The 230,686-nt window shown below is 56.3% G+C and carries 181 protein-coding genes, 3 tRNA genes, 2 pseudogenes and 1 CRISPR repeat array (2 of these 187 only partly in view); of the genes and pseudogenes, 137 read left to right on the forward strand and 49 right to left on the reverse strand.

Annotation, left to right across the window (positions count from 1 at the left end):
- From JNO48_12480 to JNO48_12530, 11 genes are all read left to right on the forward strand, one after another.
- On the forward strand, positions 1 to 840 hold the 3' portion of the coding sequence (locus tag JNO48_12480) for a radical SAM protein (protein QTE67989.1). The gene continues 306 nt to the left of window position 1, outside the view; only the last 840 of its 1,146 coding nucleotides appear in the window; the start codon falls outside the window, past its left edge; its stop codon occupies positions 838 to 840.
- 85 nt (positions 841 to 925) lie between these two features.
- A complete protein-coding gene (locus JNO48_12485; GenBank protein QTE67990.1) occupies positions 926 to 1,120 on the forward strand; it encodes a hypothetical protein in 195 nt (64 codons plus the stop codon).
- A 236-nt stretch (positions 1,121 to 1,356) separates the two neighbouring features.
- On the forward strand, positions 1,357 to 2,085 hold the full coding sequence (locus tag JNO48_12490; GenBank protein ID QTE67991.1) for a L,D-transpeptidase family protein: 729 nt from the start codon (positions 1,357 to 1,359) through the stop codon (positions 2,083 to 2,085).
- Positions 2,086 to 2,269: 184 nt separating this feature from the next.
- Complete coding sequence (locus tag JNO48_12495; protein QTE67992.1) at positions 2,270 to 2,479, forward strand: hypothetical protein; 210 nt, start codon at positions 2,270 to 2,272, stop codon at positions 2,477 to 2,479.
- A 160-nt stretch (positions 2,480 to 2,639) separates the two neighbouring features.
- Positions 2,640 to 4,352 (forward strand): GNAT family N-acetyltransferase, encoded by a 1,713-nt coding sequence (locus JNO48_12500; GenBank protein QTE67993.1) that lies wholly within the window; start codon positions 2,640 to 2,642, stop codon positions 4,350 to 4,352.
- Positions 4,353 to 4,474: 122 nt separating this feature from the next.
- Entirely contained in the window at positions 4,475 to 5,395 is a 921-nt protein-coding gene (locus tag JNO48_12505; protein QTE67994.1) for a carbohydrate kinase family protein, read from the forward strand.
- Positions 5,392 to 5,724: a DUF3795 domain-containing protein gene (locus JNO48_12510; GenBank protein QTE67995.1), complete on the forward strand. Its 333-nt coding sequence runs from the start codon at positions 5,392 to 5,394 to the stop codon at positions 5,722 to 5,724. Before JNO48_12505 ends, JNO48_12510 begins: the two co-directional genes overlap by 4 nt.
- 116 nt (positions 5,725 to 5,840) lie before the next feature.
- On the forward strand, positions 5,841 to 6,368 hold the full coding sequence (locus JNO48_12515) for an RNA polymerase sigma factor (protein QTE67996.1): 528 nt from the start codon (positions 5,841 to 5,843) through the stop codon (positions 6,366 to 6,368).
- Positions 6,361 to 7,278, forward strand: a complete 918-nt coding sequence (locus JNO48_12520; protein QTE67997.1) for a zf-HC2 domain-containing protein — start codon at positions 6,361 to 6,363, stop codon at positions 7,276 to 7,278. The genes JNO48_12515 and JNO48_12520 overlap by 8 nt, the downstream gene beginning before the upstream one ends.
- Before the next feature lie 155 nt (positions 7,279 to 7,433).
- Positions 7,434 to 9,188: an ATP-binding protein gene (locus JNO48_12525; protein ID QTE67998.1), complete on the forward strand. Its 1,755-nt coding sequence runs from the start codon at positions 7,434 to 7,436 to the stop codon at positions 9,186 to 9,188.
- Positions 9,189 to 9,481: 293 nt separating this feature from the next.
- Complete coding sequence (locus tag JNO48_12530) at positions 9,482 to 11,080, forward strand: hypothetical protein (GenBank protein ID QTE67999.1); 1,599 nt, start codon at positions 9,482 to 9,484, stop codon at positions 11,078 to 11,080.
- A gap of 51 nt (positions 11,081 to 11,131) precedes the next feature.
- Here the strand turns inward: JNO48_12530 and JNO48_12535 are convergent, their stop codons facing one another.
- The 5 genes from JNO48_12535 to JNO48_12555 all read right to left on the reverse strand — a co-directional run bounded on the left by JNO48_12535 (position 11,132) and on the right by JNO48_12555 (position 14,806).
- Positions 11,132 to 11,674, reverse strand: coding sequence for a hypothetical protein (locus tag JNO48_12535; GenBank protein QTE68000.1), 543 nt, complete (start codon positions 11,672 to 11,674; stop codon positions 11,132 to 11,134).
- A gap of 211 nt (positions 11,675 to 11,885) precedes the next feature.
- A complete protein-coding gene (locus JNO48_12540; protein ID QTE68001.1) occupies positions 11,886 to 12,830 on the reverse strand; it encodes a class B sortase in 945 nt (314 codons plus the stop codon).
- A gap of 104 nt (positions 12,831 to 12,934) precedes the next feature.
- Entirely contained in the window at positions 12,935 to 13,501 is a 567-nt protein-coding gene (locus JNO48_12545; protein ID QTE68002.1) for a chromate transporter, read from the reverse strand.
- Entirely contained in the window at positions 13,498 to 14,076 is a 579-nt protein-coding gene (locus JNO48_12550; GenBank protein ID QTE68003.1) for a chromate transporter, read from the reverse strand. Before JNO48_12550 ends, JNO48_12545 begins: the two co-directional genes overlap by 4 nt.
- A gap of 19 nt (positions 14,077 to 14,095) precedes the next feature.
- Positions 14,096 to 14,806: a hypothetical protein gene (locus JNO48_12555; protein ID QTE68004.1), complete on the reverse strand. Its 711-nt coding sequence runs from the start codon at positions 14,804 to 14,806 to the stop codon at positions 14,096 to 14,098.
- 158 nt (positions 14,807 to 14,964) lie between these two features.
- On the opposite strand from JNO48_12555, the gene JNO48_12560 reads away from it, so the two are divergent.
- The 7 genes from JNO48_12560 to JNO48_12590 all read left to right on the forward strand — a co-directional run bounded on the left by JNO48_12560 (position 14,965) and on the right by JNO48_12590 (position 24,175).
- Positions 14,965 to 15,375 carry a hypothetical protein gene (locus JNO48_12560; protein ID QTE68005.1) on the forward strand — a complete coding sequence of 137 codons (411 nt, stop codon included), beginning with the start codon at positions 14,965 to 14,967 and terminating at the stop codon, positions 15,373 to 15,375.
- Between the two features lie 23 nt (positions 15,376 to 15,398).
- Positions 15,399 to 16,361: a LysR family transcriptional regulator gene (locus JNO48_12565; GenBank protein ID QTE68006.1), complete on the forward strand. Its 963-nt coding sequence runs from the start codon at positions 15,399 to 15,401 to the stop codon at positions 16,359 to 16,361.
- A gap of 243 nt (positions 16,362 to 16,604) precedes the next feature.
- Positions 16,605 to 18,071: a magnesium transporter gene (mgtE, locus tag JNO48_12570; GenBank protein ID QTE68007.1), complete on the forward strand. Its 1,467-nt coding sequence runs from the start codon at positions 16,605 to 16,607 to the stop codon at positions 18,069 to 18,071.
- A 39-nt stretch (positions 18,072 to 18,110) separates the two neighbouring features.
- Positions 18,111 to 19,526, forward strand: coding sequence for a flippase (locus JNO48_12575; GenBank protein ID QTE68008.1), 1,416 nt, complete (start codon positions 18,111 to 18,113; stop codon positions 19,524 to 19,526).
- A gap of 78 nt (positions 19,527 to 19,604) precedes the next feature.
- On the forward strand, positions 19,605 to 20,261 hold the full coding sequence (locus tag JNO48_12580; protein ID QTE68009.1) for a response regulator transcription factor: 657 nt from the start codon (positions 19,605 to 19,607) through the stop codon (positions 20,259 to 20,261).
- Entirely contained in the window at positions 20,258 to 21,628 is a 1,371-nt protein-coding gene (locus JNO48_12585) for a HAMP domain-containing histidine kinase (protein QTE68010.1), read from the forward strand. Before JNO48_12580 ends, JNO48_12585 begins: the two co-directional genes overlap by 4 nt.
- 15 nt (positions 21,629 to 21,643) lie before the next feature.
- Positions 21,644 to 24,175: a hypothetical protein gene (locus JNO48_12590; GenBank protein QTE68011.1), complete on the forward strand. Its 2,532-nt coding sequence runs from the start codon at positions 21,644 to 21,646 to the stop codon at positions 24,173 to 24,175.
- A gap of 62 nt (positions 24,176 to 24,237) precedes the next feature.
- On the opposite strand, the gene JNO48_12595 is transcribed toward JNO48_12590, so the two are convergent.
- Both JNO48_12595 and yfbR read right to left on the reverse strand, forming a co-directional pair.
- The gene (locus tag JNO48_12595) at positions 24,238 to 25,533 is read right to left on the reverse strand and encodes an LCP family protein (protein ID QTE68012.1); all 1,296 of its coding nucleotides are present in this window, start codon (positions 25,531 to 25,533) and stop codon (positions 24,238 to 24,240) included.
- 44 nt (positions 25,534 to 25,577) lie between these two features.
- A complete protein-coding gene (yfbR, locus tag JNO48_12600; protein ID QTE68013.1) occupies positions 25,578 to 26,162 on the reverse strand; it encodes a 5'-deoxynucleotidase in 585 nt (194 codons plus the stop codon).
- A 135-nt stretch (positions 26,163 to 26,297) separates the two neighbouring features.
- Here yfbR and JNO48_12605 point away from each other — a divergent pair, with 135 nt between their 5' ends.
- From JNO48_12605 to JNO48_12620, 4 genes are all read left to right on the forward strand, one after another.
- Positions 26,298 to 26,969: a (d)CMP kinase gene (locus tag JNO48_12605; protein QTE68014.1), complete on the forward strand. Its 672-nt coding sequence runs from the start codon at positions 26,298 to 26,300 to the stop codon at positions 26,967 to 26,969.
- A complete protein-coding gene (locus JNO48_12610; protein ID QTE68015.1) occupies positions 26,962 to 27,606 on the forward strand; it encodes a 1-acyl-sn-glycerol-3-phosphate acyltransferase in 645 nt (214 codons plus the stop codon). The genes JNO48_12605 and JNO48_12610 overlap by 8 nt, the downstream gene beginning before the upstream one ends.
- Positions 27,607 to 27,696: 90 nt before the next feature.
- Positions 27,697 to 29,748 carry a bifunctional 4-hydroxy-3-methylbut-2-enyl diphosphate reductase/30S ribosomal protein S1 gene (locus tag JNO48_12615; protein QTE68016.1) on the forward strand — a complete coding sequence of 684 codons (2,052 nt, stop codon included), beginning with the start codon at positions 27,697 to 27,699 and terminating at the stop codon, positions 29,746 to 29,748.
- Between the two features lie 74 nt (positions 29,749 to 29,822).
- The gene (locus JNO48_12620) at positions 29,823 to 31,160 is read left to right on the forward strand and encodes a polysaccharide deacetylase family protein (protein QTE68017.1); all 1,338 of its coding nucleotides are present in this window, start codon (positions 29,823 to 29,825) and stop codon (positions 31,158 to 31,160) included.
- A gap of 85 nt (positions 31,161 to 31,245) precedes the next feature.
- Here JNO48_12620 and JNO48_12625 read toward each other — a convergent pair whose 3' ends face one another.
- Genes JNO48_12625 through JNO48_12635 form a run of 3 tightly spaced genes read right to left on the reverse strand, consistent with a single transcriptional unit; the run spans position 31,246 to position 34,565 of the window.
- Positions 31,246 to 31,743 carry a helix-turn-helix transcriptional regulator gene (locus JNO48_12625; GenBank protein ID QTE68018.1) on the reverse strand — a complete coding sequence of 166 codons (498 nt, stop codon included), beginning with the start codon at positions 31,741 to 31,743 and terminating at the stop codon, positions 31,246 to 31,248.
- A gap of 21 nt (positions 31,744 to 31,764) precedes the next feature.
- Complete coding sequence (locus JNO48_12630; GenBank protein QTE68019.1) at positions 31,765 to 33,294, reverse strand: hypothetical protein; 1,530 nt, start codon at positions 33,292 to 33,294, stop codon at positions 31,765 to 31,767.
- A 14-nt stretch (positions 33,295 to 33,308) separates the two neighbouring features.
- Positions 33,309 to 34,565 (reverse strand): glycoside hydrolase family 27 protein, encoded by a 1,257-nt coding sequence (locus JNO48_12635; GenBank protein QTE68020.1) that lies wholly within the window; start codon positions 34,563 to 34,565, stop codon positions 33,309 to 33,311.
- A 129-nt stretch (positions 34,566 to 34,694) separates the two neighbouring features.
- Between JNO48_12635 and JNO48_12640 the strand changes: the two genes are divergently transcribed.
- Both JNO48_12640 and JNO48_12645 read left to right on the forward strand, forming a co-directional pair.
- Complete coding sequence (locus JNO48_12640) at positions 34,695 to 36,122, forward strand: family 43 glycosylhydrolase (protein QTE68021.1); 1,428 nt, start codon at positions 34,695 to 34,697, stop codon at positions 36,120 to 36,122.
- Positions 36,123 to 36,520: 398 nt separating this feature from the next.
- Positions 36,521 to 36,609, forward strand: a tRNA-Ser gene (locus JNO48_12645).
- A gap of 415 nt (positions 36,610 to 37,024) precedes the next feature.
- Here JNO48_12645 and JNO48_12650 read toward each other — a convergent pair.
- Entirely contained in the window at positions 37,025 to 37,300 is a 276-nt protein-coding gene (locus JNO48_12650) for a helix-turn-helix transcriptional regulator (GenBank protein ID QTE68022.1), read from the reverse strand.
- Between the two features lie 437 nt (positions 37,301 to 37,737).
- Between JNO48_12650 and JNO48_12655 the strand changes: the two genes are divergently transcribed.
- Positions 37,738 to 38,499 carry a DUF4111 domain-containing protein gene (locus tag JNO48_12655; protein ID QTE68023.1) on the forward strand — a complete coding sequence of 254 codons (762 nt, stop codon included), beginning with the start codon at positions 37,738 to 37,740 and terminating at the stop codon, positions 38,497 to 38,499.
- Between the two features lie 143 nt (positions 38,500 to 38,642).
- Here JNO48_12655 and JNO48_12660 read toward each other — a convergent pair whose 3' ends face one another.
- From JNO48_12660 to JNO48_12675, 4 genes are read right to left on the reverse strand one after another with little or no spacing between them, the layout of a single operon-like run.
- A complete protein-coding gene (locus JNO48_12660) occupies positions 38,643 to 39,371 on the reverse strand; it encodes a methyltransferase domain-containing protein (protein ID QTE68024.1) in 729 nt (242 codons plus the stop codon).
- Positions 39,372 to 39,408: 37 nt separating this feature from the next.
- On the reverse strand, positions 39,409 to 39,657 hold the full coding sequence (locus JNO48_12665) for a TIGR04076 family protein (protein QTE68025.1): 249 nt from the start codon (positions 39,655 to 39,657) through the stop codon (positions 39,409 to 39,411).
- A 3-nt stretch (positions 39,658 to 39,660) separates the two neighbouring features.
- A complete protein-coding gene (locus JNO48_12670; protein ID QTE68026.1) occupies positions 39,661 to 40,152 on the reverse strand; it encodes a GNAT family N-acetyltransferase in 492 nt (163 codons plus the stop codon).
- 51 nt (positions 40,153 to 40,203) lie between these two features.
- Positions 40,204 to 40,782: a GNAT family N-acetyltransferase gene (locus JNO48_12675; protein ID QTE68027.1), complete on the reverse strand. Its 579-nt coding sequence runs from the start codon at positions 40,780 to 40,782 to the stop codon at positions 40,204 to 40,206.
- Between the two features lie 229 nt (positions 40,783 to 41,011).
- Between JNO48_12675 and JNO48_12680 the strand changes: the two genes are divergently transcribed.
- On the forward strand, positions 41,012 to 41,740 hold the full coding sequence (locus JNO48_12680; GenBank protein QTE68028.1) for a DUF134 domain-containing protein: 729 nt from the start codon (positions 41,012 to 41,014) through the stop codon (positions 41,738 to 41,740).
- Positions 41,741 to 41,851: 111 nt separating this feature from the next.
- Here JNO48_12680 and JNO48_12685 read toward each other — a convergent pair whose 3' ends face one another.
- The 4 genes from JNO48_12685 to JNO48_12700 all read right to left on the reverse strand — a co-directional run bounded on the left by JNO48_12685 (position 41,852) and on the right by JNO48_12700 (position 46,082).
- Complete coding sequence (locus tag JNO48_12685) at positions 41,852 to 42,670, reverse strand: YhfC family intramembrane metalloprotease (GenBank protein ID QTE68029.1); 819 nt, start codon at positions 42,668 to 42,670, stop codon at positions 41,852 to 41,854.
- Positions 42,667 to 43,392 (reverse strand): MerR family transcriptional regulator, encoded by a 726-nt coding sequence (locus tag JNO48_12690; protein ID QTE68030.1) that lies wholly within the window; start codon positions 43,390 to 43,392, stop codon positions 42,667 to 42,669. The genes JNO48_12685 and JNO48_12690 overlap by 4 nt, the downstream gene beginning before the upstream one ends.
- Before the next feature lie 218 nt (positions 43,393 to 43,610).
- Entirely contained in the window at positions 43,611 to 45,323 is a 1,713-nt protein-coding gene (locus JNO48_12695; GenBank protein ID QTE68031.1) for an RNA polymerase sigma factor, read from the reverse strand.
- 213 nt (positions 45,324 to 45,536) lie between these two features.
- The gene (locus JNO48_12700; GenBank protein ID QTE68032.1) at positions 45,537 to 46,082 is read right to left on the reverse strand and encodes a helix-turn-helix transcriptional regulator; all 546 of its coding nucleotides are present in this window, start codon (positions 46,080 to 46,082) and stop codon (positions 45,537 to 45,539) included.
- A gap of 241 nt (positions 46,083 to 46,323) precedes the next feature.
- On the opposite strand from JNO48_12700, the gene JNO48_12705 reads away from it, so the two are divergent.
- The 7 genes from JNO48_12705 to JNO48_12735 all read left to right on the forward strand — a co-directional run bounded on the left by JNO48_12705 (position 46,324) and on the right by JNO48_12735 (position 55,061).
- Positions 46,324 to 47,190: a phosphotransferase gene (locus JNO48_12705; protein ID QTE68033.1), complete on the forward strand. Its 867-nt coding sequence runs from the start codon at positions 46,324 to 46,326 to the stop codon at positions 47,188 to 47,190.
- 503 nt (positions 47,191 to 47,693) lie between these two features.
- Complete coding sequence (locus JNO48_12710; protein ID QTE68034.1) at positions 47,694 to 48,785, forward strand: helix-turn-helix transcriptional regulator; 1,092 nt, start codon at positions 47,694 to 47,696, stop codon at positions 48,783 to 48,785.
- Positions 48,786 to 48,839: 54 nt separating this feature from the next.
- Positions 48,840 to 50,177, forward strand: coding sequence for a TldD/PmbA family protein (locus tag JNO48_12715; GenBank protein ID QTE68035.1), 1,338 nt, complete (start codon positions 48,840 to 48,842; stop codon positions 50,175 to 50,177).
- A 10-nt stretch (positions 50,178 to 50,187) separates the two neighbouring features.
- Positions 50,188 to 51,405: a hypothetical protein gene (locus tag JNO48_12720; protein ID QTE68036.1), complete on the forward strand. Its 1,218-nt coding sequence runs from the start codon at positions 50,188 to 50,190 to the stop codon at positions 51,403 to 51,405.
- Positions 51,406 to 51,529: 124 nt separating this feature from the next.
- A complete protein-coding gene (locus JNO48_12725) occupies positions 51,530 to 52,495 on the forward strand; it encodes a hypothetical protein (GenBank protein ID QTE68037.1) in 966 nt (321 codons plus the stop codon).
- 23 nt (positions 52,496 to 52,518) lie between these two features.
- The gene (locus JNO48_12730; protein QTE68038.1) at positions 52,519 to 53,658 is read left to right on the forward strand and encodes an aldo/keto reductase; all 1,140 of its coding nucleotides are present in this window, start codon (positions 52,519 to 52,521) and stop codon (positions 53,656 to 53,658) included.
- A 188-nt stretch (positions 53,659 to 53,846) separates the two neighbouring features.
- Positions 53,847 to 55,061: a glycoside hydrolase family 18 protein gene (locus tag JNO48_12735; protein ID QTE68039.1), complete on the forward strand. Its 1,215-nt coding sequence runs from the start codon at positions 53,847 to 53,849 to the stop codon at positions 55,059 to 55,061.
- 65 nt (positions 55,062 to 55,126) lie between these two features.
- Here JNO48_12735 and JNO48_12740 read toward each other — a convergent pair whose 3' ends face one another.
- Complete coding sequence (locus JNO48_12740; GenBank protein ID QTE68040.1) at positions 55,127 to 56,173, reverse strand: helix-turn-helix domain-containing protein; 1,047 nt, start codon at positions 56,171 to 56,173, stop codon at positions 55,127 to 55,129.
- A gap of 244 nt (positions 56,174 to 56,417) precedes the next feature.
- Here JNO48_12740 and JNO48_12745 point away from each other — a divergent pair, with 244 nt between their 5' ends.
- The 9 genes from JNO48_12745 (at position 56,418) to JNO48_12785 (ending at position 68,423) form a co-directional block, all read left to right on the forward strand.
- Positions 56,418 to 57,905: a sugar ABC transporter ATP-binding protein gene (locus JNO48_12745; GenBank protein QTE68041.1), complete on the forward strand. Its 1,488-nt coding sequence runs from the start codon at positions 56,418 to 56,420 to the stop codon at positions 57,903 to 57,905.
- Between the two features lie 12 nt (positions 57,906 to 57,917).
- Positions 57,918 to 58,877 (forward strand): inner-membrane translocator, encoded by a 960-nt coding sequence (locus JNO48_12750; GenBank protein ID QTE68042.1) that lies wholly within the window; start codon positions 57,918 to 57,920, stop codon positions 58,875 to 58,877.
- 50 nt (positions 58,878 to 58,927) lie between these two features.
- Positions 58,928 to 60,115, forward strand: coding sequence for a LacI family DNA-binding transcriptional regulator (locus tag JNO48_12755; GenBank protein QTE68043.1), 1,188 nt, complete (start codon positions 58,928 to 58,930; stop codon positions 60,113 to 60,115).
- 112 nt (positions 60,116 to 60,227) lie between these two features.
- Positions 60,228 to 61,211: a sugar ABC transporter permease gene (locus JNO48_12760; GenBank protein QTE68044.1), complete on the forward strand. Its 984-nt coding sequence runs from the start codon at positions 60,228 to 60,230 to the stop codon at positions 61,209 to 61,211.
- Positions 61,208 to 62,884 carry a glycoside hydrolase family 3 protein gene (locus JNO48_12765; GenBank protein ID QTE68045.1) on the forward strand — a complete coding sequence of 559 codons (1,677 nt, stop codon included), beginning with the start codon at positions 61,208 to 61,210 and terminating at the stop codon, positions 62,882 to 62,884. The genes JNO48_12760 and JNO48_12765 overlap by 4 nt, the downstream gene beginning before the upstream one ends.
- A gap of 9 nt (positions 62,885 to 62,893) precedes the next feature.
- On the forward strand, positions 62,894 to 64,366 hold the full coding sequence (locus JNO48_12770) for a cellobiose phosphorylase (protein QTE68046.1): 1,473 nt from the start codon (positions 62,894 to 62,896) through the stop codon (positions 64,364 to 64,366).
- On the forward strand, positions 64,363 to 65,001 hold the full coding sequence (pgmB, locus tag JNO48_12775; GenBank protein QTE68047.1) for a beta-phosphoglucomutase: 639 nt from the start codon (positions 64,363 to 64,365) through the stop codon (positions 64,999 to 65,001). The genes JNO48_12770 and pgmB overlap by 4 nt, the downstream gene beginning before the upstream one ends.
- 473 nt (positions 65,002 to 65,474) lie before the next feature.
- A complete protein-coding gene (locus JNO48_12780) occupies positions 65,475 to 65,972 on the forward strand; it encodes an SH3 domain-containing protein (protein QTE68048.1) in 498 nt (165 codons plus the stop codon).
- A gap of 126 nt (positions 65,973 to 66,098) precedes the next feature.
- On the forward strand, positions 66,099 to 68,423 hold the full coding sequence (locus JNO48_12785; GenBank protein ID QTE68049.1) for a bifunctional metallophosphatase/5'-nucleotidase: 2,325 nt from the start codon (positions 66,099 to 66,101) through the stop codon (positions 68,421 to 68,423).
- Positions 68,424 to 68,571: 148 nt separating this feature from the next.
- Here JNO48_12785 and JNO48_12790 read toward each other — a convergent pair whose 3' ends face one another.
- From JNO48_12790 to JNO48_12810, 5 genes are all read right to left on the reverse strand, one after another.
- The gene (locus JNO48_12790; GenBank protein QTE68050.1) at positions 68,572 to 69,912 is read right to left on the reverse strand and encodes an FMN-binding protein; all 1,341 of its coding nucleotides are present in this window, start codon (positions 69,910 to 69,912) and stop codon (positions 68,572 to 68,574) included.
- Between the two features lie 84 nt (positions 69,913 to 69,996).
- Positions 69,997 to 70,656: a Crp/Fnr family transcriptional regulator gene (locus tag JNO48_12795; protein QTE68051.1), complete on the reverse strand. Its 660-nt coding sequence runs from the start codon at positions 70,654 to 70,656 to the stop codon at positions 69,997 to 69,999.
- Positions 70,657 to 70,870: 214 nt separating this feature from the next.
- Positions 70,871 to 71,272 carry a GNAT family N-acetyltransferase gene (locus JNO48_12800; protein QTE68052.1) on the reverse strand — a complete coding sequence of 134 codons (402 nt, stop codon included), beginning with the start codon at positions 71,270 to 71,272 and terminating at the stop codon, positions 70,871 to 70,873.
- Between the two features lie 22 nt (positions 71,273 to 71,294).
- The gene (locus JNO48_12805; GenBank protein QTE68053.1) at positions 71,295 to 71,717 is read right to left on the reverse strand and encodes an ASCH domain-containing protein; all 423 of its coding nucleotides are present in this window, start codon (positions 71,715 to 71,717) and stop codon (positions 71,295 to 71,297) included.
- A 129-nt stretch (positions 71,718 to 71,846) separates the two neighbouring features.
- Positions 71,847 to 72,383, reverse strand: coding sequence for an NUDIX domain-containing protein (locus JNO48_12810; GenBank protein ID QTE68054.1), 537 nt, complete (start codon positions 72,381 to 72,383; stop codon positions 71,847 to 71,849).
- A gap of 182 nt (positions 72,384 to 72,565) precedes the next feature.
- On the opposite strand from JNO48_12810, the gene JNO48_12815 reads away from it, so the two are divergent.
- The 5 genes from JNO48_12815 to JNO48_12835 all read left to right on the forward strand — a co-directional run bounded on the left by JNO48_12815 (position 72,566) and on the right by JNO48_12835 (position 77,854).
- A complete protein-coding gene (locus tag JNO48_12815) occupies positions 72,566 to 73,570 on the forward strand; it encodes a hypothetical protein (GenBank protein QTE68055.1) in 1,005 nt (334 codons plus the stop codon).
- 163 nt (positions 73,571 to 73,733) lie between these two features.
- A complete protein-coding gene (locus JNO48_12820; GenBank protein QTE68056.1) occupies positions 73,734 to 75,041 on the forward strand; it encodes a hypothetical protein in 1,308 nt (435 codons plus the stop codon).
- A gap of 25 nt (positions 75,042 to 75,066) precedes the next feature.
- A complete protein-coding gene (locus tag JNO48_12825) occupies positions 75,067 to 76,290 on the forward strand; it encodes a hypothetical protein (protein QTE68057.1) in 1,224 nt (407 codons plus the stop codon).
- Positions 76,291 to 76,574: 284 nt separating this feature from the next.
- Entirely contained in the window at positions 76,575 to 77,255 is a 681-nt protein-coding gene (locus JNO48_12830; GenBank protein ID QTE68058.1) for a M48 family metallopeptidase, read from the forward strand.
- The gene (locus JNO48_12835) at positions 77,252 to 77,854 is read left to right on the forward strand and encodes a hypothetical protein (protein QTE68059.1); all 603 of its coding nucleotides are present in this window, start codon (positions 77,252 to 77,254) and stop codon (positions 77,852 to 77,854) included. The genes JNO48_12830 and JNO48_12835 overlap by 4 nt, the downstream gene beginning before the upstream one ends.
- Positions 77,855 to 77,902: 48 nt before the next feature.
- Here the strand turns inward: JNO48_12835 and JNO48_12840 are convergent, their stop codons facing one another.
- The 3 genes from JNO48_12840 to JNO48_12850 are packed head-to-tail and all read right to left on the reverse strand — an operon-like array spanning position 77,903 to position 78,748.
- Positions 77,903 to 78,331 carry a hypothetical protein gene (locus tag JNO48_12840; GenBank protein QTE68060.1) on the reverse strand — a complete coding sequence of 143 codons (429 nt, stop codon included), beginning with the start codon at positions 78,329 to 78,331 and terminating at the stop codon, positions 77,903 to 77,905.
- A gap of 16 nt (positions 78,332 to 78,347) precedes the next feature.
- Positions 78,348 to 78,509, reverse strand: a complete 162-nt coding sequence (locus tag JNO48_12845) for a hypothetical protein (protein ID QTE68061.1) — start codon at positions 78,507 to 78,509, stop codon at positions 78,348 to 78,350.
- 5 nt (positions 78,510 to 78,514) lie between these two features.
- Positions 78,515 to 78,748, reverse strand: coding sequence for a hypothetical protein (locus JNO48_12850; GenBank protein ID QTE68062.1), 234 nt, complete (start codon positions 78,746 to 78,748; stop codon positions 78,515 to 78,517).
- 237 nt (positions 78,749 to 78,985) lie between these two features.
- Here JNO48_12850 and JNO48_12855 point away from each other — a divergent pair, with 237 nt between their 5' ends.
- Positions 78,986 to 79,828 (forward strand): transposase, encoded by an 843-nt coding sequence (locus JNO48_12855; protein QTE68063.1) that lies wholly within the window; start codon positions 78,986 to 78,988, stop codon positions 79,826 to 79,828.
- 147 nt (positions 79,829 to 79,975) lie between these two features.
- Here JNO48_12855 and JNO48_12860 read toward each other — a convergent pair whose 3' ends face one another.
- Both JNO48_12860 and JNO48_12865 read right to left on the reverse strand, forming a co-directional pair.
- A complete protein-coding gene (locus JNO48_12860) occupies positions 79,976 to 81,634 on the reverse strand; it encodes a hypothetical protein (GenBank protein ID QTE68064.1) in 1,659 nt (552 codons plus the stop codon).
- A gap of 77 nt (positions 81,635 to 81,711) precedes the next feature.
- Complete coding sequence (locus JNO48_12865; GenBank protein QTE68065.1) at positions 81,712 to 81,924, reverse strand: hypothetical protein; 213 nt, start codon at positions 81,922 to 81,924, stop codon at positions 81,712 to 81,714.
- Positions 81,925 to 82,191: 267 nt separating this feature from the next.
- On the opposite strand from JNO48_12865, the gene JNO48_12870 reads away from it, so the two are divergent.
- Both JNO48_12870 and JNO48_12875 read left to right on the forward strand, forming a co-directional pair.
- Entirely contained in the window at positions 82,192 to 82,953 is a 762-nt protein-coding gene (locus JNO48_12870; GenBank protein QTE68066.1) for an AAA family ATPase, read from the forward strand.
- Positions 82,954 to 82,983: 30 nt separating this feature from the next.
- Positions 82,984 to 83,478, forward strand: a complete 495-nt coding sequence (locus JNO48_12875) for a hypothetical protein (protein QTE68067.1) — start codon at positions 82,984 to 82,986, stop codon at positions 83,476 to 83,478.
- A 58-nt stretch (positions 83,479 to 83,536) separates the two neighbouring features.
- Here JNO48_12875 and JNO48_12880 read toward each other — a convergent pair whose 3' ends face one another.
- Together JNO48_12880 and JNO48_12885 are read right to left on the reverse strand one after the other, a co-directional pair.
- Entirely contained in the window at positions 83,537 to 84,016 is a 480-nt protein-coding gene (locus JNO48_12880) for a gamma-glutamylcyclotransferase (GenBank protein ID QTE68068.1), read from the reverse strand.
- Between the two features lie 51 nt (positions 84,017 to 84,067).
- Complete coding sequence (locus JNO48_12885) at positions 84,068 to 84,214, reverse strand: hypothetical protein (GenBank protein ID QTE68069.1); 147 nt, start codon at positions 84,212 to 84,214, stop codon at positions 84,068 to 84,070.
- A gap of 296 nt (positions 84,215 to 84,510) precedes the next feature.
- On the opposite strand from JNO48_12885, the gene JNO48_12890 reads away from it, so the two are divergent.
- The 3 genes from JNO48_12890 (at position 84,511) to JNO48_12900 (ending at position 87,790) form a co-directional block, all read left to right on the forward strand.
- Positions 84,511 to 86,397 carry a flavocytochrome c gene (locus tag JNO48_12890; protein ID QTE68070.1) on the forward strand — a complete coding sequence of 629 codons (1,887 nt, stop codon included), beginning with the start codon at positions 84,511 to 84,513 and terminating at the stop codon, positions 86,395 to 86,397.
- A 336-nt stretch (positions 86,398 to 86,733) separates the two neighbouring features.
- Positions 86,734 to 87,477 carry a hypothetical protein gene (locus JNO48_12895; GenBank protein QTE68071.1) on the forward strand — a complete coding sequence of 248 codons (744 nt, stop codon included), beginning with the start codon at positions 86,734 to 86,736 and terminating at the stop codon, positions 87,475 to 87,477.
- 34 nt (positions 87,478 to 87,511) lie between these two features.
- Entirely contained in the window at positions 87,512 to 87,790 is a 279-nt protein-coding gene (locus JNO48_12900; protein QTE68072.1) for a hypothetical protein, read from the forward strand.
- 3 nt (positions 87,791 to 87,793) lie between these two features.
- Here JNO48_12900 and JNO48_12905 read toward each other — a convergent pair whose 3' ends face one another.
- From JNO48_12905 to JNO48_12915, 3 genes are all read right to left on the reverse strand, one after another.
- Positions 87,794 to 87,994 carry a hypothetical protein gene (locus JNO48_12905; protein ID QTE68073.1) on the reverse strand — a complete coding sequence of 67 codons (201 nt, stop codon included), beginning with the start codon at positions 87,992 to 87,994 and terminating at the stop codon, positions 87,794 to 87,796.
- Positions 87,995 to 88,127: 133 nt separating this feature from the next.
- On the reverse strand, positions 88,128 to 88,478 hold the full coding sequence (locus JNO48_12910) for a hypothetical protein (protein QTE68074.2): 351 nt from the start codon (positions 88,476 to 88,478) through the stop codon (positions 88,128 to 88,130).
- 35 nt (positions 88,479 to 88,513) lie between these two features.
- Entirely contained in the window at positions 88,514 to 89,374 is an 861-nt protein-coding gene (locus tag JNO48_12915; protein QTE68075.1) for a hypothetical protein, read from the reverse strand.
- A 268-nt stretch (positions 89,375 to 89,642) separates the two neighbouring features.
- Here JNO48_12915 and JNO48_12920 point away from each other — a divergent pair, with 268 nt between their 5' ends.
- From JNO48_12920 to gtfA, 17 genes are all read left to right on the forward strand, one after another.
- Entirely contained in the window at positions 89,643 to 90,806 is a 1,164-nt protein-coding gene (locus JNO48_12920) for a hypothetical protein (protein ID QTE68076.1), read from the forward strand.
- Between the two features lie 122 nt (positions 90,807 to 90,928).
- On the forward strand, positions 90,929 to 93,067 hold the full coding sequence (cas3, locus tag JNO48_12925) for a CRISPR-associated helicase Cas3' (protein ID QTE68077.1): 2,139 nt from the start codon (positions 90,929 to 90,931) through the stop codon (positions 93,065 to 93,067).
- A 21-nt stretch (positions 93,068 to 93,088) separates the two neighbouring features.
- On the forward strand, positions 93,089 to 93,742 hold the full coding sequence (cas5c, locus tag JNO48_12930; protein QTE68078.1) for a type I-C CRISPR-associated protein Cas5: 654 nt from the start codon (positions 93,089 to 93,091) through the stop codon (positions 93,740 to 93,742).
- Positions 93,739 to 95,487: a type I-C CRISPR-associated protein Cas8c/Csd1 gene (gene cas8c, locus JNO48_12935; protein QTE68079.1), complete on the forward strand. Its 1,749-nt coding sequence runs from the start codon at positions 93,739 to 93,741 to the stop codon at positions 95,485 to 95,487. Before cas5c ends, cas8c begins: the two co-directional genes overlap by 4 nt.
- A gap of 1 nt (position 95,488) precedes the next feature.
- Positions 95,489 to 96,379, forward strand: a complete 891-nt coding sequence (gene cas7c / locus JNO48_12940) for a type I-C CRISPR-associated protein Cas7/Csd2 (protein ID QTE68080.1) — start codon at positions 95,489 to 95,491, stop codon at positions 96,377 to 96,379.
- A gap of 29 nt (positions 96,380 to 96,408) precedes the next feature.
- Positions 96,409 to 98,034: a CRISPR direct-repeat array (repeat unit 18 nt; unit sequence GGAGGCGCGGATTGAAAT).
- Between the two features lie 123 nt (positions 98,035 to 98,157).
- On the forward strand, positions 98,158 to 98,481 hold the full coding sequence (locus JNO48_12945) for a nucleotide pyrophosphohydrolase (protein ID QTE68081.1): 324 nt from the start codon (positions 98,158 to 98,160) through the stop codon (positions 98,479 to 98,481).
- The gene (locus tag JNO48_12950) at positions 98,468 to 100,252 is read left to right on the forward strand and encodes a DUF2075 domain-containing protein (protein QTE68082.1); all 1,785 of its coding nucleotides are present in this window, start codon (positions 98,468 to 98,470) and stop codon (positions 100,250 to 100,252) included. Before JNO48_12945 ends, JNO48_12950 begins: the two co-directional genes overlap by 14 nt.
- Before the next feature lie 24 nt (positions 100,253 to 100,276).
- Complete coding sequence (locus JNO48_12955; GenBank protein QTE68083.1) at positions 100,277 to 100,798, forward strand: hypothetical protein; 522 nt, start codon at positions 100,277 to 100,279, stop codon at positions 100,796 to 100,798.
- 76 nt (positions 100,799 to 100,874) lie between these two features.
- Positions 100,875 to 101,189, forward strand: a complete 315-nt coding sequence (locus tag JNO48_12960; protein QTE69767.1) for a hypothetical protein — start codon at positions 100,875 to 100,877, stop codon at positions 101,187 to 101,189.
- Between the two features lie 384 nt (positions 101,190 to 101,573).
- On the forward strand, positions 101,574 to 102,611 hold the full coding sequence (locus tag JNO48_12965) for a M20/M25/M40 family metallo-hydrolase (GenBank protein ID QTE68084.1): 1,038 nt from the start codon (positions 101,574 to 101,576) through the stop codon (positions 102,609 to 102,611).
- 235 nt (positions 102,612 to 102,846) lie between these two features.
- Positions 102,847 to 103,893: a M42 family metallopeptidase gene (locus tag JNO48_12970; GenBank protein QTE68085.1), complete on the forward strand. Its 1,047-nt coding sequence runs from the start codon at positions 102,847 to 102,849 to the stop codon at positions 103,891 to 103,893.
- Between the two features lie 406 nt (positions 103,894 to 104,299).
- Entirely contained in the window at positions 104,300 to 105,034 is a 735-nt protein-coding gene (locus JNO48_12975) for a hypothetical protein (GenBank protein ID QTE68086.1), read from the forward strand.
- Positions 105,035 to 105,576: 542 nt separating this feature from the next.
- The gene (locus tag JNO48_12980) at positions 105,577 to 106,494 is read left to right on the forward strand and encodes an AEC family transporter (GenBank protein QTE68087.1); all 918 of its coding nucleotides are present in this window, start codon (positions 105,577 to 105,579) and stop codon (positions 106,492 to 106,494) included.
- 171 nt (positions 106,495 to 106,665) lie between these two features.
- Entirely contained in the window at positions 106,666 to 107,946 is a 1,281-nt protein-coding gene (locus JNO48_12985; protein QTE68088.1) for an extracellular solute-binding protein, read from the forward strand.
- A 123-nt stretch (positions 107,947 to 108,069) separates the two neighbouring features.
- Positions 108,070 to 108,942 (forward strand): sugar ABC transporter permease, encoded by an 873-nt coding sequence (locus JNO48_12990; protein ID QTE69768.1) that lies wholly within the window; start codon positions 108,070 to 108,072, stop codon positions 108,940 to 108,942.
- Complete coding sequence (locus JNO48_12995; GenBank protein QTE68089.1) at positions 108,942 to 109,805, forward strand: carbohydrate ABC transporter permease; 864 nt, start codon at positions 108,942 to 108,944, stop codon at positions 109,803 to 109,805. The genes JNO48_12990 and JNO48_12995 overlap by 1 nt, the downstream gene beginning before the upstream one ends.
- Before the next feature lie 94 nt (positions 109,806 to 109,899).
- The gene (gene gtfA, locus JNO48_13000) at positions 109,900 to 111,336 is read left to right on the forward strand and encodes a sucrose phosphorylase (GenBank protein QTE68090.1); all 1,437 of its coding nucleotides are present in this window, start codon (positions 109,900 to 109,902) and stop codon (positions 111,334 to 111,336) included.
- A gap of 30 nt (positions 111,337 to 111,366) precedes the next feature.
- On the opposite strand, the gene JNO48_13005 is transcribed toward gtfA, so the two are convergent.
- Together JNO48_13005 and JNO48_13010 are read right to left on the reverse strand one after the other, a co-directional pair.
- Positions 111,367 to 112,179: a hypothetical protein gene (locus JNO48_13005; GenBank protein ID QTE68091.1), complete on the reverse strand. Its 813-nt coding sequence runs from the start codon at positions 112,177 to 112,179 to the stop codon at positions 111,367 to 111,369.
- 59 nt (positions 112,180 to 112,238) lie between these two features.
- A complete protein-coding gene (locus JNO48_13010; GenBank protein ID QTE68092.1) occupies positions 112,239 to 112,958 on the reverse strand; it encodes a phosphatase in 720 nt (239 codons plus the stop codon).
- A 138-nt stretch (positions 112,959 to 113,096) separates the two neighbouring features.
- Here JNO48_13010 and JNO48_13015 point away from each other — a divergent pair.
- From JNO48_13015 to JNO48_13025, 3 genes and pseudogenes are all read left to right on the forward strand, one after another.
- A pseudogene (locus JNO48_13015) lies at positions 113,097 to 113,210 on the forward strand (peptidase M42).
- A 461-nt stretch (positions 113,211 to 113,671) separates the two neighbouring features.
- Positions 113,672 to 115,090, forward strand: coding sequence for an SH3 domain-containing protein (locus tag JNO48_13020; protein QTE68093.1), 1,419 nt, complete (start codon positions 113,672 to 113,674; stop codon positions 115,088 to 115,090).
- Positions 115,091 to 115,241: 151 nt separating this feature from the next.
- The gene (locus tag JNO48_13025; protein QTE68094.1) at positions 115,242 to 115,994 is read left to right on the forward strand and encodes a transposase; all 753 of its coding nucleotides are present in this window, start codon (positions 115,242 to 115,244) and stop codon (positions 115,992 to 115,994) included.
- 71 nt (positions 115,995 to 116,065) lie between these two features.
- On the opposite strand, the gene JNO48_13030 is transcribed toward JNO48_13025, so the two are convergent.
- From JNO48_13030 to JNO48_13040, 3 genes are read right to left on the reverse strand one after another with little or no spacing between them, the layout of a single operon-like run.
- Entirely contained in the window at positions 116,066 to 116,851 is a 786-nt protein-coding gene (locus tag JNO48_13030) for an ABC transporter permease subunit (GenBank protein QTE68095.1), read from the reverse strand.
- Positions 116,848 to 117,729 carry an ABC transporter ATP-binding protein gene (locus tag JNO48_13035; protein QTE68096.1) on the reverse strand — a complete coding sequence of 294 codons (882 nt, stop codon included), beginning with the start codon at positions 117,727 to 117,729 and terminating at the stop codon, positions 116,848 to 116,850. The genes JNO48_13030 and JNO48_13035 overlap by 4 nt, the downstream gene beginning before the upstream one ends.
- Positions 117,730 to 117,734: 5 nt before the next feature.
- Complete coding sequence (locus tag JNO48_13040; protein ID QTE68097.1) at positions 117,735 to 118,346, reverse strand: TetR/AcrR family transcriptional regulator; 612 nt, start codon at positions 118,344 to 118,346, stop codon at positions 117,735 to 117,737.
- A gap of 495 nt (positions 118,347 to 118,841) precedes the next feature.
- Between JNO48_13040 and JNO48_13045 the strand changes: the two genes are divergently transcribed.
- Together JNO48_13045 and JNO48_13050 are read left to right on the forward strand one after the other, a co-directional pair.
- The gene (locus tag JNO48_13045; protein ID QTE68098.1) at positions 118,842 to 119,471 is read left to right on the forward strand and encodes a class I SAM-dependent methyltransferase; all 630 of its coding nucleotides are present in this window, start codon (positions 118,842 to 118,844) and stop codon (positions 119,469 to 119,471) included.
- Positions 119,472 to 119,793: 322 nt separating this feature from the next.
- Positions 119,794 to 122,079, forward strand: coding sequence for a hypothetical protein (locus tag JNO48_13050; protein QTE68099.1), 2,286 nt, complete (start codon positions 119,794 to 119,796; stop codon positions 122,077 to 122,079).
- A 157-nt stretch (positions 122,080 to 122,236) separates the two neighbouring features.
- On the opposite strand, the gene JNO48_13055 is transcribed toward JNO48_13050, so the two are convergent.
- The 4 genes from JNO48_13055 to JNO48_13070 all read right to left on the reverse strand — a co-directional run bounded on the left by JNO48_13055 (position 122,237) and on the right by JNO48_13070 (position 126,435).
- Positions 122,237 to 122,554, reverse strand: coding sequence for an MGMT family protein (locus JNO48_13055; GenBank protein ID QTE68100.1), 318 nt, complete (start codon positions 122,552 to 122,554; stop codon positions 122,237 to 122,239).
- A gap of 29 nt (positions 122,555 to 122,583) precedes the next feature.
- Positions 122,584 to 123,870 (reverse strand): TldD/PmbA family protein, encoded by a 1,287-nt coding sequence (locus JNO48_13060; GenBank protein ID QTE68101.1) that lies wholly within the window; start codon positions 123,868 to 123,870, stop codon positions 122,584 to 122,586.
- Positions 123,870 to 125,303 (reverse strand): TldD/PmbA family protein, encoded by a 1,434-nt coding sequence (locus tag JNO48_13065; GenBank protein QTE68102.1) that lies wholly within the window; start codon positions 125,301 to 125,303, stop codon positions 123,870 to 123,872. Before JNO48_13065 ends, JNO48_13060 begins: the two co-directional genes overlap by 1 nt.
- 97 nt (positions 125,304 to 125,400) lie before the next feature.
- A complete protein-coding gene (locus tag JNO48_13070) occupies positions 125,401 to 126,435 on the reverse strand; it encodes an aminotransferase class I/II-fold pyridoxal phosphate-dependent enzyme (protein QTE68103.1) in 1,035 nt (344 codons plus the stop codon).
- 213 nt (positions 126,436 to 126,648) lie between these two features.
- Here JNO48_13070 and JNO48_13075 point away from each other — a divergent pair, with 213 nt between their 5' ends.
- Positions 126,649 to 129,123: a glycoside hydrolase family 3 C-terminal domain-containing protein gene (locus JNO48_13075; GenBank protein QTE68104.1), complete on the forward strand. Its 2,475-nt coding sequence runs from the start codon at positions 126,649 to 126,651 to the stop codon at positions 129,121 to 129,123.
- A 56-nt stretch (positions 129,124 to 129,179) separates the two neighbouring features.
- On the opposite strand, the gene JNO48_13080 is transcribed toward JNO48_13075, so the two are convergent.
- Positions 129,180 to 129,650, reverse strand: coding sequence for an 8-oxo-dGTP diphosphatase (locus JNO48_13080; protein QTE68105.1), 471 nt, complete (start codon positions 129,648 to 129,650; stop codon positions 129,180 to 129,182).
- 239 nt (positions 129,651 to 129,889) lie between these two features.
- Here JNO48_13080 and murB point away from each other — a divergent pair, with 239 nt between their 5' ends.
- From murB to JNO48_13125, 9 genes are all read left to right on the forward strand, one after another.
- Complete coding sequence (murB, locus tag JNO48_13085; protein QTE68106.1) at positions 129,890 to 130,768, forward strand: UDP-N-acetylmuramate dehydrogenase; 879 nt, start codon at positions 129,890 to 129,892, stop codon at positions 130,766 to 130,768.
- Between the two features lie 6 nt (positions 130,769 to 130,774).
- Positions 130,775 to 131,686: an RNase adapter RapZ gene (gene rapZ, locus JNO48_13090; GenBank protein QTE68107.1), complete on the forward strand. Its 912-nt coding sequence runs from the start codon at positions 130,775 to 130,777 to the stop codon at positions 131,684 to 131,686.
- Positions 131,683 to 132,651 carry a DNA-binding protein WhiA gene (whiA, locus tag JNO48_13095; protein QTE68108.1) on the forward strand — a complete coding sequence of 323 codons (969 nt, stop codon included), beginning with the start codon at positions 131,683 to 131,685 and terminating at the stop codon, positions 132,649 to 132,651. The genes rapZ and whiA overlap by 4 nt, the downstream gene beginning before the upstream one ends.
- 28 nt (positions 132,652 to 132,679) lie before the next feature.
- Positions 132,680 to 134,671: a hypothetical protein gene (locus tag JNO48_13100; GenBank protein QTE68109.1), complete on the forward strand. Its 1,992-nt coding sequence runs from the start codon at positions 132,680 to 132,682 to the stop codon at positions 134,669 to 134,671.
- A 146-nt stretch (positions 134,672 to 134,817) separates the two neighbouring features.
- A complete protein-coding gene (locus JNO48_13105; protein QTE68110.1) occupies positions 134,818 to 136,338 on the forward strand; it encodes a hypothetical protein in 1,521 nt (506 codons plus the stop codon).
- A 121-nt stretch (positions 136,339 to 136,459) separates the two neighbouring features.
- Positions 136,460 to 136,535, forward strand: a tRNA-Met gene (locus JNO48_13110).
- 3 nt (positions 136,536 to 136,538) lie between these two features.
- Positions 136,539 to 136,612, forward strand: a tRNA-Met gene (locus tag JNO48_13115).
- 1,169 nt (positions 136,613 to 137,781) lie between these two features.
- Positions 137,782 to 138,303: a sigma-70 family RNA polymerase sigma factor gene (locus JNO48_13120; GenBank protein ID QTE68111.1), complete on the forward strand. Its 522-nt coding sequence runs from the start codon at positions 137,782 to 137,784 to the stop codon at positions 138,301 to 138,303.
- Positions 138,296 to 139,984, forward strand: coding sequence for a CotH kinase family protein (locus JNO48_13125; protein QTE68112.1), 1,689 nt, complete (start codon positions 138,296 to 138,298; stop codon positions 139,982 to 139,984). The genes JNO48_13120 and JNO48_13125 overlap by 8 nt, the downstream gene beginning before the upstream one ends.
- A 65-nt stretch (positions 139,985 to 140,049) precedes the next feature.
- Here JNO48_13125 and JNO48_13130 read toward each other — a convergent pair whose 3' ends face one another.
- Positions 140,050 to 140,259 (reverse strand): BrnA antitoxin family protein, encoded by a 210-nt coding sequence (locus JNO48_13130; protein ID QTE68113.1) that lies wholly within the window; start codon positions 140,257 to 140,259, stop codon positions 140,050 to 140,052.
- A 15-nt stretch (positions 140,260 to 140,274) separates the two neighbouring features.
- A complete protein-coding gene (locus JNO48_13135; GenBank protein ID QTE68114.1) occupies positions 140,275 to 140,550 on the reverse strand; it encodes a BrnT family toxin in 276 nt (91 codons plus the stop codon).
- A gap of 256 nt (positions 140,551 to 140,806) precedes the next feature.
- Here JNO48_13135 and JNO48_13140 point away from each other — a divergent pair, with 256 nt between their 5' ends.
- From JNO48_13140 to JNO48_13230, 19 genes are all read left to right on the forward strand, one after another.
- Entirely contained in the window at positions 140,807 to 141,592 is a 786-nt protein-coding gene (locus tag JNO48_13140; GenBank protein ID QTE68115.1) for a threonine/serine exporter family protein, read from the forward strand.
- Positions 141,589 to 142,056, forward strand: coding sequence for a threonine/serine exporter family protein (locus tag JNO48_13145; GenBank protein ID QTE68116.1), 468 nt, complete (start codon positions 141,589 to 141,591; stop codon positions 142,054 to 142,056). Before JNO48_13140 ends, JNO48_13145 begins: the two co-directional genes overlap by 4 nt.
- 140 nt (positions 142,057 to 142,196) lie before the next feature.
- Positions 142,197 to 142,643 carry a cytidine/deoxycytidylate deaminase family protein gene (locus JNO48_13150; GenBank protein ID QTE68117.1) on the forward strand — a complete coding sequence of 149 codons (447 nt, stop codon included), beginning with the start codon at positions 142,197 to 142,199 and terminating at the stop codon, positions 142,641 to 142,643.
- A gap of 18 nt (positions 142,644 to 142,661) precedes the next feature.
- Entirely contained in the window at positions 142,662 to 143,435 is a 774-nt protein-coding gene (locus JNO48_13155) for an ABC transporter substrate-binding protein (protein ID QTE68118.1), read from the forward strand.
- 19 nt (positions 143,436 to 143,454) lie between these two features.
- On the forward strand, positions 143,455 to 143,826 hold the full coding sequence (locus JNO48_13160; protein QTE69769.1) for a hypothetical protein: 372 nt from the start codon (positions 143,455 to 143,457) through the stop codon (positions 143,824 to 143,826).
- A gap of 5 nt (positions 143,827 to 143,831) precedes the next feature.
- The gene (locus JNO48_13165; protein ID QTE68119.1) at positions 143,832 to 144,260 is read left to right on the forward strand and encodes an anti-sigma regulatory factor; all 429 of its coding nucleotides are present in this window, start codon (positions 143,832 to 143,834) and stop codon (positions 144,258 to 144,260) included.
- A 75-nt stretch (positions 144,261 to 144,335) separates the two neighbouring features.
- Positions 144,336 to 145,631 (forward strand): 4Fe-4S dicluster domain-containing protein, encoded by a 1,296-nt coding sequence (locus JNO48_13170; protein ID QTE68120.1) that lies wholly within the window; start codon positions 144,336 to 144,338, stop codon positions 145,629 to 145,631.
- Positions 145,632 to 145,959: 328 nt separating this feature from the next.
- Entirely contained in the window at positions 145,960 to 146,301 is a 342-nt protein-coding gene (locus JNO48_13175; GenBank protein ID QTE68121.1) for an AraC family transcriptional regulator, read from the forward strand.
- 34 nt (positions 146,302 to 146,335) lie between these two features.
- Positions 146,336 to 147,028 carry a PHP domain-containing protein gene (locus JNO48_13180; GenBank protein QTE68122.1) on the forward strand — a complete coding sequence of 231 codons (693 nt, stop codon included), beginning with the start codon at positions 146,336 to 146,338 and terminating at the stop codon, positions 147,026 to 147,028.
- Between the two features lie 193 nt (positions 147,029 to 147,221).
- Complete coding sequence (gene nuoE, locus JNO48_13185; protein QTE68123.1) at positions 147,222 to 147,692, forward strand: NADH-quinone oxidoreductase subunit NuoE; 471 nt, start codon at positions 147,222 to 147,224, stop codon at positions 147,690 to 147,692.
- A complete protein-coding gene (locus tag JNO48_13190; GenBank protein QTE68124.1) occupies positions 147,685 to 148,242 on the forward strand; it encodes a sensor histidine kinase in 558 nt (185 codons plus the stop codon). Before nuoE ends, JNO48_13190 begins: the two co-directional genes overlap by 8 nt.
- Positions 148,239 to 148,607, forward strand: a complete 369-nt coding sequence (locus JNO48_13195) for a (2Fe-2S) ferredoxin domain-containing protein (GenBank protein ID QTE68125.1) — start codon at positions 148,239 to 148,241, stop codon at positions 148,605 to 148,607. The genes JNO48_13190 and JNO48_13195 overlap by 4 nt, the downstream gene beginning before the upstream one ends.
- Before the next feature lie 27 nt (positions 148,608 to 148,634).
- Positions 148,635 to 150,431 (forward strand): NADH-quinone oxidoreductase subunit NuoF, encoded by a 1,797-nt coding sequence (gene nuoF / locus JNO48_13200; protein QTE68126.1) that lies wholly within the window; start codon positions 148,635 to 148,637, stop codon positions 150,429 to 150,431.
- 23 nt (positions 150,432 to 150,454) lie between these two features.
- Positions 150,455 to 152,203 (forward strand): [FeFe] hydrogenase, group A, encoded by a 1,749-nt coding sequence (locus JNO48_13205; protein QTE68127.1) that lies wholly within the window; start codon positions 150,455 to 150,457, stop codon positions 152,201 to 152,203.
- 628 nt (positions 152,204 to 152,831) lie between these two features.
- Entirely contained in the window at positions 152,832 to 153,629 is a 798-nt protein-coding gene (locus JNO48_13210) for an FRG domain-containing protein (protein QTE68128.1), read from the forward strand.
- A gap of 21 nt (positions 153,630 to 153,650) precedes the next feature.
- On the forward strand, positions 153,651 to 155,153 hold the full coding sequence (locus JNO48_13215; protein ID QTE68129.1) for an LTA synthase family protein: 1,503 nt from the start codon (positions 153,651 to 153,653) through the stop codon (positions 155,151 to 155,153).
- A 12-nt stretch (positions 155,154 to 155,165) separates the two neighbouring features.
- Positions 155,166 to 157,148, forward strand: coding sequence for a CotH kinase family protein (locus tag JNO48_13220; protein QTE68130.1), 1,983 nt, complete (start codon positions 155,166 to 155,168; stop codon positions 157,146 to 157,148).
- Positions 157,149 to 157,164: 16 nt separating this feature from the next.
- Complete coding sequence (locus JNO48_13225; protein ID QTE69770.1) at positions 157,165 to 157,821, forward strand: HAD hydrolase-like protein; 657 nt, start codon at positions 157,165 to 157,167, stop codon at positions 157,819 to 157,821.
- Between the two features lie 13 nt (positions 157,822 to 157,834).
- A complete protein-coding gene (locus tag JNO48_13230; GenBank protein QTE68131.1) occupies positions 157,835 to 158,911 on the forward strand; it encodes a GDSL family lipase in 1,077 nt (358 codons plus the stop codon).
- Here the strand turns inward: JNO48_13230 and miaA are convergent.
- On the reverse strand, positions 158,880 to 159,773 hold the full coding sequence (gene miaA / locus JNO48_13235) for a tRNA (adenosine(37)-N6)-dimethylallyltransferase MiaA (GenBank protein QTE68132.1): 894 nt from the start codon (positions 159,771 to 159,773) through the stop codon (positions 158,880 to 158,882). The two genes, JNO48_13230 and miaA, sit on opposite strands and share 32 nt — an antisense overlap.
- Before the next feature lie 226 nt (positions 159,774 to 159,999).
- Here miaA and JNO48_13240 point away from each other — a divergent pair, with 226 nt between their 5' ends.
- The 32 genes and pseudogenes from JNO48_13240 (at position 160,000) to JNO48_13395 (ending at position 225,538) form a co-directional block, all read left to right on the forward strand.
- A complete protein-coding gene (locus JNO48_13240) occupies positions 160,000 to 160,275 on the forward strand; it encodes an HU family DNA-binding protein (GenBank protein QTE68133.1) in 276 nt (91 codons plus the stop codon).
- A 216-nt stretch (positions 160,276 to 160,491) separates the two neighbouring features.
- Entirely contained in the window at positions 160,492 to 161,322 is an 831-nt protein-coding gene (locus JNO48_13245) for a transglutaminase domain-containing protein (protein ID QTE68134.1), read from the forward strand.
- A gap of 39 nt (positions 161,323 to 161,361) precedes the next feature.
- Positions 161,362 to 162,429: a type II secretion system F family protein gene (locus tag JNO48_13250; protein ID QTE68135.1), complete on the forward strand. Its 1,068-nt coding sequence runs from the start codon at positions 161,362 to 161,364 to the stop codon at positions 162,427 to 162,429.
- Between the two features lie 68 nt (positions 162,430 to 162,497).
- A complete protein-coding gene (locus tag JNO48_13255; GenBank protein ID QTE68136.1) occupies positions 162,498 to 162,809 on the forward strand; it encodes a hypothetical protein in 312 nt (103 codons plus the stop codon).
- Complete coding sequence (locus JNO48_13260) at positions 162,806 to 163,324, forward strand: DUF4860 domain-containing protein (GenBank protein QTE68137.1); 519 nt, start codon at positions 162,806 to 162,808, stop codon at positions 163,322 to 163,324. Before JNO48_13255 ends, JNO48_13260 begins: the two co-directional genes overlap by 4 nt.
- Positions 163,321 to 163,731 (forward strand): hypothetical protein, encoded by a 411-nt coding sequence (locus tag JNO48_13265; GenBank protein ID QTE68138.1) that lies wholly within the window; start codon positions 163,321 to 163,323, stop codon positions 163,729 to 163,731. Before JNO48_13260 ends, JNO48_13265 begins: the two co-directional genes overlap by 4 nt.
- Positions 163,728 to 164,174 carry a hypothetical protein gene (locus JNO48_13270; protein QTE68139.1) on the forward strand — a complete coding sequence of 149 codons (447 nt, stop codon included), beginning with the start codon at positions 163,728 to 163,730 and terminating at the stop codon, positions 164,172 to 164,174. The genes JNO48_13265 and JNO48_13270 overlap by 4 nt, the downstream gene beginning before the upstream one ends.
- Positions 164,168 to 165,235, forward strand: coding sequence for a PilT/PilU family type 4a pilus ATPase (locus JNO48_13275; GenBank protein QTE68140.1), 1,068 nt, complete (start codon positions 164,168 to 164,170; stop codon positions 165,233 to 165,235). Before JNO48_13270 ends, JNO48_13275 begins: the two co-directional genes overlap by 7 nt.
- Positions 165,236 to 165,649: 414 nt before the next feature.
- Entirely contained in the window at positions 165,650 to 167,269 is a 1,620-nt protein-coding gene (locus JNO48_13280; GenBank protein QTE68141.1) for a hypothetical protein, read from the forward strand.
- A gap of 54 nt (positions 167,270 to 167,323) precedes the next feature.
- Positions 167,324 to 182,263 carry a Cna B-type domain-containing protein gene (locus JNO48_13285; GenBank protein QTE68142.1) on the forward strand — a complete coding sequence of 4,980 codons (14,940 nt, stop codon included), beginning with the start codon at positions 167,324 to 167,326 and terminating at the stop codon, positions 182,261 to 182,263.
- Between the two features lie 65 nt (positions 182,264 to 182,328).
- Positions 182,329 to 189,249 carry a Cna B-type domain-containing protein gene (locus JNO48_13290; protein ID QTE68143.1) on the forward strand — a complete coding sequence of 2,307 codons (6,921 nt, stop codon included), beginning with the start codon at positions 182,329 to 182,331 and terminating at the stop codon, positions 189,247 to 189,249.
- A 581-nt stretch (positions 189,250 to 189,830) separates the two neighbouring features.
- Complete coding sequence (locus JNO48_13295) at positions 189,831 to 191,639, forward strand: hypothetical protein (protein ID QTE68144.1); 1,809 nt, start codon at positions 189,831 to 189,833, stop codon at positions 191,637 to 191,639.
- A gap of 47 nt (positions 191,640 to 191,686) precedes the next feature.
- Positions 191,687 to 199,015: a hypothetical protein gene (locus JNO48_13300; GenBank protein ID QTE68145.1), complete on the forward strand. Its 7,329-nt coding sequence runs from the start codon at positions 191,687 to 191,689 to the stop codon at positions 199,013 to 199,015.
- The gene (locus JNO48_13305) at positions 198,984 to 200,312 is read left to right on the forward strand and encodes a hypothetical protein (GenBank protein QTE68146.1); all 1,329 of its coding nucleotides are present in this window, start codon (positions 198,984 to 198,986) and stop codon (positions 200,310 to 200,312) included. Before JNO48_13300 ends, JNO48_13305 begins: the two co-directional genes overlap by 32 nt.
- A complete protein-coding gene (locus JNO48_13310; GenBank protein QTE68147.1) occupies positions 200,281 to 201,285 on the forward strand; it encodes a hypothetical protein in 1,005 nt (334 codons plus the stop codon). The genes JNO48_13305 and JNO48_13310 overlap by 32 nt, the downstream gene beginning before the upstream one ends.
- Positions 201,254 to 202,582 (forward strand): hypothetical protein, encoded by a 1,329-nt coding sequence (locus JNO48_13315; protein QTE68148.1) that lies wholly within the window; start codon positions 201,254 to 201,256, stop codon positions 202,580 to 202,582. The genes JNO48_13310 and JNO48_13315 overlap by 32 nt, the downstream gene beginning before the upstream one ends.
- Positions 202,551 to 205,823, forward strand: coding sequence for a hypothetical protein (locus tag JNO48_13320; protein QTE68149.1), 3,273 nt, complete (start codon positions 202,551 to 202,553; stop codon positions 205,821 to 205,823). Before JNO48_13315 ends, JNO48_13320 begins: the two co-directional genes overlap by 32 nt.
- Positions 205,792 to 210,360: a Cna B-type domain-containing protein gene (locus tag JNO48_13325; protein QTE68150.1), complete on the forward strand. Its 4,569-nt coding sequence runs from the start codon at positions 205,792 to 205,794 to the stop codon at positions 210,358 to 210,360. The genes JNO48_13320 and JNO48_13325 overlap by 32 nt, the downstream gene beginning before the upstream one ends.
- Positions 210,361 to 210,990: 630 nt before the next feature.
- Positions 210,991 to 213,981: a hypothetical protein gene (locus tag JNO48_13330; GenBank protein ID QTE68151.1), complete on the forward strand. Its 2,991-nt coding sequence runs from the start codon at positions 210,991 to 210,993 to the stop codon at positions 213,979 to 213,981.
- 90 nt (positions 213,982 to 214,071) lie between these two features.
- Positions 214,072 to 214,986: a class C sortase gene (locus JNO48_13335; GenBank protein ID QTE68152.1), complete on the forward strand. Its 915-nt coding sequence runs from the start codon at positions 214,072 to 214,074 to the stop codon at positions 214,984 to 214,986.
- A 98-nt stretch (positions 214,987 to 215,084) separates the two neighbouring features.
- A complete protein-coding gene (gene lepB, locus JNO48_13340; GenBank protein QTE68153.1) occupies positions 215,085 to 215,693 on the forward strand; it encodes a signal peptidase I in 609 nt (202 codons plus the stop codon).
- Positions 215,690 to 216,649, forward strand: a complete 960-nt coding sequence (locus tag JNO48_13345) for a sortase (GenBank protein ID QTE68154.1) — start codon at positions 215,690 to 215,692, stop codon at positions 216,647 to 216,649. Before lepB (JNO48_13340) ends, JNO48_13345 begins: the two co-directional genes overlap by 4 nt.
- Positions 216,636 to 217,442 carry a MucBP domain-containing protein gene (locus JNO48_13350; protein ID QTE68155.1) on the forward strand — a complete coding sequence of 269 codons (807 nt, stop codon included), beginning with the start codon at positions 216,636 to 216,638 and terminating at the stop codon, positions 217,440 to 217,442. The genes JNO48_13345 and JNO48_13350 overlap by 14 nt, the downstream gene beginning before the upstream one ends.
- Positions 217,443 to 217,483: 41 nt before the next feature.
- The gene (locus tag JNO48_13355; protein ID QTE68156.1) at positions 217,484 to 219,541 is read left to right on the forward strand and encodes a hypothetical protein; all 2,058 of its coding nucleotides are present in this window, start codon (positions 217,484 to 217,486) and stop codon (positions 219,539 to 219,541) included.
- Between the two features lie 37 nt (positions 219,542 to 219,578).
- Positions 219,579 to 219,968, forward strand: a complete 390-nt coding sequence (locus JNO48_13360; protein QTE68157.1) for a hypothetical protein — start codon at positions 219,579 to 219,581, stop codon at positions 219,966 to 219,968.
- 68 nt (positions 219,969 to 220,036) lie between these two features.
- A complete protein-coding gene (lepB, locus tag JNO48_13365) occupies positions 220,037 to 220,630 on the forward strand; it encodes a signal peptidase I (GenBank protein ID QTE68158.1) in 594 nt (197 codons plus the stop codon).
- A gap of 246 nt (positions 220,631 to 220,876) precedes the next feature.
- The gene (locus tag JNO48_13370) at positions 220,877 to 222,253 is read left to right on the forward strand and encodes an isopeptide-forming domain-containing fimbrial protein (protein ID QTE68159.1); all 1,377 of its coding nucleotides are present in this window, start codon (positions 220,877 to 220,879) and stop codon (positions 222,251 to 222,253) included.
- A gap of 191 nt (positions 222,254 to 222,444) precedes the next feature.
- The gene (gene tnpA / locus JNO48_13375; protein QTE68160.1) at positions 222,445 to 222,912 is read left to right on the forward strand and encodes an IS200/IS605 family transposase; all 468 of its coding nucleotides are present in this window, start codon (positions 222,445 to 222,447) and stop codon (positions 222,910 to 222,912) included.
- Between the two features lie 201 nt (positions 222,913 to 223,113).
- Positions 223,114 to 223,233, forward strand: coding sequence for an LPXTG cell wall anchor domain-containing protein (locus tag JNO48_13380; GenBank protein QTE68161.1), 120 nt, complete (start codon positions 223,114 to 223,116; stop codon positions 223,231 to 223,233).
- Between the two features lie 246 nt (positions 223,234 to 223,479).
- Positions 223,480 to 224,073, forward strand: coding sequence for a hypothetical protein (locus JNO48_13385; GenBank protein QTE68162.1), 594 nt, complete (start codon positions 223,480 to 223,482; stop codon positions 224,071 to 224,073).
- A gap of 80 nt (positions 224,074 to 224,153) precedes the next feature.
- Complete coding sequence (locus JNO48_13390; GenBank protein ID QTE68163.1) at positions 224,154 to 224,726, forward strand: helix-turn-helix domain-containing protein; 573 nt, start codon at positions 224,154 to 224,156, stop codon at positions 224,724 to 224,726.
- Positions 224,630 to 225,538, forward strand: a pseudogene (locus JNO48_13395) (IS3 family transposase). The gene JNO48_13390 and the pseudogene JNO48_13395 overlap by 97 nt, the downstream one beginning before the upstream one ends.
- A gap of 81 nt (positions 225,539 to 225,619) precedes the next feature.
- Here the strand turns inward: JNO48_13395 and JNO48_13400 are convergent.
- The gene (locus JNO48_13400; GenBank protein QTE68164.1) at positions 225,620 to 226,252 is read right to left on the reverse strand and encodes a hypothetical protein; all 633 of its coding nucleotides are present in this window, start codon (positions 226,250 to 226,252) and stop codon (positions 225,620 to 225,622) included.
- A gap of 708 nt (positions 226,253 to 226,960) precedes the next feature.
- On the opposite strand from JNO48_13400, the gene JNO48_13405 reads away from it, so the two are divergent.
- On the forward strand, positions 226,961 to 230,686 hold the beginning of the coding sequence (locus JNO48_13405; GenBank protein QTE68165.1) for a Cna B-type domain-containing protein. 4,404 nt of this gene lie beyond the right edge of the window; the window shows 3,726 of its 8,130 coding nt (coding positions 1–3,726); it begins with the start codon at positions 226,961 to 226,963; its stop codon lies off the right edge, out of view.

The raw sequence follows: 230,686 nt of genomic DNA on the forward strand, positions 1-230,686 counted from the left end.
CTGGCATATTCCGGATTTGACGAGCTCTATCTTTATCTGCATGGTCTTGGATGCGAGGTTAATATCCTTAGCAACGGTGTGTTGCTCGACGAGAAGCGGATTCAGTTCTTCCGGGATCACAGGCCGGCTGATATCCAGATTACGCTGTATGGCTGGAACGATGATGTGTATGAGCGGGTAACTGGGAAGCGCACTTTCGAAACAGTTGTGCGGAATATCCAGATGGCGCAGAAAGCAAAATTATCTATTACGCTCTCTGTAACACCAAGTATCTACTTAGGGGAAGATGCACTGGAAACAGTTCGGGTTGCAAAGTCTCTATGTAGGGATGTAATTATTAATCCGATGATTTTTACTCCCCGAGAGGAAACTGGACGCTCAGGACAGATGGATGATCCCAGCTTGGATCTATATGTGCGGCTTTATCGGCTCGTAAATGAGATAAATGGGCAGGAATCTCGAGAAATATCTCCGGAACTGCTTCCAGCTCCTGGCGGGCCGTGCCACACCTGTACGGACTGCGGAATTAGGTGCGGTGGTGGCCGATCATCATTCACAGTGGATTGGAAGGGAATTTTAAGAGGTTGCAGTCGTTTGGACGGAGAACAGGGGTATCTGTTGGAGGAGAGCTTCAGTACAGTCTGGGCACGGATCAATGAGTGGTCGAACAGAATACCAAGGGTTCCTGAGTGCAAAGGCTGTCCTTATGAAGAAGTCTGTAACAACTGCGCGGCGAATGTGGCAATATTTGCTGAGCTTGGAAAGCAACCAATCGAGTTATGCAAACGGACGATGTATCTGGTTCAGAATGGTGTAATGCAGATTCCTGAATGCGACTGATCCATCTCGGAATAGTTGGAATAACAAAGACACTCACCGGCATTTTCCGGTTTGTGAATAGAAATCGAAAGAAAGGAGCAAAAAAATGAAGAAGGCATATGAAAGCCCGGTAGTTGAAAAGGTTGATTTTGATTATGAAGACAATGTGGTTGCTTCTGGTTCAATAGTTGAGACCAAAGATGGAGTAAAAAATTGTTGGTGCTGCAATGTAAACCCTAATCCCAAGCCCACTGTTTACACTTGGTGGCCTTTTATTTTCTTCTGCTGCCGCCGGTATTAATTTCTGAAACAAAACGAGATAATGGTTGTATAACCTGAATGGCCCCCCCTAGAAGAGAACCTCAAAGGGTTCGAATTCGGGGGGCTTTTTTGCAATTTTTCAGACGAACCAGCAGCCAGCTTTAGTATTGGTACCAGAACCATGGTATAATGACCGCAGAAGGACAACTGAAAACAGGGACAGGACCTGCGGCAGAACAAGCCCTGTGATTGCAGAAGAAAAGGAGATGCGGAAGAATGAAGAAACGGGTATGGATTTCACTGATCCTGGCGGTGGCGATGGCCCTGGCCTGTACTGCAGCGCTGGCTGAGGACGGCCTGTATGCCGGCAACCAGCCGGAAACGGATTCCCCGGAATGGGTGGTGAACCTGCCGCCGGCGCAGGACGCGGAGCAGCTGCTGATTGTGGCCGGGATGGGCATGGACAAAACCGCCGCGACGATCTCCATGCACCGGAAGGACGCAGACGGAAACTGGAAGCAGATCCTGTCAACGCCCGGGTTTGTCGGAAAGAACGGCCTGTGCGCGGACGCAGATCACAAGGAAGGCTGCGCGCAGACGCCTGTCGGGATTTACCGCTTCAACAAAGCCTTCGGAATCGCTCCGGATCCCGGCTGCGCAATCCCGTATATCCAGGTGGATGAGAATACCTACTGGAGCGGGGACCCGGACCGGCAGTACAACCAGATGGTGGATATCCGCGACGTGCCGGAGCTGGTGATGGATGACAGCGAGCACATTGTGGACTATGACTATCAGTACCAGTACTGCCTGAACATCAGCTTCAACGAAGACGGAACGCCCGGACGGGGATCCGCGATCTTCCTCCACTGCTTCGGCCCCTGGAAGCCCTGGACCGGCGGATGCGTATCCGTTCCGGAAAACATCATGAAGAAGATCATGCAGAACGTCCGAGAGGACTGTGTGGTTGTGATTGATACCTTTGAGAGCCTGGGCGTGGAATAAGAACAGACGAATCATACCGGCATCCGGACAGGAAACCCGCTGCGGGTTTCCCGTTTTTCTGCCCGGAAAGAAAAATAACGGGCTGTATATTTCCGCAGCGGTCCTGTATTCCGCCCTCTTCCGGTGGTATCCTGTAATCACGGTGAGAGGATCACCGGAAACGATGAAAAGGAGGGCACGAAAAATGTTTGCCATGATCGTTGGAATTATCGCTGTTGTGTATGTGGGAGCTGCGCTGCTGAGCGTGCTCGGCCTGATTTTCGGCACGCTGTTCTCCGTCACGATTTCCGTGGCCGGCTGGGTATTCTCCGGCAAGGGAATTCTCCTCGGCATCATTATCGGATTCCTCGCGGTGAAGGCGCTCCGCGGACGGAACACCATCAACGAGGGATAACGGACAAACTGAAGCCGCAGTAACAGACGCGGCCCAACCCCCGGCGGCGGAGCAATCCGCCGCCGGTTTTCTTCTGCCCTGAAAATTCCGGTTGAACTGCTTCTATGTTCTATGATATAGTATCGGAAAATTATCCGGCGGGGACAGGAGGCGGCGGCAGATGGCCTGTATTATCCGGAGGCGGGAGAGGAAGGACTGCGGGGAGATTGCCCGGGTGGTCACGGAATCCTGGCAGGACGCGTACCGGGGAATCATCGCGGACGACGTGCTGGACCGCCTGTCCGCCAGCGAGGAGGAACGGGCCCGGAAGGCGCTGGAGTGCTTTGACGACAACGACAACCACCAGTTTGTGCTGGAGGCAGACGGAGAAACTGCCGGGTTTGTCAGTGTCGGGATGACAGATGATCCGGAATTCCCGGGGCAGGGCGAGGTGTTTGCCCTGTACCTGCGGAAGGAAGTCCAGGGAAACGGATACGGCCGGAAGCTGATGGAGGCCGGGATGGAGGAACTGCAGCGGATGGGCTGCGGCCGGATCTTTGTCGGCTGCCTGGACGGGAACCCGTCCAACGGGTTTTACATCCACCTGGGCGGCCGGAAGGTAAAGACCCGCCTGTACCACGGGGAACTGCCGGAGAATGTGTACGAGATGGAAGGAAAGAAGGGAACGGGAATGACCGAGCTGAGGAAGTTGTCCGCGGAGGACGGACGCGATGTCTATGAGATGCTGCAGGCGATGCCGAAGGATGAGAACGGACTCATCAACAACGTGTATGGCATGACCTTTGACGAATACAAAGGATGGCTTACCAAAAAGGTGGCGGAATCCGAACAGGAGGGCCTCGTGGACGGATGGAAGGTTCCCTCCACCACATACTGGCTGTATGTGGACGGAACCCCGGTGGGCTTCGGCAATGTGCGGAGCTTCCTGACCGAAGCGCTGAAAAAGCAGGGCGGGAATATCGGCTACGGCATCGCGCCGGCATACCGGCGCAAGGGATACGGCAAGGAGCTCCTTCGGCTGCTGCTGCGGAAAGCGAACGAGACGGGAATCGGCAAAGCCCTGCTGACCATCCACGCGGACAACATTCCGTCCCGGAAGGTGGCGCTGGCCAACGGCGGCGTGATCACCGAGCAGACGGAAGAACGGATCTGGGTGTGGATCGATACGAAGGAACAGCTGGACAACCAGGCGCTGGTGGATTTCTGGAGCGGGGCGCTGGACCTGTCCGAGGAGGACCGGGAAGAGCTTGGCAAATGCAGCGCGGAGGACTGGAAGGAACTGGCTGTTTCGGAAAAGCTGTTTGCCGCGGCGGCATCCCTGGGAAACCGGAAGAAGGTGCTGGACTATGGCTGCGGCAACGGCTGGGCCAGCATTATCGCCGCGAAGAGCGGCTGCCCGGACGTGACCGCGGCGGATATGGCGCCCGGCGCGGTCCGGACGGCGGCGGCCTATGCGGAAGCCTTCGGCACAGGCGGGCAGGTGCATGCGCAGTGCATCGGCGCGGACTGGCTGCAGGGAGTTCCGGACGGCGCATATGACGGGGTATTCTGCTCCAACGTGCTGGACGTGGTGCCGCCGGAAACCGCGGAAGGTATCCTGAAGGAACTGGCGCGGACCGCGGCGGGGGACGCTTCGGTCATCATCGGGCTGAACTTCCGGCTGGATCCGGAGAAGGCAAAGGCCCGGGGGCAGGAGCTGGTGAACGGAAACATGCTGTATGTGGACGGCGTGCTGCGGCTGGTGACCCGGACGGATGAAGAGTGGGAGAGCATCTTCGCCCCGTACTTCACGGTGGAAAAGCTGGAGCACTTCGCGTGGCCCGGTGAGCCGGCGGAAACCCGGCGGCTGTTCTTCCTGCGGAAAAAAGCCTGATCATATGACGGGACCTGTCCCCGGAAACGGGGACAGGCCTTTTTGTTTTTTGGCTGGTGTTCCATATAACGGGGTGATATAATACGGGAAAAGACACAACCATATCCGGAAAGGAACGATCCATGATGAGACAGCCGGAGGCCTACCTGTTCGGCCAGGTACTGGGCACCCATTCCTTTTTGCTGAAGGACGGATTCCTGCAGCCGGATGAATACGCGGAGATCGGGGAACAGTATTTCCTGCCCGGCGGGGAAACCGGGACAGCCGCCACCGTGCTGGATTCGCTGGGCGTTTCCGTGCGGATGGACGGCACGTGGATCGGCACCGAGGTCGCGCCGATGCTGGTTTCCTTTTACCGGGACAAGCAGGTGGACCTTTCGCCCCTGCGCCTGATGGAGGACGATCCCGGGGTGATGGACTATGTGGTGATCGCCGGGCTGGTGCGTTCGCCCATGGGCCGCTTCCAGAAGCTGTTTTCCACCGGGAAGCGGTGGTGGAGCATTCCGCGGGAGGAGGATATCATTGGCTGCAGAGCGGCGGCCATCGATCCCTTCTTCCGGGAGGAAAGCCTGCTGGCCGCAGAGATCTGCCGGCGGCACGGGATTCCGTATGTGACGATCGATTCCCCGCACGATTCGGAACTGCACCGGCACGCGGCTGTGAACGTGGTGTCGAAGGAATGCACGGGCGAGCATTACAAAGGCATGGCGCCTGAGAGCATCATGGAAAAGCTGACGGCGGAGGCGGAAGGGCTGACGATCCTGACACAGGGCGGCGGCGAAATGCTGTACGGCCGGAAGGGCGGACCGCTGAAACGGATGAAGCCCTTTGACGTGGAGGTAAAGAGCACGCTGGGCGCAGGGGATACCTTCAAGGCAGGATGTGTATACGGCCTGCTGCATGGAATGAACGACGATGAGCTGGTGCGCTTTGCCAGCGCATGCTCGGCCATCGCGATTTCCCGGTTCCCGCTGCCGAAGCATCCGCCGCGGATTACGGAAGTACAGGAACTGATCGACCGGCAGGGGAGGACGAAAGCATGAAGCAGATGATCGGATACTGCGGACTGGACTGTGAAAAGTGCGACGCAAAACTGGCTACGGTCCACAATGACCAGGCGCTGCGGGAGAAAACCGCGAAACTGTGGTCGGAGCTGAACGGCGTGGAGATCACGCCGGAGATGATCTGCTGCGACGGCTGCCGCGTGGACGGGCGAAAGACGCCCTTCTGCGAAACGTTCTGCCAGGTGCGGCAGTGCGCCCTGGGAAAGGGCGTGGAAACCTGCGGGGACTGTGCGGAAATGGATAACTGCGAAAAGGTGGGCATGATCCACCGGAACAGCCCGGAGGCGCGGGCCAACCTGAAAGCCTGATCAGACAACAGAATCGGAGACGCGGCTGTGAGCTTTTCACAGCCGCTTTTTTATGGGCATAGAAAAAATTCGCATTCTTCCGGAAATTTCTGTATAATTTTCTGTAACGTTTGGATATGCCCGTGCGTCTTAATGGTGAGGAGGTGAGAAAGATGAACTTTGAGGAGATATACAACCGGTATTTCCGCAAGGTTTATGCTTTTGCCTACTCGCTTTCCCAGGACGCCCACCTGGCGGAGGAGATCACCCAGGATACTTTCTTCCGGGCGCTGCAGCACCCGGACCAGTTCGAGGGCCGGTCCTCCGTGGATTCCTACCTGTGCTCCATCGCGCACAACCGGTACATCTCCATCCTGCGGTCGCGGAAGAAGAACGCACCGGAGGAAGAACTGGAAACCGTTCCGTCCGGCGAGGACATCGAGGCGGACTACGAGCGGAAGGATGTGACGAAGCGGCTGCACGTGCGGCTGCACAGCCTGGAGGAACCTTACAAGGAAGTATTCACCCTGCGGGTGTTCGGGGAACTGCCCTTTGCGGAAATCGGTTCTTTGTTCGGCAAAGGGGAAGGCTGGGCCCGGGTAACCTATTTCCGGGCCAAGCAGAAGCTACAGGAAAAGACGAAGGAGGAATTCACCCATGAGTGAAAAGATATCCTGCGGAATCGCCCGGGACCTGATGCCCCTGGTGATCGATGACGCCTGCGGCGAGGAGAGCCGCCTGGCGGTGGAAGGCCATATTGCCGGATGCGAGGAATGCGCGAAGGTTTATGAGGCCATGAAGACGGAAATCCCGAGGCCCGCGGCGGATGAAAAGGAAAACGCCCACTTTGCGCAGTCCATGAAGAAAACCCGCCGGAAGAGCCGGTGGATCAAGATTGCCTGCGGTATTCTGGCGGCGATCCTGCTGCTGGTGACCGGCTGGAATGTGACCCATCCCGGATCGCTGTTTGCGGAAAAAACAACGGTGCCGGTTTCCTGGATTCATGACGCGCAACTGGTCCGGACGTCGGACGGATATATCCTGCTGCAGTTCACGCCGGATGAGAAATACCGGATGTACATGGGCGCCTTTCCATCACGCACTGAGCTTGTGGACGGGATACAGCTGAACGTTTCATTCCAATACTCCGACATGGCCAGGAAGCTGAACGTCCGTCCGCCGGTTACGGAAGAGAATGAGGTATGGAACCAGTTTGACGCGGAGATTCGCCACAACGGGAACATGATTATTCCGATCCGGTTCTTCTATGAGGACTGGCGGTACGAGAACGGCGAGGTCCGCCAGGCTGACTGGCGGGAAGCGACGGAAACAGAACTGGCCAGCATGAACCTGCCGGAAAGACGGGACGGGAAATCATACTATGTTTATGACTATCTGCCGGCAGAAGAAACCGGCGACCGGCTGGAGCTGGTGATCAGCGGCGGGGAGGAAATCCTCCCGGTATATGCCTCCGGTGATGTGATCCCGCTGATCGATCCGGAACTGGAGAAGGCGGTTCGCAGGATCCTCAACTATCCGGACATCGGCGAAGTGAGCAACGGCATGGGTCCGTAACCCGCCTCGGCATCCAATGAAAACAACCCCGCGCAGACTGCGCGGGGTTGTTTTTGTGCTCATCGGATGCTCCGGAAGGCCGGATCTGTGGTATAATCATTTTTAATGAAAGCGGACGGGAAGTCCGCAGGGGTCTGAAAAAAGGAGAACGTCCTATGATTCGCAAGCTGGTGCGGCAGATGCTGGCAGCGCAGGTTTTTTCCGCGCTGACGGTTTCCCTCTGCCTGCTGATTGACAATGTGATGATCAGCCGTTTCCTGGGGGAAACCGGCATGGCGGCCTACAGCCTGGCAAACCCGGTGCTGCTGGCCATCGGTGCGGTCGGAAGCCTGCTGGCCGCGGGCGTCCAGGTGGCGTGCAGCAAATCCCTGGGGCGCGGATCCCAGGAGGAAACGAACGCGGGGTTCTCCTCGGCGGTGGCCCTGGGCGGGGTTATTTCGATCCTGTTTGCGGTCGCGGTCGTTGTATTTCGCGCTCCGCTGGCCTCGGCGATGGGCGCCGGGCAGCAGGGGGAACTGTTTGAGCAGACCCGGGATTACCTGGCCGGCTTCTGCATCGGCGCGCCGGGCTCCATGGGGGCGCTGGTGCTGGTGCCGTTTATGCAGATGGCGGGGCAGAGCACCCTGCTGATCCTGGCGGTGCTGGGCATGACGGTGACGGACGTGGCGCTGGACCTGCTGAACGTGCTGGTGTTCCACGGCGGGATGTTCGGGATGGGCCTGGCGTCCTCCATCAGTTATTACGTCGCGATGGCCGTTGCGGCGGTGTATTTCCTTTCCCGGCGGAGCGTGTTCCGGTTCAGCCGGAAGCTGGTGACGGGAAGGAAGATGTCGGAGCTTTTCCGCGGCGGCGTGCCCGCCGGGTTCAATATGGCGTCCTCGGTGATCCTTGTGTACGCGATGAACCGGATCCTGCAGGGAACCGGCGGGGAGACGGCCGTGGCGGCATATGCCGTGATCACGGGCATCGGGAACGCGGCCAACTGCATTACCACGGGAATCGGCGGCGTGTCGCTGACGCTGAGCGGGATCCTGTTCAACGAGGAGGACCGGAACGGCCTGAAGGAGCTGACCGGCCGCCTGTGCCGGTACGGCGTGGTGCTGGGCCTGGGAATGGGCGTCCTGCTGGTGGTGTTCGCCCCGGCGTTCATCTCCCTGTTTATCCCGGAAGCCGGTATCATGAAGGAAATGGCGATTATTGGCCTGCGGCTGTTCGCAGCCGGCCTGGTGCCGTGCTGCATCAACAACGCGCTGAAATATATGTACCAGGGTACCGGGAAGATCGCCCTGACGGAGATCATCTCCGTGGCGGAGGGCGCGGTTTTCCCGGCGCTGGCGGCGCTGATCCTGAGCCGCCTGTTCGGCACCACCGGGGCCTGGCTGTTCTTTGCGGTGGGTGAAGTGATTACCCTGCTGGGCATCGGCCTGCTGATCCGCCGGAAGACCGGGAAGCAGCCCTGGAAGGATGGGGCGTTCCTGCTGGAGGAGAAGAATGCTGGAGCGCCGGGACACCTGCTGGAAACGGAAATCCGCACCCTGGAGCAGACCCAGGCGTTTGTACAGGCGGCGGAGCAGTTCTGCCGGATGCTGGGAGAGGACGCCGCCACGGCCAACCATATTGCGCTGTGTATTGAAGAGATTGCCGTGAACGTCGTGCAGCACGGGTTTACGGCGGATGAAAAGCCGCACCACCTGGCGGTGCGCCTGCTGGGCAAGGAGGACGCGTGGATCCTGCGCTTCCGGGACGACTGCACCGCCTTTGACCCGGTGCACTATGTGCCGGCCGGGGACGGGGAAGCCATCGGGCTCCGCCTGGTGCTGGCGATTGCCGAAAAGGCGTTCTATACCTATTCGCTGAACATGAACAACCTGACGCTCCGGCTGCGGAAGGGAAGCGCCGGGGAAGGATAAATCTGCCAAAAAAGGAAACGGAATGCCGGTACGCAGCGGCATTCCGCCCCTTTGGAGGTAACAAGGTGGTATATCATCCGGGTGGCTTACTCCCGGTTGATATCCGGGCAAGAGTTAGCAGTAACTAACCATATGCATCATACCAGAAGATGATCCATCCGTCAACCGGGGCGGATTGTTTTCTCTCTGTTTTTCGGCAAAATGGAGTTGTCCGTACCGGAAAGCAGGATTTGCATCCTGTCCGGTTTATGATATACTTAACAAAAATGACAATCCAACAGGAGGAATATCCAATGGCCATGATGGAACGTCCGCTGGTGCGGGAAACCGCTGGCGGCAGGTGCTGGGAGCATGAATTTGAACAGTTTTTCCTGAAGGTGTTTGTACCGGACAACGAAATCGACGGACAGGTGAACAACTACGGGTTCCGGGCGCCGTGCCTGCTGGTGTTCGAGGAAGAGAAGCAGGAGATGGACCAGGCGGTTTTCTTCGCGAAGGAAAGCGGCCTGGCGGAGATCGCCGCGAACGTGGACTCCAGCGTGCTGTTTGTATACCCGAAGGCGGAGGGCGGCTGGGCCGGTGCGGATGAAAGCCTGTACGCGGCCGTGATCGCCGAGATCAAGATGATCCAGGTGTACAAAGACGGCATCGTGGAGAACTACGACTTCTTCGCCCGGGTATTCAAGGGCTATTTCGTCCGCGGCGCGATCTTCCGCGCGGACATCTACAGCTTCGGAAAGTCCGCGGACTACGCGGCAAAGCACCTGCTGAAGACGCTGCAGGGAGAGTACCTGTGGGGCCCCGGAGAGATCACCCCGGCCATGGTTTCCATGCAGGGGCTGAGCGTAACCCCGGACGTGCAGCGGAAGGATATTGCGGTGCTCAGCGTGGGCAACAGCGCGGAAATCAATAAGGCGTTTGACGGCTGTGAGAACCTGCTGGTGAAAGAGAAGGCAGACTATATCGCGGATTTCAAGGGGTTTGTGAAGAAGTTCAAGATGTGGTGCGGCAAGATTGAGCTGGAGCCGGATTTCGCGGAGCTCGGCATGACCGAGGACGCGGGCTGCGTCGAAGTGAAGACCTCCCCGGACAACTGGCAGATCAAGGACCAGGCAGCTCATAAGGTTGGCTATTTCGCCTATTACAACAACGGCCTGTTCGACAACGGCCCGGTGCCGCTGGTGCTCGGCTTCCACGGCGGCGGCGACTCCTCCATGTACCTGACGTATGTGGCGGGCTGGTGGGAAATCTGCCACCGGTACGGCTTCCTGTACGTCGCGGTGGAAAACCACCAGTTTGTGACAGCCACCGAGGCGGTGGAGATTGTGGAAGCGCTGAAGAAGCGCTACCCGATTGATGAAAAGCGCATCTACGCCACCGGCTTCTCCATGGGCAGCGGCAAGACCTGGGACTGCTTCCAGGAATACCCGGATGTATTCGCCGGCCTGATGCCCTGCAGCGCGCTCTTCCCGGTGTACAAGACCTTCTACGGCGCGCCGGTGACGGACAGGCTGAACAAGACCGTTCCCGTGCCGGTGTTCTACTCCGGCGGCGAGGAATCCCACCTGCCTGAGCTGGCCTGCCAGGCGGATTCCGCGCTGGAGCGGATCCAGTACCTGGCCGAGGTGAACAAACTGGCGAAGAAGGATGAGTTTGACAAGCTCGCCTTTGACAAGAAGGATGAATGGGCCAGCCCGATCTGGGGTGTGGAGGGCGACCGCGTGGAGAGGATCCCGGATCCGTCCCGCGGCAGCGTGCTGACGGTCCACTACTACAACAGCACGGACGGCGTGTGCCGCACGGCGCTGGCCAGTGTCAGCGGCCAGATTCATGAGTGCCGGCACCACAGCATTGAGAACGCCTGGAAGTTCATCTCGCAGTTCAGCCGGTAAAAAACAGAATATGAAACAGGGCCGCCGGGGAAATCCGGCGGCCCTTCCTGGTTATCCGTTGGAATCATCCGGTGAGGCAGCCTCCAGGAGGGAGTTCGACTGGATGAATGCCAGGATCGCCTGATAGACGTCCTGTGAAATGACACCTTTTTCCAGCAGCAGATCCAGTGTTACGGTGAGGCTGCCCGCAGATACGGAGGCTTTGCCTTTCTTCGCCGTACGGGCAGTGTTCCCGCTGCTTTTTTTCACCTGCTTACCGGAAGAGGCGGAAGGAGCGCTCTCTGAACTATCGGGCGCGTTGCTTTCGGCCGGCTGTTCAGGCGCGGCAGGAAGTTCGGGTTCGGCCGGCAGTTCAGGAGCTGCAGGCGGTTCTGCCTGCGGGGCTGCGGTATCGGAAGGAGTTCTGTTCCGGCCATGCTGTCCGGAAGGCATCTGCCGGCCGGGTGCTGCGTTCCTGCCGTTCCGGCCGCCCTTCATTACGCTGGCGGAAGTGACCGCATCCGTACCGCCGGCGGGTTCTTCCGCCATGGCCGGGATGACTGCTGCACTGAGCAGCAGGCTCAGCGCCAGGGCCAGGGAAATCCATTTCTTCATTGCTTTTATACCTCCTTAGTGATCATCTGTCAGGATACATAGAATGTTTTTTGCCATCGGCGCCTTTTGATGACAGGATGATCATAGCGGAGAAGCCTAAAACAAAGCTAAAAAAGAAAGCCGGGGAAATATTCCCGGCGGAAGGTGAAGAGTTGGGGGAAGACAGAAGAACTGTTCCTCTGTCTTCCTCTGTCTTGCTGTCTTGCTGGTTTCACTTGCGGTAGGTGAGAGTAGACTCGGTTTCTCCGTCGCGGAGACGGCGGGCAGCGACGACCAGGCGGTAGTCGTCATCCTCCACGCAGGTGACGAGGAGGAGGATCTGGTCCTCCGGCTGCACATCGACGGCATTTCCGCTGATGGCCCGGGATTCCAGTTTGCGGATGGCAGCCTCCCGACCGGCGCGGGTGTGGTCGTCCAGGGACCAGATGTCGAAGTATCCGGAGGTGCCGGGCACGACGTTGATCTCCGCCGCAGCGAAGACGGCGTAGCGGCCGTCCTCATACATCGTGTCGAAGGTGATGAACCGGTTTTTGCGGAGGTAATCCCCGTCCCGGTATTTGCGGAGGCGGCCGAACATGCTGCCGGATTTCATGTTGTGCCCGTACAGGATGACAGTGTAGGGACGGGTTTCCAGGCGGGTGCCGGCATCCATGAAGATGGCGCCGTTGACGTTCTTTTTGCCGGTGGCGTCCCGGGTGAGGAAATAGCTGTTGTCCTTCAGGACCACGGGTTCGTCCACGCTGTCCATGCGGAGCCAGCCGGTGATATATTTGCCCTTCCTCCGCAGGTCCGTGAAACGGTCTGAAATGCGGAGGGAAGAATTGTACGGATAGGGAACGGCCGGCAGGAGGCCGTAATCCGCAGGAACTTCGGTGGCCGGAACCGCCGTGGGCGGCACAGGAACGGCAGTCAGATCTGCAGCCGGCGCTTCGGTGACCGGGACCGGCTGGTCATAGATGCTCCGGAGCTCCGCCGCGGTCTGCCGGGAAGCGGAAAGATCCGAGAAGTAGCGGATGAGCCCCGCGGCACCCCAGACGACCAGGGCGCAGGCAAGGACAGCCAGGAACAGGCACAGGAGCTTTTTCCGCTGCTGTGCCGGACGGGGATTCTGCTGCGCCGGAACCAGGTCCGGCCGTCTTTCCGGGTAATAAGGCATGATATTGTTCCTCCGTCAGATCAGGACACCGGTATTGTATCCTGTTCCGGCACGGCGGGCAATATGCAAAAACTAAGCGCATCCCGAAGGATGCGCCGGAGAAATCAGAATTTCAGGACGATGCCGACCACAGCGGAAAGGGCGATGAAAATCACCGGGTGCCATTTCAGCTTTTTCTGGGCGATGAAGATGACCGCGCCGAGGATGATTGCCTTCCAGATGAAGAACTCCCCGAGACCGGCGCCGGAGGTAAGCGCATCCAGGCGGACCAGGGCGACTTTCGCGACGTTGAGGAAGGCCACGGAGATCATGGCGATGGACGCCGGGCGGAGGCCATAGAACGCGCCCTCTACGATTTTGCTCTGGCGGAACTTCGCCAGGAACCGGGCGATGATCAGCGTGATGATGATGCTCGGAAGCGCCAGGGCGAGGCTGGCCAGGATGCCGCCGGGGATGCCCGCCACGCTGTATCCGGCGTAGGTGGACATGTTGATGCCGATGGGTCCGGGAGTGGACTCCGAGATCGCGATCATGTCGGCGATGTCGCTGTGGGTGAACCAGTCGGGGTGGTTGGTGCTCATCTCATAGAGGAAGGGGAGCGTGGCCAGGCCGCCGCCGATAGAGAACAGGCCGGTTTTGAAGAACTCGAACATCAGCGTGAGGATCGTCATTTCGCGTCACCCTCCTTCCGGGCGGCCCGGTTTCTCCGGTCCGAGATGATGACGCCGGCGACACCGGCCAGGATGACCAGCACGGCCGCCGGGATTTTCACCGGCAGGACGCCGGAGAAGGCGTGCAGCGCGAACACGATGATGTAGATCACGAGAGCAACCGGATCCACCACGGAGGATTTCCACAGGCGGAGCACCGCCTGCAGGATCAGGACGCAGACGCAGACACGGATGCCGGCGAATGCGTGCTGGACCACCTCCAGGTGGGCGAAGTTGCTGATGAACATGGCGATGAGCAGGATGAGGATGACCGGCCCGGTGAGGAAACCGACCGAGGCGACGAGTGCTCCTTTGACGCCGTTTCTCTTTTCACCGATAAAGGTGGATACGTTCATGGCGATGATGCCGGGAGTGCACTGCCCGATGGAGAAATAATCGCGCAGCTCGTCCATGGTGGTCCAGTGCCGTTTGTCCACAAGCTCCCGCTCCAGGATCGGCAGCATGGCATAGCCGCCGCCGAAGGTGACCAGGCCGATGCGGACGAAGGTCCAGTACAGTTCCAGCAGTTCCTTCATGGGATGCCTCCGTTCTGTGTTATTCATGATCCGGGGCGGGCGGGAGATCGTCCAGCAGGCTCAGCTGCTGCCCGCCGCCGCATCCGCGGCAGTAATGGATATACCAGCATTCATACGGCTCGGTGCACTGGGGCCCGGGCTCCATGGCCACCTCTTCCGCCTGTTTGCCGATGCGATTGAGGTTCCAGATATGGTCGTTGACCCAGGAATACAGGGCCTTGGCCTTTTCGGTGATCTCCACCGGCAGGAAGGGGTTTTCCTCGTCCGGCCCGTGGGTGACGATGAAGATCCGGTTGATCTTCAGGCCGCTGCGGGTGATGATGTAGTACTGGAAGCCGGCGTCGCGGATGAACTGCTCGTGGACCTCCGGCGCGTTCTTGACCTCATAGAAGTCGTATCCTGTTTCCGTTTTGCGGAGGATGTCCACCGCGCAGTAGTTGTTGTAGTGGCTGAAGGCCGCCTCGCAGATGACGGGCGTGCCCAGGGCCAGGTGCTCCTTCGTGCGCTCCAGCATGGCTTTCTTGTCCGGAATGAGGGTGCCGGGACGGTACACCGTCATTTCCTCATAGGGACCGAACATCGCCATGGCGCGGTCGCCGAAGTCGTTGCCGGCGTCGAGGCGGGCCTGCGTTTCCGGCGGAATGACGCGGAGATTGGGCTTGTGCCGGTCCAGCCAGAGCATTTTCGGGCACTGCATTCCGCGCATAAAATCGGTTTTGGTGATGGCCATTGAAGCTTCCTCCCGGGGACAGGGTATCCCCTGGGAAATTTTATCACGGAAAACGACATGTTTTCAATGATTTCTTTTGACATTGAACCATGCATATGATACTATATTTTGTGGCAATACACATTGAAACAACCGGATATGGAAAGGAACGGGGAGACATGTACTATCATATCGGCAAGAAGGTCCGTTATTTTGCGGTTGCGCTCTGCATTATCGGCGTGCTGGCTTCCATCGGGACAGGCGTATACCTGTATGCTGAAGAGAAACTGGACGTGGTGCCGGCCCTGGCCATCTGCATCGGCGGATCCATCCTGTTCTGGCTGCTCTCCTGGGTGACCTACTGCATCGGCGATACGAACGTGCGGATTGAACGCCTGGAGGACAAGCTGATTCCGAAGCCGGTTTACACCCAGTATCTTGCGGGCAACAATCCGCTGCGCGGGCAGTGCGAAATCTGTGGCAAGACGACGGACCTGGTGAACGCGAAGATCGAGGACAAGCTCGGCACGCGTTACCGGAAGCTCTGCCGGGAATGCTACATGACCAACAACTGCAAGCCGGCTGACTGACCCGGGAGAGGAATTTTATTCCCATGACGATTCAACAACTGAAATACGCAATCACCATCTCGGAGGTCGGTTCCCTGAACCGGGCCTCCGAGGTGCTCTATGTTTCCCAGCCGTCGCTGAGCAGCGCGGTGCGGAGCCTGGAGGAGGACCTGGGCATCACGATCTTCTCCCGCGGGGGGAAGGGCGTCGCGCTGACGAACGACGGCGCGGAGTTCATCCGCTATGCCCGCCAGGTGGTGGCCCAGTACGAGCGGCTGCTGGACAAGTATGGCCAGGGCGGCACGCTGAAGAAGAAATTCGGCATCTCCACGCAGCACTATTCCTTCGCGGTAAAGAGCTTTGTGGAAATGGTGAAGCAGTTTGACACGCAGGAATACGAGTTCGCGATCCGGGAAACGACGACCCGGGACGTGATTGAGGACGTGAGCACCGCCAAGAGCGAGATCGGCATCCTGTACCTAAGCGATTTCAACCGCAAGGCGATTGAGCGCATCCTGCGCGGGAACCAGCTGGAGTTCCACCCGCTGATCCAGTGCGACACTTACGCCTACCTGTGGAAGGGACACCCGCTGGCCGGGGAGAAATCCATCCGCCCGGAACAGCTGGCGGAATACCCCTGCCTGACCTTTGAACAGGGCGGAAGCGAGTCCTTCTACTTCAATGAGGAAACCCTGGCCAACGCGGAAAACCTGCGGATCATCAAGGCAACGGACCGGGCGTCCATGCTGAACCTGATGGTGGGCCTGAACGGGTACACCGTGTGCTCCGGCATCATCTGCGAGGAGCTGAACGGATCCGACTATGTGGCGGTGCCTTTCCGCGGCGGGGAGGAGACGGCCGGCAGCCGGATGGAGATCGGCTACATCATCAAGCAGAACATGATTATGAGCAACATGGCGCAGCTGTATATCGAGGAGCTGAAACGGTACCTGGGGACCATTCCGGCGAACATCGGAAGCACCGTAAAAACCGAAAAACAAGGTTGACTTTTCCGAGGGCGCAAGGGTATAATTATCAAGGTTTTTGAGCCGGATTCTTATCCGGCTGGACATGTGAAAAATAAGGAGGGAATGTCATGGACGCTGGGAGTAGCAGCGGCACAGCCGTTGGGCGAAGACGGCAGAGCGCGGGCGCCATGGCGTTCCCGCTCTGATATCTGAAATCGTCCGCCTGCGGGCGTCGTATGCTTACTGCTGGCTTCATCATCCTGTTAATGGGAGGGAGCAGGCATGGCGGAGCATTCTGTCACGGTAGAAAACACTTTACAGACACTTCTGGCTGACAAAAAGTACGCAACCATCCGGGACATCCTCGTAACCATGAACCCGGCGGATATTGCCGCGGTCTTTTCCGGTGTGGAGCAGGAAAAGCTGCCGCTGCTTTTTCGTCTGCTGCCGAAGGAACTGGCAGCGGAGAGCTTCGTGGAAATGGAGAGCGAGGAGCAGGAAGCCCTGATCAAGGGTATCAGCGACAGCGAGCTGCGCGAGGTCATGGACGAGCTGTACGTCGACGACGCGGCGGACATCGTGGAAGAGATGCCCGCGAATGTCGTGCAGCGGATCCTGGCGCAGTCCGATCCGCAGATGCGCAAGGAGATCAACGAAATCCTGCAGTATCCGGAGAACTCGGCCGGTTCCGTGATGACCACGGAATACGTGAAGCTGAGCCCCGGCATGACGGTGGGGGACGCGATCCTGCGGATCCGCCGCACCGGCGTGGACAAGGAAACCATTTACACCTGCTATGTGCTGGACAACCGGATCCTGGTGGGCACCGTATCGGTGAAGAGCCTGCTGCTCGCGCCGAACGACCTGCAGACGATTGACAGCGTCATGGATGAAAACGTCATCACGGTGACCACCCATACCGACCAGGAAGAAGTGGCCCGGATGATGAGCAAGTACAACCTGCTTGCGATCCCGGTTGTCGACCGGGACAACCGGATGGTCGGTATCGTCACATTCGACGACGCCATGGACGTTATGGAAGACGAGGCCACCGAGGACATCGAGATCATGGCCGGTATGACGCCGAGCGACAAGACCTACCTGCGGTCTTCGCCGTTCGACCTGTTCAAGCACCGGATTCCCTGGCTGAGCCTCCTGATGATTTCCGCCACGTTCACGGGCCTGATCATTTCCGGGTTCGAGGACCGGCTGGCCGCGCTGGTCTGCCTGACCGCGTTTATCCCGATGCTGATGGACACCGGCGGTAACTCCGGTTCCCAGTCGTCGGTTACGGTGATCCGTGCGCTGTCCCTGGGCGAACTGGAGTTCGCGGACCTGCCGAAGGTCATCTGGAAGGAATTCCGCACAGCCCTGATCTGCGGCGGCGTGCTGGCGCTGCTCTGTTTCGGCAAGGTGATGCTGATTGACCACCTGATGCTGAAGACCGATGGTGTGGATTTCATGGTGGCCCTGGTGATCGCCATGACGATGGCGGTGACCGTGGTGTGCGCGAAGATGGTCGGCTGTACGCTGCCGATGCTGGCGAAGAAGCTGGGCTTTGACCCGGCGGTAATGGCCAGCCCGTTCATCACCACAATTGTGGACGCGCTGAGCCTGCTGGTTTACTTCGGAATCGCCAGCGCCCTGCTGCCTGCCCTGCGTGAAGCCGCGGCCGTACCGGCGGATGCCACCTCCATTGTGAAGCAGATCACAGACCACCTGGCGCTGGCCGCCCGGTCAATGCACTGAGCCGGATAATAAAACCGAAAAACAGGAGTGAAGGACGGAATGAGTACCCGTAAGAACGCGGCCTACAACATCGCGTACCGGGTGTTCTCCGTCCTTCTTCCGCTTGTGACGATGCCGTACCTCACCCGTGTATGCGGGCAGGACGGCGTCGGTTTATATTCCTACGCGTGGACGATCAGCGAATTCTTCTGCCTGGCGGCCATGCTGGGCCTGAACGATTACGGCGTGCGGGCGGTCGCCCAGGTGCGGGACGACCGGGCAAAACTGGACCGCACTTTCTCCGCCATCTGGCAGATGCAGCTGCTGACGGCGGGCTCGGCGCTGCTGGCCTGGTTCGGCTATGTGTTCCTGTTCGCCGGCGATGAAAAGTACATCGCCCTGCACCTGACGATGATGAGCGTGAGCTGCCTGTGCAGCTTTGACTGGGCCCTGATGGGCCTGGACCAGTTCAAACCCGTGGCCCTGCGGAACACCTTTGTGAAGCTGGCCGCCGCGGCATGCGTGTTTATCTTTGTAAAAAGCAAGGCGGACCTGTGGGTGTACGCGCTGGTATGGAGCCTGGCCACGCTGCTGGGCAACCTGAGCTGCGTGACGGCCATGCGGGGCCGCGTGAAGTATACCCCGGTGCCGATGCGGGAAAGCCTGAAGCACCTGGGCCCCTGCGCGGTGCTGTTCATCTCCGTGCTGGCGGTGAGCATTTACCGGAAGATGGACAAGGTGATGGTAACGCTGATTTCCGGCGAGGCCCAGAACGGGCTGTACGAGGCCGCTGAAAAGGTGATTTACTGCCTGAGCGGGTTCATCTCCGCCATCGGCACGGTGATGCTGCCGAAGGTGACGCATATGCGGGAAAAGGGCGAAACGGAAAAGATCGCCCGGCATATCGACCGGAGCATGGACCTGGTGATCTGCATGGTGAGTGCCATGGCCTTCGGCATCGCCGCAGTGGCGGACCGGCTGGCGCCGCTGTACTTCGGGGAAGATTTCCGCGCTTCCGGAATCCTGATGGCGCTGCTGGGCTTTACGCTGATCATGATCGGCTTTGCCAACGTCATCCGCACCCAGGTGGTGCTTCCGTCGAAGCGGGACCATATCTTCGTGCGCAGCGTATGCTGCGGCGCGGCGGTGAACCTCACCGCCAACCTGTGCCTGATTCCGCGGATGGGCGCCATGGGCGCCGTCATCGGCACCCTGCTGGCGGAGATGACCGTGCCGGTGGTGCAGTTCATCCTCCTGCGGAAGGAGCTTCCGTACGGAAAGTATATGCGCCATGTACTGGCCTACGCGGTCATCGGCGGGATCATGCTGCTGTGCGTGCGGGGCATCGGAATGCTGCTGCCGACGGAAACCTGGGTGAACCTGGGAATCCAGATGGTGTCCGGCGCGGCGGTTTACGGGATCCTGTGCCTCATTTACTGGAAGCTGGCAAAGAAAGGCCTTTTCTGGAAAGACTGAAGATTTTACACCGCTGTTACACATCTTCTATGAAAATATGATAGAATTCTGACGAAGCCTTGGAGAGGGTGAGTTTTTTTGTATACGGTTTTTATGGTGGAGGATGACCCGAATATCCGGATGCTGACGGGAATGCACCTGCAGCTGGCCGGGTACGCCGTGCGGGAACTGGAGGACGCGGCCGCCGCGCGGGCGGCGCTGGCGGAGGAGAAACCGGCGCTGGTGCTGCTGGATATCATGATGCCCGGGGAGGACGGCTTCTCCCTCGGGGAATCCCTGATCCGGGAAGGGATTCCCGTGATTTTCCTGACGGCGAAGACGGCGGTGACCGACCGGGTGCGTGGGCTGCGGCTGGGCGCGCAGGACTATATCCTGAAGCCCTTTGAGCCGGCGGAGCTGCTGGCCCGGGTGGAGAATACCCTGAAGCGCACCCAGGCAAAGACCGACGTCTATGAGCGGGGAGACCTGAAGGTGAACTTCGAAACGCGTGAGGTGTGGCGCGGCGGGAAGCCTGTGACGCTGACGACGCTGGAATTCAACCTGCTGAAGACGCTGATTGAGTCCGGCCGGACGGCCATGAGCCGGGATGAGCTGCTGAACGCCGTGTGGGGATACAACTACATCGGCGAGACCCGCACGGTGGACGTGCATATCCAGCGGCTGCGCGGGAAAATCGGCGCGGAACGGATTGAGACGATCATCCGGTACGGATACCGGTTCCGGGAGGACGTATGAAAAAACGGGTATTTATCGGAATGCTGGCGCTGGTGCTGCTGATCCTGCCGGTATCGCTGTACCTGCAGATTAACCAGGCCTTCCGGCAGAGCCTGGAAAGCGCCCGGAACAGCGCACTCCGGGAGGAAAGCGCCATCGCGCGGGCCCTTTCAATGGAACTGCAGCGGGAGGATGACCGGGCAGGATCCGATACCACCCTCCGGCGCATCGCGTATGACGCCCAGCGGAGGTACGGATCGGCGAACGTGCAGGTGCTCCTGTACAGCGGCCGGAACCAGCTGAACGGGCAGCTGCCGGTCACGGCCCCGGAAATCCTGCTGGAGGCGGAGGAACGGTCCACTTACCTGTCCTCCGCGGATCACAATATGTATATTGTCCATCCGCTGGATGCGGAAATCACGCTGATCACGGTGACGGACTTTTCACCTTTCTATGAGGCGCGGGCGGAACAGACCCGGTTTGCCCTGTGGATCTGCCTGGGCGGAACTGTGCTGGCCGCAGTGCTGGCACTGCTGATTTCCGGCGGACTGACCCGGTCGCTGCGGCGGCTGGCTCAGTCCGCGGACGCTGTGCGCAGCGGCGCGGGTCTGGAACTGAAGCCCAGCGGAAAGAAGGATGACATCGGGAAGCTGACGGACGCGTTTGCGGCGATGAACGACGCGGTGAAGAAGCGCGAGGAATCGCTGAGGGAACAGGCGGAACAGCGGCAGCGCCTGATTGACGCGCTGGCCCACGAGATGCGCACACCGCTGACCTCCGTGGTAAGCGCGGCCCGCCTGATCCAGAACGGAAACGCGGACGCGGAAACGCGGGAACGGATGTGCGACCTGATCGTAAGGGAATCCCGGCGCCTGGCGGAAATGGACGAAAACCTGATGAAGCTGACGCGCATGAACGGTGCGGAACCGGAACCGGAGACATTTTCCCTGAAGGAAATGGCCGAAGAAGCCCTGGCCGCGGTACCGGAAACGGAACTGGCCGGGGAGGACAGCACCGTGACAGCGGACCGCGCCCTGGTGATCCAGCTGCTGCGGAACCTGGTGAACAATGCCGCGAAGAGCGGAACGGAAACTCCGGTACGCGTGACGCTGCATGAAGGCGGATTTACCGTATCGGACGAGGGACGGGGCATGACGGAGGAGGAAGTGCGCCGGTGCACGGAGCCCTTCTGGAAAGCGGATCCGGCCCGGACAAGGGCGTCCGGCGGCGCCGGCCTGGGCCTCACGATCTGCCGCGAGATCGCCGAACTGCACGGGGCAAAGCTGGAAATCCGCAGCGAACCCGGCAGGGGAACCAACGTGGAATTTACACTGCCGTTACATCCCGGTGAAGACTCTGAAACAACGGATCCGGTATCCTGTGACTGAAAGGAGTGATCATGAATGATGAATCACAAAAACAGGAAGTCATGGAGAACAGTAATCATAATGCTGCTGGTGCTGGCGGTGCTGCCGCTGAACGCCCTGGCGCTGACGGAGGATACGCTGGAGCCTGCGCCGGAGAACGCGGAAACCGTAAAGGCGGCATCAGCCGGGCAGTACCTGCCGACAGCCAGGAAGCCCTGGAACCGGAAAGAAGTATCGGCAGATGAGACGGTGGATACCCAGTTTTCCGAAACATCCGGGTTTGACAGGCCGTGGCTGACCGACCTGGAGCTGGCGCGGACACGGCGGCTGATGGAGCAGATGGCCGCGGGGGAAGCAGTCTATACCGGTCCGTCCGTGGTGAGCGCATCCGGGAATGCGTTCCGCGGCATCGGCGTCTATCCGCTGAATCCGGAGGATTATGACGGGGAAACATTTTATGTGCGGCTGCCGCAGTACCAGCCGCTGACCGATGAGCAGATCCGGTCCCTGATTTCTGCCTTCAACGAACTGGGAATTCCATTTGATCCGGATTCACTGGGGAGCCGGAACTGCAGCCGGCGGGATGAAGATTATGTGCAGGATTATGAATCCAGACCGATCAGCGAGGAAGAAGAACAGCGCCTGGAAATCATCCGGACACTGATCCGGCAGGGTGTGCTGACAAAAGACAGTATCCCGGCAGGAACAAAGGATTATTATATTCCGATCGGGTCAGGTACTCTCCGGCTCTATCCCTACCGGAGCATGACGGATGATGAGCTGGCCCTGCTGGCCCTGCATACGGACAGCCGGTGGGAGGATGACCCGCTGGAGATTGAACAGATGGCGAAGGACGCTGTCCGCAGCTTCTATCCGGAGGTCGACAGCCTGGAGAATGAGGATATTTACATGTATATCCCGGAATCCTATATTGACAGCGGAAGGTATTATATCCGCTATCATGTGGGGATGAGTATGAGTATCGAATCCTGGGAAAACGATGATATCCAGTATATCGACGTTGAGCTGATGAAGGAATACGGCGGGAAGCCGGAAATCAGCGACGTAGGAATTTTCCTGAGCTTTGACATGATGGCAGACCATGGGACCGGAACCCGGGAGGCGTGGATCGCGGCGGCCAGGGAATGGGCGGAATCCAGCCTGAAGGCACCGGACGGAAAGGTGCCGCAGAACTGGTTCCTTGAGAATGAACCGCAAACCTATTTTGAACCGTCCTATTATGTAAGGGGAGCATTTGTATCCGGTGAAACGCCGGAGTGGGAAGTGAATGTGCAGGTAGAACCGGACACCATGAAAGTAACAACCGTCTCGATGACCAGCAAGAAATGGCGGCATGTATATGAGGGAACAAAAATGCCGGAAGAAGCGGCATACATGCCTTCGAACGCCCGGCCGGCAAACCGGGACGCGGTTTCGGCTGATGGGAAGACAGACCCGCAGATGGTAATCCGGCATGATGATTACCATGCGGAAGAGGACGGATTTTACCTGCCCTGGCTGACGGACCTGGAGCTGGCCCGGACCCGGAAACTGATGGAACAGGCGGCTGCAGGAGAAGTGACCTATACCGGCCCTTCCGCGGTCAACGCTTCCGGGAACATGGACGGCCGGGTCGGTGTTTATCCGCTGAACCCGGCGGATTTTGACGGTGAGGAGTTCTATGTGCTGCTGCCGCAGTACGACAGCCTGACAGATGAACAGATCCTTTCCCTGATCGCGGCCTTTGACGAGCTGGGTATTCCGTTTGATCCCGACTCGCTGTGCGGCCGGAACTGCGGACGGAACATGTGGTTCCGGCAGACCCGCTGCCTGACGGACGCGGAAGAGGAACGCCTGGAGAAAGCCAAGGATCTCGTACGGCGAGGAAAGGTGACCGCGGAGGATATCCCAGGAGGAACGCCGGACGGCTATATGGAAATGGAGTGGTACGGTGATGATGCCTGCTTCCACTTCTATCCGTACCGGGAAATGACGGATGATGAAATCAACCGGCTGGCCCTGCATTACGAGGAAAAATGGGAAGACGAGCCGGAAAAGGTGGAACAGTTCGCGATGGATACCCTCCACGGCCTTTTCCGGAAACCGCAGCAGCTTGAGCTGGAAAATGAGGAAATCTTTTACGCACCGCTGGACAGGGAAGGCGTGATCTCCTACGTCCTGTATGTGGATGACACGGAAAACCGGTGGAAGGACTGGGATTACCTGGTGATCGAAAAGAAGGATCCCGGCAGTGAGCCGGAAATCGCCCGGATTTTCATTGATTATGAGCGCTATGTCCCCGAAGAACGATATGTTCCGGAAGCAGATGAGGAGGCCTGGATCGGAAGCGCGAAGGCCTGGGCTGCGGAAAATCTGCAGTACCCGGACGGGCAGGAGCCGGAGGAATGGACGGTTTCCTATGTGAATACCCAATCACCGGCCGGCTACAGCACGGCTACGATTCAGGGAAAAACACAGAGCTGGATTTACAGTATTACCGTTAACCAGATCAACCTGGAAGTCTGGCAGTTCATGGCAGACAACCGCAGCTGGTACCCGGAAGAATAAACCGGAGCAAAGCAAAACCGGCAGGCATCGGAATGATGCCTGCCGGTTCTTCATATCCGGGATTAGTTCGCCGGGATGTATTCGCCGTAGATGAAATCGTGCAGCGATTCGGTGGTCTTCTGCTTGTTCGTCATCACGGTGACGCTGGAGCCGTTGATCGTCTGGTAGCTGTAGGTCTTGTCCTCCGGAATGCGGAACTCCTGGATGACGCTGTCGACGGACTCCAGGAAGTCCAGGCTGAAGCTGCCCAGGACGCCCATGGCGACCTTCGCCATCTCATCCAGCGGCATGTTGGTGATCAGGTACTGGGTCCAGTCCACCACCAGGTTGAAGAAGTCCAGCTTTCCGCTCTTGATTTTCGCCATGGTGGGGCGGAGCAGGCTGTCCAGCAGGTGCCGGGTGCGCGCGGTGCGGACGAAGTCGTTGTCGATCTCGCGGAGGCGGGCATACATCAGGGCCTGCAGGCCGTCCAGGTGCTGGACGCCGGCCTTCTCAGCCAGCTTCTGCCGGCCTTCGGAATGGTTGTCGTAGGTGGCGGCAATTTCCGCGCCGTGGTACTTCCGCTCGCGCTTTCCGTCCGAGCCAATCTTATAGCTGCCGTCCGGATTCTTCAGGTAGACCACCCGCATATCCAGGTATTTGTTGATCGCCTTGGCTTCTTCCTTCGTCAGGTCGATATCGGCGCCGCCCAGGGACTCGATGATCTCCTCCACGCCGAAGAAGTTGATCGCGACGTAGTGGCGGATGTTCAGCTGGAAGTTCTTGTTGACGGTGGCGATGCAGGTTTCGGGGGAGTCCACCCAGGAGTGGTACTTGCCGTTTTTGTAGATCGCGCGGCCGAAGGAGTTGGCGATGATGGCCTTGTTCTTGCGGCCGGGGATTTCCACGTAGGTGTTGCGGGCGATGGAGGTCAGCTTGATCGTGCCTTCCTCCGTGTTGATGGACAGGATCATCAGCACGTCGGACCGCTTGGCGACGGAGTTGTCCGTCGGGTCTTCCTCCTTGTAGCGCATCTGCTCGCTGAGCTTCTGGATCTCCTTGGTTCCGCGGACGTCCACGCCGATCAGCAGGATGTTGATGACGTTGTCCGGCAGGTTCGGGTTGATGTACAGGTCGGCCGGATCGATGGAATCATCGATCTCCAGCTCCGCCGTCAGGTCCATCAGCTGGCTGATCTGCTCGGCGGTGAGGTGGTCCTCGCCGAGTATGATGTTGCCGTTTTCATCGACTTCGTATTCATCTTCGGTGATTTCGACAATTTCGAATTCCTCGTCTTCACCCTCCGGTTCGCCTTCGGCAAAAGCCAGCACGGGCAGCAGCAGGGCCAGGACCAGGAAAATGGAAAGCAAACGTTTCATTCGGTTATCCTCCAAAAAACAGCAAAGTTCAGGCGCCGGAAAGGTCAGAGCGGATGGTTCAGCTCATCAAGTGTCATCTCAAAGGCCGGCAGGAAATCCCGCAGGAAGTCCTGCACCTCGGGCAGGGCGATCGCGTCGATGGCGGCTTTTACGTTCTCCGCGGCGTAATCGAACTCCCGGTTGCCGGCCCGTTTCTCCTCCAGGCACTTGATGTAAGCGGAAATCTTGTCCGCGGCCTTGACCACATCGTGGTCATACCCCTTTTCCTGCTTGAGGTAGGGGGTGAAGGCGGGGCGCATATCCTCCGGCAGGAGGGACAGCAGCCGGTCGGCTGAAACGTCCTCCAGGCGGCGGTAGGCGCCGCGCAGCTCCTCGTTATGGTACTTGACAGGCGTGGGCAGGTCCCCGGTCATGACTTCAGTCGCGTCGTGGTACACCGCCAGGGAGAGCACATGCTCCGGATCGACGGTGCGGCCGTAGCGGTCCCGCCCGATGACGGCGATCGCGTGCGCGATCATGGCGACCTGCAGGGAATGCTCCGCGTCGTTTTCCGGCTGGGTGTTGCGCATCAGGCTCCAGCGGGAGATGAGCTTCAGCCGGGAAAGACAGGCAAAAAATGCGTGCGTCATAAAGGCTCCTTTCCAACAAGGGCATTATACAATACGAAAACAGGATGTTTCAAGGGCAAAAACCGGCTGAAAAGATTGAGAAAACAGGCGAAAGCGTGTATAATGCATGCCAGAAACGTACAGGAGGATACAGACATGCGGCTGAATGTGGGAATCGACGGACCGGTAAGCGCCGGCAAATCTTCTGTTGCGGACGCGGTGGCGGCCCGCCTGGGAATCCTGCACCTGGACACCGGCGCGATGTACCGCGCCCTGGGGCTGACCGCGATCCGCCGGGGCATCGACGTACAGGATGAGGAAGCCATCGTCCGGCTGTGCCGGGAGCTGAAGGTTTCCGTGAGCCACGAGGCGGACGGGCAGCATACATTTGTGGAAGGCGAGGACGTGACCGGCCTGATCCGGACGCCCGAGGTGAGCATGGCGGCATCCACCGTGAGCCGGTATGCCGACGTGCGGCGGAACATGGTGAAAATCCAGCAGCAGCTGGCCGCGGAAACGGACATGGTGCTGGACGGCCGGGATATCTGCACGACGGTGCTGCCGAACGCGACGGCCAAGATTTTCCTGACCGCGTCCCAGGAGGAGCGCGCGCGGCGCCGGTTCCTGGAGATGCAGGCCAAGGGCATGAACGACACCTTCGAGCAGGTGCTCGAGGACCTGAAGAAACGTGACGACCAGGACATGAACCGCCCGGTGGAGCCCCTGCGGCAGGCGCCGGACGCCGTGCTGGTGGATACGACGAACCTGACCTTTGACGAGGCCGTGGACGCCATCCTGAAGATTGTAGAGGCAAACCGCCATGGCTAAGACACCCCTGGATCCCGTAACCGAAAAACGCAGTATCCTGTATGAAATCGCCCGCGTGCTGGCCGCGGTGGTGTTCAACACGTTCCTGCCGGCCCGGTGCATCCACCGGGAGAAGCTGGACGCGGAGGCTCCGTATGTGGTGATCGCGAACCACCGGCACGCGCTGGACCCGGTGGCGATGGCCTATTTCATCCGGAAGCGCCAGATCGTCTTCCTCGGCAAGAAAGAGCTGGGGAAGGGGAAACTTGCGACAAATATCCTGACGCGCATGCACTGCATTCTGGTGGACCGGCACAACACGGACATGAACGCCATGCGCAGCTGCATGAAGGCTGTGAAAATGAAGAAGATCCTGCTGATCTTCCCGGAGGGCACCCGCCATCACGAGGGACAGATGGAGCAGATTGAAAGCGGCACCGCGATGATCGCCCTGCGCAGCAAGTGCCCGATCATTCCGATCTATTTCGACCGGAAGCTGAGCCTGTTCCACCGCACGAACCTGATCGTCGGCGACCCGATTCCCACGGAGGACCTGCTGGCGGAAGGCATCAATACCGAGACCTGCGAAAAGATGAACGAGCGGCTCCGGGAGACCTTCCGGGGAATGGTACGGGAATACGGAGACAAAAAAAGTTAAAAATATTTTCAGTTTTTATGCAGGAATTCTTGCAATAGAAGCGAAAAAATATTAGAATGAAGATAAATCTCACACGTGAGGATAATGGTCATGCCTGTTGAGGTGGCGACACATGCCGGCTTCTGTATGGGAGTCCGGCGGGCCGTAGAGATGGCAGAGTCCGCAGCGGAAGACGGAATTCCGTCCTGTACGCTGGGGGATCTGATCCATAATCCGGAAGTGGTCCGCCGCCTGGCAGGCAAAGGCCTTGCTCCCGTTTCCGCTCCGGAAGAGGCGGCCGGGCGCAGGGTACTGATCCGCAGCCACGGCGTCAGCGCGGAAGTGATGGAGCGGCTGACCGCGGCCGGCTGTGAAATACTGGACCTGACATGTCCTTTTGTGGAACGGCTTCACCGCATCGTGGAGGAATCCTCCCGCAGCGGCAGGCCGGTCATCCTGGTGGGCGAACGCGATCATCCCGAGGTTCAGGGAACCGCCGGATGGGCCCACGGCCCGGTGTGGTTCGTGGCCTCCGCGGAAGACGCGGAACAGCTGCCGGAAATGGACGAAGCGGTCATCGTTTCCCAGACCACCTATCCCCCGGAAGCCTGGCCGGGCACCCTGAAAGCCATCGAGCGGAAGGTAAAACACCCGGACAGCCACTGCACCATCTGCAACGCAACGGAGATCCGCCAGCAGGAAGCCTGCGAGCTGGCCTCCCGGGCGGACGCGATGATCGTCGTCGGCGGAAGGAACAGCGCGAATACGCGCAAGCTGTTCCGGACCTGCGCGGAGCGGTGCAAAAGGACCATTTTGGTAGAGAGCGCGGCGGAGATTCCGCCAGCCTTTGCAAATACAGATTCCGAACTGATTGGAATCACCGCCGGTGCTTCCACACCGTCGGACTTACTTAAGGAGGTTGTCTCACACATGAGCGAACTGGAAACCAAGGACCTGACTCCCGCCGTGGAGGAAGAAAATCACAATGACTTCATGGCTGAAGTCGAATCGACGCTGGTAAGGATCCGCCCCGGACAGACGCTGACCGGCAAAGTCGTCCAGATTACTGATGATGAGGTTTGCGTCAGCATCGGCTACAAGGCGGACGGCCTGATCAAGCGCGCGGATCTGGTGGACCAGGATGTCAAACTGGATGACGAGATTGAAGTCGAAGTCGTGAAGGTAAACGACGGCGAAGGCAATGTGCTGCTAAGCCAGCGCAACATCGTCAACCGGAAGGCGTGGGACGCCCTGATGGAAAAGAACGAAGCCGGTGAATACGTGGACGCCGTCGGCAAGGAAGCCGTCAAGGGCGGCCTAATCGCCGACATCGGCGGCGTGCGCGCGTTCGTGCCCGCCAGCCAGCTGAGCCAGCGTTATGTAGAAAAGATTTCCGATTTCGTCGGCAAGGAAATGAAGCTGAAGATCATCGAAGTCGACCAGCAGAAGAAGCGCGTTGTCGCGAGCCGCAAGGCCGTTGTGGCGGAAGAAGCCGCTGCGAAGAAGAAGGAAGTATGGGACAAGCTGGAAGAGGGCGTCGTGATCCACGGTATCGTCCGCCGGCTGACCGACTTCGGCGCGTTTGTTGACCTGGGCGGCGTGGACGGCCTGATCCACATCACCGACCTGAGCTGGGGCCGCATCAAGCATCCGAGCGAAGTCGTGAAGCCCAACCAGGAAGTGGACGTGAAGGTCCTGAGCCTGGATCCCGAACGGGAACGCATCCAGCTGGGTTACAAGCAGCTGCAGCCCCATCCGTGGGACAACGCCATCGAGAAGTATCCCGAAGGCGCCATCGTGGATGGTAAGGTTGTCCGCATCACCGACTTCGGCGCGTTCGTCGAACTGGAGCCCGGCCTGGACGGCCTGGTCCACATCAGCCAGTGCGCGACGACCCGCGTGGCCAAGGTGGAAGACGCCGTGAAGGTCGGCGAAGAAGTGAAGGTCAAGGTGCTGGGCGTGGATCCCGAGAAGAAGCGCATCAGCCTGAGCATCCGCCAGGTGCTGGAGCCCGAAGCTCCCGCTGCCGCTGAGGAAGAAGCTGCTCCCGAAGCCGAGTACGAAGTGGTCGCGACCGACGATAAGGTTGCCGAACAGTTCGTGGAAGCGGTGGAAGAAGTGACCGAAGCAGCCGCCGAGCAGGCCGAGGAAGCGAAGGAATAATTCCGCTGGACCGGGGGACTGTGAAATGAATCACAGTCCCCCTTTTATTTTGATCCCGGAGAGGGAAGTCCTGTATGAAGAAACGACTGTTCGTGCTCTGCTGCGCGGTGCTGCTGGCCCTGGGCGCCTGCCTTCCGGCCGGTGCGGAACGGGAAATTCCGCCGTGCCTGCGCTTCAGGCAGAAGATGACCACCACGAAGATGCGGAATAACCGCAACAGCTTTGTCACGGTTCCGGAAACGGCGCTGCCGGAGGTGGACCGGGAGATTGCTGAAGCCGTGAACCGCCTGTATGCTGCCGCGGAGCCTTTCCTGGCGGAAAAGGGAGCCATTGCCAGCTGCCAGGACCGGATCGACGCTGGCCCGTATATCACCCGGGTTGGGGACCGCTGGATGAGCTTCCTGACGGTTGGCCGGGTGACCCATGGAATTGAACAGGTATTCGTGGCCTTTGACGCCCGCGTGTACAACATGGAGACCGGGGAACGCGTGACCCTGGACCGCATTATCGACGCGGAAAAGGGCGGATGGGAATTCCTGTCCGCCGAGGTCCGCCGGCAGCTGGATGCCCACTTTCCGCTGCTGGAAGCGGATGAGGCGGCGCTGGATGCCCTCTGCGCGCCGGACGCGCTGAAGAATACCGCGTTTACCCTGTCCCCGGGACACATCACGCTGCACTGGCACGCGCATGACCTCTATCCGGACGCGCCGGAAGGCCTGCTGCGTGTGACAATCTATTATCCGGAACTGAAGCCTTACATGACTGAAACCGCCATCGCGGAAACGGACTGCACCGGATACCCGCTGGCTGCGCTTACTTATGACGACGGGCCGGGCCGGGGTACCTCCGATGCATTGATGAACCAGCTGCGGCTGTACGGCGCGGAGGCCACGTTTTTCAATATCGGGGAACGGATGCACCTGTTTCCCTCTGTGCTGCACCGGGAGTACGACGTAGGTTACAGCGTGCAGAGCCATAACTGGATCCATGACGTGAAGGCATACCCGAAGCCCGAACAGCTGGCGGAATGGATCCGCCGGTCGGACGAGGAGCTCAGCTCCATCATCGGGATCGGGCCGACGCTGCTGCGTCCGCCGGGCGGCAATGAGGTGAGCTTCCGCAAGGCAGGATGCCCGCTGCCCCTGATCCACTGGTCCGCCATCTCCGGAGATGCCGATGCATCGCAGATGGAAGATATAGAAGGGGTGGCCCACCGGGTATTCGGCTGCCGGGACGGGGACATCATCCTCTGCCATGACATCAACAACCGGGCGCCGGCCTATGCCTCGACTTACCTGCCGAGGCTGACGGAAAAACGGGGATTCCTGCTGGTGACGGTGGAGGACCTGTGCGTGCTGCGCGGGGTGGAACTCCTTCCCGGACAGGTATATACAAACTGCCCGCCCGAATAACGCGAAAGAATACAAAAAAGCCGTGAAAACCGGGGCTCCGGCCCGGGGATCACGGCTTTTTTCTGCCCGTATGAACGGGGGAGGATTACTGTTCTTCTACCGGCGGCTTCATTTTGCCGATGGCAATCTGCTCGTCCACCCAGAGCTGCAGGCTGGAGACGCTCAGGGCGATCCGGTCCAGGTTGGCTTTGATCTCAACAAAATCCGCGTATTCATCCGTACGGACCTGTCCGTCCTCCACGATCTCCAGGAGGCGGTCCCGGTTCTTGCTGATGCGGTTGACTGCGTTGAGCGTTTCCACCGCAATCTGTGCAAGCTCTTTGGATTCGGTCGGCAGGTTCCGCTGGCGGCCGATGGGGCATTCGTTGGCGCAGTAGTAGTTCCGCAGGGCGGGAGCCTTGTAGGAATCCGCCATCAAAACTACATCCTCCGGCTGGATCTGTGTCCGGCCGTTTTCGATCTTCTCAATCCGTTCCGGGGAGAAGCCGGGGATCAGGTCTGCCGCCCGTTCACGGGTCAGGTCCAGGCTTTCCCGGGTGGTCTGCCAGATGGATTTGTTCTCCTTAGTCGATCGTCTGCCCAAAGCTATCGCTTCCTTCCAGTGTTATTCCGGCTGATCCGGTGTGTAATATTTCTGGTGTACCCAGCCCCTGTAACCCTTGCCCTCCAGCAGGAGGAACTCCTCCGATTCCTCCACAACGGCGACAGGCGTTCCGGGTTTCCATTTGGTGACAGCGACACTGCTGGCCTTCGGGTTCTTGTGCGCGGTGATTTCCGTGGAGCCGGACGTCTTTCCGTTCACGGAGATCATCCCGGTGCGGAAGCCTTCCGCCGCGGGAGCGAGCACTTCGACATCCTCGGCCTTCACATAGCCGAAGGAGCCGTTTTTGTACCCGTAGAGGCTGCCGTCCTGCGAGGCGAGCAGCAGTATCATGGAACCGTATTCGCAGCGGGAGACGCCCGACAGGGCCTTCCCGTTGGAATCGGTGAGCTTCGTACCCTTTTTGCCGGTGACCAGCGCAACGCGCGGGGCGGAGCCGTCCGCAAGCTTCAGGGACCGGGTATCCACCCGGGCGGACTGGTCATCCCGGCTGACCTTGGTGACCATGGCACCGGCGTATTCCACGGAAACACCCGCGGGGCCGTTCCCGAGATCGGCGAAGAGCCAGTGCGGCCGGATGAGCCGCATGTCTTTTTTGCCGATGTAGTCGGACGTCATCCAGTATTCCGCGCCGCCGTATTCCTGGGTCTCGAAGAACCAGCGGAGGCCGGGCAGCTGGTCGGGGGTGACGGCCTCGGTGAAGGAGCCGTCTTCGTTCCGGTAGTAGATGTGCCCGATGTTCGCCTTCCGGGAGGCCAGGCGCTCGTAGGTGGCGCTCAGGGCGCTGTCCACCACGTGCACGTATTTGCCGTCCTCGCTGACGCCGTTGAGCAGGGCGATGTGGCCCAGCACATGGCCGACGGACAGCAGGTCGCCCCGGCGCAGGCAGGAGACCACTTCCTTTTCCCCGGTGATGACATCCCCGGATGTGTTGAAATCAAAATCCTTCCCGGCGGCCAGGATCAGGCCTTCATTGTTGGTGCCGCGCTCCTCCACATAGAAGCGGGCATAGGCTGTGGCGAGGGTTTCCGGCTGGCAGAGCTCCGGATCCACCCCGATGCGCTGCAGGGCATGGCTCAGCGTGAAGATCGCGCAGCCGGCCTTCTGCAGGGAACGGTGGTGCTTCTTGTTGTAAATCTTGTCCTTCCACCAGCCGTCGCGCTGGCTGTAGACCACGTCCGGTCCCATCTGGGCGGGCGCCTGCCCGGAGACGGGGATATCGACGGTGATGCTTTCCTTATCGCTCTTCCCGTAGCTGACGGTGACCTCCAGGGTGTAGTGCCCCTCCTGGCGGGGACGGAAGGAAGCGGTGAACTGCTTCACGGGCTTGCCCTCGGTAAAGACGGGCTCGCCGTCCACCCGCAGGGTGTACGTCACGCCGGTGGCACCGTCGCGCCCGGGGGTGACGGTGACATCCACGTAGTCCCCCATGCGCGGGCTTTCCGGCACAAAGGTCACGGCAGGCTCAGCGGACGCGGCGCACACGCACAGCATCGCGCAGGCCAGCAGCAGGAAAAACAGGAACTTCTTCATATCGGCAGCAAACCTCATTTACGGGATCCGGCGGAGAACCGGTACAGGACGGTATCATGGGCGGGAACGGAGGCGCGGATGCCATCCGCGAAGCGGACGGACTTTCCGGTCCACAGTTCCTTCACCTTCATGCCTTCCGCGCATTCCGGCGCGGCGGAGACGGTCTTCTTTTTATCGCCCAGGTTGAACAGCGCCAGGTAGAACCCGTCCCCGTCCTTCCGGGGAGCGATCCAGGTGCTGGCTTCGTCGGTGGTGTACAGCGGGTGCGCGCACCAGCTTTCCTTCAGGATGTCCAGCACTTCCGCGTTGGTGAGCAGGGACAGCGTGAACGGATCGTTCTTGGTCATTTCCGCCCCGATCATCAGCGGGGAGCGCATCATGCACCACAGCGTCATCATCGTGCGCTGCTCGGCGGGAGTGAAGTGGGTGCGGTCATCCGGGTTTTCGCACTGGCGCAGGGCGCCCAGGGGCAGCATGTCCGCGTCCGGCCAGTGGCCGGGGGCCGCGTGGATGCACCACTTTTCCGCCCGCTCGAACATTCCCTTCAGCAGGCGCCATTCATCCCAGAAGTCGTCCGTGATGCGCCACATGTTGGCATAGGTCTTCAGGTGCTCCGCTTCGGTGAGCGGGGCGGGGCCGGGGCTGAGGCTGAGCACGATGTCCCGGCCGCAGGAGCGGCAGGCTTCGGAGATCAGCTCGATCTCCCGGCGGCAGTGGGGATATTCCCGGGCGATGTCGTCGCACTTGACGAAGTCCACGCCCCATTCCGCGTAGAGGCGAAAAATGCTGTTGTAGTAGGCGGCCGCTTCCGGGGTGTCGCACCGGAGACCGTACATATCGGGATTCCAGGCGCAGACGGAATTCGGGTTCGCCGCGTTCTGGCAGAAATACGGGCTGTCTGCGATGGGCAGGTGCCGGTGCGCCGCCATGCGGGGCATACCGCGCATGATGTGGATGCCGAATTTCAGCCCCAGGCTGTGGACATAGTCCGCCAGCGGTTTGAAGCCCGCGCCGTTCGCGGCGCTGGGGAAGCGGTTGACCGCGGGGATCAGCCGGCCGTACTCATCCATCGTCAGCTCGGAAAAAGGCTCGTAGCTGTGGTTGACGGCGGTGGGCTGGGCCCACTGGATGTCCACCACGATGTATTCCCAGCCAAAGGGTTTCAGCTTCTCCGCCATATACTCCGCGTTGCGGCGGACGGTGCCTTCCGTAACGGCGGCGCCGTAGCAGTCCCAGCTGTTCCAGCCCATGGGCGGTGTCTGCGCGATCATGAAACCCCTCCTTTTTTCCCTAAACGTCAATATTATACCAGAGAGACAGCACAAAGACAATCTTTTCCATTGACAGGCGGGCGTTCCGGGCGTTTAATGGAACCAAACAAGCCGAAAGGAAAAGCCGCCATGAGTGAAAAGAAATGGATCCGGGGAGCCAACCCCTATATGCCGCTGTGGGAGCATGTGCCGGACGGGGAGCCGCGCACCTTTACGTACAACGGGGAAACGCGGGTATACCTGTACGGTTCCCACGATACCCTGAAGACCGAATACTGCGGAATGGACTACGTGGTCTGGTCCGCGCCGGCAGACGACCTGACCGACTGGACCTGCCACGGCGTATGCTACAAAGCGCTGGACGACAGTCCCCTGTACGCGCCGGACGTGGTGGAGAAGGACGGCATTTATTACATGTACGCGGCGGAGCGCCGCGGGTCCCGCATCATGGTGGCGAAGTCCGATAAGCCCTGGGGTCCCTTCACCGACCCGGTGGAGACCGAACTGAAGTTCGACCCCGGCATCCTCGTGGATGACGACGGGCGCGTGTACGCCTACTGGGGCTTCTGCAAGAGCTGGTGCGCCGAACTGAACGACGACATGGCGACGATCAAGCCCGGCACCATCAAGGAAAACCCGATCCCGCACTGCCGGGCGCAATGGGCGCCGGATGACGGCTGCGTGGGGGACGACGCGTTCTTCGAGGCGTCCAGCCCGCGGAAGATTTTCGGGAAGTATGTGTTCATCTATTCCCGCCGCGTGAACCGCCATGTGCCCGCGCTGGGCATCTATGAAGACTGCAACGGTTTCCTTTCCTACAAGTGGAGCGACCATCCGCTGGACGGTTTCCGCGACGGCGGGGACATCAGCTTCAACGGCGGCGAGATCATCCCCGGGGAGCACGGCTTCAACACCATGACCTACCGCTGGGGCAACAACCACGGTTCCGTGATGCAGGTGAACGGCCAGTGGTACGTGTTCTACCACCGCCAGACCGGCACGGACGAGTATTCCCGCCAGGCGATGCTGGAGCCAATCGACGCCGCGGAAGGGAAGGACGGGAAGATTTACCTCGGAAAGATCACCTACAAAGACGGCGAACCCGTTTCCTCCTGCCCGGTGGAAATGACCTCCCAGGGCGCGCACATCAACGGCCTGGACGCCCGGAAGTGGATCTCCGCCGGCTATGCCTGCCACCTGTACGGCGGCAAACAGAACGCGTATATCGCCCCGGTGTACGAGCAGCGGGATGATATCTCCGCCCCGGTGAAGAATGTTTCCGACGGCCTCACCGCCGGATTCCGCTACCTGCAGTTCGGACCGAACACCCCGAAGACCGTGACCGTGAACCTCCGGACCGACGTAACGGTATCCGTCAGCGTCCGCATCGACGCGTATGACGGCAAGGAAATCGCCCGCCTCTATATGAACGCGGGCACCCGCACCGAGACCGCCGACCTGATGAGCGCCGTCACCGGAAAGCACGCAGTGTATTTCCGCTTCATCATGCGCCAGGACAGCGAGAACACCGAATTCGACAGCTTCACATTTGACTGATCCATACATTTCACCACAATACAAATGCACCTGCCCGATGCAGGTGCATTTTCCATTTTCCTTGTCAAATCCGACTTCATTGTGATATAATTCCGCCGTTGCCATGGAGCGGTATCGAAGTGGTCATAACGGGGCTGACTCGAAATCAGTTTGACGGCAACGTCCGTGGCAAACGAGCCGAATGTCAGCGCAGTGCGCTGTCCGGCGAAGCCGGAAATGAGGCGAGTTTGTTAGCGCGAAAGGGAGAACGGAGTCCGCTCCAAGGACTCCGGGCGACCATTGAGCGAACGGGGCTTCGAATCCCACCCGCAATTATTATTGCACCTGCAGAAGCAGGTGCATTTTCCATTTTCCTTGTCAAATCCGACTTCATTGTGATATAATTCCGCCGTTGCCATGGAGCGGTATCGAAGTGGTCATAACGGGGCTGACTCGAAATCAGTTTGACGACAACGTCACGTGGGTTCGAATCCCACCCGCTCCGCCAACAAAAACGCTCTCCCCTTGTGGGAGGGCGTTTTATGTTGATGCAGGGGGGAGAGAACCCACGTGCACGTGGCAAACGAAGGAAGCGTCTCCCCGGTGGGGAGTGCCGAAGGCAAGCGACCTGAGTTTGTTAGCGCGAAACGAGCATCGAGCGCGCCCCAAGCGCGAGAGGCGACGATTGAGCGAACGGGGCTTCGAATCCCAACGCAAGCTCAATAGTCGCAGCTCCACACTGTGGAGACTGCTTCTTTTCGCTTGACCTCAGAACCGATGAAATTTCCGCCACAGGCGGTCATCGGTTCTTCGCCCCGCTCCGCACAAATTAAGCACCTGCATTCTTGCAGGTGCTATTACAATTGTTATTCTTTTTTGGACGAAAAGAACCGTCCCTCCGTCCATCCAGAAAAACATCCACCTTATGATCTTTCACGGACGACCTCCTCGATGGAATTGTATTTTACATCCGCAAACAACCGTTTCATATCCTCCGTGCAGTCCAGCGCGACAGCCAGCTTTGTCAGCGAAATCAAAGAAATTTGCCCCGTGGTTTCAAACCGTTTGATGCTTCCAAAGCTGACATTGCTTTTTTCGCTCAATTGCTGCTGGGTAAGGTTTTTCCGCTTGCGGATGCCGCGCAGCCGCTGCGCCAGGGCCAAATTGATTTCTTCCGGTGTTTCCCAGATAAAACTCATTTCTTCCTCCAAATGGATCAAATATGATCCATATTAGATCAAATAGCCATTAAAAAGATCATATATTATCCATAAAAAAGCATATCATATGGATTTGAAATTGACAAGCAGATCATACGGCAGGTGCTTTTCCAATTCTCCAAAACGAACAAAAGGGACCGTGTTTCTGTTTGCGCTGCTGTGCTGATTGAGAACTTGAATAATTTATTAGCCAACTTCTCAATGGGGCTGTTGACTTTCTTACAGAGGAGCGCATAATTCCTATTGAGAAGCAGCATCATTTATTAGCGAAGTTCTCAACGGGGAAATGGCGATTTGGGTTTTCTGCCTGATATCTTATTGGATGAAAAGAACCATCCGTCTCCAAACCTGTACTATACAATACGCATATCAGGAGCCAAAGACCTCAACATTCGGGATCCGTGGAAAGGAAACATATGGAAAAGCAGCAAATTGACAGCCTGATCAACGGTTTTGTCGAACAGTCAAAAGAGATACTCCGGGAGAACCTTGTTGGCGTTTATCTGCATGGTTCTTCAGTCATGGGCTGCTTCAATCCGCAAAAGAGCGATATCGACCTGATCATCGTGGTGAGTCATCCGCTGACTGACTCTGAAAAAAGAAAATACACGGACATGGTGGTTGAATTCAATGCGATCGGACCGGCAAAGGGGATCGAAATGAGCATTGTTCTCCGGGATGTCTGTAAACCCTTTGTTTATCCCACGCCTTTTGAACTGCATTTTTCGGCAGGGCACCTGAACTGGTATAAGGATGACCCCACTGAGTATATCCGCAGGATGAACGGCACGGATAAAGACCTTGCGGCTCACTTTACGATCATCAACAAAAGGGGCAGGTGCCTGTATGGTACGCCGATCGAAGACGTGTTCGCTGAGGTTCCAAGCGGCGATTACATGGATTCCATCTGGTTTGATATTAAAGGAGCAGCGGAGGAAATAACGGAAAACCCCATGTACCTGATCCTGAACCTTGCAAGGGTGCTGGCTTATAAAGAAGACGGGCTTGTTCTTTCCAAGAAGGAGGGCGGTGAATGGGCACTCGAACACATGCCTGCCGAGTACCATCCGCTGATTGCAGACGCCATGCGCGAGTATTCCGAAAGCGCCGATATCGTCTACGATGACGCCCTTGCCAAACGCTACGCAGAATATGCAATTGGGAAGCTGGCACAGTAAAGCCGGAACGGCAAATGACTGCACCGTCTCTCCGTTCGTTCAAAAAGTCCACACAGGAATTCTGATATCAAAGCTTATGTTTCCGGTCAAACCAAACAGAAGGGAACAGCTCTTCCGTTCACTGTTTTTTGCACTATTCACAATCATGCTTTTTTCTGAAAGACCAGGTGATGGAAAAAAGCGATCCTTCTGTATTCCTCCATGGTGGCAGCCCTGGTTTCCAGCTCCAGCATTGCCCGGTACCATTCCTCTGTGTACTTGATTTCGTTGTTGGAAGAAAGACCGAAAAACGCCCTGATTCCATAGGTTTCGACAAGATCCGTCGTTTTCGCAAGGTGGCTGACAAGAGATTCATTGCTGTACATATTCCGGGTCCCGAAAGGACTGTCCTGGGTATGATCCGGATTCAGAAGCTCCAGGGCAGCTTTCGGGTCATCGGCCAGTACCGCGGAGAACATTACCTTCCCGGGCAGGTTATGCTTGACCACAGACAGGATTCCCTCGGGCTTCAGCACCCGGACCAGCTGTTTCAGTACGCCATCGGAATCCTCGACATATTCCAGCACATTGTGGCAGATCACCACGTCAAAGGTATTTTCTTCTAGTGAATCCAGATATTCCGTGCCATGCGGTATCAGTTTGTAGAGATTGCTGTTTACCCGCAGGCTGGCCATCTCCGCATTCGGTTCCACCGCGGTTACCTCATGGTGGGCTGCGTAGTGATCCGCTGTCAGGCAGAAGCCTGAGCCGAAATCCAGAATCTTCAGCCGTCTGTCCGAGGGAAGGTTCAGCTGCCTGTAAATCAGTTCATAGAACATCCTGCCCCAGGGCTGATCCACCATATTCCTGTAATTCTGCACAGAACTCGTCATGTTTGCTCCGCCTTTATTTTTTTCTCCGGTTCATTCGTTACTCTATCACTTCTCCATGAATGGAAACCCTGCCACCATCCGGGCATCTGGCATCAAAGGCCCTTGCGCGGCCTTCTCCATAATCAAGGGAAGCTCCGTTCTGCAACGCATAGACCATCGGATATATGTTGTTCCATAGTTCATGGCATAAAGGCGGGCATAAATCTTCAACGATAAATTCCTGCCCTTTTTTGAAATACTCGCATCTGCAGTTGCTCTCTGTGATTGTGAGCTTAACCTTTGTCACTGCTTATTCCCCCCTGTCGAATTCAAAGATGACGCCGTCTTCCTGCCTGTTTTCGTGACCGGTATCGGTTTTGACCACCACACCGCCCATGCGCTGATAGAAGCGCATGGCATTTTCATTGTAGGGACTGCAATTGCAGGCAAAACGGCTGATTCCGTTTTTCCTGCAGTAGTCGTTCAGGATGGAAAAGGCCAGCTTTCCGATTCCCCTGTGCTGATACTCCTGCAGCACATACAGGGAATGCAGCCATACCCCGGAACCGTCATGCCGGAAAATGAAATATCCGATATCCTCGCTGCCGTATCGAATCAGATATACCGTGAAGGATGGATCTGAGATCTTTTTCAGATCGCGCTGCTGATGCCAGTCAAAGTCGAAATCATCAATGACTGCATCCGGATAAATGCCCCGATACGTTGTATTCCAAATCCTCTGCCGGAGCGCACTGATGGCGGCCGCGTCAACTGCCTTTGCGGGGACAAAGTCAATGTTCAACTTGTAATCTCCTTTTCGTTAGCGTCCTCCCGGCCTGTGCCGGTTCCATATTCAGGACTTTTCCATCAGAATTGAATCATACGCTTTTCCACTGACCGTATATGCGCCTTTTTCTCTCCGGATCTCAACAAACCCCAGCTTTTTGGCACAGCCGAGCATCCGGGCATTTCCGCTCCATGTTTCAAGCAGGAAGCGATGCTCGCCGAGTTGCCGGTAATAATCCATAAAAGCGGTAAGCGACTTCCCGCCGATGCCCCGGCCCCGGCAGTCCGCTTCGCAGATTTCAATGCCGAGTGCCCGGACGGAATGGCTTTCGGCTGCATTTTTACGCGGGTCAATCAGCTCCCAGGGCGTGGCCTGGAAGTGATCATCCAGCAGATAAGAGGACACGAACCCGACATGCCGGCCGTTCACTTCGATCTCAAGGCGCCAGCGGATGGCGTCATCGCTCATGCCGGATATGATCTCCGTCATATCCCGGCGAAGCGTATCCGGGTCTGCCGGTTCCATGGTCATCCACGGCGTATCCTCATAGAACCAGGAAGTATCCACAGTTGTCCAGCGGATTTCGTCTTCGATATCGGATACCTGGTAATCCCGTAAAGTGATTCCGTCGCATTCAATCTTCATACTTTTCTACCCGCAGTATAACTGATCTCCGGAACCATCCGGGAAAAGGGTATTCTATCCGGAGAGGCAGGGGACCGTCCCCCGTCTCCTTTGGTTGGAATGGTTGATTAATACTATAACATATTCCGGCCAAAGATACAGCAGATATGCTGTTTTCAAATATAGTTATTGACATATGTCGAATATGATGTAAAATAGTTTCTGACAAATGTCAGAAAGGGGAGAAAATATGCCGAGACCTGTCAGATGCCGGAGAATTGAGCGGCTGCCGGTCTACCGCAGCTTCTCACCTGACGATATCACAGCCGCTGAAAGTGTGCGGATGACGGTGGACGAATTCGAAGCCTTACGCCTCCTGGATGACGAAGGACTCACGCAGGAAGCCTGCGCGGTCCGGATGAACATTGCCCGGACCACCGTGACCGCGATCTACGACAGCGCAAGGAAAAAGGTCGCGGATGCCCTGGTTCACGGGAAACAGCTGCTGATCACAGGCGGCTGCTGTGAATTCACGCCGGTCGAAATGAAACAGTCCATTATGGAGAAAGGAAGCAATACAATGAGAATCGCGGTTACTTACGAGAACGGGGAGATCTTCCAGCATTTCGGACATTCAGAGCAGTTCAAGCTCTATGATATGGAGAACGGAAAGATCACCGGGGAACAGGTGGTCGATACAAACGGAAGCGGACACGGCGCGCTGGCGGGATTCCTGCAGGCGGCCAAAGTGGACGCGCTGATCTGCGGCGGTATCGGGATGGGCGCCCAGATGGCCCTGGTGGATGCCGGAATCAGACTCTATGCCGGCGTACAGGGATCCGCGGATGCAGCGGCACAGGCCCTTGCTTCCGGAACGCTGGAATATGATCCGGATGCCCGGTGCGATCATCACGGAGAGCACCATGACGGCGGCTGCGGACATGATCACTGCGCGGATCATCACTGCCACGGGAACTGATGAACAAATTCCAGCATAATATGGCTTTAAACCAGGGAAGCGCCTGTCCTTTGACAGGCGCTTTGCTCATTAAAAAAGAAAACCGGGAAATGTTCCCGGTCTCCTTCGGACTTATGCTTCCATTTTCCGGTAAAGCTTCACAGCGATGAAACCGATGATGACGGCCCAGATGACACCCCATACCTCAACCGGCCACATCGGCAGGACGCCCCGCTGGTACAGTGCCGGGAAGGTATCCACCAGCATATGCAGGACGATGGCCAGGGGAAGGTAAGCCTTCCTTGCGCCTATGACACCGTAATATACGATCACCGTGAGTCCGATATGGACGGCCATCGCAAACAGGCGCTCCAGGACGTTCAGGGCCATTGTGCCGAAATCGAACGCGGCGGCCATCTGAACGGTGGGAAGTGCAGAAGCGGCTGTCTCCTCCGTGATTTTCAGGGTGCTGAGTGCGTTTTCCGTATTCCCGGAGGAGAACAGGACGGCAGATACCAGGGAGAGGATCATCGACGGCAGGAGCACCGCCAGGACTTCGATTCCGCCGTGGCCGATGCCGTACAGGACCGCGTTTTCACGGGTGCGGTTCTTCTTCAGAATATACTTCAGGATGATGTGCCGCCCGCACTCCTCGAAAACACCGGCCATGAGGGTTCCGTACAGGACATAGGCGACGGTGTTCCCGTTGATGAACCGGGAAACCGGGTTATCTGCTATGATGCAGAGATAATGGACACCCAGCTCCAGCACGCGGGCGGAAACGATAAACCCGACGGCACCGGTGATGAGCCAGAGGATCTTTGTCTGCGGTTTATGCTTCCTGCGCCAGCAGAGGAAGAACAGAACGGGGATTGCGATCATCAGGATCACCGTGAGAGCCAGGGACGGGATGGCAGCCGGGCCGATGACGATGTTCTCAAACTCCGTCATTTCCCGTCACCTCCCCAGGTTTCCACGCAGAATCCCTTGTGGCCGCATTTCACACAGGTCAGCTTCCGGGTTTTCGGGGTATGGTTCGCAAAGAAAGCTTCCTTAAACGTTGGCCGGAACACCTCGTGGCACTGGGGGCAGATATAGGCGGTATGGCGGAAATAATAACGGGACCAGAGAACACCCCAGGGAATGGCAGCCAGGGCCCAGATAACGAAGGGCCACCAGATCCCTTTGAAAATCCACAGCAGGATGGATGCGATCTGCAGGAGACTCAGGGGGAGTCCTGTCAGGAGCATATTCCGGTGCATTGCACTCATTTTCTTTTGGCCTTCCATGATGGTGGCTATGTCACCGATGGTTTCGACGGAGAATGATGAAGCGCTTTCGACCCATTTCTTCAGTTCTTCCAGCCGGTTCAGCTTTTCACGGCGCTCCGAGATCTCTTCCCGGAGCACCTGCTCCTGCTGCACCAGCAGGATGGAAATGGTGCTTTCCGGGTCATCTTCCTTCATCAGCTGGCCGATGGTGTCCAGGCTCAGTCCTGTGTCCCGCAGGAAACAGATGATTTTCATCTTCTTCAGGTCGTCCTCGGAATACAGCCTCCGGCCTCCCTCACTCAGCGCGCTCGGGATCAGGATGCCTTTCTGGTCGTAGAACTGGACGGTGCGGACGGTGACGCCGCAGGCCTTCGCCATTTCTCCGGTTGTGTACTGTGACACAGCTTTCCACCTCCTTTCGGGCCATAAATTAGCACATGACGTTACGTAACAAGCAATACCTGACGCAGGGGGATTTTATATTTTTTCGGTATTTTTGCCGAAAAAAGCAGTCTGAGCGGAATTCCATGATCATTTTTGGACGAAAAAGTTATACCAAAGGAAGCGCCTGCCGTCAATCACGGCAGGCGCAGGGGAAATCACAGGGGATGAACCGAACGTCACTCTTCGGCAATCACCATCAGTACGGGCGGTACGGGTTGGTCAACGCCCTTCAGGAACCGGCCCCGGCTCCTGGCTTCCAGGATCAGGACAGTGGGGAAGAAGCTGCATGAGAACATACAGCGGAGGAAACCGGGCACATCATCCTGCAGATGATTCGGAACATGGACGGGATTCCGGAACATTCCGGCAAACTCACTGCGGAACGCTGCTAACAGCTTTTCCGCGTATTCATTGGTCAGGCTGAAGAACGCATTCCGGTTTTCCTCGCTCACGACGGGGATCATCAGCCTGAGTTTCCCATCGGAAGAGCGCTCCAGGAAATCCAGGTCCAGGAAGACATCCACATTCTCAAGCATCCTTCCGGGAATGGCGGAAAGCAAGCTCTCATCGTCGCGGTAAACAGCGTACAGGAGTTTCATCACAAATTCTCCACTCTCAGGGGAATTCACCGCAATCTGGTAAACCCTGTGGGCCTTGCCCAGGACCCGGTTGTCCACGTCATAATCATGCAGCCCGACTGTCCGGGCGCCCGGAAGGCGCTGCTCCAGGTACCGGCTGGCCTCGCCACTGATGTCATACAGGGTATAGGGGCAGCGGTCAAAATCATAATCCGCGGGATACCGGTTGCCCATGGCATACCATTTGCCGCCGTTCTTCCGGTCCGGGTACTCCTGGAGGGACAGATGGCCGGCAATTTCGTCCCGTGCCTTCAGCACAGACATATAGACGGATCGGAGTACGAAATACCCTTCCAGCTTCAGGCGGGCGGAAGCGTTCTGCCTCAGGTAATACGCCGTGCCGCGCAGGGCGGCCAGGCCTTCCTCCATGTACCGCCAGATGCCGTCAAAAAGCCTCGCTGCCAGTTGCTTCTGGAGTTCTAGGCCGGCAATGCGGTCCTCTTCCGTGTAGATGATGAAATCCGTGTAGACCTTGTCTCCGGTCCGCTTCATCAGCTCTCCGTCCACCAGCCGTTCCACGATGGGTTCAATATAGGTCGTGGAGATGCCGACTGCGTCCGCCAGTTCGGGCAGCGTGACCGGTTTTTCATAGGCCAGAATCAGGAGATTCATGGCGATTTTATCGTCTTTAACCAGGGTATAGGGCTCATCATTGAATCCGGGAATCCCGGTGTTTGCCATGAACAGGGTTTCCGGTTCATAGCTCTGCTTTTCATACTTTTCCATCGTTAATTCCTTTCTCAGCTTGTCCCTGCCAAGACGAAGGCGGCTCTTGACGGTGTTCCCGGGAATGGCCAGCTTTTCCGCGATCTCACTGATACTCTCGCTGCGGAAATAATGCCGGATCAGCACCTCCCGGTACTGCTTTGTCATGCGCGCGATCAGGCGGCGGAGGTCCTCCTCTTCCGTCAGCACGGTTCCGTCTGCGGCGTCAGGCTTAACTGCCTGCGGTGTGCCGGAGATGTTCGCGGCGCTTTCCTCAACGGTCTCAGCGCAGGTCAGGTCATAGCTCATCCCGTAGAAAACCAGGGGCTTCCGGTATTTGCCGCGCAGCATGTCATAATACCGTCTGTTCAATACCGTGACGAGCCAGTTTCGGGCGTTGTCAATCCTCTTTCCGTTCCGGACGGCCAGAAGGCCTTCCAGGAGTGTGGACTGGACCAGGTCCTGCGCGTCATCCCAGGAATCACATTTGCCGGCCGCCACGCCCAGCAGGTAATCCGCATGTTCCATCAATTCTTCCGTTTGCATCCGAGGCACCCCTTGCAGGTTATCTTTGAAGCTTCACCTGATAGTCGCAGGAATATGCACCAGGTTCACTGCTGCTACTCTTTTTTTTTATATCATACCATATAGGCAGCGTTTCAGCAGATTTGTTTTCCGGAAATGAAAAGCGGCGGGGAAGAATCCCCGCCGCCTGTGCTGAAATACCTATCTGTTTGTTTCGAACGGAATGAGGAACTTTTACTCCTCAATCCGCGTGCTTAACAGACTGCGTCTGCATTTGACGCTGTACTGCAGCTCATAGGAAGCTTCGCCCGCGTCCAGCGCGTTCTGGATCGCTTTGATCTCCTCCGTGACATCCTCCAGGTTCCGGTACCAGGCCAGGAATGTGTTCTGCACGCCGCCCCAGGGCGAAGTGTCATTCCCGTCGGCCGCGAACAGCGCGAATTTGGGACTTCTTTCGCCGCCCCGGAACTGCTGGGAACGGACGACCCTGGTAGTGTCCAGGATCACGCCCTCATGCGGGGAAACAATCCGGATGGAGCGGGGAGAACCGCTCGTTTCAATATTTTCGGAAACGGGTTTCGCGGGCTCATTTCCCAGCAGGCTGTCCAGCGAGACGTTCAGCTTTTGGGAAAGAATCAGCAGCTTGTCGACTTCCGGGTAGCCTTCCCCGAGCTCCCACTTCGATACGGCCTGCCGGCTGACGCTGAGCAGCTCCGCCAGGCCTTCCTGGGACATATGGTTCTTCTTACGAATGTTTTGCAGGTTTTCTCCAAAGTTCATGAGTTCACCCTCCTTTCAAGGGGGAGGATACCGTTTTTACGGCTCGCCCACCACCAACCTCAGTTTGCGATTCCGCAACCTGAGGTTGCAAAATGGGATTTGGGATATAATTCTATCATATTGCCGGGAATCCTGCCCGGAGGTGGGAAGGTATTCTCCTGTCGGCCGTTTGGTCTTGCCATGCCGGGGTTTTCCCGGTAATATAGACGGCAGGATATATTCTATATGTGAGGTAACAGGAATGGAAAACGGACTGGATTCCGCCCTTTTCCGGGAGGAACTGGAGTATTACGGACTGACCGGGGACGGCGCAGGCCTGATCCGGGAAAAGGACGGAGTGATTGTGGCCCGGGTGCCGTGGAAGAACGGCACGGCGGTGCTGAAATGCTTTGAGGATGAGGATTTCCGGAGGGAGATCCGGAATTATGATATCCTGCGCGGCTGCGGCATCCCGACCATTGAAGTGCTGGGGCAGAGTGAACGGTCCATCCTGCTGGAGGATATTGACGCTTCGGACACATGGCGGCTGGGCCGGGAAGAGGATTTCGAAAACCCGGAAGTGATCCGGGCGATCGCGAAGTGGTATAAAACCCTGCACACGAACGGCATGGAGTATGTGCGGCAGCACGGGGCCGGGATGTATGAGGAATGGGATTCGTTTACCCGGGAGAATATTGAGGCAATCCGGGAGAAATTCAGCCTGCAGGATTCGGAAGGGCTGAAAGCCCTTGCGGATCATTACGCGGAGCTTCGGAAGCGGATGGATGCCGCGCCCCGGACGCTGACGTACAATGACTTCTACTATACCAATATGGTGGTGCGGAAGGACCACACAGCGGCCATGATGTTCGACTACAACCTGCTGGGCAAGGGAAACTGCATTACCGATCTCCGGAATGTGACTTACTGGTTCAGCGAGGAGAACAAACGGGAATTCTTCTCCGTATACGGAAAGCCGGATAAGGAGCTTGAACTCCTGGACCGGATCACTTCTCCGGTGATTACCCTTTGTTCCGCCATGAAGCGGGATATCTTCCCGGACTGGGCGGAGGAAGCGGTGAATGAACTGGCCGGGCTTCCGAAGCTTATTGCGGAACTGAATATGTGATGAAAGTCTTGCTATGGTAAGCGCTCCAACCCGGGGAATTCCGTTCCGGGACACGGCTCGCGCCTGTATTCCACACGCAGCAGATGCTAAGCTCTGTCTTCGCCTTCGGCTCGCCAATCGCTAAGCACTGGCGTGTTCCATAACGTCCCGTAACGAAACACCCCGGGCTTTCGCTTCCTGCTAAGTACAAGCAACCGAAAGGATTGACATCTGATTCGAATGCGGTTTTTGCTGAACCGGAAAGATAAGTGTGCTTATTTCTTCCGATCCGGTCTGTATTGCGGATGAAAAACGGATATGATAGAGGCATAAGCAGGAACAGAATGTAAATCTCCGGATTCAACGAACGGTTGAAAAAATACTTGACAGATTATACCAATCAGGTGTTCAATCGGAGATGGGAGCTGCATATAATATCCGTGTACGGAGGTGATACGGATGGAACATGCAATCCCGATGAAACATGAGATCAGGACCGGACGAAAGACCGCAGGGGGAAACGTATGGAAAACAACCTGGCTGAGAATATCCGCAGCTTCCGGAAGAGTATGGGATTCACTCAGGAGCAGCTTGCGGAACGGCTCGGCATCACGCTGGCAGCGGTTTCCAAGTGGGAACGCGGAACCTCTGAGCCGGACCTTGCGTACATCATGGACCTCGCCGAGATCTTCCACGTATCTGTGGATGCGCTGATCGGCTTTTCCATGCACAGCGGTGACGCAGACACGGAGGCGGAACGGCTTGAGGGAATGACGGGAGAGGATATCAGCCGGATCATCAGCGAATATGAGACGGCGCTGAAAAAGTTCCCCAATCATTTCCGGATTGTGCTGGGAGCCGCCGAGAGCTATGCCCAAGCCGGCATCATGTACCGGCAGGACGACAAACTGAAAAGGGCGCTGGAGCTGTTCCCGCATGCCCTGGACCTGTTTTCCCAGAACCGGGACGAAGAGATTACCGAGGTGGGGATCCGCAACGATATCGCCCAGTGCTACGGCGCCCTGAAGGATTACAAAAAGGCAATTGAGCAATATAAGCGGGACAACATTGCCGGGATCAACAACGCGAAGATCGGCATTATGTACACGGTGTACGAGAGAAAGCCCGAGGAGGGAATCCTGTACACGACCAAGGCTTTCTTCAGCGACTTCAAAGATATGGTCTCCGCAATCGGCGGGTATATGGCCTACTACGGCCAGACGAAGAAGTATGACGAGGGACTCCGGACCACGGAATGGGCTATCCGGCTCATGGAAAGCATGAAGAAATACCCGGACCGGAAGAGCTTCCTGGATAAGGTTCTCTGCCTGTACCACCTGGACCTGGCCATGATGCAGGACGGCTGTGGAATGACCGAAGCATCGGAGGAAAGCCTGCGCCGGGCCGCAGAAATGGCCGTGGCGTTTGACCGGGATCCGGATTATACGCTGGAGAACATGATCCTCCTGGACCACATGAAGCAGAAAAGCGTGTACGATGATGCGGGCGCAACCGCCGTGGAAGGGCTGCTCAACGCCCTGGAGGAATGCGCCACATCCATCTCCCGGGAGTTCTGGGAGAAGGCAGAACACATCATCAAAGCGGCCGGGCAGTAAGCCCGGGCGCTTTTCCCGGATTCGGGAAACATATATGAAAGGAGAAAACACAAGATGATCCAGTTCAGAAGCGGTTTTTACGCCGACGTCCGGGTGGAGGACCGGAGCCGGACCGTGATTTCCTACAAGGCAGGCGCCCTGGAGGAAATGCGGAACCGCAGGGAAAAGCAGGCCTTCCTGCGCGTCTATGACGGGAAGCTCTGGTACTACGCCTCCACAACGGACACCGACCGCCTGCAGAAAACGCTGGACGGCCTGTATGCCGCTGCGACGGAAAATCCGGCGATCCTGGAGGACCCGGTGGTGAAGCGCTTTGAGAAGAACCAGGACAAGGTGTACACCTTCGCGGATTGCTCCGTGCGGGATATTCCGCTGGCCGAAAAGCAGAAGCTGCTGCTCGGCTACCTGCCGGTGCTGACGGAGGATTCCTGCGTGGTGCTGCCGACGGGAACATACCTGGACCGGAACAGCCAGTTCCACTTCCTGTCCAGCCTGGGCGCGGACATCGAATACGATTACCAGACCTGCGGCCTGTCCTTCGGCTTCAGCATGGCGGAAGGGGAGAAGCAGTTCCAGGGCTCCTGGCAGAAGGGCGGTACGCGCTTTGACGAAATGACCGGCATCGAAGGGGAACTCCGGGAATCCGTGAAGGAGCAGGCGAATTTCCTGCGCAATTCCGTGCCGGCGGAGCCCGGGAAGTATCCCGTCGTCCTGTCGCCGATGGCCGCGGGCGTGTTTGCCCATGAGTCCTTCGGCCACAAGTCCGAATCGGACTTCATGATCTCCGACGAGACCATGAAGGAGGAATGGCAGCTGGGCAAGACGGTGGGTTCGCCGATCCTGTCCATTGCCGAATACGGCAATATTGTCGGTTCCGGCTTTGTGCCCTATGACGACGAGGGCACGAAGGCCCGGCAGAACTACCTGATCAAAAACGGCGTGCTGGCGGGACGGCTGCACAGCGCCATGACCGCCGCCGTGCTGGATGAGGGACTGACCGGCAACGCGCGGGCCATCGACTGCACCTTTGAGCCGATCGTCCGCATGACCACCACGTATATCGAGGGCGGTGACCTGGACTTCGACCAGCTGATCGCCCCGATTGAAAAGGGGTATTTCATCAAGACCATCAACCACGGAAGCGGCATGAGCACCTTCACCATCGCACCGAGCGTTTCCTACGAGATCGTGAACGGGAAGCTCGGACGGCCGGTGCAGATCAGCGTGATCACGGGCTCCGTGTTTGAAACCCTCGGCCTGATCGATGGGCTGACGAAGGATGTGGAGCTGCTGTCCTTTGTGACCGGCGGCTGCGGCAAGATGGAGCAGAGCGGACTTCCGGTCGGCTTCGGCGGCCCGTATGTGCGGGTCTCCTCCATGAACGTACAGTGAGGGCAGAAAGATGGAAAAAGAGTATATTATTGAGAAACAGCACAGCATTACGCTGAATGTGACCGCGGGGCAGATTGACAGCTACCGCGAACTGGAAAAGACCACCGGCACCGTGCGCGTATATGAGAACGGGTGCATCGGCGTGGCCGGGTGCCTGGGAGAGCCGGACGAGGAGGCGCTGACCGCGCAGGCGAAGGAAGCGCTGGCCTTCGGCATCCAGTATCCGTGCAGCCTGGAAGGCGAAGCGGAGATCATCGAAGACCACGACAAGGAAATCATTCCGGCGGCGGAACTGATTCCCGTGATGACGGACTTCCTGAAGCGCCTGGGCGAGCAGTGCCCGAAGATGGCGCTGACCAACAAGATCAGCCTGGTGCACGGGAAAACGGAATACCGCAACAGCCTGGGACGGCACCTGGTGAGCTCCGGCGCGAACCTTTCCATTGCGCTGGTCGGGCAGAACCGCGGATCCGGCAACCTGATGGACATGTTTTTCGCCTGGCAGGGTGATGACTTCGACGCGGACAAGATCCTGGCGGAGTTCAAGAGCGAGTATGACGCGTTCTATATCCCGGCGGACATCGAGTCCGGCCGCTGGCCCGTGGTGGCAATGCCCATGGACCTGTACGGAAGGTTCCTGCAGCATTTTATCGGCGACCTGTACGCGGCCGGCGCGTCACTGCTGAGCGGCAAGCTGGGCGAAAAGGTTTTCAGCGACAAGCTGACCTTCTGCGACGACATGAACCCGGACTCCTCCTTCGAAAGCTGCTTCTTTGACGCAGAGGGCTGCGCGGCGAAGGATTACCGGCCGGTGGTCATCGAAAACGGCGTGCTGAAGGCGCTGATCACCACGAAGAAGACCGCGGAACAGTACGGGCTGCCGAATTCCGGCACTGCGAACGCGCCTTATGACGGCGTTCCGTCTCTCGGATTCCATGGCCCCTGGCTGGCGAAGACCGCCGGGAGCCTGAAAGAACTGGTGCCCGGCAAGGCAGTCCTGATGATGGTCGCCTCCGGCGGCGATGCCACGCCCGACGGCCATTTCGCGACGCCCGTGCAGCTGGCTTACCTGCTGGAGGACGGAAAGCTGGTGGGCCGCCTGCCGGAAATCAGCGTTGGCGGGAACTTCTTTGACATGCTGGGCAAGGACTACATCGGCACAGCAATCGACTGGCCCTTCAAGAAGGTCCAGCTGTGTGCCGTGACAATGGACGTGACAAAGAACTGACGTGAAAAACCCAACAAGGCACCTGCTTCGGCAGGTGCCTTTTATCAAATGTTTCCTTACATATGCTCTTTCGGGCTGTTATAATATGACAGAAGAAAAACCCAAAAAACGGAGGACCGGAGATATGAAGAAACTGACGGCATTCCTGGCGGCGCTGGTGCTGTGCGCGGCGGTCCTGCCCGCGTTTGCGGCGGACGCGGTATCCTCGGCAACGCTGAACATCACGGAGCTGCCGGAGATCCGGGAGAACCCGGATGCAAAGATCCTGGTGATTTATTTCTCCACGGATGATACGGTGAAGGCGGCGGCCCGGACCATTGCGGACGCCCTGGACGCGGACGTGTTCGAGGCGGTTCCGGAGATCCCGTACAGCGAGGCGGACCTGGCTTACTACACCAACTGCCGCGCGGACAAGGAACAGGCGGACAGCTCCGCCCGCCCGGCAATCTCCGCCTGGCCAGAGTCCATGGAGCAGTACAGCACGGTGTTCATCGGTTATCCGATCTGGCACGGGCAGGCGCCGAAGATCCTGTACACCCTGGTCGAGGGGATTGACCTGGGGGGCAAAACCGTGATTCCGTTCTGCACCTCGGCTTCCAGCGGGGCGGGCTCCAGCGCGAAGAACCTGCAGGCGGTTTCCGCCGGGGAGACTGAATGGCTGGACGTGACGCGGATCAGTAACGGGAGTACGGCGGAGGATATCCGGGCATGGGCCCTGTCGCTGGGCCTGGAAGGGGAGAAAACGATGAAGATGACGATCGGCAGCACGCCGGTGGAAGTGAAATGGGAGGACAACGATTCCGTGGCGGCCCTGAAGGAGCTGGCGGCCGGCGGGCTGGAAATCCGGATGTCCATGTACGGCGGCTTTGAGCAGGTGGGACCGATCGGCAGCCACCTGCCCAGCAGCGACGTGCAGACCGTGACGGATTCCGGCGATATCGTGCTGTATGCAAGCAGCCAGCTGGTGGTGTTCTACGGCAGCAATTCCTGGGCGTATACGCGCCTCGGGCATATTACCGATAAAACACCGGAAGAGATGAAATCCCTGCTGGGTAACGGCGACGTGACGATTACCCTGTTCATGGACTGAACGACCCTGAAAGGAGAAATACCATGATTTACCGTGAATTCCAGGATATTCAGCTTTCCAATCTGGGTATGGGCGCGATGCGCCTGCCCGTGATCGGCGGCGACGACAGCCGGGTGGACGAGGAAGCCGTCTGCCGCATGGTGGACAAGGCCATGGCCGGCGGCGTCAATTACTACGACACCGCGTGGGGCTACCATGACGGCCATTCCGAAACCGCACTGGGGAAGGCCCTGGCCCGGTATCCCCGGGAGAAGTTTTTCCTGGCGGACAAATTCCCGGGATATGACCTGCACAACATGGGGAAGGCGGAAAAGATCTTTGAGGAGCAGCTGCGCCGGTGCGGGGTGGAATACTTCGATTTCTACCTGTTCCACAACGTGTGCGAGATGAACATCGATGCCTACCTGAACGATGAAAAATATGGAACCTATACTTATCTGATTTCCCAGAAGCGCAGCGGCCGCATCCGGCACCTGGGCTTCTCCGCCCACGGCAGCATGGAAGTGATCCGGCGGTTCCTGGAGGCTTACGGGAAGGACATGGAATTCTGCCAGCTGCAGCTGAACTGGCTGGACTGGGATTTCCAGGACGCGAAGGCAAAGGTGGCGCTGCTGAAGGAGTGGAACATCCCCGTGTGGGTGATGGAACCGCTGCGCGGCGGCAAACTGGCCCGGCTTCCGGAGGAGGACGCCGCGCGGCTGCGCGCCCTGCGGCCGGACGAAGGTATCCCGGCCTGGTCCTTCCGCTTCCTGCAGGGCATTCCGGAGGTGAAGGTGATCCTTTCCGGCATGTCCGACGAGGCGCAGATGGAGGACAACCTGCACACCTTTGAAACGGACAAACCGCTGAATGACGCGGAGAAGGAAACGCTGCTGTCCCTGGCGGCGGACATGACCCGCCGCACCGCGCTGCCGTGCACCGCCTGCCGCTACTGCACCACGCACTGCCCGAAGGGACTGAATATCCCGTGGCTGCTGGAACTGTACAACGAGCACAAGTTCACCGGCAGCAGCGGTTTCATCGCCCCGATGGCTCTGACGTCCCTGCCGGCGGAGAAGAAGCCTTCCGCCTGCATCGGCTGCCGGAGCTGCGAGAAGGTCTGCCCGCAGCAGATCAAAATCTCCGAAGCCATGAAGGAACTGAGCGCCAAAGCGACCTGGTAAGCCAAACAGCCGAACCGGCAGGAGCATCTTCTCCTGCCGGTTTATAGAAAGGGCCCTGCAAAAAGCATTCCCGGGTCAACAGCACAATCCCCGGCAACAACATCCCAATGGGAGTCAATTACGAGCCGTTTTCACTGTGATAGAATAAGCCCAACCGGAGAAAACTACAAAAAATGGAGGGCTTCACAATGAAAAGGGTAATCTCTGTATTCCTGACCGCTGTACTGGCCTGCGCGCTGCTCCTGGGCGGCGCAGCTGCCGAAACGACCAAGGAGGAACCCGGCGTGACCGTTTACTTCCCGAACTGGAACATCTATTCCGATGCCCGGTGCGACGTGCGCAGCCTGCCGTGGGAGAGGCTGGACTGCGTAAACCACGCCTTCTGGGAAGTGGTTCCCGTGGAGGGCGGCTTCGCAGTGGCTTCCACCGACCCCTGGGCGGATACCGATGAGTACAACGCCAATGGGCACTTCGCCCAGTACGCGGAGTGCGCGGAAAAGTATCCGGACACAAAGATCCTGATCTCCATCGGCGGATGGACGGATTCCGGCCATTTCTCCGAGATGGCGCTGACGGCGGAAAGCCGCGGGACCTTCATCAAAAGCTGTATTGATACGCTGGACCAGTACCCTTTCCTGGGCGGCCTGGACATCGACTGGGAGTATCCCGGCGTGGAACGGGAGCCCGAGGACGAGAACGACGAGGGCAACCCCGTGGTGGGCGACGACCGGACCAACTACACACTGCTGCTGAAGGAAATCCGCGAAGCGCTGGACGAGCACTTCGGACAGGGAACGAAAATCCTGACCGTGTGCGCGGGCGCATCCGTGGGCTGGTCCCTGAGCCATCAGGACTATGCCGCCCTGCATCCCTATGTGGACCGGATCAACCTGATGACCTATGACATGGCCGGCTCCTGGGAGGAGAACACGGGCCACCACACCGCGCTGTACGGCGAGGTTTCCGCGGACACGGCGGTGAAGTACCTGCTGGAGCAGGGTGTCCCGGACGAAAAGATTGCTATCGGCTCCCCGCTGTACAGCCACGGCTGGAAGCTGAAGGAAGCGGCGGAAAACCCGGTAGGCGCGGAAGCGGAAGCGATCGGCGACATGGAATGGCATGACCTGGCTGCCATCGAGGCAGCTGCCGCCGAAGAAGGCACGCCCGGATGGCACAAGGGCTATGACGCGGAGAAGCAGGCGGCCTGGCTGTACAATGACGATCCGGCTTCCCCGAACTACCTGGACTTCATTACCTATGACAGCGCCGAATCCCTGCAGGCCAAGCTGGACTACATCAACGAGAACAGGCTGGGCGGCCTGATCGTATGGCAGGTGCACGGCGACAGCATCGACAATGACTGGCCGATGATCACCGAAATGCACAGGGGACTGCACCCGTAAGACCAAACCGTATCCGCATAAAAAGCACCCCGCCGGGGTGCTTTTTGCGTGGAAAAAAAACGGATTCAGGACCGGCGGTATTTCCGGCGGTATTCATTGGGAGTGATCCCGTTCTGCCGGCGAAACGCGCGGATGAACTGGTCGCTGCCTTCATAGCCGATCTGGATGGCAATGTCCAGGATGCTGACGGAGGTGTCCCGCAGCAGCTGTTTGGCGTTTTCCAGGCGGATGCTGGTGAGCAGCTGCATGAAGGTCTGCCCGGTGGTCCGGCGGATCATGCGCGAAGCGTGTTCAGGGGAATAATGGAAATCCTGCGCCAGGCTGGCCAGCGTGACATCTGCGGCGTGATCCTGGATATACCGCGCGATGCGGATGGCCGCGTCCGAATCCTCCGGCTGGTGGGCGGGAAGCTCGCAGTCGGACATGTACCGGCGCAGGAGCAGGACGAAAATCTTGGTGACAACGGCGTTGATGAGCTCGTTGTAATAGGCTTCCTGCGCAAAGGTCTCGCTGCACAGTTCAACAAAGGCATAGTGGAGGTCCATGTCCTCCCGGGTATGGAACAGCAGGTAGTCAATGCCGGGTTTGCTGAGCAGCGTGCTCATGAAGAAATTGGAAAGGAGATTATCGCCCCGCAGGATGCTGTAGAAATACTGGCGGAAAGTGGAGCGGCGGATCAGCACGTCGATGATCACGCTCTCATCGTTCACATCCAGGGAATGGGTGACCTTGGGCTGGATAAAGCAAAGGTCGCCGGTGTGCAGGAGAGAACGGTTTTCGCCGACCTGGTGGATGCACCGGCCTTCCAGGACAAAGAACATCTCGAAAAAGTTGTGGTGGTGCGGAATGGCAGGCGTGTAGCAGTTGTGCTTGAACACATGGATGCCTTCCCGCCAGTCCGGCGCGAAAAACCAGTCCTCCAGGTATTCGGGCGGGATGGTATCCTTCCATTCCGGTACCAGGAGCTTTTCCCGGTGCACCCGGTCCCTGTCAAGCCCGGCAAGGTATTCCTCAAAGCCGATGGGCGACGCCTTGGCCAGCCGGTAATTCCGGTAAAATACTTCGCTTTCGTTCAGGGTGTGCAGGCGGTTCATCAGCTGCTTTTCATCCATCGGGAGGCCTCCTTTTGCTGCGGATCACGACACAGGATAAAGCCCGCGGACGATTTTGTCAATCATCAATGCAGGAATTAACACGTACCGGACATTCAGATCGGAATCTGGCCGGATATGACAAATCAAATGCACAAAAAATCAAATATTATCGATCAAATATGTCATAATTGATCGAATTTTGGCAGATGCAGCATGCTATAATGCAGTCAGAAAAGGAAATGTTCACAGATGGGGTGACAGCATGGAACCGATTTTAACCGTTCGCGGAATGGACAAGAGCTTCGGCGCGACTGTTGCGCTGCGACAGGTGGACCTGGACGTATATCCCGGTGAAATCCGCGGGCTGATCGGGGAGAACGGGAGCGGAAAGTCCACGCTGACGTCCATTATCGCGGGGATCCAGAAGGCGGATGCCGGGCAGATGGAATTCCACGGAAAGCCCTGGCAGCCGGCCTCCATGATCGACGCCCTGGAGCACGGAATCGGCATGATCGTGCAGGAAACCGGCACAATTCCGGGTATTACCGTGGCGGAAAACCTGTTCCTGGGGGAAAGCGGACGATTCCGGAACCGGCTGGGGCTGGTAAGCCGCCGGGCCATGGAAGCGGAAAGCCGGAAAGCGCTCGACGTGATCCATGCCGACCATATCAATCCGGGCATGCCGGCCGGAATGCTGGACCTGCAGGAACGCAAGCTGGTGGAAGTAGCCCGGGTTATGGTGAAGAAGCCGGAAATCCTGGTGGTGGACGAAACCACGACCGCGCTTTCCCAGAAAGGCCGCGAGCTGCTGTACCGGCTGATGGACAGCCTGAAAAAGGAAGGCCGGGCGGTGATTTTCATCTCCCATGACCTGGACGAGATCAAGCAGGTCTGCGATACGCTGACCGTGCTGCGGGACGGCCGGATTATCATCCACTTCACCCGGGAAACCTATGACGATGACGCCATCAAAACCAGCATGATCGGCCGGGAAATGCAGGGCGACTATTACCGGGCGGACAATGAACCTTCCTGGCAGGAAACGGTGCTGCTGAAGGCGGACCGCCTGAACGGAAGCGGCCTGAAGGACATTTCCCTGGAGGTCCGGGCCGGTGAAATCCTCGGAGTCGGGGGACTCAGCGAATGCGGCATGCATACGCTGGGGAAGGCACTGTTCGGCAGCGCGATGCTGACCGGCGGAACCGTGGAAACAGAAGGAAAGGCCTTCAGCGACCCGAAACAGGCGACACGGCTCGGAATCGGCTACGTATCCAAGGAGCGGGATACCGAATCCCTCTGCCAGCAGGCTTCTATCCGGGACAATATCGCGATCGGGGGCCTCCGGCATATCCGGAAAGGAAAGCTGGTCCTGAAGAAGCGCGAAACGGCTTATGTGCAGAAGCAGGTCGATGCCCTGAGCATCAAGTGCCGCCATATGGAACAGCCGGTGAGCGCCATGAGCGGCGGCAACAAGCAGAAGGTGGTATTCGGGAAGTGGCTGGGCGCGGGAAGCAAGGTCCTGATCCTGGACTGTCCCACCCGCGGCGTGGATATCGGCGTGAAACAGAGCATGTACCAGCTGATTACGCAGATGAAGCGGGAAGGCAAGGCCATCGTGATCATCAGCGAGGAAATGGCGGAGCTGATCGGCATGTGCGACCGGCTGCTGGTGATGAAGGACGGGGCGGTGCAGAAGGAATTCCTGCGCGGGCAGATGAACGAGGCGGACATCATCCGCTGGATGATTTGAGGAGGCGGCATTATGGGAAAGCAAACATTCCGGGAGCGTATCCCGGCATTCGCCTCAATCCTGGGCCTGCTGGTGCTGATTGCCGCATACTACATCGTGGGCGCGGTGCGGGACGCGAACGTGGCGTACGGCCTGAAAGCGGTGATCAACCAGAGCGTCGTGGTGGCGCTGGTCGCGACCGGGGCGGTGTTCATCTACACGCTGGGCAGCTTCGACATCAGCCTGGGCGCGGCCACGGGTGTCAGCGCACTGCTGGGCGCCATGGCGTATAACGCGACCGGCAGCCTGGTTGTGATGTTCCTGGTATGCGTCGGCGTCGCGGTGGCCATCGGGTTTATCAATTCTTCCCTGGCTTCGGTGTTCAACCTGCCGATCTTCGTGACCACGGTGGCCATGATGAGCGTGCTGAGCGCATTCATGCTGATGCTGATCGGCTGGAACGGCGCCGGCGACACCATCAAGGTGAAAGCCCGGGACGTCCGGCCGCTGGACAATATTCCGTTCAAGGTTGCGGTGCTGGTGATCTACATCGCGCTGTGCTGGTTTGTTTTCACCCTGCTGCCCACCGGCCGGGAAGCCCGGTTTATCGGCGGCAACCCGGTGTGCGCAAAGCTCAGCGGGATTGACGAGAAGAAACTGGCGGTAATCGCTTCCCTGATTTCCGCGGTGGGCATCGGCCTGGGCGCATTCCTGACCATTGTCTATGCCCCGACGCTGAACAAGGACACGGCGTCCTCCATCGGAATGGACGTGATCATCGCAATCGTATTCGGGGGAATGCCGGTATCCGGCGGTCCCCGGAGCCGGATCCTCTCCGCGGTGGTTGGCGCGTTCTCCATGGGCTTCCTGAGCCAGATCATGAGCATGCTCAACATGGGCAGCGGCTACGGCCAGATGATCAAGGCAGCCATTTTCCTGCTGGTGGTGTTTATCGCCCTGGGCAGCCAGCGGGGCAAGCTTCTTACCCGGTGATAACGCATCAAGCGTTACAGATATCAAATAAACATAAAGGAGAAACGAACATGAAAAACCTGAAGCGTATCCTGTGCCTGGCCCTGTGCCTGATGCTCGTGCTGGCCTGCGTGCCCGCGATGGCCGCCGGCTCCGTGAAGATCGGCGTGCTGGTTTCCGACGCGACCTCTTCCGAAGCACTGGCCTTCCGCGCCTATTACACCGAGTATATTGCCAAGGCGTATGACGTGGAATTCATCTATTCGGATGAGCTCTCCGACGCCGCCGGTGAAAAGAGCGCGATCGACAATTTCATCGTCAGCAACTGCAAGGCGGTGATCTCCTTCTCCAGCTTTGACCGTCCCGCCCAGATTGAGCAGTGCGACGCGGCCGGAATCTACTACGCGGTGGCGACCGGCACACTGACCGATGAGCAGTATGAGGAATACAAGGATTACGAATACTATGTGGGCGCGATCGGACCCAGCATGGATATTGAATTCAAGGCCGGTTATGACATGGCGTCCTACTACATCGACCAGGGCATGACCAAATTCGGCATGTTCGGCGGCGGTGTTCCGTACTATGTGGACATGCACATCTACCGCGCGGCCGGTATGCTGACCGCCATGGTGGAAAAGGGCGGCGAAGGCGCCAACTACAAGGGCGCGGACAATGCCGGCGCGATCATCGGCCAGATCTACACCGACGGTAACATTGAAACCTGCACGATCGGCAGCCTGGAGCTGGCAGCCTATGTCGGCGGCTATGACTTCAACGATGCCTGGTTCGGCAAGCTGGCCCAGATGGTGGGCACCGAAGGCATCCAGGCGATCCTCACTGTGGGCAGCGGCGTGGACGTGCTGGGCGGCTTCATCTCCGGATCCGGCGTCAAGCTGGCGACGGTGGACAGCTTCACTCCCGCCATGGGCGAAGCCATGGAAAACGGCATCCTGGACTACGTAGCGGGCAAATTCGCCGCCTCCGTCGGCCCGATCTTCGCCGCGGTGTACAACGCGGTAAACGGCAGCCCCATCCGGGACAATGACGGCAACGCGCTGGCCCTGGGCCAGGGCTTCTGGGTCGCCACCAATTCCGAACAGTTCAAGGAATTCAGCGCGGTGGATTCCTCCAACACCGATCCGGCCTACACGAAGGAAATCCTGGACCAGTTCGCGGCTCCCGGCGTCAGCTACGACGACTTCGCCGCTTTCGTTGCCCGGTATTCCTTCGATGAAATCGTCGGGCTGAAGAAATAAGCATTTCCTGCCGGGGCAGGGCAGCTCCCTGCTCCCGGCGCTCTTTCTGCGGGGATACCCGGCGGGCGTTTCCGCAGAAGGAGCGCCGATACGCGCCAAAGGAGTGACCTGAATGAAGAAGAAGAACCACCTGCTGAAAAACCTGCTGCTGAGCCTGCTGATTCCGTGCGCTGTGCTGGCGGTGCTGAAAATCATCGCGCTGGCCAAGGGCGTGCAGCTGTTTGCCAACGCGGACAGCTGGAAGCTGTTCTTCCGGGCGGTGGCCAATGTGACACTGACCACCTTCGCCCTTTCCATCAACCTGGATTCGGGCCGCTTCGATTTCTCCCTGGGCGCGGTGTCCATGCTTTCCGCCACGGTGGCGGGGACCCTCGCCCAGCAGTGGAATATGGGCCCCTGGCCCACACTGGCCGTCGCGATCCTGGTGGCGGCGCTCCTGGGGCTGATCCACGGCGGCGTATATGTGATTACCCGGATTCCGCCCATCATTGTGTCCCTGGGTATGGCCCTGTTCTATGAAGGCTGCGCGTTTGCCTTCACCGGCGGGAAAGGCGTTTCCCTGGTGACCCGGACGGACATCATCGGTTTTTCCACGATTTTCAACTATATCCTGGTAACCGCGGTGATTGTGGCGCTGGTGGTGCTGCTGTTTGACTATACCTGTTTCGGAGCGCATTACCGGGCGCTGGCCGGCGGCCAGAAGATCGCGGTGGAAACGGGAATCCGCGAGGTGGGCAATGCCCTTGGATGCTATACGGTGAGCGGCGCCCTGATGGGCGTGGTGGGTTTTATCAGCCTGGCCAACACCGGCAGCCAGCAGATGGCCCTGAACTTCGGTTCCATCGGCATCATGTTCACGGCTTTCCTGCCCATGTTCATCGGCGGATGGATCGGCCGCTACATCAACAAGCGGGTGGGAATTATGCTGGGCGCTGTTTCCATGGCACTGATCTCCCTGGCATATGCCCGGTTTGACACCGCTTCCTCGGTGCAGAGCATTGTCTCCGCCCTGCTGCTGGTGCTGTTCCTGATCTACCTGAACAATGAGTTTGCCATTCTATCCAGATTCCGCAAAAAGCAGGAGGCCGGCGCATGAGCATTGACCTGAAAGCCAAACCGTTCTGCCTGGATGACGCACAGATCCGCTGGGTGGAGGAAACACTTTCCTCCATGACGGAGGATGAGAAAATCGGGCAGCTGTTCCTGCCCATCGCGTACTCTTCGGATGAAAACTACCTGAGATATGAAATGCTGCGCTTCCACGTGGGCGGCCTGCTGTTCAAAACCAGCCCGTCCGGCGAGGTGCGTTCCGCCCTGCGGTTTATGCAGGACAACAGCCGCATCCCCCTGCTGTGCGCGGCCAACCTGGAGTTCGGCTCCACCGGATTCCTGGAGGACGGCACGATGTTCGGCCAGCAGATGGCTGTCGGCGCCGCGGGGAAGACGGAACACGCATACCGGCTGGGATATGTTTCCTGCCGGGAGGCGGCGGCCGCAGGCTGCAATTTTGCCTTCGCACCGGTCAGCGACCTGGACCTGAACTGGCGCAACCCCATTATCAATGTGCGCTCCTACGGGCGGGACCCGGAACGGGTGCTGGAAATGTGCCGGGCGTACAAGCGCGGGGCGGATGAAAACCACGTGGCCGTTTCGGTAAAGCATTTCCCGGGCGACGGCGTGGACGAGGTGGACCAGCACCTGCTGGTGTCGGTGAACACCATGCCCATCCCCGAGTGGGAGGAAACCTACGGAAAGGTATACCGGGGAATGATCGAAGACGGGGCGATGAGCTTTATGATCGGCCACATCGACCACCCGGAATGGCGGCACAGGTTGAATCCCTCCCTGCCGGAGGGAACCGTGCCGGCCACGCTTTCCCGTGAACTGATGACCGGCCTGCTGCGGGAACACCTGGGCTTCAACGGACTGATCATTACCGATGCCACGCCCATGGTCGGCTACAACTGTTCGATGCGGCACGCGGATGCCGTTCCCACGACCATCGCCGCGGGCGCGGATATGTTCCTGTTCAACAAGAGCCTGCCGGAAGACTTTGAGTATATGAAGGACGGGATCCGCCGGGGCCTGCTCACATGGGAACGGGTGGATGAGGCGGTGACCCGGATCCTCGCCATGAAGGCGGCGCTGGGACTGAACGGGAGCCCCATGCTGCCGGAAGAAGCCATGGCCTGCATCGGGTGCGGACAGCATCATGCCTGGGCCAGGGAACTGGCGGATGATGCCGTTACGCTGGTGAAGGATACCGAGGGGAACCTGCCCCTGGATCCGAAGAAAACCCCGCGCCTGCTGCTGGAGGTGCTGGGCGGCTGCCCTTCCGACGGGCATATCGCGGCATACATGCGGGAGAAGCTGGAAGCGGAAGGCTTTGAGGTGACCCTGTACCAGCCGGAGGATTTCGCCACTTACCAGTTCGGCGTCCGGCCGTTCACGGACCGGTATGACGCGGTGCTGTACCTGGGCAATGTGGAAAACGCCAGCAATAAGACGACCAACCGCATCAACTGGTTTACTTTCTGGGGACACGGAAACAACGTCCCGTGGTTTGTCCATGAGGTGCCCACGGTGTTTGCCTCCCTGGCCAATCCATACCACCTGGTGGATGTTCCCATGATCAAGACATACATCAACTGCTACTCCAACAACGATGAAACCCTGGACGCGCTGACGGAGAAGATGATGGGGCGGGAACCCTTCCGGGGCACGCCGCCCACGGACCCGTTCTGCGGAAAAGAATACCTGTGTTACTGAGGAACGAACATGTTTGAAGAGAAAAAAGCGGCCTGGCTGCAGAAGGCGGAAGAGCTGAAACCGGAACTCATCCGGGAAACGGTGCGCCCGGTCTCCGGCATGCCCGGCCGTGCGCTCACGGAAAACGAGAGCATTGTGCTGGATTTCGGAAACCATTATGTGGGACGCCTGACGCTGAAACTGGGAAGCGAGGGGAGCCACCCCGACGCGCCGGCCTGGCTGCAGGTCAAGTTCTGCGAAAACAGCCGGGAGCTGGATGAGACCCTGGACGGCTATACGGGGTGGATCAGCAAGGGCTGGGTCCAGCAGGAACAGGTGCATATCGATGTCCTGCCCTCCGAACTGGCACTGCCCCGGCGGTATGCCTTCCGCTACGTCCGGATTGACGTGTTTGCGCTGTCCTCCCGGTACCGCCTGGTGGTTGAGGACGCTTTTGCCGAAACCGTGACCTCGGCGGATGACCGGGTGATCCGGCCGCTGGAGGGCGACACGCGCGATACGGCAATCGACCGGGCGGCCCTGCGGACCCTGCATAACTGCATGCAGGATGTGTTTGAGGACGGCCCGAAGCGTGACCGCCGCCTGTGGCTGGGCGACCTGAGACTGCAGGCACTGGCCAACAGCGTGACATACCGGAATTTCAGCCTTGTAAAACGCTGCCTGTACCTGTTTGCCTGCGCCGCGGACACGGAAGGCCGCATTCCCGCGTGCCTGTTTACCGAGCCGCGCGTGGAAGGCGACGATACCTACATGTTCGATTATTCGCTGTTCTTTATCCCGGCACTGCTGCAGTATGTCCGGACAAGCGGCGACCGGGAGACGATGGAGGACCTGCTGCCGCTGGCCCTGCACCAGCTCCGCCTTTCGGAAGAACAGTTTGACCCGGATACCGGGCTGATCCGGGACAGCGACCGGCTCGGCTGGTGTTTTGTGGACTGGAACCTCCGCCTGAACAAGCAGTTCTGCGCGCAGGCCATCTGGATCTTCTGCGCCCGGGCGGCCCTGGAAATGCGGGATGATCCGGACCTTGCCCGGCTGGCGGAGCAGCGGAAGGAAGCCGCTCGCACCTACTGGTATGACGCGGAAAGGCATCTGTTTGTCAGCGGAAAGGAACGGCAGATCTCCTGGGCTTCCCAGGTATGGGCGGTCCTGGCCGGCATTGCCGAAGGGGAAGAGGCAGCCGCTTGCCTGGAAGCGGCGCGGGCCTGCCCGGAAGCGGTGGAAATGGTAACGCCCTATATGATGCACCATTACGCGGAAGCCCTGTGCCGCGCAGGCCGGAAGGAAGAAGCACACCGGGTGATCCGGGATTACTGGGGCGGCATGATCGACCGGGGAGCGGATACCTACTGGGAACTGTACAATCCGCAGAACCCGGATGAGTCTCCCTACGGATCCCCGGTGGTGAACAGCTACTGCCACGCCTGGAGCTGTACTCCGGCCTGGTTCCTGCGCAGCGGCATCCTGGAGGGGAAAGCATGAGATACAAAGGGATCATCTTTGACCTGGACGGTGTGATCTGCTCCACCGATGAATACCATTACCGCGCGTGGAAAACCCTGGCGGACCGCCTGGGGATCCCGTTTGACCGGGAACGGAACAACCGGCTGCGCGGCGTGAGCCGGATGGAAAGCCTGGAAATCGTCCTGGAAAAAGGCGGAAGGACCTATACCGGCGAAGAAAAGGCAGCCTTTGCCGAAGAGAAGAATACGCTGTACCGGCAGCTGCTTGCGCAGATGACGCCGGCAGACCTGGCGGACGAAGTGAAGGAAACGCTGGAATCCCTGCGCCGGAGCGGCCTGAAACTGGCCATCGGCTCTTCCAGCAAAAACACGCCCTTTATCCTGGAACGCATCGGGCTGGGCAGCTTTTTTGACGCGGTGGCGGACGGAAACTGCATCACCCGTTCGAAGCCGGATCCGGAAGTATTCCTGAAGGCCGCGGAGATGCTGGGGCTTGCGCCGGCGGACTGCCTGGTGGCGGAGGATGCTCGCGCGGGGGTGGAAGCGGCCGTGGCCGGCGGCTTTGACTGCGCGGCGATCGGGGATGCCCGGGACGATGAGCGGGCTAGGTGGCACCTGAACCGGTTTTCGGATATCCTGAAGAGCCTCGGCTGAGACACCTGTTCTGCACGGCGGGGAAAAGCTTTCCCGGCCGTGCTTTTTTGCGTGTAAAGAAGCTTTGACACAGGCGCCATGGGCGATGTAAAGTATATTGGATGGACAATAATCCCCGGATTTCGGTAGGATGGGCCCGCAAGGAGGACGCGGAAATGGAACTCGGAAAGCGGCTGAAGGAATACAGGGCCCGGGCAGGGATGATACGGCATGCTGCTGATTGATGAGAGCCTGGATGATCTTGTGATTGAGACCATCTCTTCAATCCACATCCGGGGAAAAATCAAATGCTCGGACCGTATCAGGGAGCACTATCAGCTGTAAAAAAAACGGGACTGTCCCCGGTGTTTCAAAATGAGTCAATGAGAAGTCCACATCGACTCCGGGAAGGAAACAGCCCGTTGCCGCGTTATATGGTTGTAGCCGGCAAGGAACGGAGAACCGCAAAGCCGGCGGCGAAAGGAGATTGATTTATGCGTAACATGAAGAGATTTATTGCTTTCCTGATGCTGTTTGTACTGGCCGCGGGTGTGTGCCACGCGGATATTATCCCGCCCTACGGCGAAGGCCAGATCGGCCTGACGGCCGTGGTGCTGTGCTCGAACCTGACGGTGCGCAAGGACCGCAGCGCCTCCTCCGAGGCGGTGACCACCCTGAACGCCGGCGCGCGGTTCATGGTGCAGAACCAGGTGGACGGCTGGGCGGACTGCTTCCTTTCGGATGACGTGGACGGCGGCTGCTCCGGCTGGGTGAACGCGGACTATGTCGTGGTTGATCCGGCTTGGTACCGGACGAACGGCGCCACGGCGGTTTATGCCTGGAACGATACCAAGGCGCCCCGGGTGGGCCTGCTGGATGACGGCGAGATGCTGCCCATCCTGAAGGATGACGGCGACTGGCTGGTGGTCGGCCTGCGCGGCGCGGCTGGATGGATCCTCAAGACCGACGCGGACAAGGCGTCTCAGAAATAAATCAGTCCTGTAACACAAAGCGGCCTGCCCGGATGGGCAGGCCGCTCCTTTTGTCCCGGGGTTTTATTCCGCTCGGTTCGAGTATATAATAGAAAAACAGAGAGAACAGGATAAGGGGGCGTCAATATGAAACGGCTGATCCGGGGACTGGCACTGCTGCTGGCGGTATGCCTCGGCGCGGGATTGTGCCCGGCCATGGCGGAAGGGGAGACTCCGGCGTATACCGACGTGGCCGTCCTCTCCACCACGGATATGCACGGGAAGTGCTGGGAGACGAACGTGCTGACCGGCGGGGCGGAGAAGCACAACATGCTGCGGGTATCCACCGCGGTGAAGGAGATCCGGGCAACGTTCGGGGAGGAGAACGTTCTCCTGATCGACAACGGCGACCTGTACCAGGGCACGCAGGTGTCGGAATACCAGCTGCTGCAGCGCCACATGGGCCTCAGCGAAGATCCCCTGGTGATGGCCCTGTGCCTGAAGGAGATGCGGTATACGGCGTCCGTGCTGGGGAATCACGAGTTCAACTACCCGTGGGAAGTGATGAGCGAAACCTACCGGTGGCTGGAGGAAAACGGCGTGCCGGTGCTGGCAGCGAACGTCTGCCATGACGGCAGTGAAGCGGGAACGGAAGCGGGGCAGCAGGCTTTTACGCCATACATCATCCGCACCGTGACGGTGAACGGGCATGAGCACATAATCGGAATCCTCGGGCTGGAAAACTGCGACATCACCCGCTGGGACCTGCCGTACAACTATCCCGGGCTGCAGTTCGTGCATCCCGGCAACGACGGCTTCTCCATGGCGGAGGAGGCAAAGCGTTTCCTGCCGGAAATGCGGGAGGCGGGCTGCGAGTTCATTATCGTATCGTATCACGGCGGGCTGGGGAATGCGGAAAGCCGCCTGGTTTTCGGCGGCAACTCCGAGAGCCAGGCCATGCGCCTGGTGGCGGAAACCGCGGACATCGACCTGCTGATCAACGGCCATGACCATTCCGACGGATATTCCGGCCAGCTGTTCGCGAACGCGGAGGGCCGGGAGATCCCCATGGTGAACGGCGGCGGGCAGGAGCTGACCCGCACGGTGTTCCGCTTTACGGAGAATGAAAACGGCGCCCTGGAATGGGAACTGCTGGAAAGCGCCAACCTGGATCCTGCCCAATACGACGTGGACGCGGAACTGGAGGAGAAGGTGCGGCCATACGCCGATATGGCGGAAAGATATGTGGAGCAGCCGGTGGGAATCGCCGGCGGCGAATGGGACGGGAGCCGGGACTACCATACCCGGCAGACGGATTCCATGGACCTGGTTGCCAAGGTGTGCATTGACATGACGACGCTGCGGATTGCCGAAATGGCGGACGAGTACGGCGCCGATGCCGTGATGGCGGAAGCCGGAACGGACCACCTGGACACGGACATGTCCATTACCACGGTGACGGTATCCGGAAACTACGTGGTGGAAGCCGGACCGGTCTCCATGAAGGATATCTACAAACTGTACCGCTATGCCAACAGCATCCTGGTGATCCCGATGACCGGCGCGCAGATCCGCGCGGTGATGGAGGAGAACGCCTCCGGACGGCTGGCCGCACGGGTGCACGGCGGCACGGCGTTTGCCTACGCGAAGGGCGACACCAACACCCACCTGATTTTCGGCGGGCTGAACTTCAGCTATGACCTGGCCAGGCCGGACGGGGAGAAGGTTGTGATCGAAGGCTTCGCGAACGGGCGGCCCTTTGAGGACGACCGGGTGTACCTCGCGGCAGTGAACAACTACATTCTGGGCAACGCGCGGTGCGGCCTGCGGAGCTTCTCCGCGGAGGACGCCATATGGGCGCAGATGGAAGGCGACGGCGAGATCGTGCAGGGCCTGATTGCTGAATACCTGACGCGGCAGGGCACCGTGACGCCGGCGGACTTCGGCTGGCACTGGGGAATCACATATTCCGGCGACACGGAGGACGTGCAGCTGCCGGAAGGAACGGAAGCCGGCGCCAACATGGTGCTGATCCCCGCGGACGGGCAGCAGGTGATCATCTACCATGAGGCGGAGCAGCTGGCCATGACCGGGGAACCGGCCAACGGCGGGCTGGACGCCGTACGGTGGGAAGCCGCGGGCGAGGTGCTTGCGGGACCGATGCCTGAGGGCGCGGTGGTGTTCACCGTTCACGTGGATGAGAACTATGTGTTCCGGTTCAGCGACCCGGAGGGCCGGTGGCTGGTGACGACGCCCAGCGGGAACAGCCTCACACTGGAGAAGGAACCGGCGGACGAAAAGCTGGCCTGCTGGCACCTGGAGCCGGGATACGGCGGCTGGTATATCGTCAATGAGGGAGCACGGTACAGCCAGGCGCTGGAGCTGTACTCCGGCCGCTTCACCACCTACGGTCTCAGCCCCAGCGGGCTGTACACCTTCAACTTCTACGAGCCGGCCGAAGCCGGCCAGTAAAGCAAACCAAAGCAAAAGGGCCATGCAGCAGCATGGTCCTTTTTGTATCCCCGGGCCGCAGTCTGTCCGGCAACGGAAAAAGGGAGGCCGCCGATGGGGTTGGCGGCCTCCGAGGGAAAGAGGATAGGAACGTCGTTCGGAATGCGGCTTACGGGGCCGGCGCAATGCGGGTGAGGCCGTCGAAGCTGTAGGTGGCTGTGACGGCGATTTCCGGGGTGTCGGTGACGATGGAGCGGTATTCCGCGCCGGCGTAATGCGCCATGCCGCCGATGTTGTAGATCTTGGACATATCCCAGCCGCGGGCATTCAGGAGCTTCATCATATTGTTGACCCGGCCGCCGGACTGGCACATGAGGAAGATGGTCTTTCCCTTGGGGAAGAGCGCCTCGAGGATTTCATCCGATTCGGCGTATACCGGAATGGGATCGTCCGGGGATCCGCCGTAAAGCTGCGGCAGTGCCGGATCATTGGCGGCTTCCGCGTTGAAGATCAGGGCGAAATACGGGATGCACTCGAAGTTCCGGATATGCTTCTTGGCATAGTCGGTATAATCCCGCAGGTCGATGTACATGACATCCGTCCGGCCCAGGTACTGCTTCAGGTTCTCGCTGTTGATGGCCGAGCAGGTGGGCCCGAAGTTGCCGGGTTCGCAGACCGTTTCGGTGGGATCGTCCTTGTTGGCCTGGTAGGTTTTGGTGGTGTCCACGGGCGGAGGCAGCTCGGCTTCCTCCTGCGCGGAGGCGGCCGTCGCGGCGGCGGCAGCGACTTCCTTCTTTGCCTCGAAGACCTTCCGCAGTTCAGCGGATTCCGCGTCGCCGTCGAAGAATTCATCCGTCGCGTGGTAGGCATACAGCGCCTGGACAATCCGCAGGATGTTGTTGGAGGAGACGGTGGCGCCGGTGACCGCGTCCACGGTCATTGCCGCGCGGCCTTCGCCCTCGGCGTAATCGGTGAAGTCGTCGATGGTGCTCTTGTCCTTCAGCTGGTCATAGGTTTTGCCGATGTAGTAGGGGATCATTTCCGCCTTGACCAGGTCGTAGTTGGCGTTGGGCGCGGTGGGCGGAGGATTGCTGTCGCCCCAGAAGCCGCCCAGGTAGTGACCGGTGGAATCCGCGTCAAAGGACAGGGTGCGGATTGCCGAATCCCCGATCTTTCCGGAAGAGGGCAGCGTCAGCTCCACATATGCCGTAGACCATACGTTGACGTCCGCGGACCGGCAGGTGCAGGAAATGAACGTGACCTGGTACTTGATGTAGTTCCGGGCTACATACTTGAAGGGGACAAACGCGTAGAAGAGGTCTTCGTCCTTGGGCCCGTCAATATGGCTGAACGGGATCACGGCGATCTGGTTGGCCTTGCTGCCCGGGCCCACTTTGGCGGTGGTGTTGAGGAAATTGTTTACGTCACCCAGGGACAGATCGTCCGCTGAGGCACACAGGGGCATCAGCAGGAGCAGGCAGAGGAATAATGCGGTCAGTTTTTTGAACATTGGGATGCCTCCTTATGAAGTTTTATCGGATGATATGATTATACACAATTTCTCACTGGTTGTCTGTGACCTGGTCACATATTGCTAAATTGCCGCTTTTTCCAGCTTGTCCATATCCAGGACCAGGATGCCGCCCCGGCGGATCCGGATGATTCCGTCCGCGGCAAAGCGTTTGAGCATCCGGCCCACGGTTTCCCGGACGGAATTGACGCGTGCCGCCAGTTCCTCCTGCGTCATCCGGACTTCCGGGCATCCGTTTTCCCGGCAGGCGCTGAGCAGGAAACCCGCCAGGCGTTTGTCCAGCGGGAAGAAAAGCGTCTGCTCCATCACGGCGACCACAGAGGAAAAACGCCGGGTGGCCAGCTCGTAGGCAAAGCAGCGGACATGGACATTCTGCGCGCACAGTTCACCGAACAGGCTGACGGGAACAATGAGGATATCGGAGGGCTTTGAAACCTCCATATGCGCCTCGAACCGGAGATGCGACAGCACACACGAGGCGGAGATGATGCAGTTGTCGTTTTCGGTGACCCGGAACAGCGTGACCTTCCGGCCTTCATCCGACAGCAGGTAAGCCCGCGTTTCCCCGCGCAGGATGTGGATCATTCCCACGCACTCCACACAGGGACCGTAAATCTGCGTGCCCGCTTCATAGTGCCGGATATAGGCGGCCGCGGTTACGCGTTCCTTTTCCTTATCCGTGAGGTCATCAAAATACGGAAGGTTTTTCAGCAGCTCAGTCATATTTCCCCCTTCCGGGCAGGACCCGGCGGATCTGTCTGTTCAGTACCTGAAAGGAAAAAACTCTCTGCCGTTATTTTACTATGAGGAATGGGAAAATGAAACAGCGAAAAGCGCTTTTTTATCAAAAAGAAATGCAGAAAATGAGTCATTGAGAACCGTCCCCGATGACTCTAAAGATGAAACGACGGGGACTGTCCCCATCGTTTCAGGGCGGTCAGCAGCGCATGAAGCCGCAGCAGCCGATTTCGGAAAATTCGGTGAACCCCAGGGATTTGTAAAAAGCGATGGTTTTGGGCGTGTTGTCGGTGACCAGCTCCACCTGGCGAACAACCGGATACCGGGCAAGCACCGCGCGGACCAGCACCGTGGCAATGCCCTGCCGCTGGTGTGCCGGATCCACCAGGAGATCCTGGATGAAGACGATGGTGGCTCCATCGCCGACCGCGCGGATGAGCCCGATGAGCTCATCCCCTTCATATGCCGCCAAAGTCAGCAGGGAATGGCGGAACCCCTGCTCCAGGGTATCGGGGTTATCCGTATAGGCCGTCCAGCCGACGGCGGTATAGAGCCGGAGGATTTCCTCCTCCCGGTATTCGGTGTATTCCCTGATTTCCATATCGTACCTCAAAAAAGACTGATCAGGCGTAGACGACCTCGAACTCCTCACAGACGACCCGGGTGTTTCCGTCAAAGGTACGCCCGATGGAGGAAAGCTCTTCCTTCAGGAAGGATTCATGAACCTCCCGCCAGTACGCCAGGGAGCGGTCGCCTTCGCCTTCCCGGAAGGCATGCTCCGCGGCGACTTCGTCAAACGGAACGACATATACTCGGGTGGTCCGGATGATGCAGACCGCCTCATCCGCTGAATCCAGGATGACGCTGGTTTCCCCGGGCTGCGGAAGGTCTTCGCCTTCCGCCTCGTACAGGTCGTATGCCGAGCAGGTGGCGGTTTTGATTCCCGCTTTGACCAGGGCAGCCAGCTTGTCCGCCGCCTCCCCAAATGCCCAGGCGTCATATTCACCGGCCAGGCCGGACTGTTTCCACATTTCCTCTGCAGTCATGGATATCTCCTTCTGATTGAAATGCTGAAAATCGAACGAAAGGAACCTATCCGGGGCTGCCGCCCGTTCTCCGCTGAAAACTATCCACCGGATAGTTTTCCGGGCGCTCCGAACCCCTGCGTTCGATTTTTACTTTCTCGTCGGGTCGCGGTAGGTTTCCACGCTGCGGTGGTTCCGCATGAAGAACAGCAGGGAGACGAGGCCCTTCTCATAGGGGATGAACTGACGGTCATCGATCATCTGCAGGATCTCTTCCAGGGTGGCCCATCTGACCGCCTGGACCTCTTCCGGCTGCAGGCGCAGGGTGGACAGGTCCACGTCCTGGTTGACGGCATAGAAATCGTCAAACCCGCGATCGAAGTTGATCGTCAGCACCGGACGGACACCGGAAAGATCCACGGACAGGCCGATCTCCTCCCGGGTTTCCCGCTCCGCCGCGGCAATGCTGGTATCCCCGGCGACGGCGCAGCCGCCGACGCTCATATCCCAGTAATTGGACCAGCCGCTCTTGAAGGGCTGGCGCTGCTGGATGAGCATCCGGCCCTGGGAATCAAAAATGCAGACATGCACGACCAACCGGCACAGGCCCTCCGGCACGATGGTTCCGCGCACCATGGTCTTTCCGGTTCTTACCCGGTCCTCCGTATACAGATCCAACAGTTCCATGGAAGATCCCTCCATCCTGTATTCCCCGGAAGGGGAAAACGTCCCGAAAATGATAGCACTTCCGGGAACACCGCGCAACCGCTTCGCAGGGCTTTCAGCGCAGGAAATTCAACTATTGCCATAGAAAAGGAAGTGTGCTACAATCCCACTCACTTCACATCTGAACAGGGAGGCGAACGGCGATGAAAACGGTGTCCGTTTCTGTTGCGAACTACTGCGTTCCGTGTCAGTGCCGCTGCCGGTACTGCCTGCTGGGATCCTGCGGGAAGAACACCGGAGTAGACCAGCAGGAGGGAATGGACTTTGCGGACCGGGTTCTCCGGGAAATCCGGGAAGAACGGCCGGAGATGACCAAAGGGTCCTATTACAACGGCTACTGCATGGACATGCCGGACCTGGCCGGGTATATCCGGTACGGCCGGGAGCGCGGGTATCCGTGCGGGCGCTTCCTGCAGATGAACGGGTTCGCATTCCGGACGGAGGAGGAACTGGACCGCCTGATGACCATGATCCGGAACGAGAAGGCGGAACTGATCGACCTGACTTTCTTCGGGACGGAGGAATACCATGACCGCTTTGCCGGGCGGAAAGGGGATTATCCCTTCCTGCTCCGGATGCTGGAGGCAGCGAACCGGATTGGGCTTCCGGTGACGATCAGCGTTCCGCTGATGCGGGAGAACCTCGGGCAGACGGAAGAACTGCTGCATACCCTGCAGGGATATGAAACGCAGAATATCCGGTTCTTCCTGCCCCACAGCAAGGGGCGGGGACAGAGTATCCTGGATCAGCGGATTACCCGGGAGGAATTTGAGCGCCTGCCGGAGGAAGTGCGGAGCCGGTTCGCGAAGACAAAACATATGACAGAAGCCGAATGGCTGGCCTCCGGGGAAATCACCGAAGCACAGGGGCGGAACCTGACGCTGGTGCTGACACCGGAGGAATTCCCCCGGCTGAAGGAAATGAGCGGGGCGGAAATCCTCGCCATGCTGGAGGAACTGGACGACCGGTACCGGGCGCAGATGCCTCCGGTGCATGAACTGGCGAAGCGATACGGCAATCCGGAAGGGCAGGAGCTGTACCGGATCCGGGACCTGACGCTGAAATGGGAACAGCAGTATATCGCGGATACCGGAAACACCATATGGGATATGCACGATGAAACCCACCACTTTGCGGTGGACGAATAACAGGAAAGGGACCATGCGCAGTGCATGGCCCCTTTTGTGAAGAACTGTGAAACGATGAGGACTGTTCTCAACGTTTCACTTTTTTTGTTCCGGACGGCAGAAAACCGGCCTGAGATTCGTCTATATATACGGAGGACTACGATCCGAAAGGAAGTGGAGAACCATGAGTATCCGAACAAAAGGAAAAGAAATTATACGGCGGGCACTGCTTCTGTGCCTGTGCGCTATGCTGGCGGCTGGCTGTGCCTGCGCGGAGAAAACGGAGGGCGTGAATCTTGGCAAAAGCGGGAAGAACTCACTTGTTTACGGAACCACACTGTCCGACGGCCGGATCCTGTTGGTGGGAACCCGGCAGGCTCCCGGGCAGGACGCAGGCTCCGGATGGCTGCTGTGCCTGAACCCGGACCGGACGGTGAGCTGGGAATACACAGGCGATGCCGCAGATGACGAGTGTTTCGACGCTGCAGCGGAACTGGAGGACGGAACTATCGGCCTCATGTTCGGGCATACGGTGGAACATGAAGGAACATATAAATATGAATATGCACTGCGCTTTTTTACAACGGACGGGAAACCAACGGGGAAAGAAGTCAGTATCCCGTTCCGGGAAGACGGGATGGTTATCCAGAATGCCACAAAGTCCCGGCTACAGATGATTTGCACGACAATCCTCACGGAAGCAGGAGAAAACCAGTACAGATCTGTGCGTGATGACAGTTACCTGATCGACTGGGACGGGAATGAGGCTGCTTCCCTGGAACGCTTCGATCTGAGTTATAGCAATAGTGACATGATTGAAGAGGCAGACGGCCTGGTTATGAACGGATTTGCCTATGAACTCAACTTGAGGGAGGGAGTCCGAAAGACAGACCTGCAGGGCAACCTGATCTGGGAAACCAGGCTGGAGTGCGCATGGCCGGACACCACCCGGGCTGACGCGGAACGGATTATCCCGGCAGGGGACGGGGGATATATCGTTCTTCAGATGGAACCCGTTCAACCGAAAGAGGATACGGATTGGGAATACAGGGGTGCCCTGGTGAAACTGGACAGGGACGGAAATATCCTCTGGACCCGTACGGAAGGTTTTGAAGAAGTCATAATCGGGGGCGGGCTGCTTGCGATGGCCAACGGGAAAATCGCGGTATCTGTCATCCATGCTAATAAGGACGGGAAAACCTTCCGGGCGGACACTCCCCGGAGGATTGCCTGGTTCGACGAAAACGGAATGTTCCTGGGGAACGTGGAAATGGAATTCGGCACGGAGAACTTTCCCCAGCTGAAACGACCCAATGAGAAACCGACGTTCGGAATCGAAGAGTCCCTGAATTTCTATGAAGACCGGATCATCCCCATGGAAGACGGAATGTGGATACTCGGGGGGTTCTACCTGGCACAGGCCGAAAAAGACGGTACGTGGAACAACATGGCATACTATAGTTCAGGCCTGTTCAGGATCCCGGAACCGTGAAGCGATGGGGATTGGAGGAAGAACAATGAAGCGGAACCATCATCCCGGAAAGATGATCCGGATCCTGCTGCTGTGCCTGTGCGCGGCTATGCTGGCCGGAACGGCAGGTGCGGAAGAAATGGTGGATATCAATGAGTATGCTTTTTCCGACGTAATATACCAGGACACCCTGGCGGACGGGCGGGTCCTGCTGGCCGGATCAGGGGACCCAAGCGGCATGCCCCGGCCGAGGCTGCTGTGCCTGAACACGAACCGGACGGTGAGCTGGGAGTACCTGGATGAGACCGCTGGACGGTATATCGGCGCGGCGGTGCTTGCGGACGGCCGGATCGGCGCGGTTCTCTGGGAAGACGGGGAAGAACAGGATACCGGCTTTATCCTGCAGTTTTTTACCCAGACAGGGCTGCGCGCCGGAGAGGAAATCCGGATTCCGGTATCGGTTGACGCGTATTACAACAACCTGACGGCAAACCGGCTGCTTTTTGAGGAACAGGGCGACGACGGGAAATACTACCTGTATGACTGGGACGGACATGAAATCGCGGTGCTGCGTGAACCGGGAATGATGTTTACATTCAGAAACATGATCGAGGAAGAAGACGGACTGGTTCTGTTCGGTGTGGCCGGGGCCGGGAATAAATATATATCGTATACCCCGGAAATCGTGAAGACGGACATGCAGGGCGGGACAATCTGGAAACAGGTGCCGGATCGCATATGGCCGAAAACATTCGAATTGGGTTTCATGTATGTCGTTCCGGCGGAAGACGGAGGATACCTGGCGATCCGGTCGGAACTCCAGAAGGAAGGGAAGAAGAATGGCCCGGCGGTTTACCGAAGCGCGCTGGAGAAGCTGAACCGCAGCGGGGAAAGCCTCTGGAGGAAAACGGAAGGCCTGGAGGATGAAACCGGAGCCTGCCGCGGGCTGGTCCGGTCCGGCGGGAAGATCGCGGCAATCTATCATACGGCGGATCAGGAAGCGGAAAGCTATATCCGGGACGCCCCCCTGCTGTTCCGCTGGTTTGACGAAAACGGGAAGCCCCTGGGCACCACGGAACTGAACCTCAGCCGGGAGGACTTTGAACGGCTGGGGCAGTACACAGACGCGGACAGCATCGTGGATGTGCGATATGATTACCACCTGGTTCCCATGCCGGACGGCCTGTGGACGACGGCTTCGCTGTTGGTTTCGGGAGCAGACGGAGATGTTGCAGCGGACCTGCTCCTGGTAAAAGTTCCGGAACTGTGAAAATGGCAAAAGAGAGATGTGAAACGATAGGGACTGTCCCTATCGTTTCACTGTCCCCGTTAGTTCAAAAATCGAACGAAAGGAACCTATCCGGGGCTGCCGCCCGTTCTCCGCTGAAAACTATCCACCGGATAGTTTTCCGGGCGCTCCGAACCCCTGCGTTCGATTTTACGAAAAGATGTACGGATTCGGTTTTTCCTTTGCAATGCCCTTGAATATCAAGGCCTGAACCGCTACAATACCCATAATCCCCCGGTTTGCACGCCGGGGAACGAGGAGAAGAAATGGTCATTCAGATTGACGGGATTCCCGCAGAGGTTGTCCGGAAACGGATGAAAACCCTGCGGCTGACGGTGCTCCCGCCGGACGGGCGGGTGCGGATTTCCGCGCCATTGCTGCTGCCGAACAGTGTGATCCTCGCCTTCGCGGAGTCGAAGGCTGACTGGGTTCGGAAGCAGCAGGAGAAGATGCGGGAACGCCAGGTACGGCAGCCGGCGGAAATGCGGTACGTCTCCGGTGAAACACTGGAGGTGTGGGGGAAACCGTACGTCCTGCGGGTGATGGAGGGAACCCGCTGGGCACTGTCGCTGGAAAGGGATACCGCCCTGCTGACCGCCCGGACGGGCAGCACGCAGGAGCAGCGGGAAGCCCATGTGAACGGGTGGTACCGTGAAATGCTGAAGGCCGAAACCGCAAGGCGCCTGCCGGTATGGGAGAATATAACCGGCCTGCGCTGCGCATCCTGGCAGGTGAAGAACATGAAAACCCGCTGGGGAACGTGCAACCCGAATACCCGGAAGGTATGGCTCAGCCTGCAGCTGGCCCGGAAACCGCTGGAGTGCCTGGACTATGTGATCCTCCACGAGCTGACCCACCTGAAGGTAAGAAACCATGGAAAGGACTTTCAGGCGTTTATGGACCGGTATATGCCGGACTGGCGCGAGAGAAGAAAACAACTGAAATGACAAACCGAATCATCATTCGGCTGATTGCCGCGCTGGCGGTTCTGGCCATGCTGGCCGGAATGGTCGTAGCCGCGGCAAACGCCGAAGACGGAAAGAACGGGACCGACTATGCCCTACGCCTGGAGCGCGCCCGGGAGAAGTATAACGGGAAAACCGTGAACGTCTACCGGAAAGGCTGGGGCTACATCCAGAGCAAAAAGATCAACGTGTGCTTCTACAAGTCCCCCAAAGAGAAGTACTACGCCATCAACATCCGGGAGTCCCTGAAGATCACCGATGAGGCCGAAATGGAAGCGATCCTGGAGGTGATCATGCAGAACGAGAACTACGACGAAGCCGTGTACGGCGATATGGCCTTCATGAAGGCCCAGTGGATCACACACAATATCGCCTACGAGCTGGCCACCGGAAACCCGGAGACCCGGAAGCTGATCGCCACCCTGGCCGGAGAGACCGCCGTGAAGGTGGCGGAACGGGCCCGGGAACTGGACCTGAGCCCGATCTGCAGCATGAGCGAGCAGGAAAAGGCGCTGACCGAAAAGATCATGCAGCTGTTCCCCGCACAGCAGGACCAGACGGAAAAAACCGCGCAGAAATGAAGACAGCAGGCAGGAAATTTCCTGCCTGCTGCCGTTTTTGGGGGAGTGTTATTCGCGGTCGGTATCGTCCGGCTTCACTTCGATGGTGGGAATATCCTCTTCGGGATTTTTCTCTCCGTCCGGCTCGTCCTCGTTTTCCATGCCGAAGGGGCAGCCTTCCGGATCATCGGCGGACAGTTCGTCCCAGGCCTTCTCGATGGTTTCCTTCACGGATTTGGCCGCGTTTTCCGCGGTGTTCACGAAGGTATCCGCCGCGTTTTTCACGGCTTTGCCGAAGTCCACATCCCTGCCGGTTTCATTTTCCAGGTGGATGCTGCAGCCCAGCAGCGGCGCGGCCGCCATGCCGAGGATGCCCGCCTTGGGCGCGGCCAGCAGGATTGGGAAGGCCAGGATTCCGGGCACATTCAGGACTTCCTTTCCGTCCTTCTGTACCTTGACGCGGTAACCGGTCAGTTCCTCAATAAAGCTCTTTGCCATGTGTTTGTCCTCCTTTTCAGTCATTGGATATATATGAATGAACGGGCTTTCCGTCGACGGTGGCTTTCACCGTCCGGACGGCCGGTTCATTTCTCCCGGTGTTTCCTTCCGGCAGGGCGGTTTTCCTGAAGAACAGGAAGCCCAGGACCAGTCCGATCATGATGGCTGGCAGCAGCATGTTTTTTACCTCCCGATTTCCGTATCAAAAATCATCTTTTTGCAGGCGGCGCAGTAGCAGGCGTTGTCAATCGTGAAGGCCCCGAGCCTGCGCTTTGCGGCCTTGACCGCCCCGATGCCCACAATCTGGTCCACCAGGGAGGCTTTCCGCTCTCCGGCCTTCCAGTACACCCCGGTGCGGCCGTCGCCGGATATTACTCCCCGCTGCATCTCTCCGTGGCAGAACGGGCAGGTCATCATTTCCATCTCCTTTGCTCAACCGGCCATTCCCTGACCGTGAAACAAGCATAACATCAAAGAAGGTCAAAATACATGACCCGGTGGGAAAAATAGGGGCGGTTATTCCGCCAAAACGCAAAAAGAACGGCTGCTTCCGTTCCGCTGAATTGCCATTTCTGGGAACGAAGGGACGGTCTTTTTCGTTCCGGTTGTTGCTGTTTCAGCCTGTATCTGATAAAGTAGCAGAAGGTGATGAAAATGCCAAGGACAGCAAGAAGAATCAATGAATCAAATATCTATCATGTGATGCTGCGTGGGGTCAACAGACAGAATATATTTGAGGAAGACGCGGACCGATATCATTTTATGTCCGTGCTTGCTTTATGCAAAAAAATATCCGGCTTCCGGCTGCATGCATTTGTCTTGATGTCAAATCACATTCATTTGTTGATTGAACCGCATGAGGAAGCACTGGATATGATCTTCAAAAGAATCGGGACGAGATATGCTGTATGGTATAACCGGAAGTATCAACGAGCCGGCCATCTGTTTCAGGATCGCTTCAGGAGCGAAGCCGTCTCCACAAACCAATACTACCAAACAGTTCTGAGATATATATTGCAGAACCCGATGAAAGCCGGGCTGGAGAAACACCCGGGAGAATACAGGTGGAGCAGTTATCTCGCATATGAGAACGGGAAAGGGACCATAACGGATACACAATACGCAATTGATCTGTTTGGCGGCAGAGAAGCGCTGGTTCAATACCTGAAACAGGATAATGATGATATGGCTATGGATGAAGGGGATCATGACTGGCGGCTTCGGGATGATGTGGCTGGACAGATCATGGAGAAGATAACCCAGTGCGCATCCGCCTCTGATTTCCAAAAGCTTGATTTGGAACTACAGAAGAAATATGCTGGTGAAATGTATCGTGAAAGACTTTCAATGGGTCAGATTGCCCGATTGACTGGCATGTCCAAAACAACAGTTTTCAGAGCTGTTCAACAAATCAAGGACGATCCAACAGAAGAAAGTAAGTTGACTTTAAATGAATCTGAAACCGATTTGTTATATAATGCCGGAATAATTTGGTAGTGGAACGAAAAAGACCGTCCCTTCGTTCCGGAACGAAAAAGACCGTCCCTCCGTTCCCCCGATAACTCAGAAAGGCTCTCCAGCAGGAGAGCCTTTTGAATTTCCGGGGTGGAACGAAAAAGACCGTCCCTCTGTTCCTTCGTTCGATTATTCCGTCCAGCGGATGAGATCCAGCGTATCCTGGACGTTGTCAAACATGAAGTTCGATATGTTGATGATCCCCATGTGGTCATCCTCCAGCCAGATGAGGATTTCATCCCCGGAGGAAACGCCGCCGGAAACGTAGTCGAACCGGATCCCGGGCAGGGTGCGGCCGTCGACGCTGCGCTCGACGCGCCCGATGGAGTATTCCTCGCACTGGTACTGGACGGCCCAGCGCTCATAGTTCTTCTGCAGGAGCTGGAAGTAAGCATCTTCGCCGTTTTCCCGGATAAACGGAACTGGGGAAGATCCGGCCGCGAGGGTTACGGAAACGGGTTCATCCGCATCGGCGGCGATCAGCACCGGGATCGTATCATTGTTCTTCATAAAGTCCGGATCGTCCTCAGCGGGCTCGATGGAAGACGTCCTGTAGGGCATATTGCCCGGGGTATAGGTATTCCAGCCGGCGAGGTTGAGGGTCAGCCCCATGTACGGGTTGTCATAGATGCCGTTGACCTCATCCAGGGTGCCGAAGACCTCGGGATTCACATCCGCGAGGGCGGTTACGGCGGCGGGTTCCGCCTCCGGGGCCGGAGTGGCCGGAGCGGCGGGGGCTTTCTCCTGCTGCAGGGAGGAGAGGTTCAGCTGGGCATATTTGGTCGGCTTGTACTGCCAGGCGTCCGCGGGGACCCCGATGTACCGCCCGTCCTCCGAGACGGCGGTCATGGTGAGGATATCCCGGAAAAGGCCGTGGTCCAGGCCGCCGTTTTCCTCATAGGGAAGGTAGCCGTATTTATCCGGTTCGTCCGGGTCGGGAACATCCAGGTGGTATGTTTCATACAGGAAGACCAGCTGGTGGATCCATTCGTGGACGCAGACGTCCCGCTCGTACTCAACAGTGGACAGGGAGAGAAGATCGTCCCCGAAAATCGGGACAAAGGAATACCCCGGCGTCTCCTTGGGGTTGTCCACCTGCACGGTGATTCCGTCAAAATGGCGGAGGATATGCTCAAAGCGCCCGATGACGAAAACGGAATCATATTTGCGCATGGCGTAATGCTTCATGTCGCAGTTATCCGGGTCGACGTAATAACCGTTATCAGGATAGTATTCCAGCTCCGTAATGGGGGCATCCAGCGCCATGCGGGTGATCTGGATGTCCACCCGGCCGAGGGTCAGCTCCTCCGCGAAGGCCTCAAACGCCTGGGCGATTTCCCCGGAAGATTTGAAATTGGCTTCGCTCATTTGGGTGGTATATCCCCGGAAGTCAATCACCGGGGCGTCGATCCACAGGACCTTCCAGACGCTGGGACCCGACGGGGTGGGAGAGGGAGCGGCTCCCTTCCAGCCGGCGGGCAGGTTGCCCTTTTTCCTGGCGTAGTGCAGCTGGAAGGTGTATTCGGCGCCTTCCTCGACATCGATCCGGTAGGACGCGGTGTCCACCGGGAAAACATCGCTCTGGATCTCGCCGGTGGTCTCATTTTTCCAGAACAGTTTGTAGTATCCCTTATCGGCATAGCCCGCAGGCGGGGTGACCGTGATGGTGTTCCCGTCCCGATCCACGGTGTACTCCTCCACCGGTCCGGCAGGGGCCGCCCAGGCCGTCGGAATGACGGCAACGAGCATGACCGCCAGGATGATCCAGGTGACAATCCGCTTTTTCATATCCGTTCCTCCATGGGATATTATTTCTGATCATTAGATCACAGTATACGGTCTATGGGATGAAAGATCAAATCCGGTCATTCCTGGTCCAGGTCGGTCAGGTGATGGGGACGGTTGGTGAGGGTGAAACCGAACACCGCGCCGCATTTCCGGCAGGCCAGGGCACGGATACGGGAGCCGTGCAGGAACAGCCGGTCCTGGTTGCTTGGGATAAAAGCCACGCCGTCCATCGCACCCAGGGTGCCTTCGATCAGTTCCGTACAGCCGCATTCCGGGCATTTCTTCTCCATGATATGCCCCTCCTTTCGTTATTCCCATTATGCCCCGGCCCCAAGCCGGAATAAATGACGCCTTCGGCAAATTAACCCCGGTTATTCCTCAGCACATTTATTTTTTTGTTCGCTTGTTCAGCCGGTTCCAAAATGCTATAACCAGGATGACGGTTTTTTGCCGCATTGGAAATGGATAATGGAGATGGGATCAGATTTCGAGGGATTCTGCCCAAAAATCGAACGAAAGGAACCGTCCCCGCGTTCGATCTGAAAGGAGAAACCAGCATGCGCGACCTGTATATCCGCCGGATGTCCCTGGCGGAACCCCTGCCGCGGGACAGCTACCTGAACGGCCTGCCGGTGGTGAAGCACCTGGCGGAAAAGGGAATTGACTTCCACAGGCAGGTGACCTTCTTCGTCGGGGAAAACGGCAGCGGCAAATCCACATTGATCGAAGCCCTGGCCATTTCCCAGCACTTCAACCCGGAAGGCGGGACGAAGAACTTCAGCTTTTCCACGGAGGATTCCCATTCCGAGCTGTGCAGTTACCTCGGCGTGGTCCGGGGCGCCGTCTACCCCCGGGACGGATTCTTCCTGCGGGCGGAAAGCTTCTACAACGTGGCCACCAGCATTGACCGGATGGACCGGGAGGGCGGATGCGGCGCCCCGGTGATCAACTCCTACGGCGGGGTTTCCCTGCACCGGCAGTCCCACGGGGAAAGCTTCCTGACGCTGGTGGAAAAGCGCTTCGGCGGGCATGGCCTGTACATCCTGGACGAGCCGGAGGCGGCCCTTTCCCCCTCGGGCATCATCCGCCTGATCCGCCATATCGACCGCCTGGTGAAGGCGGACTCCCAGCTGATCATCTCCACCCATTCCCCGATGCTCCTGGCCTTTCCGGGGGCAGAGATTTACCAGATCACAGCAGGCGGCATCACCGCCGTACCCTATACACAGACTGACCACTACCGCACCACCGTGCGATTCCTCCAGAACCCGGAATCCGCCATAGAGGATATCCTGGGCATTCCGGCGGCGGAGGAATAACCCCATAAAAGAGCAAAGGAGGAGCACCATATGGGATGGGGACGGGTATTCCGCTGTAAGGAATGCGGCTGGACGGATGAAGTCTACCTGGGCTCCGGCTCCACCTATCCGGAACTGTACGAGATGGCGGAGCATAAGATTACCAGCGGCAAATGCGGCAGGGAATTCAAGGAGCTGTTTGAGAAAACCCCCGGGGCTGCCACCAACGCGGACAAGCGCCTGCACGTCTGTGGAAACTGCGGCACCTTCCACACCTGCTTTGACCAATCGATCTACGAACCGAAGGAGCCGGGCGTTACCAAGCTCCACACCGAGCCCTTTTCCCAGTTCTGCCCGGCCGTGGGGCAGGAATACGCTACGCCGGACGAGATCAAGCACCAGTACCGGTTGGTGAAGGAATTCGTTTACAAATGCCAGCGGTGCGGAAGCCCCATGCACCGGTACGACGGCCATGAGAAGCTGCGCTGCCCCTGCTGCGGAAAGATCGCCTTCGAGGAGATCAACGGATACGTCCACTGGAGCTGAAAAACCCAAAACCAAAACAAAAGCGCCGAAAGGCGCTTTTGTCATATCCGCAGATCCCTTACTCATCCAGCCCGTAGGTCCGTTTTTCCTCCCGGGCCCTGGCCCGGGCCACCGCCTCGGAAAGGGGATACAGGTCCAGTCCGAAATCCGCGTACCCGGTCTTGCACACTTCCAGGTACTGCTCCGTGGGCCCCTGCACCGGGAACCCCGCGTTCATGATGTATACCATGGCCTCGATGGTTCCCTCGAAGTGCTCCCCGGAGGCATCGTACCCCATGAAGGGGACCGTCATCTCCTCCTTGAAGTACAGCCGCGGGTATCCCTCATACCGGTCCAGCGCGCGCTCATTCTCCTCCGAGATGCGGTATACCCCGGCGGGAACAGCGCAGCCTTCCTCCGGTTCGATCGTCAGGTACGTGCGCCGGAAGGCCAGGCGGTATCCCTCAATGACCGCCCGCCCGACGGCTTCCGCCCCCGGGCAGCGCCCGGCCATCTGCTCCCGGTTGAGGTTGGAACCGTACGCCAGGTAATACTTCATTTTCCATCCCGTCCTTTCCCGGCGGCCGCGCCGCCGGAGTCCTCCATCAGTTTACCGCGTTTCCAGCCGTTCGGAAATCTCTTTTTTCTGTTTTTCCAGGGCTGCCCTGGTTTCCGGATCCGGAATCCGGTCAATCGCCGTCTGCAGGATAAAGAACTGTTCCAGGTCCCGCATCCTGGATGCCTGAAATGCCGTCACAAAAATCCCTCCCGTTTCTCATTGGCAGGGCCGGCCCGCCCCGCCGCCTTCACCTTCCATTATAGATTTCGGATGGCACATTTTTTGCGCATCGCCCCGGAATCCCGTTATTGACTTTTTACCGAACGAAAGGAACCGTCCCTGCGTTCGATTTTCCTCGAATCGAACGAAAGGAACCGTCCCTGCGTTCGTCCCTGCGTTCGATTCTGTTCCTTGTTTTTCGCCTGTTTTTCCGGTATAATCAGACTGTGAGGAAAAACCAATAATACCCACAATACTGACAAGGAGGATACCCTATGATGAAACGGATCCTGTCCCTGTTTACTGTACTTGCCATGCTGCTGACATGCGGCGCGGCGTTTGCCACCGCCACGGAGACGGCCACCGTCGGCACCGCCACCGTGATGGGCTTCGGCGGTGATATCACCGTCTCCGTGAAGCTCGAAGACGGCGTGATCACCGCGGTCGAAATGGAAGGCCCCGGCGAAACCGCCGGCATTGGCAGCAAGATCCTGGAAGAGTGGCCCCGTGTGTTTGTGGAAAACAACGGCATCGTGGACACCTATACGGGCGCGACCTTCGCCGGAGTGACCCGCGCGGCAGTCATCGAAGCGATGCGTGCCGCCCTGACGAACGCCGGCGTGAACCCGGACGACTATCTCCGGGAGATGGCGGCGGACGACAATACCGCTGAAGTGATCATCGAAACCGACATCGTTATCGTCGGCGCCGGCGGAGCCGGCATGACCGCGGCCCTGGTCGCGGCCGACGCGGGAAAGAGCGTCCTGGTGCTGGAAAGCCAGCCGGCCGTGGGCGGCAACTCCGTGAAGTCTACCGGCGGCATGAACGCCGCCAAGACGGTCTACCAGGATGCCAACGCGTTCGCGGAGAACGCCGGCGTCGAGAAGACCCTGGCCGCGGCGGCCAACTACGCCGACAATGAGGCGATCACCGCCCTCGCCGCCAAGGTGAAGGAACAGTGGGACGCCTGGCAGGCAGCCCCCGAAGGATACTTCGATTCCCCCGAGCTCTTCGCCCTCGATACCCTGATCGGCGGCAAGGGCCTGAATGACCCCGAGCTGGTGAACACCCTGGTGAACAACAGCGAAGCGGCCATCGAATGGCTGCGCTCCATTGACATCAAGCTGGACAACGTGGCGGCCTTCGGCGGCGCTTCCGTGAAGCGCATCCACCGCCCGGTGAACGACGAAGGCAAGACAGTTTCCGTCGGCGCCTATACGATCCCGCGGCTGGAGGCGGCCTGCGCAACGCGCAGCAACCTGGCCCTGCTGACCGACGTCACCGTGACCAAGATCTTGACGGATGACACCGGCGCGGTATGCGGCGTGGAAGGCGTCGGCAAGGCCGGCAATCCCGTGACCGCGAAAGCCAAGGCCGTGATCCTCGCCACCGGCGGATTCGGCGCGAACCTGCCCATGGTGGCCAGCTACGCCCCGCAGCTGGAAGGCTTCATGACCACCAACGCCGCCGGCATCCAGGGCCAGGGCATCCAGATGGCCGTTGAACTGGGCGCGGCGACCGTGGACATGGACCAGATCCAGATCCACCCGACCGTCCAGGCGGACACCGCTTCCCTGATCACTGAAGGCCTGCGCGGCGACGGCGCGGTCCTGATCAACGCCAACGGCGAACGCTTCATCGACGAAGTGGGCACCCGCGACGTGGTCTCCGCGGCGGAAATCGCGCAGCCCGGCTCCTTCAGCTGGCTGGTCGTCGACCAGAAGATGGTGGACGCTTCCTCCGTCATCCAGGGCTACATCAACCGCGGCCTGATGATCTCCGGCGAGACCTATGAAGACCTGGCCAAGAACCTGGAGATCCCCGCGGAAGCCTTCGCGGCAACCATGGAGAAGTGGAACGGCTATGTAGCGGCAAAGAACGACCCCGACTTCGGCCGCACCAGCTTCGCGAACCCCCTCGACAACAGCCCCTACTACGCTGTCAAAGTCACCGCCGGTATCCACCATACCATGGGCGGCCTGAAGATTGACACCCAGACCCGCGTCCTGAAGGAAGACGGCACCGCCATCCCCGGCCTGTATGCGGCCGGTGAGGTCACCGGCGGCGTCCACGGCGGCAACCGCCTGGGCGGCAACGCCGTCGCCGACTTCGTGGTCTTCGGCCGCATTGCCGGCGAGCAGGCAGCCGAGTACGTCAAGTAAGCGACAAAACAACTCCAAACCCAAACGACCAAACAAAAAAGCAACCAAACAAACAAAACAACCAATCAACCACCCAGGGGCACGGCACACGCCGTGCCCCTTTTCCGTGAAGTAATAAAATACCGTCTTGTCCCAAAAACGTAACAAACAGCCCCAAAGTTAAGCGAACCGTAACAAATTTGACCGCTTTTGAGCGAGATTAACACCTGCCGTTTGTAGTATGATATACTCACGAAGGAAATAAACCCAGATGAACCCCAGCCTCCCGGCAAAAAGCCAGGAGGTTTTTTCATGCCCAAAAACAAATAGGACCCGCCGCAGGAGGAGTATTCAGCTATGGCAGAAAGGTACATCCCGCTTTTTCTCGACTTCAACGAAACCACCCAGGACCTGACCGACGAGGAATGCGGCCGCCTGATCCGCGCCGTCGTCCGCTATGCCAACGGCGAGGACACGGAATCCCTCCTCACGGGCGTGGAGCGCATCGCCTTCCGCTTCATGAAGGGCAATGTGGACCGCAACATCCAGCTCTCCGAAACCCGGGCAGACGCCGGCCGGAAGGGCGCCGCAGTTACGAACGGCAAAATCCGGCAAACGCCGGCAAAACCCGGCAAAAAACCAACCAAAACCAAAATCGATACCAAAACCAAAACCGAAACTCAAACCGATACCAATACCGAAACCAACCCCGGCACCGAATCCGCCCCGGACACTGTGCCCGACACTGAACGCAACACTGAACCCAACACCGAGCCCTTCCTCCCGGACGAAGAAGCCGCAGACATCCAGGACGGCCATAACCAGGTGCTGGAAGCGGCCCAGGACGCCGGATTCAAATCCTCGCCGGCGGAACGGGCCGGCCTGCTCCGGCTTTGCGCCGACTACGGCCCGGAGAAAACCGTCCACGGGATCGGGGAGTGCGTGCGGCACTCCGCGCCGACCCTGGCCTACCTGGAAGCCGTCCTGAAAGGGACGGGGAAGAAGAAACCACCCTTCACCGACAGCAAAACCTACCAGCAGCGGGACTACACCGGCGAGCAGGATACCGCTGTCACCCGGATGATGACCCTCGACTGGTAACGAGCCCAAAGAAGAAAAGGGGAGAAGAAAACAAGTGAAGAAACCCGGACTCCATATTGAAAAACACAGCTCTTTCTGCGGCGTGGACGTCTTCCTCATCCGGGGCCTGACCGAAGCGGAAACCCAAACCATCCTGGACGCCCCGGACGAAGGAAAAGACAAACGGGATGTCCTGGCGACTCTCCTGGACACCCGTACCAATGACTACCGGCCCGGCCGCCTGGGCACCGCCTGGCGCTGCGGAAACGGCATCTATGCTGTCCAGAAGTGGCGGAACCAGCTCCTGGTGGAAGTTGGCCGCAGCTGTGACTGAGCCTCAGTCATAGTCATACCCGACGTCAATGGTAACCTTTGAAAACGCCTCTTCCCCCATGGCATCACGGACCTTCCGGAAATACGCGGCATTCCTCCGGACTGCTTCCTCCATCTCAGGACTCAGCCCCTCCGGCATCTTTCCCCCGCGCATCACATCCAGTGCAATCTGCGTTACCCAGTTCCGTTCATGCTCATTCAGCACCTGAATCCCTCCTTCCGGGCTACTGCCCACAGACAACATACCAGCCCCACTCCCCAAAAACCAGCAACCCCAAATTGAACCCGCAAAAAAAGATTCAGGCGCAGCCTGAATCTCTTCCATGGACGCATTCATCTTACCACCGGCCGGGAGGCAGTTCGCCCTCCACCTTGCCGGTTTCTTTGCTGAAGACCACCCTGAGCGAGTAAAAATCAAATGCCGCCAGTTTTCCGTCCTCAAAGTATATGCCTTCAAAGGGACAATAGTCATATTGATAAACAAGATGCGGATCCTCATTCTGCCATATGACCTTCCCATCCCGGATTCCATAGATATTCGTGGACTCATGCCGGTATTTTTTCTCCATGGGAAGATCCAGCCGGACAAACACATATTCACCGTCCGTGATCACCTGACCGATGTCAAACGGAAAGATGAAGGATTTGCCATCCACATCCAGCACACTGCCGCTGTAAGAAATATCCATCACCCATTATTCCTCCCCGGAAATCTCCCGAAACATCAATCCAGTTCCGCCTGCATAAACCGCATGAACCCGTCCCGCACTTCCTCCATGCCGTACCGGACCAGGCGGTCGAAATCATCGCTCTCCAGCAGGAACCGGACAAACCGCGTGCCCAGGTAATAACCGGTATCACCGTGCCCCTCAAACCGCACCCAGTCCCCGAAATAGCGCTGGGTATCATTCGTCATGGTATCCAGGTCCCGGAAAAATGCCTCCCGGATTTTTTCAACATTATGACGGCACCATTCCTTCCACCCACCCTGATCCTGGTGGAAGTATTCCGGATCCCCGACGACCTCCTGCTCAAAGACCATGGCGATCCCCTCGGTAAACAGCTGCCATATGAACGCATCCCGGCCTGTACCGGTTTCCATATCCAGGTTCCCGTACTGCGAATGGTACACATGCCCCAGCTCATGGACAATGAGCCCGGTCATGGCATCCATGCCGCCCCAGTCCAGCTCCAGGATCTTTTCCATCCCCAGGAGCACCGTGGTTCTGCCGTTGACCGGCGTCACCCACCCGGCACCGGCACACAGCCCCAGGTACAGCACAATATCCGCATCCACCGTGCGGCCGAAACGCGAGACAATCCGCCCGTCCAGCCCGTCCGTTACCCGGTGGAAGGACCAGACTGCCTCCTCCCGTTTCGCGGATGACGCATAACACGCATCCAGCACCGGCAGGAATTCCTTCTCCCAGGAATATCCCGCGGCCACCGTCTCCCGCATCTCCGCCAGGTTCAGTTCCCCGGCACCGGGCACACACCGCCCGATATACTCTTCCCACCGCTCCAGGCAGAAGTGCCCGCCCTCATACGCAGACAACATCTCCGCGGAAGTATCCATCACATTCATACCAATCTCCAACAAAAAGCATTACCGGAAACCATCATACCCGAAACCCGCACTTCCGTCAAAGAGGACAGCCCGCTGACAGCACTGCCTGGTTTTGCCGGACAAGCCAAGCGGAAAAAACGATCCCGATGTTGGTTTTCTGTCGCATCCAAAGCGTATAATGAAATTGTAAAGGGGAACAAAACCAACCCAAAGCCACACCCCAGCACCAACCCAACCCCCAACCGCACAAACCCGCAGGAAGACCACCCACAGGAGGCCAAACGCCATGAACAGACAGGACTTTCTCAACCGGTACAATCACCTGGCCGCCCAGTTCCTCCGTTCACTCACCACACAAACACCGGGGGAGAATATCGTCTTTTCTCCCTTTTCGATCATCTCCATACTCTCCATACTGGCAGACGCCGCAAATGGAAAAACCCGGGAAGAAATCCTGCAGGTCCTCTGCGGCAGCATGAACCCGGAAGGCTTGCCGGAACAGCTGCAGAAAACCCAAAAAGAACTGACCAAGATCGACTTTGCCAATATCACCGCATACGAAAACCCCTTCGGCAGCAGCCCCGTCATCCCGGACTACAGCCGCCACCTGGATACCGCCAATGCGGTATTCGTTCGTGACGACATCCAAAACACCTTCAACCCGGCATTCGGAAACTACTTCGCCGACACCTATGACGGAACCCTCATGGGGACCAACAATGTCGAAGCCGCAATGGAAGCCTGGTTCAACGCCATGGAACACGGACGCCTGGAACTCCCGAAAAACACCACGCCCTCCGATACCATCCTGGCGCTTGCCAATACCGTTCTCTTCGAAGCCATGTGGCTGGCCCCCTATACAAACAGCCAGGTTAAAAAGCGCGTATTCACAAACAGTGACAATACCAAAGCCAGAGTGAACATGATGTACAGCACAGAAAACAACTACATCGAAACCGACCTGGCCACCGGATTTATCAAGGACTTCCAGCAGTGTGACTACTCCTTCGCAGCCCTGCTCCCCAAAGCAAAACGCCTGGAAGCCCTCCAGCAGCTGATCTCAGCCACCAACTTCCAGAGGCTTCAAAAACGCAGCACCTATGCAATCGTCCACACTGCCATGCCTGAATTCACCATTGAAACCGAAACCAACATAAAGCAGACCTGCGCCGACCTGGGCATCACGGAAGCCCTCACAACAAACGCCGACCTCTCCACCCTGACCACTGCAAAACACACATCCAAACAGATCATCCACAAAGCCAAGATCGAACTGGACCGCAACGGCGCGAAAGCAAAAGCTGCCACAGCCATCCATCTCCTCGGCAGCCTCCCTCCGGACGAGGAAAAGGAAGTCATCCTCAACCGCCCCTTCGTCTTCGCCATCCTGCACCGCACTATGAACATCCCTGTGTTTATGGGGATTGTTAACAGGATGAAAGACGCCTGAGAACTATACGAAAAGCAAATGAAACAAAGTTACTACCTCTACACTAAAAAGGATAACGAGATACTATATAGAAATACTATCTGAGAAAATAAACGAAAAATCCATATACCAAAGGAGAGAAAATGTTGGATTCTGTAGGTTACTTGGCTCATAGTGCAACGAATGAAACACCGGAAGGACAAAAACTGGTGGTTCATCTGAAAAATGTTGCGCATTTGACAGGAATATTCTGCTCTTCTTTTGGAATAAAAGATGCTGGTGAAATATGTGGTATGTTCCATGATATCGGAAAATACTCACAGGCTTTCCAAGCACGCCTCAATGGCAGCAACAACAAAGTAGATCATTCGACTGCCGGTGCTTTTGAACTGTTCAAAGCAAATAATATACCGGCAGCAATCTGTATAGCTGGACATCACGGAGGACTTACAGATCTTGGCACTCGCAATGATATGGAAGGCACGTTCATGGCCAGAATAAACCATGCAAAAGCAGGAGAACTGGAAGAATACAATGCTTGGCATCAAGAGATTGAATCTCCTGAAACATTTCATTATCCAGATCTGACGGGACTCGATTATTACTATCTGATCAGAATGATGTTTTCCAGCCTGACAGATGCAGACTGGTTGGATACTGAAGCATATTTTTCAGGATGTTCATATGCAATCCCAGAGGCGAATATGAATGACCTGAAAAGAAAACTTGATCTGTATGTAGAGAAGTGGTGGGATGCAAAAGAGGATATTAATATCCGGCGTTGCAAGATACTGAGGGCAGCAATGGATGCAGGTTCCTGGACACCAGGTCTTTTCAGCATGGCGGTGCCGACAGGAGGTGGGAAAACAATTTCATCGATGGCGTTTGCACTGAATCATGCTGCGGTACACAATAAACGCCGAATCATCTATGTAATTCCATATTGTTCAATATTGGAGCAAACACAAGGGGTCTTTGAGGAAGTCTTTGGGAGGGACCAAATTACCGCTCATTATTCTGGAGCTGAATATCAACGCGGAGAAAACGATTCGGATAATGACAAAAAGGCCTTTGCAGTTGAAAACTGGGAAGCACCGATAATCCTGACAACAGCAGTGCAGTTTTTTGAATCGCTGTATGCTGCACAACCGGGGAAAAGCCGAAAAATACATAATATCGCTAATAGCGTGATTATATTTGATGAAGCACAGATGCTTCCGGTTCCATTGCTTGAAGCCTGTATCTCTGGGATATGCCAACTGGTGCAACATTTTAAGTGCTCGGCAGTTTTATGTACGGCAACACAGCCGGCAATCGGGCCACTTATAAAAAAATATGCAGAAGATGCTGAAATACGGGAATTGTGCCCCGAACCGGAACAAATGTACGAAGCTTTTCGGCGAGTACATTATAAAGATGAAGGATATTTGCCAGATGAGCAACTGATTGAACGAGTGAAAGGAACACAACAGGTTCTGTGTGTTGTAAACAGCAGGCGGCAGGCGCAATCTCTTTACTCACTTTTAGAGACAGAAGAAGGGACATTTCACCTGTCAACTATGATGACCCCGTACGATCGCAAAGAAAAGTTAAGGCTGATACGGGAACGGCTAAAGAACGGAGAAACATGCCGCGTCATTTCGACCAGCCTGATTGAAGCAGGGGTGGATGTTGATTTCCCTGTTGTCTGGCGTGCTCTGGCAGGACTGGATTCAATTGTCCAGACGGGCGGCAGATGTAATAGAGAGGGGAAACGCTCAGCGGAAAACAGCATTGTCCATGTATTCAGAACAGAAGACAAAGCACCCAAAATGCTGGAGCAGAACATTGCTGCCACGGAAAGAATACTTCGCTGTTATGAACAGATCGATTCTCCCGATGCAATACATGAGTATTTTCAGTTTTTGCTATATACGCTGAAAGATGAGAAACAGTTGGATGAGAAAGGTATTCTGCACGATGCGGAAAAACTGATGTTTGAAACTGTGGCAAGACATTTCAGAATGATTGAAGGCGCAGGATATACAATTTATATTCCAATCAGCGAGGGGAAAGCATTGGCACAACGATTACGCGAAGAAGGCCCATCCCGGACCATTCTTCAAAAGCTGGGGCAGTATTCTGTATCTGTTTACCATCAGTACTTTGAGCAGTTGGAACGAAAAGGCATGATTGATAAGATTACTGATACATCCGGAATACTGACAGATATCAGTATTTATTCACAAGAAACGGGACTTCCGTTTACGGTTTCCGAACAAGACCAGGCAATATTCATATAACTGAGAAAGGGGGTGTAAAGAATGGGATTTATGGTAGAAGTTTGGGGAAAATACGCTTTGTTTACAAGACCGGAAATGAAGGTGGAACGCGTCAGCTATGACGTGATGACACCATCAGCTGCACGCGGATTGCTTGAAGCGATTTACTGGCATCCGGGGATTCAATGGGTTGTTGATAAAATCTATGTCCTGAATCCAATCCGCTTCACAAATATCCGGAGAAATGAAGTTTCCGCGAAGGCATCCGCTTCCAAAGCCAGAAGTGTGATGACCGGTGGGAAAGGAGAACTGTACCTCTGTACTCAGGAGTGTATTCAGCAAAGAGCCTCTATGCTTTTGGAAGATGTGCATTATGTGATTGAAGCACATTTTGTGATTACTGAAAAAGCATCTCCTGAAGATAATCATGGCAAGATCACAGACATTGTTCATCGGCGACTAAAAAAGGGACAGTGCTATCACCAACCATATCTTGGAACTCGCGAATTCCCAGCGAATTTCAGGGAATGGTCGGGGGAAGAACTAAAAACGGCTTATCCAAATGATCGGAGAGATTTGGGATTTATGCTCTACGATATGGATTATTCCGATCCGGAAAACATCCGGCCACAGTTTTTCCGCGCAGTGCTGGACTCTGGTGTGCTAAATCTGACTGATTGTGAGGTGTTTACATGATTCTCCAGGCCTTGACAGATTATTATGAACTGTTGGCAGGGCAAGGCAGAATCGGACGTCCAGGATGGTCAAATGTCAAAATATCCTGGGCAATCGAGATAAACAAAGACGGACAATTAGTCAGTGTCTTGCCCCTCAGACATCCCAGTGAAGATGGTAAAAAATTGCTTCCCAGAGAGATGAATATGCCAGCACCTGTTAAACGGTCTTCCGGCATTGCTCCTAACTTCATGTGGGATAATACATCCTACATTCTTGGCGTGGATACGAAAGGAAAACCGGAACGAGCCAAAGCATGCTTTATGACAGCAAAGGATCTTCATTGCTCGCTTCTTAAGAAAGCAGATTCTTTACCTGCAGAAGCACTGATCAACTTTTTTATGAACTGGGATCCGCAATTGGCGGAAAACCATCCTGTTCTTTCTGAATGTGCGGAAGATCTTCTTGCCGGGGATAATTTGACGTTTTTCTTTGATGGACAAATGATTTCAGAAGATCCCAAAATCAGAGCAGTATGGTCAGAAGCTTACGGGAATAAGGCAGATGGAGAAGAAATGCGCTGCCTTGTAACCGGCAAAAGAACAGTTCCGGAACTTGTACATCCCGCGATTATGCATGTTCGCGATGCGCAATCTTCCGGAGCAGCACTTGTTTCTTTCAATGCCCCCGCATTTTGTTCATTTGGTCATGAGCAAAACGCAAATGCCCCGATCAGCAAGTATGCTGCTTTTGCATATACCAGTGCATTGAATTATCTGACTTCAGACAGAGATCATGTAAAGGTAATCGGCAATACAACCGTGGTATATTGGGCTGCTTCTGGAGGCCCGCAATACCAGGATGCCTTTGCAGCATTGCTGGATGGAAATAGTGATCAGGTGACAGATGCAGATTTGAATAGCCTGATGGACGCTGTTACAAGCGGCAAGCCCTATAACTTCGAGGGCTTACCAGTTATGCCGGATAATGAGTTCTATATTCTGGGAATATCACCGAATGCTGCACGCCTGTCTGTTCGCTTTTTCTGGCACAGCAGGTTCGGAACAGTTATTTCCAATCTTAAAAGGCACTACGATGGTATCAGTATTATTTCCGACAATAGAAGCAAGTGGCTGAACATCCCATTGTGGGCTTTGCTCAGGGAGACAGTCAATCAAAAATCCAGTGACAAAACCCCGCTACCGCAGTTGGCCGGAGATGTGATGAGGAGTATGATTTCAGGCACACGATATCCGGAAACACTCATGAACCAGACTCTTCTGCGAATTCGTGCCGAGCATGATGTGACACGTGGACGAGCAGGAATTATCAAAGCATACCTGATAAGAAACACGGGAGATTATGCAAACAATAAGATTAAGGAGGTGACGACCGTGTCATTAAACCAGGAAAGCAGTTTTACACCGTATGTGCTAGGACGCTTATTTGCTGTACTTGAAAAAGTCCAGAAGGATGCCAATCCAGGAATCAACGCAACAATTAAAGACCGCTTCTTCAATTCGGCGTGTGCCACACCTGGAGCGGTTTTCCCGATATTGTTGAAACTGTCAAACAGCCACCTGAAAAAACTCGATACGGGGAAATCATTATATTGGACAAAGCAAATAGGCGAATTGACCGAACGCCTGAGCATGCAGTTCCCAACGCATCTTTTGTTACAGGATCAGGGTGCATTTATTCTGGGTTACTATCATCAGACTCAAAAACTTTACGAAAAGAAGACGACAGAAACGGAGGAAAAGTAAAATGGCAGATGTGATTAAGAACCGTTATGAGTTTGTAATTCTCTTCGATGTGGAAAATGGAAATCCCAATGGTGATCCCGATGCCGGCAATATGCCCAGAGTTGATCCGGAAACAGGATATGGCATTGTTACAGATGTGTGCCTGAAGCGTAAAATCAGGAATTATGTGGAAACCGTGAAGGAAGACGATCCGAATTATCACATTTACATCAAGGATGGAGTGCCGCTGAACCAAAGCGACAGAACCGCCCTTGAAGCTTATGGCATTACAGAAGATAAGATCAAGGAAGCAAAGAAAAATGACAAAGACCTTGATGTGAAAGTACGGGATTTTATGTGTCAGCATTTTTTCGATATTCGTACGTTCGGCGCAGTGATGACCACGTTTACAAAAGGCGCCTTGAATTGCGGCCAGGTACGTGGCCCTGTGCAGATTTCCTTTGCCAGAAGCATTGATCCTATTGTACCGCAGGAACTCACCATTACGCGCACTGCAATCACAACAATAGCGGATGCAGAAATCAAAAAGACTGAAATGGGACGGAAATATATTGTGCCTTATGCATTATATCGCGCGGAGGGATATATTTCAGCAAATCTCGCTCGAAAGGTGACCCACTTCAATGAGGATGATTTGAAGTTGCTTTGGACTGCAATTCTGAATATGTTTGAGATTGATCATTCAGCTGCTCGTGGGAAAATGGCTGTACGTGAACTCATTGTTTTCAAGCATGATAATGAACTTGGCAATGCACCTGCATATAAGCTGTTTGATTCAGTGCGTGTTAAGAAAATCAAGCAAGATGGACCGGCGCGGGACTATTCAGATTACGAAGTAACAGTTGATAAATCATCAATTCCTGAGCAAGTATCTGTAGTATATATGACATGAGTTATATGAAGTCTTGTCGCCTCCCACACGGGAGGTGCGGATTGAAATTTTTATGGCGAGTGGTGGGAAGATGAAACCGCAGGTCGCCTCCCGCGTAGGAGGCGCAGATTGAAATGCCGCTTCCATCCGGCGGTTTCCGATCACCACCGGTCGCCTCCCGCACGGGAGGCGCGGATTGAAATTTCCTTTGCGGCGAAGGTTTCGCGGACAACGACGTGTCGCCTCCCGCAGTGGAGGCGCGGATTGAAATAACGCGACCTACATGGAAGCGGCCACGCTGACCGGTCGCCTCCCGCACGGGAGGCGCGGATTGAAATTGCGGACACTGCGGTGCTGCTATGATCGGCGATGTCGCCTCCCGCATGGGAGGCGCGGATTGAAATAACATGACCGTGACGCAGCTGGCGGCCTACACCAGTCGCCTCCCGCACGGGAGGCGCGGATTGAAATCCTTATCAATGGGGAGTCTATACAACCGCATAGTCGCCTCCTGCACGGGAGGCGCGGATTGAAATAATGGGAAGGAACAAAAATGTCCGATTTGTGGAAAGTCGCCTCCCGCACGGGAGACGCGGATTGAAATCAGGGGATGATGGCAGCACAGACAGAAATGCAGAAGGTCGCCTCCCGCGTAGGAGGCGCGGATTGAAATTACGACCTGGTTCAGACGGTTATCCGTGAAACCTGTCGCCTCCCGCACGGGAGGTGCGGATTGAAATTGCTGAAGCTTGCGTACCTTTTCTGCCTTACCCGGTCGCCTTCCGCACGGGAGGTGCGGATTGAAATCTGGGCCACAGCCGGATACAGACCACCCTGCGGTGTCGCCTCCCGCGTAGGAGGCGCGGATTGAAATCCGATCAGATACGCGATCACCGCCACTAGGAACGTGTCGCCTCCCGCACGGGAGGCGCGGATTGAAATGTGTGTCCTACATCAAGTGGAGATGAACCACTAATCGCCTCCCGCACGGGAGGCGCGGATTGAAATAACGAAAACGAGCAGAATCAACAGTTTTTCTTTGTCGCCTCCCGCACGGGAGGCGCGGATTGAAATTTGCAAATGCCCTTTTCCGGGTCAAGGAACGCTGTCGCCTTCCGCACGGGAGGCGCGGATTGAAATTTCGACTGCACGGCCTTCGGAAAGACCGGCGTGGTCGCCTCCTGCACGGGAGGCGCGGATTGAAATGGCGCACCGGGTATGACTTCCCCGATCCGGGTTGGTCGCCTCCCGCACGGGAGGCGTGGATTGAAATCCTATTGCTGTTGCTGTTGCAATGTTTATCATGTGTCGCCTCCCGCACGGGAGGCGTGGATTGAAATGTGTATGTGTTCGGAAAGAGGATCATCCCACCGGTCGCCTCCCGCACGGGAGGCGCGGATTGAAATAACGGTTGGACGATCAGCCCGAGCTCCGTTACTATGTCGCCTCCCGCACGGGAGGCGCGGATTGAAATTTCCGGATCCACTCGATCAGCTCACGTCCCGTCATGTCGCCTCCCGCGTAGGAGGCGCGGATTGAAATTACTGCTTGAAGAATGTCGGATATGACCGGGGCTGTCGCCTCCCGCGTAGGAGGCGCGGATTGAAATGATTACCGGTCCACTGACGGACAGGCCCGGATGGGTCGCCTCCCGCGTAGGAGGCGCGGATTGAGATCTTTCAGAACAACTCATTGTTATAAAGCGCAATTGATTGTAATGAATAATAGTTTTACCTTTTCATTTTTTGAACACCCGTATATAATATTTTTTATCTGATATTAATAAAGAGGTTACTTCCATGAGCGATATTCATGATCTGATGCAGGAAGTGGCAGCATTCTCCGAAGAAAGAGATTGGGATCAGTTCCATTCCCCGGAGAATCTGGCCAAGTCTATTTCCATTGAAGCGGGAGAACTGTTGGAATGCTACCAGTGGAGCAATGATCCTGCTATTGAAAAGGTGGAAGAGGAACTGGCTGATGTGTTGAACTACTGCCTGCAGATGGCTACGAAGCTGGGACTTGATCCCATTGAGATCGTTCGTAAGAAGATGAAGAAAAATGCGGAGAAATATCCTGTAGACAAAAGCAAGGGGAGAAGCACGAAGTATGATCAACTTTAATGTTCAGATTCGGGATTATCCCTTTGACGGCAACAGTCAGAGTCTGATTGAGCAATGGAAGAAAGGGAAAAGGGAATACGGTTCCAACTGGCCGGTAGTCTATATAATCCATAACGATGAGCTCGAGGAAGCGTATGTCGGAGAAACACTGAATGCCGGGAGGCGTGCAGCACAGCACTGGCAAGTAGCTGACCGGAAACGCCTGAAGACCATCCATATAGTTACAGACGACACGTTCAATAAATCTGTTATTCTGGATCTGGAATCCTTTCTGATCAAATACATTTCGGCTGATGGCAAATATAAGCTCCAGAACGGCAACGCTGGTCTGGCTAATTTCGATTATTTCGACCGTTCAGGATATGAAGAACAGTTTGAAAAGATCTGGGAAAAGCTGAAAGAACTAAAGATCGTCGATAACGGAATCCGGGATATTGAAAATTCCGACCTGTATAAATACTCTCCCTATAAGTCGCTGACCCGGGACCAGGAACGGGTTATGGAGGAAATCCTGGGTATTCTGGTGCAATGCTTGGACAATGGGAATGAAGAAACTGTAATCGTTGAGGGTGGAGCCGGGACCGGGAAAACCATACTGGCCGTGTTCCTGATCAAACTCCTTTTTGACCTAAGGAATAATACATATGAAACCGGAGAGGAAACAGAAGCAGAAGACGGAACAGAGAGCTTCCGGGCAGCTTTGACGGGGAAAGAACTGAGGATTGGATTCATTGTGCCGCAACAATCTTTGCGAAAAACATTGAAGAAGGTTTTTGGAACAATCCGCGGCATTCCGGATTCGATTATCATGACACCTGCGGAAGCGGCCAAAGCGGCGCAGGAAAAACCGTTTGATCTGCTTATTTGTGATGAAGCGCACCGTCTGCGGAGAAGAGCAGCGCTCAGCCAATATCCGGCATATGACCGGATTAACCAGGCACTTGGTTTGCCGAAGGATGCTACAGAGCTGGATTGGATTATGCAATCCGGGAAAATGCAGATTCTGTTTTATGATTCAGCACAGTCAGTAAGACCATCCGATATTCCGAAAAACATGTTCCGTGACATTCTGGATGAGCAAGGACAAAAACATATGCTGAAACTGTCCTCCCAGCTGCGTTGCTTGGGCGGGGATGACTATATCCAGTACATTCATGAAGTGCTGGATATCGGCGGCTTTATAAAGGCTGCGGATGCACCGGTATCATATACTGCCATGATGAAAGAACAGGCGAAGCCCCTGCTTGAACCGCATGGGGAATTCAAGGATTATACCATCCGGTTCTATGATGAAATTGATCCGATGATGGATGAGATCAACCGTCTGGACCAGAAGTATGACCTGTGCTGCGCGGTGGCTGGTTACGGATGGGAATGGATTACCAAAGGGGAACCGAAAAATACAACAAAACGGGATATTGACATCGGCCGGGGATATATCTGGAACCGGACGGATACGGACTGGATCAATTCGGACCGCCTGCCGTATGAAGTCGGATGCATCCATACCGTACAGGGATATGATTTAAACTATGTCGGCGTGATCTTCGGGCCGGAAATCTATTATGACAAGACATCCGGCCGGATTGAGGTTGACAAGGGGAAATACAAGGACAGCCTCGGAAAAGCAGTCGGCAATGACTATGAAGCGCTGCGCTCATATATCCTGAATATCTATGCCACATTGCTGACCCGGGGAATCCATGGGGCGTTTGTGTATGTATATGATGAGGCACTGAGGGAGCATCTTAGACCTTATTTCACGAAGTGATTAAGCAATAGAGGAGGTGCATGAATGGTCAGATTCTCCTGCCCTAAGTGCGGTGGTATGTACTTGAAAGACGGCCGATGCGAAACCTGCGGTTTTGTTGTTGATGAAGCTAGGGCAAACCGTGCCAGTCAGACAAGCAATACAGTTCCGTCAACGCCAGAAGAATCCGGCAAACACGCGCCAGCAAACAGGGATATGTCCCCCTCGAATACAAGTCCAACAGACATCCCCAAGACTTTAATGGTTTGCCCTGACTGTGGGAGATGGATCAGCAGGGATGCAATCAGCTGCCCTCAGTGCGGATGTGTGTTCCCGGGCAACATGGAGAAAATAGCCACGCAATCCCAGCCAAGGCAAAGCAGCAAGTCCGGAACTGGTATACTGGGCATCATCGCTGGCATTGTTATAGGCGGGTTGATTCTCTGGTATCTTGCAGCGCCATATACAACACCACTGTGGCTGCAGCATATTGGCGGAACCATAAAGGCGTTCTTTGAGGGAAAGGAAACATACACCGTATTTGATCCTTCAAAACTTGGAAGATAGGGAATTGATCGGACAGAAAGTGGAGAGCCTGTCCACATGGTATCATTTACTGAAAGAAAGAAGGATTTACAGGCACATGGTCGGCAAATACAAAGTCATCACCCTCTGCGGCAGCACGCGCTTCCGGGATGCCTTCATGGAGGCCCAGAAGCGCCTGACCCTGGAGGGGAATATCGTGATCAGCGTGGGCCTGTTCGGCCACGCCGGGGACGACGAGGTATGGAAGCCCGGCACGAAGGAAATGCTGGACGACATGCACAAGCGGAAGATTGACATGGCGGATGAGATCTATGTGATCAATGTCGGCGGGTATATCGGCGAGAGCACCCGGAGCGAGATTGAGTACGCCCGCAGGACCGGAAAGGCGGTACGGTACCTGGAAGAGGTTTAGTTGATTTTTCGGAACATCAGGGACGGTTTTGTACTATTCCGGGCTTGACTTTCGGAACGTCGGGGACAGTCCCGTGGTCCCGCTCCGATTGTGATATCGAGCTGCTTTTGAATTTTACAGGCTATTCCGAAACGGAGCGGTACGAGCGGGACACTATCCGCAATCTCAATGGTCGCAACTCTCCACTGGAGAGCTTGCTCCCTTTCGATTGAACTCACCTCTGATGAAATTCCCCGCACTGCGGATCATCAGAGGTTCGTCCCATTGTTCCGGAACGCAGTCGTCAGATGTTCGTCCCTTTGTTCCGAACTTGCTTGAATCAGCAACGGAAGAGAAATATAATAAACCTATCCCTGCGGAAACAGTACCACGGAGGAAAAACAGATGAACAAGGAATTCCTATTTGACATGCTGAGAACGGGTTCCGTCGGCGGGAACGAGGCGGAGCTGGAAAAGAAGATTTATGACTACATGCAGGGCAAGGCCGACACCGTGACGGTGGACGAGCTGGGCAATGTGACCGCGGCGGTGAACCCGGAGGCAGACTTCAAGGTGCTGCTGGCCGGGCACGCGGACGAGATCGGCCTGATGGTGACCGCCATCGGGAACGACGGCACCCTGATGGTCCGGAAGATCGGCGGGATCTATGTTTCCACCTATCCCGGACACAAGGTACGGGTGTACACGAAGAGCGGCGTGATCTACGGCGCGGTGGCCAACAGCGAGGATATCTCCAAGAACAAGGACCTGGAGGCTTCCGCACTGCGGATTGACATCGGGGCCAAGGACAAGGAAGACGCGCAGAAGTATGTGGAGCTGGGCGATACGGTGTCGTTTGACACGGACGTAAGGGAAATGCTGAACGGCTGCATTACAGCCCGGGCCATGGACGACCGGATCGGCGCGTATATCGTGATGGAAGCGGTGGCGGAGGCGAAGAAGAAGGGCGCGTCCGTCGGCTGCTGGGCGGTGAGCACCATCGGGGAGGAAACCTGCGGGAGCGGCGCGTATTTCGCCGCCAGCCGGGTGAAGCCGAACATCGCCATCGCGGTGGATGTGACCTATACATCCGACAACTGCGGCATCAGCGAAGCGGAGACCGGGGACATCTGCGTGGGGAAGGGCCCGGTGCTGTGCAACAGCCCGGCCATTCACAAAAAGGTGAATGAGTACCTGAAGGACGCCGCGAAGAAGCTGAACATGAAGGTACAGATTGAAGCGGCGGGAGGAAGAACCGGGACGGACGGGGATACGATGACGAGGACGGGCATCGGCGTGCCGTTTGCGCTGGTGTCGATTCCGCTGAGGTATATGCATAATCCGGCGGAGGTTGGGTCGATGAACGACATTCAGGAATGTATTGAGCTGCTGGCTGAGTTTCTTGTCAGCTGCTCCGCTGACATGAATCTGAAGCCGTTCTGATTCAGGCTTGATTCTGTCGGAACAGAGGGGACAGTCCCGTGGTCCCGCTCCAGTTACAGCAAATCGTAGCTCCTGCCTTTATTGAACAATTCTGTTGCGGAGCGGTACGAGCGGGACAGTCCCCCTGTTCCGAGCATGCTTGCTTCGCTCCATACCCCAATTATGGGGCCACATTAAGCGTTACTGAGCTTATATACCTATGAAATAACAATCCCAGCATTTAAGGAGAAACACCATGAAGAAGAACTGGAAGAAGTATACGGATTTTATTGTGAAGGAAACGGAAGCGGTGCTGAACATCGACTCGCCGACGGGGTATACGGAAGAGGCGGCGAAGTGGGTGAAGGCGGAATTTGAAAAGCTCGGGTATGAGGCGAAGCTGACCAACAAGGGCGGCGTGCTGGTGGACCTGGGCGGAAAAGACAAGGAGAACGGCCTGCTGCTGGAAGCCCATGTGGATACGCTGGGCGGCATGGTGGCGGAGGTGAAGGGAAACGGACGCCTGCGCCTGACTAACCTGGGCGGGATGAACCCCAACAACGCGGAGACGGAGAACGTACGCGTGGTGACGAAGGGAAACGGCATCTACGAGGGGACCTTCCAGCTGTGCAACGCCTCGATCCATGTGAACGGGGACTACAACGACACGAAGCGGAGCTGGAGCACCTGCGAAGTGGTACTGGACGAGGACGTGAAGAGCAAAGAGGACACGCTGAAGCTGGGCATCCAGGTGGGGGACATCGTATGCTTTGAGCCGAACGTGCGCGTGACGAAGAGCGGATACATCAAGAGCCGCTTCCTGGACGACAAGCTGAGCGTCGGCATCCTGCTGGGGCTGGCGAAGTACCTGAAGGACGAGAAGATCGTGCCGGAATGGGCAATCTACGCGCATATTACGGTGTATGAAGAAGTGGGCCACGGCGGATCCGGAAGCGTGCCCGCCGGATGCACGGAGGCAATCTCCGTGGACATGGGCTGTGTGGGCGAGGGGCTGCAGTGCACCGAGCGGCAGGTATCCATCTGCGCAAAGGACAGCCACGGCCCGTACAGCTATCCCGTGGTGACGGGACTGATCGAGGCGGCAAAGCGCAGCGGCGCAGACTATGCCGTGGACATCTATCCGCACTACGGCAGCGACGTGGAAGCGACGCTGGATGCCGGCGCGGACCTGCGGCACGGGCTGATCGGCGCGGGGGTGTATGCATCCCATGGGTATGAGCGGAGCCACCGGGACGGCGCGGAGAACACGCTGAAGGTGCTGGCGGAATACATCGGGGCCTGATCCCCGGATTGGGCATATCCAGTGAGAAACTGTGTTGGCACAGCGCCGGTACAGTGATATAATAGATTAAAGTTGTCTGGTTCTTCACAGCCTTCTGTGGACAGAATGATGATCATCATGAAGAAAAAGACGGCTTTTTCGTGATGCAGTTTCGGGGCTTCCGGCCGGGAGGCGGGAGCGGGACGTGATCAAGCGGGAGCACCGCTCGGGAATGCATATTTCCTCCTATATCGTCAGCCACATGCTGTACCAGGCGTTCCTGTGCCTGGCGCAGACGGCGGTGACACTGGAGTTTATCGACAAAGACAAACGATGAGGCCGCAGGGGGCGGCACGGATTCCGATTGATCCGGGTTTTGTTCCGGTGAGATAAATCAAACTGATCAGACAGAAGGAGGTTTCCTGAAATGAAAAAACTGCTTGTAGTGGTACTTGCCCTGTGCCTTTTCATTCCCGCGGCGGCGGTAATGGCGGAGGATGACGCGGAGATCAGCTTCTACACGGAAGAGGTTCCGGAAGCGGCCGCTTACGTCAGCACCTGGGTGGCGGAGGACGGCGACTGGCGCATTGAGTTCTTTGATGAGGACGGCGGGATCAAACTGATGGTGGTCCACCGGCTGGGCGACAACCAGGAGGACGTCTGGGAATACGCCGCCGCGCTGAACGAGGAAAAGACCGCGCTGGTTTCCATGCCCCTGGGCCTGCATTACCGGCAGGATACCGTGACAAACGACTGGGTGGAGAACTACTATGAGGACGGCGACGCCACCTTCACCATCAACGAGGCCGGGAAGCTCCTGTGGAGCGACGCGAAGGAAGACGCCGGGAAGGGCCTGGAGTTCCTGAAGATCGGCAACTTCTACGGCGGACGCTGGATGAAGGGGGATACGGAGGTCATCTTCTACGACTGGTATGAAGGGCAGTACGATATCCGCCTGTACCAGCGGGGAGCGGACGGCGCGATCCTGAAGGACGCCATTCTGAAGGGCGACTATGACCCGGAGACGGACAGCATTGCCGCCGAGGGAACCTTCGGCGAGGACAGCGTCGCCATCACGTTCTCCTATGACGAGCAGAGGAACGTCGTATGGACGGAGAACGGGGAAAGCATCGTGCTGGAATACAGCTACCTGACCGACTGACCGGTCGGCGGTAAGGGAAAAAGATCCCGGAAGGAAGAAAAGCCATGGCGCGGCCACGGCTTTTCTGACGTGACAAAGGGACAGCCCTGCTGTCACATTTTCCCAAGGAACGGCAGGGACACTATCCGCAATCTCAATGGTCGCAACTCTCTACAAGAGAGCAAGGATTCGCACACGCACCGCGGAGCCGTAGTCACGGCTCTCGCGCACCGCGCGCGGCAGCGCTCCCTTTCGATTGAACTCACATCTGACGAGATTCCCCGCACTGCGGGTCGTCAGATGTTCGTCCCTTTGTTCCGGAACGGAGCTGATTCGTCCCTTTGTTCCTAGTCTGAACGGAGGGACGGTATTGGTTCAGACTTGAGTGGTCCGGAACGTCAGGGACGGTTCTGGTAGTTCGATCCGGATGAAATGATTTCAGGTTGAAACAACTGCCAACAGGCTGAAAACGCGGATCGAACGAGCAAAACCGTCCCTTTATTCCGGAACGGAGTTGATTCGTCCTTTTGTTCCGGAATGCAGGAAGTCAGGAGGGATATGATATGGAAATCATGCTGATTCTTGTGCGGCAGATCCTGCAGATGTTCCTGCTGAGCGGGCTGGGATTTGCGCTGTACAGGGGAAAGAAGATTACCGCGGAGGGCAGCAAAGCCCTGGGGAATATCCTGATTTACCTGGCGCTGCCCGCGGTGATTATCAACAGCTTCCTGGTGGAGAGAACGGCAGAGCACCTGTACGGAATCCTGTACAGCGCCGGTGCGGCGGCAGTGATCCTGCTGGTTTCCATCCTGATTTCGAGGGCTTTTTTCAAAAAAGATCCGATCGCGGCTTTTGCCGGGGCTTTTTCCAATCCCGGCTTTTTCGGCGTTCCGCTGATTATCGCGTCTGTGGGGCAGGGAGCGGTTTTCTATGTGGCGTGCTTTATCGCGTTCCTGAATATCGGGCAGTGGACATACGGCGTTTCCGTGCTGAACGGACAGCCGGTGCTCCAGGGCTTCCAGCCGAAGAAGCTGATCCGCGCGCCGTTCATGATCGCGATCATCATCGGGCTGATCCTGTTCCTGACGCAGATTCCGCTGCCTGCCGTGGTGACGGGCTGCCTGTCCACGGTTGCTTCGCTGAACACGCCGCTGGCCATGTTTACGATCGGGATCTACCTGGCCCAGACCGATATCGGAAAGATGATCCGGAAGCTTTCCCTGTACAAAATTGCCACGGTGCGGCTGCTGCTGATTCCGGCAGCGTCCATCCTGCTGCTGAGCCTGCTGCCCAAAGAGATGCTGGATATGAAGATGGCCCTGCTGCTGGCCGCCGCGTGCCCGGTGGGTTCCAATGTGGCCGTGTATGCACAGCTGCACGGGAAGGACTATGCCTACGCGGTGGAAACGGTGGTGATTTCCACGCTGCTTGCCGTTGTGACCATTCCGGCTGCCGCGTGGATTGCCCGGATGATCTGGTAACAACAACTGCAAACCGTTTGCAGTTGTCCGATTTACAACAAACAAATTTTACTTGAATTATAACCTGATATGTGTTACATTGAGGTCAGAAGGAAACGAATCACCGTTTTCTTGCGACCGTTTTTTTCATTGTACAATTTTATACCCGGCGACCAAGAAAGGAGACCTACCATGAAAAAACTGTTGGCTCTCATCCTTGCTCTTGTAATGGCACTTATGTGCACTGCCGCTTTTGCGGAAGACGTTGGCGAACCCTTCGAAAACGAAGTGTTCTTTACGATGCTGAACTCCAAGCCTGAAATCACCAAGGCACTGCAGGCTGCCGCGGACCAGTTCGGCGCGGCCTACAAGGTAAAGATCGAAGTCGTTGAGACGAGCAATCCGGGCGACGAGATTTCAAAGCGCTACAACGGCGGCGAAGCCCCCACGATCTCCGTGGTGGATATCGCGCAGGTGAAGGACCTGGCCCGTGAAGGCAAGATTATCGACCTGGGCGGCGAGCCCTGGGCGGAAGTCGGCGGAAGGGACCTGGGCGCCGTGATCAACGACGTGCTGTACGGTATGCCGCTGACCATCGAATCCAAGGCCAACCTGATCAATAAGACCGCCATCGAGAAGATTACCGGCGAACCCTTCGACCCGATGAAGTACATCACGAAGGAAGACTTCGAAGCGCTGCTGAAGCAGCTGCGTGAAGGCGGCATGGAGAACCCGGTGATCATCAACAAGGAAGACTGGTCCATCGGTTCCCACTTCGTACAGTATTTCTACGGCATCCAGGACGGCACCATCGCCGGCGCGGAAGCCTTCATCGAGAAGGTGCGCGCGAAGGAAGCATCCTTCGTGACCGACCCGGTGTTCAACGCCTGCATGGATATGTTTGACCTGTACATGGAATACAACATCAACAAGCAGGACCCGCTGAGCGCAGACTATGACGTGAACGCGTCCTACCTGGCGGAAGGCGAAGCGGCCTTCTGGATCAACGGCACCTGGGCATGGCCGAACCTGGAGCCCTTCGCGGTGGAAGGCCAGGAATACTCCATCATGCATATGCCGGTGAGCGCCGGCGCGCAGGGCAAGCTGCTGGCCCAGGCGACCAAGTTCGTCGTTGTGGACAAGCAGAACGCGACCGAAGACCAGCAGAAGGCGGCCCTGATGTTCCTGCGCTGGCTGGTATTCACGCCTGAAGGAAACGACGCGATGATCAACCAGTGCGGCATGGTAACCGCGTTCAGCAACATCACGCTGCCTCCGTCCAATCCCTTCAACGTCGGCCTGAAGGAATACATCGACAAGGGCCTGACCTTCGAAGCGGTGACCTACCTGCCCAGCGACCACCGCAGCCAGCTCGGCGCCAACATGCAGAAGTACCTGGACGGTTCCGAGACCAGGGAAGAAGTCGGCGCGGCATTCGACGCCTACTGGGCAGAGCACGAAGTGAACTATTGATTCCAAGCTGAAAAGAAGTAATCCCCGGGGCACAGCAGCTGTGCCCTGAACCAGGGTGCCGCAAAGCGGGTTCTCCCGCTTTGCGGCACTTCCGAAAGGGGTTGAAACGCCTTGGACCAAAATCTGTCATTCAGGAAAAGACTTTACCTGTTCCTGACATTTGCAGGGCCCGCCGTATTCTTCTTCATCTGCGTGGTTATCATTCCGCTGATCTACGGTATTTACCTGACGTTCACGGACTGGAACGGACTTTCCGATGCGAAGAATTTCGTCGGCTTCGACAACTATGTGGCGACATTCCAGGACGGCGCGTTCTGGAATTCCCTGGGACTGACCACCGGGTTTGCCCTGCTGTCCGTTATATTCATCAACCTGCTTGCCTTCCTGCTGGCGTACCTGCTGACCAGCGGTGTGAAGGGACAGAACTTCTTCCGGGCGGGATTCTTTACGCCCAACCTGATCGGCGGCCTGATCCTCGGTTATATCTGGCAGATTATTTTCAGCCGGGTGTTCCCGAGCCTGTACAGCGTGCTGCCGATTCCGCTGCTGCAGAAATCCTGGCTGTCCGCGCCGGGAACGGCGTTTACCGCCATGGTGATCGTGCAGACGTGGCAGCTGAGCGGCTATATGCTGCTGATTTACATCTCCGGCTTTGTGGGCGTTTCGGAGGACGTGCTGGAAGCGGCGAAGATCGACGGAGCAAACGAGCGGCAGACGCTGCTGCATATCCGCCTGCCCCTGATGATTCCGTCGTTTGTAATCTGCCTGTTCCTGAGCCTGACACGGTCGTTCAAGATCTACGACATGAACCTGTCCCTGACGGCAGGCGGACCCTACAATTCCACCAAGATGACGGCCATGCACGTATATACGCAGGCATTTGAAAACCACCGCTACGGCGTCGGCCAGGCGGAGGCGCTGATCTTCTTCCTCGTCATCGCGGTCATATCCCTGACGCAGACCTACCTGGGCAAGAAGAGGGAGGTGGAAGCGTAATGAGCGAAGCACCTCATGCCGTGAGCGGACATAAAACCCTCACACAGGCGGTGAAAATCATTATCGCCGTCATCATGCTGTTCATCTACCTGTTCCCCTTTGTGCTGGTGCTGGTCAACTCGCTGAAGACCAAGGTGGCGATCGTGAAAACGCCGCTGCTGCTGGCGGATCCAAAGGGACCGCAGTGGGTGAACTACCAGAACGCCGTTGAGGAAATGGACTTTGTGCGGGCGTTCGGAAACAGCCTTTTCGTGGTCGGCCTCTCGGTCGTGCTGCTGATGCTCTTTTCCAGCATGGCGGCGTGGCTGTTTGTGCGGTACAACAAATGGATCTCGAGCCGGCTGAGCTTCTCGGCGATGCTTGCCTCGATGATCGTGCCTTTCCAGGTGGTTATGATCCCGCTGATCGCCATCTACGGCGCGCAGCTGCACCTGCAGAACTACCGGATGACCATGGTGTTTATGAACCTGGGATTCGGCGTGAGCATGTGTACGTTTATGTGCCACGGATTCATCAAGGGGAATATTCCCCGGGCGCTTGAGGAAGCGGCGCGGATTGACGGCGCCGGTTACCACCGGACGTTCTTCTCAATCGTGCTGCCGCTGCTGAAGCCCATCCTTTCCACGATATCGATCCTGCAGATCCTGAACTACTGGAACGACTACCTGCTCCCGTCCATGATATTCACGCGGAAACAGTTCTACACGCTGCCGCTGGCGATCCGCACGTTCTACGGCGAATTCTCCAGCGACTACGGAAACATCATGGCGGGCCTGACGCTGTCGGTCGCACCGGTTATCATCGTTTACCTGATCCTGCAGAAGCACGTTATCGGCGGTATTGTTGCCGGCGCGGTGAAATAACCGGCGGCCGGATTCCACGGAGGAACCCTGTTTCACGGGCAGTACGATTTCCAGCGTCCTGCCCGGTTTTTTCCATCGGGGAGGGACGATTGCCATGGCACACAGACCGATTGAAAACAAAGCGATGCTGATTACCTACGCCGACAGCCTCGGAAAGGACCTGAAGGACCTGGAGCAGGTGCTGGACGGCCCGTTTTCCGGAGCGTTCGGCGGTGTACATATCCTGCCGTTTTTCCCGTCCTCCGGCGACCGTGGCTTTTCGCCCATCACATACCGCGAGGTCGATCCTGTGTTCGGCACATGGGAGGACATCGACCGCATCGGTTCGCGGTATTACCTGATGTATGACTATATGATCAACCATATCTCGGTGCGGAGCCCGGAATACCGGGACTTCCTGGAAAAGAAGGACGAATCCAGGTACCGGGACTTCTTTATCCGCTTCAAGGATTTCTGGGAGAACGGGGAACCGACCGAGGAGGAAGATAAGGCGATCTACCGCAGGCGGATCGGGAAGGGCACGTATATCATTGCCAACTTTGCGGACGGAACAAGCGAAAAGGTGTGGTGCACCTTCTCGGACGAGCAGGTGGACATCAACTGCCAGCGGTCGGAGGAAGCCAGGCGCTTCCTGCGGGACACGATGGAATTCCTCGGGGAACACGGCTGCTCCCTGATCCGGCTGGACGCGTTTGCCTACGCGACCAAAAAAGCGGGGACCAACTGCTTCTTTGTGGAGCCTGAGGTATGGGACCTGATGGCGGAAGCCCGGGCCGCGGCCGCAGCTCACGGCGTGGAAATCCTTCCGGAAATCCATGAGAACTATTTCATCCAGATGAAGCTTTCGGAGAAAGGGTATTACGTGTACGATTTCCAGCTGCCGATGCTGCTGCTGAACGCCTTGTTTACGGGGAAGACACGCTACCTGAAGAACTGGCTGAAGATCTGTTCGCCGCACCAGTTCACCACGCTGGATACGCACGACGGAATCGGCGTGGTGGACGTCCGGTACCTGATGCCGGATGACGAGGTGCAGGAAACGAAGATGAAGGTGTACGAGCTCAACCCCGGCACGGCGAAAATCTTCAGTGAACTCCGGGGCCCGCTGGACCGGAACTTCAACACATACCAGATCAACTGCTCGTATTACTCCGCGGTCGGGGAGGACGACGACCGGTACCTGCTGACCCGCGCGGTCCAGATGTTCGCGCCGGGAATCCCGCAGATCCATTACCAGGGACTGCTGGCCGGAAAGAATGACTTTGACCTGTTTGAAAAGACGAAGCAGCCCAGGGACGTGAACCGGCACAATTACACGATGGAGGAGGTCCGGACAGAGACGGAACGGCCGGTCGTACAGGCGCTGCTGAACCTGCTGCGCTTCCGGAATACGCATCCCGCTTTCGACGGAACCTTCCGGCTGGAAGACTGCGGGGAAAACGAACTGGTGATCCGCAGAGAAAACGGAGCCGCGTGGGCGCAGCTCCGTGCAGACTTTGAAAAGATGACGTACGAGATTACCTGCTCATAACCGGGAAAGGCGATCCGGCTGCCTGGCCGCTTACAGGCCGAAGAAGGCCAGCGCCTCCTGGATGGCCAGATCCCAGAACCGCCACTCATGCCCGAATCCCGGCCTGGAGAACCAATGTACCTCCAGGCCGATTTTTGTGCAGTGGTCCCTGAATTTCAGGTATTCGCCATACAGGGGCTGGTCGTTCTCACCGCAGGCGAACATCAGGCGGGGAAGCGTTCCCGTCGGCGCCAGGCGGTCGATGATCTCCCGCACATTTTCATTGGAATGGATAAACTGATCCATACCGCCGGCGTTGCGGAATGTATTGATCATCCGCGGGTTATCCGTATCCATCAGGAAATGCGGATGGCCCGGGCGCATCTCGGAGAGGTCCATCGGAACCGCGGACAGGATGGCTGCCGCGGCGAACTTATCAGGATGGTTGACCGCGTATTTGACCGCGCCGCGGCCGCCCATGGACAGTCCGGCGATGAAATTATCCTCCCGGCGGTCGGAAACGGGAAGCCATCCGTAGACCAGGGGCATCAGCTCTTCTGTAAGATAATCAAACATCCGGAATCCCAGCATGGTATCATCCCAGTTGGAATAGTTGGAGTTCAGGGCCGGCGGCATGACCACGGCCAGGTTTTTTTCTTCCGCGTACAGCTCGATATTTGATTTCCGGACCCAGTCGGTCTGGTCACCGAAGGTGCCGTGGAGGAGCCACAGGACCTTATATTTCTCCCCGGAACGGTAGAAGGCTTCCGGCGTCATGTTCCGGGGCTTGTCCGGCAGGATGACGTAAACCTGATGGTTGTTGGAGAGGTACTGGCTTTCAAAGTTGATCTTCAGCAGGGACATGGCGGATCCTCCTCATACGCTGCGGCTGTATGGAAACGGGCCGGGATATGCCGGCGGGATTACCGGGACGGCGGAAGCAGGAAATCCAGCAGCTTTCGTTCATCCGTGTTCAGGATCAGTTCTTCGGGGAAGGAGACGCTTTCCAGCAGCTCCAGCGCCGGGCCGACGCAGCCGACGGCGCTCGGATCATGCGCGTCGGAGCTGACGATGATCGGGACATTCAGCTTCCGGCAGCAGGACAGCATATGGCGGTAATTGTCAAAGCAGTTCATGCGGTGCTCCGGCTTCAGGAGGGAGCTGCTGTTCAGCTCCAGCGCTGTATTTGTATCGCGGGCGGCTTCCACCAGCATTTCATAATCCAGGGGTGTATGGTCATCGTCCGGATGGGAGATCAGCCGGACCAGGGGATGCTTCATGGCGGAGATGACGTTTTCCGTATTCCGGAGCTTTCCCGCGTCCTGATAGCAGGTGGTATGGATGCCGGCGATCGCAAAATCCAGATAGATCATATAGCGCTCCTCCAGCGACAGGGTCCCGTCGTTGAGGATATTCATTTCACAGCCGTGAATGACCCGGACACCGTAGAGCGTGCGCGGGACCAGGTTCAGGCAGAGATAATAGAACGGATCCGTGGTGCCGGGAACGCCGGGCGCATGCTCGGTAATCCCCAGAACGGCAAGTCCTTTTTCCGACGCGGCCTGCGCCATTTCCCGGATGGTGCCATAAGCGTGGCCGCTTGCAATCGTATGGGTATGGATATCGCAAGTGATTCTGTACATAGCTTCCTGTTCCCTCTGCAGTTTTCTCCGGTCGGTAGGTTTTTGATCTCTGCTTATATTTTAGTATTGGGAGATGCGTTTGTCCAGCGGGGATGTTCTGGTGGTGAAATGTTCTGTTCTGCCTGGTGTCAAAAAGCGGACCTGCAGCACGGGCTGATCGGCGTGGGGGTGTACGCATCCCATGGGTATGAGCGGAGCCACCGGGACGGTGCGGAGAACACGCTGAAGCTGCTGGCGGAGTATATCGGGTAAAATGAGACATGAAAGCCGGGAGGTATGCGCGCATACCTCCCGGTTGGTTGTTTTGGGGCAGGTGACAAAGGGACAGCCCTACTGTCACGTTGTGAAAATGTGACAGTAGGGCTGTCCCTTTGTCACACATTGCAATTGGAAACAGGGCAAGATAACATACAAGATAACATACAAGATAAATGCCGGGAAGGAAGAGGACGGGGGTTTCGTTAATTGAGTGTATGGAACGGAGGGACGGTTCTGTGGTTCGACCCCGAATGGTTGTTATCCGTTTGAATCAAGGGCAGACAATTATATGACGCGGGTTCGAACGAGCAAAACCTATCCGCAATCTCAATGGTCGCAACTCTCTACAAGAGAGATTGCTCCCTTTCGATTGAACTCACATCTGACGAGATTCCCCGCACTGCGGGTCGTCAGATGTTCGTCCCTCAGATCCCTCAAAACAGGAGGTACCCGAAATGCGGAAGAACGGATGGATACTGCTGCTTGTACTGATGCTGGCAGCGGGGATGATGGTGCTGGCGGCCGGCAGTGCGCTGGCGGGATGGAATGATGTGACCGTGTGCACGGACGGGGACGGGGCGCCGGTGTATGCCTCCTCCGGGGCTTCGAAGAAGGCCGGTATCATGTACAACGGGTATTCCAGCGGTATCGGCCTGGATGAAGTGAACGGAAGATATGACCTGTGGCTGACGAGCGATTATACCGTGTGGATCGACTCGGTGAAGGCGGAGAACCGGCGGCCGGTCATCAACAACTACGACGCACGCAAGGAATGGGAAGCAAAGGAACCCGCCGGCGTTTTCGCAGGAGAAATCCTGGAAGACGACATTCCGGTGTATTCCGCCCCGAACCATAAGCATATCACCGCAAAGCACGCCAAAGGCACCCTGGTGCGGGTGTGCGGCGAATTCGGGGACGACTACTATATCGAAGCCCCGAACAGAGGGTTTGTGGCGAAGAAATCGGTAAAAAAGGCAATCGACCTGACTTTCGCAAACTGGAATGACAACTATTTCGGACTGACGGACCTGACGGAGGAAACCGTTTACGCGACGGAAACCCAGCCGGTGGTCTGCTCCGCTTCCGCGACCGGATACAGCGAGGAATCCTACTTCCAGGTCCATACAGAGAACTGGCAGACAAAGATCCTGCGGGACCTGGGGGACTGGGTGCAGATCGACGATGACGCATTCCTGGAAAAGCGCTTCCTGGACCCGGAAGGGGACCACAGCCATCCGGCGGCCCGGGTGAAGACGGACGGGAAGCTGGACCGCCTGATTGTGCACGACAATGCAGTGAAGCTGGTTTCCGGCGTGCCGGTGCAGGTGATCTCCCGGACAAAGGACTGGGCGGTGATTTTCCTGACCGGGCCCAACGGGGGAATGTATGAAACCGGCAGGGTGAAGCCGGAATACCTTTCCTTTGACGGGAACGAGCAGATCCGGGACGGAAGCACCAAAGTGCGACTGACGAAGGAGCTGCAGGGCGATGAGTCGATGCTGTACTTTGCCGAAACCAAGCGGAAACCGGGCGGGACAATCCCGGCGGGGACGATGCTGAAGGTGAAGGGTGTATACTCATCCGGCAGCAGCGAATCCGACCAGAGCGACCGGTTTATGTGCGAGACAGAGGACGGAAAGTATATTGAAGTGGACGGCGGGGAATTCCTGGAGCCGCTGGAAAGCACCGGCCTGATGGCGACCGCCCGGCAGGCGGTACGGATGCGGGAGAAGCCGAATCCGGACAGCAAGGTGCTGCACCAGGTGAAGGTGAAGACGAAGGTGGAAGTGCTGCTGCGCGGGGAGATCTGGACGATGGTGAAGTATCGGGATGAGGTCGGGTACATGATGAGCCGGTACCTGAGCTTTCCGTAACATTGGAAGGTGACAAAGGGACAGCCCTACTGTCACATTGAGAGAATGTGACAGTAGGGCTGTCCCTTTGTCACATCCACCTACAAAAGTTTTTTGTTCGCCTTGAGTTATGGACACTGACCGCCTATACTGAAAACAGGAGGTGCAGTGCATGCCAAGAACAGCGAGAACAATCAGCGCAAGCGGCTATTATCACATTATCGCCCGCGGGATCGGCAAGCAGATTCTGTTTGAGGAAGATGAAGACTACCTGTTTTTCCTTAGGCTGATGAAAAACTATTCATCATCCGGCGAATTCAGTGTGACTGCTTTCTGCCTGATGGAAAACCATGTCCATATCCTGGCGAAAATTGCTGATGGAATGATGGACAAAGTCATGCACAACCTTCTGGCGACATACGCAACTTATTATAATAAGAAATATGACAGGATCGGACATCTGTACCAGGACAGGTACAGAAGCAAACCGATTGAAAATGACATGTACCTGCTGACGGCAGTGCGATATATCCATAACAACCCTGCCAAAGCAGGAATATGTCCGCCGGATCAGTATCGCTGGAGCAGCTGGAGATGCTATTCCGGTGATATCAGGAGCTTTGTTGATACAACCTATGCACTACAGCTGTTTGGCGGTAAAGAAGGCTTCCTGAAGCACAGCTCCATGGAAGCCCAGGACGAAGAGGACGACGGGTATTTTGAATTCGAAAGGACCCGGTTATCAGACAATACTGCCAGATCGGTTATGCGTGATGTGCTGCATCTCGAAACCGGAACGCAGATTCAGGGTATGGACAGGGTAAACCGGGATTTATCCCTCCGGACTCTGAGGGACAACGGTTTATCCATCCGGCAGATTGAAAGGCTGACCGGAATACCCAGATCGATCATTATGCGCGTGTGATGAAACAGACAAAAGGACAGCCCTACCGGCACGTTCTGAAAACGTGACAGTAGGGCTGTCCCTTTGTCACATCAGTGGATATCCTTCCGGGGGTACCAGAGGTACGCCGCGAGGATGCCCAGGGCGCAGAGGGCAAAGCCGACGGCGATGCCGGTTCCGTCCAGGGCACCTTTGGAGACGATGTCCGCGCCGGCGCAGAAGCCGAAGGGCGTGATGGTATTGAGGAAGGAGACCGAGTCCGTGATGTTGGCGATGAGGTTCATGAAATACAGGCCGGCCGCGATGCCGATGCCCACGCCGGCGCTGGCGCCGGAGATGAAGGCGGAGACGCCGAAGCAGATACCGGAGATGACCAGCTGCATGAGCCAGTAGGCCAGGTGCAGGAGGCAGACTTCCTTCCACGGGACGGCCTCGCCGACGGCGGCGATGGAGCCGACGGAGACGAGGAAGATGACTACGTTCATGGCGGTGACCTGAAGGAAGACCGCGAGGAGCTTTTCCGACACCACGCGCACGCGGCTGACCGGATGGGTGAGGAGGAATTCCGCGGTGCGCTCCTTTTCCTCCTTGGCGAGCATGCCAGCGGCCAGCAGGGCCGCGAAGAACGCGCCGCCCAGGCCGAGCACATTGCCGCACTCGACGGCGTAGTAGCCGGTGAGGGTGCCGAAGTTGAGCTTATCCATGCCGAAGGCGGCGGTGAAGGAGCCCATGGAGGAGAACAGACTGCCGATGCCGTCCATCTGACCCTTCATCTCCGGCCAGAGGAAGATACAGGTGGCCATGAGGAAGGCGATGGCGCCGGTCCAGATGAGGAAAGAGGTTTTGCCCCGGCGGACTTCATGACGGGTGATGGTCATGCCTGCTCACCTCCTTTGTCGTAGTAGTGGAGGAAGACTTCCTCCAGGTCCGGCTCGGAAATGGAGAGGCCGTGGACGTCCCCGTCCGCCAGGCGGCGGAGCAGGACGTTGGTGGAGCCGCTGTAGAGGAAGCTGTAGGAATCACCGGCCTGCTGCAGGTCCCGGATGCCGGGGAGGCCTTCGAGGCTGACGGCCCCGTGGAAGGAGACCCGGCGGGCATTGGTTTTGGCCAGGTTGTCCACGGTGTCGCAGGCGATGATCTGCCCCTCCCGGATGACGGCCGCGCGGGTGCAGTTCCGCTCGACCTCGGAGAGGATGTGGCTGGAGAACAGGACTGTGGCGCCGGCGCGGTGCTTCTCCCGGACGATTTCGAAAAACGCGTGCTGCATGAGGGGGTCCAGGCCGCCGGTGGGCTCATCCAGGATGAGGAGGCGGGGATTGGACTGCAGGGCGCAGACGATGGCGACCTTTTTGCGGTTGCCGAAGGAGAGCTCATTCACCTTGCGGGAGGGATCCAGCTGGAGCCGCTCGCAAAGGGCGGCGGCTTCCCGGGAGCAGTCCTTTTTCCGCAGGTCCGCGGAGAACTTCAGGACATCCTTCACGCGCATGCCGGGGTAGAACATGGCCTCGGAGGGGAGGTAGCCGGTTTCCCGGAGGATGGCTTCCTTCTCCTTGACGATGTCCTTGCCCAGGACGGTGGCGGAGCCGGAAGAGGGGGAGATGAGGCCCAGGAGGGTGCGGATGGTGGTGGACTTGCCGGCGCCGTTGGGACCGATGAAGCCGAAGCATTCGCCTTCCTCCACGGTGAGGTTCAGATTGATGATTCCACGGGCTTTGCCGTAGTATTTGGTCAGGCTGGCGGTTTGGATCGCGTTCAACCCGGTCACTCCTTTCTTTTGTAAATGCTCTTCCAGAAATCCATGAGCTTGCGGAAATCCGCCTGGATCTGGTCATAGTCCAGGTCGCCCTTCTGGGTGGCTTCCCAGAGGTAGCCTTCCGAAGCCCAGTACATCTCCCGGTACATCATGGGGACATCCAGGCCCGGGATGAACTGGGCGGGATCCAGGTTGACGCGCGTTTTTTCCGCCTTGAGGTTGAAGTATCTGCGGTAGGTGGCCTGGATATCCGCGGCGACTTCCGGATCCTTCTCGTAGAAGGCCTTGATGGTGAAGTCGGTCATATCCGGCCAGCGGCGCATGATCTCCAGCTTGGCGGTCATCCCGATCTCCATGGCCTCGAAGAGGTCATCGTGGCCGTAGGCATTGTACCGGGTGAGGTACTCGATGGTGATTTCGGCGCATTTGTTCCAGAGATACAGGTAGAGTTCCTTCTTGTTGTGGAAATAATGGAAGAGCAGGGATTTGCTGATGCCGGCCGCTTCGGCGATTTCGCTCATGGGGCTGTTTTTGTACGAGTTCTGCGAGAAAACCCGGTAGCCCGCGTTGAGGATCGCCTGCTGCTTCTCCGCCGGCAGGGAGAAGAACTTTTCGTTCATGGTGCACCTCCGTTGACCGTTTCGGTCAATGACATTATTACGCCGTTGACCGATTTTGAGAAGACCCCTATGCAGAAAAAGTTGCAGGCTTTTAATTAAGTCAATAAATATTAAATTGATTTTACAAACATGCATAAAGAAAAAAAGTTTATAAAATACACTTTACAAACTTGAAAAAACACAACAAGTATGATATCAGGTGGCGTATACCGTAAATGACGCTGATGGGAAAACCCTTGCACGCGAACTTGCACCGCTGGAGAGCATCAGGGATCACAATCCAAAGTACCTGATTACTATGGATTTTGTGCCTCTGACTTCCCACAATGGGATTAAGCAGATCAATGCATTGGAGTGGCTGCTGAATTAACTTTGCACAGAAGTATTTCCGAGTGATCAGCAATGAAACAGTGGGGACTGCCCACATCGTTTCGGGATGCCAATTTGATATCCCGATGAAAACCATTGAAATCATTGGCAAGAGGACGATTATTCATGAGCAATCCGTGGGAAGAGATCCGGCTGGAGGATTATGAAAAGCATATGGCGCTGGATTCCGTGCGGCAGCTGCAGGCGCTGAACGGGATCATGAAGGCGCAGATGGAAGCGTATTCTGTAAAGACGGTGATGATTCTCGGAGTTGCCGGCGGCAACGGGCTGGAGCATATGGACCCGGAGAAGTATGACCGGGTATACGGAGTGGATATCAACCGGGAGTATCTGCAGGCGGCCGGAGAGCGGTTTGCCGGGCTGGGGGAGAAGCTGGAACTGATATGCCTGGATCTGACGAAGGATGCCGGGAAGCTGCCGGAGGCGGAGCTGGTGATCGCCGACCTGCTGATTGAGTATACCGGGTACGCGGCGTTTACGGCCGCGGTGAAGCAGGCCGGGGCCGGGGTTGTTTCCTGCGTGATCCAGATCAATCCGGAGGAGGAAGAGAGCTGGGTTTCCGATTCCCCGTACCTGCACGCGTTTGACCGGCTGGATGAGGTGCATCATGAGATGGCACCGGAAATGCTGGCAGCCGCGATGAAGGCGGAAGGGTACCGGGAAATCCTGCGGGAGAGCACGGATCTTCCGAACGTGAAGAAACTGATGCGGATGGATTTTGAGAAAGAAGAATAGTGAAAGAGCGCCGGGGAAACCCGGCGCTTTGAAATGTTAGGGAGAATCTCTTGCGTTATAGATGAAATTTCAGATGACTACAAATTGTAGTCAGTTGAAACAGCGGGGACTGGCCCCACTGTTTCCTGACACGTTCTAAAAATGTGACAGTAGGGCTGTCCCTTTGTCACATGGTTACATACTATTGCATTTGTAACCGGTTTTATGGATAATATAGGCAGCAGTATCTGTATTTCATGCCCAAAGAGGGGCAGACACAAGTGAAGAAACCGCAATACCTGAGGGAGAGAGAGACCAACTGCCACGTACAGGAGGGAAATCCATGAGACGGTTATTTGCCGTGCCGGGCATCCGGAGAATGATGTGTGTGTTTGCTGCGCTGGTGATGATCTGCGGCTGTATGGTTTCGTTTACTTCCGCGGAGGGAACGGAGCTGGCGCTGGAGGGGTATATCCGCGGGGCGTTTACGATGGACAGCCTGTTTGCCGCGGCGGAGAGCGCGCTGGAAGACGGCATGGAAGCCAAACAGGTGGTGCAGGAGATGATCGCGCTGGCGGACAGCGAGGACGCGCTGGAATTCCTGAACCGCGCGATGGACAACTGCGCGGCGGCGGACAGCGAGGAGTCGAAGAAGATCCTGGCGCTGCTGGAGGCGGACGAGGAGCACCGGCATTTTGAGACGAGCTTTGACAATACATATGAACACAGCCGGGACCTGAAATTCGGCATCCATGACATACCGGAGGCCAGCGATGAACTGAAGGCGGCATTCAGTACCAAGAACGCGCACCAGTCGTTTGAGCCGATCATCTGGACGGAGAAGGATTTCAACACTGTTTTCGGCAAATCGATTTCCCAGTTCAAGCCGGCGAACCCGCGGCCGGCGTATGCCTGTATCGTGATCAAAAACGATACGCAGGGCGAGCCGGACAAATCGTGGTTCGAGAGCGATCCGGACGAAGCCATGGAGGCCATGAGCGAGATCATCGAGAACCTGCGGAGGGACCTGGATGATGATATGCCTGCGCTGACGGGCAACCCGCAGCTGGCTTCATCCTTCTGGATTATCCAGCTGAAGTATCCATTCTACGCACGGTACGGAACCGAAGGGGAAGTGAAGGGATACAACTGTTCGCTGACGGTGACGGTGCAGGATGCGGTGAGCCACCAGAAGATCGGGGAGATTTCCGCCAAAGAGCAGCTGGGGGATACCATTTACAGATGGAGCAACTGGATCGCCAAGGCGGACATACCGTACCTGGCGAACCGGAGCAACTATGAAAGCCAGCTGATGGGCAAGGTGCGGGCTGCGATCCAGAGGGAGCGGGCGGCACTGCAGGCGAACCGGCCGCTGACCATGCTGAACGCGGAAAAGGTGGTCAACGCGATGCTGCTGCAGCAGACAGACAAGCTGAATGACGCGTGGCAGAAGGCGATCTATGAAAGCGGCGCGAAGAATATTGAAATTGACGGAAATACGCTGACATTCGCGCTGCGGAGCTATGACGCAAAGCAGAAGGAACTGGGGAAGTACTCCGCGGCGGAGGACAAGGACAAATGGCTGCTGGCAATGCTGAAAAACGCGTCCGCCTATGACCTGGAGATTTCCGTGGAACTGGAGAACGGGAATATTCCCCAGAAGAGCGTGAACAAGATAAAAACAGCAGTGCAGCAGGCGGCGCCGAAAGCCCGGCAGTTCTTCAGCGGGCAGGATTTCCTGGCCGCGCTGAAGGACTACCTGTTCCCGGTAATGGAGAGGGCAAAGTCGGCGGAGGACCTGATGAATCCGGCGGAGAGCTTTGCCCAATTCTATTCCGGCCTTGGGAACCTGCTGGACTATGCGCCGGTGAGCGTGGGGGCTGTGGTATTCCAGCTGCAGAAGAACCTGGCGCTGAACGTGAAGGACGGGCCGCACGCAATGGAACTGAGCTGTTCGAGCATTTCGCTGGCGGAGCTGCTGAGCAGCAGCGCCAGGGCCGTGCTGGACACGCAGGCGTACCTGCCGGCGGAAGAGCGGGGCACCGGGGACGTGGCCGGCCTGGTGGCGGAGGAATTCGCAGCGGAGGCGTATAAGCAGATCCAGAAATCGGGAAGCAAGAACGGGATTGTGCTCGACGTTGACGGCCTGATTGTGGACGGGCGGCCCCGTGGATACGAGGAGTACTTTGAAAGCTTCCGGTGGGGCGATACGATTGAGTCGCTGGAAAATACACTGGACAAGCTGCCGGATATCGCGGCGCTGCCGCTGCCGAAGGCCGGACTGATGCGCGGAAACAACAGGGGCACGACGGTGAACTTCAAGCTGAGCAAGGATTCCAGCCCGACGTATATCATCATGCGGGATGATTACGACCAGATCGTGATGGCCTGTTTCGCACTGGCCGGGAAGACGACCACGGTGCATGTGCAGCAGGGCCGGTACCGGATTGCCTGGTGCAGCGGGCCGTACTGGTACGGGGAGGAGATCCTGTTTGGTGAGCTCGGCGCGTACAGCAAGAGCGAGACGGTGGAGATCAAGGGCACGAACTATTCCCATACGTTCACACTGGAAAGCAGTGCGGACGGCGACGTGAACATCTACGGCGCGACCCCGGCGGACTTCCACTGAGAGTGAAGAAGGGAAACTGAATGGAATAGAAATCCCCCTGCCATTGCGGCAGGGGGATTTTTAAGTGAAGAGTGAAAAGTTGAAACAGTGGGGACTGTCCCTACTGTTTCACTGTCCCCATTGTTTCATGTGACAGTAGGGCTGTCCCTTTGTCACATTATACCATTGGCAGGAAGGGAACACGGTAGCGCGACATGTCCACATGGGTCTCGTCGATGAAGCCCACGCCTTCGGCCTGGAGAAGCTCGACTTGCTTATTGGCGCCTCCAAATGCGAAAGCAGACGAAACTTCACCGTTTTGTTTGACCACGCGGTGGCAGGGGATGACGCCGGGTTCCGGATTGACATGGAGCGCGTAGCCCACGACCCGGGAAAGACGCTTGTTGCCGACAGCCTCAGCGATCTGGCCGTAGGTGGCGACATAACCGATGGGGATCTGTTTTACCACCTGGTAGACTTTGTCGAAAATGCTCATGTGCCTGCTCCAAGTTGAGAGTGAAGCGTTTACTTCGTAATGCCGGTGACCGTCGCGCCGTTCAGGCGGGTGACAGCGGGGATGCGCATATTGTTATACTGGCGGGACTCTTTGGAGAAGCGCATGGTGCTCATGAGCTCGCTGATAGAGCCGGAGACGGAGCCGCCGCTGACCGGGGTGACATTGCCTTTGCCGTCATGCCAGTAGGCCAGGCGGATTTCGCCAGCGATGCCGCCGTTGATGACGTTGACCTGGAAATCGGAGAATTCCACGACTTCCAGGAAAGCACCCCGGCGAAGCTCATCCGCGGAAAGGGTGCCGCCGGTGACCTCATAGTTATTGGGGATGAAGGAATTCTCCAGGCCCAGGTACTGGCTGAACTGGCGGGAACCGAAGAAGCTGACGGGCACGCCGGCATCCATGAGGAGCAGGTCGCGCACGGGAGCACCTTCGCGGTCGTAGGCGCCGTTGGAGGAGGAGTTGGGCAGCTCCCGCAGGGCGCGGACGGTGACCTTGTCGCCATTGAACTGTTCCGCGACGGGTTTGCCGATTTCCCAGCTGCTGATGCGGCGGTAGACAGCGGCGGTGCTCAGGCGGGAGATGAAATATTCATAGACGCTGGTGGCGGCGTCCGTGGAAAGGACGACGTCCGCCGTGCCGAGGGCCGGCGTTTCACCGGCGATGAGCTTATCCCGGCCGTAGCGCAGGGTTTCGGACAGGTCGTGGGTGAGCTGTTCCGCGTCGCAGGCGCCGGAGCGGTAGAAACGGTAGAGCTCGATTTCGTGGCCGTCCCGGCGGGCGTTGACCACGGCTTCCACGGTGGAGGAGGGGGAAACGGCGGTGACGTCGATGCCCTCGCTGTTGAGGAAGCGGGTGCGGACCTCATTGACGAAGATTTCGTAGCTGTTGAGGTCCTCGGTGGCCGTTTCGGGCAGGGAGGCGAGCGTGTTCAGGAAATCCCGGGAGATGGCCTTGATATCCACGGGCTGCTGGGGCACGGGCGGCTGGTTCACGGGCCTGTTGAGCGTGTAGGCCGGGTTGCGGACGTAGAGCGCGTCCTGGCAGAGACCGTCGACCACGCGGCGGATCTCCTCCGTGGAGGCGGTGGTGGAGATGCCGGCCTGGGCGGAACCCAGGAATTTGCCGTCATCAATTTTCCGGTAGACCTTGACGGTGTACTCCTCGACATCCGTGAAACGGTTCTGGTCGAGCTTATGGCGGATGAAGTAGAACTCCCATCCGGTTTTGCGCTCATCGGTGACTTCCCAGGCATCCGCGCCGGAAGCACGGAGGATTTCAATCAGTTGATTCAGCATTATCCCAGCCTCACTTTCGCTTTCAGATAGGGACCGCCGTCGGCGACCTTGACCCATTCCTTGTGGCCCTTGCCGCAGGCGCCGTTGCCGAAGACGCCGCGGTCGGAGGAGACCATGGAGACGGAGCCGAGGAGGTCCGGCACGTAGCCGGTCATGACGAGCGGGGAGACGACCTTGCCGGTGAGCTTCCCGTCGATGATTTCATAGCCGCGCTCGATGATGCACTGGATGCCCCAATGCTTGGGATCCTCCATGCCGGACTGCATGCCACAGAGGAGGTAGCCCTTGGAGATGGAGGCGATCATCTCCTCCAGGGTGCTGGAGCCGGAATCGAAGAGGGTGTTGGTCATGCGGGTGTAGACCTTGTGGGCGAAGTTCTCGCGTTTGCCGTTGCCGGTGGGCTGAATGCCGAGGCGCAGGGCGCTGAGGGCATCGCAGATGCCGGTGCGCAGGATGCCGTTTTCGATTTCGATGACGTCGCCGGCGGGGGTGCCTTCGTCATCAAAGGCATAGCCGGTGACGCTGTCGGCACAGAGGGCGCCCTCGTGCATGGTGACGTTGTCGGAGCCGACGCGCTTGCCGATGTATTCGGCGCCGAGGGCGCGGCCTTTGACGAACATATCCATTTCCACGCCGTGGCCGAAGGCTTCGTGGGCGATGAGGCCGGAAACCTCCGGGCTGGTGATGACGTCATACTCGCCGGGGACGACGCGGTCCGCGGAGAGCAGCTCGCCGACGACCTTCAGGACCTTGGGGGACTCATCGCCGAGGCGGTCGAAGAGTTCCGGGCCCTCGCGGCCGGAAATGCCGGAATGGGACATCTCATTGCGGCCGTTGCGCATGGCGAGCATCATGACGGAGCCTTCGCTCTGCACGTAGCTCTGGCGCAGGTCGCGGTGCTCCGTGAGGAACATCTTGCAGATGTGGGTCGAGGTGGCGGAGATGTTGCAGTCCAGCAGCTCACCATTCTGCGCAACGGCCTTGTCCGAAACCTCGGAAAGGCGGGTGACGAGGTCGGCGAGGTCTTCCTCCTCCGGCAGGCGGCCGGTTTCCATCTCCACGAAGATGGTTTGCGGTTCATCCGGCAGGGCGGCGGTTTCATACACGGCGGTGCCGGTTTCCCGCAGGAGCTCCAGCTGGGCGTCCAGCGAGGCGGTGAGGGAGGCGCAGGCACCTTCCGGGTCCGCCGGGTTGAAGCCGGTGAAGGCGGCCTCGGAATACAGGCCGTCCTTGTACACGCGGACGACGGTGCCGCGCTCGGTGGTGCGGGTGTCGCGGGCGACGCCCTTGTAGCGCTGGCTGATGCGGACGGTGAAACCGACAGAGTCCGTGGACAGGACGCTGACGTAATCATACCGGCGGCGCAGCAGGGCGATCAGCTGTTTGAGCCCCGGGGCGATACCGGTGAGGTACGGGGAAAAAGGTGCTTTCATAGGGTTTTATTCTCCTTTCCGGAAGTACTTTTATTGTAGCGGATGGGTGCAGGCAGGTCAACGGATGCGGCTTGCCTGTTATTGGCGAAGTGAAGAGTTAACAGCTGAGCAGGATATCCCGCAGAGCGGAGATATCTTCTTCAGTTGTTGACCAGCCGGTGGCGAAACGGACAACGGTGTGCGTATCGTCATACTTCTCCCAGAAGCTGAAGCGGACCTTCTCCCGGAGGGCCTCCAGGCGGGAGTTCTCCAGGATGACGAACTGCTGGTTGGTGGGGGAACTGAGCGCGAAGGGGATGCCGCAGTCCAGGAAGACCTTCTTCAGCTCTTCCGCCAGGGCGATGGCGTGGCGGCTGATGCGGAAGTAGAGATCATCCGTGAAGAGGGTGTCGAACTGGATGCCCAGGAGGCGGCCCTTGGCCAGGAGCGCGCCGTGCTGCTTGACGGTGTTCATGAAATGCGGGGGCTTGTTGCCTTTCGGGAAAACGACGGCCTCACCGCAGAGGGCGCCGACCTTGGTGCCGCCGATGTAGAAGACATCGCAGAGGGAGGCAAGCTCCGGCAGGGTGAGATCCGCGGCGGGGCTGGCCAGGCCGTAGCCCAAGCGGGCGCCGTCGATGAAGAGGGAAAGGTTATACTGTTTGCAGAGGGCGGAGATGGCTTCCAGTTCCGCCTTTGAATACAGGGTGCCGTATTCGGTGGGCCAGGAGAGGTAGACCATACCGGGCCAGACCATGTGCTCCCGGTTTTCATCCCCGTGGAAGGCGGAGAGCCAGGAGGACAGGTCCGTGGAATTGATTTTGCCTTCCTGCTGCGGAAGGGAAATCACCTTATGGCCGGTGTATTCCACGGCGCCGGCTTCATGGGCGTTGATATGGCCGGTTTCGGCCGAGATGACGCCGCACCAGGCAGGGAGCATGGCGGCGATGATGAGCGCGTTGGTCTGGGTGCCGCCGGAGAGAAACTCCACGTCCGCTTCCGGGCAGCCGACGGCTGCGCGGATTTTTTCCTTCGCGCTGTCGCAGTATTTATCTGTGCCGTAGCCGGGCAGGGGCTCGAGGTTGGTTTCTGCCAGGCGGCGCAGGATATCCGGATGGGCGCCGGCGATGTAATCGCTTTCAAAAGACAGCATATGATATGTAGCCTCCATTTATCGGATAAAAGATATTTTAACGCAGAGAACAGGAAAACACCAGCAAGAATACTGGATACAATGAAATGAAGGGGACTGTCCTGAATGTTTCATAACCTTGCCAAAAAAGCTTTTGTTCGATATAATGGCCGAAGGCTCAGATGAAAACGTTTTTTTATTTTTTTGAAAATTGAATTTGGAGGAACCAGGAGAATGAAACTGAAGAACGGATTCAGCGGGACTGCATCTGCGGAAATTACGCCCCGGGAGATCAAACACCGGGAGATCGCGCGCCGCGTGGCGGCGGGCGGTGTGGTGCTGCTGAAGAACAACGGCGTGCTGCCGCTGCAGGAGTATACGGGCGTGGCGCTGTACGGCGCAGGCGCACGGCATACGATTACGGGCGGAACCGGATCCGGCGAGGTGAACTGCCGGCCGGGCGTCTCCATCTGCGAAGGGCTGGAGAGCGCCGGAATGAAGATTGTGAGCAAGGGCTGGCTGGACGCGCTGGACGCGGCGTATGACCGGGCCTTTGAGGAGTGGAAAGAGGCCGTCCGCGCGAAGATCGTGCCGGGGAAATTCGACGGCATGTGGGAAGCATTTGTGAGCACGCCGAAGAAGATCCCGGAAGGGCCGCACATCATGCACGAGGGCGATACCGATACGGCGATCTACGTGATCAGCCGGATCGCGGGCGAAGGCGCTGACCGGCATCCCGTGGCCGGGGACTACCTGCTGAGCGAGATTGAAGAGCGCGAGCTGGGCGAGGTATGCTCGGCGTACAGCCGGGTGATCGTGGTGCTGAACATGGGCGGCGTGATCGACCTGGGATTCATGGACCGGTATCCGGTTTCCGCGCTGATACTGCTGGGCCAGGCGGGCATGGAAGGCGGCAACGTGCTGGCGGACATCCTGCTGGGCAAGGTGAACCCGAGCGGCCGGCTGGCCGAGACCTGGGGCATGGCGTATGAGGATTATCCCTGCGCGGACATGTACTCCAACGTGGGCGGCAACCTGCAGGAGGAAAAGTACAAGGAAGGCATCTACGTTGGCTACCGCTGGTTTGACGCGTTTGAGAAGAAGCCGCGGTATCCCTTCGGATACGGGCTGAGCTATACGACGTTCGGAATTTCCCCGGCGGGCGTGGAACTGAACGGCGGGAAGGCTGTTGTGACCGTGAAGGTGGAGAACACCGGCGACCGGGCGGGGCGGACCTCCGTGCTGCTGTTTGCGGCGTGCCCGGAAGGCCTGCGGAAGAAGGAACGGAAAAAGCTGGCCGGATTTGCCAAGACGAAGGAGCTGCAGCCCGGGGAAAGCACCGAGCTGAAGATTGAAGCCTGCCTGCCGTACCTGGCCGCATGGCACGCGGGCAAATCCGCGTATTTCATGGACGCGGGCGAATACCGCCTGCTGATCGGCACGGACGCCGCGAACTACATGGCGGCCGGAACGCTGACCGTGAAGGAAACCATCTGGGGCGCGAAGCAGCACCGGATCTGCCCGCTGCTGGATGCGCTGCCGGAGAAGAAGCCGGAGGACGAGGCGGACAAGCGCTGGGCGGATGAATTGGCCGGGCTGTTTGCTGCAGGGCTGCCGGTGATTGCCATCGACGATGCGGCGGCGGAAGCGTTGGCAAAGTATACCGCGCCGGCGAACCTGCCGGAGCCGAAGGATCCCCTGGTGGAGAAGCTGACGCTGGAAGAGAAGGCGTGCCTGGTATGCGGGCGGCCCACCCACGGCGAAGTGTCGTTCATCGGCGACGCGGGCGTGACGGTGCCCGGGGCGGCGGCGGAAACCACGCCGGTGCTGAAGAAATACGGTATTCCCACGAGCATCCTGGCGGACGGCCCGGCGGGCATCCGCATTGAGCACCGGTATGAGGTGAAGGACGGAAAGATCTTCCACGCGGACCGCGCGGAAGGCTTCCTGGCCCGGATTTTCAAAGAAGAGATCCGCCACGAGGGAACGGAAGCGTACTACCAGTACTGCACGGCCATCCCGGTGGGCATGGTGCTGGCGCAGACGTTTGACACGGACGCGCTGGAGGAGATCGGCGGCGTGATCGCCCGCGAGATGGAAGAGTTTGGCGTGACCTGGTGGCTGGCGCCCGGCATGAACATCAAACGGAACCCGCTGTGCGGCCGGAGCTTTGAGTATTATTCCGAGGATCCGCTGGTTGCCGGAAAGATCGCGGCGGCGATTACCCGCGGCGTGCAGGCAGTGCCCGGCGCGGCGGTGACCATCAAGCATTTCGCGTGCAACAACCAGGAGGACAACCGGCGCGGCGTATCGAGCATTGTGAGCGAGCGGGCGCTGCGGGAAATCTACCTGAAGGGCTTCGAGATCGCCGTGCGCGAGGCGCAGCCCCATGCGATCATGACCTCCTACAACAAGATCAACGGCGTGCACACCGCGAACAGCCGCGACCTGTGCACCGTGGCGGCCCGCGGGGAGTGGGGCTTCCAGGGACTGATCATGACCGACTGGACGACGACGAACTTCGAGGGCGGGTCTTCCGCCGCGAAGTGCGTGGCGGCCGGTAACGACCTGACGATGCCCGGGCTGGAAAGCGATATCCGGGAGATCATCGGGGCGGTGAAGGAAGAGAACGACCAGAGCCTGGATATCAAAGACCTGGATGCATGCTGCGCGCGGATCCTGGGCCTGATCCGGAAACTGTGCTGCTGAGTTTCAGCAGGGCAAGCAAAAACAGCCGGCGGAATGCCGGCTGTTTTGATGTTGATTTACAGGAGCTCCTTTCCGTCCACCACGGCGCGGAGAAGCTCACCGCCCGGGGCGTATTCCAGCTTGACGGAGAAGCAGTCCTCCCGGGTGAGGAGAAGGGGGATGAAGACGCGGTCGCCTTCCCAGAGGGACAGGGAGAGAACCTCCTCCAGGGGGATCCATTTCAGTTCGCCCTCGGTGCATTCGGGCAGGGTTTCCGTTTCGGTGCGGGCGGTGTAGAGGAAGGTGAGTTCGTTGCCCCAGTCCGGCAGGATGAAGGTGATGATTCCGCGCAGGCGGAGATCTGTGACCTCCAGGCCGGCTTCCTCGCAGATTTCCCGCAGGACGCATTCCTCGGGGGATTCGTTTTCCTCCAGGTGGCCGCCGAGACCGATCCATTTGCCGGCGTTTTCATCCGCGTCCTTTTTGACGCGGTGCATCATCAGCCAGCGGCCGTCCTTTTCCACATGGCACAAGGTTGTCAGGCGCATGATATCCCTCCCCGCAGAAATCGGGAAAATGATACCACAGCGGCAGGGGAATGGCAAACGTCAAAACGAAGGAGAGTACGGAGATTCATCGCTCGCTTTCGCTCGCTGGCAAGCACCTGGAACGAAAAAGACCGTCCCTCCGTTCCTGTCTTCCTTGACAAAAAAAGCATCGTTGTTCATACTTATTATGAGGGAAAGTTTTTCCCTCAGGAAGAAACGGAAGAGGTATTACCGGGCTTATGTTTGAAAGATTTGACGCAATCCGCAATGCGGAGATGAGACAATATACAACCCTGCGGCTGGGCGGACCGGCGGACTGGCTGGTTTTCCCGCGGAGCGGGGAGGAAATTACGGAGATTTTCGCCGAGGCCAGGGAGGCCGGGCTGACTGTGACCGTGATCGGCCACGGGAGCAACCTGCTGGTGCTGGACGGCGGCATCCGGGGCGTTGTGATCCGGGTGGAGAAGAACATGCGGGCCATCCGGGTGGAGGGCACGCGGATTGTCGCGCAGGCGGGGGCCATGCTGGGCACCGTGGCGATGGCGGCCGCGGAGGCCGGGCTGACCGGGCTGGAATTTGCCAGCGGGATTCCCGGAACCGTGGGCGGCGGCGTGACGATGAACGCCGGGGCTTACGACGGCGAGATGGCGCAGGTGGTGACGCGGGTGAACGGCGTGTATCCGAACGGGACGCGCGTTTCGATGGCGGCGGAGGAAATGCGCTTCGGCTACCGGACGAGCCTGATCCAGGGGACGGACCTGGTGGTGACTGAGGTGACGTTTGACCTGCAGGAAGGCGACCCGGCGGAGATCCGGGCGAAGATGAGCGAACTGAACGCGAAGCGGGCGGAGAAGCAGCCGCTGGACGTGCCGAGCGCGGGAAGCACCTTCAAGCGGCCGGAAGGCTACTTTGCCTCGGCGCTGATTGACCAGTGCGGCCTGAAGGGATACAGCATCGGCGACGCGATGGTGAGCATGAAGCACGCGGGCTTCCTGGTGAACACCGGGAGCAGCAGCGCGGATTTCAAGGCGCTGATGGACAAGGTGCAGTCGATTGTGGAAGAGCGGGCCGGGGTGCACCTGGAGCCCGAGATCCGCGTACTGGGCGAGGAGGCTTAAGGGAAAATGAAATACCTGATCGTTACGGGACTGAGCGGCGCGGGAAAAACGGCATGCGTCCGCTACCTGGAGGACCGGGGCAGCTTCTGCATGGACAATATTCCGCCGATGATGCTGCCGCGCCTGATCGAGGCTTTCGATGCGGCGCATACCCGGACCCAGACGGTGACGATCGCGGTGGACGCGCGCAGCGGCGAGTTTTTCGACGCGGCGGCGGTGGCCCATATGATCCGGGAGCTGGTACAGCTGGGACATCCGATTGAGACGATCTTCATGGAGGCCAGCGAGGAGACCATCCTGAACCGGTACAAGGAAACGCGGCGGGACCACCCGCTGAGCCAGGAGGGCATGACGCTGACCCAGGCGATTGCCGAGGAGCGGAACCGCCTGCAGCCCCTGCGGGAAACGGCGAACTACGTGATCGACACGACGAACCTGACATCCCGGAGCCTGCGGCGCACGCTGGAAAAGACGCTGGGCAACCTGAACGCGGACGAGGCGCCGATGCGCGCCGAGGTGCTGAGCTTCGGGTTCAAGCGCGGGCTGCCGCGGCAGGCAGACCTGGTGGTGGACGTGCGGTTCCTGCCGAACCCGTTCTATATCGATGCCCTGTGCCGCCACAGCGGGCTGGACGACGACGTGCGCGAGTTCGTGATGGGACACCCGGTAACGAAGGAATTTATGGAAAAATGGAAGGATATGCTGTCCTTCCTGATCCCGCACTATAAGGACGAAGGCAAGCACCGAATCGTGATCGCGGTCGGGTGTACCGGCGGCGCGCACCGCAGCGTGGCGATCGCGGAGGCGATCGGGAAGTACCTGCGGGATGAAATGGGGCTGCCGACCGAAATCAGCCACCGGGACCTGCTGCTGGAGCAGGCGCGGTGGACAACGCCGGTTGAGGATGGCGAGACATGAAGACAGACACCCGGCAGAGCTTTTCCGCGAAGGTGAAGGCGGAGCTGATCCGCCTGCCGCTGGGAAAGGCCTGCTGCATGCTGAGCGAAATATCGGCACTGACGATGACCTCCGGGCACCTGGCGTTCCGCGGCGGCGGATGGATTTCCATCAGCTACCGGCTGGATGACGCCGGGACGGCCCGGAGACTTCTGATGCTGCTGAAAAAACGGCTGAACGTGAATCCGACGCTGCACTTTACGCAGACGGCGCGGATGGGCGGGCGGAAGACGTGCGTTCTTTCCCTGACGGGCGAGGACGCGAACACGCTGCTGAACGCGCTGCACATGGCGGAGACGGACGAGGACGGCCAGATGCACCTGAAGCGGATGGCGCCGCGGCACCCGATGACGCGGCAGTGCTGCCGGCGGGCGTTCCTGCGCGGGGCATACCTGGGGGCCGGCACGATGACCAACCCGGAGAAGGGATACCACTTCGAGTGGAAGGCGGAGGACGAGCAGCTGCCGCGGACGCTGGAAAAGCTGCTGGAGAAATGCGAGATGCCCTACCGCGACTATGAGCGGAAGGGCACCCAGGTGATCTACCTGAAGGGCGCGCAGCACATCGCGGATATGCTGGCGCTGATGGGCGCCGGGCAGAGCGTGCTGGACATGGAAACCATCCGCGTGGGCAAGCAGGTGAAGGCCGCAGCGACCCGGGCGGCCAACTGCGACGAGCACAACGGCGACAAGATGCTGGCGGCCGCGCAGAAGCAAGCGGACGCGATCCGGAGGATCTCGCTGAAGCAGGGGCTGTTTACGCTGCCGCCGGGGCTGCAGGAGATTGCCCGGCTGCGGCTGGACAATCCCGAGATGAGCCTGAAGGAGCTTGGGGAACTGATGGATCCCCCGGTGGGCAAGAGCGGCGTGAACCACCGGATGCGGCGGCTGATGGAGATCCTGGACGGGGAGGACCCCGTAAACTGATATTGTTGGAAAGCAGGCGGAGGACAGGATGATTGCGGCGACGGCATATATGCTGATGTTTCTGATCTACGGGGTGATGACGGCACAGTTCCTGCTGCCGCGCCACCGGCCGCTGAACCGGCTGTGGATCGGACTGTGCCTGGGCCTGCTGGAGGAAATGTGGCTGCCGGCGCTGTGCGCGTTTTTCCTGGACTTTACGGGGCTGGCGCATATGGCGGCGGCGCTGGTTTCCCTGGTGATCACGCTGGTGTGCTTCCTGCTGCGCGACAAGCGGGAAGCGGCGAAATGGGACGCGGAGGAAAGCCGCCTGCTGAAGCAGATGCTGTGGGTGGGGATTCCGCTGACGGTGCTGGGCATTTTCCTGCAGTATACGCATGTGATGCGCGTGGATGGCGCGGGGAACTGGAACGTGGGGCAGAGCACCTACGGCGACCTGCCGATGCACCTGAGCTTTATCACGAACCTGCCGGGGAAGAAATTTCCGGCGGACTATCCGTTTTTCCCGGGAGCCCGGCTGAGCTATCCCTTCCTGACGGACTCGCTGAGCTCCACGCTGTACCTGCTGGGAATGAGCCTGCAGGCGGCGACGATCGTGCCCGCGGCGCTGATGATGGCGCTGTGCTACATGGGTGTGATGGTGCTTGCGCGGGAGATGACCGCGGGCGGGAAGGCCGTGGTGCTGGCGGCGCTGCTGTTCTTCCTCAACGGCGGGCTGGGCTTCCTGTACGACTTTGACATGGCCGGCGGGAACGCCGGGCAGGGGTATTTCGCGACCGTATGGGAACGGATTGAGAACATCCTGACGGGATACTACAAGACGCCGACAAACCAGCCGGATCCGAACAACCTGCGCTGGAGCAACATGATCTGCGACATGATGGTGCCGCAGCGGACCCTGCTGGGCGGATACTGCATGGTGTTCCCGTGCATCTACCTGCTGGACGCGGCGCTGCGGCCGCGCAAGATGGACCGGAAGGACGGCGGACGCGCACTGATCCTGCTGGCGGTATGGGGCGGCGCGCTGCCGCTGATCCACACGCACAGCTTCCTGGCGCTGGGACTGATGTCCATTGGCGCGATGGCGTATGACCTGATCCACGGGGATCCGAAGGCAATGATGGAGCGGCGGAGCCGGTGGCAGATCCTGCTCCGGTACGCGGTATACGGCCTGATTGCCGCCGCGCTGGCCGCGCCGCAGCTCATCTTCTTCACGTTCCGGCAGGCGCTGAGCGGGGATGCGCAGGGAAGCTTCCTGAAGCTGCAGTTCAACTGGGTGAACAATCCGAACGGGGCCGGGATGCGGGACCTGTACCTGTGGTTCTACATCAAGAACATCGGGCTGCCGTTTATCGCGCTGATCCTGGCGCTGTTTGAGAAGAAACCGCGGAACCGGCGGCTGTTCGCGATGATGCTGCCGATTATCCTGGCGGCGGAGCTGGTGCGCTTCCAGCCAAATGAGTACGACAACAACAAACTGTTCTACCTGGCGTGGCTGCTGGGCTGCATGATTGTGGCCGACTGGTGCTGCACGGTGTGGGAAAAGCTGAAGGGCATGCGGGGACGCACGGCGCTGGCGGTGCTCTGCGCGGTGGTGACGTTCCTGAGCGCGGGACTGACCGTGTGGCGGGAATGCGTATCCGACTATATGGCGTTCAGCCGGTATTCCGTGGAAGCGGGCGAGTTTGCCCGGGACGAGACGCCGGCCGACGCCGTGTACCTGACCGGGCGGCAGCACCTGAACCCCGTGCTTTCCATCGCGGGGAAGACGATCGTGTGCGGGCCGGACCTGTGGCTGTACTGGCACGGCATCAACACAACCGACCGGGACTGGGACATCCGGGAGTTCTATGAAGATCCGGAGGAGTACGCCGGGGTGCTGGCGGACTACGACGTATCGTATATCTACGTGTCCTCCTACGAGCGGAGCAATTACGACGTGGACGAGGAAGCGCTGCGGCGGAACTACACGGTGGTGTTTGAGAACCCCGAAGCGGTGATTTACATGGTGCCGAACGGCTGACGGACATATACGGAAGCTATGGCCGGCTATCGGAAAAAGTAAATAAAATTGTCTGTTCATATTCTCCCATCTGTGTTACAATAGCATAAAAGGTTCAGTCCTGTCCGGACCGGACAAATCCGTCAACTAAATAGGAGGAACTCGACATGAAGAAGAGTACAGTGGTTATCGCCCTGCTGGCGGTGCTGGCAATCGTTTTCGGTATCCTTTTCATCACCGGAAACAACGAGAAGAATGACCTGCAGGCCAAAGTGGATGAGCTGAACACGGTTGTGAAGTCCGCAGCCGACCAGGGCAAGATTGACCTGGACAGCGCGGTTGCCGCCGCGAAGCAGGAAGCGGAAGAAGCCACCAACAAGGCTGTTGAAGACGCCCTGGCTGCTGCCAAGGTAGACGCGGATGCCGCGACCACCAAGGCTGTGGAAGACGCCGTTGCCAACGCGAAGGCTGAAGCGGACAAGGCCCTGGCTGATGTGAAGGCTGAAGGCGAGAAGGCCCTGGCCGACGCGAAGGAAGCCGGTGAAAAGGCCCTGGCTGAAGCGCAGGAAGCCGGCGAAAAGGCCCTGGCTGAAGCGCAGGAAGCCCTGGCCAATGCCAAGGCTGAAGGCGAAAAGGCCCTGGCCGACGCGAAGGCTGCCGGCGAAAAGGCCGTGGAAGATGCCAAAGCTGAAGGCGAGAAGGCCCTGAAGGCGGTCCAGGATGAACTGGAAACCTGGAAGACCAAGGCCGGCGACCTGGAAAAGCAGATTGCCGACGCCGCGGCTGCTGCTACCGAAAAGGTGGAAGAAGTCAAGGAAGCTGTAACCGATAAGACTGAAGAAGTGAAAGACGCTGCCACCGAGAAGGTTGAGGAAGTCAAGGAAGCGGCCGAAGAAGTAAAGGAAACCGCGACCGAAGCCGTCGAGGAAGCAACCGAGACCGTCGAGGAAAAGGTTGAAGAAGCTGCCGAGGCTGTAGAGGAAAAGGTTGAAGAGGCGGTCGAAACTGCGGAAGAAGCCGTGGGAGAAATCGCTGTGATGGACCATGCGGCGTATGTTGCTGCCGAGCTGGACACCGAAGTGGTGATCGAGACGACCGTTCAGGCAACGCAGGCCTGGTGGGAAAAGGACGGCGTCGGCAAGATCACCGTTTACGGCCAGAGCGAAGACGGCGCTTACTTCATCTATGAGATGAACTGCTCCAAGGAAGATGCTGAGAAGCTGGTTCCCGGTGCGAAGATCAAGGTGAAGGGCTTCAAGAGCGCGTGGAGCGGCGAAGTGGAAATCACCGACGCGACATTCGAATTCGTGGAAGGTGAAGGCTTCAAGGCCGAGCCGGAAGACGTGACCGCGCTGCTGGGGACGGAAGAACTGATCAACAAGCAGAACGCGCTGGTGGCGTTCAAGGGCCTGACGGTTGCGGCGAAGAAGGATGCGGAAGGCAATGACGCGGCGTTCCTGTACAAGTGGAACGGCGCCGGACAACAGGGCGACGACCTGTACTTCGACGTGACGGTGAATGACGCGACCTATACGTTCGTGGTGGAATCCTACCTGTGCGGGCAGGACACCGAAGTGTACAAGGCGGTTGAAGGCCTGAAGGTTGGCGACGTGATCGACGCGGAAGGCTTCCTGTACTGGTACGAAGGCGTACAGCCCCACATCATTAAGGTGGCTGCCGCCCAGTAATCCCCAGAAGGCAATTCATTCCGGCGGAGGAAACTCCGCCGGATTTTTTTCCTTTTTGTGCTTGACTTTTCCGGACGTGTCCTGTATTATATCCCTTGCCGCTTGAAAAGGCGGACAGTGACGCGGGGTGGAGCAGCTGGCAGCTCGTCGGGCTCATAACCCGGAGGTCGGAGGTTCAAATCCTTCCCCCGCAACCACATGGCTCAATAGCTCAGTTGGCTAGAGCATTCGGTTCATACCCGGAGTGTCATAGGTTCGAGTCCTATTTGAGCCACATAAGAAAACCGGATCCCTTGAGGATCCGGTTTTCTTATGTAATTCGATAAGGACTTGATCCTATGGCACGGAGGATCTGGAAGATCCGGAGTGGAAGAAATTTGATGACCGCCAGTGGCGGAAATTTCATCAAATTTCTTCTCAACCGAAAAGGAGCGGCCTCTCCAGTGGAGAGCCGCGACTATTGAGGTTGCGCACCATAGGTTCGAGTCCTATTTGAGCCACACAGAAAAAACAGACCCCTCGAGGGTCTGTTTTTTCTGTATGCCCCAAACGGACCTCGAACCTAGGGCACGGAGGGAACCCATTTGATGACCGCCGGTGGCGGGAATTTCATCAAATGGGTTCTCACCTGAAAAGGAGCGATCTCCACGGTTGTGGAGTCGCGACTATTGAAGGTGCGGAATCTGGAAGATCCGGAGTGAACCGGATCCCGCCGCGCCAGTGGACGAACCTCTGACGACCGCCAGTGGCGGAAATTTCGTCAGAGGTGAGTTCAACCGAAACAAGCGATCTCCACGGGTGTGGAGTCGCGCAGATTGAGGTTGCGGGGCGGGAGGAGGTTCAATGAGCAAAGGCTTCCGGCAAGCGAAGAGCGAAGCCGAAAGCCTATTGCGAATTGTGACCATAGGTTCGAGTCCGTGCGGGGAATGGGCCAGAGCTAAATGAAGAGAAATAATTCCATTGTACGCTTCAACCCGGAGAATTCCGTTCCGGGACACGGCTCGCGCCTGTATTCCGCACGCAGCAGATTCTAAGCTCTGTCAACCGTTCGCTCAATGGTCGCCTGAAACCCTTGGAGCGGGTTTCATTCTCCCTTTCGCGCTAACAAATTCGAGTCGCTTGCCTTTGGCACTCCCCACTGGGGAGACGCTTCTCTCGTTTGCGCCTACGCTCGCCAATCGCTAAGAACTGGCGTGCTCCATAACGTCCCGGGACGAAACACCCCGGGTTTTCGCTTGCGGCAACCGACATGGAACGAAAAAGACCGTCCCTCCATTCCATATATTATGTGAATAATCCATGTTGCCGTCAAGAAGGTAGAATGGATTCAAAAATCGAACGAAAGGAACCGTCCCTGCGTTCGATTTACCTGAAAAAGATTTTTCCGTTACCTCAAATATGACCCATCCCATTCCGTCTATATTTATGGAGGAGGTGAAGCGCGTGACTGGAATCCAGGGCCCGGATTCTACGAACAGGGAACGCCTGACCGAGCTGGTGCGCCGGTATGAAAAGGATATCCTGCGGATATGCTACGTGTACCTGCGGGATACGGAACAGGCCAAAGACGCGGTGCAGGAAACGTTCCTGAAAGCTTACCTCCACATGAACCAGCTGAAGGATGACAGCAAGGCAAAGAGCTGGCTGGCGCGGATCGCGGTGAATGTATGCCGGGACGTGCTGCGCAGCCCGTGGATGATCCATACCGACCGCCGGGTGCAGCCGGAGGACGTGCGCCGGACGGCGGAAGCGCCGGATGAGGCGCGGGGCGGCCTGGGCGAGGCAGTGATGAACCTGCCGGTGAAACTGCGGGAAGCGGTTACGCTGCGGTATGTATACGGGTTTGACATCCATGAGACGGCCGGGATTCTCGGCATCACTCCTTCAGCGGTATCCAGGCGATGCGGGGAAGCCCGTGTCCGACTGAAAGACGAACTGGAAGGGAGCACAGACGGCGATGAATGAACATGAAGCGGAAAAGCGGATTCGTCGGGCAGTAACGGAGAAGACTGCCTTCCTCGACGGGCTTCCTTCCCAGGAGAAAGAGATCCTGGAAAGGATCCCGACGGAGGATGAAAATATGACAATCGCATATGGAAAAACGAGGGTGTTTCCTGCGGGAAGACGGAAAACGGGATGGCAGGGATGGATCCGGCCGCTGGCAGCGGCATGCGCGATGGTGATCCTGGCCGCCTGTATCGGACTATGGATGAACGGGGCCAACCAGCCGGATGAGGTGAAAAGCACGCCTGCCATGCAGCCGGAGGAGATGCCCGGGATGGCGGCTGTGGTGCCCGCGGGCACACCGGACGGGAAGGAAGCGGCTGCCGATGTTCCGCTGGACCGGGTGGACCTGTACGTGGATCCGGCGCTGCTGTATGACCCGGAGAACGGGCTGCTGGCGACCGGGGAGGACGTTGTGAAAAAGCCCGGACAGCTGCCGTTCCAGGGAACGGTATACCGCTGGCATTATGACCATGGCACCACGCTGGACGGGGAAATGACCTATACTTCCGGGGAGAAAGGAACCGGATTCCAGCAGGCGGTCCGGCTGCAACTGGGCGGGGGCGACTACGGCCTGGACATGCCGCAGAAGGCCCTGCAGATTACTGCGGCGGAAGGGACGTTTGAATACGCCCTGTTTGACGACCGGCCGTATCCTTCCTACCGGTCCTTCCTGCTGAGCAACGCGGACGGAGACAGCATGTTTACCCGTGTGGCCGACCCGGTGCAGCACCGAATGGTGGAGCGGTACCTGGATACCGGCCTGCTGACCCTGGCATGGCGGCCGGTGAACGTGTATATCAACAACGAATACCAGGGCATCTACAACATGCGGGAAACCATGGACCAATACACGATGGCCCATCATGAGGGACTGCCGGAAGAGGAAGCGGACAGCATTAACATCCTGACGATCAGTGGTTACATTGAACACGGGGACAACCGGGGATTCAGGGAAATGGTGCGCGAACTGAAAGGGAAAAAGCCGGGGGAGAATCCGGAGGATCTCGCGTACCTGGAGGAACAGGTTGATACCGAAAGCTTCCTCGACTGGCTGGCTGTTGCTGTATATTACGGGAACAGCGACGTTGGGACGGGACTGCGGTATTACCAGGTGCCGGGAGGCAAATGGAAGTGCGCGCTTTACCGGCTCCATTACGGTCTGTTCGCTTCGGATTACAATTCCGTGAAGCTTTACCTGCAGGAGGAAGGAATGGGTGTGCAGGAGCTTGACAACACCGTTTTCCGGAAAATCCTGGAGGCGGACACATACAGGGAACGGTTCCTCGAAAAGCTGGGGAACCTGTACCGGACGCTGAATACGGAGACCATGCGGAAGGAACTGGACGCGTGCGTGGCGTGGATTATGCCGGACATGCGGGCGCATATTGACCGCTGGGCGCCTTACTATGACAAATACGTGATTTCGGATGTTCCGACGGATCCGGATGAGGCATGGAGATACTGGCAGAAACGAGTGGTCCGGATGCACAATACCATGACCAAGCGGCCGAACCTGCTGTACGGATTTGTGCAGGAGTACTTCGAACTGAGCGATGCCGAAATGGAGAAATACTTCGGGCCCAAGGCGGAACAGGGGGAAGAAATCCTGAGCATTGAACAGGTGTTTGGGGAAGAATGAAGCAAAAAAGCGTGGCCGGGAGGGGAAACCTTCCGGCCACGCTTAAATTGGAGAACGGTTCATTGTTACTCCCAGGCAAGTCTGAGCTGGCGTTTGTTTCTGGCGCAATCGCCGAGATACAGATTGATCAGAGTCTGATAAGGGATACCGCTGGTTACGGCCTGTTCTTTGAAATAATTAATTGTTTCCACATCCAGATTGATGGTTATCTGGCTTTTCAGCTTTTTTGCATATGGATTCGGCCGAGCATTGGAAAAATCGTATTCTTCTTTCATTGCCTTTCACTCCTTTCAGCCGTAGAAGGAAGATTCTGTCTTTGTGGCCTTTCGTGCGGAGATAATCCGAATTATGCTGTCTGATGATCGATAGCAATGACAGACGATCAACAGATTTGCCCTGGCACTCATTCCGAGAATAATGAATCTTTCTTCTTCCTGAGAATGCTCCGGATCATCAATCACCAGTGCACGTTCATCATAAAAAACAGTTTTGGCTTCTTCGAACGATACTTTATGCTTTTTCTGATTGATCCTGTTTTTATCCTCATCCCATTCAAACGACAACATATGAGGCCATCACCATCCCTCTAAGAGCAATTATATTATAATTATTTAATAATTATCAGTCAAGACTAAGAATAAGCACATGATACCAAAGTGTAGACGTATAAATAGGGACTGTCCCCAATGTTTCATGACACGTGGCGACCTGAGAGGAGATGTGACAGTAGGGCTGTCCCTTTGTCACATTGCTCTTGTGGCAGGTATACTGTTGTGATATACTGCAGATAACGTTTACAGGCGAATGAAGCAGGAGGGCTGTATGGCCGAAAGCACCCTTTCTTCCCCGATGGAGGCATTGCAGCTGGCGGGGAAGATCATCATGGAAAACGGCGGGGAGACTTACCGCGCGGAGGAGACCATCTGCCGCATGGGCGGCGGGTTCGGACTCAGCGAGGTGGAGAGCTTTGCTGTGCCCACGGGGCTGTTTATCAGCTACCGGAACGCGGAAGGGACGCTGGAAACCAGCATCAAGCGCGTGCGGCGGTCGGGAAGGAACCTGACGCGGGTGAACGAGGCGAACCGGATTTCCCGGATGGTTTCGGCCGGGCAGATGGACTGCGCGGATGCGCTGAAAGCCTTGCAGGAGATTGAACAGATGCCGGGGACCTTCCGGAAGGGATGGAGCATCCCGGCGGCATTCCTGTGCGCGGCGGGATTCGCGGCGCTGTTCGGCGGAACATGGTATGACATCGCGGCGGCCGGCGTGGTCGCATCGATTGTTCAGCTGGTGTCGCTGGCGAACGACCGGGCGCACATGCGGTGGATCGCGACGGCGATTGTGGGCGGATTCCTGACCTCGCTGCTGCCGCACCTGCTGCAGACGTGGACAGGGCTGCTGCAGACCGAGGCGACGATTGCCGGCGCGGTGATGCCCCTGGTGCCCGGGCTGGCAATGACCAACGCGGTGCAGGACGCGGTGCGGGGAGACATGCTGAGCGGAATGAGCCACGGGATGCAGGCGCTGCTGACCGCCTGCCTGATTGCGGGCGGCGCACTGATGGCTTCGCTGCTGGTGCGCATGGTGACGGGAGGTGTGCTGCTGTGAGCGAGACACTGACCGGAATCATCCGGGCGCTGGCCGGATCCTTTGCCGGCACGGTGGGATTTGCCATGCTGGTGCATGTGCCGAAGAAGAGCTGGCTGCTGTGCGGGCTGATTGCCGCGCTGAGCTACCTGGTATACTGGGCGCTGGTGCAGGTTGCGGGGCTGGCGGACCCGATCGGGATCTTTGCCGGATCGCTGGTGGGCAGCGTGATCGGCCAGATCTGCGCGCGGCGGATGAAGACAATTGCCACGGTGTTCCTGATGGCGGCCGTGGTGCCGGTGGTGCCGGGACTGGGGCTGTACCGGATGATGGCCCTGCTGGGATCGGGCAATATGTCCGCCGGCGGAAACCAGGGAATCGCCGCGATGATCACCATCGCGATGATCGTGCTGGGCATCAGTATGGGCAGCTTTATCGACCGGCTGGTGCACCCGGTGCGGCCGGAAGAGCACGGGAAAGACTGATTGACGGACAAAGCCGTTTCCTCTATAATAACTGTATCGAACGAAAAGAGATCCTTCACTTCAAACCGGAACATGGGCTGAGATATTCCGGATGAGGGGAAGAATCTTTTCGCATACCTGAAAAAAGGCGGGATTACAGGATGGATAAATGGGATCAGCGGTTTATGGACATGGCGTTTACCATTGCCGGCTGGAGCAGCTGTTTCCGCGCGGGGCGGAGCATCGGCTGCGTGATCGTGAAGGATAAACGGATTATGACCACCGGGTACAACGGCGCGCCCGCGGGCATCAAAACCTGCCGCGAGAAGGGCGAGTGCCTGCGGGACAAGCTGGGGATTCCCAGCGGTACCCGGATGGAAACCTGCTACGCGGTGCATGCGGAGCAGAACGCGATTGTGCAGGCGGCCAAGCTGGGCGTGTCCATAGACGGGGCGACCCTGTACTGCACCCACCAGCCCTGCTCGATGTGCTGCAAGATGATCATCAACAGCGGCATCAACCGCGTGGTGTACAAGGAAGGATATCCGGACGCGTTTACGCTGGAGCTGTTTGCCGAGGCGGGCGTGAAGGTTGAAAAATTCGAATAAGGCCAAAGGAACGAGCGAATGAAGTATCATATTGACACAATCCCGGTATGGGACGCGATGAAACGGGACGGGGAGTGCCTGCTGTGCGCCCTGGAACGGAAGACGGAACTGGGCGAGGCGGAGCGCTACCTGGGCGCCTCCGTGATGGAGCCTGATATCCGGGTTCAGGTGAACAAGAAGGGATTCTGCCGGAAGCACCACGGGATGCTGTTCGGCATGAGCAACCGGCTGGGCCACGCGCTGATGCTGGAAAGCCACACGATTGAGACGCGGGAACGGATGGCAGCGACCTTCGCAAAGCTGAACAGCGCGGCGGAGCAGCTGCAGAACGTGAGCGCGATCGGCAAGCTGGGCGGGAAGGCCCGCGGGGCGGAAACCATCGTGATGGAGCAGGCGGCAGCGCTGCACGAGATGGCGGACAGCTGCCTGATGTGCGAGACGATTGAAGAGAACATGAACCGGTACCTGCACACCTTCTTCCACCTGTATAAGAACGATACGGATTTCCGCAACCGCTTCCAGAACAGCAAGGGCGTGTGCCTGCCGCACAGCGCACGGCTGCTGGAGACGGCCATCGGGGAGCTGAGCTCCCGCGAGCTGGCGGATTTCATCAAAGTGCTGACCAAGCTGCAGACGGAGAACATGGACCGGATGCAGGAGGATATTTCCTGGTTTATCAAAAAGTTTGACTACCGCTATGAGAAGGAAAGCTGGGGGAACAGCAAGGACGCGGTGGAACGGACCGTGAACAAGCTGCGCGGCTGGTCCGTCGGCAAGGAACCGAACGAGTAGAAAGAGGGAAAGCGGCATGATGACCATTCGGGAAGTCGTGAAAATTGTATCCGGCGAGGTACTCGTCGGGGAGGACCGGCTGGACGAGCGTGTGGACACGGCGTGCGGCTCCGACCTGATGAGCGACGTGCTTGCGTTTGTGAAGGAAAAGACGGTGCTGATTACCGGGCTGATCAATCCCCACGTGGTGCGGACCAGCGAAATGCTGGACATCACGTGCATTGTGTTCAGCCGGGGCAAGAAGCCCAGCGAGGAGATCCTGGACATGGCGGAGGAGGTCGGCATTACGGTGATATCCAGCCCGCTGACCACCTACACGGCCTGCGGCGAACTGTATACCCACGGTCTGCCCGGCACCAAGCCGAAGCAGAAACCCGCAGAGGAGGTGTAAGCGCGATGGCGGTCATTCTGGAAAAGAACTTTCCGGTGGAGGCCGGTGCGTTTACCACGGCCGGCGAGGCGTCGACCACGATCAAGCGGACACTGAAGCAGCTGGGCATCAGCGCGGAGGTGCTGCGGCATGTGTCGGTGGCGTGCTACGAGGTGGAGCTGAACCTGGTGATCCACAGCCTGGGCGGAACGCTGACCCTGCTGGTGGACCCGGACAACGTGACGCTGATTTCGAAGGACGTGGGCCCGGGAATCCCGGATATTGAGCAGGCGATGACGGAGGGCTTCTCCACGGCGAGCGCGGAGGCCCGGACACTGGGATTCGGCGCCGGCATGGGACTGCCGAACATGAAGCGGAACGCGACGGAATTCGACATCCAGAGCGAAGTGGGGGTTGGGACGACGATCACGATGAAGTTCGCGATTGCGACTTAATCCAGGCTTGCCTGTTATTTACCGATTGCAGAACGAGTGTTGAAGATATCTAACTGATGGAGGAAGCGGTTCATCATGGAACAGAAGCGATTCCACTCGGTGCGGCTGGAAGGCGACAAGTGCAGGGGATGCACGAACTGCCTGAAGCGCTGCCCGACGGAGGCGATCCGGGTCCGCGGGGGACGCGCGCACATCATCGATGAGCGCTGCATCGACTGCGGTGAATGCATCCGGGTGTGCGGATACCACGCGAAGGTCGCGGTGACGGACCCGCTGAGCGCGATCAGCCGGTTCAAATACAAGATTGCGCTGCCGGCTCCCAGCCTGTACGGCCAGTTCGCCAGCCTGAAAAGCATCTCCCAGGTGCTGAACGGGCTGAAGCAGATGGGCTTTGACGATGTGTTCGAGGTAGCCCGGGGCGCCGATGTGGTGAGCCGCGCCATCCGGGAACGGCTGAAGAACCCCGACATCCCGCGGCCGGTGATTTCATCCGCCTGCCCGGCGATTGTACGGCTGATCCAGGTACGTTTCCCGGACCTGCTGGACCATATTGTGGACGTGCGCCAGCCGATGGAGGTTGCCGCGATGATCGCGCGGCAGGAGTTCGTGCGGAAGAACGGCGTGAAGCCTGAAGAAGTGGGCTGCTTCTTTATCACCCCGTGCCCGGCCAAGGTGACGGCCATCAGGAACCCGATCGGGCATGACACGAGCGCGGTGGACGGCGCGATCTCCGTGCTGGAGATCTACGGGCTGCTGTCGAGCCAGATCCGGAATGCACCGGTGGACCTTACGCTGGAACAGGCGTCGGACCTGGGCGTCGGCTGGGCCCGGAGCGGCGGCGAATGCTATGCCGTGATGCCGGAGAACTCGATGGCGGTGGACGGCATCGAGAACTGCATCCGCGTGCTGGAGGAAATTGAGGATAACCGGCTGAAGGGCCTGGAATTCTTTGAGGGCGCGGCGTGCACCGGCGGGTGCGTCGGCGGACCATTGAACTTTGAGAACAACTATGTGGCGCGGGCCGGAATCGGGCGGCTGAGCACCCGGGATCCGAACGCGGACCTGAACGTGGACAGCGGCATGATGACGAAGTACAAGCTGTACGACGACAGGCGGATTATGCCGAACTCCGCGATGAAGCTGGACGATGACCTGATGGAAGCGGCCCGGAAGATGGAGCAGATTGAGAAGATCTACAAGGAGCTGCCGGGGTTTGACTGCGGCAGCTGCGGAAGCCCCACATGCCGGACGTTTGCGGAGGATATTGTGCAGGGGGATGCAACGAAGATGGATTGCATCCATAAGATGAAAGAACAATTGCGCGTTATGGCGCAGCAGATGGTGGATCTGGCGCAGACCACAAGAGAATAGTTTGATCTATGCGGCTTTCAGGTCGCACCGCAGCCTCAATCGTCGCGACTCCGCACTGCGGAGATCGCTCGTTTCGGCTGAGACTGCCGCCGACGAGACTTCCGCCACTGGCGGTCGTCGCCGGCAGTCCCCTACACCCCTTCTCCGTGCTGTTACTTGGTTCGTGCGTGAGAAGGCTCGCACGGAGACGGGGATTAAATGCTGGTGGGGCTGCGCCCCACGGCCCTGCTCAAGGATCAGGGTTGAGTGAAACAGCGTAATTGATTCGTTTTGCCAGGAACAAAGGATACGGATTACGGTAAGTTTGGAATAATGGAGGACAGGACCAATGACCGTTAAGGAAATGATTGAACTGATTGAGGCGGAGAATATGACGCCGGAGACGGATGTGAACGCGGAGGTTTCCTGCGGGTACACATGCGACCTGCTGAGCTGGGTGATGGCCCATGGCGCGGCGGGGATGGCCTGGGTGACGGTGCAGACGCACATGAACGTGATCGCTGTGGCGAGCCTGATGGAGATGGCGGCGGTGATCATTCCCGAAGGCATCCAGATGGAGCAGCCCTCGCTGGAAAAGGCGAAGGACGAAGGGATCACCGTGCTGCAGACAAAGCTGACGGCGTATGAGATCTGCGCGCGGCTGGCAGCGGCCGGACTTGCGGGTAAATAATTGTTATTTATTGAGATGAGGGGAGGAATGACATATGTTTGCGGATCTTCATATGCATTCCTGCCTGAGTCCGTGCGCGGATGACGACATGACGCCGGCGAACATCTGCGGGATGGCGTATATCAAGGGCCTGCAGGCGATTGCGGTGACGGATCACAACACGGGGCGGAACCTGCCCTATGTGAAGGAAGCGGCGGACCATTACGGGCTGATTTTCCTGCCCGGGATGGAGATTACCACGAAGGAGGAAGTGCACCTGCTGGGGTACTTCAAAGACGTGGAAACGGCGGTGGAGGTCGGGGAGATCTTCAGCAGCCACCTGCCGCCGATGAAGAACAAGCCGGACTTCTTCGGGAACCAGCTGGTGATGAACACCGATGACGAGGTGGTGGACATCGAGGACCGGCTGCTGATCGGCGCGACGGACCTGGACCTGGAAGAGTGCACGCGGATTATCCGGGAGCATGGGGGCGCGGCGGTGCCGGCGCACATCAACCGCGGGCACGGGCTGCTGACCAACCTGGGTTTATTTCCGGCGGAGCCGGAATTCCCGGTGGTCGAGGTGCGGAACGAACTGGACGTGAACGATAAGCTGATCGGGAACCGGCGGCGGCTGCAGTCCTCCGACGCGCACCACCTGGGAGACATCCTGGAGGCGGTATATGACCTGCCGGCGGAGCGGTTCTCGCTGGGCGGGCTGTTCGACTACGTGAGCGGAAAGGCGTAACGGCGCGAAGCGTTGGCGGAAAAGGGCTTGGGTTAGCATTAGCTAACCCAAAAACCTTGTAAAGGCTAAGAAAAAAGGCTTTTCAAAGGGTCCAAATTATGGTACTATTTATAGTCGGAATACGGCGGGTTTCTGTCTGCCTTCAGACAGGGATCCGTTTGAGAGATTACAGTTCAAGGAGGTCAAGGACGGTATGCCTGACAACAAGGAAAAGTACGCAAAGTTGCAGGAGGTTATTGAAAAGCGCAAAGGCGAACGCGGCGCTGTGATGCCCTGCCTGCAGGAGGCCATGAACATCTTCGGCTATGTGCCCCAGGATGTTCAGGAGATGATCGCGGATGGACTGGGCGTGACCCTGTCCGAAGTCTACGGTGTTTCCACCTTCTATTCCCAGTTTTCCCTGAAACCCAAGGGAGAGCACGTTATCGGCGTATGCCTGGGCACCGCCTGCTACGTAAAAGGCAGCCAGAAGATTATCGATAAGCTCTCTGAAGAACTGAAGATTCAGCCCGGCGACACCACGGATGACGGAAAGTTCACGCTGAACGCCACCCGCTGCCTGGGCGCCTGCGGCCTGGCCCCGGTTATGATGATCGGTGAAGAGGTTTACGGCCGTCTGACACCCGACCAGGTGCCTGCCATCCTGGACAAGTACCGTGCGTGACCTGAGCCTGCATCTGCTGGATCTGGCCCAGAACAGCATCACCGCCGGGGCCGACCTGGTTACGGTGCGGCTGACGCTGGCGGACAACGGCATGCTGACGATGGAACTGGAGGATGACGGCAAGGGCATGAGCCCCGAGCTGCTCGCACGGGTGACGAGCCCCTTCGCGACGACGAGGACGACCCGCAAGGTCGGCCTGGGCATTCCGATGATGAAGGAGAACGCCGAAAAAGCCGGCGGAACCTTCACCCTGGAAAGCACGGAAGGGAAGGGCACGAAGCTGACCGCGAGCATGGATACGGGCAACATTGACTGCCTGCCTCCGGGAGACATCAGCGGCACGCTGCTGAGCCTGATGCTGACGAATCCCATGCATCCCGATTTCCGGTTTGAAGGCAAAAGCCCGAAGGGCGAAGGCGCCTTCGACACCCGGGAGGTACGGGCGGTACTGGGGAGTGATATCCCATTCAATGAGCCCTCCGTAGCCGCATGGCTGAAGGAGGCGCTGGACGAGGAAATGAATTCAATCTTTGGAGGTGTATTGATATGAAGTCTTTGGCAGATCTGGAAGCCATCCGCGCCAGAACACTGGAAAACATCAACATGCGCAAGGATGAAAACGCGGCCCGCGTTGTCATCGGTATGGCCACCTGCGGTATCGCCGCCGGCGCCCGTCCCGTGATGCTCGCTTTCATGGACGAAATCCAGAAGCGGAACCTGCAGCATGTGACCGTGAGCCAGACCGGCTGCATCGGCATGTGCCGCTATGAGCCCATGCTGGACGTGATCCTGCCCGGGCAGGAAAAGGTAACCTACATCCACGTGACCCCCGAAATGGTACCGCGGATCGTAACCGAGCACATCGTTAACGGCCGTCCGGTGGAAGAATACACCATCGGCGCCGCGAAAGACTAATCAACGACAAAGAGGAGGAACACCCAGATGGAGCTTTATCGTTCTCATGTGCTGGTCTGCGGCGGTACCGGCTGTTCTTCATCCGGCTCTGCGAAGCTGATTGAACGCTTTGAGGAGCAGCTGAAGGAGAAGGGCCTTGACAAGGAAGTCAAGGTGGTCCGCACGGGCTGCTTCGGACTGTGCGAAGCGGGTCCCGTTGTTATCGTTTATCCCGAAGGAACGTTCTACAGCCGCGTCAAGGTTGAAGACGTGGACGAGATCGTTGCCGAGCACCTGCTGAAGGGCCGCCGGGTACAGCGCCTGGTGTATGTGGATCACAAGACCCACGAGTCCACCGTGCAGAAGAGCCTGAGCGAAATCGGGTTCTACAAGCAGCAGATGCGCGTTGCGCTGCGGAACTGCGGTGTGATCGATCCCGAGAACATCGATGAATATATCGCGTTTGACGGTTACAAGGCGCTGGCCAAGGCGCTGACCGAGATGACCCCTGACCAGGTCATCCAGGAGATCCTGGATTCCGGCCTGCGGGGCCGCGGCGGCGCGGGCTTCCCGACCGGCAAGAAGTGGCAGTTCGCGAAGGCCAGCCAGGCTGAGCACAAGTACTTCGTCTGCAACGCGGACGAAGGCGACCCCGGCGCCTTCATGGACCGCTCCCTGCTGGAGGGCGACCCCCACGCGATCCTCGAAGCCATGGCCATCGGCGGCTACGCCATCGGCGCGGACGAAGGCTGGATCTACGTCCGTGCGGAGTACCCGATCGCCGTGAAGCGGCTGGAGAAGGCCATCGAGCAGGCGCATGAATACGGCCTGCTGGGCGAGAACATCTTCGGCACCGGCTTCAACTTCGACATCCACATCCGCCTGGGCGCCGGCGCGTTCGTGTGCGGCGAGGAAACCGCTCTGATGGCCTCCATCGAAGGCAAGCGCGGTGAGCCCCGGCCGAAGCCCCCGTTCCCGGCGGTGAAGGGCCTGTTCGAGAGCCCCACCAACATCAACAACGTGGAAACCCTGGGCAACGTGGCCCAGATCATCCTGAAGGGTGCCGACTGGTTCAAGAGCATCGGTACCGAACGCTCCACCGGTACGAAGGTATTCGCGCTGGGCGGCAAGATCAACAACACCGGTCTGGTGGAAGTGCCCATGGGTATTCCGCTGCGGACCATCATCGAGGACATCGGCGGCGGCTGCCCGAACGGCAAGAAGTTCAAGGCCGTGCAGACCGGCGGTCCTTCCGGCGGATGTATCCCGGCCGCGCTGCTGGATACCCCCGTGGAATATGACACCCTGACCGCCATCGGCGCCATGATGGGTTCCGGCGGTATGATCGTCATGGATGAAGACAACTGTATGGTGGACATCGCCCGGTTCTTCCTCGACTTCACGGTCGACGAGAGCTGCGGCAAGTGCACCCCCTGCCGCATCGGTACCCGCCGCATGCTGGAGATCCTCGAGCGGATCACCCAGGGCAAGGGCGAGGAAGGCGACATCGAGAAGCTGCAGACGCTGGCTGAGAACATCAAGAGCAGCGCGCTGTGCGGCCTGGGCCAGACGGCTCCGAACCCCGTGCTTTCCACCATCAAGTACTTCCGCGATGAGTATGAGGCGCACATCAAGGAGAAGCGGTGCCCGGCGCATCACTGCCAGGCCCTGCTGAACTACGAGATCACCGACGCCTGCCGCGGCTGCACGGCCTGCGCGCGCAAGTGCCCCGTGAACGCCATCAGCGGCAACGTCAAGGAACGCCACGTGATCGATACCAGCAAGTGCATCAAGTGCGGCAACTGCATGGCGACATGTAAGTTCGGCGCTATCATCAAGAACTAATCGCGCGAGGAGGAAACAACACAATGGAAAATCTCGTTAAGCTTACGATTGACGGCGTCAGTGTTGAAGTTCCGGCCGGCACGACGGTTCTGGAAGCCGCCAAGAAGGCGGGGATCAACATCCCCACGCTGTGCTACCTGAAGGACATCAACCAGATCGGCGCCTGCCGTATGTGTATCGTGGACACCGGCGCCCGCGCTTTTGGCGCGGCCTGCGTGCTGCCCGTTTCCAACGGCATGAACGTCAAGACCAATACGCCCAAGATCCGGGAAGCCCGCCGGGTGAACCTGGAGCTGCTGCTCTCCAACCACGACAAGAAGTGCCTGGAGTGCCCCCGCAACCAGAAGTGCGAACTGCAGCAGATGTGCAACGACCTGGGCGTTGACGACGTGGATAAGTACAAGGGCAAGATGAACCAGTACGACATCGACGACCTGAGCCCGTCCATCGTCCGCGACAACAACAAGTGCATCCTGTGCCGCCGCTGCGTCGCCGCCTGCAACAAGACCCAGGCTGTCGGCGTGATCGGCCCCATGGGCCGCGGCTTCAAGACCCAGATCCGTTCCGCATGGGACCAGCCGCTGAACGACGTGGCCTGCATCAACTGCGGCCAGTGTATCGCGGCCTGCCCGACCGGCGCCCTGTATGAAAAGGACTCCACGAAGGCGGTCTGGGACCTGCTGAGCGACACCACCAAGCATGTGGTGGTGCAGCCCGCTCCCGCCGTGCGCGCCGCGCTGGGCGAGGAATTCGGCATCCCGATGGGCACCGCTGTGACCGGCAAGATGGCCGCCGCGCTGCGCCGCCTGGGATTCGAAAAGGTGTTCGACACCGACTGGGCTGCTGACCTGACCATCATGGAAGAAGGCACCGAGTTCATCGGCCGGCTGAAGAATGGCGGCGTGCTGCCCCTGATCACCAGCTGCTCTCCCGGATGGATCAAGTTCTGCGAAACCTACTATCCGGACTTCATCCCGAACCTGTCCAGCTGCAAGAGCCCCCACGAAATGGAAGGCGCCATGATCAAGAGCTACTGGGCACAGAAGGAAGGCATCGATCCCAAGGATATCCGCGTGGTCTCCGTGATGCCCTGCACCGCGAAGAAGTTCGAAGCCAAGCGGCCTGAGCTGGGCCACGACGGCATGCAGGACGTGGACGAAGTCATCACCACCCGCGAGCTGGCCAAGATGATCAAGGAAGCGGGCATCGACTTCGCGAACCTGCCGGATGAAGACTTTGATCCCATGCTGGGCGAAAGCTCCGGCGCCGGCGTCATCTTCGGCGCGACCGGCGGTGTTATGGAAGCTGCCCTGCGTACCGTGTACGAAGTTGTGACCGGCAAGACCCTGGACAAGGTGGACTTCACCGCGGTCCGCGGTATTGAAGGCGTGAAGGAAGCGACCATCAAGGTCGGCGACCTGGACGTGAACGTGGCCGTTGCCCACGGCACCGCGAACGCCGCCAAGCTGCTGGACAGCGTGAAGAACGGCGAGAAGACCTACCACTTCATCGAGATCATGGGATGCCCCGGCGGCTGCGTAACCGGCGGCGGTCAGCCCTTCGTCTCCGCCCAGAAGCGGATGGAATGCGATCCCAAGGTGCTGCGTGCCCAGGCACTGTACACCGAAGACGCGAACAAGCCTGTTCGGAAGAGCCACGAGAACGCCTCTATCAACGTACTGTACAAGGAGTTCCTGGGCGAGCCCAACAGCCACAAGGCGCACGAGCTGCTGCACACCACGTATGTGAAGCGGCCGAAGTACACCAAGTAATCAAAAGCAAAGGCAGGCATTCCCTGAAAAGGGGATGCCTGCTTTTTGTTTGCCATTCATACTATTCATTTTTTTCTTCGCCTCAACCTGGGGAATAAACGTTCGCTCAATCGTCGTACAGATGCCTTGGAGCGGCGTCTGTACTCGTTTCGCGCTAACAAACTCGAGTCGCTTGCCTTCGGCACTCCCCACTGGGGAGTCGCTTCTCTCGTTTGCATTCCGGACACGCTCTCGCTGTGTTTCGCACGCAGCAGATTCTAAGCTCTGTCTTCGCCTTCGGTTCGCCAATCGCTAAGCATCGGCGTGCAAACGTTCGCTCAATCGTCGCTGCTCGCGCTTGGAGCGCGCTCGCCGCTCGTTTCGCGCTAACAAACTCGAGTCGCTTCTGCATTGCAGACAGCCCACCGGGCTGACGCTTCTCTCGTTTGCTTAACGTCCCTGAACGAAACACACCGGGCTTCCGCTCGCCACTTTTATCGGCAATTTGCGAGTGAAGAGTAAAGAGAAGATGTGACAGTAGGACTGTCCCTCTGTCACATGTTTGTGCAGATACTCTATTTATGATAAAATATATTGGTTAGAATGTCGGATGAAACAGGGTGTATGAACCGTTATTTTGGAGGGAAATATGATTCAGGAAATCCGGATTGAGAAAGTGGAAGACCTGATGCCCATGCTGAGCGAGCAGGAGTACCGGCCGGAGCTGGGACGGAATCGGAGCGGATACCTGTACCGGGGAATGCCGAACTCCACCTATAAGATGCGGACGAGCCTGAGCCGCTGCTGCAAGGACAAGCAGAAGATGCTGGAACCGGCGATCCTGAATAATTTTGCGAAGTACGCGATTGAGGACGATCCGACGGTGGCGCAGAGCGTGTGGAACCGGATGATTACCGGGCAGCACAACGGCCTTCCGACCCGGCTGCTGGACTGGAGCCACAGCGCACTGGTGGCGCTGCACTTTGCCACGACGGAGGAGAACCTGAACTCGATGACCACCCATGACTGCGTGGTGTGGCGGATTGACATGTATGAGCTGATCGCCCACCTGCCGGAGAAATACCGGCTGGCGGTGGGAAGGGAACAGAGCACGCTGTTCAGCGTGGAGATGTTGAACGGGCTGGCGCCGACGCTGGAACAGTATGATGAGGACATGGGCGACCATTCCATGGTGATTATTGAGCCGCCGAGCACCAACGAGCGGATTATTACCCAGTATTCCTTCTTCAGTGTGATTCCGACGGGAATGGACATTGAGAAGTTCCTGGATGAGCGGACGGAGAAGACCGTGAAATACGTGATTGACAAAAACCTGCGGTGGCGGGTGCGGGATATGCTGGATTCGCTGAACATTTCCGAGCGGCTGTTCTTCCCCGGGCTGGACGGGCTGAGCAAATGGATTGCCCGGCATTACTACGTGAAATAAGGAGACGGCGGAAGAAACGGTATGAAGCGGAGAATCCTGACAGCGCTGGCAGCGGTATGCTTTATTCTCGGCGTGCTGATCCTGGTCCTGACGGACTGGTATACGGGAAAATTCAATACAAGCTTTGCGGGGCTGCTGTTTACGCTGATGACGCCGGTGAAGGGCGTGGGCGGCGGATTCTGGCAGGACCTGTGCGCAGCTATCCTGCCGAAGGTGATTCCGGCGGCAGTGGTTTACCTGTTGCTGCTGGGCTGGTTCCGGGGGCACATCGCGTATGAAGCGGTGAAAAAGCACGCGGCGTTCCTGGAGAAGACGGAACGGATCCGGACGTTGACCGGAAAGCTGCTGGTGGCGCTGGGATTCCTGACGCTGGCAGCGGCACTGGTTTTCTGCTGGGTGAAGCTGAATGTGAGCGATTACCTGCGGACGCGGAATGCGCAGACACGGATTTACGAAGAGCAGTATGTGGACCCGAACACCGTGGCGGTGACGGCGCCGGCGGAGAAGCCGAACGTGATCTGGCTGGTGCTGGAGAGCATGGAGACGACGTACGCCTCAAGGGAAGAGGGCGGAATCCAGGACGCGAACTACATGCCGAACCTGACCCGGCTGGCGAAGGAGAACATCTCCTTTTCGAACACGGAGAAGCTGGGCGGGCTGCACACGACGAACAACACGAACTGGACCATGGCGGCGCTGTTTGCCGGGACCAGCGGACTGCCCTTCGGCTTCCCGGTGGACCAGAACAGCATGAACAAATACACGGAGTTCGCGCCGGACATTGCGGCGATGGGCGACATCCTGAAGCGGGACGGATACGTGAACGAATTCCTGTGCGGCAGCGACGCGGCATACGGCGGGCGGGCGCTATACTTCCGGGACCACGGGGCATACGAAATCTACGACCTGTTCAGGGCCCGGGAAAACGGGGATATCCCGAAGGATTACTACGTTTTCTGGGGATTTGAGGACCGGCACCTGTTCCGCATCGCGAAGCAGGAGCTGACGCGGCTGTACGAGGCCGGGGAGCCCTTCAACCTGACGATGCTGACGGTGGACGCGCATCACCTGGGCGGGTACACCTGCGAGGAATGCGGGAACGAGTATCCGGAGCGGACGGCGAACGTGATCGCCTGCACGGACCGGCAGGTGGGCGAATTCATTGAATGGTGCCAGGCACAGCCGTTCTACGGCAATACGGTGATCGTGATCACGGGGGACCACCCCCGGATGGACACCTTCCTGACGGAGGGTGTGGACTACCAGGACCGGACGATCTACAACTGCTTCCTGAACGCGCGGAAGGCGCCGGAGGGCGGCACGGAGAACCGGACCGCGGTGATGATGGACCTGTATCCCACGATGCTGGGCGCGATGGGGTATACGATTGAGGGAAACCGGCTGGGGCTGGGGACCGACCTGTTCTCCGGGGAGAAAACCCTGGCGGAAGAAATGGGATACGAAGAACTGAACGAAGAGGTTTCGAAGTATTCGGAATACTTTGTGACCCACTTCGCGAGATAACAGGGAGAAGGTATGAAACGAAGGATCCTGATACTGGCCGCGATGTGCGCGGTGCTCCTGCTGCTGGCCGGGACGGCCGGGGCGGACGTGACCATCAGCGAGGTGATGGCGAGCAACGGCACATATGAAAACGGCGAGGCATACGACTGGGTGGAGCTGCACAACGACGGGAACAAGGCCGTGGACATCGGCGGATGGTACCTGAGCGACAGCAAGAAAAACCCGATGAAATGGGCGTTCCCGAAGGGCGCGAAGATCAAGGCCGGCGGATACGTAACGGTGTTCTGCACGGGCGAAGAGGTGCAGAACGCGGGCAAGGGAAGCGTGTTCTACACGGACTGGGCGATTTCGTCCTCCGGGGAGACGCTGATCCTTTCCGACGCGGAAGGCACAGAGCTGGACCGGGTGAAGATGCCGGAGCAGTACGGCAACGTATCCTGGGGACGGCCGGCGGGCGGCGGGGAAGCCGGCTTTTTTGAAACGGCGACCCGCGGCGCGAAGAACGCGAAGGAAGCATATGGCGGACGGACCGGGACGCCCCGGATTATGACGCCCGGCGGATTCTACACGGACAGCGTGGTGGTGTACGCCTCCGAAGAGGGCGGCACGACGCTGCGCTACACCACGGACGGAGAGACGCCCACCGCGAAGAGCAAGCAGTTTCCGACGGAAGGCCTGCTGCTGAAAAAGACCACGCCGCTGCGGGTGAAGGCGTTCCGGGAGGGGGAGGTTTCCTCCGAAACGGTGAGCGCGACGTATTTCATCAACGACGACCCGATGACGCCGGTGGTGAGCCTGATTACCGACGACAAATACCTGTTCAATAAGAAAACCGGGATGCTGGTGAAGGGCACCGGGAGCACGCCGAACTACTCCAAGGGATTCGAGTATCCGGTACATATTGAGTACTTCAACGGGAAAGGCGCGCAGGAGATCAGCCAGAACGGCACGATGACCGTATCCGGCCATAGCGCGCGGATCAACGCCCAGAAGAGCATTGCCCTGTACGCCCGGAAATCCTGGGGCGCAGCGACGTTCGCGTTCAATCCCTTCCCGACGCGGGACTACACGGAATACAAGAGCCTGCTGCTGCGGGCGGCGAACAGCGACGCCTACGCGACGCGTGTGCGGGACATCGTGGCCAGCTCGCTGGCAGAGGGGCAGGGCATCCTGTACCAGGACCATGTGGTGATCCAGGTGTACATCAACGGCGAATACTGGGGCCACTACAACCTGCGGGAGAAGATCAACAAGCACTTTATCGCGGCCTATGAGGGCGTGACGGAAGAAGCCCAGGTGGACGCGATTGACATCCTGGCACGGACGGGGACGGACCAGTTCCTGCAGAACGGGGACAACACCGACTGGCTGGCACTGTGCGACTACTGCAAAAAGCAGGACCTGAACGACCCGGAGAAGCTCACGTATGTGGAAGAGCGGCTGGACATCGACAACATGTTTACGCACGCGGCATTCGAGATTATCCTGGGGAACGTGGACTTCACGAACGTGCGGGTATACCGCGTGCCGGGCGGGAAGTGGAAGTACCTGCTGTTTGACGTGGAGGCCTGCTGGCGGAACCTGGACAAGACGCCGATTGAATACTACATCAAGCCGCTGAACGCCAAGATCCAGGGATTCCGGCACGAGCCGCTGAACGCGCTGCTGAAGGTGCCGGAGATGAAGGAGCGGTTCCTGCGGCGGGTGAGCGAGCTGCTCAGCACGGTGTTCCGGTGGGACAACGTGGAGAAGACGTTCGACGGCATCCTGGCGCAGGTGGAGCCGATCCTGCCGCGGCATATCGCCCGGTGGAAGAACATGAAGCTGGGCAACTGGCAGACGAACATCAAGGCGACGAAGTATTACGCGCGCGTGCGGCCGAAGGAAATTCCCGGCATGCTGAAGGACGCGATGAAGCTGACGGGCGATGAGATGGAGGAATACTTCGGCGAGACGCTGCGGCTGCTGGAGGAAACGAACAAAAAGCCGGAATGAGGGGGATGGACCCATGCTGAAATACCCGTGCCTGGTGCTGGACCACGACGATACGACGGTGAACTCTACCGCCACGGTACACTATCCCTGCTTTGTGGAGTACATGGCGAAGTATTTTCCCAATGTGCACCTGACGCTGGAGGAGTATTTCAACTACAATTTCGACCCCGGCGTGATCGACATGTTCACGAAGATCTGCGGGATGACGTGGGACCAGATGATGGACGAGGAGAAGTACTGGAAGGCCTATGCCTCCACCCACGTGCCGAAGGCTTACCCGGGCATCCGGGAGATTATGGAAGAGCAGAAAAAACGGGGCGGAAGGGTGTGCGTGGTGAGCCACTCCTTCCGGGAGAATATCCTGCGGGATTACCGCGAGAACGGCCTGCCGGAGCCGGACCTGGTGTACGGATGGGAATGCCCGCCGGAGCAGCGCAAACCCGCCGTATGGCCCCTGGAACAGATTATGGCGAAGTGGGGCTACCAGCCCGGAGAACTGCTGGTGGTGGACGACCTGAAGCCGGGATATGACATGGCGAAGGCCGCGGGCGTACCCTTTGCCGCCGCCGGATGGGCCAACGACATCGAAAAGATTGAACAGTTTATGCGGAAGAACTGCGGGCTGTACTTCAAGACCGTGGAAGGGCTGCGGAAATACCTGTTTGAAGACTGAGGGGGACGGAAGGATGAAACAGCAGATTGCCGGGAAGACGGTGCGCGTGCTCGGCCGGACGGCGGAGGACGGGGGCATGCTGTGGCTGATGTCCTCCCTGAGCGAGGCGGGCTTTACCGTGAGCGGCGCCGCGGAAGTGAAGCTGGTGCTGAAGGCGGACGACACGGTGAGTGATCCCGCGCGGCTGGACCTGCGGCCGCGGTACGCCGTGCACGTGGACGGAAAACGGATCCGGGACACCCGGATGGAACAGGACGAGGAGACCCTGACCGTACTGGCGGACGCGGCGAAGGGCACGCACACGGTGCGGCTGGTGAAGCTGAGCGAATGCACGCAGAGCCTGATGGCCCTGAAGGAAATCATCACGGACGGGACGGTGGAGCCGCTGGACGAGGCGGGAAGCCGGATTGAGTTTATCGGGGACTCCATTACCTGCGGATACGGGGTGGAGGAGAACGACCCGGAAAAGGGCTTTACCACCGCGACGGAAAACGCGGAGAAAAGCTATGCCGCGATTGTTTCGGACCGGCTGGGGATGGACCGGGCGCTGGCCAGCTTCAGCGGGCACGGCATCGTGAGCGGATACACGGGGGACCCGGCGGTGCGGAACGGATCGGAGCTGGTGCCGCCGTACTACGAAAAGGCCGGGCGGAACGGATATAAGCTGCCCTCCGGACGGGAAGCGGAGGAGATTCCGTGGGACTTCAGCCGGTTCCGGCCGGACGTGATTGTGATCAACCTGGGGACGAACGACCTGAGCTGGTGCGCGGGGCGCCCGGAGCGGTGCGCCGAATACCGGAAGGGATACGCGGATTTCCTGAAGACGGTGCGGAAGGACAACCCGGAGGCGGAGATCCTGTGCATCCTGGGCGTGATGGGCGAAGGCCTGAACGACAGCATGGAAGCCGCGGTGCGTGACTACAAGGCGGAAACGGGAGACGAAAAAATCCGCTCCCTGACCCTGCGGGAGCAGGACGGGAAGCGGAACGGATACGGGGCCAACTACCACCCCAGCGAACAGACGCAGCGGGAGCTGGCCGATATTGTAACGGAGGCGGTCAGGCCTCTGTGCCCAGGAATTCAGAAATGAGTTCGGAGGCCCGGGAAACCGGGTCTTCTTTCATATCCAGCCAGATGATGCGCGGATCCCGGCGGAACCAGGTCATCTGGCGCTTGGCAAAGCGCTTGATGGCGCTGCCGAGTTCTTCGACCATCTGCTCATAGCCGATCTTTCCGGTGAGGTACCAGGTGAGGTATTTATACTCGAGGCCCAGCTTGATGAGGAATTCCTCGCTGACGCCGTCATCCAGCATGGACTTCACTTCATCCACCATGCCCTGCTGCAGGCGGCGCTCCAGGCGCTCGTCGATCCGCTGCTTGAGGATTTCCCGGGGCCAGGTGACGCCGAGCTTGAGCAGGGAATAACGCGGGGATTTGGTACCGGGGGCCGCATCGCCGGCGGCCAGCTTTTCCAGCAGGCGCATGACGCGGTGGCGGTTCTTCGGATCCACGTCCGTATCCGGCAGCTTTTCCTTCAGCATATCGTAGAGCTCCGGGGTGGAATAGGTTTCCAGCTCCGCCCGGAGGGCCAGGTCCGTCGCCTTGTCGGTGAGGACGTAGCCGTCGGCCACGGAATCCACATAGAGTCCGGTGCCGCCGACGAGGAAGGGCACATTCCCGCGGGCAATGATGCCATCGATGGCTTCATATGCAAGGCGCTGGAAATCCGCCATGGAGAAGAACTCCCCGGGCTTGCGGACGTTGAGCAGGTGATGGGGGACGCCGTGCATCTCCTCCGGCGTGATTTTGCCGGAACCGAGATCCAGCCGCTCGAAAACCTGGCGGGAGTCGGCGGAGACGATTTCCCCCCCGAAACGGGAGGCAAGCTCCACCCCGAGCGCACTCTTTCCGGAGGCGTTCGTTCCCTCAATGACAATCAGCTTCGGCAGCATGGCCGCATCCCTCCAAACCCAAAGGATTCCGTACACAGGGCATCTTACCACAGGATGGGCGGCGGCACAAACCCAAATCCGCCGAAAACGGCCGTAAGGGATGTGAAAACGAGGCTAAAAATGCCCCAAAATGCCGGAAAACCGCCGTTTCAGCGAAAAAAAGCTTGACAGAAAAAACGGTTGGGATATACTGAGAAGGCAAAATAATGCAAGGAGGGTTCCCTGAATGAATAAAGGTGAACTGATCGCTGCCCTGGCAGCCAAGACCGAAATGACCAAGAAAGAATCCGAAGCAGCCCTGAACGGCGTTCTCGACGTGATCGCTGAGAGCCTGGCCAAGGGTGACAAAGTGCAGCTGATCGGCTTTGGCACTTTCGAAGCGAAGAGCCGTCCTGCCCGCGTGGCCCGCAACCCCCGCACCGGCGCTGCCGTGAAAATCGCTGCCTGCAAGGCTCCCGCCTTCAAGGCCGGCAAAGCTCTGAAGGATGCTGTGAACAAGTAATTCCTGCTTCCTTAAAAGCCCGAGGCAATCTGCCCCGGGCTTTTTGCATGCCCGGAATGCGGACGGGAAGGCGCAGCACAGGCCGGAAACAGGGCTGCGGCACGGAGCGGCGGGAAGATTTTTAGTTACATCAGGGCTGAAAAACAGTTGCAAACGATGAGGGTTTATGATATATTTACGGTAACTGTTGACGGTTTCACAAGGGGGAAATAAGGTATGTTTGCAGGTAAACACGGCAAACTGGTTGTGGGCATTTTTGCCATGCTGGTGCTCGTTGTGTGTACCTTTGTTTTTTCCCTTTCTGAAATCCTGATGCCCGTCGCTTCCGGCAAAAAAGTATTAAAGGCAGACAAACTGACCGTGGACGCAAGCAATGCGGACCAGGGTTATATTATGGTTAAGGGCCCAAAGACCAAAACCAGAATGAAGGTAACCGTTGAGATCACCGGAACGAAGCTGCAGTATGACATCAACGGCGAGGGCGAATACGAAGTGTTCCCGCTGCAGCTGGGACGGACGAACTACACGGTGAGCCTCTGGCGGCAGGTGGAAGGAAAGAAATACGGCAAGATCGGCCAGGTGAAGGTCGCGGCCAAGATGGAGGACGAGCTGAGCTGCTTCCTCTATCCGAACCAGTACGTGAATTACAAAAAGGATTCACCGTGCGTGAAGGAAGCCGCCGAGATCTGCAAGGGCCTGGAAACCGATAAAGAGAAGTTTGAGACGATCCGGAAATATGTTGTCAAGAATTTCCAGTACGACTATATCAAGAGCGTTACCGTGGCCGGCTCTTCCGGCATGCTCCCGGACATCGAGGGCTGCTGGAAAGGCAAGAAGGGGATCTGCCAGGACCTGTCCGCCATGGCCTGCGCCATGATGCGGACCCAGGGAATCCCCGCGCGGCTGGTGATCGGCACGCTGGGATCCGGCACGCCGCACGCGTGGGTGCTTGCACACGTGGACGGGGAGGAAATCTTCTTCGACCCGACGGCCGAACTGAACGCCAGCAACAAATCAGACAGCTATTCCGCCCTGCGGTGGTATTAAGAACCGCCTGAACAACGGCAAAAGATGGAGGGAAGACCAATGGCAACCGGAGGCAAAAAGAAAGGCAGAATCATGTCCTCTGAAGAGCTGAGCAGCTTCTGCGACCAGATCGCGCTGATGCTGAGCTCCGGCATGACGCTCCGCGACGGCATCGAGATGCTGGCGGAAGACGAAATGAAGGACAAGAGCCTGAAACACCGTCCGTATACCAACCTGTACAAGACAGTGGACGAGACGGGCTCCCTGTACGTTGCCCTGAAGGAAAACGAGGAAGACTGGCCGAGCTACATGATTGAAATGGTGGACATCGGTGAACAGACCGGCCGCCTGGAAGACATTATGCTGAGCCTGTCCACCTACTACCAGCGCGAAGGCCGGATCCGGTCCGCCGCGGTGAGCGCGATTACGTACCCGCTGGTGCTGGGCGTGATGCTGGTGGTCATCATCGGCATCCTGCTGTGGCGCGTGCTGCCGATCTTCCGCCGCGTGCTGGCGTCCCTGGGCGTCGGCTCTTCCAGCAGCGGATCCGTGCTGATGCAGATCGGCACCTGGGTCGGCTGGGGCGTACTGATCCTGATCGGCCTGGTGGTGCTGGCCGCCATCGTGATCGCCATCCTGCTGAAGACCAAAGCCCGCAGCGGCGTGCTGAAGTTCCTGAAGAACCTGTTCCCGCCGGTGCGCAAGCTGACCGAGAAGCTTTCCGCCTCCCGCGTTGCCGGCATCCTGAGCCTGATGCTCTCCAGCGGCTTCCCGATGGAGAACGCGCTGCAGATGGCACCGGCCGCCCTGGCGGACCAGGAATCCATCGACAAGGTGGCGCAGATCCGCAAGGACATGCAGGACGGGGATACCTTCTCCGACGCGCTGTCCAAGAGCGGGCTGTTCGCGGACTTCCATAACCGCATGCTGAAGGTCGGCGCGGCTTCCGGCCATGAACCCCAGGTGATGGGCAAGATCGCCGAGATCTATGAAGAGCAGGTGGAAGACGGACTGGATCACCTGATCTCCATTGTGGAACCCACGCTGGTGGCCCTGCTGTGCGTCGTGATCGGCGCGATCCTGCTGAGCGTGATGCTGCCGATGGCCGGCGTGCTGAGCGCCATGTAAGAACTCCCGGCATGAGCCGGACGAAACCCCTTGAAGAATGAAGTTTTTCCCGGAAAGGAGCGGACGAGATGAGCATCAGTAAAAAAGACATCGGAGCGATCCTCATTTTCGTCGTTCTGATCATCGCTTTCATATTCCTCGTGAACACGATCACCACCCGGGGCGACGGGCGCGAGCTGGACATCGTCCGCGACGCCGTGAAGAACGCCGCCCTGACCTGCTATGCCGTGGAAGGCATGTATCCCGACGATATCCAGTACCTGCGGGACCATTACAACCTGTCCTTCAACGAGGACAAGTACGTGGTGTATTACGAACCGTTCGCATCGAACGTGATTCCCGCCATCAAGGTTGTGGAAAGGGGGGCGACTGACCTGTGAGCAAACGCGCAGCCCGTTCCCCGAAGATGATCCAGAATGTGTTCGTCCTGCTGCTGCTTTCCGTTTTCGCGATCCTGAGCACATTCCTGGTGACCGTCGGCGCCCAGCTTTACCGCAACACGGTGGACAGCGCTGAAAAGAACAACAATACCCGCATCATGACCGCGGTGGTCCGCAGCGCCATCTGGGCAGAGGACGGCGGCCAGGTGGAAGTGGAGCCCCTGAAATACAGCATTGAGGAAGGCCCGAGCGGCGAACTGACCGCCCTGACCATCCTGCACGAATACGACGGCGAAGTATTCGTGAAGCGCCTGTATGCCTACGATGGCTGGCTGCGGGAGAGCTTTACGGAAAAGGAAATGGAATTCAACCCGGAATACGGCGAGGAGCTGTGCGAGATCGCCCGGTTTGAGCCGGAAATCGACGGCAAAACGCTGACGGTGGCGCTGGAGACCAAGGACCACCAGGAGAGCACCGTGAAGATGGTGCTGCGCGCGGGAGGTGCTGTGAAATGAAACAGAGAAGCCGCGCGAATGCCCTGCTGATTGAGCTGGTGCTGGTAATCTTCTTCTTCATGCTCGGATCCACCGTGCTGGTGCGCCTGTTTGCGGATGCCCGGCACCGGACGATCCAGGCGCGGGCCACGAACGTCTCCATGGCCGCGGCCCAGAATGTGGCCGAAGAGCTGTACGGCGCCGAGAATCCGGAAGGATGGCTGGCCGCGAACGGATTTGCCGCCGCGGAAAACGCCGAAAAGACCTGGACGCTGGCGGATGAGGAGTACACCCTGTATGTGACCGAGACCAGCGAGGAGACGAAGGGCGGAACGCTCCGCACATTCACCGTTTCCTCCTTTGGCGACGGGAAGCAGCTGTTTACCCTGCCCTCCACAAGGTACCTGCCGAAGGAGGTGAGCCCGTGAACAAGCGCAAAGTAGCCCTGGGACCGGGTGCCGCGTCCCTGATCCTGATCGTTGTGGTGCTTTCGCTGGCGATGCTGGCGATGCTGATGCAGATCAGCTCCCGCAACGACCTGAGCCTGGCCTCCCGCAGCGCCGAGATGACTGCCCGTGTGTACGACCTGAACGCCGACGCGGAGCGCAAGCTGGCCTTCCTGGATGAGGTCCTGATTGAGTGCCGGAAAGAGATTAAAACCGGCGATATGCAGGCTTACCTGAACCTGCTGGCCGAAAAGCTGCCGGCCGGGTATGACCTGCTGGATGATGAGGTCACCTGGATGGACCCGCTTGAAAACCGAATTATGACCTGTACCGTGAAGATTTTACCGCCTGCCGAGAAAGAAAGAACCGAATGGGTCGCCCACAAGCTTGTGGTGGAAGAACCGGAGGATGATTGGGAATGGTAGGAGTTCTTGACGATATCCTGAGAAAGGCACTTGAGTACAAGGGATCCGACGTGTTTATCGTGCCGGGCGCCCAGATCATGACCAAAGCAAGCGGAAAGATGATTCCGATCACTGAGGACCGGGCTTTCCCGGCGGATATCGCGACGCTGGTGGCCCGGGCCTACGAGCTGGCCGGACGCACCCGCGAGACGATGGACGCAGAAGGCGATGACGACTTTTCCTTCGCCGTGCGCGATCTTTCCCGTTTCCGCTGCAATACCTACCGGCAGCGGGGGTCCCTGGCCATGACCTGCCGCGTGGTGGCGTTCGGCGTGCCGAACCCCATCGACCGGCATATTCCGGACGTGGTGATGCGGCTGGCGGACCTCCGCAGCGGCATGATCCTCGTAACCGGACCGGCCGGAAGCGGCAAGAGCACCACGCTGGCCTGCATGGTGGACAAGATCAACCAGACGCGGGACGGACATATCATTACTATTGAAGACCCGATTGAATACCTGCACCCGCACAAGAAATGCATTGTGAGCCAGCGCGAAGTGCCCGGGGATGCCTCCAGTTTCGCCCGCGCACTGCGTGCCGCGCTGCGCCAGGCGCCGGACGTAATCATGCTCGGTGAAATGCGCGATATCGAAACGATTTCCACCGCCATCACCGCCGCGGAAACCGGACACCTGCTGCTGTCCTCCCTGCACACGCTGGGCGCCGCGAAGACGATCGACCGCGTGATCGACGCGTTCCCGGCCAACCAGCAGAACCAGATCCGGGCCCAGCTGTCCATGGTGCTGCGCGCTGTGGTCTCCCAGCGCCTGATCCTGACAAAGGACGGCACGCTGTACCCCGTGTTCGAGGTGATGCGCGTGAATCCGGCCATCCAGAACCTGATCCGCGAGGGCAAGACCCACCAGATCGACAACGCGATCTTCGGCGGCGGCGAGGACATGCTGTCCATGGATACCGAGCTGGCCCGCCTGGTAAAGGACGGAAAGATCGAAAAGGAAGCTGCCACCCTGATGGCCATCCACCCCGAAACGGTGGAGCGCCAGGCGAGGTTTATGCGGTAAAAAGCATAAAACAGGCAAGAGTCTGCATGCACAGACGCCCGAAAGGGCGTCTTTTTTCATATATGTGCAAAAAGAAATATCATAGGTTACATACAAATGTATTAAAACATGCACGCTGCGTGACACAGACAAAGTGTTACCGTAATAAAATCGCAATAAATAGAAACGATCTTCCATATTCAAAGCCGAACAGAAAATGGCGAAAAACCGCGGGAAAACAACAACTACATATTGAAATAAGGATGGAAAAGTGATATTTTGTATGAGCGGAATTATGTAATAAATTCAGCAAACGGAGATGCAACTAAATAAACACAAAAATGGCATGTAACCCAACCCGGTGATTTGGGGAATGGAGAGCCCCGAAACCGGAAGATTCATACATTTTCAGTGAAACATGGAGGCCTGAAAAGAATGAACGCGAAGATCCGTACCCTGTCTGCCATCCTGCTGACCGCCTGCATGCTGGTATCCGGCATGCCTTTTGCCGCTTTCGCGGAAAAAGAACCGGCCACGCCGACGGACCTGGCGCCCCTGGAAGAAGTGGCCCAGGCGGAGACCGGCACAGGGGAGAACGAAGAAACCCCGGACGGAGAGACCCCGGCCGGTGAACAGGTGAATCCGGAGGAACCGGCGGGAGAAGAACCGACCGGTGAGGGCCAGACCGAAGAAGAGCCGGAAGAAGAAACTGAGGTCCGGCTGCCGGAGCTGCCATTCGGTCCCACAGGAACCCGCGGAACCCTGAAAGCCGGAGAAGCGTTTGAGATCGTCCTGCGGCCCGAATACAGCCAGAATATCCTGGTGACCCTGACGCTGATTCCAAAGGCCGGGAATGCCCCGGACGCCGCGAACGTCCGGATGGCGCTGAACGGGGAGAAAAAGAACCCGGTCCGAATTGAGAACGAAGACCCGGAAAGCAAAGAGCTTAATTTGCAGTTCGGCACCTATGCCGCACAGGGCAGCGAGTACATCCTGTCGATTACCTCCCCGGCGGACGCGGACTTTATCCTGACCGCCGTGAAGCGGCCGGAAGCAGCGCCGGAAGAAACCGAAGATGAAGTCACCGGCAAAGAAGAAACGGACGACGCAGAAGAGACCAAAGTCGAAACAGGCGATGAAGACGCCGAAAAGCCTGCAAATGAAGCAGGAAACGAAGTAACAGCGGATCCCGAACCGGACGGAAAGACGGAAGAACCCGCTGATGAACCGGAAACCCCTGCGGCTGAGACAGGGACCAATACCGAAGAAGAAACCAAAACCGAAGAACCGGCGGAAAACGCAGAGCAGCCCGCGAACGGAGAAGAAAATGCGTCCGCTGAGCCGGTAACCGCTGAAGAGGCGGAAACACCCAAGGCGGAACCGGTCAAGAACGAACCCGCCACACCGACCGACCTGGCCCCGGCAGGAGAAACCCAGAGCCAGCCGGCAAACGGAAGCGCAAAGACAGAGAACAAGAAAGAAACGAAGGAAAAGAAAACAGAAGACAAAGAGACCCGGCCGCCGGCCGAAGAGCTGCTGGCGCTCGGGTATTACGGCAGCCAGGTGGCGATGACCACCGGCGCGGACATTTTCGAAAGCACGGAGGAAGGCGCGGAACCGGCGGCCCACCTGGAGCCGGGTACAGAGCTTTGGCTCCGGCAGACCGGGGATGAAGCGTGGGCGGAAATCTACCGCACAGACGAAAAGGCCCGGATCCGGTATATCCGCTGGGACGACGTGATTATTACCCTGAAGCCCGAACCCGAAGGAGAAGAAGAGGAAGAAGAACCCCTGCCGGCGAGGAGCGTAAATATCACATCCACGATTACCGGAATGCAGTTTATTCCGATCGGAGCCGAGATCACCATGACAGCGGAGCTGGTCAATTTCCGCGAGGACGATATCTGTACATACCAGTGGCAGTACCTGGACAAGGAGACGGAGACCTATATCGATATCGACGGCGCGAATGAACTGACCTACAGCTACCGGGTGACCCGGGAGAATTTCTACAATACATGGCGTCTTGTTGTTCTTATTGCGAATGCCGGATAACCGGTGAAAAGTGGAGAATGCAGTAAGAACGAGGGGGAAAACAGGATGAAGCAGATGAAACGGAGACTGACAGCGCTCCTGCTGGCGCTGTTCCAGATTGTGTCGATTATAGCGCCGGGCAGCTTCGCGGCTGCCGAAGGCGAGCAGGAAATAGTTACAGGAACAGTCAACTTTGTGGGGGGAAAATCGCTGTTCTATGTTTACGTAGACGGCAGCAGTGAGGATTTATCTGCTTTAGGGGCAAATGACTATATCATTATCCGGCGCTTTAACGGCGGTAATGACGTAGCCTATGCGCGTATCCCCATGAGTGACATCAATAGTGCCGGATACTACAAGGTGGATGACAGCCAGGACTTTATATCCCAATCGGGACAAGTATTTGATGACCCCAATGCAATGTATAGGGTCTGTGTGGCGCATATGGAGGGCATCACCGATCCGGATTATGACCAACTGGATACCGCGTTTAAAAATGCCGGAAACAACCTTACTTCCGGCGGAAAACAGTATGTTACCAGCATTTCCGGAAAGAATAAGGGAGATATCTCCATTCAGCTGAACCGGCAGACAGAAGCTTTTGACGTGGGAATCACCTTCCGGGACAAGGACGGCAACCCAATCCCGGCGCCGGCCGTGGACGGCAATTACTACCTGATCGCGCTGGATGTGGGCCCGGACGGCAGTTTCTCGGCAGCAAATATTTCCACCCTTCCCAGCAATACCTACTGGTATATCGATAAGCTGGAGGAATTTGCCGGCACAGCCACTCCGACCGTTGTTTCCATTCCCGGATTCAGCAATGAGCCTTACCGGAAATATTCAGCGTCCGAAAATGTCGGAACTGCATACCAGGGCCTGGATGAAGCAGTAAAGAACCGGATCCGGGTCCGCCTGGTTCATTCCAAACGGAAACTGGATACATTTGGCAGCCTGCAGCAGTGGGCAAACAGCCCCTATGAGGTTAATGTTTACAATGAGGCAATCAACGGCAGCTTTGCCAACTACACACCGGACAGCAGCAACGGTCCGGTAGCGGATGGAACTGTGGACTACCAGATCAGCTTCCAGGAAAAGGCACCGGTCGCCCATACGGTCAAAATTGAATTTGATCCGGCAGATTCCAATATTACGATCCCGGGAGGGACGTATTACCTGCTGCTGGAAGCAACCTCCATGGACGGAACCCGGCAGTATTACAAAACGGTTGAGCTGAAGACTGACGATGACAATACTATTGAACTTGACCAGGACTGGAGCAATGGACAGAAGTTCTCCTCCAACTGGAGAAATATTACCGCGACAGTCATCAAGGCTAACAGACAGGGTTCAGTTTCTGCGGGAGCCGACAGCCCAGAAACCGGAACTTATTCTGAGGTTAAATCAATCGGGAACAATCCATTTACCTATCAGCGGACTGAAACAAAAACAACTGATGGATATTACCTGAGCATTGAACATAAGCTTACGGTGGAAGTGAAGCCGCTGGAAAAAGCGCTGACGCCCACCCAAGTGCTCGGACCGGGAATCAATTACGGCATCACTGCGGAGACGTTTGACCAGGTTGGCCATATGGAGACCAACTTTGCCACCAATTACTTCAAATGCAATAAAGGCAACCAGGTCAACGTGGATCCGGACCTGGGCAAAAACACCGGCGCGATCGCTGCAGCGCATATCGAAGGCAAACTCCATATGAACGCATCGCGGGATACGATCCTGTTCGTCGATAAGGCAGATGCCAGGAAGGTGGATCATAATACCCAGAATACCATCCTGGTTGAGTCCACAAGCAGCAAAATATCCGAATCCATCGTCAATCCGATCCTGAACCACGGAAGATCGATGTCCGCCGCCCTGAGCGCAAAGGAAGCGACTTACAGGCCGAGCTCCCCGAACATCGACCTGACGCAGTTCCCGGACGGAAAGACCATCTATATTGACCCATCAGACATCGAGAGTGTTTTCACCGGAAACGGCGGGTTCCCCCATATCAAAATGTATCCCAACCAGACGGTTGTTTTCAACCTCCCGTATGATACGGTGAAGGTCGGGCAGATCCAGTATACATTTACGGACGGCGTATCCTGGGCAAGCGACACCGGGCGGCAGCGGATTGCCGGCAATACGGTTTTCAACATGCTGAACGCAAAGACCGTGACGCTGGATGAAGCAATCGGTATGTTTCTGATTCCCCGTGCGGATTCCCAAACCACCATTACCCAGTCCAGCGAAGGCTGGGTGATTACCGGTGGCACGATTACCAGCCGGCAGCAGTCCAACGAATGGCACAACCGGAACCAGAACCTGTCTGAGACTGCGGACGCGGATGCGAGCTTCGGGAAGAAGCTGGACGGCCGGATCCCGGCAGAAAACGAAGAGTTCGAGTTTGATATCTACAGATGGAAAGAAAACGACGCGAATGATGCGGGCGAGAGCCACTGGGAGAAGGTGGCCACCATCCGCAACGACGGCCAGTCCATGAACTATACGTTCAAAAAAGGGGACGGGCGGGTATTCAGGATTAAAGAAAAAGGAAAAGCAGAAGGCACACCCGGGAACTATTTCTATGATGAAATGGAATACTATATCACGGTTGTGCAGATGGGGTACAAGAATGCTGTGTATGCCGCATTCCCGGAATACTATACGGACGCAGCCCACGCCATCGAACGGTTCCGGAAGAACGATATCAGCGGAACTGAATCCAACTCCCGGTTCATGGGCGTAATTGACGCGACCCGGGACACGAATTCCATCGGTTCCATCACCTTCCACAATGAGACGAAGAATACGCAGACGGCCCACCTGCAGGCGGAGAAGATCATCAACGAGTGGGGTAATGCCACGGAATTCTCCTTTGTCCTGACACCGAAGAAAGGTGCAGACGGGAAATATCCGCCCATGCCGGCGGACGCCATGAATGCCTCCGGTATTACGTATGAGGCAGCGGTTAAGGCCGGAAATGCCGGCACGGCCGGAACGTTTACGAAAACTGTGAAGGTGAAGAAATCCACCGGCGTGGAAGCAAACTTTGGCACGATTGAATACAGTGATCCCGGTACATACGGCTATACGATCCGTGAGGTTATTCCGGGCACCGCGCGCGCGATTGACACTGCAAACGGGAACAAACTCCTGACAATCACATACGCAGATGATCAAAGTTATCCCCGCTATTACCTGGATGGTATGGAATACGGCAACACATCGGTGGACGTTTCCGTGACGGTTGATCGGAACGGTACCGAGCCGGTTGTGACATATGCCAATGATTCGACGAAAAAGTACGCGGAATTCAGCAACACGTACCGGCGGGCGGAAACCGAACTGAAGGCAGCCAAAGGGATTACGGGCGCCAGGACCCAGTTCAAGGCAGGGGACAAGTGGATCTTTACCGTGACCGCCGAAGATAAGGATAATCCGGACAATAAGGATATCCCGATGCCCCGGACCGCGGAACCAATCACCCTGGAACCGACAGATGGGAAACTGTTAATACCGGTTGATTTCGGATCGATCGAATATACAATTGCGGACGCCGGGAAAACATATATTTATACCATTACGGAGACAGACGCAACCGGAAAAACCGTAATTGATACGAAGCAGGTTGAAGTGACTGTTTCCCAGAATTCGGATGGATCCCTGCGGGTAACCCGGACTCCGGGAGAAGACGATGTTTCCTTTACAAACTTTGACGCGGGCAAAACAAGCTTCAGCGTAAGCAAGATATGGCATGACAGAAGCGGGAACCAGGTTACCCATGATACCGGCTCCGCAACCGTGCAGCTAATCGCCGTGAAGGGAGAAGCCATCTCCGCGCCCAGCCCGAAGGGCAACCTGACCGTGAGCGTTGACGGAACGAACAAACTGCCGGAAGAAACCAGCATTACCGTGACGCTCAACGGTGAATCCAGGACGCTGAACGCAGGCAACGACTGGAGTGCGGCCTTCACCGGTATTCCGGCCGGCAAAAATACCCTGACGGCGGCTTCCAATGATGGAAGCGTGCGGGTAAGCCCGGCCGAGAGCACAGTCATCATTACCGATGATACTCAGTACTTCACATTGAGCGCAGAATACATTCCGCCGCTGAAAGACCTGGAAGTGAAGATCAGCTGGGCGGGAGGGGAAGAACCGGGTGGCGACATTACTGCAACAGCAAGCGACGGAGAAAAGATCAGGCTGGACAGCGGAAACGGATGGACCTGCCGGCTGAAGAATAAGACGGCCGGTGAAACATACACCGTAACGCTGACAAAGCCCATCGGGGTGAATTATGCGTCCGGTGAATCCCAGGAGATTGTCATTGCCGGCAATGACAATAACCAGCTGGTATTCAGCGGGACATATAACGCGCGTGCGTCCAGGATCCCGGTTGTGATCAACTGGAACGACGTTCCCGAAGGCATCTCGGTTACCGTTACAGCAACCAATGCAAACAACGGAAACGACTCCGCTTCCATCACGCTCAACCCGAACGGGACAACGAAGTGGGAAGGGGAAATCACCAGCCTCCGAAACGGGGAAGATTACAGCGTTACTTACCGCATTGACGGGGCAAACAGCGGAAATGCGAAACTGAATCCCGAAGGTACGCGGACGGTTATCGCCGGGAGTACCGCCCGGTATACCGGACACTATGAGGAAGGAATACCCGAAAAAGACAAAGTTACCCTGCTGATCTACAAGAAGAGCATAGGCCAGAACGATGATGAACTGCTTTACGGACCGCAGGAGTTCAGAGCCGGACAGAAGATCGACGTTACGGTCACCGTTCACGGCTGGGGATTCAAAGCCAATTACCGGGCAACCAACGGACAGTCCGGACAGACGAATACCCAGTATACCAACAACGACTATATGGATACGATCAGCTTCACATTTAACACATCCGGTGAGCATAAGATCTTGTTTGAATCGGGATGGGGCAAGTCTGCGATTATCGCAGCGACAGCTGCCCAGAGGGCAGTAACATCCAGCCTGATCCGGAAGCTGTTCACAGCTGATCAGCTGATTGCTGCAAACGGCGTTTCGGACGTCCGCTTTACCAGCACGTCTCCGGAACTTACAATCCAGTCCAACCTGACACAACTGGATACCATTGTGGGTGAAATTGAAGAGGACGGATATACGCTGGTCGGTGAACCTGTTACCCTTGACCAGAGCAACGGGTGGCAGCATACATGGGAAAACCTTCCGGAATACTACCGGGATGAAGACGGAAATATCTTCAGGCTGACCTATTATGCCATTGAAACAGAAGCCCTCGCGACGGAAGCGAACTCGTATTCAACGGATAAAAAGACAATCACCAATACCGAGCGGACAAGGCATATCATTAACAATGCCTGCCTGACTGTGCATAAAGTGGATCAGGACAATCAGGACCTGAGCGGTTCTTCATTCGGATTATATTCGGATGCAGCCTGCACGTCACAGATAAAGACTTTCACCGGCGGCACCTTTAAAATCTGGACAAATGACAATGCACTGGCTTCTTTCCTGCCGACAACCGACGGTGGCGAGAACACGGTATATCTGAAGGAAATCAGTGCACCGGCCGGATATGAAAAGAGTACGACCGTTTATCCGGTGAAGATCACGGCATCCATCAGCGGCCAGACATATATCGAACAGGATGCTTACTGCATTACCACAACGTATACAATCAGCTGCAACGGCTCGATTGGATTGTACGTAACGAATACCCGGAAGACCGATACGGCGACGGTTCACGACAGCGTTGAAATCAACAAGACGGACGGAACGAACGCCCTGGGCGGAGCTGTGTTTGAGCTGAAGAGCGGGGAAAAGGAAATCGCCACGTATACAACCGCCGCAGGAACCGGCAAAGCGACAATCAGCACGGATGATGCGGCGCTGGCAAGCTATCTGCCGGCAGCCGGAGCAGAAACAGTCCTGACACTGAGTGAAAAGAGGGCGCCGGCCGGATACAAGGCTTCCAGCGCAACCTGGACAGTTAAGATTACCGCGAGCAAAAACGAAGCGTATAACGCTGATCAGGACAAGTTCATTACGACAACGACCTATACCATGACGATTGCTGATGGCGAAGAGGTTGACGTAACGAATACAAAGAAGACAGGCACGGCGACTGTTGACGACAGTGTTGAAATCAACAAGACGGACGGAACAAATGCCTTGGGCGGAGCTGTGTTTGAGCTGAAGAGCGGGGACACGGAAATCGCGAGGTACACCACGGACGAAACGACGGGCAAAGCGACAATCAGCACAGCCGATACAAAACTGGCAAGCTATCTGCCGGCGGCCGGCGCGGAAACAGTCCTGACGCTGAGTGAAAAGACGGCACCGGCCGGATATGAAGCATCCAGCACAACCTGGACAGTTAAGATTACAGCAGCCGATAGCGAAGATTATGATTCTGCACAGGACAAGTTCATTACGACAACGACCTACACCATGACGATTGCAGATGGTGAAGAGATTGACGTAACGAATACAAAGAAGACGGGCACGGCGACTGTTGATGACAGTGTTGAAATCAACAAGACGGACGGAACAAATGCCCTGGGCGGAGCTGTGTTTGACCTGAAGAGCGGGGATACGGAAATCGCGACGTACATCACGGACGAAACGACCGGTAAAGCGACGATCAGCACCGATGATACGGCACTGGCGAGCTATCTGCCGACAGCCGGAGCGGAAACAGTCCTGACGCTGAGTGAAAAGACGGCACCGGCCGGATACGAGGCTTCCAGCGCAACCTGGACAGTCAGGATTACAGCAGCCGATAGCGAAGCATATAATTCTGCACAGGACAAGTTCATTACGACTACAACCTACACCATGACGATTGCAGATGGTGAAGAGGTTGACGTAACGAACACAAAGAAGACCGGAACGGCTGTTGTTGATGACAGTGTTGAAATCAACAAGACGGACGGAACGAACGCCCTGGGCGGAGCGGTGTTCGCGCTGAAGAGCGGGGATACGGAAATCACCACGTACACCACGGACGAAACGACCGGTAAAGCGACGATCAGCACGGATGATGTGACGCTGGCAAGCTATCTGCCGACAGCCGGAGCAGAAACAGTCCTGACGCTGAGTGAAAAGACAGCACCGGCCGGGTATGAAGCATCCAGCACAACCTGGACAGTTAAGATTACAGCAGCCGATAGCGAAGCTTATGATTCTGCACAGGACAAGTTCATTACGACAACGACCTACACCATGACGATTGCAGATGGTGAAGAGATTGACGTAACGAATACAAAGAAGACGGGCACGGCGACTGTTGACGACAGTGTTGAAATCAACAAGACGGACGGAACAAATGCCCTGGGCGGAGCTGTGTTTGAGCTGAAGAGCGGAGATACGGAAATCGCGACGTACACCACGGACGAAACGACCGGTAAAGCGACGATCAGCACGGATGATGTGACGCTGGCAAGCTATCTGCCGACAGCCGGAGCAGAAACAGTCCTGACGCTGAGCGAAAAGACGGCACCGGCCGGATATGAAGCATCCAGCACAACCTGGACAGTTAAGATTACAGCAGCCGATAGCGAAGCTTATGATTCTGCACAGGACAAGTTCATTACGACAACGACCTACACCATGACGATTGCAGATGGTGAAGAGGTTGACGTAATCAACAGCGCGATTACCGGCATAGCCAGGAACGAAGCCAGCGTCACCGTGAACAAGAAGGATGGGGAAGCGGACCTGAAGGGCGCGATCTTCATGCTGTATGACGGAACGAAAGAGATCCGGACCTACGGCAGCGAGGATGCTTGCACGTTTACAATCAGTACAGCCGATACAGAACTGGCGGACTACCTGCCGGCGGCGGGAGAAAGCAAAGCCCTGACGCTGAAGGAAACGACAGCTCCAACCGGATATGAACTGAGCACAACCGAATACAGCGTTGTAATCGGCGCGACGGAAGCTACCGCCTGGAATGACGACCATACAAAGCTGGTAACGACGACCACGTATACGATGACGATTGACGGCGAAGCCAGCCAGGATATCCAGAACAGCGCGATTACCGGCACAGCCAGGAACGAAGCCAGCGTCACCGTGAACAAGAAGGATGGGGAAGCGGACCTGAAGGGCGCGATCTTCATGCTGTATGACGGAACGAAAGAGATCCGGACCTACGGCAGCGAGGATGCTTCCACGTTTACAATCAGCACAGCCGATACAGAACTGGCGGACTACCTGCCGGCGGCGAGAGAAAGCAAAGCCCTGACGCTGAAGGAAACGAAAGCGCCGACCGGATATGAACTGGGTACAACCGAATACAGCATTGTGATCGGTGCAACGAAGGATACCGCCTGGAATGAAGACCATACCAAGCTGGTAACGACGACCACGTACACGATGACAATTGACGACGAAGCCAGCCAGGATGTCCAGAACAGTGCGATTACCGGCACAGCCAGGAACGAAGCCAGCGTCACCGTGAACAAGAAGGACGGAAAAGCGGCCCTGAAGGGCGCGATCTTCACGCTGTATGACGGAACAAAAGAGATCCGGACCTACGGCAGCGCAGATGAATCTTCGTTCGAAATCAGCACAACTGATACAGAACTGGCGGGCTACCTGCCGGCGGCGGGAGCCAGCAAAGCCCTGACGCTGAAGGAAACGAAAGCGCCGACCGGATATGAACTGGGTACAACCGAATACAGCGTTGTAATCGGCGCAACGGAAGCTACCGCCTGGAATAGCGACCATACCAAGCTGGTAACGACGACCACGTACACGATGACGATCAATGGTGAAACCAGCCAGGATATCCAGAACAGCGCGATTACCGGCACAGCCAGGAACGAAGCCAGCGTCACCGTGAACAAGAAGGATGGGGAAGCGGACCTGAAGGGCGCGACCTTCACGTTGTATGACGGCACGGAAACGATCCGGACTTACGGCAGCGAGGATGCTTCCACGTTTACAATCAGCACAGCCGATACAGAACTGGCGGACTACCTGCCGGCGGCGGGAGCCAGCAAAGCCCTGATACTGAAGGAAACGACAGCTCCAACCGGATATGAACTGAGCACAACCGAATACAGCGTTGTAATCGGCGCAACGGAAGCTACCGCCTGGAATAGCGACCATACCAAGCTGGTAACGACGACCACGTACACGATGACAATTGACGGCGAAGCCAGCCAGGATGTCCAGAACAGTGCGATTACCGGCACAGCCAGGAACGAAGCCAACGTCACCGTGAACAAGAAAGACGGGGAGACAGCACTGAAGGGTGCGATCTTCACACTGTATGACGGAACGAAAGAGATCCGGACCTACGGCAGCGAGGATGCTTCCACGTTTACAATCAGCACAGCCGATACAGAACTGGCAGGCTACCTGCCGGCGGCGGGAGGAAGCAAAGCCCTGACGCTGAAGGAAACGAAAGCGCCGACCGGATATGAACTGGGCACAACCGAATACAGCATTGTGATCGGCGCAACGGAAGCTACCGCCTGGAATAGCGACCATACCAAGCTGGTAACGACGACCACGTATACGATGACAATTGACGGCGAAGCCAGCCAGGATGTCCAGAACAGTGCGATTACCGGCACAGCCAGGAACGAAGCCAGCGTCACCGTGAACAAGAAGGATGGGGAAGCGTACCTGAAGGGCGCGATCTTCATGCTGTATGACGGAACGAAAGAGATCCGGACCTACGGCAGCGAGGATGCTTCCACGTTTACAATCAGCACAGCCGATACAGAACTGGCAGGCTACCTGCCGGCGGCGGGAGGAAGCAAAGCCCTGACGCTGAAGGAAACGAAAGCGCCGACCGGATATGAACTGGGTACAACCGAATACAGCATTGTGATCGGTGCAACGGATGCTACCGCCTGGAATAGCGACCATACCAAGCTGGTAACGACGACCACGTACACGATGACAATTGACGGCGAAGCCAGCCAGGATGTCCAGAACAGTGCGATTACCGGCACAGCCAGGAACGAAGCCAACGTCACCGTGAACAAGAAGGATGGGGAAGCGGACCTGAAGGGCGCGATCTTCATGCTGTATGACGGAACGAAAGAGATCCGGACCTACGGCAGCGCGGATGAATCTTCATTCCAGATCAGCACGGCCGATGAAGAACTGGCAGGCTACCTGCCGGCGGCGGGAGGAAGCAAAGCCCTGACGCTGAAGGAAACGAAAGCGCCGACCGGATATGAACTGGGCACAACCGAATACAGCATTGTGATCGGTGCAACGAAGGATACCGCCTGGAATGAAGACCATACCAAGCTGGTAACGACGACCACGTACACGATGACGATTGACGGCGAAGCCGGTAAGGTCATCCAGAACACGAAAAAGGTTGTTGAAAAGACAGTCAACGACAAAGTTGTTGTCAACAAGATCGACCAGGATGGTAATTCTCTGTCTGGCGCCAAGTTCGAGCTGTACAGTGATTCCGGATGCACAGAAAAGATTGCAGACTATGAAGGCGGCAGCTTTGAAATCAACACTGAAGATGAAGCTCTGTCTACTTATCTGCTGACAATAAATGGCGGAACAGTAAATCTGTATCTGAAAGAGACAAAAGAACCGGTAGGATATAAGAAAGACACATCCATACATGAACTGACAGTCTCAAAAACAGTCAGTGATCTGGTTTGCGTTGAAACGGAAGGTGCTTTTGTTATAACGACAACCTATACCATGACGATTGATAATGGTAGAAAGATCGATGTAACAAACATCATTACCGGCACAACCAGCGTAAGCGGAACGAAAACCTGGGTGGACGGTGGAAAGGACCATGACAACTCCAAAGACGTAACGCTGACGCTGAAGCGGACAAGCAAGAAAGCGGGCTCGACGGAGGAGAACGTAAGCGATGCTGCAATTACCTGGGAAGGAAACAAATACACATATTCGAACCTCTCGATGTATGATGAGGAAGGATACGAGTATGTCTACAGTGTCGAAGAAGCCAAGATTGATGGATACAAGACTGAAAAGAAGAATCAATACAACTTCACGAACACAATCACCGGCACAACCAGCGTAAGTGGAACGAAGACCTGGATTGACGGCGGGAAGGACCATGACAACACCAAAGACGTCACGCTGACACTGAAGCGGACGAGCAAGAAAGCGGGCTCCACAGAAGAGACCGTCAGCGATGCCACGCCTTCTTGGAATGGCGACACTTACACATACAGCAACCTGCAGCAGTATGACGCAGAAGGTTATGAGTATGAATACAGTGTTGAAGAAGCTGCAATCGATGGCTACAAGACCGTAAAAGACAATTACGACTTCACCAATACGCTCACCGGCACAACCAGCGTAAGCGGAACGAAGACCTGGATTGACGGCGGGAAGGACCATGACAACTCCAAGGACGTCACGCTGACACTGAAGCGGACGAGCAAGAAAGCGGGCTCCACGGAAGAGACCGTCAGCGATGCTACGATTTCTTGGAATGGCGACACTTACACATACAGCAACCTGCAGCAGTATGACGCAGAAGGTTATGAGTATGAATACAGTGTTGAAGAAGTTGCAATCGATGGCTATAAGACCGTAAAAGATGATTACAACTTCACGAACACAATCACCGGCACAACCAGCGTAAGCGGAACGAAGACCTGGATTGACGGCGGGAAGGACCATGACAACAACAAAGACGTCACGCTGACGCTGAAGCGGACAAGCAAGAAAGCGGGCTCCACGGAAGAGACCGTCAGCGATGCTACGATTTCTTGGAATGGCGACACTTACACATACAGCAACCTGCAGCAGTATGACGCAGAAGGTTACGAGTATGTCTACAGTGTCGAAGAAGCCAAGATTGATGGATACAAGACTGAAAAGAAGAATCAATACGACTTCACGAACACGATCACCGGTACAATCAGCGTAAGCGGAACGAAGACCTGGGTGGACGGTGGAAAGGGCCATGACAACTCTAAGGACGTCACGCTGACACTGAAGCGGACAAGCAAGAAAGCGGGCTCCACGGAAGAGACCGTCAGCGATGCTACGATTTCTTGGAATGGCGACACTTACACATACAGCAACCTGCAGCAGTATGACGCAGAAGGATACGAGTATGTCTACAGTGTCGAAGAAGCCAAGATTGATGGATACAAGACTGAAAAGAAGAATCAATACGACTTCACGAACACGATCACCGGTACAATCAGCGTAAGCGGAACGAAGACCTGGGTGGACGGTGGAAAGGGCCATGACAACTCTAAGGACGTCACGCTGACACTGAAGCGGACAAGCAAGAAAGCGGGCTCCACGGAAGAGACCGTCAGCGATGCCACGCCTTCTTGGAATGGCGACACTTACACATACAGCAACCTGCCGAAGTATGACGGGGAAGGGTATGCGTATACCTACAGTATTGAAGAAGCCGAGATTGATGGATACAAGACCGTAAAAGACAATTACGACTTCACCAATACGCTCACCGGCACAACCAGCGTAAGCGGAACGAAGACCTGGATTGACGGCGGGAAGGACCATGACAACACCAAAGACGTCACGCTGACACTGAAGCGGACGAGCAAGAAAGCGGGCTCCACAGAAGAGACCGTCAGCGATGCCACGCCTTCTTGGAATGGCGACACTTACACATACAGCAACCTGCAGCAGTATGACGCAGAAGGTTATGAGTATGAATACAGTGTTGAAGAAGCTGCAATCGATGGCTACAAGACCGTAAAAGATGATTACAACTTCACGAACACAATCACCGGCACAACCAGCGTAAGCGGAACGAAGACCTGGATTGACGGCGGGAAGGACCATGACAACACCAAAGACGTAACGCTGACGCTGAAGCGGACAAGCAAGAAAGCGGGCTCCACGGAAGAGACCGTCAGCGATGCTACGATTTCTTGGAATGGCGACACTTACACATACAGCAACCTGCAGCAGTATGACGCAGAAGGATACGAGTATGTCTACAGTGTCGAAGAAGCCAAGATTGATGGATACAAGACTGAAAAGAAGAATCAATACGACTTCACGAACACGATCACCGGTACAATCAGCGTAAGCGGAACGAAGACCTGGGTGGACGGTGGAAAGGGCCATGACAACTCTAAGGACGTCACGCTGACACTGAAGCGGACAAGCAAGAAAGCGGGCTCCACGGAAGAGACCGTCAGCGATGCCACGCCTTCTTGGAATGGCGACACTTACACATACAGCAACCTGCCGAAGTATGACGGGGAAGGGTATGCGTATACCTACAGTATTGAAGAAGCCGAGATTGATGGATACAAGACCGTAAAAGACAATTACGACTTCACCAATACGCTCACCGGCACAACCAGCGTAAGCGGAACGAAGACCTGGATTGACGGCGGGAAGGACCATGACAACTCCAAGGACGTCACGCTGACACTGAAGCGGACGAGCAAGAAAGCGAACTCCACAGAAGAGACCGTCAGCGATGCCACGCCTTCTTGGAATGGCGACACTTACACATACAGCAACCTGCAGCAGTATGACGCAGAAGGTTATGAGTATGAATACAGTGTTGAAGAAGCTGCAATCGATGGCTACAAGACCGTAAAAGATGATTACAACTTCACGAACACAATCACCGGCACAACCAGCGTAAGCGGAACGAAGACCTGGATTGACGGCGGGAAGGACCATGACAACACCAAAGACGTCACGCTGACACTGAAGCGGACGAGCAAGAAAGCGAACTCCACAGAAGAGACCGTCAGCGATGCCACGCCTTCTTGGAATGGCGACACTTACACATACAGCAACCTGCAGCAGTATGACGCAGAAGGTTATGAGTATGAATACAGTGTTGAAGAAGCTGCAATCGATGGCTACAAGACCGTAAAAGATGATTACAACTTCACGAACACAATCACCGGCACAACCAGCGTAAGTGGAACGAAGACCTGGATTGACGGCGGGAAGGACCATGACAACACCAAAGACGTCACGCTGACACTGAAGCGGACGAGCAAGAAAGCGGGCTCCACAGAAGAGACCGTCAGCGATGCCACGCCTTCTTGGAATGGCGACACTTACACATACAGCAACCTGCAGCAGTATGACGCAGAAGGTTATGAGTATGAATACAGTGTTGAAGAAGCTGCAATCGATGGCTACAAGACCGTAAAAGATGATTACAACTTTACGAACACAATTACCGGCACAACCAGCGTAAGTGGAACGAAGACCTGGGTGGACGGTGGAAAGGGCCATGACAACTCCAAGGACGTCACGCTGACACTGAAGCGGACGAGCAAGAAAGCGGGCTCCACGGAAGAGACCGTCAGCGATGCTACGATTTCTTGGAATGGCGACACTTACACATACAGCGACCTGCAGCAGTATGACGCAGAAGGTTATGAGTATGAATACAGTGTTGAAGAAGCTGCAATCGATGGCTACAAGACCGTAAAAGATGATTACAACTTCACGAACACAATCACCGGCACAACCAGCGTAAGCGGAACGAAGACCTGGATTGACGGCGGGAAGGACCATGACAACAACAAAGACGTCACGCTGACACTGAAGCGGACGAGCAAGAAAGCGGGCTCCACGGAAGAGACCGTCAGCGATGCTACGATTTCTTGGAATGGCGACACTTACACATACAGCGACCTGCAGCAGTATGACGCAGAAGGTTATGAGTATGAATACAGTGTTGAAGAAGCTGCAATCGATGGCTACAAGACCGTAAAAGATGATTACAACTTCACGAACACAATCACCGGCACAACCAGCGTAAGTGGAACGAAGACCTGGATTGACGGCGGGAAGGACCATGACAACACCAAAGACGTCACGCTGACACTGAAGCGGACGAGCAAGAAAGCGGGCTCCACAGAAGAGACCGTCAGCGATGCCACGCCTTCTTGGAATGGCGACACTTACACATACAGCAACCTGCAGCAGTATGACGCAGAAGGTTATGAGTATGAATACAGTGTTGAAGAAGAAGCGCAATCGATGGCTACAAGACCGTAAAAGATGATTACAACTTTACGAACACAATTACCGGCACAACCAGCGTAAGTGGAACGAAGACCTGGGTGGACGGTGGAAAGGGCCATGACAACTCCAAGGACGTCACGCTGACACTGAAGCGGACGAGCAAGAAAGCGGGCTCCACGGAAGAGACCGTCAGCGATGCTACGATTTCTTGGAATGGCGACACTTACACATACAGCGACCTGCAGCAGTATGACGCAGAAGGTTATGAGTATGAATACAGTGTTGAAGAAGCTGCAATCGATGGCTACAAGACCGTAAAAGATGATTACAACTTCACGAACACAATCACCGGCACAACCAGCGTAAGCGGAACGAAGACCTGGATTGACGGCGGGAAGGACCATGACAACAACAAAGACGTCACGCTGACACTGAAGCGGACGAGCAAGAAAGCGGGCTCCACGGAAGAGACCGTCAGCGATGCTACGATTTCTTGGAATGGCGACACTTACACATACAGCGACCTGCAGCAGTATGACGCAGAAGGTTATGAGTATGAATACAGTGTTGAAGAAGCTGCAATCGATGGCTACAAGACCGTAAAAGATGATTACAACTTCACGAACACAATCACCGGCACAACCAGCGTAAGCGGAACGAAGACCTGGATTGACGGCGGGAAGGACCATGACAACAACAAAGACGTCACGCTGACGCTGAAGCGGACGAGCTCGAAGGCAGGATCAGAGGAAGAGACCGTAAGCGATGCCACGATTTCCTGGGAAGGGAACAAATATACATATTCAGCCCTGCCGAAGTATGATGCAGAAGGATATGAGTATACCTACAGCGTGACAGAAACCGTTCCGACTGGGTATACGCTCATTCAGGATGGCTATAACCTTACAAACACGATTACTCATGTAAGTGTAAGTAAGGTTGACATTAATGATCAGTATGAACTGCCAAACGCACATATTCAGATCATTGACAGTGCCGGGAAGATTGTCGATGAATGGGATTCTTCGACAGAAGCATATATCATAACCGGTTTGCTGGTAAACGAGGAATATGTCCTGCATGAGACAGTTGCGCCAAACGGTTATACAATTGCCGCGGATACAACGTTCACGATTGACGAAACCGGCATGGTTAAAGTTGGCGAAACGGTTGTGGAAAACGGTCATATCCTGATTGAGGACGCGCCGACCAAGGTGACTGTCAGCAAGACGGATATCACCGGCGAAGAAGAACTGGCAGGAGCCCATATCCAGATCATTGACAGTAATGGCGATGTCATCGATGAGTGGGATTCCACCGATGAACCGTATATCATCGAAATGCTTCTGGTAAACGAGGAATACACACTGCGTGAGACTGTTGCTCCTGATGGCTATGCAATTGCCGCAGATACAACATTCACGATTGATAAAACCGGCAAGGTGACAATTGGCGAAACGGTTGTAGAAAACGGTCATATCCTGATCAAGGATGACCTGACAAAGGTGACCGTAAGCAAGAAGGCCGTGACGGAAGAGAAAGAACTGCCTGGAGCAGAGATCAAACTGCTGCGGAAGGCGACAAGCGCGGACGGCGATGACGCAGACTATCTGGATGATACCAAGGAATATGTGGTTGTCGAAAAGTGGATATCCGGAACGAAAGAACATGAGATCCAAGCTAAGCTGGAACGGAACATTGAGTATATTCTGCGTGAAACAGTTGCTCCCAACGGATATACAATTGCCGCGGATACAAAGTTCTCGATTGACGATACCGGCAGGGTCGTGTCAGGAGGAATGATTGTAGAGAACGGATATATCCTGATTGAGGACGCGCTGACGGAAGTGACCGTCAGCAAGCAGGATATCGCCAAAGGAGAAGAACTGCCCGGAGCGACAATCCAGATCCTAGATGAAGAAGGAAACGTCGTCAGGGAATGGACTTCCGGCAATAAACCTGAAAAGATCAGTGGCCTGGAGATGGGCAAGACGTACACACTGCATGAGGAAGTAGCGCCTCTGGGCTATACAATTGCCGCGGATATGACGTTCAGCATTGATAAGCAGGGAAACGTAAACACCACGGGTACGAAGACCGAAGGCGGAGCGCTGCTGATCAATGACGCGCTGACGGAAGTAACTGTCAGCAAGAAGGATATTGCAAAGGGAGAAGAACTGCCCGGAGCGACGATCCAGATTCTGGATGAAAAAGGAAACGTCATCAAGGAATGGATTTCCGGCGAGAAGCCTGTAAAGATCAGTGGGCTTGAGACAGGCAAGACGTATACGCTGCATGAAGAAGTAGCGCCTCTGGGCTACACGATTGCCGCGGATACGACGTTCAGCATTGACGAGCAGGGCAACGTAAGCACCACGGGTACGAAGACCGAAGGCGGAGCGCTGCTGATTAATGACGTGTTGACGGAAGTAACTGTCAGCAAGAAGGATATTGCAAAGGGAGAAGAACTGCCCGGAGCGACGATCCAGATCCTGGATGAAAAAGGAAACGTCGTCAAGGAATGGACTTCCGGCGAGAAACCTGTAAAGATCAGCGGTCTGGAGACAGGCAAGACGTACACGCTGCATGAAGAAGTGGCGCCTCTGGGCTACACAATTGCTGCGGATACGACGTTCAGCATTGACGAGCAGGGCAACGTAAGCACCACGGGTACGAAGACCGAAGGCGGAGCGCTGCTGATCAATGACGCGCTGACGGAAGTAACCGTCAGCAAGCAGGATATCGCCAAAGGAGAAGAACTGCCTGGCGCGACAATCCAGATCCTGGATGAAAAAGGAAACGTCGTCAAGGAATGGACTTCCGGCGAGAAGCCTGTAAAGATCAGCGGCCTGGAAACAGGCAAGACGTACACGCTGCATGAAGAAGTGGCGCCTCTGGGCTACACGATCGCTGCGGATACGACGTTCAGCATTGATAAGCAGGGCAACGTAAGCACCACAGGTACGAAGACCGAAGGCGGAGCGCTGCTGATCAATGACGCGCTGACAGAAGTAACCGTCAGCAAGCAGGATGTTGCCAAAGGAGAAGAACTGCCTGGCGCGACAATCCAGATCCTGGATGAAGAAGGAAACGTCGTCAAGGAATGGACTTCCGGCAATAAGCCTGAAAAGATCAGTGGCCTGGAGACAGGCAAGACGTACACGCTGCATGAGGAAGTGGCGCCTCTGGGCTATACGATTGCGGCGGATACGACGTTCAGCATTGACAAGCAGGGCAACGTAAGCACCACGGGCACGAAGACCGAAGGCGGAGCGCTGCTGATCAATGACGCGCTGACGGAAGTGACCGTCAGCAAGCAGGATATCGCAAAGGGAGAAGAACTGCCCGGAGCGACGATCCAGATTCTGGATGAAGAAGGAAACGTCGTCAAGGAATGGACTTCCGGCAATAAGCCTGAAAAGATCAGTGGCCTGGAGACAGGCAAGACGTACACGCTGCATGAGGAAGTGGCGCCTCTGGGCTATACGATTGCGGCGGATACGACGTTCAGCATTGACAAGCAGGGCAACGTAAGCACCACGGGCACGAAGACCGAAGGCGGAGCGCTGCTGATCAATGACGCGCTGACGGAAGTGACCGTCAGCAAGCAGGATATCGCAAAGGGAGAAGAACTGCCCAGAGCGACGATCCAGATTCTGGACAGCGAAGGCAATGTCGTCAAGGAATGGACTTCCGGCGAGAAACCTGTAAAGATCAGCGGTCTGGAGACAGGCAAGACGTACACGCTGCATGAAGAAGTAGCGCCTCTGGGTTATACGATTGCGGCGGATACGACGTTCAGCATTGACAAGCAGGGCAACGTAAGCACCACAGGTACGAAGACCGAAGATGGAGCGCTGCTGATCAATGACGCGCTGACTAAGGTCGTCATCAACAAGACGGATATTGCGAATGGTAAAGAACTTGAAGGCGCAATTATCATTGTTCTGGACAGCGAAGGCAAGCAGGTAGATTGCTGGGTGTCCAAGATGAATGAGACGCATGAGATCGAAGGCCTGAAAACCAGCGAAGAGTATACGCTGAAGGAAACTGTAGCTCCGGAAGGCTATACCATCGCAACTGAAACGACCTTCACCATCGATGAGACCGGAAAGGTAACGACGACCGGTACTGTGACCGAAGACGGCGTCCTGCTGGTGGAAGACAGCAAGACCAGCGTCAAAGTGAGCAAGGTCGACATCGCGGACGGCGAAGAACTGCCTGGCGCGACGATCCAGATTATCGACAGCGAAGGCAACGTGGTCGAAGAGTGGGTCTCCACAGATGAAGCCCATACCATCGAAGGCCTGAAGACCGGCGAAAAGTATATACTGCGTGAGACCGTGGCTCCGGAAGGATACACAACCGCGACAGATACGAAGTTCACCATCGATGAGAATGGCAAGGTGACTTCGACCGGATCGGTGACCGAGGATGACATTTTGCTGGTGGAAGATGCGTTGACGAAGGTGGCCGTAACCAAGAAAGACATTGAAAGCGGAGAAGAACTGGCAGGCGCGCATTTTCAGGTGATCGACAATACCGGTAAGGCAGTCGAGGAATGGGATTCCACAGCGACAGCTCATACCATCGAAGGCTTGAAGACCGGAGAAGGGTATACGCTGCGTGAGACGGTGGCTCCGACCGGATATACGGTGACGACGGACATTGCCTTCACGATTGATCAGACGGGAATGGTAATGATTACCGGAAAGCGGAGCGCGAATGCGAACGGAAGTACGGAGATCGTGGTGAAGGACGCCATGACAAAGATCTCCGTAAGCAAGGTGGATATCGCGGACGGCGAAGAGCTGGAAGGTGCAACAATCCAGATCATCGACAGCCAGGGCAAAGTTGCCGAGGAATGGATTTCTGCAAAAGAACCGCATGTGATCGAGGGCCTGAAGACCGGAACCGAGTATACGCTGCGTGAGACGGTTGCACCGGAAGGATATGCAATTGCGGCGGACACGAAGTTCACGATTGACAAAACCGGCAAGGTGACGTCCGGCGGAACGGAAGTTGAAGACGGATATATCCTGATCAAGGATGATCTGATCCGGAAGACCGGAGACCTGGTGATTACCAATACCGTGATCAGCGACGATCCCGCCGACAAGGACAAGGAATTCGAATACACGATCGAGCTGGACGACAAGACGATCAACGGCACGTACGGCGATGTGACATTCGAAGACGGCGTCGCGAAGATCACCCTGAAGGACGGCGAGAAAGCCACCATCACGGATCTCCCGGTAGACACCAAGTATACGGTGACCCAGAAGGATGAAGACGGCTTCACCGTGGAAAAGACCGGCGACACCGGAACGATCAGCGAAGACCCGAGCCAGGCGGATTTCGTCAATACGAAGGAAACCAAGACGGTTGACCTGGTGATCACCAACACCGTGATCAGCGATGACGACTCCGACAAGGAAAAGGATTTCGAGTTCACGATCGAACTGGAAGACAAGACAATCAACGGGACGTACGGTGACGTGACATTCGAAGACGGTGCCGCGAAGATTACCCTGAAGGACGGCGAGAAAGCCACCATCACGGATCTCCCGGTAGACACCAAGTATACGGTGACCCAGAAGGATGAAGACGGCTTCACCGTGGAAAAGACCGGCGACAACGGAACGATCCATGAAGGCTTCGGACAGGCTGATTTCATCAACCGGATTGAGCGGAAAACCCGGACAACCAGCTCCGCGTTGAAGAAGGCCTGGGACGACGAAAACGACCGCGACGGAGTCCGGCCGCTGAAGGTGACCGTAGACCTGCTGGCGAACGGCGCCGTGATCCGGACAATCGACCTGACCAAGGAAAGCCACTGGATGGCAGTGATCCGCAACCTGCCCGAGGCAGACGCAGAGGGCAAGACAATCGCATATACCTGGACGGAACGCGATCCCGGCAGCGGATACAAGCTGACCGGCAGCGTGACGAAAGGAACCCTGACCACCCTGACGAATTCCCGGGATCCGGAAGTGACCGAAATCCGCTTCGAACAGAAGTGGGAAGACAAGGATGACGCATACGGAACACGGCCCGACCAGATCCGCGTTCAGCTGTATGAAGACGGAGAACCGTGCGGGGATGAAGTAATCCTGAACGCCAAAGAAGGATGGAAGCATACCTGGACCGACGTGAAGAAGAACAGAGGCGGCCGAGAAACCGTGTACACGGTGAGAGTGCTGGACGTGCCGGACGCATACCGGTCGGTAACGACCGGAGACGCCGGCTCCGGATTTGTGAACACCAGCGCAGTGGAGCGCGGCAGCCTCGTGATCCGGAAGACATTCGACATTGAGATTCCGGAAAAGGAGGAAACACCGGAAACTGAACTGCGGGATATCACCGTACGGAAGGTATGGGAGGACAACGACAACCGGGACGGCAACCGCCCCGAAAACGTGACAGTCCACCTGCTCGCCGGCGGCGAGAAGATCCGGACGGCAGTGCTGAAGGCAGAAAACGGATGGAAGTACACCTTCACCAACCTGCCGAAGACTGCACGCGGCAAAGGGATCACCTACTCCGTAACGGAGGACCCGGTGACGGATTACATCTGCAAGGTGAACGGATTTACGATCCGGAACATCTACCGGCCTGAAACCACCACGGCCACCGTACGGAAGGTATGGGATGACGACAATAACCGCCAGGGAATCCGGCCAAAGAGCATCCGCATGACGCTGAGCAACGGAAAGACTGTTACCCTGAACAAGGCCAACGGCTGGCAAGCCACCATTACTGGACTGCCGAAGCGGCTGAACGGTCAGGAAGCCCGGTACACATGGACGGAACAGAACGTCCTGGGCTACCAGCTGCAGAGCGTCAGCACGACCGGCACCGTGACCACATTCACGAACGAGCTGTTCCGGATTCCTGAGATTCCGGAAAGCATGAAGCCGAAGAAGATGCCGTCCGGCACATGGAAGGTCTTCGAAGGATATGATACCCCCCTGGGTGTCGAGACGATCATCAACCACGTCGGCGACTGCTTCGACTGATCCAAAAACAAATTCCCTTAAGCGCCCGAATGGGCGCTTTTTTGTGCCTCCGGACAACCAGTTACCCGGCAGTTTCGCTTTTCCGAACAATCCGGCAGGGAACACGCGGCACGGGAAACGTTTGCGCTTAACATTTTAGTAATATTCATCCAATAAGGTTCGGAAAACGGCCGGAATCAGCAAGCACAGGCAAATCATTGTTTATATTTGAGTTGTATGTTGAAATAAAGACAATATAGTGATATACTATAATTTGAAATAGTATTGAAGAAACCAGACAAAAAAACGGGGATAAATACGAAGAACGAATGAACAGATATGACGATTCGTTAACAACCATAACCTGATCCAGCCAGAAATGCAAACGTTTGACATCTGTCAGGAAATGAAAAGTCCGAAAAACAAGGCGAAAAGCAAAGCAGATCATGAAAACGTTATTATTTATCGCCTCAGAGCCCCAAATTTGCACGCCAAAAGATGGACAACTGTTGGACACACTATGCTACGGTATATACGTTAAAGAAGAAACGCAACTGAAATTCAGGGATAAACCGAGCAAAACAATCTTGGGAGGAAGACCAATGAAGAAGACCTGGAAGCAGTGGATTGCAATCGCCTGTGTACTTTCGATGATCGCGTGCATGCTGCCCGCCATGACCCTGGCGGAAGACGGCGTGGCAACGCCGACCGACCTGACACCCGTTCCGGAAGAACCGGCGGGAGAAGAGCCAACGAAAGAACCAGGGGAAGAAACGATTCCCGGATCGGGAATCCCGGAGCTTCTGTTTGGCATTCCCGGATATAAAGGCACCCTGAAGGCAGGCGAGGATTTCACCATTGTCCTGCATTCAGACCGGTATGCCAACATCCTGGTGACCCTGGTGCTGAGCCCGAAGAACGGCCAGCCTGCAGACACCGAGGGAGTGAAGGTCCTCTTCAATGAAAAGGATAAGAAGCTGGTCCGGGTCGAAAAGGAAGACGCGGACAGCGGCAGCATTGACCTGCAGTTCGAAGCCTATATCGCTCCGGATACCGATTACATCTTTGTGATCACATCCCCGTTTGATGCAGACTTCACCCTGACAGCCGTCCATTGGAAAGAGGCAGCTGCGGAGCAGGAGGACGGGGACGAAGAAGAACCCGCAGAAGAAGAACCCGCAGAAGAAGAGCCCGCAGAAGAAACCAAAGACGAAGAACCTGTGGACGAAGAGCCTGAAAACGTGGAAAAAACAAACGAAGAAGAAACCAATCCGGAAGAGCCGAATGATATCACCATTACGGAGATTATCGAAGAAGAAAATACCGTCCATGCCTGGATCAGCACCGAAGATGACCAGACCGGAGAAACCATTACCCTGAAAGCAAACGCCGAACCGGAACTGGACGGTGTGCCGACCTGGTATGTACGGAATGAAGAAGTGGAAGAGGGCGCCTGGAAGAAAGCCGGATACGGCAGTCACCTGACGATAGAAGCCGCCGAAGGCAATGAATACCGCTTCGTGCTGCAGGACGGCACCGTGAGCGAAACGTTCCGGCTGATCATAGCTGCTGAAGAAATCCCTGAGGATCTTCACGAAGAAACGGAAGATGCCGAAGAAGTAGAACAGAATCCTGATGAAGATAATACCGATCCGGAAGGTGAAAGCGAGGATGCGCTGACAGAAGAGTCCGAAACTCCTGCAGAACTGGAAGAAACTGCAAATGTGGAAGAACCGGATGAGAACGAAGACGCTGAAGAGAAATCCGAAGGCGCTGAAAATGCAGATGTAACTAACGAAGAAGAGAATAAAGACAGCGAAGAGGAAACACAGGAAGAGGAACGGGAGGAAGAGCCGGAAGAGGAGGCTGAAATCCTGCCGGATCCTGAAGAACTGCTGGCGCTTGGTTATTACGGAACCCAGGTGGTTATGAGCAAAGGCGCGGATGTTTACGAAAGCACGGAAGAAGGCGCTGAGCCGGTGGAACATCTGGAAGCCGGAACCGAGCTGTGGGTTATTCCCACAGAGACAGAAGGCTGGGCGGAAATCTACAGGACAGACGAAGAAACCCCGGTCCGGTACATCCGCTGGGATGATGTGATCATTAACCAGAAGCCCGAAACGGAAGATGAGGAAGAGGAAGAAGAACTGCCGGCACGAAGTGTTGAGGTTACATCGTCACTTTGGGGCATGCTCTCGATACCGATCGGAACCGAGATTACGATGAAAGCGGAACTGATCAATTTCAAGGATGATGATATCTGCACATTCCAGTGGCAGTATCGTCCGGAAGGGGCAGACGCGTTTATCGATATCGGGGATGCCAACGAGCTGACTTATGTATATTACATTGATGAAGAGAATTTCTACTATACCTGGCGTCTGATTGTTATTGTCGCACAGGGAGAATGAAAAACAATCTGACAGCGTCCGGAAGACAGGAATAGGGAGGAATTGAAATGAAGAACAATATCAAGCAGAGAACCATCGCAATTCTGCTGGCATTGATCCAAATGGTCACAATGGTTATGCCGGCAAGCATCGCAATGGCGGAAGATGAGTATATATCTGGTGAAGTCAATCATATTGGCGATCGGCTCATTTACTATATGAAGGTGAAGATGAGCGAAACCATAAGAACCGACCTGGCTCAGAACAAATACTATATTGTTGTTGAACAGGACAATGATGGCGTTAAATCATACGCTTCAAGAAGTTTCTCCGATATTGCCGCAAATGGATTCCAGGGCTTTGATGATTTTGTTCATCGAAATGCAATGTGGCAGGAAATTCATTATGGACCGACAGAGACTGCAAGTTACCGTATTGCCATTGCCAAAATGGAGCAAAACAGTCTGGACAATATGATAGGTGCATTTGCTGCCCAGTATGAGACTTCCGGAAATGCAATCGGCAGTGATTTATATCATTGGGAACTCAATGGACAGGCACATAGTGATCTGGAAATTACTGAAGCAGAGAAATATGATGTAGAGGTTAATTTCCTGGACTACAGTGCGGATAATATTCCTGCGCCTGAGGTCGAAGGCAATTATTATCTGATCGCGATGGCTGTCGATAACTTTAATGCATCCACGATTGCAGCACTGGAAGGGACGCCCTATTGGTATATCAAAAAACTGGAGAACTATGCCGGAACAACCACACCGGATGTTATCAGTATTCCGGGATTCAGCAATCAATCCAATAACGGATATTATTTCAGCGAAAGCTATGTTGTCGGCAAACCATATGCGCTCATGACAGATGAGGAAAAAGAAAGCATTAAGGCCCGGCTGGTTCATACCACAGAAAATCTTTCTACCTATAATGATTTACATGGATGGGCGACAGGAAACAGTATTAATACCTATAATGAAGTAATCAACGGCAGTTTCCCGGATTATGATGTGCTGTTTTCTGAACCTGTATCGGATGGTGACGTTGAATACCGAATTGGATTCCAGCAGGGGACGGTAAAAGAGCTTGACGTGGTTCTGGAGTTTGATCCACCGGAAGGCAAGGCTGCGATTCCGGCAGGAGATTATTACATTGTACTGGAAGCCACAGCAAAAGACGGGGTTACCCATTATTACAAAACGATCGAGCTAACCACAGACGGCACGGAGGTCAAGACCATTATCCCCGCCGATGACAATTGGTCGGAAGGGCAGCATTATTCCCTGAACTGGCAGGGTGTAACCGCCAAAGTTATCAAGAAAAAAGATGGAGCAACAATTACGCCCGGCGGATACAAACCGCAGGACAACAGTTATACAGAAGCATATGTGATTAACAATTATACGTATACGTATTCCTATGTGGAAGAGGAAGATACGGCAAATCACAAACTCCTGATGGAGCATAAGATTACTCTGAAGTATAATCCGCTGGAAGATGCGCTGACTCCACTGCAGATTCTCGGACCCGGAATCAATTATGGCGTTACGGCAGAAAAATTCAACCATACGGGCCACATGCAGACCAATTTTGCAACGAACTATTATATCTGCCATGGCGATACAGACGTAAATGTCCAGCCGGACCTTGGCAACACAACCGGTTCTGTTGTTGCAGCCAATATTGAAGGCATGATGCATATGAACGCGCCAAGCGATGTGGTGCTGTTCATTGATAAATATGATGCGGACAAAGTGGATAACAAATTATCCAATGTCATCGTTGTTGAATCCACATCGGACCGGATTTCGGAATCCATCGTTGACCCGATTATCAATCACGGCGCGGCGATGTCTGAAATTCTGGCGGCAAAGGAAGCCACTTTTGCACCCAAGTCCAATGAGATTGATCTGACACAGTTCCCGGACGGTACGACTATCTATATCGATCCGGTCAATATCCGGAACTACTTTACCGGAGACGGTTCCGGGATAAAAATCCATATGCATCCCAATCAGGTTGTTGTCTGGAATATTCCGGGAGAAACCGTTAGTATTGGACAGATCCTGTATACCTATACGGACGGAATGAATTGGGCCAGCGAAGGCGAGGGCGGCGGCCGGGAACGCGTTGCCACACACAATGTTTTCAACATGCCGGATGCGACGACAGTTCGTCTGAATGAAGCATACGGTATGTTCCTGATTCCGCAGGAAAGTGCTCATACAACCGTTACTCAGTCCAGTGAAGGCTGGCTGATTACGGGCGGCGAATTTACAAGTCAAAGGCAGTCCAACGAATGGCACAGCAGGAACCGGTCCCTGACGATGTCGGTTGACGCTGACCTGAGCTTCGGAAAGACGGTGGACGAACAAGCACCGAAATCCGGAGATGTGTTTGAATTTGAACTGTATCAGTGGGATGAGAACGCGGACGACGATGCCGGAGATACACACTGGACAAAGGTTGCGACGCTGACGAACAGCGGCCCGTCCATGACATACTCTGTGCTGTATGATAGCGGAAACGGCGGACGTGTATTCAAAATCAAAGAAAAAGGGAAAGCGGAAAATGTTTCCAGTTCCTATTTCTATGATGAGTCGGAATACTATATTACTGTTGTTTACATGGGATATAGCAGTGTCGTTTATGCTGCATTCCCGCAGTATTATACGGATGCCGCCCATGCAATTGAGCGGTTCCGGAACAACGACATCAGCGGAGTACCCACTTCCACTTCCAATTTCAAAGGCCTGATCGATGCGACGGATGACGAGAATGCTATCAGCGCGATTACTTTCCACAACACAAAGAAAGATGCGAAATCCGCACAGCTTCAGGTCGAGAAGCACCTGAACTCCTGGGGTAACGCAACGGAATTCTCATTTATCCTGAAACAGGTACTCAACGATGGAAAGTACCCGCCGATGCCTAAGGATGCAAAGAATGCGAACGATATAACCTATGAGGAATATATTGCTCAGGATGAGCCGCTTCCCGAAGAAAACGGTACATTTACAAAGACGGTTACCATCAGCAAGAGCGAAGCACTGACGGCAAACTTCGGACTGATCAAATACAATGATGCCGGAGTATACAGGTATACAATCTCCGAAATCATTCCTGACGGTGCATTTGCAATTGACAACGAAGATTTCAATAACATTCTGGAAACAACATATGCGCAGGACAAATCATACAACTATTACTATGTCGACGGTACGGTGTATGACAATACAGGCATTCCGGTAACCGTTACAGTTGAGGAAGCAGATCCGGAACCCATCGTGACTGTTCAGTATGGTAATAATACAGGCGACAAATTCGCGGTATTTACCAATACATACCGGAAAGCAAGCACGGATCTGAAAGCCACAAAGACAATCATCGGCAAAAAGTTCAAATTCGATGGAACAGACAAGTGGACGTTTACAGTAACAGCTGTTGAAGATGGTAATTCGTCGAACAGCAATATCCCGATGCCGACCACTACATCTATTGAACTTCAGCCGGAGGATGGTACCTCGCTTGCTGAAATAGATTTCGGCACTATCGAGTATACGATCGATGACATCGGAAAGACGTATATCTATACAATTACCGAGACTGATAAAGACGGTAATCCGATCAAGGCAGAGGATATTACAGTTGCAATTACTGAAAACGCAGAAGACCATACATTGGTTGTGACCAGAACACCCGAAGAGAGTATTATATCCTTTGTCAACTTTGATGAAGGCAAAACCAGCATTAAAGTTGAAAAGATATGGGTGAACAGTCTTGGGCAAACAGTAACGCATGATACAGGTTCTGCCACAGTCCAGCTGATTGCAGTAAAAACCGAGGTAACCCCGCCTGAACCGACTGGTAATCTGCACGTTGAAGCCAACTGGACAAACAATCGTGAGCCGGCGAATGATGTCAGTATTGTTATATCAGTCGATGGAAACAATTCTGTGACTTTGAATTCCGCGAACAGCTGGAGCGGCGATTTCAGCGGACTGAAGGTGGGCACCCATACCCTGAAGGCGACAGTACAGGGAGAAAATGTAACAGTTACTCCGGAAGAAAAACAGATTGTTATCACAGAAGGACAGAACGCTGAGACTTTTGCGGCCACCTATGAGCCGCCGGTGATTAAAAAGGATCTGACTGTAAGCATTACCTGGGATGGTGGCGCTCCGGAGAACGACATAATCGCAAATGCCAGTGATGGATCATCTGTTACGCTGAACAGTGACAACGGATGGACCGGGGCGTTTGATAATATGGTGGTCGGTCAGGAATATACCGTAACACTGACAAAACCGACAGGTGTGGAATATACATCCGATAATCCCCAGAGCACAACAATACAAAACAGCGATGATAATGCTCTGGCATTTACAGGAACTTATACGCCGAATGCAGCAGAACTGGAAGTATCCATCAATTGGAACAATGTTCCGAGTGATGTAACTGTTCAGGTAACAGCTGTAAATACAGCCAATTCCAATGATGCCCACAGCATTACATTCAATGCTGACGGTAATACTCAGAACTGGAGTGAAACCATCACCGGCCTGACAGGGAATCAGACGTATACTGTTACTGCAAGCATTTCCGGTGACAATGCGGACAAAGCGACGATCTCTGACAATTCAAAGACCGTACAGGTTTCGCCTGGAACGAATAACGTCAGTTTCTCAGGGAATTATACGTCAGGTTCCCAGCCGACAGAGACGGCAGAACTGGAGGTGGCCATTACCTGGAACAATATCCCGAGCGATATTGCTGTTCAGATCACTGCTGTGAATACGGAAGATGCAAGCGATACAAAGACCATCACACTGTATCCGAACAACAGCAACAATTGGACCGGAACAATCAATGGCCTGACGGTAGGAAAGACCTACAGCGTATCTACGAGTATACAGGGTGGCAATGCTGGAAATGCAAGCATTTCCGATAGCCCGAAGACTGTTGCAATTGCTTCCGAGAACAACAACACCAGTTTTAACGGCACATATTCATCCTCAACGCCGGGGAATGCATCGATACCGGTTACCATCAACTGGGATAACGAACCCAGCGATGTTGAAGTGACAGTAACGGCGGTTACCAGTAACGGTGGAAGTAATTCCAAGTCAATCACGATTACTGGAACAGGCACAACCTGGCAAGGAACAATTGATGGCTTAGAGGTGAATACAAATTACGAGATTACATATACCATTTCAGGAACGAATGCCTCTAATGCTTCGCTTTCACCGAATACTCCACAATATGTAAATTCGGGTTCCGGTCTTACGTATACAGGAACGTATACAAGTGCTGAACCGATTCCTGAAGGGAAAATCCGGATAAAAATATACAAACAGACAACGCATCAGTCCGGTAATGACAAAGAGCTTCTTAACACTGCAGTTTTGGATACCGGAGATGTAATCGTTACAGTAACATTGAAAGGGAACTCTTTCTCTGCCGGCTACAACACAGAGCCATCAGTGGAAGGAGGCAATGGAAACACGCCGGCTCTGACTGTAGATGGTCCTGTTGATATTCAAATTCCATTGACCTTTACTGAATCCAGGGAGTATTCGATAACATTCTATTCCGGTTGGAGTATTGATAATATTGTCAATGCAACAGTGGCTCAAGCGACTTCCAATAACGGAGCTATCAGAAAGTTTAATACTACGATACGTTATATTGCGGGAAATGGTATTGCTGATATTCGGTTCACGAAAACACGCGGGCAGATTCAGATTAAAGAAGGCCTTAAACAGCTAAGCGAGATTGTCGGAAATATTAGCGAAGGTGATTATTTCCTGTATGGCGAACCGTTTACGCTCCAGCATTCTGATGATCCGGAAGGTGAAGACTGGGAGCATACATGGCCGGATCTGCCGGAATACATACTGGAAGAAAATGAAGACGGGACAACAACCATATACAAACTAACATATTATGTTATTGAAACAACAGCAACGGGTGTCGTTTCGAATACGTATTCCTATCCTGAAGGCAATGTAGTTATCACAAACAAAGAGAAGACCGGGGAAAAAACCAGGCACGACAAGGTGACAGTGAACAAGCAGGATGAGGCTGGGAGCTCGCTGCCTGGCGCGACGTTCAATCTGTACTCTAACTCGGCATGCACGACGTCTGTAAAGGAATATACCGGCGAAAGCTTTGATATTAAGACCGAGGATCTGACGTCATACCTGCCTACAGCAAACGGTGGCGAAGTAATGCTGTACCTGAAGGAGACGGATGCACCGGACGGATATTTGCTGGATGAAACAGTTCATAATGTTGTCATTACAAAAACAATTAGTGAGCCGACGTATGACGAGAATGAAGATGCGTTTATCGTTACGACTGCATACACGATGACGATTGATAGCGAGAAAACGATTGATCTGACGAATACGGAGGAATCGCTGGGCGAGATCACGCTGACGAAGAAGAACAGTGCGAAGACGAAGGCGCTGGAAGGTGCGGAGTTTGACCTGTACCGTGTGAAGACGGGCGAAGAGACAGCCGACGTCAAGATCAACACAGACGGGAAACTGACGACAAATGCAGACGGCCAGATCATCGTAGGCGACCTGGAGCCTGGTGACTACTACTTCATCGAGACGAAGGCTCCCGACGGTTATGTGGCTGTGCCTGAAGGCGGAATCAAGAGCAGCGTGGAGACGATTGCTGCGGGGCAGAGCACAATGCCGACAGCGACAGTCGAGATGACCAATAATGAAGAAGGTAAGGGTCAGATCACGCTGACGAAGAAGAACAGTGCGAAGACGAAGGCGCTGGAAGGTGCGGAGTTTGACCTGTACCGTGTGAAGACGGGCGAAGAGACAGCTGACGTCAAGATCAACACAGACGGGAAACTGACGACAAATGCAGACGGCCAGATCATCGTAGGCGACCTGGAGCCTGGTGACTACTACTTCATCGAGACGAAGGCTCCCGACGGTTATGTGGCTGTGCCTGAAGGCGGAATCAAGAGCAGCGTGGAGACGATTGCTGCGGGGCAGAGCACAATGCCGACAGCGACAGTCGAGATGACGAACGCGGAAGAGGCGAAGGGTCAGATCACGCTGACGAAGAAGAACAGTGCGAAGACGAAGGCGCTGGAAGGTGCGGAGTTTGACCTGTACCGTGTGAAGACGGGCGAAGAGACAGCCGACGTCAAGATCAACACAGACGGGAAACTGACGACAAATGCAGACGGCCAGATCATCGTAGGCGACCTGGAGCCTGGTGACTACTACTTCATCGAGACGAAGGCTCCCGACGGTTATGTGGCTGTGCCTGAAGGCGGAATCAAGAGCAGCGTGGAGACGATTCTTTGCGGGGCAGAGCACAATGCCGACAGCGACAGTCGAGATGACCAATAATGAAGAAGGTAAGGGTCAGATCACGCTGACGAAGAAGAACAGTGCGAAGACGAAGGCGCTGGAAGGTGCGGAGTTTGACCTGTACCGTGTGAAGACGGGCGAAGAGACAGCTGACGTCAAGATCAACACAGACGGGAAACTGACGACAAATGCAGACGGCCAGATCATCGTAGGCGACCTGGAGCCTGGTGACTACTACTTCATCGAGACGAAGGCTCCCGACGGTTATGTGGCTGTGCCTGAAGGCGGAATCAAGAGCAGCGTGGAGACGATTGCTGCGGGGCAGAGCACAATGCCGACAGCGACAGTCGAGATGACCAATAATGAAGAAGGTAAGGGTCAGATCACGCTGACGAAGAAGAACAGTGCGAAGACGAAGGCGCTGGAAGGTGCGGAGTTTGACCTGTACCGTGTGAAGACGGGCGAAGAGACAGCCGACGTCAAGATCAACACAGACGGGAAACTGACGACAAATGCAGACGGCCAGATCATCGTAGGCGACCTGGAGCCTGGTGACTACTACTTCATCGAGACGAAGGCTCCCGACGGTTATGTGGCTGTGCCTGAAGGCGGAATCAAGAGCAGCGTGGAGACGATTGCTGCGGGGCAGAGCACAATGCCGACAGCGACAGTCGAGATGACCAATAATGAAGAAGGTAAGGGTCAGATCACGCTGACGAAGAAGAACAGTGCGAAGACGAAGGCGCTGGAAGGTGCGGAGTTTGACCTGTACCGTGTGAAGACGGGCGAAGAGACAGCTGACGTCAAGATCAACACAGACGGGAAACTGACGACAAATGCAGACGGCCAGATCATCGTAGGCGACCTGGAGCCTGGTGACTACTACTTCATCGAGACGAAGGCTCCCGACGGTTATGTGGCTGTGCCTGAAGGCGGAATCAAGAGCAGCGTGGAGACGATTGCTGCGGGGCAGAGCACAATGCCGACAGCGACAGTCGAGATGACGAACGCGGAAGAGGCGAAGGGTCAGATCACGCTGACGAAGAAGAACAGTGCGAAGACGAAGGCGCTGGAAGGTGCGGAGTTTGACCTGTACCGTGTGAAGACGGGCGAAGAGACAGCTGACGTCAAGATCAACACAGACGGGAAACTGACGACAAATGCAGACGGCCAGATCATCGTAGGCGACCTGGAGCCCGGTGACTACTACTTCATCGAGACGAAGGCTCCCGACGGTTATGTGGCTGTGCCTGAAGGCGGAATCAAAGAGCGCGTGGAGACGATTCTTTGCGGGGCAGAGCACAATGCCGACAGCGACAGTCGAGATGACCAATAATGAAGAAGGTAAGGGTCAGATCACGCTGACGAAGAAGAACGGTGCGAAGACGAAGGCGCTGGAAGGTGCGGAGTTTGACCTGTACCGTGTGAAGACGGGCGAAGAGACAGCTGACGTCAAGATCAACACAGACGGGAAACTGACGACAAATGCAGACGGCCAGATCATCGTAGGCGACCTGGAGCCTGGTGACTACTACTTCATCGAGACGAAGGCTCCCGACGGTTATGTGGCTGTGCCTGAAGGCGGAATCAAGAGCAGCGTGGAGACGATTGCTGCGGGGCAGAGCACAATGCCGACAGCGACAGTCGAGATGACCAATAATGAAGAAGGTAAGGGTCAGATCACGCTGACGAAGAAGAACGATGCGAAGACGAAGGCGCTGGAAGGTGCGGAGTTTGACCTGTACCGTGTGAAGACGGGCGAAGAGACAGCTGACGTCAAGATCAACACAGACGGGAAACTGACGACAAATGCAGACGGCCAGATCATCGTAGGCGACCTGGAGCCTGGTGACTACTACTTCATCGAGACGAAGGCTCCCGACGGTTATGTGGCTGTGCCTGAAGGCGGAATCAAGAGCAGGGTGGAGACGATTGCTGCGGGGCAGAGCACAATGCCGACAGCGACAGTCGAGATGACCAATAATGAAGAAGGTAAGGGTCAGATCACGCTGACGAAGAAGAACAGTGCGAAGACGAAGGCGCTGGAAGGTGCGGAGTTTGACCTGTACCGTGTGAAGACGGGCGAAGAGACAGCCGACGTCAAGATCAACACAGACGGGAAACTGACGACAAATGCAGACGGCCAGATCATCGTAGGCGACCTGGAGCCCGGTGACTACTACTTCATCGAGACGAAGGCTCCCGACGGTTATGTGGCTGTGCCTGAAGGCGGAATCAAGAGCAGCGTGGAGACGATTCTTTGCGGGGCAGAGCACAATGCCGACAGCGACAGTCGAGATGACCAATAATGAAGAAGGTAAGGGTCAGATCACGCTGACGAAGAAGAACAGTGCGAAGACGAAGGCGCTGGAAGGTGCGGAGTTTGACCTGTACCGTGTGAAGACGGGCGAAGAGACAGCCGACGTCAAGATCAACACAGACGGGAAACTGACGACAAATGCAGACGGCCAGATCATCGTAGGCGACCTGGAGCCTGGTGACTACTACTTCATCGAGACGAAGGCTCCCGACGGTTATGTGGCTGTGCCTGAAGGCGGAATCAAGAGCAGCGTGGAGACGATTGCTGCGGGGCAGAGCACAATGCCGACAGCGACAGTCGAGATGACGAACGCGGAAGAGGCGAAGGGTCAGATCACGCTGACGAAGAAGAACAGTGCGAAGACGAAGGCGCTGGAAGGTGCGGAGTTTGACCTGTACCGTGTGAAGACGGGCGAAGAGACAGCCGACGTCAAGATCAACACAGACGGGAAACTGACGACAAATGCAGACGGCCAGATCATCGTAGGCGACCTGGAGCCCGGTGACTACTACTTCATCGAGACGAAGGCTCCCGACGGTTATGTGGCTGTGCCTGAAGGCGGAATCAAGAGCAGCGTGGAGACGATTGCTGCGGGGCAGAGCACAATGCCGACAGCGACAGTCGAGATGACCAATAATGAAGAAGGTAAGGGTCAGATCACGCTGACGAAGAAGAACAGTGCGAAGACGAAGGCGCTGGAAGGTGCGGAGTTTGACCTGTACCGTGTGAAGACGGGCGAAGAGACAGCTGACGTCAAGATCAACACAGACGGGAAACTGACGACAAATGCAGACGGCCAGATCATCGTAGGCGACCTGGAGCCTGGTGACTACTACTTCATCGAGACGAAGGCTCCCGACGGTTATGTGGCTGTGCCTGAAGGCGGAATCAAGAGCAGCGTGGAGACGATTGCTGCGGGGCAGAGCACAATGCCGACAGCGACAGTCGAGATGACGAACGCGGAAGAGGCGAAGGGTCAGATCACGCTGACGAAGAAGAACAGTGCGAAGACGAAGGCGCTGGAAGGTGCGGAGTTTGACCTGTACCGTGTGAAGACGGGCGAAGAGACAGCCGACGTCAAGATCAACACAGACGGGAAACTGACGACAAATGCAGACGGCCAGATCATCGTAGGCGACCTGGAGCCTGGTGACTACTACTTCATCGAGACGAAGGCTCCCGACGGTTATGTGGCTGTGCCTGAAGGCGGAATCAAGAGCAGCGTGGAGACGATTCTTTGCGGGGCAGAGCACAATGCCGACAGCGACAGTCGAGATGACCAATAATGAAGAAGGTAAGGGTCAGATCACGCTGACGAAGAAGAACAGTGCGAAGACGAAGGCGCTGGAAGGTGCGGAGTTTGACCTGTACCGTGTGAAGACGGGCGAAGAGACAGCTGACGTCAAGATCAACACAGACGGGAAACTGACGACAAATGCAGACGGCCAGATCATCGTAGGCGACCTGGAGCCTGGTGACTACTACTTCATCGAGACGAAGGCTCCCGACGGTTATGTGGCTGTGCCTGAAGGCGGAATCAAGAGCAGCGTGGAGACGATTGCTGCGGGGCAGAGCACAATGCCGACAGCGACAGTCGAGATGACGAACGCGGAAGAGGCGAAGGGTCAGATCACGCTGACGAAGAAGAACAGTGCGAAGACGAAGGCGCTGGAAGGTGCGGAGTTTGACCTGTACCGTGTGAAGACGGGCGAAGAGACAGCCGACGTCAAGATCAACACAGACGGGAAACTGACGACAAATGCAGACGGCCAGATCATCGTAGGCGACCTGGAGCCTGGTGACTACTACTTCATCGAGACGAAGGCTCCCGACGGTTATGTGGCTGTGCCTGAAGGCGGAATCAAGAGCAGCGTGGAGACGATTGCTGCGGGGCAGAGCACAATGCCGACAGCGACAGTCGAGATGACCAATAATGAAGAAGGTAAGGGTCAGATCACGCTGACGAAGAAGAACAGTGCGAAGACGAAGGCGCTGGAAGGTGCGGAGTTTGACCTGTACCGTGTGAAGACGGGCGAAGAGACAGCTGACGTCAAGATCAACACAGACGGGAAACTGACGACAAATGCAGACGGCCAGATCATCGTAGGCGACCTGGAGCCCGGTGACTACTACTTCATCGAGACGAAGGCTCCCGACGGTTATGTGGCTGTGCCTGAAGGCGGAATCAAGAGCAGCGTGGAGACGATTGCTGCGGGGCAGAGCACAATGCCGACAGCGACAGTCGAGATGACCAATAATGAAGAAGGTAAGGGTCAGATCACGCTGACGAAGAAGAACGGTGCGAAGACGAAGGCGCTGGAAGGTGCGGAGTTTGACCTGTACCGTGTGAAGACGGGCGAAGAGACAGCTGACGTCAAGATCAACACAGACGGGAAACTGACGACAAATGCAGACGGCCAGATCATCGTAGGCGACCTGGAGCCTGGTGACTACTACTTCATCGAGACGAAGGCTCCCGACGGTTATGTGGCTGTGCCTGAAGGCGGAATCAAGAGCAGCGTGGAGACGATTGCTGCGGGGCAGAGCACAATGCCGACAGCGACAGTCGAGATGACCAATAATGAAGAAGGTAAGGGTCAGATCACGCTGACGAAGAAGAACGATGCGAAGACGAAGGCGCTGGAAGGTGCGGAGTTTGACCTGTACCGTGTGAAGACGGGCGAAGAGACAGCTGACGTCAAGATCAACACAGACGGGAAACTGACGACAAATGCAGACGGCCAGATCATCGTAGGCGACCTGGAGCCTGGTGACTACTACTTCATCGAGACGAAGGCTCCCGACGGTTATGTGGCTGTGCCTGAAGGCGGAATCAAGAGCAGCGTGGAGACGATTGCTGCGGGGCAGAGCACAATGCCGACAGCGACAGTCGAGATGACCAATAATGAAGAAGGTAAGGGTCAGATCACGCTGACGAAGAAGAACAGTGCGAAGACGAAGGCGCTGGAAGGTGCGGAGTTTGACCTGTACCGTGTGAAGACGAGCGAAGAGACAGCCGACGTCAAGATCAACACAGACGGGAAACTGACGACAAATGCAGACGGCCAGATCATCGTAGGCGACCTGGAGCCTGGTGACTACTACTTCATCGAGACGAAGGCTCCCGACGGTTATGTGGCTGTGCCTGAAGGCGGAATCAAGAGCAGCGTGGAGACGATTGCTGCGGGGCAGAGCACAATGCCGACAGCGACAGTCGAGATGACCAATAATGAAGAAGGTAAGGGTCAGATCACGCTGACGAAGAAGAACAGTGCGAAGACGAAGGCGCTGGAAGGTGCGGAGTTTGACCTGTACCGTGTGAAGACGGGCGAAGAGACAGCCGACGTCAAGATCAACACAGACGGGAAACTGACGACAAATGCAGACGGCCAGATCATCGTAGGCGACCTGGAGCCTGGTGACTACTACTTCATCGAGACGAAGGCTCCCGACGGTTATGTGGCTGTGCCTGAAGGCGGAATCAAGAGCAGCGTGGAGACGATTGCTGCGGGGCAGAGCACAATGCCGACAGCGACAGTCGAGATGACCAATAATGAAGAAGGTAAGGGTCAGATCACGCTGACGAAGAAGAACGGTGCGAAGACGAAGGCGCTGGAAGGTGCGGAGTTTGACCTGTACCGTGTGAAGACGGGCGAAGAGACAGCCGACGTCAAGATCAACACAGACGGGAAACTGACGACAAATGCAGACGGCCAGATCATCGTAGGCGACCTGGAGCCTGGTGACTACTACTTCATCGAGACGAAGGCTCCCGACGGTTATGTGGCTGTGCCTGAAGGCGGAATCAAGAGCAGCGTGGAGACGATTGCTGCGGGGCAGAGCACAATGCCGACAGCGACAGTCGAGATGACCAATAATGAAGAAGGTAAGGGTCAGATCACGCTGACGAAGAAGAACGGTGCGAAGACGAAGGCGCTGGAAGGTGCGGAGTTTGACCTGTACCGTGTGAAGACGGGCGAAGAGACAGCTGACGTCAAGATCAACACAGACGGGAAACTGACGACAAATGCAGACGGCCAGATCATCGTAGGCGACCTGGAGCCTGGTGACTACTACTTCATCGAGACGAAGGCTCCCGACGGTTATGTGGCTGTGCCTGAAGGCGGAATCAAGAGCAGCGTGGAGACGATTGCTGCGGGGCAGAGCACAATGCCGACAGCGACAGTCGAGATGACGAACGCGGAAGAGGCGAAGGGTCAGATCACGCTGACGAAGAAGAACAGTGCGAAGACGAAGGCGCTGGAAGGTGCGGAGTTTGACCTGTACCGTGTGAAGACGGGCGAAGAGACAGCCGACGTCAAGATCAACACAGACGGGAAACTGACGACAAATGCAGACGGCCAGATCATCGTAGGCGACCTGGAGCCTGGTGACTACTACTTCATCGAGACGAAGGCTCCCGACGGTTATGTGGCTGTGCCTGAAGGCGGAATCAAGAGCAGCGTGGAGACGATTCTTTGCGGGGCAGAGCACAATGCCGACAGCGACAGTCGAGATGACCAATAATGAAGAAGGTAAGGGTCAGATCACGCTGACGAAGAAGAACAGTGCGAAGACGAAGGCGCTGGAAGGTGCGGAGTTTGACCTGTACCGTGTGAAGACGGGCGAAGAGACAGCTGACGTCAAGATCAACACAGACGGGAAACTGACGACAAATGCAGACGGCCAGATCATCGTAGGCGACCTGGAGCCTGGTGACTACTACTTCATCGAGACGAAGGCTCCCGACGGTTATGTGGCTGTGCCTGAAGGCGGAATCAAGAGCAGCGTGGAGACGATTGCTGCGGGGCAGAGCACAATGCCGACAGCGACAGTCGAGATGACCAATAATGAAGAAGGTAAGGGTCAGATCACGCTGACGAAGAAGAACAGTGCGAAGACGAAGGCGCTGGAAGGTGCGGAGTTTGACCTGTACCGTGTGAAGACGGGCGAAGAGACAGCCGACGTCAAGATCAACACAGACGGGAAACTGACGACAAATGCAGACGGCCAGATCATCGTAGGCGACCTGGAGCCCGGTGACTACTACTTCATCGAGACGAAGGCTCCCGACGGTTATGTGGCTGTGCCTGAAGGCGGAATCAAGAGCAGCGTGGAGACGATTGCTGCGGGGCAGAGCACAATGCCGACAGCGACAGTCGAGATGACGAACGCGGAAGAGGCGAAGGGTCAGATCACGCTGACGAAACTTGACAAAGACGATAATACTAAGAAGCTTTCAGGTGCCAAATTTGACTTGTATCGAGTAAAGACCGGTTCTGAAACTGAAGATAAGAAGATTAATACAAAAGAATTAGTAACCGATAAAAATGGTGAAATCACTGTAACAGATTTGGAACCGGGCACATACTACTTTGTTGAGATCGCTGCTCCTGAAAACTATGTCACGCCAAGTGGAGAAGACGCAAAAACAGATACACGGATCGTGGAAGCTGGCAAAGCAACTCTGGACCCGCTGACGGTTAGCGTGGAAAACACTCATAAGGTTGGTGACCTTGTAGTTAGCAAGACAGTGGTCAGTGATGCTGCTGCCGATAAGGATCAGAAGTTCATATTCACAATCGAACTGAGCGACAAGACAATCGAAGGTAAATATGGCGATATGACCTTCGATAAGGGTGTAGCAAAAGTTGAACTTAAGGGCGGAGAAAACGCGAAGGCTGAAAAACTGCCTGTGGGTACTGAATGGAAGATCACTGAAGCGGCAGATGACAACTTTGATCAGGACAAGAACGAAGAGACCGGAAAGATTGTCGAAGATGGCTGCAATGTAGAATTCACGAATACCCGGAAGACGGGAGACCTGGAAGTCAGCAAGACTGTCGTCAGCGACGCCGCTGCCGATGCGGATCAGAAGTTCACATTCACGATTAAGCTAAGCGACGAGACAATCTCTGGCACATACGGCGACATGACCTTCGAGAAGGGCATTGCAACCGTTGAACTGAAGGGCGGCGAAAACGCAACCGCGAAGGGACTACCGACTGCCATCGACTACACAGTTACCGAAGCAGTTGATGAAAACTTCACCGTGGAAAAGACCGGCGATACGGGAACGATTGTTGAAGCTGGCTGTGAAGCGGCATTCACGAACGCCCGGAAGACCGGCGACCTGACCGTCAGCAAGACTGTCGTCAGCGACGCCGCTGCCGATGCGGATCAGAAGTTCACATTCACGATTAAGCTAAGCGACGAGACAATCTCTGGCACATACGGCGACATGACCTTCGAGAAGGGCATTGCAACCGTTGAACTGAAGGGCGGCGAAAACGCAACCGCGAAGGGACTACCGACTGCCATCGACTACACAGTTACCGAAGCAGTTGATGAAAACTTCACCGTGGAAAAGACCGGCGATACGGGAACGATAGTTGAAGCTGGCTGTGAAGCGGCATTCACGAACGCCCGGAAGACCGGCGACCTGAAGATCAGCAAGGAAGTCGTCAGCGATGCGGCTGCCGATGCAGAGCAGAAGTTCACATTCACAATTGAACTAAGCGACAAGACGATCTCCGGCACATACGGCGACATGACCTTTGAGAAGGGCGTTGCAACCGTTGAGCTGAAGGGAGGCGAAAGCACAACCGCGAAGGGACTGCCGACTGGAATCGACTACACGGTCACTGAAGCGGTCGATGAGAACTTCAAAGTGACGAAGACCGGGGATACCGGCACGATTGATGAAGCCGGTTGTGAAGCGGCCTTCACCAATACACGGACGACCGGAGACCTGGAAATCAGCAAGACCGTGGTAAGCTTCATTGCAGCCGATGCGGACCAGAAGTTCACATTCACCATTGAACTGAGCGACAAGACCATCAGCGGTACATACGGTGATATGACCTTTGAGAAGGGCATTGCAACCGTTGAGCTGAAGGGCGGCGAAAGCGCAACCGCAGAAGGCCTGCCGACCGGGATTGATTACCAGGTAACAGAGGCAACGGAAGAAGCCTTCAATACTGAAAAAACCGGAGATACCGGAACAATTGATGAAGCCGGATGCACTGCGGCATTCACGAACACCCGGAAAACTGCAAATGTCAAAGTGAGCAAGGTGGACGTTGCGAGCGGCGAAGAACTGGAAGGCGCAACCATCCAGATTCTGCGGAAAGCAACGGAAGAGGATGCTGCAGACGAAAAAACAAAGTACGCGGACGAAACGAAGACGCTGGTGATCGTTGAAGAGTGGGTTTCCTCGGACGAGGCGCATGAGATCGAAGGATTGCTGACCGATACCGAGTACACGCTGCGGGAGACCGTGGCACCGGACGGATATACCGTTACGGTGGACACCACCTTCACGATTGATGAGACCGGTAAGGTAACGTCCACAGGCACGGTAAGCGAGGACGGCGTACTGCTGGTGGAAGATGCAATGACCCGCATCCGGGTGAGCAAGGTCGACGCCGCAAACGGCGAAGAGCTGGAAGGAGCGACGATCCAGATCCTGCGGAAAGCAACGGAAGAGGACGCGGCAGACAAGAACACGAAGTACGCGGACGAAGCGAAGACTCTGGTGATTGTGGAAGAATGGGTCTCCGAAACTGAAGCGCATGTAGTCGAAGGCCTGCTGACCGATACCGAATATATCCTGCGTGAGACAGTGGCTCCGCATGGATATGATGTTACGACAGACACCATGTTCATCATTGATGAAACTGGCAAAGTAACATCGACCGGCACAATAAGCGAAGACGGCGTCCTGCTGGTGGAAGACGACATGTTCCTGGTATGCGCCGCGGTGAAGAAGGTATGGAACGACGAAGAGAACCGCGACGGCAGGCGGCCGCTGAAGGTGACCGTGGACCTGCTGGCCAACGGTACGGTGGTCCGGACCATAGACTTGACAGCAGAAAACCACTGGATGGCTGTGGCAGATAAGCTGCCCATGGTGGACAAGGCCCTGAAGACGATCGAGTATACCTGGGCGGAGCATGAGCCGGGCAATGGTTATAAGTTGACCGGCAATGTGAAGAACGGGACACTGACGACCCTGACCAACAGCCGCGACGTGGAACTGACCGAGGTCAGCGTAGAAAAGAAGTGGAACGACAACGGCAACGCTTCCAACATGCGGCCGGATAAGATCCGCGTGCAGCTGTACGCAGACGGTGAGGCCTGCGGCGAAGAGGTAGTGCTGAATGCCGGAAACGGCTGGAAGCATACCTGGACCGGGCTGAAGAAGAACTGCAACAAGACCGCGATTGCCTACACGGTGGAAGAACTGGAAGTGCCGGAAGGCTATCAGGTATCGAAGAGCGGAAACGCGGCAGCCGGGTATGTACTGACCAACACGCTCGAAACTGGCAGCCTGGTGATCCGGAAGACGTTTGACATCGAGGAAATCGAACCGGAAGAAGAACCGGAAACTGAGCTGATCGATATCAATGTGAAAAAGGTATGGAACGACAGCGATGACCAGGACGGCATCCGTCCGGAAAGCATTACGGTCCACCTGCTGGCCGGCGGCGAGATGATCGATACAGTTCAGCTGAAGGCGACGACCGGCTGGAAGTACACCTTCAAAGACCTTCCGAAGACAGTACGCGGAAACCGGATTTCCTACTCCGTAACGGAAGATCCGGTGCCGGGTTACACCTGCGAAGTACACGGATACACGATCCGGAATACCCACAAACCGGAGGAAACCAATGTATCTGTACGGAAGGTATGGGATGACAGGAATAATGCCCTGGGTATCCGCCCGACCAGTATCCGGATGACACTCAGCAACGGAACCAATGTACTGCTGAGCGAAGCAAACGGATGGCAGGCGACGATCACCGGACTGCCGAAACGTATGAGCGGTGAGGAAATCAATTATACCTGGGTTGAGCAGGAAGTTGTCGGATACCGGCAGGAGAGCAAGACGGTACAGGGCAGCGTAACGACATTTACGAATACGCCGACTGATGTACCGAACGTACCGGAAGGAATGAAGAAACCGAAGCTTCCGGGCGGAGAGTGGGCATTCTTCGAGGAGTATCAGACCGCCCTGGGTGTCGAGACGATCATTAACCACGTGGGCGACTGCTTCGACTAAGCAGCAGTCCCGAGGTATTAAAACAATCCTGCAAAAACGCCCGCAAGGGCGTTTTTGTTATGAAAAGCGGGAAAAGGAGCGGAATACACCGGGCAAATGCCGGACATGCAGTGCTGCGATTTATATGTAAAAGGGGAGTGCATATCCGGATCCACGGACAGACAGGGGCGCATCCGTCCGGAGAAAAAGCCGGCGCAGGGGTCCGGGAAACTGAGGTAATAATCCGGATAGTTACATTGGATCGATTCCATGTAACGGTGAAATGGGCAATGGGCTGAGAAAAATAGTATGAATGTAACCGAACATGTAACCAAAACAGAAAAAATGTATGGCATCAAAGATAAAAAGAACCCAGGATGTAACCGTTTTGCATACCGAATATCAAGAAAGAGTGGGCAAAAATCAAATACTGATTGGTCCTGGGCGACTTGCCTTTAGTCCCATGTGCTTTATGTAATGGAAAATAGGAGATACGAAATAATAGATTATTTTTTTTGTATGTAACTATCAATGAAATTATTTTGTGCTATAATATATTGACAGAAAATGGAAAAGTATATTCATACACACGGAAGAAAGGCAAAAGGCACACTGTCTGACCCCATTGGATCCGGAACGGAGGGAGCAAGGATGAAGATGATCAAAAGGATTGCCGCGATCATGATCGCCGGCTGCCTGATGATGGGCCTTCTTTGCGCTTCTTTCGCGGACGAAACGGAAGAACACATTCCTGATGAAACCACCATCGCAAACGAGACACCGGCCGGAACTGCTGATCAGGTAACTGAAGCAGGCAACCCGGGAGTGGCGCCTGTCCCCGAAAACGACAGCGCAGAAGAGGCGGAAGCAGACGGGGATACAGATGAATATTCGTGGGAAACCCCAACCATAACAGACGCGGAAGGTTATGAGCATTTCATCAGCGATGAAGCTCCGGAATACTGCATATTCGATAACGGCGGCGGAACGGTTGCTCCTGAAGTGGTTGCCGAACAGCTTCCGGAAGTGACGCCGGCAGTGAACGAAGCCTCCAATCATATCGGTGAAACGCCGGCACCGGAAGCCGAACAGCAGCCAGCGGCGGAAACCGAGATAACCCGCGCGTGGATTACCGACAGGCAGGATGGGAATGAAACCATTATCCTGAGGGCCAATGCAAAGCCAGTCCTGGAAGGAAAGGTTACCTGGCAGGTCCATGACAGGAAATGGCAGGAAGACAAATGGGAGGAAATCGGCAGCGGCGAACAGCTGACGCTGGATCAGGACAAAGTGAGCAACGGTAACCTGGTGCGCTTCCAGCTGGAAGACGGTACGGTTTCCGAAACATATGAAGTAAAAATCACCATTAAAGAAGAAACAAACGAAGAACCGGTAACAGAAGCGCCGGGAACGGAAGTACCCATAACAGAGCCGGCGACAGAAGAACCTGCGACCGGAGAACCGACAACGGAAGAACCCGCGACAGGCGAGCCGACGACGGAAGAACCCGTGACTGACGAGCCGACAACCGAAGAACCGGTGACGGATGAACCCGTAACGGAGCCAGCGACGGAAGAACCTGCGACCGAGGAACCGACGACAGAAGAACCCGCGACAGGCGAGCCGACGACGGAAGAACCCCTGGCGGAAGAGCCAACGACGGAAGAGCCAGTGACGGACGAGCCGACGACGGAAGAACCCGTAACGGGCGAGCCGACAACAACGGAAGAACCCGCGACAGGCGAGTCGACAACCGAAGAACCGGTGACGGATGAACTGATGACAGAAGAACCTGCGACGGGCGAGCCGGCAACTGAAGAGCCTGTGTCGAATGAGCCGACAACAGAAGAAACTACTACGGAAGAACCCAATGTGGATGAGCCCGTAACGGACGAACCGACGACAGATGAACCCGCTGCGGATGAAACTGCAGCAGACGTGCAGACAACAGAAGAACCTGCAACGGAAGAGCCCACTGCGGATGAGCCCGCAACGGACGAACCGACGACAAATGAACCCGTTGCAGAAGCACCGGCAGCGGACGAGCCGACAACGGAAGAACCTGCAACGGAAGAGCCCACTGCGGATGAGCCTGCAACGGACGAACCGACGACAGATGAACCCGCTGCGGAAAAGCCCACTGTGGATGAGCCCGTAACGGACGAACCGATGACAGATGAACCCACTGCGGACGAACCGACGACAGATGAACCCACTGCGGATGAACCGGCAGCGGAAGAGCCGGGGATTGAAGAGCCCGCTGGTGACGAACCTACGAATGATGAGCCTGCCGCGGACGAGACCGGAACAGATGAAAACCCGACCGAGGTGAATCAAGCAGAGGGAACCAGGGAAGAAAACGGCGAAGCTGAAGGATTTGACGAAGAACCCGGTGAACCGGTCACCCTGCGTGCCTGGGTTACCGGAATCGAAAACGCGCAGGCCGGAGAGACCGTGACGCTGAGTGCGAATGCCGAACCGGCACTGACCGGTATATCCACCTGGCAGATCCGGAACGAACAGGTGGAAGACGGCAAATGGAAGAGAGCCGGATACGGCGACCACATGACAGTGGAACTGGCTGAAGGCGACGAATACCGCTTTGTGATGCAGGACGGCACTGTGAGCGAGGTGCTGCAGCTTTGCAGGGCTCCTGAAAAGGCCGCGGGTGAAGACACCGGGGAGGACGAAGCGGCTGAAGAAGCCGGAGAAACCACCGGGACACCGGCCGCGGAAGAACCGGACAAAGAAACGGGAGACACAGAAGAACCTGAAGAAACCGGGGATACAGCAGAACCCGGAGACGGACCGGAAGAGTCCGGAGACGGGGCTGAAGGGACGGCTGCGGAACCGGAAGGTGAAATGAGCGAAGGAACCGGCGATACGGAAGAATCCGGGAATGAGCCGGAAGAGCCCGGAGAGGGCGCCGGAGAAACGGCTGCGGAAGCGGAAAGTGAGCCGAGCGGAATGACCGGCGAAGAAGAAACCGGAGATGCGGAAGATTCCGGAGACGAAGCTGCAGCAACCGGAGACGGAGCTGAGGAAACGAACGCGGAACCGGAAGAACCGACCGGAGAGACCGGAGAAAAAGAAGAATCCGGAGATGAGCCGGAAGAAACCGGGGACGGAGCCGAAGAAACAGCCGGGGAACCGGAAGATGAAATGACCGGGGAAACCGGAGAACCGGAAGACGGCGAAGCAGCTGACGAACCGGAAGAGTCCGAAGAGCCGGAAGAACCGGCAGAGGGCGCTGAAGGCGAAGGCACGGAAGAGTCGGAAGAGAACGGCGAGGGTGAAGAACCCGAAGAACCGGCAGGGGATGGCGAGGACGCTGAAGCGGAGGAACCCGCGGAAGAGCCTGCAGAGGAACGCGCGCTGCCGGAAAACCGGAGCGCCGTGGTGTCGATCAGCTGGGACGATGAACATCCCGGAATCGGATCCGTCGCACACTTCTCGGTGTTGCTGACCGGATACGAAGAACTGAATTACACCGTCCAGTGGATTATGAGCACGGACAACGAGAACTGGACCGAAGTGGAAGGCGCGACCGGCGAGACGATGGACGTGGTTGTGACCGAGGACAACTACCTTTATTACTGGCGGATCCGGATTCACATTGAAGGATTCAAAGACGTACAGTGATCCGATTCAAGCCATTTCCGGTGACGGTCATGGCTTGAATTTTACCTATTTTCATCCGGCAATCCGGCCGGGGAGAGACGAAGGACAGGCATGAAGGACGAGGAGAAAAAGACCCGGAAAAAGAGAAAAAAGAAAAACCACCGGGTTTCCAACCTGGTGCTGGTTCTGATTCTCCTGACAGGCGCCGTGATTATGGCGTATCCGTCCTTCAGCGAATACTGGAACAGCCTGCATCAGTCCCGCGCGATTATGGGCTACGCCCAGCGCGTGGCGGAACTGACCAATGAAGAATACGAGACGATCTGGTCGGCTGCGCTGGACTACAACGAACGGCTGCCGGAGCTGCCGAACCGCTGGCTGGTGGACCATGACGAGAACCTGAAGGCGGACTATGAAACCCAGCTGAACGCCGACGGCACCGGGAATATGGGATATATCACGATTCCCAAAATCAACGTGAACCTGCCGCTGTACCACGGAACGACAGACTCCGTGCTGCAGACCTCGATCGGCCATATCGCGGGCACATCGCTGCCGGCCGGCAGCACGCACAGCAACGAGGAGGATTTCCTGATTCCGGATTTTGCCTCCCACTGCGTGCTGAGCGGACACCGGGGACTGCCCAGCGCCCGGCTGTTCAGCGACCTGGACGCGATGGAGGTCGGGGATATCTTTTACCTGACCATCCTGGACCAGACCCTGACGTATGAAGTGGACCGGATTACGGTGATTGAGCCGGAGGAAATGGAGGAGCTGGAGATCATTCCCGGCAGGGACCTGTGTACCCTGATGACGTGCACGCCCTACGGCATCAATACGCACCGGCTGCTGGTGCGGGGTTCGCGGATCGAGAATGAGAAGAAGAAGCTGAACGTCCGTATTACGGCGGACGGCCTGCGGATCGATCCGCTGTATGTGGCTCCGTTCATCGCGGTGCCCGTGCTGGTGCTGATGGTCCTGTGGGTGCTGGTGATGACCGGCGGACGCAGGAAAAACCGGCGCTGAGCGGAACCGGGAACTCTTGAATTATCGGCATGGAATCATTATACTGTCAGGTATCATAGAAAAACGATTTCATGCAACTGAACACGAGGAGCGAGACCATGGAGATCTACCATCCGAAGGACGACGAACTGCTGCGGGAAATGAAGCGCGTCCGCCGTGTGCTGAAACGGAAACGGCTGATCACCGGGCTCCTGGTTTTCCTGGTACTGGGCTGTGTTTTCGGATGGTTTGTATTCAACCGTTACTGTACGCTGGCAGTATTCCACGGCCCTGCGATGGGCGATACGCTGGCGGACGGAAGCCTGGTGCTGGTATGGCGCGGAAACGGCGAAACGTACCGGCAGGGCGATATCGTACTGTATGAAACCGGAACAGGCACGCAGATCAAGCGCGTGCTGGCCCGGGAGGGCGACCAGGTGCTGGTGAGCCCGTACGTCCACCTGCGGGTGAACGGCGTGACGCTGGCGGAACCGGAAACCACCGGGCGGAACCTGGACGCCGGGATCCGGACACGCCGCCTGAACCTGGAGGAAGGCACGCTGTTTGTGGAAGGCGACCAGCTGAGCCTGTCCGTGGACAGCCGGCATGCGGATTATGAGACGGTGCTGGAAGAGAAAGTGATCGGGAAGGTGCGGTTCGTGCTGTGGCCGGCGTACCGGATCGGCGCGGCGGGTTCGGAAGAGCCCGCACAGGAGGATGGCGTATGAAGAAAGTATTCGGCCGTCTCCTGGTATTCCTGCTGATTGCCGCGGCGGCCGCCTGGCTGCTGTATCCGGTGGTATCGGACCAGCTGGCCCGGCAGCGCGACGCGCAGACCATGAAGGCATACCACCGGGCTGTGCGCCTGAAGTCCGCGGATGAAATCGAGACGGCCATCGAGGAAACCGGTTACTACAATACCGGACTGGAGCCGGAAGGCATTCCGGACGTATTCGCCGGAAGAAGGCGGGTTCCCGCGGAATACCGGGCACGGATGGACGTTTGCGACGGGGTGATCGGCGAGCTGAAGATTCCCGGGATCAACGTATACCTGCCGATTTACCACAGCGGCGCGGAAAGCGCGGCAGAGAAGCTGGTGCATGTGGAAGGCTCGGCACTGCCGGCCGACATGGACGGAACGCATATCGTGCTGGCGGGGCCCGGTGCGCAGAAGGCCGCCGGATTCCTCGGCGACCTGCAGCTGACAGATGCGCGGATGCTGGAGGACCTGGACCGGGTGGTTCCGAACGACCTGGTTTTCCTGGAAGTGCTGGACCGCACGATGATCTTCCGGGTGGAAGGTGTACAGACCCTTTCCGTGGACGGCCTTTCCGGAGTCGACATTTCCGGCGAGAGCGGCAGCCAGCTGCTGACGCTGGTGACGGAAAAATCGGGCCGGGCGCTGCTGGTCCGCGCGCGGAGAACCGCGGCGGCGGACGTGCGGGACAGGCTGACGGCCCAGGACCGGGCGGACGTGCCGTCCGACCTGGTGAACGTGCTGTTTATGGGCATCCCGGTGTTTATAACCGGACTGCTGATTATGGGCGTCATTGAGCGCTTCAAGAAGCGGAGCTACCGGCTGCCGACGGAGCAGAAGAGAAGAAAGAAAAAGACGGATCCGGATGATGAAGAGACGGATGCGGACGAACCGGAAAGGACGGGAGAACAGGATGAAACGGTTTAAGCAGCTAATATCAGTCATCGCCGCCGCTGCGGTGATGCTGGGCTGCCTGTGCGCTCCTGCCGCGGCGGAGAGCCCGGCCGGATCGCTGACCGTGACTATCCAGGGAAATAACCAGGGCGTTTCCACGGCCGGAATCACCCTGAACCTGTACCGGATCGGCGGGGAGGACGGAGACACATGGAAGCTGGACGGCGCTTTTGCCGAAACCGGCTACATGGAAGCCTGGACAGAACAGTCCGGGGCCAAGATGCGTACCGCCCTGCGGAATATCCGCGGAATTGTGAACACCAGCGGGATGAACCCCAGCGCCAACGCGAAGAGCAACGCAAACGGTGTGATCGTATTCGAAAGCCTGCCCCGGGGCATCTATTTCGGCATTGCCACGGGCGTGCCGAAGGAAATGACAGTGCAGAACTTCGTGGCGCATATCCCGGAGGCCGGAAGCGGCAAAATGGACGCCCAGGCGGTGCTGAAGAATAACGTGACCGTTCCCAAGGAAAAGAATCCGTATAAGGTGACGATCCGCTACATCTATGAGGACGGGACGCCGGCCCACCAGACGTATGAGGGTACCTACTGGCCGGACGACATTTACGACGTATACAGCCCGGTGATTCCCGATTATACCGCTTCCATCCTGCGGGTGAACGGCGTGATGCCGGAACGGGACCTGCAGTTTACGGTCATCTATATCCGGAACGACGACAGCATCGTGATTGTGAACATTCCGGAGTATGAAACACCATTGGGCCTGGGCGAACTGCAGATGCACGTCGGCGTGTGCTTCGAATAAACGGCATCCACCACTGAATTTACGACAGAAAGGGATCCCCGATGAAACGACTGATTTCTCTTCTCCTGGCGGTCCTGCTTCTGGGCTGCACGGCGGCGTCCGGCGAGCTTGCGGACGTCCCTGTGCCCGACGCGGACAAGGATTATGACGAGCTGATCGTCGCCAATCCGACCCCCATGGACGGGGAATTTTTCACGGGCTGCTGGGGCAATGCCACGACGGACATCGATGTGCGGTCCATCCTGCACAGCTATTACCTGACCGTATGGGGACAGGACACCGGCATATTCCGCAAGAACAACGCAGTGGTCAGCGGACTGACCATGGTGGACAACGAGGAAGGCGACCGGACCTATACCTTTGTGCTGTACGACGACCTGTACTTCTCTGACGGCAGCCGGATCACCGCATGGGATTATGCGTTTTCCGTGCTGCTCCAGGGATCTCCCGTGATCGCCGAGCTGGGCGGCGTTCCGCTGGACCTGAGCTACCTGAAGGGCAGCGAAGAGTATTATACCGGCCAGGCGAAGGCTTTCTCCGGCGTGCGGGTCATCAGCGACGTGATGATCCGGTTTACGGTCCGGCACGAGTACCTTCCGTATTTCTTTGAACTGTACCGCCTCGGCTTCCTGCCATACCCGATCCAGGAGATTGCTCCCGGATGCAAGGTGTTTGACGACGGGGAGGGTGCCTATATCGGAAATGCCAATCCCGGCGTGGACCGGGAGATCTTCTCGAAGGAACTGCTGCAGGCGACGGTGATGGATCCCCGGTTCGGATACCTCTCTTACCCGACTGTGGGCTGCGGGCCGTACGTCCTGACCGGCTGGGACGGGAAGGAAGCGACCTTCCGGATCAACCCGTACTTCAAAGGGGATGAGGAAGGCAATGTGCCGACCATTCCCAACCTGCGCTTTACCCTGGCGGAGAACGACAACATGGTGGAAAAACTGGCCGCCGACGAGCTGCAGCTGCTGAACAAGGTAACGCGGAAGGATACCATCGACAAAGGCATTGAGCTTTCCGGAACCGATGGCTACTCCGTGAGCAACTATCCCCGGATCGGCCTGACGTTCTTCACCTTCACCCCGGACCGGCCGGCACTGCAGGAGAAGAACGTCCGCAAAGCCATTGCGTACTGCCTGGACAAGGAGCCGATGGTTTACGACTATACGAGCGATGAGTACGGACTCCCGATGGACGGATTGATGGGCATCGGACAGTGGATGTACGAACTGGTCGGCTCATCGGAAACCCGCTATGAAACCATTGCCGGCGGACCGCTGCAGAATCCGACCGCGGCAGAGAAGAAGGCGTTCGAGGACACAGTCGAAGAATGGAAGAAGCTCAGCTTTGACGGACTGACCAAGTATTCCCTGGACGTGGAAAAGGCAGTTCAGCTGCTGGAGGAAAACGGCTGGAACCTGAATGAGAACGGCGAGCCGTATGAGGCGGGACGCGACGCTTTCCGGTGCAAGGAGATTGACGGGGAACTCACGGCGCTGGACCTGACCTGCGCCTACCCGGAGACCAACCAGACCGGTACGATCTCGATGGACCGGTACCTGATTCCGCACCTGCAGGAGGCCGGGATCCGGCTGACACTGGTGCCCATGACGATGAAAGACCTGCTGAAGGCATACAACGACCGGGATGCGGATATCGACATCTTCTACCTGGGCGATGACTTCAACATTGAATTTGACCCGCAGCTGTTCTTCCTGCCGGGGGATCCGGAAGCACCGGAAGAAGACTCCCTGGCCTGGGTGCATGCGCAGATGTACGAGTACTGCCGACTGATGTGCGAAACCGAACCGCACGACATCCTCGGCTACATGCAGAAGTGGATCACCATGCAGGAAAAGCTGACGGAATACCTGCCGCTGATTCCCTTGTACTCGAACGTTTACTTTGACTTCTACACGAGCGAACTGCAGAACTACAGGATCCTGGATTTCATCACCTGGGGCGACGCCATCGTGGCGGCAACCTATGGCCCGGCACCGGAGAATCCGGGAACTGAAGCGGCGGGACAGCCGGCAGCGGAAGCAACGCCGGAAGCGGATGCGGCTTCGGCCACACCCATTCCCGGTATCTGATGAACCCCAAACATTACTGACAGAGGAGAGTGACGACATGGCAAAAAACATGCTGAAAAGCTATGGCCGGTTTGAACTCCTGGAACTGATATACAACATGCGCAAGGAAAACCTCGAGTTGCGGGAACGCTGCGAGAAAGCGGAAAAGCAGGCGGAGGAGACGAAGATCGCGGCGGAAAAGCAGCTGGAAACCGCCCGGAAGGATTTTGAAAGCCGGATTGAGGAACTCCGGATGCAGGGCGCGGCCAAAGACCTGCAGATCCGCATGAAGAAGATTGAAGAGCAGCTGCGCCTGATGCAGAAGCTGACATCCATCGACGTGAATCCCGATGACCTCCCGAGCCAGGAGGAAGTGGACCAGCTGGCGAAGGACATCCGGGAAAACGGGAACCGGGAAGAAAAGGAAAAAGAAGCCGGGGCGGAATAATCCCCGGGACGGGACGCCGGCCCGGTAAAACCGGCTGAAATACAGCACACAAAGGACACGAGCGGAGTATGGCGAGGAAACCGAAGGGAGACTATCTTCCGGGGCTGAAGGAAATCGAAACCGAGATGAGCCAGACCCGGAGCAAGGGAAAATACCGGCAGGCCCTGAAGGGTACCGCCGGAACGGTCGTCGTGGTCGCGGCGATCGCGGTATTGATCGCTACCCTGGTTCTCCCGGTGATCCGGATTACCGGCACCAGCATGCAGCCGGGCTTCCAGCCGGGGGATATCGTGCTGGTGTACAAGACGAACAAACTGGAAAAGGGCGATATCTGCGCGTTCTATTTCAACAACAAGCTGATCCTGAAACGGATTATCGGAGAGGGCGGGGATACCATTGAGATTGACGAGGAAGGTCACGTAACGGTAAACGGAGTAACCCTGGTGGAGGATGACTACATCTCGGAGTATGCGCTTGGGCAGTGCGATATCGAGTTTCCCTACACTGTACCCCAGGGCGAATTCTTCGTGATGGGGGACAACCGGGACAACTGCGAGGACAGTCGGGCGACCAACTACGGGTGTATCAAGGAGGAGGAGATGATTGGCAAGATCTTTGTACGGGTCTGGCCGCTGAACAGCCTGGAGTATTACGGATTCTGACGGAGAATTTAAACCGGATGCCCTTTTAAAGGCCGTGAAAGTATTGACAATCAACGGTTGGAGCGATAAAATGATATAAATAAAGAAGCAATAATACTATTGCACCGGTTTCCGGAAGAAAATATTGAAAGATAATGTCATCAAAAGACACAACAACATGTGTTTCCGGTTTCGGGAAAAAGCAACAGCACAGAATTTCCTGAAACAGTCAAGAGAGAATATTAATCAGAAGAGAGGTAGCGAATCATGAAGAAGCTGATTTCCCTGGTATTGACCTTGGTGATGATCCTGATGGTCGGCAGTGCGTTTGCGGGTACGATTACAGTCCAGAATGTTCTTGATGATGAGACCTACACCGCGTACAAAATCCTGAACTACACGGAAAGCGTCACAGGAGAAGACAAAGCGGTCAGTTATTTCCTGTCTGCTGAGGAGTATACCGCCATCGGTTCTGTACTTGTAAGTGCCGGTTTTACATTTACTCCCAGTTCTGATGGCACACAATATACCCTTAATAATGCTGATGCACTAAATGAAAGCGGCGTAGCTGAAGTGGCAGCATACCTGGCAGAGCATGTTTCCGAGCTCGGCAATGCTCTGGGAAAAGCAACGGCAACAGGAGCGAATGGTGAAGCGGTATTTACCAACCTTCCTGCTGGATACTATTTTGTGACTTCTTCCGCCGGTTCTCTGTGTGCACTTCACAGCGACCAAGATATTGCTAAAGTTGTTGAAAAGAATACGGTTCCAACAGTAGACAAGAAAGAGAAAACAACTGGTGAAGACTATGCTGATGGCCCGGTTGATGCAAACGTTGGTGATACAGTCCATTATCAGATTGTCGTAACTGATGGAACTGGCACAAACGCTTCGATTACCCTGAAAGATACAATGACGGATGGCTTGGATTACACTGCCGGTACGATCAAGATTAACGGTACAGAAGTGGCAGATGATGCAGATACCGAGAACTGGAAAGTCACTGTTTCAGGCAGAACGATTACTATCGTATTCTCTGCTGTTTATGTGGCTACAGTAGATGAGGAAGAAACAATTACAGTAACCTATGATGCGATTATTAATGCGAATGCAGTTGTTGACAGTGCTACTGATAATGTGAATAAAGTCGAACTTGATTATTCAGAACAGCATTCAGAAGATCAGGTTTATGTAGAGACCTATGATTTCGTTGTTAAGAAAACAGATGGAACGAACTTCCTGGATGGCGCTGAATTCAAACTGTATGATGCTTTGACTGATGGTAATCAGATCCTAATTGCTGCGGACGGAGAAGGCAAGTATGTCAAAGATCCCACTGCCGATGAGGACGTGACGATTGACATTAACAGTGCCACAGGCTGCAATGTCCGCGGTCTTGCCCCTGGAGAGTATTACCTGGAAGAAGTTGTTGTTCCCGACGGTTACAACAAGCTTCCGTCCAGAACAGAAGTTAAAATCACAAAGGGACAGACGGAATCGGTAAAAATTACCGTTGAGAACAAGGCTGGTACTGAGCTTCCTTCCACAGGTGGCATCGGTACGTCGATCTTCTACGTCATCGGCGGTATCCTGCTGGTTGGCGCAGCGATCGTATTGGTGGCCCGCCGCAAGGCAAACGACTGATTCCTGATCGGTTGAACAACTGACACGTCCCGGTCTCCCGGATGGGAGACCGGGATTTATTGTATTCATAAAACCCCACGCTAGGCGTGGGGTTCGGGAGAGCTTATAGCTATGCGAATGAAAGAGAAACTCCTTTTGCTATAATGCCAATGCGGTCTGCCAACTGCAAAGGAGCAAAAGGAGGTCATTAGATGGCTAACGACTTACAGAGTTTAGCACACACGAGATGGAACTGCAAATATCACATAGTGTTTGCGCCGAAGTATCGAAGGATAGTGTTTTACGGGGAAAAGAAAACGGAGATCGGAAAGATCATCCGACAGTTATGTGAATGGAAAGGTGTAGAAATCCATGAAGCAGAGGTATGCCCGGATCATATCCACATGTTGGTGAGCATACCACCCAAGGTAGCGGTATCAAGTTTCATGGGTTACCTGAAAGGAAAAAGCAGTGTGCTAATCTACGAAAAGTTTGGGGAACTAAAGTACAAGTACAGGAACCGTGAATTTTGGTGCCGGGGGTATTACGTAGATACGGTAGGAAAGAATACTAAGGCAATCGCAGAGTATATCCGGCATCAGTTGGAAGAGGACAAGATGGGAGAACAGTTAACAATGCTGGGAAAGGCCAACGATAACCCGTTTACGGGTGGCCAGTAACAGTCTACGCGGTTGGCAGACCGTAATTGCGCCTGCGAGGGCGCGGGCTAGTATTCTAGGCCTATGGCCGCATAAGAAAAGCCACCGGCTATGCCGGTGGATCTTTACTTCTCCAGCACCGGTGGTCATCGACAGCCGCATCCTCAATGGTCGCAACTCCACACTGTGGAGCTTGCTCCCTTTCGGATGAGAAACCAGCCGATGAGATTTCCGCCACCGGCGGTCATCGGCCGGTTTCCCACGATCTTCTACATCGTCGGCGGCATCCTGCTGGTTGGTGCTGCAATCGTCCTGGTTGCCCGCCGCAAGGCCAACAACTGATCTACCAACCAGTTAACCTAACGACTTTTCCCGGTCTCTTCGGAGACCGGGATTTCTCTGTTTTGGAGACCGGTTCAGAAATTGTTTTTCATATGAAATAGTGCAAAATGTATTGCACCATTTGGATTTGTCTTGTATAATTGTATTATCGGAGAATATGTGCAACCGAGTAAAAAAGAGGAATTCCTATATCGGATTCTGATGATTACATAGGTTTGGCGATTTTTTTCAGAAGAGGGAAACGGCATGGTTTTTATTGAAATATGTATTCTTGTCGGGGAGATTGTTGCCCTCATCCTGACGAGTATTGAGGCAGGATGGCGGCAGTTTTATTACTATACCCAGCTCAGCAATTATTTCCTGACAGTGGTGACAGCTATCCACCTGTTTACCGTGCTTCGGAAAAAGCCGGTGAGTGAACGGCTGAACCGATACCTGTACACCGCAACCTGTCTGACGACTGTGACCTTTTCTGTAGTAGCCTTTGTACTGATGCCGATGGAAGGACGCTTTTACAGCTACATGCTGGGAACCAACGCGCTGTTCCATCATACGATATGCCCGATCATGGGAGTCGCCCTGGTGACGATGCTCCGGCCGGTTCGGAAAAAGGATGCCGCACTGGCACTGGTCCCGACCCTGATCTATACACTGATCATGTTTATTGTGAACCTGTGTATTCCCGACTTCGGGCCGTATCCATTCTTCAAGATCTACAACCAGCCGATCTATATGAGCTTCGTCTGGCTGTTCTGCCTGCTGACGCTCGTGTACGGTGCAGCACTGCTGATGTGGATGCTCAGCGGCAAGAGATACCGGCCAATGTATGAAGGGCAATAATAAAACTGAGTAACATCAAAAAGGAGCAGGGAAGTGATATGTACCCTCTTTACTGGACACCCAGTAAGGAGGGTATTTTTATGCGTTACAGTTATGAGTACAAGATGAAATGTATTGAGATGTACAGAGAAGGAAGGTGGCCTGAGACCCCTACAGGTATTAAAGAAGCGCGATACTTTCATAATATGATCCTGCGATGGTTTCATGTAGTAGAAGCAAATGGGCCAGATATTCTCAAACCCCGGGAAACTAATAAGGATTGGACCCCAGAAGAGAGATATGAGCTGGTTGCAAAAGTCCTAGGTGGTTCATCAATCCAGTTTGTAGCTAATGAGGCGGGTATAAATAGCGGATTACTTACTTGCTGGGTTCGCAAATATAAGAACGAGGGGTATAATGGCCTTATAAACAAGAGAAAAGGTCGACCACCAAAGGAGCCCCATATGAAGAAAATCAATTACAACAACCCTAGGAAACTTAATGAGTCCGAGTATGAAGAACTCGTAAGGCTAAGGGCTGAAAACGAGTATATCAAAGCGGAAATCGAAGTCATAAAAAAAGAGATCGCCTTGAGAGAAGAAAAGGAAGCTGCGCGTCTCAAGGCGAAAAAGCAGCGATCATCAAAGAACTCAGAGAAGAAGGATACCAACTGAAGTATCTTCTTAAAGCGATGTGCCTTTCCAGATCAACGTACTATTACGAAGTTTCAAAAGAAGATGTGGTAGCCAAAAGGAGCGAAGCAGTCGCAAGTGTGATCAGGGAAATCTTTGAACATAATAAAGGTCGATACGGTGTCCGGAGAGTACACCACGAACTGATCAACAGAGGATATAAGGTAAACCACAAAAAGGTCCAGCGATTAATGCACTGCATGGACCTTAAAGGCAAACGCCCGAAAGAAAAATACCATTCTTATCAGGGAGAAGTTGGAAAGGTGGCAGATAACCTCATTAACCGAGACTTCAGTACAACAAAGCCTTTGCAAAAATGGACAACAGATGTTTCTCAATTCAATTTATCTTGGGGAAAATGCTATCTTTCTCCAATTCTGGATATGCACACAAATGAGGTCATCTCATACGATCTCTCGTTAAGTCCAAACATGGAACAGATCCGACGGATGCTGGATAAGGGGCTGAGCAGGTTTTCCTCACTTAATGGTCTGATCTTTCATTCTGACCAGGGTTGGCAGTACCAACATGCTTATTTCAGAAATACGATTGAGAAACGTGGCATTATTCAGTCCATGTCCCGAAAAGGAAACTGTTATGACAACAGTATTATGGAGACATTCTTCGGACGACTAAAGAACGAGATGTTTTATGGATACGAGAAAGACTACAAATCATATGAGGAATTCTCCAAAGCTATGGCCAAGTATATTGACTACTACAACAATGAGCGCATCCAGGCAAAAACAAAATGGATGCCACCCGTAAAATACAGGTTGGCATCCATGGGTTGAGCCTCGAGCATAAATCAATGTGTCCAGGAAACTGGGTACATATCAAAGTGATCCCTGCTCCTTTTGTAATGTGGGTATCATTTATTTCTGGATAATCGTATAGGCTGAGATATCAAAGAGGGATTCATCCACTTCGGAGTCGATGGCACTCACTGTGTAGAACAGTTCTCCCAGGGAAGAAATTGAATCGTTGCGTACATAGGAGAGACGACCGGATTCATCGAAGTAGAAAGCAACTTCCGTGCCGCCGTCGGCCGGGTATACTTCGACCGTATAGGAAACACTGTCCACTTCGCGCGTTTCGATTTTATAGCTTGAGTTATGGGCCCATTTGTCTATTAGCTTGCCCAGCTCATCCGAGCGAATATAGCTGTGATATTTCAGGAGGGAGGGCGAGAGGGTTAGGACGGCCTGGGCCTCCATCTGATCCGGATTCAGCATGTAGGATGTATCTCCGATAAAACAGCTTGCACTGACAGCAGACAGCCCGAAGGCATAGGAAGTCTTAACTGTGTAGCCGGATGTGCCTTTTGCATGGACATCATAATTGATTTCGGCACCCATGGATGCAGAATGCATCGTGTAGTTCAGATGGATGCCGACATCAGCATCCAGACTGTTATAAACCGCATCCAGCATGGAACCTTCCGCACTGGCAAAGCACAGGACTGAAACAAGTGACACGACCATGACCAGGAAAAGGATTTTCTTCATGTCGGGAGCCTCCTTATTCAATTCAAAAAAATGTCTATTATATATATTAATTTTCTGCGAGCATATATTCGTTTCCTGCTGAACCCGGAACGGTCAGAGACAGAAAAAAACATGAAACAGGAAAAAACCTTCAAAGACAAGTCGCAAAGGTTGCAGTTCCGCCGCTTTTCAAGTATAATATCAATTGTATAAGTATGTCCCGAAAGAAACATATTTAATTTTCTATCCGTGACTCGGATTGCCTGTAAATACCAGGTGAACACGAAAGAAGGTTGTTTCATGAATCGGCAATATGCAGGGAAGGACATCAGGCGCCGTCTGCTGGCGGTACTGCTGAGCTTCCTAATGCTGTTGCAAACCGTGGGTGCGTTTGCAGAGGATATTGCTGTACCTGAAACGGAACCTGCCGAAATTGCCGAAACGACAGCAGAACCCGCACAGGAGCTCCCGGATGTGAGTGTCGCAGAGGAAGAAACAGATATCCCATCCGAAACGGAGCCCGGGGAAGAACCGGCAGCACCGTTATCCATTGAAATCCCGGAAGAAACAGACGGGGAAATTCCGGCTGCAGAAGAACCGGAGATTCCGGTGGAAACCGGGGAAATGCAGGAGGACAACGAGGATGTGCCTGTCAGCGATCCGGCAATCCTGACAGATGAGGGAAATCCCATTGAGCCGGCAGATGCTCTGGAAGATATTCCTGAATCATTGGAAACCGTTCCGGTGATTGACACATCAGAATCCATTACCATGCTCCAGGCGGGCTTTGTTCCCATTCCTGTATACTTCGAGGGAACATTAGTTCATGAGGGCGCGGACTATACCGTTACCGCTGTGATCGGGAAGGATGCCATGCTCCCGGCAGATGTTTCCATGCGCGTGGCGGAGGTCCTGCCCGGAACGGAACTGTATGAGTTTTACCGGGAAATGATGGCGGAAACCCTGGAGGAAGACGAGGAGATGGGCGAGTTTGCCCGGCTCTTTGATATCGCGTTTATTGCGGTGATTGACGGGGAAGAAACCGAGTTCGAACCGGCAGCGGACATTGATGTGCAGATCACCTTCCTGGAAGCGATTGCTGTTACGGAAGAGATCGATGTACAGGCTGTCCATTTCGATGAGAATACCCCGGAGGTTATGGACGTTTCCACGGATTCCCTGGCCGCAGCGGCGGATGATGATGAAGCGATTGATACCCTGTCTTTTACAAGCGACAGTTTCTCCATCTACGGTTTTTTCCAGAAGGTGAAGAAGGTCATCAAGGTGATCACAGCGAGCGGTGAGACCTTTGCGATTGACGTGTCCTTCACATCCGATTCCGGCATTCCGGATGATGCGGAGCTGACGGCTGCGGAGATTACGCCGGATGATCCAAGATATTATATATATAAAACACAGGCTGCAAGGGCGCTGAATGCAGAAGATGTCGGGACTGCTCATTTCTTTGACATTGGAATTGCCTATGAAGGTGAGAAGATTGAGCCCAATGGAACGGTTACGGTCAATATCTCACTAGATGAAATGCCGGATGATCCGGATACAGTGGCAGTTGTACACTTCGGAGATGAAGGTACGGAAGTAATCGAGAGCGTTGAGGTATCCGAAAATGATATCCAGTTCCAAGCGGAATCGTTCTCGGTTTATGGCGTAATTACAGATCCCGGAGAACAGGGATTTGACCTGGTGGGACAAGCAGCGATATTCAGCAACACTTATGGCGGCAGAACATATTATGTAACAGCGTTGCGTACTTATGACCAAAATATTCGACGTCTGCAGGAAACAACTACCCAATCCGACGCTGCTTTATGGTTCTTTGAAACAACCGGAACACGGGGAGAGTACTATATCTTCACTGTCGAGAATGGTACAAAAAGATACCTGAATTTCAGGAACGGGAATGGACAAAGCGCTGAGGTAGTCATCGGGGATACGCCACAGGCTTTCTCAGTAGAACAGCAGAGAGACAACACCTATAAAATCAAAGGAACACTGGGTGAAACAATCTATCACCTTAACCGCTGGGGGAACGGCAATCCCGGTGGATTCGCAGCCTATCGACAGGATAACGGCGACAATATCGGAGAACATATTGCCTTTACATTCCGGAATACGACTCCGCCAGGGAACAACAAGTATGTCGTAATTGTCAAACAGGGGAATGAGTATTATACCGTTCAAGCGGATGGAACGCTGATTCCATGTATTTATCATGCAGATACAAACATGGTTGAAATGGATTCCCCGGTGATGTGGACCTACAGTGAAGCAAATGGGAATTCACATAATCTGAAGATGACCGAGGAGGCTCTTCGGTTTGACGGTAATCAGCTGCCGATTGAGTTCTCATACAGATATATTAATCCGAATGCAGATTCAGGTATTACAGTTGAGGAAGTCCAGGGAAGCGGAAACAATAAAACTGCGGTCAGCCAGGCGGCAGCCAGTGCGCTTCAGTATGATAATACTAACCATACAATCCATGGGAACGGAAATAATAATTATATAGGCGTTAAAGAAGAACTGGGGAAGCTGAAAATTTCCGGCAATAATCCTGCTTCATCAGCTGCGGAGGTATTCCTTGCTATTCCTATGCTGCCGACGAGCCCCTATGGGGTCACCAATGCGGTAAATCATATTGATATTTCAGTTACGGGCCACGTGAACCTGAACATGGCATTCGCTTATGGCACGTATTACAAAGCAGACGGAACCGCCATTGTTGTAGATAAAGACAATCCATATACCTGCACAATTGACCGTGAAAAGATTGCGATCAAGCAGGAAGATATGGTTTATTCCGAAATAACCGCATATAAGATGAATGAGGACGGATCCACCACTCCCATGGACAACATGTTCTATGTGACTGGTTATTCAAACAACGGTAAGAATGACGGGCCGAGTGACTCAGACCAGGTTCGGATTGAAGGCTTCTTTAAAGTATCTTACACGGATGTTCCTGGACAAAATGGCAATTATGATAGCCAACAGGCACGTCTTCGCACACCAGTTTACTATACTGTGACTGTTCCGAAGGAAGTTACCGTTCCGCTAAGACACAACGGTGAACTGGTTTATGCGGAGAATCCGAATGAAAACCTAAATGCTAAACCCATTGAAGCTACGACAACAGTGCTGCTGTCTGCAAGCTTCAATTACTGGGATTTCCAGAATAACAAGTGCCCTGCCTGCCTGAACGGGCTTGGAGGTACCTGGTACTGGGGAGATATTCCGGATGGTATTGATAATGATAAGTATCACTCCGGCAGCGGAATGGATTTTGTACTGGGTGATACCGGCAATAATGGCAGCGTCGCAGTTGAAATCATCAAATATGTGGTGGACAAGCAAGGCAATCCTATTGAGGTTGCAAGTGATCCCAAATACTCGTTTGATATCTACTACAGCAAAAACAAAAGCGCCAATTATGTCGCGGATTATTATGGCGTTCAGGATCCCTCTGTTCTGAATGGACTGGACCTTGAATCCTATACCAAGCTACATACCAAGAATATCATGGTTGGTGCCAACGGTTCCGGCACGCTGTATGATTATGACGTTGGGAAAATCGTATCAAATAACACGTATGCCTTGATATATATCAAAGAAGACCAGGAAAGCATTCCCCAGACCATTATGGATAAAAATGGAGACATCTGGGAATATACCGGCAACACGAAAATCGTGACTGAGTATGTCAAACGGCCGGATGCCCACCCGGATCATGAGATAAGCGGATATACCGCGATTCCGGATGTGCTTGGAACGTTTACGATGACCAACCGGCAGAATAAACTGAGCGCGTTCCTTGAATTCTATGTTTATAACGAATATGAGCGCAAGACAGATATTACTGTTAAGAAAACGTGGACTGACGGAAACGATAATCACGCCAATGACAGTGTGACAGTGCGCCTGATTCGTTATGCGGATACCAGTGCACCACCCACACCGCCAGATCCTGTACTGACAGACGGAAAACTCGACCTGACACATGAAGTTGTTGGCTATAACGGAAACCTGCCAGCTGGATTTAAGTATTACGCGACAAAGGATGGCGTGACGCGACAGCTTGTATTGGGAGAAAACACGCTGCCTGCCGGAACATACACATTATCGGTGGACAGCAGCAATGTCACACACCCGGATCATTTCCAACATAGAAGAACATCTATCAGCCCGACCAGAGTAACGATTACGGCCGGATCAACCAGTTATGCGACAGTAAATACTACATACCGGGAGAAAAACAACAATAACGAGACCAAGGTTACCATACGTGTTCATACATCAAACGCCTCGAACCCGTATTACGGCGTATGGATTGGAAACGTGCATAATCCGGATCATTCTGTGCAGTATAACTGGACGCTTGGGACAATCACTGCAAATACAGAACAAGTATCTGAAGTGACAGTTCCACGGCAGGAT

This window comes from Clostridiales bacterium (assembly GCA_017569285.1).
Taxonomy (GTDB): domain Bacteria; phylum Bacillota; class Clostridia; order Christensenellales; family Aristaeellaceae; genus Aristaeella.

Excerpts from the sequence above, each read along its gene's own strand:
- JNO48_12975 (QTE68086.1), top strand. The coding sequence starts at position 104,300 with ATGAAAAAACTGCTTGTAGTGGTACTTGCCCTGTGCCTTTTCATTCCC.
- JNO48_13330 (QTE68151.1), top strand. The coding sequence starts at position 210,991 with ATGAAGATGATCAAAAGGATTGCCGCGATCATGATCGCCGGCTGCCTG.
- JNO48_13155 (QTE68118.1), top strand. The coding sequence starts at position 142,662 with ATGAAGTATCATATTGACACAATCCCGGTATGGGACGCGATGAAACGG.
- JNO48_12595 (QTE68012.1), bottom strand. The coding sequence starts at position 25,533 with ATGAAACGTTTGCTTTCCATTTTCCTGGTCCTGGCCCTGCTGCTGCCC.
- JNO48_13295 (QTE68144.1), top strand. The coding sequence starts at position 189,831 with ATGAAGAAGACCTGGAAGCAGTGGATTGCAATCGCCTGTGTACTTTCG.
- JNO48_13240 (QTE68133.1), top strand. The coding sequence starts at position 160,000 with ATGAATAAAGGTGAACTGATCGCTGCCCTGGCAGCCAAGACCGAAATG.
- yfbR (QTE68013.1), bottom strand. The coding sequence starts at position 26,162 with ATGACGCACGCATTTTTTGCCTGTCTTTCCCGGCTGAAGCTCATCTCC.
- JNO48_13385 (QTE68162.1), top strand. The coding sequence starts at position 223,480 with ATGGTTTTTATTGAAATATGTATTCTTGTCGGGGAGATTGTTGCCCTC.
- JNO48_12985 (QTE68088.1), top strand. The coding sequence starts at position 106,666 with ATGAAAAAACTGTTGGCTCTCATCCTTGCTCTTGTAATGGCACTTATG.
- JNO48_13390 (QTE68163.1), top strand. The coding sequence starts at position 224,154 with ATGCGTTACAGTTATGAGTACAAGATGAAATGTATTGAGATGTACAGA.
- lepB (QTE68158.1), top strand. The coding sequence starts at position 220,037 with ATGGCGAGGAAACCGAAGGGAGACTATCTTCCGGGGCTGAAGGAAATC.
- JNO48_12610 (QTE68015.1), top strand. The coding sequence starts at position 26,962 with ATGGCTAAGACACCCCTGGATCCCGTAACCGAAAAACGCAGTATCCTG.
- JNO48_13180 (QTE68122.1), top strand. The coding sequence starts at position 146,336 with ATGTTTGCGGATCTTCATATGCATTCCTGCCTGAGTCCGTGCGCGGAT.
- JNO48_13400 (QTE68164.1), bottom strand. The coding sequence starts at position 226,252 with ATGAAGAAAATCCTTTTCCTGGTCATGGTCGTGTCACTTGTTTCAGTC.
- JNO48_13305 (QTE68146.1), top strand. The coding sequence starts at position 198,984 with ATGCCGACAGCGACAGTCGAGATGACCAATAATGAAGAAGGTAAGGGT.
- JNO48_12700 (QTE68032.1), bottom strand. The coding sequence starts at position 46,082 with ATGAACTTTGGAGAAAACCTGCAAAACATTCGTAAGAAGAACCATATG.
- JNO48_13255 (QTE68136.1), top strand. The coding sequence starts at position 162,498 with ATGAGCATCAGTAAAAAAGACATCGGAGCGATCCTCATTTTCGTCGTT.
- JNO48_12560 (QTE68005.1), top strand. The coding sequence starts at position 14,965 with ATGTACTATCATATCGGCAAGAAGGTCCGTTATTTTGCGGTTGCGCTC.
- JNO48_13205 (QTE68127.1), top strand. The coding sequence starts at position 150,455 with ATGGAAAATCTCGTTAAGCTTACGATTGACGGCGTCAGTGTTGAAGTT.
- JNO48_12980 (QTE68087.1), top strand. The coding sequence starts at position 105,577 with ATGGAAATCATGCTGATTCTTGTGCGGCAGATCCTGCAGATGTTCCTG.
- JNO48_13215 (QTE68129.1), top strand. The coding sequence starts at position 153,651 with ATGAAGCGGAGAATCCTGACAGCGCTGGCAGCGGTATGCTTTATTCTC.
- JNO48_12535 (QTE68000.1), bottom strand. The coding sequence starts at position 11,674 with ATGAAGAAATGGATTTCCCTGGCCCTGGCGCTGAGCCTGCTGCTCAGT.
- JNO48_12605 (QTE68014.1), top strand. The coding sequence starts at position 26,298 with ATGCGGCTGAATGTGGGAATCGACGGACCGGTAAGCGCCGGCAAATCT.
- JNO48_13345 (QTE68154.1), top strand. The coding sequence starts at position 215,690 with ATGAAGAAAGTATTCGGCCGTCTCCTGGTATTCCTGCTGATTGCCGCG.
- JNO48_12750 (QTE68042.1), top strand. The coding sequence starts at position 57,918 with ATGGGAAAGCAAACATTCCGGGAGCGTATCCCGGCATTCGCCTCAATC.
- JNO48_13310 (QTE68147.1), top strand. The coding sequence starts at position 200,281 with ATGCCGACAGCGACAGTCGAGATGACCAATAATGAAGAAGGTAAGGGT.
- cas3 (QTE68077.1), top strand. The coding sequence starts at position 90,929 with ATGTTGGATTCTGTAGGTTACTTGGCTCATAGTGCAACGAATGAAACA.
- JNO48_12710 (QTE68034.1), top strand. The coding sequence starts at position 47,694 with ATGGAAAACAACCTGGCTGAGAATATCCGCAGCTTCCGGAAGAGTATG.
- JNO48_12505 (QTE67994.1), top strand. The coding sequence starts at position 4,475 with ATGATGAGACAGCCGGAGGCCTACCTGTTCGGCCAGGTACTGGGCACC.
- JNO48_12615 (QTE68016.1), top strand. The coding sequence starts at position 27,697 with ATGCCTGTTGAGGTGGCGACACATGCCGGCTTCTGTATGGGAGTCCGG.
- JNO48_13080 (QTE68105.1), bottom strand. The coding sequence starts at position 129,650 with ATGCGCCTGACAACCTTGTGCCATGTGGAAAAGGACGGCCGCTGGCTG.
- JNO48_12525 (QTE67998.1), top strand. The coding sequence starts at position 7,434 with ATGATTCGCAAGCTGGTGCGGCAGATGCTGGCAGCGCAGGTTTTTTCC.
- JNO48_12815 (QTE68055.1), top strand. The coding sequence starts at position 72,566 with ATGAAAACGGTGTCCGTTTCTGTTGCGAACTACTGCGTTCCGTGTCAG.
- JNO48_12635 (QTE68020.1), bottom strand. The coding sequence starts at position 34,565 with ATGATCGCGCAGACACCGCCCATGGGCTGGAACAGCTGGGACTGCTAC.
- cas5c (QTE68078.1), top strand. The coding sequence starts at position 93,089 with ATGGGATTTATGGTAGAAGTTTGGGGAAAATACGCTTTGTTTACAAGA.
- JNO48_13130 (QTE68113.1), bottom strand. The coding sequence starts at position 140,259 with ATGAAAGAAGAATACGATTTTTCCAATGCTCGGCCGAATCCATATGCA.
- JNO48_13010 (QTE68092.1), bottom strand. The coding sequence starts at position 112,958 with ATGTACAGAATCACTTGCGATATCCATACCCATACGATTGCAAGCGGC.
- JNO48_12540 (QTE68001.1), bottom strand. The coding sequence starts at position 12,830 with ATGCCTTATTACCCGGAAAGACGGCCGGACCTGGTTCCGGCGCAGCAG.
- whiA (QTE68108.1), top strand. The coding sequence starts at position 131,683 with ATGAAGACAGACACCCGGCAGAGCTTTTCCGCGAAGGTGAAGGCGGAG.
- JNO48_12830 (QTE68058.1), top strand. The coding sequence starts at position 76,575 with ATGGTCATTCAGATTGACGGGATTCCCGCAGAGGTTGTCCGGAAACGG.
- JNO48_12685 (QTE68029.1), bottom strand. The coding sequence starts at position 42,670 with ATGACGGAGTTTGAGAACATCGTCATCGGCCCGGCTGCCATCCCGTCC.
- JNO48_12620 (QTE68017.1), top strand. The coding sequence starts at position 29,823 with ATGAAGAAACGACTGTTCGTGCTCTGCTGCGCGGTGCTGCTGGCCCTG.
- JNO48_13370 (QTE68159.1), top strand. The coding sequence starts at position 220,877 with ATGAAGAAGCTGATTTCCCTGGTATTGACCTTGGTGATGATCCTGATG.
- JNO48_12715 (QTE68035.1), top strand. The coding sequence starts at position 48,840 with ATGATCCAGTTCAGAAGCGGTTTTTACGCCGACGTCCGGGTGGAGGAC.
- JNO48_12680 (QTE68028.1), top strand. The coding sequence starts at position 41,012 with ATGCCGAGACCTGTCAGATGCCGGAGAATTGAGCGGCTGCCGGTCTAC.
- gtfA (QTE68090.1), top strand. The coding sequence starts at position 109,900 with ATGGCACACAGACCGATTGAAAACAAAGCGATGCTGATTACCTACGCC.
- JNO48_13045 (QTE68098.1), top strand. The coding sequence starts at position 118,842 with ATGAGCAATCCGTGGGAAGAGATCCGGCTGGAGGATTATGAAAAGCAT.
- JNO48_12970 (QTE68085.1), top strand. The coding sequence starts at position 102,847 with ATGAAGAAGAACTGGAAGAAGTATACGGATTTTATTGTGAAGGAAACG.
- JNO48_12585 (QTE68010.1), top strand. The coding sequence starts at position 20,258 with ATGAAAAAACGGGTATTTATCGGAATGCTGGCGCTGGTGCTGCTGATC.
- JNO48_13125 (QTE68112.1), top strand. The coding sequence starts at position 138,296 with ATGAATGAACATGAAGCGGAAAAGCGGATTCGTCGGGCAGTAACGGAG.
- JNO48_12545 (QTE68002.1), bottom strand. The coding sequence starts at position 13,501 with ATGACGATCCTCACGCTGATGTTCGAGTTCTTCAAAACCGGCCTGTTC.
- lepB (QTE68153.1), top strand. The coding sequence starts at position 215,085 with ATGGAGATCTACCATCCGAAGGACGACGAACTGCTGCGGGAAATGAAG.
- JNO48_13300 (QTE68145.1), top strand. The coding sequence starts at position 191,687 with ATGAAGAACAATATCAAGCAGAGAACCATCGCAATTCTGCTGGCATTG.
- JNO48_13170 (QTE68120.1), top strand. The coding sequence starts at position 144,336 with ATGGAACAGAAGCGATTCCACTCGGTGCGGCTGGAAGGCGACAAGTGC.
- JNO48_13165 (QTE68119.1), top strand. The coding sequence starts at position 143,832 with ATGGCGGTCATTCTGGAAAAGAACTTTCCGGTGGAGGCCGGTGCGTTT.
- JNO48_12695 (QTE68031.1), bottom strand. The coding sequence starts at position 45,323 with ATGCAAACGGAAGAATTGATGGAACATGCGGATTACCTGCTGGGCGTG.
- JNO48_13020 (QTE68093.1), top strand. The coding sequence starts at position 113,672 with ATGCGGAAGAACGGATGGATACTGCTGCTTGTACTGATGCTGGCAGCG.
- JNO48_12520 (QTE67997.1), top strand. The coding sequence starts at position 6,361 with ATGAGTGAAAAGATATCCTGCGGAATCGCCCGGGACCTGATGCCCCTG.
- JNO48_13065 (QTE68102.1), bottom strand. The coding sequence starts at position 125,303 with ATGAAAGCACCTTTTTCCCCGTACCTCACCGGTATCGCCCCGGGGCTC.
- JNO48_12530 (QTE67999.1), top strand. The coding sequence starts at position 9,482 with ATGGCCATGATGGAACGTCCGCTGGTGCGGGAAACCGCTGGCGGCAGG.
- JNO48_13135 (QTE68114.1), bottom strand. The coding sequence starts at position 140,550 with ATGTTGTCGTTTGAATGGGATGAGGATAAAAACAGGATCAATCAGAAA.
- JNO48_12755 (QTE68043.1), top strand. The coding sequence starts at position 58,928 with ATGAAAAACCTGAAGCGTATCCTGTGCCTGGCCCTGTGCCTGATGCTC.
- JNO48_12745 (QTE68041.1), top strand. The coding sequence starts at position 56,418 with ATGGAACCGATTTTAACCGTTCGCGGAATGGACAAGAGCTTCGGCGCG.
- JNO48_13250 (QTE68135.1), top strand. The coding sequence starts at position 161,362 with ATGGCAACCGGAGGCAAAAAGAAAGGCAGAATCATGTCCTCTGAAGAG.
- JNO48_12510 (QTE67995.1), top strand. The coding sequence starts at position 5,392 with ATGAAGCAGATGATCGGATACTGCGGACTGGACTGTGAAAAGTGCGAC.
- JNO48_12725 (QTE68037.1), top strand. The coding sequence starts at position 51,530 with ATGAAGAAACTGACGGCATTCCTGGCGGCGCTGGTGCTGTGCGCGGCG.
- cas8c (QTE68079.1), top strand. The coding sequence starts at position 93,739 with ATGATTCTCCAGGCCTTGACAGATTATTATGAACTGTTGGCAGGGCAA.
- JNO48_13230 (QTE68131.1), top strand. The coding sequence starts at position 157,835 with ATGAAACAGCAGATTGCCGGGAAGACGGTGCGCGTGCTCGGCCGGACG.
- JNO48_13335 (QTE68152.1), top strand. The coding sequence starts at position 214,072 with ATGAAGGACGAGGAGAAAAAGACCCGGAAAAAGAGAAAAAAGAAAAAC.
- murB (QTE68106.1), top strand. The coding sequence starts at position 129,890 with ATGTTTGAAAGATTTGACGCAATCCGCAATGCGGAGATGAGACAATAT.
- JNO48_12575 (QTE68008.1), top strand. The coding sequence starts at position 18,111 with ATGAGTACCCGTAAGAACGCGGCCTACAACATCGCGTACCGGGTGTTC.
- JNO48_12870 (QTE68066.1), top strand. The coding sequence starts at position 82,192 with ATGCGCGACCTGTATATCCGCCGGATGTCCCTGGCGGAACCCCTGCCG.
- JNO48_12735 (QTE68039.1), top strand. The coding sequence starts at position 53,847 with ATGAAAAGGGTAATCTCTGTATTCCTGACCGCTGTACTGGCCTGCGCG.
- JNO48_12865 (QTE68065.1), bottom strand. The coding sequence starts at position 81,924 with ATGGAGAAGAAATGCCCGGAATGCGGCTGTACGGAACTGATCGAAGGC.
- mgtE (QTE68007.1), top strand. The coding sequence starts at position 16,605 with ATGGCGGAGCATTCTGTCACGGTAGAAAACACTTTACAGACACTTCTG.
- JNO48_12660 (QTE68024.1), bottom strand. The coding sequence starts at position 39,371 with ATGACGAGTTCTGTGCAGAATTACAGGAATATGGTGGATCAGCCCTGG.
- JNO48_13275 (QTE68140.1), top strand. The coding sequence starts at position 164,168 with ATGGTAGGAGTTCTTGACGATATCCTGAGAAAGGCACTTGAGTACAAG.
- JNO48_13355 (QTE68156.1), top strand. The coding sequence starts at position 217,484 with ATGAAACGACTGATTTCTCTTCTCCTGGCGGTCCTGCTTCTGGGCTGC.
- JNO48_12720 (QTE68036.1), top strand. The coding sequence starts at position 50,188 with ATGGAAAAAGAGTATATTATTGAGAAACAGCACAGCATTACGCTGAAT.
- JNO48_13100 (QTE68109.1), top strand. The coding sequence starts at position 132,680 with ATGATTGCGGCGACGGCATATATGCTGATGTTTCTGATCTACGGGGTG.
- JNO48_12500 (QTE67993.1), top strand. The coding sequence starts at position 2,640 with ATGGCCTGTATTATCCGGAGGCGGGAGAGGAAGGACTGCGGGGAGATT.
- JNO48_13060 (QTE68101.1), bottom strand. The coding sequence starts at position 123,870 with ATGCTGAATCAACTGATTGAAATCCTCCGTGCTTCCGGCGCGGATGCC.
- JNO48_12835 (QTE68059.1), top strand. The coding sequence starts at position 77,252 with ATGACAAACCGAATCATCATTCGGCTGATTGCCGCGCTGGCGGTTCTG.
- JNO48_13220 (QTE68130.1), top strand. The coding sequence starts at position 155,166 with ATGAAACGAAGGATCCTGATACTGGCCGCGATGTGCGCGGTGCTCCTG.
- JNO48_13210 (QTE68128.1), top strand. The coding sequence starts at position 152,832 with ATGATTCAGGAAATCCGGATTGAGAAAGTGGAAGACCTGATGCCCATG.
- JNO48_12730 (QTE68038.1), top strand. The coding sequence starts at position 52,519 with ATGATTTACCGTGAATTCCAGGATATTCAGCTTTCCAATCTGGGTATG.
- JNO48_12550 (QTE68003.1), bottom strand. The coding sequence starts at position 14,076 with ATGAAGGAACTGCTGGAACTGTACTGGACCTTCGTCCGCATCGGCCTG.
- JNO48_12875 (QTE68067.1), top strand. The coding sequence starts at position 82,984 with ATGGGATGGGGACGGGTATTCCGCTGTAAGGAATGCGGCTGGACGGAT.
- JNO48_13140 (QTE68115.1), top strand. The coding sequence starts at position 140,807 with ATGGCCGAAAGCACCCTTTCTTCCCCGATGGAGGCATTGCAGCTGGCG.
- JNO48_12945 (QTE68081.1), top strand. The coding sequence starts at position 98,158 with ATGAGCGATATTCATGATCTGATGCAGGAAGTGGCAGCATTCTCCGAA.
- JNO48_12485 (QTE67990.1), top strand. The coding sequence starts at position 926 with ATGAAGAAGGCATATGAAAGCCCGGTAGTTGAAAAGGTTGATTTTGAT.
- JNO48_12845 (QTE68061.1), bottom strand. The coding sequence starts at position 78,509 with ATGCTGCTGCCAGCCATCATGATCGGACTGGTCCTGGGCTTCCTGTTC.
- JNO48_12820 (QTE68056.1), top strand. The coding sequence starts at position 73,734 with ATGAGTATCCGAACAAAAGGAAAAGAAATTATACGGCGGGCACTGCTT.
- JNO48_13030 (QTE68095.1), bottom strand. The coding sequence starts at position 116,851 with ATGACCATCACCCGTCATGAAGTCCGCCGGGGCAAAACCTCTTTCCTC.
- JNO48_12805 (QTE68053.1), bottom strand. The coding sequence starts at position 71,717 with ATGACTGCAGAGGAAATGTGGAAACAGTCCGGCCTGGCCGGTGAATAT.
- JNO48_12495 (QTE67992.1), top strand. The coding sequence starts at position 2,270 with ATGTTTGCCATGATCGTTGGAATTATCGCTGTTGTGTATGTGGGAGCT.
- JNO48_13070 (QTE68103.1), bottom strand. The coding sequence starts at position 126,435 with ATGCTGTCTTTTGAAAGCGATTACATCGCCGGCGCCCATCCGGATATC.
- JNO48_12740 (QTE68040.1), bottom strand. The coding sequence starts at position 56,173 with ATGGATGAAAAGCAGCTGATGAACCGCCTGCACACCCTGAACGAAAGC.
- JNO48_13025 (QTE68094.1), top strand. The coding sequence starts at position 115,242 with ATGCCAAGAACAGCGAGAACAATCAGCGCAAGCGGCTATTATCACATT.
- JNO48_13150 (QTE68117.1), top strand. The coding sequence starts at position 142,197 with ATGGATAAATGGGATCAGCGGTTTATGGACATGGCGTTTACCATTGCC.
- JNO48_12630 (QTE68019.1), bottom strand. The coding sequence starts at position 33,294 with ATGAAGAAGTTCCTGTTTTTCCTGCTGCTGGCCTGCGCGATGCTGTGC.
- JNO48_12890 (QTE68070.1), top strand. The coding sequence starts at position 84,511 with ATGATGAAACGGATCCTGTCCCTGTTTACTGTACTTGCCATGCTGCTG.
- JNO48_13175 (QTE68121.1), top strand. The coding sequence starts at position 145,960 with ATGACCGTTAAGGAAATGATTGAACTGATTGAGGCGGAGAATATGACG.
- JNO48_13105 (QTE68110.1), top strand. The coding sequence starts at position 134,818 with ATGAAGAAGAGTACAGTGGTTATCGCCCTGCTGGCGGTGCTGGCAATC.
- JNO48_13160 (QTE69769.1), top strand. The coding sequence starts at position 143,455 with ATGACCATTCGGGAAGTCGTGAAAATTGTATCCGGCGAGGTACTCGTC.
- JNO48_12490 (QTE67991.1), top strand. The coding sequence starts at position 1,357 with ATGAAGAAACGGGTATGGATTTCACTGATCCTGGCGGTGGCGATGGCC.
- JNO48_12895 (QTE68071.1), top strand. The coding sequence starts at position 86,734 with ATGGCAGAAAGGTACATCCCGCTTTTTCTCGACTTCAACGAAACCACC.
- JNO48_12950 (QTE68082.1), top strand. The coding sequence starts at position 98,468 with ATGATCAACTTTAATGTTCAGATTCGGGATTATCCCTTTGACGGCAAC.
- JNO48_12760 (QTE68044.1), top strand. The coding sequence starts at position 60,228 with ATGAAGAAGAAGAACCACCTGCTGAAAAACCTGCTGCTGAGCCTGCTG.
- JNO48_12515 (QTE67996.1), top strand. The coding sequence starts at position 5,841 with ATGCCCGTGCGTCTTAATGGTGAGGAGGTGAGAAAGATGAACTTTGAG.
- JNO48_13380 (QTE68161.1), top strand. The coding sequence starts at position 223,114 with ATGAGATTTCCGCCACCGGCGGTCATCGGCCGGTTTCCCACGATCTTC.
- rapZ (QTE68107.1), top strand. The coding sequence starts at position 130,775 with ATGAAATACCTGATCGTTACGGGACTGAGCGGCGCGGGAAAAACGGCA.
- JNO48_12590 (QTE68011.1), top strand. The coding sequence starts at position 21,644 with ATGATGAATCACAAAAACAGGAAGTCATGGAGAACAGTAATCATAATG.
- JNO48_13245 (QTE68134.1), top strand. The coding sequence starts at position 160,492 with ATGTTTGCAGGTAAACACGGCAAACTGGTTGTGGGCATTTTTGCCATG.
- JNO48_12765 (QTE68045.1), top strand. The coding sequence starts at position 61,208 with ATGAGCATTGACCTGAAAGCCAAACCGTTCTGCCTGGATGACGCACAG.
- JNO48_12880 (QTE68068.1), bottom strand. The coding sequence starts at position 84,016 with ATGAAGTATTACCTGGCGTACGGTTCCAACCTCAACCGGGAGCAGATG.
- JNO48_12840 (QTE68060.1), bottom strand. The coding sequence starts at position 78,331 with ATGGCAAAGAGCTTTATTGAGGAACTGACCGGTTACCGCGTCAAGGTA.
- JNO48_12675 (QTE68027.1), bottom strand. The coding sequence starts at position 40,782 with ATGAAGATTGAATGCGACGGAATCACTTTACGGGATTACCAGGTATCC.
- JNO48_13050 (QTE68099.1), top strand. The coding sequence starts at position 119,794 with ATGAGACGGTTATTTGCCGTGCCGGGCATCCGGAGAATGATGTGTGTG.
- JNO48_13285 (QTE68142.1), top strand. The coding sequence starts at position 167,324 with ATGAAACGGAGACTGACAGCGCTCCTGCTGGCGCTGTTCCAGATTGTG.
- JNO48_12910 (QTE68074.2), bottom strand. The coding sequence starts at position 88,478 with ATGGATATTTCTTACAGCGGCAGTGTGCTGGATGTGGATGGCAAATCC.
- nuoE (QTE68123.1), top strand. The coding sequence starts at position 147,222 with ATGCCTGACAACAAGGAAAAGTACGCAAAGTTGCAGGAGGTTATTGAA.
- JNO48_13350 (QTE68155.1), top strand. The coding sequence starts at position 216,636 with ATGAAACGGTTTAAGCAGCTAATATCAGTCATCGCCGCCGCTGCGGTG.
- cas7c (QTE68080.1), top strand. The coding sequence starts at position 95,489 with ATGGCAGATGTGATTAAGAACCGTTATGAGTTTGTAATTCTCTTCGAT.
- JNO48_12860 (QTE68064.1), bottom strand. The coding sequence starts at position 81,634 with ATGAAAAAGCGGATTGTCACCTGGATCATCCTGGCGGTCATGCTCGTT.
- JNO48_13315 (QTE68148.1), top strand. The coding sequence starts at position 201,254 with ATGCCGACAGCGACAGTCGAGATGACCAATAATGAAGAAGGTAAGGGT.
- JNO48_12810 (QTE68054.1), bottom strand. The coding sequence starts at position 72,383 with ATGGAACTGTTGGATCTGTATACGGAGGACCGGGTAAGAACCGGAAAG.
- JNO48_12565 (QTE68006.1), top strand. The coding sequence starts at position 15,399 with ATGACGATTCAACAACTGAAATACGCAATCACCATCTCGGAGGTCGGT.
- pgmB (QTE68047.1), top strand. The coding sequence starts at position 64,363 with ATGAGATACAAAGGGATCATCTTTGACCTGGACGGTGTGATCTGCTCC.
- JNO48_12770 (QTE68046.1), top strand. The coding sequence starts at position 62,894 with ATGTTTGAAGAGAAAAAAGCGGCCTGGCTGCAGAAGGCGGAAGAGCTG.
- JNO48_12640 (QTE68021.1), top strand. The coding sequence starts at position 34,695 with ATGAGTGAAAAGAAATGGATCCGGGGAGCCAACCCCTATATGCCGCTG.
- miaA (QTE68132.1), bottom strand. The coding sequence starts at position 159,773 with ATGCTGCCGAAGCTGATTGTCATTGAGGGAACGAACGCCTCCGGAAAG.
- JNO48_13040 (QTE68097.1), bottom strand. The coding sequence starts at position 118,346 with ATGAACGAAAAGTTCTTCTCCCTGCCGGCGGAGAAGCAGCAGGCGATC.
- JNO48_12920 (QTE68076.1), top strand. The coding sequence starts at position 89,643 with ATGAACAGACAGGACTTTCTCAACCGGTACAATCACCTGGCCGCCCAG.
- JNO48_13195 (QTE68125.1), top strand. The coding sequence starts at position 148,239 with ATGAAGTCTTTGGCAGATCTGGAAGCCATCCGCGCCAGAACACTGGAA.
- JNO48_13055 (QTE68100.1), bottom strand. The coding sequence starts at position 122,554 with ATGAGCATTTTCGACAAAGTCTACCAGGTGGTAAAACAGATCCCCATC.
- JNO48_13325 (QTE68150.1), top strand. The coding sequence starts at position 205,792 with ATGCCGACAGCGACAGTCGAGATGACCAATAATGAAGAAGGTAAGGGT.
- JNO48_12855 (QTE68063.1), top strand. The coding sequence starts at position 78,986 with ATGCCAAGGACAGCAAGAAGAATCAATGAATCAAATATCTATCATGTG.
- JNO48_12825 (QTE68057.1), top strand. The coding sequence starts at position 75,067 with ATGAAGCGGAACCATCATCCCGGAAAGATGATCCGGATCCTGCTGCTG.
- JNO48_12795 (QTE68051.1), bottom strand. The coding sequence starts at position 70,656 with ATGACTGAGCTGCTGAAAAACCTTCCGTATTTTGATGACCTCACGGAT.
- JNO48_12955 (QTE68083.1), top strand. The coding sequence starts at position 100,277 with ATGGTCAGATTCTCCTGCCCTAAGTGCGGTGGTATGTACTTGAAAGAC.
- JNO48_13265 (QTE68138.1), top strand. The coding sequence starts at position 163,321 with ATGAAACAGAGAAGCCGCGCGAATGCCCTGCTGATTGAGCTGGTGCTG.
- JNO48_13280 (QTE68141.1), top strand. The coding sequence starts at position 165,650 with ATGAACGCGAAGATCCGTACCCTGTCTGCCATCCTGCTGACCGCCTGC.
- nuoF (QTE68126.1), top strand. The coding sequence starts at position 148,635 with ATGGAGCTTTATCGTTCTCATGTGCTGGTCTGCGGCGGTACCGGCTGT.
- JNO48_12555 (QTE68004.1), bottom strand. The coding sequence starts at position 14,806 with ATGGCCATCACCAAAACCGATTTTATGCGCGGAATGCAGTGCCCGAAA.
- JNO48_12960 (QTE69767.1), top strand. The coding sequence starts at position 100,875 with ATGGTCGGCAAATACAAAGTCATCACCCTCTGCGGCAGCACGCGCTTC.
- JNO48_12655 (QTE68023.1), top strand. The coding sequence starts at position 37,738 with ATGGAAAAGCAGCAAATTGACAGCCTGATCAACGGTTTTGTCGAACAG.
- JNO48_12800 (QTE68052.1), bottom strand. The coding sequence starts at position 71,272 with ATGGAAATCAGGGAATACACCGAATACCGGGAGGAGGAAATCCTCCGG.
- JNO48_12650 (QTE68022.1), bottom strand. The coding sequence starts at position 37,300 with ATGAGTTTTATCTGGGAAACACCGGAAGAAATCAATTTGGCCCTGGCG.
- JNO48_13360 (QTE68157.1), top strand. The coding sequence starts at position 219,579 with ATGGCAAAAAACATGCTGAAAAGCTATGGCCGGTTTGAACTCCTGGAA.
- JNO48_13320 (QTE68149.1), top strand. The coding sequence starts at position 202,551 with ATGCCGACAGCGACAGTCGAGATGACCAATAATGAAGAAGGTAAGGGT.
- JNO48_12915 (QTE68075.1), bottom strand. The coding sequence starts at position 89,374 with ATGAATGTGATGGATACTTCCGCGGAGATGTTGTCTGCGTATGAGGGC.
- JNO48_12965 (QTE68084.1), top strand. The coding sequence starts at position 101,574 with ATGAACAAGGAATTCCTATTTGACATGCTGAGAACGGGTTCCGTCGGC.
- JNO48_12850 (QTE68062.1), bottom strand. The coding sequence starts at position 78,748 with ATGATGACCTGCCCGTTCTGCCACGGAGAGATGCAGCGGGGAGTAATA.
- JNO48_12705 (QTE68033.1), top strand. The coding sequence starts at position 46,324 with ATGGAAAACGGACTGGATTCCGCCCTTTTCCGGGAGGAACTGGAGTAT.
- JNO48_12780 (QTE68048.1), top strand. The coding sequence starts at position 65,475 with ATGCGTAACATGAAGAGATTTATTGCTTTCCTGATGCTGTTTGTACTG.
- tnpA (QTE68160.1), top strand. The coding sequence starts at position 222,445 with ATGGCTAACGACTTACAGAGTTTAGCACACACGAGATGGAACTGCAAA.
- JNO48_12785 (QTE68049.1), top strand. The coding sequence starts at position 66,099 with ATGAAACGGCTGATCCGGGGACTGGCACTGCTGCTGGCGGTATGCCTC.
- JNO48_12995 (QTE68089.1), top strand. The coding sequence starts at position 108,942 with ATGAGCGAAGCACCTCATGCCGTGAGCGGACATAAAACCCTCACACAG.
- JNO48_12790 (QTE68050.1), bottom strand. The coding sequence starts at position 69,912 with ATGTTCAAAAAACTGACCGCATTATTCCTCTGCCTGCTCCTGCTGATG.
- JNO48_13005 (QTE68091.1), bottom strand. The coding sequence starts at position 112,179 with ATGTCCCTGCTGAAGATCAACTTTGAAAGCCAGTACCTCTCCAACAAC.
- JNO48_13075 (QTE68104.1), top strand. The coding sequence starts at position 126,649 with ATGAAACTGAAGAACGGATTCAGCGGGACTGCATCTGCGGAAATTACG.